Source organism: Streptomyces pilosus (genome assembly GCF_014649835.1).
GTDB lineage: Bacteria > Actinomycetota > Actinomycetes > Streptomycetales > Streptomycetaceae > Streptomyces > Streptomyces pilosus.
In genome coordinates, this window is the sequence record NZ_BMTU01000002.1 from 1 (window position 1) to 230,686 (window position 230,686).

At 71.3% G+C, this 230,686-nt stretch carries 137 protein-coding genes and 5 pseudogenes (1 of these 142 cut by a window edge); 55 read left to right on the top strand and 87 right to left on the bottom strand.

The annotated features are described in order from the left end of the window. Both IE118_RS05265 and IE118_RS05270 read left to right on the top strand, forming a co-directional pair. A pseudogene (locus tag IE118_RS05265) lies at positions 1 to 379 on the top strand (3-hydroxyacyl-CoA dehydrogenase); the annotation flags it as partial. Positions 380 to 449: 70 nt separating this feature from the next. Beyond that, a complete protein-coding gene (locus tag IE118_RS05270; RefSeq protein ID WP_189556096.1) occupies positions 450 to 2,273 on the top strand; it encodes an AMP-dependent synthetase/ligase in 1,824 nt (607 codons plus the stop codon). A 69-nt stretch (positions 2,274 to 2,342) separates the two neighbouring features. Here IE118_RS05270 and IE118_RS05275 read toward each other — a convergent pair whose 3' ends face one another. Next, positions 2,343 to 3,482 carry an acyl-CoA dehydrogenase family protein gene (locus IE118_RS05275; RefSeq protein WP_189556097.1) on the bottom strand — a complete coding sequence of 380 codons (1,140 nt, stop codon included), beginning with the start codon at positions 3,480 to 3,482 and terminating at the stop codon, positions 2,343 to 2,345. An 88-nt stretch (positions 3,483 to 3,570) separates the two neighbouring features. Here IE118_RS05275 and IE118_RS05280 point away from each other — a divergent pair, with 88 nt between their 5' ends. Further along, a complete protein-coding gene (locus tag IE118_RS05280) occupies positions 3,571 to 4,197 on the top strand; it encodes a TetR/AcrR family transcriptional regulator (protein ID WP_189556098.1) in 627 nt (208 codons plus the stop codon). Between the two features lie 68 nt (positions 4,198 to 4,265). Here IE118_RS05280 and IE118_RS05285 read toward each other — a convergent pair whose 3' ends face one another. Continuing rightward, positions 4,266 to 5,762: an aldehyde dehydrogenase family protein gene (locus tag IE118_RS05285; protein WP_189556099.1), complete on the bottom strand. Its 1,497-nt coding sequence runs from the start codon at positions 5,760 to 5,762 to the stop codon at positions 4,266 to 4,268. After that, positions 5,759 to 6,652 (bottom strand): oxygenase MpaB family protein, encoded by an 894-nt coding sequence (locus IE118_RS05290; protein ID WP_189556100.1) that lies wholly within the window; start codon positions 6,650 to 6,652, stop codon positions 5,759 to 5,761. Before IE118_RS05290 ends, IE118_RS05285 begins: the two co-directional genes overlap by 4 nt. A gap of 211 nt (positions 6,653 to 6,863) precedes the next feature. Between IE118_RS05290 and IE118_RS05295 the strand changes: the two genes are divergently transcribed. Beyond that, positions 6,864 to 7,745, top strand: a complete 882-nt coding sequence (locus IE118_RS05295) for an oxygenase MpaB family protein (RefSeq protein WP_189556101.1) — start codon at positions 6,864 to 6,866, stop codon at positions 7,743 to 7,745. 133 nt (positions 7,746 to 7,878) lie between these two features. Here IE118_RS05295 and IE118_RS05300 read toward each other — a convergent pair whose 3' ends face one another. The 4 genes from IE118_RS05300 to IE118_RS05315 all read right to left on the bottom strand — a co-directional run bounded on the left by IE118_RS05300 (position 7,879) and on the right by IE118_RS05315 (position 10,082). Continuing rightward, positions 7,879 to 8,778, bottom strand: a complete 900-nt coding sequence (locus IE118_RS05300) for a pyridoxamine 5'-phosphate oxidase family protein (RefSeq protein ID WP_189556102.1) — start codon at positions 8,776 to 8,778, stop codon at positions 7,879 to 7,881. A gap of 108 nt (positions 8,779 to 8,886) precedes the next feature. Continuing rightward, a complete protein-coding gene (locus IE118_RS05305) occupies positions 8,887 to 9,171 on the bottom strand; it encodes a DUF1876 domain-containing protein (protein ID WP_189556103.1) in 285 nt (94 codons plus the stop codon). Between the two features lie 326 nt (positions 9,172 to 9,497). Further along, positions 9,498 to 9,752: a lipopolysaccharide assembly protein LapA domain-containing protein gene (locus IE118_RS05310; protein WP_229846672.1), complete on the bottom strand. Its 255-nt coding sequence runs from the start codon at positions 9,750 to 9,752 to the stop codon at positions 9,498 to 9,500. A gap of 42 nt (positions 9,753 to 9,794) precedes the next feature. Continuing rightward, positions 9,795 to 10,082, bottom strand: a complete 288-nt coding sequence (locus IE118_RS05315) for a metal-sensitive transcriptional regulator (protein WP_189556104.1) — start codon at positions 10,080 to 10,082, stop codon at positions 9,795 to 9,797. A gap of 88 nt (positions 10,083 to 10,170) precedes the next feature. Here IE118_RS05315 and IE118_RS05320 point away from each other — a divergent pair, with 88 nt between their 5' ends. After that, on the top strand, positions 10,171 to 10,758 hold the full coding sequence (locus IE118_RS05320) for a rhodanese-like domain-containing protein (RefSeq protein ID WP_189556105.1): 588 nt from the start codon (positions 10,171 to 10,173) through the stop codon (positions 10,756 to 10,758). A gap of 425 nt (positions 10,759 to 11,183) precedes the next feature. Here IE118_RS05320 and IE118_RS05325 read toward each other — a convergent pair whose 3' ends face one another. After that, on the bottom strand, positions 11,184 to 13,136 hold the full coding sequence (locus IE118_RS05325) for a PAS domain S-box protein (protein WP_189556106.1): 1,953 nt from the start codon (positions 13,134 to 13,136) through the stop codon (positions 11,184 to 11,186). A 529-nt stretch (positions 13,137 to 13,665) separates the two neighbouring features. Between IE118_RS05325 and IE118_RS05330 the strand changes: the two genes are divergently transcribed. Then, entirely contained in the window at positions 13,666 to 14,865 is a 1,200-nt protein-coding gene (locus tag IE118_RS05330) for an oxygenase MpaB family protein (RefSeq protein ID WP_189556107.1), read from the top strand. Between the two features lie 82 nt (positions 14,866 to 14,947). On the opposite strand, the gene IE118_RS05335 is transcribed toward IE118_RS05330, so the two are convergent. From IE118_RS05335 to IE118_RS05355, 5 genes are all read right to left on the bottom strand, one after another. Further along, a complete protein-coding gene (locus IE118_RS05335) occupies positions 14,948 to 16,144 on the bottom strand; it encodes a TetR/AcrR family transcriptional regulator (RefSeq protein WP_189556108.1) in 1,197 nt (398 codons plus the stop codon). A 71-nt stretch (positions 16,145 to 16,215) separates the two neighbouring features. Next, on the bottom strand, positions 16,216 to 17,310 hold the full coding sequence (locus IE118_RS05340) for an NAD(P)-dependent alcohol dehydrogenase (RefSeq protein ID WP_189556109.1): 1,095 nt from the start codon (positions 17,308 to 17,310) through the stop codon (positions 16,216 to 16,218). Further along, a complete protein-coding gene (locus IE118_RS05345; protein WP_189556110.1) occupies positions 17,307 to 17,810 on the bottom strand; it encodes a DUF4334 domain-containing protein in 504 nt (167 codons plus the stop codon). Before IE118_RS05345 ends, IE118_RS05340 begins: the two co-directional genes overlap by 4 nt. Positions 17,811 to 18,022: 212 nt before the next feature. Then, positions 18,023 to 18,625: a DUF6328 family protein gene (locus IE118_RS05350; RefSeq protein WP_189556111.1), complete on the bottom strand. Its 603-nt coding sequence runs from the start codon at positions 18,623 to 18,625 to the stop codon at positions 18,023 to 18,025. Between the two features lie 58 nt (positions 18,626 to 18,683). After that, positions 18,684 to 18,992 carry a hypothetical protein gene (locus tag IE118_RS05355; protein WP_189556112.1) on the bottom strand — a complete coding sequence of 103 codons (309 nt, stop codon included), beginning with the start codon at positions 18,990 to 18,992 and terminating at the stop codon, positions 18,684 to 18,686. Positions 18,993 to 19,342: 350 nt separating this feature from the next. Between IE118_RS05355 and IE118_RS05360 the strand changes: the two genes are divergently transcribed. Further along, positions 19,343 to 20,758: a DEAD/DEAH box helicase gene (locus IE118_RS05360; RefSeq protein WP_189556113.1), complete on the top strand. Its 1,416-nt coding sequence runs from the start codon at positions 19,343 to 19,345 to the stop codon at positions 20,756 to 20,758. Positions 20,759 to 20,865: 107 nt separating this feature from the next. Further along, positions 20,866 to 21,108, top strand: a complete 243-nt coding sequence (locus IE118_RS05365) for a DUF5302 domain-containing protein (RefSeq protein ID WP_189556114.1) — start codon at positions 20,866 to 20,868, stop codon at positions 21,106 to 21,108. Between the two features lie 52 nt (positions 21,109 to 21,160). Here the strand turns inward: IE118_RS05365 and IE118_RS05370 are convergent, their stop codons facing one another. Next, positions 21,161 to 21,844: a LysE family translocator gene (locus IE118_RS05370; RefSeq protein WP_189556115.1), complete on the bottom strand. Its 684-nt coding sequence runs from the start codon at positions 21,842 to 21,844 to the stop codon at positions 21,161 to 21,163. Positions 21,845 to 22,298: 454 nt separating this feature from the next. On the opposite strand from IE118_RS05370, the gene IE118_RS05375 reads away from it, so the two are divergent. From IE118_RS05375 to IE118_RS05385, 3 genes are all read left to right on the top strand, one after another. Next, positions 22,299 to 23,018 carry a class I SAM-dependent DNA methyltransferase gene (locus IE118_RS05375; RefSeq protein WP_189556116.1) on the top strand — a complete coding sequence of 240 codons (720 nt, stop codon included), beginning with the start codon at positions 22,299 to 22,301 and terminating at the stop codon, positions 23,016 to 23,018. 325 nt (positions 23,019 to 23,343) lie between these two features. Next, positions 23,344 to 26,154: a helix-turn-helix transcriptional regulator gene (locus tag IE118_RS05380; RefSeq protein ID WP_189556117.1), complete on the top strand. Its 2,811-nt coding sequence runs from the start codon at positions 23,344 to 23,346 to the stop codon at positions 26,152 to 26,154. A 171-nt stretch (positions 26,155 to 26,325) separates the two neighbouring features. Continuing rightward, positions 26,326 to 27,243, top strand: a complete 918-nt coding sequence (locus IE118_RS05385; RefSeq protein ID WP_189556118.1) for a proline iminopeptidase-family hydrolase — start codon at positions 26,326 to 26,328, stop codon at positions 27,241 to 27,243. 96 nt (positions 27,244 to 27,339) lie between these two features. Here IE118_RS05385 and IE118_RS05390 read toward each other — a convergent pair whose 3' ends face one another. Continuing rightward, a complete protein-coding gene (locus tag IE118_RS05390; protein WP_189556119.1) occupies positions 27,340 to 27,588 on the bottom strand; it encodes an acyl carrier protein in 249 nt (82 codons plus the stop codon). A 181-nt stretch (positions 27,589 to 27,769) separates the two neighbouring features. Between IE118_RS05390 and IE118_RS05395 the strand changes: the two genes are divergently transcribed. Genes IE118_RS05395 through IE118_RS05415 form a run of 5 tightly spaced genes read left to right on the top strand, consistent with a single transcriptional unit; the run spans position 27,770 to position 35,744 of the window. After that, positions 27,770 to 29,317: an AMP-binding protein gene (locus IE118_RS05395; RefSeq protein WP_189556120.1), complete on the top strand. Its 1,548-nt coding sequence runs from the start codon at positions 27,770 to 27,772 to the stop codon at positions 29,315 to 29,317. Then, complete coding sequence (locus IE118_RS05400) at positions 29,314 to 30,621, top strand: type III PLP-dependent enzyme domain-containing protein (RefSeq protein ID WP_189556121.1); 1,308 nt, start codon at positions 29,314 to 29,316, stop codon at positions 30,619 to 30,621. Before IE118_RS05395 ends, IE118_RS05400 begins: the two co-directional genes overlap by 4 nt. Beyond that, entirely contained in the window at positions 30,618 to 31,127 is a 510-nt protein-coding gene (locus tag IE118_RS05405) for a cobalamin B12-binding domain-containing protein (protein ID WP_189556122.1), read from the top strand. The genes IE118_RS05400 and IE118_RS05405 overlap by 4 nt, the downstream gene beginning before the upstream one ends. Beyond that, entirely contained in the window at positions 31,124 to 32,539 is a 1,416-nt protein-coding gene (locus tag IE118_RS05410; RefSeq protein ID WP_189556123.1) for a methylaspartate mutase, read from the top strand. Before IE118_RS05405 ends, IE118_RS05410 begins: the two co-directional genes overlap by 4 nt. A gap of 4 nt (positions 32,540 to 32,543) precedes the next feature. Further along, positions 32,544 to 35,744, top strand: a complete 3,201-nt coding sequence (locus IE118_RS05415; protein WP_189556124.1) for an AfsR/SARP family transcriptional regulator — start codon at positions 32,544 to 32,546, stop codon at positions 35,742 to 35,744. Between the two features lie 276 nt (positions 35,745 to 36,020). Here IE118_RS05415 and IE118_RS05420 read toward each other — a convergent pair whose 3' ends face one another. From IE118_RS05420 to IE118_RS05430, 3 genes are all read right to left on the bottom strand, one after another. Continuing rightward, on the bottom strand, positions 36,021 to 37,586 hold the full coding sequence (locus tag IE118_RS05420; protein ID WP_189556125.1) for an MFS transporter: 1,566 nt from the start codon (positions 37,584 to 37,586) through the stop codon (positions 36,021 to 36,023). A gap of 106 nt (positions 37,587 to 37,692) precedes the next feature. Then, on the bottom strand, positions 37,693 to 38,565 hold the full coding sequence (gene rfbA, locus IE118_RS05425; RefSeq protein WP_189556126.1) for a glucose-1-phosphate thymidylyltransferase RfbA: 873 nt from the start codon (positions 38,563 to 38,565) through the stop codon (positions 37,693 to 37,695). Then, positions 38,562 to 39,845, bottom strand: a complete 1,284-nt coding sequence (locus tag IE118_RS05430) for an activator-dependent family glycosyltransferase (RefSeq protein WP_189556127.1) — start codon at positions 39,843 to 39,845, stop codon at positions 38,562 to 38,564. Before IE118_RS05430 ends, rfbA begins: the two co-directional genes overlap by 4 nt. A 259-nt stretch (positions 39,846 to 40,104) precedes the next feature. Between IE118_RS05430 and IE118_RS05435 the strand changes: the two genes are divergently transcribed. Both IE118_RS05435 and IE118_RS05440 read left to right on the top strand, forming a co-directional pair. After that, positions 40,105 to 41,067, top strand: a complete 963-nt coding sequence (locus IE118_RS05435) for an ACP S-malonyltransferase (RefSeq protein ID WP_189556128.1) — start codon at positions 40,105 to 40,107, stop codon at positions 41,065 to 41,067. Between the two features lie 21 nt (positions 41,068 to 41,088). Then, a complete protein-coding gene (locus tag IE118_RS05440; RefSeq protein WP_189556129.1) occupies positions 41,089 to 42,636 on the top strand; it encodes an AMP-binding protein in 1,548 nt (515 codons plus the stop codon). A 73-nt stretch (positions 42,637 to 42,709) separates the two neighbouring features. Here the strand turns inward: IE118_RS05440 and rfbB are convergent, their stop codons facing one another. The 3 genes from rfbB to IE118_RS05455 are packed head-to-tail and all read right to left on the bottom strand — an operon-like array spanning position 42,710 to position 46,181. Beyond that, entirely contained in the window at positions 42,710 to 43,690 is a 981-nt protein-coding gene (gene rfbB / locus IE118_RS05445; RefSeq protein WP_189556130.1) for a dTDP-glucose 4,6-dehydratase, read from the bottom strand. Then, a complete protein-coding gene (locus IE118_RS05450; RefSeq protein WP_229846673.1) occupies positions 43,684 to 44,700 on the bottom strand; it encodes an aldo/keto reductase in 1,017 nt (338 codons plus the stop codon). Before IE118_RS05450 ends, rfbB begins: the two co-directional genes overlap by 7 nt. Beyond that, the gene (locus IE118_RS05455; protein WP_229846674.1) at positions 44,697 to 46,181 is read right to left on the bottom strand and encodes an NDP-hexose 2,3-dehydratase family protein; all 1,485 of its coding nucleotides are present in this window, start codon (positions 46,179 to 46,181) and stop codon (positions 44,697 to 44,699) included. Before IE118_RS05455 ends, IE118_RS05450 begins: the two co-directional genes overlap by 4 nt. Before the next feature lie 245 nt (positions 46,182 to 46,426). On the opposite strand from IE118_RS05455, the gene IE118_RS05460 reads away from it, so the two are divergent. The 5 genes from IE118_RS05460 to IE118_RS05480 all read left to right on the top strand — a co-directional run bounded on the left by IE118_RS05460 (position 46,427) and on the right by IE118_RS05480 (position 85,366). After that, positions 46,427 to 47,602 (top strand): DegT/DnrJ/EryC1/StrS family aminotransferase, encoded by a 1,176-nt coding sequence (locus tag IE118_RS05460; RefSeq protein WP_189556131.1) that lies wholly within the window; start codon positions 46,427 to 46,429, stop codon positions 47,600 to 47,602. Between the two features lie 104 nt (positions 47,603 to 47,706). Next, positions 47,707 to 58,491 carry a type I polyketide synthase gene (locus tag IE118_RS05465; protein ID WP_434100253.1) on the top strand — a complete coding sequence of 3,595 codons (10,785 nt, stop codon included), beginning with the start codon at positions 47,707 to 47,709 and terminating at the stop codon, positions 58,489 to 58,491. Positions 58,492 to 58,516: 25 nt separating this feature from the next. Continuing rightward, positions 58,517 to 63,286 (top strand): type I polyketide synthase, encoded by a 4,770-nt coding sequence (locus IE118_RS05470; RefSeq protein WP_444545705.1) that lies wholly within the window; start codon positions 58,517 to 58,519, stop codon positions 63,284 to 63,286. A gap of 146 nt (positions 63,287 to 63,432) precedes the next feature. Next, positions 63,433 to 74,022: a type I polyketide synthase gene (locus tag IE118_RS05475; protein ID WP_189556931.1), complete on the top strand. Its 10,590-nt coding sequence runs from the start codon at positions 63,433 to 63,435 to the stop codon at positions 74,020 to 74,022. Position 74,023: 1 nt separating this feature from the next. Continuing rightward, the gene (locus IE118_RS05480) at positions 74,024 to 85,366 is read left to right on the top strand and encodes a type I polyketide synthase (RefSeq protein WP_189556133.1); all 11,343 of its coding nucleotides are present in this window, start codon (positions 74,024 to 74,026) and stop codon (positions 85,364 to 85,366) included. Positions 85,367 to 85,714: 348 nt separating this feature from the next. On the opposite strand, the gene IE118_RS05485 is transcribed toward IE118_RS05480, so the two are convergent. Both IE118_RS05485 and IE118_RS05490 read right to left on the bottom strand, forming a co-directional pair. Then, on the bottom strand, positions 85,715 to 102,337 hold the full coding sequence (locus IE118_RS05485) for a type I polyketide synthase (protein ID WP_189556134.1): 16,623 nt from the start codon (positions 102,335 to 102,337) through the stop codon (positions 85,715 to 85,717). A gap of 428 nt (positions 102,338 to 102,765) precedes the next feature. Next, a complete protein-coding gene (locus IE118_RS05490) occupies positions 102,766 to 103,527 on the bottom strand; it encodes a thioesterase II family protein (RefSeq protein ID WP_189556135.1) in 762 nt (253 codons plus the stop codon). Between the two features lie 186 nt (positions 103,528 to 103,713). On the opposite strand from IE118_RS05490, the gene IE118_RS05495 reads away from it, so the two are divergent. Next, positions 103,714 to 104,763: a DUF6215 domain-containing protein gene (locus tag IE118_RS05495; RefSeq protein WP_189556136.1), complete on the top strand. Its 1,050-nt coding sequence runs from the start codon at positions 103,714 to 103,716 to the stop codon at positions 104,761 to 104,763. A 152-nt stretch (positions 104,764 to 104,915) separates the two neighbouring features. Beyond that, entirely contained in the window at positions 104,916 to 105,875 is a 960-nt protein-coding gene (locus IE118_RS05500) for a DUF5996 family protein (RefSeq protein WP_189556137.1), read from the top strand. 15 nt (positions 105,876 to 105,890) lie between these two features. Here IE118_RS05500 and IE118_RS05505 read toward each other — a convergent pair whose 3' ends face one another. Continuing rightward, positions 105,891 to 106,280 (bottom strand): ArsR/SmtB family transcription factor, encoded by a 390-nt coding sequence (locus IE118_RS05505; RefSeq protein WP_189556138.1) that lies wholly within the window; start codon positions 106,278 to 106,280, stop codon positions 105,891 to 105,893. A 92-nt stretch (positions 106,281 to 106,372) separates the two neighbouring features. Here IE118_RS05505 and IE118_RS05510 point away from each other — a divergent pair, with 92 nt between their 5' ends. Together IE118_RS05510 and IE118_RS05515 are read left to right on the top strand one after the other, a co-directional pair. Beyond that, entirely contained in the window at positions 106,373 to 108,343 is a 1,971-nt protein-coding gene (locus IE118_RS05510; RefSeq protein WP_189556139.1) for a heavy metal translocating P-type ATPase, read from the top strand. Further along, positions 108,340 to 108,747 carry a (2Fe-2S) ferredoxin domain-containing protein gene (locus IE118_RS05515; protein WP_189556140.1) on the top strand — a complete coding sequence of 136 codons (408 nt, stop codon included), beginning with the start codon at positions 108,340 to 108,342 and terminating at the stop codon, positions 108,745 to 108,747. Before IE118_RS05510 ends, IE118_RS05515 begins: the two co-directional genes overlap by 4 nt. 1 nt (position 108,748) lies before the next feature. Here the strand turns inward: IE118_RS05515 and IE118_RS05520 are convergent, their stop codons facing one another. Further along, positions 108,749 to 109,945: a YncE family protein gene (locus IE118_RS05520; protein WP_189556141.1), complete on the bottom strand. Its 1,197-nt coding sequence runs from the start codon at positions 109,943 to 109,945 to the stop codon at positions 108,749 to 108,751. Positions 109,946 to 110,030: 85 nt separating this feature from the next. Between IE118_RS05520 and IE118_RS05525 the strand changes: the two genes are divergently transcribed. The 11 genes from IE118_RS05525 to IE118_RS05570 all read left to right on the top strand — a co-directional run bounded on the left by IE118_RS05525 (position 110,031) and on the right by IE118_RS05570 (position 122,720). Further along, entirely contained in the window at positions 110,031 to 111,008 is a 978-nt protein-coding gene (locus IE118_RS05525) for an ABC transporter substrate-binding protein (protein ID WP_189556142.1), read from the top strand. A 104-nt stretch (positions 111,009 to 111,112) separates the two neighbouring features. Then, the gene (locus IE118_RS05530; protein WP_189556933.1) at positions 111,113 to 112,246 is read left to right on the top strand and encodes a FecCD family ABC transporter permease; all 1,134 of its coding nucleotides are present in this window, start codon (positions 111,113 to 111,115) and stop codon (positions 112,244 to 112,246) included. Beyond that, positions 112,243 to 113,250, top strand: coding sequence for a FecCD family ABC transporter permease (locus IE118_RS05535; protein ID WP_189556143.1), 1,008 nt, complete (start codon positions 112,243 to 112,245; stop codon positions 113,248 to 113,250). The genes IE118_RS05530 and IE118_RS05535 overlap by 4 nt, the downstream gene beginning before the upstream one ends. A 20-nt stretch (positions 113,251 to 113,270) precedes the next feature. After that, on the top strand, positions 113,271 to 114,092 hold the full coding sequence (locus IE118_RS05540) for an ABC transporter ATP-binding protein (RefSeq protein ID WP_189556144.1): 822 nt from the start codon (positions 113,271 to 113,273) through the stop codon (positions 114,090 to 114,092). Between the two features lie 58 nt (positions 114,093 to 114,150). Next, positions 114,151 to 114,264, top strand: coding sequence for a streptamidine family RiPP (amiA, locus tag IE118_RS34430; RefSeq protein ID WP_241270818.1), 114 nt, complete (start codon positions 114,151 to 114,153; stop codon positions 114,262 to 114,264). A gap of 91 nt (positions 114,265 to 114,355) precedes the next feature. Beyond that, the gene (locus tag IE118_RS05545; protein WP_189556145.1) at positions 114,356 to 115,210 is read left to right on the top strand and encodes a hypothetical protein; all 855 of its coding nucleotides are present in this window, start codon (positions 114,356 to 114,358) and stop codon (positions 115,208 to 115,210) included. Beyond that, positions 115,207 to 116,688, top strand: coding sequence for a CocE/NonD family hydrolase (locus IE118_RS05550; RefSeq protein WP_189556146.1), 1,482 nt, complete (start codon positions 115,207 to 115,209; stop codon positions 116,686 to 116,688). Before IE118_RS05545 ends, IE118_RS05550 begins: the two co-directional genes overlap by 4 nt. After that, complete coding sequence (locus IE118_RS05555; RefSeq protein ID WP_189556147.1) at positions 116,685 to 118,064, top strand: YcaO-like family protein; 1,380 nt, start codon at positions 116,685 to 116,687, stop codon at positions 118,062 to 118,064. The genes IE118_RS05550 and IE118_RS05555 overlap by 4 nt, the downstream gene beginning before the upstream one ends. Before the next feature lie 8 nt (positions 118,065 to 118,072). Then, complete coding sequence (locus tag IE118_RS05560) at positions 118,073 to 119,227, top strand: nitroreductase family protein (protein ID WP_229846676.1); 1,155 nt, start codon at positions 118,073 to 118,075, stop codon at positions 119,225 to 119,227. Then, on the top strand, positions 119,224 to 120,963 hold the full coding sequence (locus IE118_RS05565; RefSeq protein ID WP_189556149.1) for an ABC transporter ATP-binding protein/permease: 1,740 nt from the start codon (positions 119,224 to 119,226) through the stop codon (positions 120,961 to 120,963). Before IE118_RS05560 ends, IE118_RS05565 begins: the two co-directional genes overlap by 4 nt. Next, positions 120,960 to 122,720 carry an ABC transporter ATP-binding protein gene (locus IE118_RS05570; protein ID WP_189556150.1) on the top strand — a complete coding sequence of 587 codons (1,761 nt, stop codon included), beginning with the start codon at positions 120,960 to 120,962 and terminating at the stop codon, positions 122,718 to 122,720. Before IE118_RS05565 ends, IE118_RS05570 begins: the two co-directional genes overlap by 4 nt. Positions 122,721 to 122,853: 133 nt before the next feature. On the opposite strand, the gene rpsR is transcribed toward IE118_RS05570, so the two are convergent. From rpsR to rpmG, 4 genes are read right to left on the bottom strand one after another with little or no spacing between them, the layout of a single operon-like run. Continuing rightward, positions 122,854 to 123,090, bottom strand: a complete 237-nt coding sequence (gene rpsR / locus IE118_RS05575; RefSeq protein ID WP_189556151.1) for a 30S ribosomal protein S18 — start codon at positions 123,088 to 123,090, stop codon at positions 122,854 to 122,856. Positions 123,091 to 123,139: 49 nt separating this feature from the next. Next, positions 123,140 to 124,300 carry a CobW family GTP-binding protein gene (locus tag IE118_RS05580; protein WP_189556152.1) on the bottom strand — a complete coding sequence of 387 codons (1,161 nt, stop codon included), beginning with the start codon at positions 124,298 to 124,300 and terminating at the stop codon, positions 123,140 to 123,142. Beyond that, the gene (locus IE118_RS05585) at positions 124,300 to 124,554 is read right to left on the bottom strand and encodes a type B 50S ribosomal protein L31 (RefSeq protein WP_189556153.1); all 255 of its coding nucleotides are present in this window, start codon (positions 124,552 to 124,554) and stop codon (positions 124,300 to 124,302) included. The genes IE118_RS05580 and IE118_RS05585 overlap by 1 nt, the downstream gene beginning before the upstream one ends. A 52-nt stretch (positions 124,555 to 124,606) precedes the next feature. Beyond that, positions 124,607 to 124,771, bottom strand: coding sequence for a 50S ribosomal protein L33 (gene rpmG / locus IE118_RS05590; RefSeq protein WP_189556154.1), 165 nt, complete (start codon positions 124,769 to 124,771; stop codon positions 124,607 to 124,609). 67 nt (positions 124,772 to 124,838) lie between these two features. On the opposite strand from rpmG, the gene rpmB reads away from it, so the two are divergent. After that, a complete protein-coding gene (rpmB, locus tag IE118_RS05595; protein WP_189556155.1) occupies positions 124,839 to 125,075 on the top strand; it encodes a 50S ribosomal protein L28 in 237 nt (78 codons plus the stop codon). Continuing rightward, on the top strand, positions 125,075 to 125,380 hold the full coding sequence (gene rpsN / locus IE118_RS05600; protein ID WP_189556156.1) for a 30S ribosomal protein S14: 306 nt from the start codon (positions 125,075 to 125,077) through the stop codon (positions 125,378 to 125,380). The genes rpmB and rpsN overlap by 1 nt, the downstream gene beginning before the upstream one ends. A 164-nt stretch (positions 125,381 to 125,544) precedes the next feature. On the opposite strand, the gene IE118_RS05605 is transcribed toward rpsN, so the two are convergent. From IE118_RS05605 to IE118_RS05630, 6 genes are all read right to left on the bottom strand, one after another. Next, positions 125,545 to 127,713, bottom strand: coding sequence for an alpha-galactosidase (locus tag IE118_RS05605; RefSeq protein WP_189556157.1), 2,169 nt, complete (start codon positions 127,711 to 127,713; stop codon positions 125,545 to 125,547). Continuing rightward, positions 127,710 to 128,555, bottom strand: a complete 846-nt coding sequence (locus IE118_RS05610; RefSeq protein ID WP_189556158.1) for a DeoR/GlpR family DNA-binding transcription regulator — start codon at positions 128,553 to 128,555, stop codon at positions 127,710 to 127,712. The genes IE118_RS05605 and IE118_RS05610 overlap by 4 nt, the downstream gene beginning before the upstream one ends. A 4-nt stretch (positions 128,556 to 128,559) precedes the next feature. Beyond that, on the bottom strand, positions 128,560 to 130,599 hold the full coding sequence (locus IE118_RS05615; protein ID WP_189556159.1) for a beta-galactosidase: 2,040 nt from the start codon (positions 130,597 to 130,599) through the stop codon (positions 128,560 to 128,562). Beyond that, entirely contained in the window at positions 130,596 to 131,507 is a 912-nt protein-coding gene (locus tag IE118_RS05620) for a carbohydrate ABC transporter permease (protein WP_189556160.1), read from the bottom strand. The genes IE118_RS05615 and IE118_RS05620 overlap by 4 nt, the downstream gene beginning before the upstream one ends. Then, complete coding sequence (locus IE118_RS05625; protein ID WP_189556161.1) at positions 131,504 to 132,451, bottom strand: carbohydrate ABC transporter permease; 948 nt, start codon at positions 132,449 to 132,451, stop codon at positions 131,504 to 131,506. Before IE118_RS05625 ends, IE118_RS05620 begins: the two co-directional genes overlap by 4 nt. A 79-nt stretch (positions 132,452 to 132,530) precedes the next feature. Then, a complete protein-coding gene (locus IE118_RS05630; protein ID WP_189556162.1) occupies positions 132,531 to 133,895 on the bottom strand; it encodes an ABC transporter substrate-binding protein in 1,365 nt (454 codons plus the stop codon). 875 nt (positions 133,896 to 134,770) lie between these two features. On the opposite strand from IE118_RS05630, the gene IE118_RS05635 reads away from it, so the two are divergent. Next, positions 134,771 to 136,198, top strand: coding sequence for an endo-1,4-beta-xylanase (locus IE118_RS05635; protein WP_189556163.1), 1,428 nt, complete (start codon positions 134,771 to 134,773; stop codon positions 136,196 to 136,198). Between the two features lie 448 nt (positions 136,199 to 136,646). Beyond that, entirely contained in the window at positions 136,647 to 137,759 is a 1,113-nt protein-coding gene (locus IE118_RS05640) for a tyrosine-type recombinase/integrase (protein WP_189556935.1), read from the top strand. Positions 137,760 to 137,956: 197 nt separating this feature from the next. Here IE118_RS05640 and IE118_RS05645 read toward each other — a convergent pair. The 7 genes and pseudogenes from IE118_RS05645 to IE118_RS05675 all read right to left on the bottom strand — a co-directional run bounded on the left by IE118_RS05645 (position 137,957) and on the right by IE118_RS05675 (position 150,510). After that, a pseudogene (locus IE118_RS05645) lies at positions 137,957 to 139,187 on the bottom strand (metallophosphoesterase). A gap of 73 nt (positions 139,188 to 139,260) precedes the next feature. Next, the gene (locus tag IE118_RS05650; protein ID WP_189556164.1) at positions 139,261 to 141,198 is read right to left on the bottom strand and encodes a DUF2357 domain-containing protein; all 1,938 of its coding nucleotides are present in this window, start codon (positions 141,196 to 141,198) and stop codon (positions 139,261 to 139,263) included. After that, the gene (locus IE118_RS05655) at positions 141,195 to 143,447 is read right to left on the bottom strand and encodes a hypothetical protein (protein WP_189556165.1); all 2,253 of its coding nucleotides are present in this window, start codon (positions 143,445 to 143,447) and stop codon (positions 141,195 to 141,197) included. Before IE118_RS05655 ends, IE118_RS05650 begins: the two co-directional genes overlap by 4 nt. Before the next feature lie 115 nt (positions 143,448 to 143,562). Then, positions 143,563 to 145,008: a hypothetical protein gene (locus IE118_RS05660; RefSeq protein WP_189556166.1), complete on the bottom strand. Its 1,446-nt coding sequence runs from the start codon at positions 145,006 to 145,008 to the stop codon at positions 143,563 to 143,565. After that, positions 144,992 to 148,378 (bottom strand): DEAD/DEAH box helicase, encoded by a 3,387-nt coding sequence (locus IE118_RS05665; RefSeq protein WP_189556167.1) that lies wholly within the window; start codon positions 148,376 to 148,378, stop codon positions 144,992 to 144,994. The genes IE118_RS05660 and IE118_RS05665 overlap by 17 nt, the downstream gene beginning before the upstream one ends. 23 nt (positions 148,379 to 148,401) lie before the next feature. Beyond that, on the bottom strand, positions 148,402 to 149,823 hold the full coding sequence (locus tag IE118_RS05670) for a protein kinase domain-containing protein (protein WP_189556168.1): 1,422 nt from the start codon (positions 149,821 to 149,823) through the stop codon (positions 148,402 to 148,404). Between the two features lie 33 nt (positions 149,824 to 149,856). Further along, the gene (locus IE118_RS05675) at positions 149,857 to 150,510 is read right to left on the bottom strand and encodes a vWA domain-containing protein (protein WP_268248929.1); all 654 of its coding nucleotides are present in this window, start codon (positions 150,508 to 150,510) and stop codon (positions 149,857 to 149,859) included. Between the two features lie 789 nt (positions 150,511 to 151,299). Here IE118_RS05675 and IE118_RS05680 point away from each other — a divergent pair. The 5 genes and pseudogenes from IE118_RS05680 to IE118_RS05700 all read left to right on the top strand — a co-directional run bounded on the left by IE118_RS05680 (position 151,300) and on the right by IE118_RS05700 (position 164,105). After that, a complete protein-coding gene (locus IE118_RS05680; protein ID WP_189556170.1) occupies positions 151,300 to 155,856 on the top strand; it encodes a sacsin N-terminal ATP-binding-like domain-containing protein in 4,557 nt (1,518 codons plus the stop codon). Positions 155,857 to 156,123: 267 nt separating this feature from the next. After that, positions 156,124 to 157,352: pseudogene (locus tag IE118_RS05685) on the top strand (IS701 family transposase). 1,602 nt (positions 157,353 to 158,954) lie between these two features. Continuing rightward, positions 158,955 to 159,302: a hypothetical protein gene (locus IE118_RS05690; protein WP_189556171.1), complete on the top strand. Its 348-nt coding sequence runs from the start codon at positions 158,955 to 158,957 to the stop codon at positions 159,300 to 159,302. A gap of 65 nt (positions 159,303 to 159,367) precedes the next feature. Beyond that, a complete protein-coding gene (locus IE118_RS05695; protein ID WP_189556172.1) occupies positions 159,368 to 161,743 on the top strand; it encodes a tetratricopeptide repeat protein in 2,376 nt (791 codons plus the stop codon). A gap of 586 nt (positions 161,744 to 162,329) precedes the next feature. Continuing rightward, a complete protein-coding gene (locus tag IE118_RS05700) occupies positions 162,330 to 164,105 on the top strand; it encodes a hypothetical protein (protein ID WP_229846678.1) in 1,776 nt (591 codons plus the stop codon). 65 nt (positions 164,106 to 164,170) lie between these two features. Here IE118_RS05700 and IE118_RS34605 read toward each other — a convergent pair. Continuing rightward, positions 164,171 to 165,078, bottom strand: a pseudogene (locus tag IE118_RS34605) (transposase); the annotation flags it as partial. A 639-nt stretch (positions 165,079 to 165,717) separates the two neighbouring features. Between IE118_RS34605 and IE118_RS05715 the strand changes: the two are divergent. Next, the gene (locus IE118_RS05715; protein ID WP_189556937.1) at positions 165,718 to 166,830 is read left to right on the top strand and encodes a tyrosine-type recombinase/integrase; all 1,113 of its coding nucleotides are present in this window, start codon (positions 165,718 to 165,720) and stop codon (positions 166,828 to 166,830) included. 207 nt (positions 166,831 to 167,037) lie between these two features. Here IE118_RS05715 and IE118_RS05720 read toward each other — a convergent pair whose 3' ends face one another. From IE118_RS05720 to IE118_RS05745, 6 genes are all read right to left on the bottom strand, one after another. Then, on the bottom strand, positions 167,038 to 168,420 hold the full coding sequence (locus IE118_RS05720; RefSeq protein ID WP_189556174.1) for a HEPN domain-containing protein: 1,383 nt from the start codon (positions 168,418 to 168,420) through the stop codon (positions 167,038 to 167,040). 600 nt (positions 168,421 to 169,020) lie between these two features. Continuing rightward, a complete protein-coding gene (locus IE118_RS05725) occupies positions 169,021 to 170,490 on the bottom strand; it encodes an HNH endonuclease (RefSeq protein ID WP_189556175.1) in 1,470 nt (489 codons plus the stop codon). Positions 170,491 to 170,737: 247 nt separating this feature from the next. Then, the gene (locus tag IE118_RS05730) at positions 170,738 to 171,913 is read right to left on the bottom strand and encodes an HNH endonuclease (RefSeq protein ID WP_189556176.1); all 1,176 of its coding nucleotides are present in this window, start codon (positions 171,911 to 171,913) and stop codon (positions 170,738 to 170,740) included. A 5-nt stretch (positions 171,914 to 171,918) separates the two neighbouring features. Beyond that, a complete protein-coding gene (locus IE118_RS05735; RefSeq protein ID WP_189556177.1) occupies positions 171,919 to 173,562 on the bottom strand; it encodes an AAA family ATPase in 1,644 nt (547 codons plus the stop codon). An 11-nt stretch (positions 173,563 to 173,573) separates the two neighbouring features. Continuing rightward, the gene (locus IE118_RS05740; protein ID WP_189556178.1) at positions 173,574 to 176,480 is read right to left on the bottom strand and encodes an N-6 DNA methylase; all 2,907 of its coding nucleotides are present in this window, start codon (positions 176,478 to 176,480) and stop codon (positions 173,574 to 173,576) included. Continuing rightward, on the bottom strand, positions 176,477 to 179,428 hold the full coding sequence (locus tag IE118_RS05745) for a type I restriction endonuclease subunit R (RefSeq protein WP_189556179.1): 2,952 nt from the start codon (positions 179,426 to 179,428) through the stop codon (positions 176,477 to 176,479). The genes IE118_RS05740 and IE118_RS05745 overlap by 4 nt, the downstream gene beginning before the upstream one ends. A 317-nt stretch (positions 179,429 to 179,745) precedes the next feature. Here IE118_RS05745 and IE118_RS05750 point away from each other — a divergent pair, with 317 nt between their 5' ends. The 4 genes from IE118_RS05750 to IE118_RS05760 all read left to right on the top strand — a co-directional run bounded on the left by IE118_RS05750 (position 179,746) and on the right by IE118_RS05760 (position 187,984). Continuing rightward, positions 179,746 to 180,429, top strand: coding sequence for a DUF6308 family protein (locus tag IE118_RS05750; protein ID WP_189556180.1), 684 nt, complete (start codon positions 179,746 to 179,748; stop codon positions 180,427 to 180,429). A 96-nt stretch (positions 180,430 to 180,525) separates the two neighbouring features. Further along, a complete protein-coding gene (locus tag IE118_RS34435) occupies positions 180,526 to 180,660 on the top strand; it encodes a hypothetical protein (RefSeq protein ID WP_268248925.1) in 135 nt (44 codons plus the stop codon). Positions 180,661 to 180,844: 184 nt separating this feature from the next. Then, positions 180,845 to 187,201 (top strand): ATP-binding protein, encoded by a 6,357-nt coding sequence (locus IE118_RS05755; RefSeq protein WP_189556181.1) that lies wholly within the window; start codon positions 180,845 to 180,847, stop codon positions 187,199 to 187,201. A 426-nt stretch (positions 187,202 to 187,627) separates the two neighbouring features. After that, positions 187,628 to 187,984: a hypothetical protein gene (locus IE118_RS05760; RefSeq protein WP_189556182.1), complete on the top strand. Its 357-nt coding sequence runs from the start codon at positions 187,628 to 187,630 to the stop codon at positions 187,982 to 187,984. Here the strand turns inward: IE118_RS05760 and IE118_RS05765 are convergent. Next, positions 187,974 to 188,794, bottom strand: a protein-coding gene (locus IE118_RS05765; protein ID WP_189556183.1) for an IS5 family transposase whose coding sequence is annotated in 2 segments (ribosomal slippage) — positions 187,974 to 188,444 and positions 188,447 to 188,794 — 819 coding nt in all. Because the reading frame shifts where the segments join, the coding sequence is not laid out codon by codon here. The genes IE118_RS05760 and IE118_RS05765 overlap by 11 nt on opposite strands. Before the next feature lie 253 nt (positions 188,795 to 189,047). On the opposite strand from IE118_RS05765, the gene IE118_RS05770 reads away from it, so the two are divergent. Further along, positions 189,048 to 190,160 (top strand): tyrosine-type recombinase/integrase, encoded by a 1,113-nt coding sequence (locus IE118_RS05770; protein ID WP_189556939.1) that lies wholly within the window; start codon positions 189,048 to 189,050, stop codon positions 190,158 to 190,160. Between the two features lie 437 nt (positions 190,161 to 190,597). Beyond that, positions 190,598 to 195,106 carry a hypothetical protein gene (locus IE118_RS05775; RefSeq protein ID WP_189556184.1) on the top strand — a complete coding sequence of 1,503 codons (4,509 nt, stop codon included), beginning with the start codon at positions 190,598 to 190,600 and terminating at the stop codon, positions 195,104 to 195,106. A 379-nt stretch (positions 195,107 to 195,485) separates the two neighbouring features. Here IE118_RS05775 and IE118_RS05780 read toward each other — a convergent pair whose 3' ends face one another. The 4 genes from IE118_RS05780 to IE118_RS05795 are packed head-to-tail and all read right to left on the bottom strand — an operon-like array spanning position 195,486 to position 203,377. Then, complete coding sequence (locus tag IE118_RS05780; RefSeq protein WP_229846680.1) at positions 195,486 to 196,550, bottom strand: Wadjet anti-phage system protein JetD domain-containing protein; 1,065 nt, start codon at positions 196,548 to 196,550, stop codon at positions 195,486 to 195,488. Then, positions 196,547 to 201,004, bottom strand: coding sequence for a hypothetical protein (locus IE118_RS05785; RefSeq protein ID WP_189556185.1), 4,458 nt, complete (start codon positions 201,002 to 201,004; stop codon positions 196,547 to 196,549). Before IE118_RS05785 ends, IE118_RS05780 begins: the two co-directional genes overlap by 4 nt. A 28-nt stretch (positions 201,005 to 201,032) precedes the next feature. Next, positions 201,033 to 201,848, bottom strand: a complete 816-nt coding sequence (locus IE118_RS05790) for a hypothetical protein (RefSeq protein ID WP_189556186.1) — start codon at positions 201,846 to 201,848, stop codon at positions 201,033 to 201,035. Next, the gene (locus IE118_RS05795; RefSeq protein ID WP_189556187.1) at positions 201,845 to 203,377 is read right to left on the bottom strand and encodes a CBS domain-containing protein; all 1,533 of its coding nucleotides are present in this window, start codon (positions 203,375 to 203,377) and stop codon (positions 201,845 to 201,847) included. Before IE118_RS05795 ends, IE118_RS05790 begins: the two co-directional genes overlap by 4 nt. Positions 203,378 to 204,279: 902 nt before the next feature. Here IE118_RS05795 and IE118_RS05800 point away from each other — a divergent pair. Continuing rightward, entirely contained in the window at positions 204,280 to 205,176 is an 897-nt protein-coding gene (locus IE118_RS05800; RefSeq protein ID WP_189556188.1) for a DUF5655 domain-containing protein, read from the top strand. A gap of 174 nt (positions 205,177 to 205,350) precedes the next feature. Here IE118_RS05800 and IE118_RS05805 read toward each other — a convergent pair whose 3' ends face one another. The 33 genes and pseudogenes from IE118_RS05805 to IE118_RS05960 all read right to left on the bottom strand — a co-directional run. Further along, complete coding sequence (locus tag IE118_RS05805) at positions 205,351 to 206,718, bottom strand: SPDY domain-containing protein (RefSeq protein ID WP_189556189.1); 1,368 nt, start codon at positions 206,716 to 206,718, stop codon at positions 205,351 to 205,353. A 65-nt stretch (positions 206,719 to 206,783) separates the two neighbouring features. Then, entirely contained in the window at positions 206,784 to 207,902 is a 1,119-nt protein-coding gene (locus IE118_RS05810; protein WP_189556190.1) for a DnaB-like helicase N-terminal domain-containing protein, read from the bottom strand. Further along, positions 207,902 to 209,173, bottom strand: coding sequence for a DNA cytosine methyltransferase (locus IE118_RS05815; protein ID WP_189556191.1), 1,272 nt, complete (start codon positions 209,171 to 209,173; stop codon positions 207,902 to 207,904). Before IE118_RS05815 ends, IE118_RS05810 begins: the two co-directional genes overlap by 1 nt. Continuing rightward, positions 209,170 to 210,960 (bottom strand): type IV secretory system conjugative DNA transfer family protein, encoded by a 1,791-nt coding sequence (locus tag IE118_RS05820; RefSeq protein WP_189556192.1) that lies wholly within the window; start codon positions 210,958 to 210,960, stop codon positions 209,170 to 209,172. The genes IE118_RS05815 and IE118_RS05820 overlap by 4 nt, the downstream gene beginning before the upstream one ends. Before the next feature lie 31 nt (positions 210,961 to 210,991). Continuing rightward, a complete protein-coding gene (locus IE118_RS33950; RefSeq protein WP_229846681.1) occupies positions 210,992 to 211,372 on the bottom strand; it encodes an SPDY domain-containing protein in 381 nt (126 codons plus the stop codon). Further along, positions 211,308 to 211,610 carry an SPDY domain-containing protein gene (locus IE118_RS34695; RefSeq protein ID WP_351805007.1) on the bottom strand — a complete coding sequence of 101 codons (303 nt, stop codon included), beginning with the start codon at positions 211,608 to 211,610 and terminating at the stop codon, positions 211,308 to 211,310. The genes IE118_RS33950 and IE118_RS34695 overlap by 65 nt, the downstream gene beginning before the upstream one ends. Positions 211,611 to 211,740: 130 nt before the next feature. Continuing rightward, positions 211,741 to 212,253, bottom strand: a complete 513-nt coding sequence (locus tag IE118_RS05830) for a hypothetical protein (protein WP_189556193.1) — start codon at positions 212,251 to 212,253, stop codon at positions 211,741 to 211,743. A gap of 68 nt (positions 212,254 to 212,321) precedes the next feature. Further along, on the bottom strand, positions 212,322 to 213,146 hold the full coding sequence (locus IE118_RS05835; RefSeq protein ID WP_189556194.1) for an SPDY domain-containing protein: 825 nt from the start codon (positions 213,144 to 213,146) through the stop codon (positions 212,322 to 212,324). Next, a complete protein-coding gene (locus IE118_RS05840) occupies positions 213,137 to 213,493 on the bottom strand; it encodes a hypothetical protein (protein WP_102913825.1) in 357 nt (118 codons plus the stop codon). Before IE118_RS05840 ends, IE118_RS05835 begins: the two co-directional genes overlap by 10 nt. Positions 213,494 to 213,521: 28 nt before the next feature. Next, complete coding sequence (locus IE118_RS05845; RefSeq protein ID WP_189556195.1) at positions 213,522 to 214,325, bottom strand: SPDY domain-containing protein; 804 nt, start codon at positions 214,323 to 214,325, stop codon at positions 213,522 to 213,524. Further along, the gene (locus IE118_RS05850) at positions 214,322 to 214,705 is read right to left on the bottom strand and encodes a hypothetical protein (protein ID WP_189556196.1); all 384 of its coding nucleotides are present in this window, start codon (positions 214,703 to 214,705) and stop codon (positions 214,322 to 214,324) included. The genes IE118_RS05845 and IE118_RS05850 overlap by 4 nt, the downstream gene beginning before the upstream one ends. Before the next feature lie 274 nt (positions 214,706 to 214,979). Continuing rightward, positions 214,980 to 215,387 carry a hypothetical protein gene (locus IE118_RS05855; RefSeq protein WP_189556197.1) on the bottom strand — a complete coding sequence of 136 codons (408 nt, stop codon included), beginning with the start codon at positions 215,385 to 215,387 and terminating at the stop codon, positions 214,980 to 214,982. 15 nt (positions 215,388 to 215,402) lie between these two features. Beyond that, a complete protein-coding gene (locus IE118_RS05860) occupies positions 215,403 to 216,053 on the bottom strand; it encodes a hypothetical protein (protein WP_189556198.1) in 651 nt (216 codons plus the stop codon). Further along, a complete protein-coding gene (locus tag IE118_RS05865; RefSeq protein WP_189556199.1) occupies positions 216,050 to 216,808 on the bottom strand; it encodes a hypothetical protein in 759 nt (252 codons plus the stop codon). Before IE118_RS05865 ends, IE118_RS05860 begins: the two co-directional genes overlap by 4 nt. Positions 216,809 to 216,831: 23 nt before the next feature. After that, the gene (locus IE118_RS05870; protein WP_189556200.1) at positions 216,832 to 217,527 is read right to left on the bottom strand and encodes a hypothetical protein; all 696 of its coding nucleotides are present in this window, start codon (positions 217,525 to 217,527) and stop codon (positions 216,832 to 216,834) included. A gap of 14 nt (positions 217,528 to 217,541) precedes the next feature. Then, positions 217,542 to 218,387 (bottom strand): relaxase/mobilization nuclease, encoded by an 846-nt coding sequence (locus tag IE118_RS05875; protein WP_189556201.1) that lies wholly within the window; start codon positions 218,385 to 218,387, stop codon positions 217,542 to 217,544. Then, on the bottom strand, positions 218,384 to 218,809 hold the full coding sequence (locus IE118_RS05880; RefSeq protein WP_189556202.1) for a hypothetical protein: 426 nt from the start codon (positions 218,807 to 218,809) through the stop codon (positions 218,384 to 218,386). The genes IE118_RS05875 and IE118_RS05880 overlap by 4 nt, the downstream gene beginning before the upstream one ends. A gap of 99 nt (positions 218,810 to 218,908) precedes the next feature. Continuing rightward, complete coding sequence (locus IE118_RS05885) at positions 218,909 to 219,406, bottom strand: hypothetical protein (protein WP_189556203.1); 498 nt, start codon at positions 219,404 to 219,406, stop codon at positions 218,909 to 218,911. 45 nt (positions 219,407 to 219,451) lie between these two features. Beyond that, entirely contained in the window at positions 219,452 to 219,769 is a 318-nt protein-coding gene (locus tag IE118_RS05890) for a hypothetical protein (RefSeq protein ID WP_189556204.1), read from the bottom strand. A gap of 18 nt (positions 219,770 to 219,787) precedes the next feature. Then, positions 219,788 to 220,978: pseudogene (locus IE118_RS05895) on the bottom strand (hypothetical protein). Then, positions 220,975 to 221,433, bottom strand: coding sequence for a hypothetical protein (locus IE118_RS05900; RefSeq protein WP_189556205.1), 459 nt, complete (start codon positions 221,431 to 221,433; stop codon positions 220,975 to 220,977). The pseudogene IE118_RS05895 and the gene IE118_RS05900 overlap by 4 nt, the downstream one beginning before the upstream one ends. Positions 221,434 to 221,738: 305 nt before the next feature. Continuing rightward, a complete protein-coding gene (locus tag IE118_RS05905) occupies positions 221,739 to 222,482 on the bottom strand; it encodes a glycosyltransferase family 2 protein (protein ID WP_189556942.1) in 744 nt (247 codons plus the stop codon). Between the two features lie 48 nt (positions 222,483 to 222,530). Beyond that, positions 222,531 to 222,977 carry a hypothetical protein gene (locus IE118_RS05910; protein ID WP_308431829.1) on the bottom strand — a complete coding sequence of 149 codons (447 nt, stop codon included), beginning with the start codon at positions 222,975 to 222,977 and terminating at the stop codon, positions 222,531 to 222,533. A gap of 211 nt (positions 222,978 to 223,188) precedes the next feature. After that, positions 223,189 to 223,602, bottom strand: a complete 414-nt coding sequence (locus IE118_RS34845) for a DUF8094 domain-containing protein (protein ID WP_491591189.1) — start codon at positions 223,600 to 223,602, stop codon at positions 223,189 to 223,191. Further along, complete coding sequence (locus tag IE118_RS05920; protein ID WP_189556206.1) at positions 223,517 to 224,440, bottom strand: lanthionine synthetase LanC family protein; 924 nt, start codon at positions 224,438 to 224,440, stop codon at positions 223,517 to 223,519. Before IE118_RS05920 ends, IE118_RS34845 begins: the two co-directional genes overlap by 86 nt. After that, a complete protein-coding gene (locus tag IE118_RS05925; protein WP_189556947.1) occupies positions 224,437 to 226,395 on the bottom strand; it encodes a lantibiotic dehydratase family protein in 1,959 nt (652 codons plus the stop codon). The genes IE118_RS05920 and IE118_RS05925 overlap by 4 nt, the downstream gene beginning before the upstream one ends. 169 nt (positions 226,396 to 226,564) lie before the next feature. Beyond that, entirely contained in the window at positions 226,565 to 226,753 is a 189-nt protein-coding gene (locus IE118_RS05930) for an FxLD family lanthipeptide (RefSeq protein WP_189556207.1), read from the bottom strand. Between the two features lie 132 nt (positions 226,754 to 226,885). Continuing rightward, the gene (locus IE118_RS05935; protein ID WP_189556208.1) at positions 226,886 to 227,353 is read right to left on the bottom strand and encodes a DUF6082 family protein; all 468 of its coding nucleotides are present in this window, start codon (positions 227,351 to 227,353) and stop codon (positions 226,886 to 226,888) included. A gap of 73 nt (positions 227,354 to 227,426) precedes the next feature. After that, entirely contained in the window at positions 227,427 to 228,002 is a 576-nt protein-coding gene (locus IE118_RS05940) for a DUF6624 domain-containing protein (RefSeq protein ID WP_189556209.1), read from the bottom strand. After that, positions 227,999 to 228,571 carry a hypothetical protein gene (locus tag IE118_RS05945; RefSeq protein ID WP_189556210.1) on the bottom strand — a complete coding sequence of 191 codons (573 nt, stop codon included), beginning with the start codon at positions 228,569 to 228,571 and terminating at the stop codon, positions 227,999 to 228,001. Before IE118_RS05945 ends, IE118_RS05940 begins: the two co-directional genes overlap by 4 nt. 74 nt (positions 228,572 to 228,645) lie before the next feature. After that, on the bottom strand, positions 228,646 to 229,137 hold the full coding sequence (locus tag IE118_RS05950) for a helix-turn-helix domain-containing protein (protein ID WP_268248926.1): 492 nt from the start codon (positions 229,135 to 229,137) through the stop codon (positions 228,646 to 228,648). 126 nt (positions 229,138 to 229,263) lie between these two features. Beyond that, a complete protein-coding gene (locus IE118_RS05955) occupies positions 229,264 to 230,517 on the bottom strand; it encodes an acyl-CoA dehydrogenase family protein (RefSeq protein WP_189556211.1) in 1,254 nt (417 codons plus the stop codon). An 86-nt stretch (positions 230,518 to 230,603) separates the two neighbouring features. After that, on the bottom strand, positions 230,604 to 230,686 hold the 3' portion of the coding sequence (locus IE118_RS05960) for a GAF domain-containing protein (RefSeq protein WP_189556212.1). It continues 559 nt past the right edge of the window; the window shows 83 of its 642 coding nt (coding positions 560-642); its start codon lies off the right edge, out of view — the gene reads right to left on this strand; the stop codon is at positions 230,604 to 230,606.

A 230,686-nucleotide genomic window follows, 5' to 3' on the forward strand; every position in this document is an offset into this window, starting at 1 on the left:
CTACGAGTACGACGAGGACGGCCGCCGCACCCGGCTCTGGCCGGGACTGCGCGAGCACTTCGCCGATCCGGCCCTGCGCGAGGCCGACCTGACGGAACTCGCGGAGCGGATGCTCTTCGCCGAGGCCCTCGACTCGGTGCGCTGCCTGGAGGAGGGCGTCCTGGTCTCCGTGGCGGACGCCAACATCGGCTCGATCCTCGGCATCGGCTTCCCGGCCTGGACCGGCGGCGTCCTGCAGTACATCAACGGCTACGAGGACGGCCTGCCCGGCTTCGTCGCCCGCGCGCGCGAACTCGCCGCCCGGCACGGAGGCCGCTTCACCCCGCCCCCGCTGCTGCTCCGCAAGGCCGAGCGCGGCGAGACCTTCACCGACGACTGACGCCCACCCGAGACCCCCCGCCACCCCCCGCGCTCCGACCCCGATCCGCCCAGCCCGCCAGGAGGCCGTCATGACACCAGCCCCGCGCACCGACGGGGAACCAGCGACACCGTCCACCCTGCCGCTGCTCGTGGAGCACAACGCCCGCACCCACCCGGACCTGCCCGCCCTGTCCTGGCGCACACCGGACGGCACGGGATGGACCACGCTCGACTGGGCGGGGGTCAGGGACCACACCGCACTCCTCGCCGCCGGGTACGCGGCACTCGGCGTCGGCCGCGGCGACCATGTGCTGCTGATGATGGCCAACCGCTCCGAGCACTGGCTCTCCGACCTCGCCCTGGTCCGCCTCGGCGCCGTGCCCGTCAGCGTCTACGGCACCTCGGCGCCCGAGCAGGTCCGTCACATCGCCCGCAACTGCCGTGCGGCGCTGGCCGTCGTCGAGGGCGCCGCGCAGGCCGGGGTGTGGGCACCGCTGCTGGACGACCCGGACACCCCGCTGGCCCGGCTGGTCGTCGTGGAACCCGGCGAGGAAGGACCCCACCTGCCCTACACCGCCCTGACCGGCGAACCCGTCCCGGAGTCGTTCGAGAAGTCCCTGGACACGGCCGGCCCCGACGACCCGCTGACCGTCGTCTACACCTCGGGCACCACCGGCGAGCCCAAGGGGGTGGTCCTCACCCACCGGCAGGTGCTCGCCAACGCCGTCGCGCTCGACGCGGCGGTGGAACTGCCCCCGCACGTCGAGCACATCTGCTACCTGCCGTTCGCCCACATCGCGGAGCGCATGCTGGGCATCTACCTGCCCTGTCACCGTGCCTCCCACGTCTACCTGTGCGCGGACCCCACGGCAGTCGCCCAGGCGGTGCGCGAGGTGCGGCCCCGGCAGTTCTTCGGCGTGCCGAGGATCTGGGAGAAGCTGGCCGTCGCCGTCCGGGCCGGGCTCGACCTGCTGCCCGAGGAGCAGCGTCAGGGAGTGGAGAGGGCCATGGAGGTGGCCCGCGAGCACGTCGGCCACCGGGAGCGGGGGGAGGCCCCGCCCGCCGAACTGGACGCCGCGTACACGCAGGTGCGGGAGAAGGTGCTCAAGCCGGTGCTGGCCGCCGGCGGACTCGACCGGGTCACCTGGACGGCGAGCGCCTCCGCGCCCATGCCGCTCGACGTGGTGAGGTTCTGGTCCGGTCTCGGTGTCGTGATCATGGACGCGTGGGGTCTGACCGAGACGACCGGCGTGGCCACCACCAACAGCCCGCGGACCGGCTTCCGGCTCGGCTCGGTCGGCCGGCCCGTCTCCTCCGTCGAGGTCCGCGTCGCCGAGGACGGCGAGATCCTGGTGCGGGGCGCCTCCGTCTTCTCCGGGTACCTCCAGCCGGACGGCTCCGTCCGGTCGGTGCTGGACGAGGACGGCTGGCTCGCCACCGGGGACATCGGCCGGATCGACGACGACGGCTTCGTCTGGCTCACCGACCGCAAGAAGGAGATGATCATCACCTCGACCGGGAAGAACGTCTCCCCGGCGCTGGTCGAGAACACCCTCAAGGAGCACCCGCTGATCGGGCAGGCGCTGGTGCACGGCGACAACCGGTCCTATCTGGTGGCCCTGCTGGTGCTCGACCCGGAGGCCGCGCCCTCCTGGGCCGCCGCCCGGGGCATCGACGCCGGGAGCGGGGACCTGGCGGCCCTGGCCGCCCATCCCGCCGTGCGCGAGGAGGTCGACCGCGCGGTGGCCGCGGCCAACACCCGGCTCAACCGGACCGAGCAGGTCAAGCGGTACCGGCTGCTGGCCCGCGAGTGGGGGCCGGCGACGGGGGAGCTGACGCCCTCGCTGAAGATGCGCCGCCGCGTCATCCGCGACCGGCACGCCGCCGAACTGGCGGACCTGTACGCCGAGTAGCGGCACCCCCCCCTGCGCACCGACGGCCGCCCCGCGTCTTCCCGCGGGGCGGCCGTCGTCGTGCGGCTCCTACAGGCCGTAGCTGCGGCCGATGATGTCGCGCTGGATCTCGCTGGTCCCGCCGTAGACGGTGGAGACCACCGCGGACCGCAGATGGCGCTCCATCCCGTACTCGGTGGCGTAGCCGTACCCGCCCATCATCTGCATGCACTCCAGGGCGACACGTTTGGCCGTCTCGGTGGCCTTGAGCTTGGCCATCGACGCCTCCCGGGGGAACAGGCGGTCCGGTTCGGCGTCGCAGTCCGCAGCCACCTCGCGCACCAGCAGCCGGGTGCACTCGATCTCCGTCGCGAGGTCCGCCACCCGGTGCCGCAGCGCCTGGAAGCTCCCCACGGGCCGCCCGAACTGCTCGCGTTCGCCGACGTAGGCGACCGCGTCGTCGAACGCCCTGCGCGCCAGGCCCAGCATGTTGGCGGCCAGGAACAGCCGCTCGTGGTTCAGCCCGGCCATCAACTGCCGCCAGCCCGCGTCCACTTCACCCACCACCGCGTCGGCGGGCAGCCGGACGCCGGTGAAGAACACGTCGTTGACTTCCCTGCCGCCCATGGTCTCGATGCCGCGGATCTCCACCCCGGGGGTGTCCGCCGGCACGTGGAACATGGTCAGCCCCCGGTGCTTGTCGGCGCCTGTGCGGGCCACCAGCAGGATGCTGTCGGCGATGTGGGCATTGGAGATCCACGTCTTCTGGCCGTCGACCAGCCAGCCGCCGTCCGGCCGGCGCTCGGCGCGGCAGCGCAGCGCGCCCACGTCGGAACCGGCGCCGGGCTCCGACATGGCGATGGCCAGCACGCTGCCGCGTGCCACACCGCCGAGCACCTCCCGCCGCTGCCGCTCGGAACCGAACCCCTCATAGGCCTTGGCGGTGATGACGGTGGTGACGAAACCGCCCGCGGGGACCATGCCGTAGGACGTCTCCTCCAGGAACACGCACGCGTCGCCCAGGCCGCCGCCCGCGCCGCCGTACTCCTCCGGCAGGCACACCCCGAGCCAGCCGAGTTCGGCGAGCATGCCGTAGATCTTGGGGTTGTGCGGCTCCCGGCCGTCCTGGGTCAGCGCGGCGCGCTGCTCCCGGGTCCCGCACTCACGCCGGGCGAAATCCCGGACGGCGGCGGCGAAGTCCGACTGTTCCGCGGTGAGACGACTTCCCATGGGGGTCTCCGAACACGAGGGGATACATGTGTATGGATAATGTTTCACTGTTTCTCGGTGGAGGTGGGCCGGTACCGTGAAAGACACCATGAAGACTTCTGCAGACGAATCCCCGCTCGCCCGTGCCCTCGCCCGGCCGGAGACGGAGGAACGGCTGGCGCGGCAGATCCTCGACGCCGCCCTGGAGCAGTTCACGATCTTCGGCCTGCGCCGCTCGTCGGTGGACGACGTCGCCAAGCGGGCCGGGGTGTCGCGGGTGACGGTGTACCGGCGCTTCCGGAACAAGGACGGACTGGTCGAGGCGTGTCTGCTGCGCGAGGTCAGCCGCTTCTTCCGGGAACTCGACGACGCGGTCGCCCCGCTGCCGGCCATGCGGGACAGGGTCGTCGAGGGTTTCGTGGTCGCCCTGCGCCACACCCGGGCCCACCCCCTCTTCGGGGGCCTGCTGCGGCTGGAACCCGAGGTGGTCCTGCCGTACCTGACCGTCGGCGGCGGACCCGCCCTCACCGTCACGACCGACTACCTGACGTCCCATCTGCGGCGGGCCCAGCACAGCGAGGGCCGCCCGGGCACCGACCCGCGGCCGGTGGCGGAACTGATGGTGCGGGTCGCCGTCTCCTTCCTCCTCAACCCGGCCGGCTGCATCGAGCTCGACGACGAGGAGCAGTCCCGGGCCTTCGCCCGCCGCTACCTCGCCCCACTGCTCGACGCCTGACCGGGACCGGGCCCACGCCGAACCGCGCGGGCCCGCCCGGCCGTTCCTCAGCACCGGGTGTGCAGCCATCAGCGCCGGGTGTGCAGCCATCGCATGAGGGCCACCGCGCGGGCCTTCGCCGCGGGCGCCGTGGTGAACGACGTCAGGTCGACCGGCGGAGCGAACCGCCGGACCGTGACCGACTGGGGCGCGGTGAACGCCCGCAGTCCCTCCGCACCGTGGATCCGGCCGAAACCCGAGTCCCCCGACCCGCCGAACGGCAGGGCCGGAACGGCGGCGAAGCCCAGCACCGAGTTCACCGACACCGCTCCCGCGCGCAGCCGCGCCGCGATCGCCGCACCGGCGCGGCGGCTGCCGCAGAACACCGCCGCGCCCAGCGCGTAGCGGGAGGCGTTGGCGCGGCGCACCGCCTCGTCGACGTCCGCCACGGCGTTGATCGCCACGGTTGGCCCGAAGGTCTCCTCGGTCATCGCGGGGGAGTCCTCCGGTACGTCGACCAGGACCACCGGCGCGACGAACGGCCCGTCCGGCGTCTCCACCGCGCCCAGCGGGGCGCCCGCCCCGGCCGCCACGGCGGCATCGACGTGCCGGCGTACCACCTCGTCCTGGCCCGGCATCGTCATCGGGCCGTAAGCCGCGTCGGGGCCGCTCCCCGGCCGCAGGCCACGGGCCCGCTCCACCACCCGGTCGACCAGCTCCGCGTGGACCGCACGGACCGCGTAGACCCGCTCCACACCCGCACACGTCTGGCCCGCGTTGCCCAGCGCGCCCCACACGATCGCGTCGGCGGCGGCGCCCAGATCCGCGTCCGCGGTGACGAGGACGGCGTCCTTGCCGCCGCACTCGGCCAGGAACGGGGTGAGGGAGCGGGCGCACTCCTCCATCACCTTGCGCGCGGTCCCCGGCGAACCGGTGAAGGCGAGCTTGTCGACCCCGGACGCGGCCAGCGCGGCGCCCGTCTCCGCGGCGCCCGTGACCACGCCGAACAGACCGGCGAACCCGGGCACCGCCCGGTCGAAGAGCCGGGCGAGCAGCACCCCGGTGGCCGGGGTGTACTCGGACGGCTTGAACACCACCGCGTTGCCGGCGGCCAGGGCGTACCCGATGGAGCCCATCGGCGTGTAGACCGGATAGTTCCACGGGCCGATCACCCCGACCACGCCGAGCGGCCGGTGCACCACCGAAGCCGCCTGGTTCGCCGCGGCCGGCCCGGTACGCACCCGGCGGCGGCGCAGCACCCGCCCGGCGTTGCGCGCGGCCCACGCCACGTGCTCCAGGGTCAGCAGCAGTTCCAGCCGGGCGTCACCGAGGGGCTTGCCGGTCTCCGCCGCGACGGATCCGGCCACCTCGTCGAGTTCCTCCGCCAGCGTCCGCTTCCAGGCGAGCAGATGGGCACGACGGCGGGCGGCGGGGAGTGCCGCCCAGCGCGCGCCGGCCGCTCTCGCCCGGTCGACCGCCCGTGCGACGTCCTCCGGTCCGTGGACCGGGTGGGCGGCGAGCGTGCGGCCGGTGGCCGGGTCCCGGGTCGTGAACGTCGCCGTCGCCGGGTGGGTGGTGTCGGTCATCGTTTCTCCAGCGGTGAGGTCTCGTCGGCGAGCGGTTCCGTCGGCCTGCCGTGCGCCCAGTGCGGGCCCAGGTCGTCCAGCGTCCAGCCGAACGGATAACTGCGCGGCCGGTGCCGGTAGGCCCACCAGCCGGGCCGGGCCGGCATGAGGCGCACCAGGGCGGCCCGGGCGCGCAGCACGCGGTGGGCGGCGGTGCGCAGCCAGGCGGGCTGCGGCTCGAACCCGAGCGCCGCGAGCAGGGGTTCGTCGAGCAGCGCCAGCGTGAACCGCACGGCGAGCGGGCGCAGCGGCCGCGGGTACCAGGCGGCCATGACCCGCAAGGTGGCCGCCGCCACCCGCCGGTTGGCGGGGTCGGGGGCGAACATCTCCCGCTCGTAGGAGTCCAGGAGCCGTTCGAAACCGGCGTAGTCGGCGGGCATGCCGGTGATGCCCATCATGGTGCCCAGCCGCCGCCCCACCAGGGCGAGGCTCTCGGTCTCCTGCCAGGACAGGGGGCGCCAGCCGTAGCGGTCGATCCACCGCTTCGGCCCGACCACCGTGGTGGCCAGCACGTACAGGTAGTCCTCGTTCGGTATGCGGTAGCGGCCGTGGATGCGGTTCAGATGCCGGGCGGTGGCGCGCCCGCGCGGCGAGTCCAGGCCGTCGCGGACCATCTCGTGGGCGAACAGGAGGGTGTCGTCGTAGCGCCTCTGCCCGGCGCGCTCGAACTCCTGGGTGCGGTCGAGCAGCCGGGAGATGCGGGGGACGCCGTAGTCGCGCAGGAACGCGGTGGAGACGCCCTGCAGGTAGTCCCAGGGGAACTCGTACCGGGTGAGCAGCACGAAGATCTTCTCGTGATCCTGTCGCGGGTCCATGGTCCGGATCCGGCGGAGCCGGGTGTAGCGGCCCATCGGTACAGCCTCCTCATCGGGACGGGGTCAGCCGGCGGAGGTCCTGACGGCGGGCGGCGGGACCGGCGTGGCGTCCCCACCGGAGCCGACGGACGATGGGACGGGAGGGCACGCCGTTCCCCGCGGTCGTCGAGAGCCGAAGATACAAAAACTATTGACTTGTTTCACGAGGGCGTCAATAGTCCGGACACGACGGAGAGACGGAGGCCCCATGACCGGCACGCCGCACCCGCCCGACGTCCCGGCGCCCGTCCCGGACACCGGCCGCGACGCACCCGTCCCGATCGCCCCGGGTACGATCCTCTGGGACATCGCCGGCGACGTCCGGCTGCTGCTCTCCCTGCCCGCAGCCCTCGTCCTGCAGGTCGCCCACCCGGCGGTCGGAGCCGGCGTCGACGAGCACTCCGTGTTCCGCACCGACCCCTGGGGCCGGGCCCGGCGCTCGCTGGACTCACTCCAGCTCTGGGTCTACGGAGGCGAACAGGCGCTGGAGGAGGGCCGCAGACTGCGCAGGCTGCACCGGGCCATCAGCGGCACCGACACCCGGGGCCGCGCCTACCACGCGCTGACCCCCGCCTACTACGCCTGGGTGCACGCCACCGCCTACCCCGTCTTCCTGCGGGCGGCCCAGTACTTCTCCCGCCCCTTCGACGCGTCCGGCGAACGCCGTCTCTACGGCGAACTCCTCGCCCTCGGACGCATCCTCGGCATCGAACGGCGCGACATGCCGGCGACGCCGGAGGAGTTCTGGCCGTACTTCGACACGGTGATCCGGGACGAACTGGAGCGGACGGCCGTCGTCTCGGAGCTGCTCGACCCGCGCAGGCCCGTCCCGCCGCCGGCCGGTGCGGGCCCGCTGCTGCGCCGTCTCTGGCCGGTGCTGCGCCCGCCCCTGGGCCGGCTGCACGTCTTCGTGACGACCGGCCTGCTGCCGCCCGCCGTCCGGGACCGCCTGGGACTGGAATGGACGGCGCGCGACGAACGCGCACTGCGCCGCTTCGGCGCCGTGGTCCGCACGGTGGTCCCGCTGCTGCCCGAGCGTCTGCGCTACCTGCCCAGGGCCCGCGCGGCCCGCCGCGCCGCCCGCACGTGACTCCCGCTCCCCGGCGCGGAGCGGCCGGCCGGTGTCCCGCCGGCTCCCGGCGCCGAGGCGGCCGAGGCCCTCGTTGATGGCACCCCGCGCCGGTCGGGGGGCGCGTCCGCGGTGCACGGGTACGCACCCGCGGTCACTGTCCGGCCGGGGTGATGCGGCGTCCGGTGAGGCGGGTGGGCCGGATCGACACCCACATCCCGCGGTCGCCCCCGGCCCACGGCGTGCTGTGGGTGCTCTCGGAGAGGTGCCGCGCCTCCTCGGGCCCGGTGACGGCCCGTGCGGGGCCGACCGCCAGGACGCTCCAGCCCTGGCTCATGGCCTCGTCGAGCCGGTCGACCTCGAAGGCGACCTCCGCTCCCACGGCGGCCGCCGGCACGGAGCCGGGAGCGGTCCGGTAGACGATCGAGTCGTCCACGACCTCGTAGTTGACCGGGACCACGGCGGGCCCCTCGGCCGTGGTGACCGAGACGCGCCCGACGCCGTGGGTGGACAGGAGGGCCCGGCATTCGTCGGGTCCGAGGTCGCGCAGCTGTGGGTGGAGCAGCGCCATGCCCTGCCCGGGCGGCAGGCCGGCACCCCCGCCCCGCAAGGCCCGGACATTGGTGCGCAGGGCCGCGGCCAGCCTGATGAGCGTCGCCGTGCTGGGGTCACCGGGGTGCTCCTCCAGGTAGGCGAGGTAGTCCGGTGCCATCCTGGCCCGCCGGGCCGTCTCCTCCCGGCTCAGGCCCTGGCGTTCGCGCTCGGCCGCCAGTCGCCGGCCGATGTCACCGGGGTCGGGCGGGCCGGCGGGTGGCGGCGCACCCGCGTCGTCACCGGGGTCGTGCCCGGGATCGTGCCCGCGGTCATGACCGGTGCGCGTCACGTGGGCGTCGGGCCCCGGGAAGACGAGCGTCACCTCGTGCGTGTCCGACCAGCGCACGTCGTAGGGGGGTGTGCCGTCTTCGTGGTGGAGCCCGACGATCTCGCCGTCGCGCCGGGTGGCGCCGGTGGTCGGACTCTCGATGACGAGGTGGTCGCCGAGGTGGGCTCGCATGATCGCCGCCCCTCTCCTTCTCTCAGCCGGTGGTCTCGGTGTCCGGCGGCCCGGGCCGCCGGACACCGAGACCACCGTGGTGCCGCCGGGCCGGGGCGCGGCGGGTGGTCACATCGGCCATCCGACGGCCGGACGGGGGCCGGGCCGCGTCACCCCCATGCCGTCCACGTCGCGCTCGGCGATGTCCACGAGTTGCCGGCCGAGGTCCTGCAGGGCCCGGCCCGCGGCCAGCTCGTCGCCGATCTCCGGCACATCGGGGTCCGCCGGGTTCCGGCGGGCGGCGCCGCGACCGGTCAGCACGGCGGTCCCGGTGTCGATCACCACGCGGGCCTTGGTGGTCCCCGCGTCCTCGAAGAGGTGGAGGCGAGTCTTCCATTCCAGTGTGTGCGACATGGCTGTCCTCCTCGGCTCGGGGCGGACGGGTACGTCTGCGCCCCGGCTCCCGCCTTCCGCCGCCCGGTGAGGCGACGCCTGGCGGCCTCCGCCCGCGCACGAGGTGCGACGGGGTGCGCACTGCCGTGCGCCGGCGCGGCGGACCGGACCGGCGGCGGACTTCTCCCGGGCGCCGACGACCGTTTCCTGACGGGCCGCCCTTCGTACTCACCATTCTGCGCGCGGAACACGGGCACGGCGCGTCGGCCGGGCGCCGACGTCCTGGAGGCGGCGCGCGGTGCCCGGCCGGGAGGGCGGGGACCGCCGTCGCGTCATGCGGATAACCGCTACCGGCGGGCGCGGCGGTGGGCGACGAGCAGGCCGAGGGCGACGCCCACGAGGAGGGTGACCGTGAGGACGCTCCACAGCGGCAGGGTGACGGTCGGAATCCACAGCCTGATGGTCACCGACTTCGTGTTGGCGGCGATGAACCAGATGGCCGCACCGGCGAGCAGCACGAAGCCGATGGTGCGCAGCCTGACGTCCCGCCCCTTGACCGTCACGGTCGGCGGACCGTACTCACGCGCGGTTTTCCGTGCCATAAGGGTGATTATCTGACGTTATCGCCCCGTATGCGACTTACGTCAGGCCAGGGACAGGAACAGCCTCTCCAGCCGGGCGCGCATCTGCTCGCCGTCCTCGCCGTTCGCGCGACCGGACTCGATGTCCGCCACGCACTTCTGCAACCCGGTCGCGATGATCGCGAAGCCCGCCCGGTCGAGGGCGCGCGAAGCGGCCGCGAGCTGGGTCACCACGTCCTCGCAGTCGCGCCCCTCCTCGATCATCCGGATCACCCCGGAGATCTGCCCCTGCGCCCGCCGCAACCGGTTCAGTACGGACTTCAGGTCCGCCCCCTCGAGCTCCAGCTCCACACCCACTCCTCATGCCCTAAAATACCCCTAGGGGTACTGTACGTCGCGATTCGGTAGCCCGTCGAACATGAAGGATCACACAGCCGCCATGACCAGCCCGCCCGCCCCCGTCGTCCTCGCAACCGGCCAGGCCGGAGCCAGGCTCCACGAGTTCACCGTCATCGACGTGCGCACGCCCGGCGAGTACGCCTCCGGGCACCTGCCCGGCGCCGTGAACATCCCGCTGGACCACCTCCGCCGGGCCCTGCCGGAGATCCGGCACGCCGCCGGACGCGGTGACCTCCTCGTCGTGTGCGCCTCCGGCGCCCGCTCCGCGAAGGCCTGCTCGCTCCTCGCCGACGAGGGCGTCACCGCCGCCACGCTCGCCGGGGGCACCGGCGCGTGGGCGTCCGAGGGGCGGGACCTGCGGCGTCCCGCGGCCTGCGACACCCGGGCCGGCTGGAGCATGGAACGCCAGGTCCGCTTCACCGCCGGGACCCTGGTGCTCCTCGGTCTGGTGCTCGGGCTGCTGGTGCACCCGGCCTTCCAGCTGCTCGCCGCGGGCATCGCGGCCGGCCTGGTCTTCTCCGCCCTCACCGACACCTGCGGCATGGCCGTCGTCCTGGGCAGGCTGCCCCACAACCGCCCCCGCGCGGCCGACCTCGACGCCGCGCTCGCCGCCCTGCGCGGCCGGTGAGACGGACGAGGGCCGGAGGGCGGGCGGTGGTCAGGGTGACGCCTGCGGCCCCTGTCCGCCCCGGCTGCCCTCTCCGCCCCGGCCGTCCTCGGGTTCCCGCCCGCCCCGGTCGAGCCGGAAGGGCGGGTACACGTCCGTGAACAGGGCCGCGTAGGCGGCCACCCGCAGTGCTCGCCGACGTGCCCGACTCCCCGACGCGCCGGGGCGCGTCGGTTCATGGTGGCCGAGCCGATGCCCCGCCCCCGGTATCGGTGAACCCACCCACGCGGGCACGGGCGGAACGGGTCACGGCAAGGGGCCGTTCGTCCCTGTGACGGTCACCCCTCGCCCCGCTACAGTGGTCCCGCGCCGGCCTCCGGCACCGTCCTCCCCCCGTGGGACGGTGCCCGGAGGCCGGTCTCGTTCCCGCCGCTCCGCACCGACGGTCACAGCCGCAGCGTGAACCAGGTCGTCTTTCCCTCGTCGGTGGGGCGGACGCCCCAGCTGTCGGCGATCATGCGGACGAGGTTGAGTCCGCGGCCCGACTCCTCGTCCTCGTCGGCACGTCGGGGTTCCGGGAGGTGCGGGCTGCCGTCGCCCACCTCGACGGTGAGTTCGTCGGCCGTGCGGCACGCGTGCAGGGTGACCGGGCCCTGCCCGTGCCGCACGGCGTTGGTGAGGAGTTCGGAGACGAGGAGTCGCGCGTCGTGGGCCTTGTCGCGGCAGTTCCAGGCGGCCAGGGCCTTGCTGAGGAACGCACGGCCCTCCGGCACCGATGCGGCACGGGCGGGCAGTGTGGTCGTGGCGGACGCCAGGGGCGCGGCGGGCAGTTGGGCCAGCAGGAGCGTGACGTCGTCGTCGTGTCCCTCGGCGTCCGGTCGCAGGGTGGACAGGATGAGGTCGGCCACGACGTCCGGGGCGGGCGGTTCCGCGGTGAACAGGGCGCCGCAGGTGGCCGTGAGGGCGGCGAGGCTGTCCTCGATGTCGCAGCCGGGGGTCTCGATCAGACCGTCGGTGTAGAGCACCAGGGTCGCGCCCGGCGGCACCGCCGCCGAGGCCTGCTCGTAGAGGATGTCGCCCACCCCGAGCGGCGCGTTCACGGGCGCGGTCAGCGGCCGCGCCCCGGCACCGGGCACGGCCACCAGGACCGGGAGGTGACCGGCGGAGCACAGGGTCACCTTCGCCTCGTCGGCGGCGACGACCAGGTAGCAGCAGGTGACCAGCTGGTCGGGCACGTCCAGGTCCGCCACGCACGCGTCCAGGGCCTGCATCAGGCGCCGCGGCTGCATACCCGTCTTGGCCAACGCGTGCGCCGCCGAGCGCAGTTGTCCCATGACGGCGGCCGCCTCCAGGCCGCGGCCCATCACGTCGCCGATCAGCACGCCGACCCGGCCCGCGCCGAGCGGTATCAGGTCGAACCAGTCGCCCCCCACGCCGGCCCCCTGGGTGGCGGGGCGGTAACGGCTGGCGGTGACCAGACCCGGTACGGCCGGCGGCGTGCCCATCAGGCTGCGCTGCAGGGTGAGGGCGACGTGGCGCTGCTGCTCGTACAGGGCCGTCAGTTCCGCCTCGGCCCGCTTGCGGTCGCTGATGTCGCGGACGATGGCGCACGCCCCTATGACCGTGCCGTCGGACGCCCGCCTCGGCCACATGGTGACGTCGACGTCCAGCAGCGCTCCGGCCCTGGTGACGCGCAGCGTCTCGAAGTGCTCCACCTTCTCGCCGAGCCGCAGCCGGCCCATGAGCGCCGCGATCTCCTCCTGGTGATCGCTCGGGGCGAGCAGGGAGATGTGACGGCCCATCACCTCGGCGGCGGTGTAGCCGTACAGCCGCTGCGCGGCGGTGTTCCAGTAGGTGATGTGCCCGTCGAGTGTCTTGGCGAGGATCGCGTCCTGGGAGGACTCCACCAGGGCGGCCAGTTCGCTGATGCGTTCCTCGGCGGCCCTGCGGTCGCTCACGTCGCGGACGGCCGCGGAGATCAGCAGCCCGTCCGCGGTCTCCAGCGGGCTGAGACTGATCTCGACGGGGAACTCGCTGCCGTCGCGGCGCAACCCGTGCAGGTCGAGACCGGCGCCCATCGGACGCACCTGCCGGTTGGCGGCGTACGCGTTGCGGTGCAGCGTGTGATGGCCGCGCAGGCGGTGGGGGACGAGCAGTTCGACGGGCTGGCCGAGGAGCTCCTCGCGGCGGTAGCCGAACAGGGCTTCCGTCTGGGCGTTGACGAGCCGGATGGCTCCGGTGCCGTCGACGATGACCATGGCGTCCGGCGCCGCTTCCAGCAGTCCGCGGAACCGCTCCTCGGCGGTGCCCGGTTCACCGGCCCGCGGGGGAACCCCGTGCGCGCCCGGTCCGGGCCCCGCGCCCGGATGCGTTGCCGTACCGCCGGTCCTGTCGTTCATGTCCGCCCCAGCCGCCCCGCTGCCAGTGGTTCCGGGCCATCACAGCGCACCGTGCCGCGACACGTACCCGCATGTCACGAACTGTCGTAATCGGGTCGCGCGCGGTCCCGGGCCGCACCGCTTGTGACCGCGGGTGCGTCCGGGTGTCCGATGGACGGCCACCGCGAGCCGCGTACGTGGGCGAGCGACGTCTCGACCACCGGGCCGTCCGCCCGTACCCCGTACGGCGGGGGTGACGTCCCCCGCGCACGCCATGCGGACCGGTCCGGCAGCGGCACCAGGCTGCCGGGACGCGCGCGTCCCGGCCCGGGGCCGTCCGGCCCCAGGGCCGGGCCGGTGGTCCCCCTTCACCGGACGGTGCTCGCCCCTGCCGACCCTCCGTCACCACCATTGCCCACCGCGATGCACCCCGCTATGTTAATCGAAAATCACATCTGTGCGACGGGATTCAGCACGCGTCGGTCGCGCACATGTCGTGTCTGCGAGAGCACCTGAAACCATCCGGCCCCTCAGGGAAGCAGGTAAGTCAATGGAAAACCTCAGCAGGCGGAAGGCGCTGACGCTCGGTGTCGCACTCGGCCTCGTGGGGGTGGCGAACCCCGGCGCGGCGTGGGCCTCGACGGGTTCGGGCACCAAAACCGCCGCGGGGACCGGCCCGGAGTGGATCTGGGACGACGCGGCGGACCCGCTGATGGCGTCGATGCTCGACGGGGGACACGTACCGGCCATCAACACCGCGTGGGCGTCCTGGGTGAACAACGACGACCCGCTGCCCGGCGGCCTGCCGGCCGAGTTCGCCGCGTACCTGCGGCAGGTCAACCGGCTGCCCTCCTGGGCCGATCAGGCCAAGCTGACCCGCGCCGCCGACTTCAACCGGCGCCGGGACACCTACCTCTTCATGCTGTACGGGCTCGGCAGCGGCATCATGAGCACCGTGATCCCGCGCGAGGCCAAGAGCGTCTACTGGTCCGCGGGCGGCGCCGACATGCAGGACCGCGCGGCCAAGACCTTCACGTTCGGCTACGACCTGTCCGAACTGGGCGCGTTCAAGCCGACGGGACAGTTCGTCGTCACCGCCAACAAGACGCGGGTGGTGCACGCCGCGGTGCGTCACCTGCTGCCGCAGTCGCCGCACTGGCGGGCGGTCGCCGACGAGACCGTGCCGATCAGCGCCGCCGACATCCTGGTCACCTTCCACAGCCTGGGCACCTACGTGCACCGGAAGCTGCTCGACTGGAGGATCCCCTACCCGGCCGCGGACCAGGAGGCGTTCCTGCACTCGTGGCAGGTCGCCGTCCACCTGCTCGGGGTGCCCCGCGAGCACATCCCCCGGACCTGGGCGGAGGCCGAGAGGCAGTCGGCGCAGGTGCTCACCCCGATCCTGTCCCCGTCCACCGAGGGCATCAGGCTGGCCGAGGAACTGCTCGGCCTGACCGCGCAGATCGACCTCGGCGTCACCCGCGGCTTCCTCAACGAGTTCGTGCGGTACGTCCTCAGCGACGAGGTCGGCGACTGGCTGGGACTGAAGCGCGACTACGCGTCGGCGGCCCTGGTGCGCACGGCATGGCCGGCGTACGTCCTCTTCCGTGAGGGACTGTCGCCCGTCATGCCCGGCACCTTCTACATGTTCGACCAGTTCGTGCGCGCCCTGGCCATGCTGTTCCTCAACAAGGGTTCCTCGGGGACCACCACCCCCATCACGATTCCCACCGGCAACAGGGCGGCCTGAGCCGTCGATCCGCTCACGATGCGCACCCGCCCCGCGGCAGCCGGGCCGAGGGGCGGGCGTCGGGGCTCCTGGCGGCGGCCGTTCACAGACCCAGCGCGCCCACCACCAGAGCGGTCACGGCCTCCCGGTGGGCGGGACCGTCCTCCCACCGCACCCTGCGCCCCGCCTCGACCACCACCCCGAACCCGGCGTGCACCAGCACCCGGGCCTGGCGCGGGTCCAGGTCCGGCCGGGCCAGCCGCACCTGCTCCTCCCAGACGGCGATGTACTCCCGCTGCGCGAGGACCACGGGCCGCTGCGAAGCGGCCGGCAGACCGGCGAACTCGGCCTCGGCGACACTGTTGAGCTCGGTGTACTCGAAGCAGTAGGCCACGTGGGTCGCCGCCAGGGCGACGACGGCGTCGTGCGGGTCCGACACCTCCCGCAGGTTCCGCTCCACCCCCTGGGTGAGCAGTGCCGCCGCCTGGAGGCACGCCGCCGCCAGGATGTCGGTCTTGCCGGGGTAGTGGCGGTACAGCGCGGACGGGGTCAGCCCCACCGCCTCCGCGATCTGTCCGTTGGTGACGTGGGCGAAACCGTCCCGGGCGAACAGCGGGACGGAGGCGGCGAGGATCTCCGCGCGTCGCGTGCGCGGCACCGGCGGGACGGGCAGTTCGACGGGGTGCGCCCCGGGCCGCCCCGCCGCCGGATCGGTCGCGGCGACGTCCAGCGCGGACTCCAGCAGCAGCTTCTCGGCCCGGCGCGCGGCGATGGAGGTGCGGTGCATGGTGATGGACCCGATCGCACCGAGGGCCGCCGTGGCCCGCAGGCGTGCGTCGGGCAGCGGGTGCTCGCGCCGCACCGCCTCCTCGACCCGGTCGACGAGCCGCCCGAACTTCACCTTCAGTCGCCGGCGGTCCTCGCGGTCGAGGTACCGGGCCTCCCACCGGTACACGCCCCCCGACGCGCGGTGGGCGACGGTGACCCGGGTGACGGCGGTGAGCACCTCCGCCAGGGGCGCCTCGGCCGGCACCTCGTCGAGCGCCGCGACCAGGCCGTCCACCATGACGTGGGCGCACGCGGCGAACAGGGCGTACTTGTTCGGGAAGTGGCGGTACAGGGCGGTCGCGGTGATGCCCACACCGGCGGCGACCTCCTCCATGGACGCCTTGTGGTAGCCGCGCTCGCTGAAGGCCCGCCCGGCCGCGTCGAGGATCAGTTGCTTGCGGTTGCGGGGCCTGGTGGCCGCGGCCCGGCCGGCGGTCGTGGTCGAACGGGCGGACGGGGAGGCGGGGGCCATGCGGTCAGTCAATCACAGCCCGTCAGGTGGCCGGGGGCCCTGCGCGGGCCCCGGGGGAGGTGACGGCGGGATCACCGGGCAAAGGTGAGGACCGGCTTGACCACGCTGCCGTCCTCCATGGCGGCCACGGCGGCGCCGATCTCCTCGAACGGAAACGTGGTGACCAGCCGCTCCAGGGGGAACAGGCCACGCCGGTACAGCCCGATCAGCTCGGGGACGAAGCGGCCGGGATCGGAGTCCCCCTCGAGCACCCCGTGGACGCGGACACCCTTGGCGAGCAGGCCCATCACGTCGAACGTCACCTCGCCGCCCAGGCCGAGCAGGGCGACGTCACCGCGCGGACGCAGGGCGCCGACGGCCCTGCGGGCCATCTCCGGACGGCCGGTGGTCTCGACGACGTGGTGCGCGCCACCGCCGGTCAGGTCCCGCAGCGCCGCCACCAGACCGTCCCCGGGAGCCAGCGCGGCCGTGGCGCCGAGCCCGGTGGCGAGGGCGCGGCGTGAGGCGACCGGATCGACGGCCACCACCGGGTCGCAGCCCGCGGCCACCGCCGCCATCAGGGCGCTCAGCCCGACCCCGCCCGCGCCCATGACGACCAGCGAGGAGCCCGGCGCGGGACGCAGCCGGTTGAGCACGGTGCCCGCGCCCGTCTGACCGCTGCAGCCCAGTGGCGCGGCGACCGCGGCCGGCAGGCCGGAGGGCACGGCGATCACGCCGCGCTGGTGGACGACGGCGTGCGTGGCGAAGCTGGACTGGCCGAAGAAGCCGGCGTGCAGGGGTTCACCGCCCAGGGAGAGGGCCGTGGTGCCGTCGGGCCGTCCCCCGGAGAAGTTCAGGGCGTGCGCGGCGTGGCAGTAGGCCGGGTGGTCCGCCGCGCACTGCTCGCAGACCCCGCAACTGGCGAAGGTGAGACAGACGTGGTCCCCCGGTGCGACGGCGGTCACCTCGGCGCCCACCGCCTCCACCCTCCCGGCGCCCTCGTGACCGAAGACCATCGGGGTGAGCCGGCGGGGCCAGGTGTCCCGCATCCCCAGGTCGGTGTGACAGATGCCGGCCGCGGTCATCCGCACCAGGACCTCGCACGCCCGGGGTTCCTCCAGATCCACGTCCCGGACGGTGAACGGGGCGCCCGGTGCCCCTGCGACAGCGGCCCGGACACGCCTCACGAATCCTCTCCGGAGCGGGCCTGCGGCGCCCCGGTGACGCGCTCGAGGAAGAAGTAGTAGAACGGGCCCTCCGGCGGAACGCCCTTGGCGTTCATGATGCCCATCAGCGTGGTCCCGTCGACCCGCTTGAAGTGGTCGAGGACGGGCTGGCCGTCGTAGACCATCGTGGCCGTCGTCTCGCCGCGGAACTCGACGGTCCACAGACTGGCCTCGCCCTTGCCGAGTTCGCGGTTCGAGTACAGCTCGCCCTTCGCGTCCCGGCACATCAGCGGCTGGACGTCGTCCACGGCGGCGAACGTCTTGCCGTACCAGTCGACCTTCGCCAGCGCGCCGTTGAGGGGGTGCCCGGTGGCGAACTCGCCGCCCTTCCACTCACCGAGGATCTCCTCGGGCCGGACGGTGGTCAACGCCGCCCAGACGTCGTCCAGTTCGGAAGGATCGACCGGGCCGTCCTGCTCCCGGAGCCGGCTGAACCGCTCGCGGGCCTCGAGCACGTCCATGCGGAGAATCCTCTCGTCGGTGCGGGACACGGGACGCCGTCGTCCTTAGCGGACGTTCAGGAGGATCCCGTCGCAGGCCCCTCCCGCGGGCCACTCTCCCGGTGCGCAGCCCAGAAGACAAGGGTGGGGTGGGGAGTTCACCGTCCGAATCCTCCTGTCGGGCTCCCTAGTGAACGCTCAGTAAGCGATCCACGCGGGGGAGCTCCCGGCGTTCAGGACCGCTGTCCCGCGTCGGCGTCGGTGTCGGTGTCGGCGTCCGCGGTACCGCGACGGGCGGCGCGGCGCCGCAGCACGAGCGGCAGGGCGTACCAGCACAGTCCGAACCACAGCATGACCGCGCCCGCGAGTATCTCGGCGAGGACCCCGGGGATCACGACGCGCAGGATCAGCAGGAGCGTGCAGCCGATGGTCAGCGCGAGGAGGACCATGCCGCACATCATCAGGCGTCCGGCGGCCTCCACCAGGTCGTCCTTCATCCGCTGGCCGGACAGGAAGCGGTGGATGGAGACCGGGGCTATGAGGGAGCCCGTGGCCGACGCGCCGAGCACCACGGTGATGACGTAGACGACCCGGTCGAACGTCCCCAGCTCCCGGAACAACGGGGTGAAGGCCACGCTGAGCAGGAAGCCGAAGAGGATCTGCACGCCCGTCTGCGTGACCCTCGTCTCCTGCAGGATCTCGTTCCAGCGCCGGTTGACCCGCTCGCGCGGCGTCTCGGGGTCCTCGTCACGGTGTTCCGGTCTGTGCTTGTCGTCATGTGCGCAGCAGGCGGTGTCATTTCCCGCCGTGCCGGCCGGCTGCTCCGTCATGGTCATGGCGTCCTCCCGAATCCCAGGCAGACCGCTTGCCCCGTGCGGGGCACTTGCATGCAGGTCACGGCCGGGGGTTCGTACGGCGCCACCGGGGACGGGCGTCGCCGCCGCGGCGTCCCGCGACCGAGGCGCAGCGAGGGCACAGCCGCTGGACACGGTCCGCGGCTCCGCCGGATTCGGGAAGGACGTCCTGCCAGACCACATGAGGGAAGCGGATCAGTTGCGAACGGCTCAGCGACAGTCCGCACACGGTCTGGTTCAGGCCGGGTTCCCAGGCGTGCGCCTCGCCCGCCGGCAGCCGGCGGCGCCCCTCCTCGTGGTCCGTCCACTGACCGCCGGCGGCCACGGCGTACTTCTTCACACGTGCCATGGGGTTCCACCTCCTGGTCGTCCGTGGTACCCGCACCGCCGGGCGCCACTCGGGCCCGGGCGGCCTGCGACCTCGGCCTCCAGCGGTTCCAGCCGGCCGTGCTCCCGCTCGGAGTGGGCGGGACAGCGGACGGACCGGCGCTGCGCCTCCGCGTCGCGCGCCGTGAGCGTCTCCGTGACGGCGCACGTACCGGATGTCGAGATGTCGACACTTGGTCCTGAGCCGCGTGCTAGTCTCATGCGTTTGCGTGGTCGTCGCGGTGGGGTCTCTTCCTGTCCGGTTCCGCCTGGAGGCGGGCCGGCCGACCCTGCCGGGCCTTCCTCGGTACGTTCTCTCGCGGAAGGCTCTCCATGACGCACCCCGATGACTCCACCACCACCCACGGCACCCCCGCCGGACCCGAGGCCACGAACCCGGCGCTGCCTCCGGCCGCTTCCTTCGCGGACCTGGCCCTGCCGGCGGCGGTGCTGCGGACGCTGAGCGGCCTCGGGGTGCGCGAACCCTTCCCGATCCAGGCCGCCACCCTGCCCGACGCCCTCGAGGGGCGCGACGTCCTGGGGCGCGGGCGTACCGGATCGGGGAAGACCCTCGCCTTCGGCCTGCCGCTGCTGGCCCGTACGGCCGGGCGGCGTGCCGAACCGAAGCAGCCGCTCGCCCTGGTCCTCGTGCCCACACGGGAACTGGCCCAGCAGGTCAGCGCGGCACTGACGCCGTACGCCGAAACACTGCGGCTGCGGACGGTCACGGTCGTCGGCGGCATGTCGATCGGCCGTCAGGCCGCCGCGCTGCGCCAGGGCGCCGAGGTGGTCGTCGCCACCCCCGGACGCCTGCACGACCTGGTCGAACGCAACGCCTGCCGCCTGGGACGGGTCAGGATCACCGTGCTCGACGAGGCCGACCAGATGTGCGACCTGGGTTTCCTGCCGCAGGTCGTCGAGGTGCTCGACCAGGTCGCCCCCGACGGTCAGCGGATGCTGTTCTCGGCCACCCTGGACCGCGACGTCGACGGGTTGGTCCGCCGGTACCTCCACGACCCCGTCGTGCACGCGGCCGAGGAGCCCCGGGGCACGGTCTCCACGATGGAGCACCACGTCCTGGTCGTCCACGGCCCCGACCGCTACGCCGTCACCACGGAGATCGCCGCCCGTGACGGGCGCGTCCTGATGTTCCTCGACACCAAGCACGCCGTGGACCGGCTCACCGGTCATCTGCGGGCCAGTGGTGTGCACGCCGCGGCCCTGCACAGCGGCAAGTCCCAGCCGCAACGCACGCGGACCCTGGCGCAGTTCAGGAACGGCCAGGTGACCGTGCTGGTGGCGACCAACGTCGCCGCCCGCGGGCTGCACGTCGACGACCTCGACCTCGTGGTCAACGTCGACCCGCCCACCGACCCCAAGGACTACGTGCACCGGGCGGGCCGCACGGCTCGCGCCGGTGCGTCCGGCCGCGTGGTCACGCTGGTGCCGGCGGACCTGCGCCGCGAGACGAGCCGGATGCTGGCCGATGCCGGCATCGAGGCGACCGTCACCAAGGTGCGGTCGGGCGAGGCCGAGCTGAGCCGGATCACCGGTGCCAGGACTCCCTCCGGCACGCCCCTCGACGGCGGGCCCGCCGCACCCCGGCCCAAGAACACCCACGCGCCCTTCCGCGGTCTCGGGACCACCAGGGGCACCCCCCGCGCCGCCGGGGGCACCTCCCGCAAGGCCGGCGAAGCGCGCAGGCTCGCCGAGGCCCGCCAGGCGGCCCGTGTACGTCGCGGCGGCTGAGGACCGTCCCCCGGGACACCCCGGAGGCGAAAGTCGGTGCCCCGCACCCCGCCCGGCATGACAAGCTGTGCCCGCCCACTCCCGAACCCCGAACCCAGGAGGTCACCATGACCGCAGAGCCCACCCCCGCCGAAGGTTCGGAGCCCGCTTCCTCCGAGACGTCCCCGCTCACGCCGGACACCGACGGCAACTACGACCTCAAGCGCAAGTTCCGTGAGGCACTGGCGCGCAAGCGCGGTGCGCAGGCGGAGGCGGCCGACGCGGCCGCCAACCCGAACGCGTCGAAGGTCCGTGCGGCGCACGGACCGGCCGGGCAGCAGAGGTCGTTCCGGCGCAAGAGCGGCGGCTGAGCCGTCCGGTCGCGCGGTCCGGGGTGCGGCCCGGCCCGCGGGCCCTCGCCCGTCACGCGACCGTGGCCACGCCGATGCCCATGGCGATGAACAGCCAGCCGGTGGTCAGTTCCCAGCGGTGGCGGATCGCCGGCCGGGCCAGCAGGGCGCGCAGGCGGGCGGCCACGGTCACCAGGGCGAACCAGTAGACGACGCCGACGGCGACGTCGAGGATGCCGAGGAAGAAGATCTGCGCGGCCATGGAGCCGCCGCCGTCCACGAACTGCGGCAGGACGCTGAGGAAGAACAGCGCGGCCTTGGGATTGAGCACGTTGGTGAGGAAGCCCTCGGTGAAGCCGGTCCGCCACCGGGTCCGGGCGGGCGCCCGGAGCGCCGGAGGGCCGGCCGGCCCGGCTGCCTCCGCCTCCGCCTCCGCCTCCGCCTCGGGGGAGGCCGTCCCCGTCCCGCTCCGCCGGGCGCGGGCGGCGAGGACCGCCCGGACGCCCAGGTAGACCAGATAGGCCGCTCCCGACAGTCTGATCGCGTCGTACACCATGGGGGAGCGGGTGGCGACCACCGACAGGCCCGCGGCGGCGGCGAGCATGTGCACGCACAACCCCGCCTGGGCGCCCAGCGCGGCGGCGCGGCCCTTCGAGGGGTGCTCGGCCGCCGACCTGACCACCACGAGGAAGTCGGGTCCGGGGACCAGGTAGGCCACCAGCACCACGCCGAGGAAACCGATCAGGTCGGCCGACATCCGCTCTCCGCTTCCCCTCCCCGGGCCCCGGCAGGGCGCGTTCACGTGGCAACGGCCGCCCCACGGCCCCGGGGTGGAACTCTCCGACCTCGAACACCGTTGGTTCGAGCAGTAGTCGGGTCGGCGGCCGGATTCCCTGGATCGAGGCGGCCAACCACGGCGCGAGGGACGTGACGGGGGGAGGAGGGCGGAGGGGTACCGCGGGGCGTCCACCCGGGGCGGCTCGCGGAGGGCTCGTTCACCATGATCTCTTCGCTGAGGCGAATTCGCTCCGAGCACTCAAGATCCATCCGAAAATAAGTCTGACAATGTGACAACTTGAGCCTCGCGTGATACCCTGCACACCGGTGAAAAACCGACTGGCAGCTTGGCGGTTGTGCTTCGGGGGAAGCTGGCGAAAACGGCCGGTGCGCGCGGGCTTCTCCATGTTCTCAGTGAGACAAGGTGAGCAAGCTTGTATGACGACCAGTTCGCCGATGTATACGATCGGATCTACTGCGCCCTCTACGACTATGCCGACCATGCCGAGCTGATCGGGGGTCTGGCGCGGCAGCATGTCGAGAGTCCCGTGAGTCTGCTGGACGTGGGGTGCGGCACGGGCGAACATTTGCGGTACCTCGCCAAACAATTCTCGGTGACCGGCGTGGATCTCTCGGAATCCATGGTCCGGTTGGCCCGCCGAAAGCTCGGGGACATCGCCGTTCATCAGGCCGACATGCGGGATTTCGATCTCGGCCGGACCTTCGACGTCGTGTGTTCGATGTACAGCTCGGTCGGATACCTGGGCGGCCCCGGGGAACTGCGCGCGGCGGTGGCGCGCATGGCCGCCCACATGGCCCCCGGCGGGGTGCTCGTCGTCGAACCCTGGATCCTCCGCGAGAAGTGGAACGGCGGTGTCCTGGCGCACGCCACGGTCGAGCACGAGGGCGTGACCATCTCCCGGATGGGGCACTGGCGCACCGAGGGCGACCGCTCCCAGGTGGACATGCACTACCTGGTCTCCGAGCCGGACGGCGTGCGCCACTTCGTCGACCACCAGGACCTCGCCCTGTACTCCCTGGAGGAGTACCAGGACGCCTTCGCCCGGGCGGGCCTGGAGGCGCGGCTGCTGCCGGCGGGGCGTGCGGACCGGGGAGTCTTCGTGGCCGTCCGGGCCGGGGCGCAGAGCGGCTGACCCTCTCTTTCTCCCAGCATGCCGTGGGCGGATCCGGACCGCCGGGTCCGCCCGTGGGGGAGGCGTGCCCGTCGGCGGAGGAAGTCGGTGAACGCTGATTTCCCGGTGCCACGAAATCCCTTTTGCAAAACCTTGACGGAACGCTTGCGATTGGTAGAGCATCACGGTGTGTCACCGCAGTGCGGGGGTGCAATTACCGGCCGACGGGGTGTGCCGGCTTGCGCGCAAATCGAGAAGTGCGGGTGACCGGGTAGTTTGACCGCCGGGGCGAGTTGTGTCATGCACAGGGGAAACTCGCGGTCAACAGGGGGACCACGGGAGAGAGATGTTGGTCGAACGTGTACGCATAATTTCCGAACTGAGTGAACTCATACGGTGCGTCCACAGTGGCCGGGGCGGCGTTGCCGTCATTACCGGACCTGCCGCCGTAGGAAAAACCGAACTGACCCATGCGCTGGCGGAGACAGCCGAAGAAGGCGATCTCACCGTTTTGCGGGCGCGCATGTATATGCCCGGCGGTCAGGGGCGCCGGGATTTATTCGAGCAGCTCACCGACATGCTGCACCGGGAACCGCGGCGGAGTGCCGGTGCGTTCCCGGGTGAAAAGCACGGAACCGCCGCCGACGACGCGTATACGGTCGCCGGCCGCTCCACCGCGGGGAGCCCGGTGCTGGCCGCCGAGGAGATCGCCCGGTACTCCCACCGGAATCCGCTGCTCATCGTGATCGACGACCTGCACCACGCCGATCCCGACTCCCTCGACGGCATCCTCCACCTGGTCCGGATCTGCCGCACCGCCCGCATCATGATGGTACTCGTGGCATCCGACTGCTCCTACGAGCAAATGCCCTTCTTCCACGCGGAGTTGCTCCGCGCGCCGCACTACCGGCGAGTACGTCTGCGCCCGTTGTCCCGCGTCGGGGTCGGAGAGGTCGTGGCGGAAAGTCTGGGCCCCGAGGTCGCCGAGCGGACCGCCGCCGACTACTACCGCTACAGCGGCGGCAATCCGCTGGCGCTGCGAGCCCTCATCCAGGAATGGTCCTCCAGCCGGTTCACCGACGAGACCGGCTCCGAGACCGGCAGAGGCGGCGTCCTCGCACCCGGCCAGGTCTCGGCGCTGGCCGTCTTCACCTCCCTGCACCGCAGTGGCCCGCAGGCCATGGCCGTGGCCCGCGGCATCGCCCTCCTGGGCCCCGCCGCCGGTCTCGACCTGCTGTGCCAGCTGCTGCGGAGCACATCCGAGGACGTCACCCGGCACCTCCAGGACCTGGAGGCGGCCGGCGTACTCAGCGGATTCCGCTTCCGTCACCCGGGAGTCGCCCAAGTCGTCCTCACGGACCCGGAGTTCCACGAACTCCGGGAGCTGCACCACGCGGCGGCCGCCCTGCTGGAGGCGGACGGACACAGCTCCCTGCGGGTGGCCCGGCACCTGATCGCGGCCGACATCGTTGCCGAGTCCTGGACCATCGCCGTGCTGCGCGAGTCGGCCCGCGAGGCAGCCGGCCGCAACGACTGGGACTTCGCCCTCAAGTGCCTCCGGCTGGCGCTGCGCGGCGCCCTCACCGACGAGGAGAGAGGCCTCGTCGTCAGCGAGTTCCTCCGCGTCGGATGGCGGCAGAACCCCGCCCGGGTCACCAAGTACTTCCAGGAGTGCTTCGAGCTCCAGCAGAAGGGCCACGTCCCGGACAGCGAGACGCTCACCCTGCTCACGATCTTCCTGTGGCACGGCCACGTCGAGGACGCGGTGACCATGCTGCTGGACGTGGCCGAACGGTGCGTCGACGGCCCGCTGCGCACCGACATCCAGAACTTCCTCGACTGGGCCCGGCTCAGCCACCCGGGCTTGCTGCACCGGATCCGCCGGGCCGACGGGCACCTGCTGGACCGCCTCCTGGAGACCTCCTCCGCCGCGCTGCGCCCGCTCACCTCCCTGTCCCTGGCCCTGTGCGAGACGGGCCACGCCAACGTCGGCGCCACCGCCCAGGAGGTGCTGGACGACCGGCGGCTGACCGGGGACACCGCGGGCCCCGTTCTCCAGTCCCTGCTCTACGCGGGCGAGCTGGGTCCGGCCGAACGCTGGGCCGCCCGGGTCGTCCAGGACACCGAGTGGCTCACCACCCCGCTGTCCCGTGGCCTGCACCAGGCCGTCTGCGCCGAGATCGCCCGTCGGCGCGGTGATCTGCCGGCGGCCCAGCAACTCGCCGAACGGGCCCTCGCGCACATGGCCCCGCGCGCCTGGGGAGTCGCTCTCGGACTGCCCCTGAGCGTCCTGGTCGCCGTGCACACCGCACGGGGCAACACCGAGCGCGCCGCGGAGCACCTGTCGTGGAGCGTGCACCCGGAGATGTACCAGACGCTGTACGGCCTCCAGTACCTCCACGCCCGGGGCCGCCACCACCTGGCCGTCGGCCAGTACACGGCCGCCCAGCGGGACTTCCGCTCCTGCGAGGAACGCGTGCGCTCCTGGGGCCTCGCTCCACCCGTCCTCGCCCCCTGGCGGCTGGGCCAGGCCGAGGCGGCCCTGGCCCTCGGCGACCGGGGCGAGGCCCGCCGGCTCACCGAGAGCGAGCTGAACCAGGCCCGCGGCCGCCACGCGCAGCAGCGCGGCGCGCACCTGCGCGTGTACGCGCGGCTGGTGGACCGCAGCCGCCGCCGCGACGTGCTCACCGACGCGGCCGAGCTGGTCGCCGGCGGGCGCGACCGGTACCAGCACTTCCTGGTACTGACCGACCTCAGCCGGGCGCACCAGGAGGCCGACGACACCGCGAGGGCGCGCGTCACCGGCCAGCAGGCCTGGCACAGCGCGGTGCGCTGCGGTGCCGAGCGCCTGGCCCGGACACTCCTGCCGGAGAGCGCCGTCACCACCGGCGAGGAGGCGGCGGTCGTCCCCGACCAGCGGCTGAACACCGCCATGCTCAGCGAGGCCGAGCTGCGCGTGGCGGAACTGGCCGCGGCCGGTGAGACCAACCGGGAGATCTCCGCGAAACTGTTCATCACCGTCAGCACCGTGGAGCAGCACCTCACCCGCGTCTACCGCAAGCTCCGCCTGTCCGGCCGCGCGGAACTGCGTGCCTGCCTGGCCACCGGATCCGGAGTCGGCGCGGGAGTGCCCGAGCACTGCACGCCGAGCGGCTGACCGCACACGCCGGGGCCCGGCCCGCCGGGGTAGGGGGCCGGAGCGCCGGTTAGGGGTTGGCCGCCGTCCGGCACCGTGCGTAGCGTCCCCCATGCCCGGTGAGGGCCGCCGCCGTCGGCCGCGCGGTCCGACGCCCGCCCGGCCAAGCCACCACTGCAGAGGTGATCGACCATGGCAACCGCTCCCGGCCTCGCCGCACCCAGCGCCAAGGGGCAGCTGTCCTTCGGCGAGTGGCACACCTGGTACCGGGTCACCGGCGACCCGGGCAGCGGCCGCCCGGCCCTGGTGGTCGTCCACGGCGGTCCCGGATCCACCCACGACTACCTGCTGCGGATCGCCGAACTGGCCGAGGACGGCTGGCCGGTCGTCCACTACGACCAGCTCGGCAACGGCGGCTCCACCCACCTGCCGGAGAAGGGCGCCGACTTCTGGACCGTACGGCTCTTCCAGGACGAGCTCGACAACCTCCTGAAGGGCCTGGGCATCGCCGACGACTACGTGCTCTTCGGCCACTCCTGGGGCGGGCTGCTGGCCGCCCGCCACGCCGCGGAACGCCCCGCGGGGCTGCGCGGCCTGGTCATCGCCAACTCCCCGGCCTCCTACCCGTTGTGGCTGCAGGAGATGAAGGTGCTGCGGGCCCAGCTCCCGCCGGGCACCGACGACACCCTGCGGCGCCACGAGGAGGCCGGCACCACCGACAGCGAGGAGTACCGGGAGGCCGTCAAGGTCTTCTACGCCCGCCATGTGTGCCGGCTGCGGCCGTGGCCGCGTGAGTTCATGGCCTCGTTCTACGAGATCGCCAACGATCCCACCGTCTACCACACCATGAACGGCCCCAACGAGTTCCATGTGATCGGGACCCTCAAGGACTGGTCGGTGGTGGAATACTGCTCCGCCATCGAAGTCCCCACCCTGCTCATCTCGGGTCGCCACGACGAGGCCACACCGGTGACGGTCAGGCCCTACGCCGAGCACATTCCTGATGTCCGATGGGAATTGTTCGAGGAATCCAGCCACCAACCGCACCTGGAGGAACCGGAACGTTTCCGGACGGTGCTCGGGGATTTCCTGAAGAGCGTCTCGGAATAACCGGCCCGGCGCACCGCCGGCGAACGGCCGGGACACGGACGGGGACCGGGCCGCACCCCCGCGGGGGTGCGGCCCGGTCCCCGTCCGTGTCCCGCCTCAGGCGGCCGACGCGTCGAGCTCGTGGAGGGTCAGCCACAGCCGCTCGGGCGTGGCGAACGTCGCCAGGGTCAGCGCCTCGTCGACGAACCGCAGGCCGTAGGCGCCTTCCAGGTCACTCAGCAACTCCACCGTGGCCAGCGAGTCCAGGCCCAGCTCCCGCAGCGCGGTGTTCGCGGTCAGCTCCTCGTCATCGCCCAGGAACGGCAGATGACGGCGCACGATCGCTTCGAACTTCTCGTCCCACATGGTGTCTCCGCATCCGAGAAATGGCTTGCTCTCATAGCAGTCCCGAACGCCCGCGGTGACAACCCTTATCACCGCCCTCTGGGGTCGGCTAGGGGTGTTTCGGCCGCCCTGGCCTCCTTACTGTTCCGACGAAGCGGAAACAGTGCGGTGCGAATACGCGCGGATGCGAAGCGGAGAGACCATGACGGAACTCGCGGTTTCAGAGACCGCCCCGGATTCCCCCGCGGCGGGGCCGTCTCTGGTGCATGAGTTGCTGGACGAGGCCGCGCGTGCCGTCCCCGACGGCACCGCCGTCCGCGACGCGGCGGGCGGCTGGACCTACCGCGAACTGGAGCGGACGAGCCGCGCGTTCGGCGCCTGGCTCGACGCGCGGGGGCTGCGGCACGGCGACCGCCTGGTCGTGCAGGCCCCCAGCCGCCGCGACCTGGTCGCCATGTTCTACGGCGCGGTCTCCCGCGGAGTCGTCTTCGTGCCGCTCAACCCCGGCATGAAGCCCTTCCACCTCCAGTCCGTGCTGGGCAACGCCGAGCCGGCCCTGGTGATCGGGTCGGGCCCGACCACACCGCGGCTGCGGGAGGTTTCCCCCGCCCCGGTCCACGACCTCGCCGAGATCTGGCCCGCCGTGACCGACCTCGCCGAACGGGAGGTGACCGCCCCGCCGGTCACCGTCCGCCCCGACGACATCGCCGTGCTGATCTACACCTCCGGGTCGACCGCCGCGCCCAAGGCCGTGATCTGCCCGCACGCCCAAGTCACCTTCGCCTCCCGGGCCATCGTGGACGCGCTCGGCTACCGCGCCGACGACGTGGTCTTCTGCCGCTTCCCCCTGTCCTGGGACTACGGCCTGTACAAGGTGCTGCTGACCTGCCTGGGCCGCGGCGAACTCGTGCTCGCCGACGAGGAGTCGGACCTGACGCTGCTCAACCGCATGCGGCAGACCGGCGCCACGGTGGTCCCGATCGTCCCGTCCCTGGCCCAGATGATCGTGGCCCTGGCCCGGCGCGCCCCGGACGCGCTGCCGCCGGTGCGGATGTTCACCAACACCGGAGCCGCCCTGCCGGCCCCCACCATCCGGGCCCTGCGGGACCTCTTCCCCGGCGTCCGGGTGGTCCGCCAGTTCGGCCAGACCGAGTGCAAGCGGGTCTCCGTCATGCCCCCCTCGCTGGACGAGAGCAGGCCGGAGTCGGTCGGGCTGCCGCTGCCCGGCACCAGGGTCCTGATCCTCGACGAGGACGGCCGCGAACTGCCTCCCGGCGGCGTCGGCGAGATCGTGGTCACCGGACCGCACGTGATGCCGGGCTACTGGCGCGACCCCGAGCAGACCGCCCGCTCCTTCCGCCGGGACCCGGCAACCGGCGAACCGCGGCTGCACACCGGCGACTACGGCAGCCGGGACGAGGACGGCTACCTCTACTTCGAGGGCCGGCGCGACGACATGTTCAAACGCAAGGGCATCCGCATGAGCACCGTCGAGATCGAGGCCGCCGCCATGGACGTCCCCGGCGTGCGGGCCGCGGCCGTCGTACCGCCCGCCGGCGGCGCCGACCTGGCCCTCGTGGTGGAGGCCGACGACCTGGAGGGGCCCGCCGTCCTGCGCGCCCTGGCCGGCCGGCTGGAGCCCGCCAAGGTCCCCGCCGTCTGCAGGGTGGTCGCCGCCATGCCGCTCACCGGCCACGGCAAGAACGCCCGGCACGAACTGGCCGCGCTCGTCCGGGAGGGGAACCGGTGACCGGCACCGTACCGAGCCCGCACGGCGCGCTCGTGGAGCGCTTCGGCACGCCGCTCTACGTGTACGACCTCGACGAGGTCACCGCGGCCCGCACCGAACTGCTGGCGGCCCTGCCCGACGCCGCCGTCCTGTACTACGCGCTCAAGGCCAACCCGCACCCCGACGTGGCCCGCACCCTGCGCGGCGACGACGGCAGGTGCCGCGCCGAGATCAGCTCCACCGGCGAACTCCACGCCGCCCTGGAAGCCGGCTTCGACCCCGCCCACTGCCTCTACACGGGACCCGGCAAGACCACCACCGAGATCGGCCACGCCCTCGACCTCGGAGTGCGCACCTTCTCCACCGACTCGGTCAGCGACGTACGCCGGGTCGGCCGCGCCGCCGCCGAACGCGGCGTCACCGCCGGATGCGTCCTGCGGGTCAACGCCGTCAACACCGACACCGGCGGCGCCACCACCGGCATCCGCATGACCGGGCGGCCCAGCCAGTTCGGCTTCGACGCCGAGGACCTGCCCGCCGCCCTGCCCGAGCTGCGCCGCGTCGAGGGCGTCCGGCTGACCGGACTGCACTTCTTCCCGCTCAGCAACGCCAAGGACGAGGCGAACCTGGTCGGCGAGTTCCGGCACACCGTGACCGCGGCCGTCCGCCTCGCGGACGACCTCGGACTGCCGCTGGAACTGCTCGACCTCGGCGGCGGGTTCGCCGCGCCCTACGGCACGCCCGGCACCCGTGACAGCTACCCCGGCCTGCGCGCGGAGCTGGAGGCCATGCTCGACGCCGCCCTGCCGCGCTGGCGCACGGGCAGCCCGGTGATCGCCTTCGAGTCCGGCCGCTACCTCACCTCCTGCGCCGGCACCCTGCTGCTGGGTGTCACCAACGTCAAGACGGGGCGCGGCCGCACCCACGTGATCCTCGACGGCGGCATCAACGTGTTCGGCGGCATGTCCGGCCTGGGCCGGCTGCTGCCCACCCACGTCGAGCCCGCCGCCACCACGGCACCCGCCGACGGCCCCGCGGTGACCGCCCGCCTGGTCGGCCCGCTGTGCACACCCGGCGACGTCCTCAGCCGCGACCTGCCCGGACCCGCACTGCGGGCCGACGACGTGGTCACGGTCCCCAACACCGGCGCCTACGGGCCCACGGCCAGTCTGCTGGCGTTCCTCGGCCGGCCCGCGCCCGCCGAGGTCGCCCTGCGCGGCGGGGGCATCGTCTCCGCCACCCGCATCGACTACCGGCGCGTGCCCGTGGACGACGCCGGCGGCCCGGTCCCCGCCGGCCCGACCGCCCAGGAGCCCGCCCCGTGAACCAGCTCTCCGGCACCCGGCCCGGCACCGGGGACCCGCGCCCCCTCGACACCGCGAGCACGGTCGTCGTCACCGGCGTGGAGTCCGACTCCCACACCTGGAACCTCGTCTTCCTCCAGCTGCTCCTGGAGGAGAGGGGCCACCGGGTGATCAACCTCGGCCCCTGCGTGCCCGTCGCGCAGCTGGTCTCCGCGTGCCTGCGCCACGACCCGGCACTGGTCGTGGTGAGCAGCGTCAACGGCCACGGCCACGTCGACGGGCTGCACCTGGCCCGCACCCTGCGCGCCCACCCCGGACTCGCCGCCCTGCCGATGGTCATCGGCGGGAAACTCGGCGTGTCCGCCTCCGCCGCCGAGCGCGGCCGGCAGGCGGCGGACCTGCTGGAGGCCGGCTTCGACGCCGTCTTCGACGACGGCCGTGAGGAAGACCTGCGCCACTACCTGGACTCGGCCCGGCCCGCGCCCGCCCTCACCGGGGCCCGGTCCGGAGCCCCGGGCACGCCTTGACCGCCGACCGCCGGCCCGCGCCCCGTCCGGGCCCGCCCGCGCGCCCGGACGGCGGTGCCGCGGACGCCGGGGACTTCGGGGCCTTCGTACGGCGGGAGGGCGGAGCCGGGCGTCTCGTCGTCCAGCCCCGCATGGGCTTCGACGACCCCGGCCGGATGCGCGCCGGACTCGCCGCCACCAAGGCCGCCCGCGCGGTCACCGTGGGCACCGTGACGCTGGACAGCTACACGCGGCTCGGGAAGAGCGAGGCCCTCGCCGACGCCCTCGCCGAGGGCCGCGAACTCAACGGCTACCCGATCACCGCCCACCCCCCGGCCGTCACCGCCCGGATGCTGGCGGGCATCCGCGACCGCACCTTCCCGGTACAGGTCCGCCACGGCTCCGCCGTCCCGCAGCACATCTTCGCCACCCTCATCGACCAGCGCCTCGACGCCAGCGAGGGCGGCCCGGTCTCCTACTGCCTGCCCTACGGCCGCACCCCGCTCGCGGACTCGGTGCGCAACTGGGCCGAGGGCGTACGCCGCTTCGCCGCCCTGCGCGAGCTGGGCAGGGAGCCCCACCTGGAGTCCTTCGGCGGCTGCCTGCTCGGCCAGCTGTGCCCGCCCAGCCTGCTCGTCGCCGTGTCGGTGCTGGAGGCGCTGTTCTTCCACCGGCACGGCGTGCGCGACGTCTCCGTCAGCTACGCCCAGCAGACCGACCCGGCACAGGACCGGGAGGCGGTGGCCGCGCTGCGCCGCCTGTGCACCGAACTGCTGCCCACCCCCACCTGGCACGTGGTGGTCTACGCCTACATGGGGCTGTACCCGGTCACCGAGCACGGCGCCTACGGACTGCTGTCCGACGCCGCCGAGCTGGCCGTGCACAGCGGCGCCGAACGGCTGATCGTCAAGACGGTCGCGGAGTCCCGCCGCATCCCCACCATCGAGGAGAACGTCGCCGCCCTGGAGGCCGCGGCCCGCTCGGCGCACAGCGCCGCGGAGGGAGCCGCACCCCCCACCCGGCAGGAGGCGGCCGCCGCGGACAGCGAGACCTACGAGGAGGCCGCCGCCCTGGTCGAGGCGGTGCTCGACCTGCACCCCGACCCCGGGGTCGCGCTGGCGAAGGCGTTCGAGCGCGGCTACCTCGACGTCCCCTGGTGCCTGCACCCCGACAACCGGGGTCGCACCCGCAGCTACATCGACGGCGACGGCCGGCTCCGCTGGGCCCACACCGGAGCGCTGCCGCTCGGCCGCTCCGCCTCCCGGCCGGCCCCCCTGCGCCGCATCGGCTCCGCCGACCTCCTCGCCGACCTGCACCACGTGCAGCGCCGCTACGACGCCGCCGGCGGCCGGCTCCCCGCCGCGGCAGGCGGGGCACCGCGGCCGAGGGAGATCACCGGGGATGGAAACAGCCCCCGGGTAAGCCATAATTGACGCCATGTGGTTCGGGGTCCTGGGCGAGTTCGTGGTGCGGCGCGACGACGGAAGCTCGGTGGCCGTCCGCGGCCCGCGCGCCCGGTCCCTGCTGGTCCTCCTCGCCCTGGAGGCCGGCCGGCCCGTCACCGTCGACTCCCTCATCGAGGGCCTCTACGGCGACAACCCGCCCCGTGACGCCCTCAACGCCCTCCAGTCGCAGGTCTCCCGGCTGCGCCGCGACCTGCGGGGCGCGGCGTCGCACGAACTGGTCGAGTCCCACCCCCTCGGCTACCGGCTGGCCGTCGACCCCGACAGCGTGGACGCCCACCGCTTCGAGCGACTGGCCGCCGAGGGCCGCCGACAGCTCGCCGCCGGTGACCACGCCGCCGCGGCGGCCACCCTCCGCCAGGCCCTCGACCTCTGGCAGGGCCCGGTCCCCGTGGAACTCGGGGAGGCCGTCACCGCCCGCGCCCGCGCTCACCGCCTGGAGGAGCTCCGGCTGGCGGTCGCCGAGGACCGCGCCGAAGCCGAACTCGCTCTCGGCGGCCACCGGGAACTCGTCGCCGAACTCCAGCAGCTCGTCGCCGCCCACCCGCTGCGCGAACGGCCCCGCGGCCAGCTGATGCGGGCGCTGTACGGCTGCGGACGCCGCGCCGACGCCCTCGCCGCCTACGAGGACGCCCGCCGCACCCTCGCCGAGGAACTGGGCAACGACCCCTCCGACGAGCTCGCCGCCGTCCACCTGGCCGTACTCCGCGGCGACCTGTCCCTGACCACCACGGCCGCCGCGTCCGCGCCGTCGGAGCCCGCCACCGTCGAGCGGACCGGCCCGCCCGCCCAGCTCACCTCCTTCGTCGGCCGACGCGACGAACTGGAACGGGTCTCCCGGCTCCTCGGCCCGCTGGACCGCGGTGGCGGCGCCCGCCTGGTCACGGTCGTCGGCTCCGGCGGTTCCGGGAAGACGCGCCTCGCCATCGAGGCCGCCGGCCGTGACCCCGGCGGTGTCGCCTTCGTGGACCTCGGCGGCCTGCGGGACGGGGGAGACCTTCCCCGTCAGGTACTCGACGCGTTCGGGGTCCGCGAGGGCGTACTCAACGCCGGTGCCCGCCAGAGCCAGCCCCCGGACACCGTGGAACGGCTGGTCGCCGCCCTGTCCGACACCGAGATCCTGCTGGTCCTGGACAACTGCGAGCACATGGTGGAGGAGGTCGCCCGCCTCGTGTTCCGCCTGCTCACCTCCTGCCCCCGGATCAGGGTCCTGGCCACCAGCCGTGAGGCGCTGGGCATCACCGGGGAGGTCCTGTGCCCCGTGCCGCCGCTGGCCGCCCCGCCGGAGGGGGTCAGCGCGGCCCAGGCGCTGGAGTACCCGGCGGTGCGGCTCTTCGCCGACCGCGCCACGGCCGTGAGGCCCGACTTCACCGTCGACCCCGCCACCGTGGCCGCCGTGGTGCGGGTCTGCCGCGCGCTGGACGGCCTGCCCCTGGCCATCGAACTCGCTGCCGCGCGGCTGCGTTCCCTGCCCGTGGACGAGGTCGCCGCCCGGCTCGACGACCGGTTCCGGCTGCTCAGCCAGGGCAGCAGGACCGCCTCGCCGCGCCACCAGACGCTGCGCGCGGTGGTCGGCTGGAGCTGGGACCTGCTGGAGGAGGAGGAACAGCGGCTCGCCCGCCGGCTCACCGTCTTCGCCGGCGGCTTCACGCTCGGCGCGGTCGGCCGGGTCTGCGAACTCTCCGACGCCGAGGCGGTGGAGCGGCTGACCGGGCTAGCCGACAAGTCCCTGATCGAGGGCGACGGCGGCCGCTACCGGATGCTGGGCACCGTCCGCGCGTTCTGCGCCGAACGACTGGCCGAGGCCGGTGAGGAGGAAGAGGTCCAGGGCCGGTACACGGAGTACTTCTTGGACCTGGCCCGCACGGCGGAGCCGTACCTGCGCAGCGCCGGCCAGCTGGACTGGCTGGCACGGCTGGCCGCCGAGCACGCCAACCTCCAGGCCGCCCTGCACCGGGCGGTCCGCGCCGACCAGGAGACCGCGTTCCGCCTCATCGCGGCCCTGACCGGCTACTGGTGGCTGCGCGGCCTGCGGGGCCACGGCGCCGTGGCGGCGGCCGAGTTGCTGCGCAAGGTCGGCACCGCGCCGCCGGAGGGCCTGGAGGAGGAGTACGTGCTGTGCGTCCTCAACGCGGCGGCCGGCGGCGACGACGCCGTCGGCGACGGCTTCACCCTCCGGCCGTACTGGCAGCCGGCCGAGGAGATCATGGCGGACCTGGCCTGGCCGCCCCGGTACCCCTTCCTGACGGTCCTGTGGGGCATGGGCACCGGCACCCCGCGCCCCTCCGCCGTCGACGGCGGCACCCGGCGGCCCGACCCGTGGTCCGACGCGCTGACCCGGCTCGGCCGGGGACACATGGCGCTGTTCGGCGGCGAAGTGGACGAGGCGGCACGCCAGTTCGAGGACTCCCTGGCCGGGTTCCGGTCCACCGGGGACCGCTGGGGCACGGCGCTGTGCCTCGCCGAGCTCGCCATGCTGGCCGGATGGCGCGGAGAGGGCCGGCGTTCCATGGCCCTGTACGACGAGGCGCTGGAGTCGGCCGGACAGCTCGGCGCGGTCGAGGACCTGGCCGACCTGCTCTGCCGCAAGGCCGACGGCCTGGTCCGGGCCGGGGACTTCGCCGCCGCCCGCACCGCCTACGAACGGGCGGCGCGCACCGCCCGTGAGGCCGGCGCGCCGACCCTGCCGGCCGCCGTGGAGTGGGGGCTGGGGGAGATCGCCCGGCTCAGCGGTGACCTCACCGAGGCCCGCCGGCTGGTGGAGGCGGCCCTCGCGGGCTGTGCCACCGGCTGGTTCGCCGTGGAGGAGCTGCGGGCCCGCGTGTTCGTGGCGCTCGGCCGGATCGCCGAGGCCGAGGACGACACCGCCCGCGCCCGGGAGTGGCACCAGCGGGCACTGAACGTGATGATCGGCAGCCGCAACCTCGCGGGCGCGGCCGGAGCGGTGGAGGCACTGGCGGGCGTGGTGCTGCTGGAGGGCGACGCGGAGGGGGCCGTCCTGCTGCTGGGGCTGGGCGCGGGCCTGCGCGGCATCCCGCTGGACCAGGACCCGGACGTGGCACGGACCGTGGCCCGGGCGCGGGAACTGCTGCCCCCGGACGCCTACGAGGCGGCGTACCGGCGGGGCCGGGCCATGACCGGCGAGGAGGCCCTCGCCTTCCTCGGCCGCGCCTGACGGTTCCCCGACGCCCGACGCCCGACGCCCGACGCCCGACGCCCGGTACCCGGGGCGGGGCGTCCGGTGCCCGCGGCACCGCCGGCCCGGTCCGGGAAACGCGACGTCCGGGCCACGGGGAGTGGCCCGGACGAGAGGATCGGGTGCCGCCGCCGACGGAACGGGGGATGGCCGCGACGGCGGCACCCGGTGCGGGCCGGCTTCCCATGTGACAGGGATGATGGGAAGGCACGGGCACCGCGTCCGACGCCCCGGGGGAGCGCCGGAGCCGGAGGTTCAGCGGGTCGTGGGAAGCGGCTCGGCGGGCTCGTCGCCCGGCTCCTCCTCCTCGATGACCTTCGGGACGTTGCGCAGGGACACCAGCGAGGCCACGGCGACCAGCGCCATCACGCCCGCCGCGACCAGCGCGGACAGGTGGAAGGCGTCCACGAACGCGTGCCGTGAGGCCTCGACGACCTGAGCGGCGAGGTCCGCCGGGAGGGAGGCCGCCACCTGCATCGCGGCGGCGATGGAGTCCTCGATCGCCGGCACGGCCGAGGCGGGCACCCCTTCGGGCACGTCGAGGCCCGAGGTGTAGGCGGAGTTCAGCGCGCTGCCGAGCACCGCGATGCCCAGCGCACCACCCACCTCCATCGCCGTCTCAGAGATCGCCGCGCCGGAACCGGCCCGTTCCTTGGGCACGGTGGCCAGCACCGTGTCACCGGTGACCGCGAACGCCATGCCGAAGCCCACGCCGACCGGCACCATCGCCACGACCAGCATCATGTAGTTGGACTCCATGCCCGCCGTCGTGTAGAGCGCCAGGCCGACCGCGCCCAGGCCGAGTCCCAGCCCCACGGTCCTGCCCCGGCCGATCGCCGTGATCAGCGGTGCCGCCAGCGCACCACCACCCACCGCCGAGGCCGCCGCACCGGGCAGACCCGCGAGGCCCGCCTTCAGCGGCGACCAGCCGAGGACGAGCTGGAAGTACTGGGAGAAGATCAGCGACTGCGCCACCATCGCGAACATCGCGAAGAGGTTGGCGCAGACCGCGCCGCTGAACGCGGCCCTGCGGAACAGCCGGACGTCGATCAGCGGATGCGTCAGCTTCGTCTGCCGCATCACGAACACCGCCAGTGCCGCACCGCCGACCAGGGCGGTCGCCCACACCTTCGGCTGGTCCACGCCGCCGTGCGCGGCCTCCTTCACCGCGTACACCAGGCCGATGACGCCGCCGGTCGACAGCACCACACTCGGCCAGTCCAGCCGGCCCGGACGCGGGTTGCGGGACTCCGGCAGCACCAGCAGAGCGGCGATGAACAGCACCAGCAGGATCGGGATGTTGATCAGGAAGACGGAGCCCCACCAGAAGTTGTTCAGCAGCGCCCCGCCGATGATCGGCCCGAGGACGAAACCCGAGGCCGACATACCGCTCCACAGGCCGATGGCCGCGGTGCGTTCCTTGGGATCGGTGAACACGTTGCGCAGGATGGACAGCGTGGACGGCATGATCGTCGCGCCTGCCGCTCCCAGCAGTACCCGCGCCACGATGAGGATCTCGGCGTTGGGCGCGTACGCGGTCAGCAACGAGGCCCCGGCGAATCCGACCGTACCGATCAGCAGCAGCTTCTTGCGGCCGATACGGTCACCGACCGAACCCATCGTGATGAGCAGACCCGCCAGGACGAACCCGTAGATGTCCGCGATCCACAGGATCTGGGTGGCCGAGGGGTCGAGATCACTGATCAGCTTCGGAATGGCGAGGTGCAGGACGGTCAGGTCCACCGTCAGCAGGACCACGGCCGCGCAGGCGATGGCCAGGACGAGTCCCTTGTGCAGGCGTCCGTTGACTGGAGTTTGCATGCTTCCAGCCTGTCGGGCCCCGCTTACCGCCCGCGCACCGCGCGCTTACCGCGCGCGCACCGCCCGTGCGCCGGGCGGTGCGCGCTGCCCCGACCGGGGCGTACGGCTACGCCAGCTCGGCCGCGATGGACCGGACGTACGCGCCGTAGGAGGAGGCCGGCAGGCGCGCGCCGAGCCTCTCGCACGCCTCCGCGTCGATGAAACCCATGCGCAGCGCCACCTCCTCCACGCAGGCGATGCGCACACCCTGGCGCTGCTCCAGCACCGACACGTACTGGCCGGCGGCCAGCAGGGACGACGGAGTGCCGGCGTCCAGCCAGGCGAAGCCCCGGCCCAGGTCGATCAGCCTGGCCTTCCCGCGCCGCAGGTAGTGCTGGTTCACATCGGTGATCTCGAGTTCGCCGCGCGGCGAGGGCCGCAGGTTCTTGGCGATGTCGATCACGTCGTTGTCGTAGAAGTACAGCCCCACGATGGCCCGGTTGGAGCTCGGCCGGGCCGGCTTCTCCTCGATGGAGACCAGCCGCCCCTCCGCGTCCGTGACCCCGACCCCGTACCGCTCCGGGTCCTCGACCGGATACCCGAACAGCACGCATCCGTCGACGTCGTGCGCGGCACTCTGGAGGATCTCGTAGAAGTTGTGGCCGTGGAAGACGTTGTCCCCGAGCACCAGCGCCACCGGATCGTCGCCGATGTTGTCGGCGGCCAGGATGAACGCCTCGGCCAGGCCACCGGGCACCGGCTGCTCCACGTAGTCGAGCCGGAGCCCCAGCGACGCCCCGTCGCCCAGCAGCCGCCGGATCTGCGGCAGGTCGTGGGGCGTGGAGATGATCGTGATCTCCCGGATGCCGGCCAGCATCAGCACCGACAGCGGGTAGTAGATCATCGGCTTGTCGTTCACCGGCAGCAGCTGCTTGGACACCGCGAGCGTCAGGGGGTGCAGCCGGGAGCCGTGTCCGCCCGCCAGCAGGATGCCCTTCATGCCCGCTCGGCCGCCAGCCGTTCCAGCTCGGGCACGATGTCCCGCGGCGCCGGCGCCGACAGCAGTTCCTTGGCCAGCCGCTCGGCGCTGTCGGTGAAGGACGGCTCGCTGAGCACCCGTTCCACCGCGGCCTGCAGGGTCTCGGCCCGGAACTCCCGGGGCTCGATCATCAGCCCCGCCCCCTGCGCCTGCACCGCCAGCGCGGTGGCCCGCTCGTCCCACAGCCAGCCCGGCACGATCACCTGCGGCACACCGTGCCGCAGGCTGTTCTGCAGGGTGCCCATGCCGCCGTGGTGGATGATGGCCGAGCAGGTCGGCAGCAGCTCGTTCAGCGGCACGAAGTCCACCAGCCGCACGTTGTCCGGCAGAGCGGTCCCCGACAGCGACTCGACCACCTTGGGGCCGACCGTGGCGATCAGCTCCACGTCCATCTCCGCGGCCGCCGCCAGCAGGTCGCTGATCGGGAAGCCGTCGTTGTACGCCTCGGGCAGGGTCAGCCCCAGCGTGAGCACCACCCGCGGCCGCTCGGGCCGCTCGTGCGTCACCCAGTCCGGCACCACCGACGGCCCGTTGTACGGGACCGGACGCACCGGGACGCGGTTCACCGCGGCGTCCACGCGCAGGAACGACGGCAGCGGGTCGATGGTGCGCTGACCGACCACCAGCTCCTCGTCGAACTTCCCCTCGCCCTCCGGCGGGCAGCCGAGTCCGGCCAGCCGGCCGGTGATCCAGTCCCGCAGCACGTCCACCCGTGCCTCCTCGGGCTGCTCCGCGGCCAGACGCAGGAACAGCTCCCGCATCCGGGCCCAGTGGTCGGTACCGAACAGCAGCCGCGCGTGCGCGGCGCCGCAGGCCCGGGCGGCGGCCGGGCCGACGTAGCTCATCGCGTCCCACAGCACCAGGTCCGGCTGCCAGGCGCGGGCGAACCGGGTCAGGTCGGCGAGCATGTCGGTGTTGGTGGACAGCTCCGCGATGTGCGCGTAGGCGGCCAGCGTGTCCCGGACGTACTCCCAGGTCAGCTTGGCGGGGTCGGTCTCGGCGATGTTGTAGCCGCTGCCGTAGCCGGCCTCCGCCGACTCCGGTGCCTGCTGGGACTGTTCCATCAGGTTCAGTTCCTTGCCCACCGGAACGGCCGTCAGGCCGGCCCGGGTGATGGCGGGCACGAGGTCGGGCTGGCTGGCCACCCGGACCTCGTGTCCGGCGCTGCGCAGCGCCCAGGCGATCGGCACCGTGTTGTAGAAGTGCGAATCGAGCGCAAGTGTCGTGACGAGAACACGCATGTGACATCTCCCTGGTGAACGGAATGCCGCGTGCGACGAGCCCCGGTTCGGTGCCGGGCTCTTTGCCATCTCCGATCAGCGGGGAACGCACCACACGGCTTCCCTCATGTGCGCAGTTACCGTATTCCGGCCTCCCGGACCGCCCAACCCCTAGCGTCCGGGGCCCGCCCCTAGGGTTCACCAAGGGCCCGTAGGGGTTTTTCCGGCCATCGGTGTTGCCTACTTTTGACCCCTGCGGCATGAACGAAAGGCGGTCCCCATGCACATGGATTCGAGCACGGAATCGTCGTCCCGCTCCGCGATCGTCTTCCCCGGCATGGGGGCGATGTCCTTCGCGGACGTGGGCCGGTTCATGGTGGCCAACCCGCAGGCGCGGCGGTTGATCGCCATCGCGGAAGAGGTTCTCGGCTATTCACTGGTCGACGCCTACCGGAAGTCCGAGCACGACTACAGCGAAGCCGCCCAGGTCGCCTTCCTGGTCAACTCCCTGGCACTGGCGGAATGGGCCGAGACGGAACTCGGCATCACCCCCGAGCTGTGCGCCGGACCCAGTTTCGGCGGAAAGGCCGCAGCCGCCTACACCGGCTGTCTGCCCTTCTCGGACGCGGTGCTGATGACCACCCGGCTGGCCGCCTGCCAGGACGCCTACTTCGCCGAGCACCACACGGACGTGGTCACCCACTCCTTCGTCCGCACGCCCGAGCCGAAGCTCCGCGAGGTGCTCGCCGAACTCGACGCGCGCGAGGAGTGGTACGAGATCTCCTGCTACGTGGATCACGACCTGTTCATGGTCTCGCTGCGCGAGGACAGCCTCGAGTGGTTCAAGAAGCAGGTCCGCTCCCTCGGCGGGCTGTCCCTCTACACCATGCGCCCGCCGCTGCACTCGGCGCTCTTCGCCGGCCTGCGCCGCCGCGCCGAGGACGAGGTGCTGGGCAAGCTGCCCTTCGCCGACCCCCGGATGCCCGTCGTGTCCGACCACGACGGCTCCCTGCTGACCGAGGGCGACCAGATCCGCACCCTGCTGCTGGACGGCATCGTCCGGCCCATGCGCTGGCCGGACGTGGTGGCGGCCCTGCGCCTGAAGGACGTGGCGACGGTGCACGTCGCCGGACCCGACAACCTGTTCGGCCGGGTCGCCTGCACCACCGACAACTTCGACGTGGTGCGCGTCAATCCGCGCCTGGCCCTCCAGCCGCGCAGCCGGCCCCACGCCGATGCGTGACCAACCGCCCAAGGAGCATCCATGTCCGAGGAGTACGGCGGCGCCCTGCACGCGCGGTTCCTGAGCGGACTCGCCCTGGCCCCCGAACGGGTCGCGGCCCGCGGACCGGGCTGGGAACTGACCTACCGGCAGCTGCACGAGCGCGCCCTCACCTGGGCCGGTGCCCTGCTGCGCGCGGCCGACGGCGACGGCCGGGGCGGGCCCGGCGCGGTCGCCGTCCTGGCCGACAAGGGACCGGACGCGTACACCGGCGTGCTCGCGGGACTCTGCGCCGGCATGACCGTGGTGCCGATGAGCACCGGATTCCCCGCCTCCCGCATCCGGCAGATGCTGGACGCGGCCGAGGTGTCCGCAGTCGTGGCCGACGCGGCCGGCCGGGCCCTGCTCGCCGAGGCCGTCGAACCGGGCGGCCGCACCCCGCCGGTCCTGACCGCCGGGGACGGTACCCTCCGGGCCGGTGCCGCGCACGCGCTCACCGCGCCCCGCCCGGTCCGGCCCGAGGACACCGCCTACATCCTGTTCACCTCCGGGTCCACCGGCCGGCCCAAGGGCGTACGCGTCACGCACGGCGCCACCGACCACTACTTCCAGGTGCTGGGCACCCGCTATCCCTTCACCCCCGACGACGTCTTCTCCCAGACGTTCGACCTCAACTTCGACTGCTCCCTGTTCGACCTGTTCTGCGCGTGGGGCGCGGGAGCCGCGATCCAGCAGATCCCCGCGGCCGCCTACCGCGACCTGCCCGCCTTCGCCGCCTCGGCCGGACTCACCGTGTGGTTCTCCACACCCAGCGCCGTCGCCCTGGCGCGCCGCACCGGAGGTCTGGGGGAGGGGGCCCTGTCCGGCCTGCGCTGGAGTTTCTTCGCCGGCGAGGCACTGACCTGCCGGGACGCCGGCGACTGGCACCGGGCGGCCCCCCACTCCCACGTGGAGAACCTCTACGGGCCCACGGAACTGACCGTCACCGTCACCGGCCACCGCTGGTCCCCGCAGGACCGCGACGCCGGCGGCCTGGTGCCCATCGGCACCGTGCACAAGGGGCACGACTGGCTGCTGCTCGGCGAGGACGGCGAGCCCACGCCCGACGAGGGGGAACTCGTCGTGACCGGACCGCAGATGACTCCCGGCTACCTGGACCCGGCGGACGAGGAGGGCCGCTTCCTGGAGCACGACGGCCGCCGCTGGTACCGCACGGGCGACAGGGTGCGCCGGATCCGCGGCGAGGTGCTGGCCTACGTGGACCGCCTCGACGCACAGGTCCAGGTGCAGGGCTGGCGGGTCGAGCCCGCCGAGATCGACCAGCGGCTGAGGGAAGTGACCGGCGTGCAGGACGCGGTCACCGTCGCGGTGCCCGCACCGGACGGGCAGAACGTGCTGGTCGCCTTCTACACCGGTGAACGGCTCTCCCCGTCCCTGCTCGTCCGCGGACTGCGCGACCACCTCCCGGAACGCATGATCCCGCGCCGCTTCCAGCACGTACCCGAGTTTCCCCTCAACCCCAACCGCAAGACCGACCGGAAGGCCCTGCGGGCCACCGCGGCCGGGCTGCTGGGCACCACCACGGCCTGAGCAACGCGACCACGCGGCACCGCCCGTGCGGGCCGCGCACCGACCGGTGCGCGGCCCGCACGGGCGGCTCGGCTCACGCCGTCGGCGGCTCCGCGCACAGCGGTTTCCACCACGCCGGATGGTCGACGTACCAGCGGACCGTGGCGGCCAGACCCTCGTCGAAGGGGACACGCGACCGGAAGCCCAGGGCCCGCAGCTTGCCGTCGTCCAGGGAGTACCGCCGGTCGTGCCCCTTGCGGTCCGGTACCCGCCGCACCATCTCCGGGCCGGCGTCCAGAGCCCGGAGCAGCCGCTCGGTCAGCTCCAGGTTGGTCAGTTCCGTCCCCCCGGCGATGTGGTGCACCTCGCCCGGCACGCCCCGCTCGGCCACCAGCTGGATGCCCCGGCAGTGGTCGTCCACGTGGATCCAGTCCCGGACGTTCAGCCCGTCCCCGTACAGCGGTACCGGGCGGCGCTCCAGCAGACGGGTCACGAACAGCGGGATGACCTTCTCCGGGTACTGGTAGGGCCCGTAGTTGTTGCCGCACCGGGTCACCCGCACGTCCAGCCCGTGGGTGCGCGCGTACGACAGCGCCAGCAGATCCCCGCCCGCCTTCGCCGCCGCGTACGGGGAGTTCGGCGCCAACGGCGCCTCCTCCGTCCACGAACCCGTGTCGATCGAGCCGTACACCTCGTCCGTTGACACGTGCACCAGCCGCGTTCCCGCCGCCAGACACGCCGCGGCCAGCCGGTGCGCCCCCACCGCGTTCGTCAGGGCGAAGACGTCCGCCCCCGTGATCGACCGGTCCACATGGGTCTCGGCCGCGAAGTTGACCACCACGTCGTGACCCGGGACCACCGAGGCCAGCAACTCGCTGTCGCAGATGTCCCCCCGCACGAAGGCGTACCCGCCCGCCACCGGTTCGAGGTTCGCCAGGTTGCCGGCGTACGCCAGCTTGTCCAGGACGGTCACCTCGACGTCCGCCCAGGCGGGGTACCCGCCGGTGAGCAGGGTGCGCACATAGTGCGAGCCGATGAACCCGGCTCCTCCCGTCACCAGAACCCGCTTCACCATGCCCACGCCTCCGGTCCCGGTCCGCCGTTGCCGAGCGGGGGGAACAGCTCCTCCAGCGCGGCCAGCAGGTCCTCGTCCAGCCGCAGGCCCAGTGCCCGCCGCGCCCCGTCCAACTGCGCCATGGTGCGCGGTCCGACCACCACCGAGGTCACCCCCGGACGGTTCAGCACCCAGGCCAGGCCGACCTCCGCCGGATCGAGTCCCGCGTCCGCGCACAGCTTCTCGTAGCGGGTCACCGCGGTGCGGTGCTGTTCCAGCGCCACCGAGGCCCGGCCCTGCGCGGTCTTCACCGCGGTGCCGTCGGCCAGCTTGCGCAGCGCCCCGCCGAGCAGACCGCCGTGCAGCGGTGACCAGACCAGGATCCCGATGCCGTACGCCTGCGCGGCCGGCACCAGCTCCAACTCCACGTACCGGGTCACCAGGTTGTACACGCACTGCTCGGAGACGATGCCCAGGAAGTGCCGCCGGTCGGCCGCCTCCTGCGCCGCCGCCAGGTGCCAGCCCGCGAAGTTGGACGACCCCACGTACCGGATCTTGCCCTGCTGGACCAGCACCTCCATGGCCTGCCACACCTCCTCCCAGGAGGCCGCGCGGTCCACGTGGTGCATCTGGTACAGGTCGATCCAGTCCGTGCCCAGCCGCCGCAGCGAGTTCTCGCAGCCCGCGATGATGTGCCGGGCCGACAGCCCCTGGTCGTTGGGCAGGTCGCTCATCGGGTTGAACACCTTGGTGCCCAGCACCACCCGCTCACGCCGGCCGCCGCCCTGGGCGAACCACGCGCCGATCAGTTCCTCCGTGAACCCCTTGTGCTGCTGCCAGCCGTACTGGTCGGCCGTGTCGAAGAAGTTGATGCCGCGCTCCAGCGCCTCGTCCATCAGGGCGAACGCCTCTTCGCGCGTGGTACGGACCCCCAGGTTCAGCGTGCCCAGGCACAGCCTGCTCACCTGCAGCGCCGTGCGCCCCAGCCGTGTGTACGCCATGGCGTCCGCGCCGTCGTGTGTTGCGGTCATCGTGCCGGGGCCTCCTCGCCCGTGCCGGTCGCCCGCCTGCCGCCGGCCAGACTGTGCAGGCAGGCGACGAGACTGCGGGCCTCGATGTTCAGGTAGTGACCGTGCCGGAGCAGCCCGGCGAGCTGGTGCAGGGCGACCCAGCGGAAGGTGTCGTCCTCGATCCGGTGGTCGCCGTGCCAGTCGACGATCAGATAGCGGTTGACCGCGTGGTGGAACCGGCCCCCCTCCTCCGACAGCCGGCTGTCGAAGAGGACCCGCTCCGCCGGCGCGCCCAGCACCTCGTCCAGGAAGCGCAGCTGCGGCGCACCAGGCGCCTGCGCGTAGTTCGACGGCACGCACTGTACCGTCGGCGCCAGCTCCACCTTGTCGATCAGGCCCGCCTGGGTACGGGCGTTGACCAGGGCGTGCACCACCCCGCCGATCTCGGCGACGAGGAACGCCACCACGCCCTGCGCGACGGGTTCGATCAGGGGCTGCGTCCACTGCCGCACCTCACGCCCCGAGGCCCGCACGTCCACTCCGATCACCCGGAAGAACCGCCCGTCCTCGTGGGCCACGGACTCCTCGGTGCGCTTCCAGCCGCGCACCCCGTCCAGCGGCACGCGCCGCACCGACAGGTCGCTGCCGGCCCGCAGGCCCGCCAGCCAGCTGAGGACCTCCCCGGTGGAGTGCACGGCGCCCGTCCCGTCCGCGCAGGACCGCAGCACGGCCGTGGGCGCCGTCACCGACGCGTCGGCGCCGCCGAAGGGCAGGCACGCCAGGACCGACCGGGCATCCATGTTGATCACGTCGTCCTCGGCCAGCAGCCGGTGGATCTGCCCCAGGGTGAGCCACCGGAAGCTCTCCCCGGCCTCGAACTCCTCCGCCACCTCCACCACGATGTTCCGGTTCCGCTTCCCGGCGAACCACGACCCCTGCTCCGACTGGAGCGAGTCGGCCAGCACACGGTGCCGCTCCGGCCGCTGGAAGAACTCCAGGTACGGCACCGAAGCGCCCCGGTGCACCCGGCTGTAGTTGCTGCGCGTCGCCTGCACGGTGGGGGACAACTGCACCCCGTTGTGGTTGCCCGGCTCGTTCTTGGCCTGCATCAGGAAGTGCAGCACCCCGCCGAACTCCCTGGCGACCAGCCCCAGGATGCCGATCTCCGGCTGCCGGATCACCGGCTGCTCCCAGCCCCGCGCACCACCGTCGACGTACTCGGCCGCCAGCCCTTCCACCGAGAAGAAGCGCCCCGAGTCGTGCACCAGGTTGCCGGTGCCCGGCTCGGAGTGCCAGCCGGACAGCTCGGCCAGCGCGATCCTGCGGACCTCGGCGACGTCCTCACGCACCCGCCCGGCGTACCAGTCCCCGAACTCCCGGTTGCCGGTGGCCACCCCCTCCACCGCGAGCGCCGACTCGGCCATCCGCGCGGCCGTGCGCATCGCGCCCTGCCGGTCGGGCGGCCTCAACGGCGACGCCACCGCGGGAAATACATCGGCCATGGGAGATCCCCTTCGGTCGTACCTTTCCCATTCACCGGCGAGCCTAATAAGGGGAGGGCACCACGGGAATGATCCAGGACCCCGCTATTATCGTCCCCCGTCACGGTCAGCGTGTTCCCCCGGAGAATAGGGGTGGCCTCCCGCAGCCCACTTCGCCCACCGCGGCCTGCGGCGGCACGAGGTAGGGGGTGGCCCCGGACACCTAGGGGTTAACACGGTCCGTTCCCGCTCTTTATGCTCCCCCCGTGTTCCGACTTCCCGTATTCCGCGAGCCACTGCACGTAGGCCGCCCCAATATCGGCGACCGTGAAAAACTCCGGGAAAAAATCGACGATGCGCTGAACCGCAGGTGGCTGAGCAGCGGCCCGCTCGTGCGTGAACTCGAGGAGCGGGTCGCCGCGCTGGCCGGCACCGCCCACGCCGTCGCGACGTGCAACGCGACCATCGCCCTGCAGCTCGCGGCCCGCGCCGCCGGCGTGCGGCCCGGCGCCGAGGTGATCGTCCCGTCCTTCACGTGGGTGGCCACCCCGCACGCGCTGGACTGGATCGGTCTCACGCCCGTCTTCTGCGACGTCGACGAGGAGACCGCCGGCATCGACCCGGCGCACGCCGAGAAGCTCATCGGCCCCGGCACCGGCGCCATCCTCGGCGTGCACGCCTTCGGCCGCCCCTGCCCGGTCGACGAGCTCACCGAACTCGCCGACCGCCACGGACTGCCCCTGCTGTTCGACGCCGCCCACGCCCTCGGCTCCACCCACCACGGCCGCCCGATCGGTGGCTTCGGCGACGCCGAGGTCTTCTCCTTCCACGCCACGAAGTTCATCAACAGCTTCGAGGGCGGAGCCCTGGTCACCGACGACCCCGACATCGCCGAACGCGCCCGCGCCATGCGCAACTTCGGCATCGGCGAGGACCGGGACGTGATCTCCTCCGGCACCAACGCCAAGATGAGCGAGGCCAGCGCCGCCATGGGACTGGTCTCCCTGGACCGCGTCGACACCCTGATCGAGCAGAACACCCGCAACCACCGCCTCTACGAGGAGGGACTGGCGGGACTGCCCGGCATCTCGGTCCGCGGACAGGCGCCGGGGGAGCGGGCCAACCACCAGTACCTGGTCGTCGAGATCGACCAGGCACGGGCCGGCGTGCACGCCGACCAGGTGCGCGCCGTACTGGAACGCCACAACGTGCTCTCACGCCGCTACTTCCACCCCTGCTGCCACCAGCTCGCCCCCTACCGCGACCGGCCGGACACCCATGCCCCCCTGCCGCTGCCGCGCTCCGAGGCACTGGCCGAGCGGGTGCTGGCACTGCCGACCGGCGAAGTCATCGGCGCGGAGGAGATCGACGGCGTCTGCCGCATCATCCGCTGGGCCGTCGAGACCGGCGGTGCGGACGGCGACCCGGGCACGACGGACTGACACGACGGACAGACACGACGGGAACGCCGGCCGCTCCGCGCGGCCGCGCCACGACGGGCCGGGTCCGCGACACCCGGCCCCACCCATGTACTGAAGAGGCTGGTGTGCGGATGTCGAACGAAGAGAAGCTGCTCGATTACCTCAAGCGGACCACGGCCGATCTCCGCGAAGCCCGTCGGCGTCTGAGCGAAGCCGAACAGTCCGAGCGTGAACCGATCGCCATCGTCGGCATGAGCTGCCGGCTGCCCGGCGGGGTCACCAGCCCCGAGGAACTGTGGCAGCTCGTCGTCGACGGCCGCGACGGCATCACCCCGTTCCCGCGCGAACGCGGCTGGGACGTCGACGGCCTGTACGACCCCGACCCGGACAAGTCCGGCAAGAGCTACGTGCGGGACGGCGGTTTCCTCGACGGCGCCGCCGAGTTCGACGCCGGCTTCTTCGGCATCAGTCCCCGCGAGGCCCTGGCCATGGACCCGCAGCAGCGGCTGCTGCTGGAAGCGTCCTGGGAGGCACTCGAACGCGCCGGGATCGACCCGACATCCCTCCGGGGCAGCCGCACCGGCGTCTTCGGCGGCGTCATGTACTGCGACTACGGCTCCGGCCGCACGGCCGTCCCCGAGGACCTGGAGGCGTACCTCGCGGCGGGCAGCGTCGCCAGCATCGTCTCGGGCCGTGTCTCCTACACCCTGGGCCTGGAGGGCCCGGCCGTGTCGGTGGACACCGCCTGCTCCTCCTCGCTGGTCAGCCTGCACCTGGCGGCCCAGGCCCTGCGACGCGGTGAGTGCGCGATGGCCCTCGTCGGCGGCGTGACCGTGATGACCCAGCCCAACATGTTCGTCGAGTACAGCCGCCAGCGCGCGCTCTCCCCGGACGGCCGCTGCAAGGCGTTCTCGGCCGGGGCGGACGGCACGGGCTGGTCCGAGGGCGTGGGTGTGCTGGTCGTGGAGCGTCTGTCGGACGCGCGGCGCAACGGCCACCGGGTGCTCGCGGTGGTACGGGGTTCGGCGGTCAACCAGGACGGCGCCTCCAGCGGCTTCACCGCGCCGAACGGTCCGTCGCAGCAGCGGGTGATCCGGCAGGCCCTGACGGCCGCGGGGCTGCGGGCAGCGGACGTGGATGCCGTCGAGGCACACGGGACGGGGACAACGCTCGGGGATCCGATCGAGGCGCAGGCGGTCATCGCGACCTACGGTCAGGACCGGCCGGAGGACGACCCGCTGTGGCTGGGGTCGTTGAAGTCGAACATCGGTCATGCGCAGGCGGCTGCGGGTGTGGCCGGTGTGATCAAGATGGTGATGGCGATGCGGCACGGGGTGCTGCCGAAGACCCTCCATGTGGAGGAGCCTTCGCCGCACGTGGACTGGTCGGCGGGAGCGGTGGAGCTCCTGACCGAGGCCCGGCCGTGGGAGAACGGCGGGCGTCCGCGCCGGGCGGGTGTGTCGTCGTTCGGGATCAGCGGGACCAACGCGCACGTGATCCTGGAAGAGGCGCCGGTCGAAGGTGAGACCGAGGACGGTGACTCCGCCGTGCCGCTCCCGGTGGTGCCGTGGGTGGTGTCCGCGCGTGGTGAGGCGGCGTTGCGGGCGCAGGCGGAGCGGCTGGCCGCGTTCGTGTCCGGTCAGAGTGCTGTCAAGCCGCTGGACGTGGCGTACTCGCTGGCGACGACGCGCGGTGTGCTGGAGCACCGGGCCGTGGTGGTGGGGTCCGGCCGTGAGGAGTTGCTGCGCGGGCTGGCCGAGGTGGCCTCCGGTGAGCGGGTCGGTGGGACGCCGGTGCAGGGTAAGACGGCGTTCGTGTTCTCCGGTCAGGGGAGCCAGCGCGCCGGTATGGGCCGGGAGTTGTATGAGGCGTTCCCTGTCTTCGCGCGGGCGCTGGACGAGGTGGTCGACGCTCTGGGGCTGCCGCTGCGTGAGGTGATGTGGGACGGCGGCGATCTCGATCGCACCGGCGTTACGCAGCCGGCTCTCTTCGCCTACGAGGTCGCCCTGTTCCGGCTGTTGGAGTCGTGGGGTGTGCGCCCTGGGTTGGTGGCGGGTCATTCGATCGGTGAGCTGGCGGCCGCGCATGTCGCGGGTGTGCTCTCGCTGGAGGACGCGGCGACGCTGGTGGCCGCCCGGGCGCGGCTGATGGACGCGCTGCCCGAAGGCGGCGCAATGATCGCCGTGCAGGCGACGGAGGATGAGGTGCGCGAGTGCCTCGTCGACGGTGTGGCCATCGCCGCCGTGAACGGCCCGCGCTCCGTAGTGGTCTCCGGTGACGAGAAGGCTGTCACCGAGGTGGCCGCCCACTTCGAGCGCACGACACGGCTGAAGGTGTCCCATGCCTTCCACTCGCCGCTGATGGAGCCGATGCTCGACGAGTTCCGCCGGGTGGCGTCCGGGTTGACGTATCACGCAGCGGCTCTGCCCGTGGTGTCGAACGTGACCGGTCGCCTCGCCGAAGCGGGTGAGCTTCAGCATCCCGAGTACTGGGTGCGGCACGTCCGTGAGACGGTCCGCTACCACGACGGCATCCAGGCCCTGGAGGCCGAGGGCGTTCGTACGTTCGTGGAGGTCGGTCCGCAGGCCGTCCTCGCGGGTCTCGGCTGCGGCGAGGACGCGGTGTTCGTCGCCACCCAGCGCCGCGACCGCCCCGAGCTCCAGCAAGTCCTGACCGCGCTGGGCGAGTTGCACACCCGGGGCGCCACGGTCGACTGGGCGGCGTTCTTCGCCGGGCGCGGCGCCCGCACCGTGGACCTGCCCACCTACGCCTTCCAACGTGAACGATTCTGGCTGGACGTCGCGCTTCCTCTCGGTGATCCCTCCGGCCTCGGTCAGCGGTCCGCGGAACACCCGTTGCTCGGCGCCGTGGTGCCGCTGCCCGGAAGTGACGGCGTGGTGCTGACCGGGCGCCTGTCCCTGGCCACTCACCCCTGGCTGGCCGACCACGCGGTTCTCGGCACCACACTGCTGCCCGGGACCGCCTTCGTGGAACTCGCGCTGCACGCCGGTGACCAGGTCGACTGCCCCGTCCTGGACGAACTGACCATCCAGGCACCCCTGGTCCTCACCGAGCACGAAGGCGTGGCCGTGCAGGTGGTGGTGGAGGGGCCCGACGCCTCCGGCACCCGGCACCTGCTCATCCACTCGCGGCCGGAGTCGGCGCCGGCGGACGAGCCGTGGGCACGCAACGCCACCGGCGTGCTGGCACCCGCCGACTCGGGCGACACCACGCCGCCGGCCGATCTGCGGGCCTGGCCGCCGCAGGGGGCCGTCCCGCTGCCCGCGGACGGCTTCTACGAGCGGCTCACCGAGCGCGGATTCGGATACGGGCCGGTCTTCCAGGGCCTGCGCGCGGCCTGGCGGCGGGACGGTGAACTGTTCGCCGAGGTGGCGCTCCCCGACAGTGCCCTGGCCGACGCGGCCGCCTTCGGGCTGCACCCGGCGCTGCTCGACGCCGCCCTGCACGTCAGCATCCTGGAGGAGCAGGAGGGCGAGGAGAGCCCTTCGATCCCCTTCTCGTGGAGCGGTGTCCGGCTCCATGCCGCCGGAGCCGCCGTCCTGCGCGTGCGGGTCTCCGCGGACGGCGGCACCGTCACCGTCGCCGACGCCCACGGGACGCCCGTGGCGGACGTACGGAACATCACCGCCCGCCCCGTGTCGGCGGACCGGCTCGGCGGCGGTTCCGGCGAGGAACGCGAGGCCCTGTACCAGGTGAAGTGGCTGCCGGTGCCCGGACCGGCCACCCCGGCCACCTCGTGGGCGCTGCTGGGGGCCACGCCTCTCGCCGCCGGCCACGACGTCCCCGTCTTCCCGGACGTGGCCGCTCTCGTGACCGCCGTTGCCGAGGGCGCTCCGCTTCCTGAGGCGGTCGTCCTCGACGCCCACCACCTCGGTGACACGGCCGAGTCCATGCCGTATCTGCCGGACCGGATGCGCTCCTTCACCAGCAGGGTCCTGCCGGTCCTCCAGGAGTGGCTGGAGCACGACCTCCTCGCCGCGACGCGTCTGGTCGTCGTGACACGGGGGGCGGCCGGGGCGGAACCGGGCGCTATCGACGTGGCGCAGGCGCCCGTCTGGGGTCTGGTGCGGGCCGCCGCCGAAGAGATGCCCGGCCGCTTCGGTCTCCTCGACCTCGATCCCGGCACGGAAGGGCAGACGCCCGCCCCGGCGGCCCTGGCCGAGGCGCTCGGCAGCCGGCAAGGTGAAGTCGCCCTGCGCGGCGACCGACTGCTGATGCCCCGTCTCTCCGCGATCGAGCCCGACCCGGGCGCCGCGGCGGACGGGCCGTGGGACCCCGCCGGCACGGTGCTCATCACCGGCGGCACCGGAGGTCTGGGGTCGCTCGTCGCCCGCCATCTGGTCGCCGAGCACGGCGTCCGGCACCTGCTGCTGGTCAGCCGGAGCGGCCTGGCCGCGGACGGCGCGGCGGACCTGGTGGCGGAGCTGTCCGAGGCGGGCGCCGAGGTCAGGGTGGAGCGGTGCGACGTCACGGACCACGACGCGCTGGCCGAGCTGCTCGCCGCCGTTCCCGCCGACCGCCCCCTCAGAGGTGTCGTGCACACGGCCGGCATCGCCGAGGGCGGACTCGTCACCACCCTCACTCCGGCCTCCATGGAACGGGTCATGCGTCCCAAGGCCGACGCGGCCTGGAACCTGCACGTCCTCACCCAGGATGCGGACCTGACCGCGTTCGTCATGTTCTCCTCGTCCGGCGGTCTCATCCTGGCGGCGGGACAGGGCGACTACGCCGCCGCCAACGTCTTCCTCGACGCCCTCGCCCAGTACCGCAGGGCCACCGGGCTGCCCGCCACGTCACTCGCGTACGCCACGTGGGATCCGCCCGTCGGCCTCACCGCGCAGCTCACCGACGTGGACCTCAACCGCATCCGCTCCCTGGGCGTCCCCGCGATCAAGGCCCACCAGGCGTTCGCCCTGTTCGACCAGGCGCTGACCACCGAGCACCACCTGCTGGCACCCCTGGTCCTCAACACGGACATCCTGCACACCCGCCGACGCGGTGCCTGGATCGGCGGCGGCACCGAACTCCCGCCCCTGCTGCGCCCCGCCACGCGGTCCGCGCACCGCACGGCCCGCCCGGTGGCGGGAGGCCCCACGGCCGCGGGCGAGGGCACGTCCGGCGCCGGAGGACTCGCCGGGCAGCTGGCAGGGCTCCCCGAGTCCAAGGCTCGCGAGACCCTGCTCGACCTGGTCCGCAGTCATGCCGCCTGGGTGCTGGGGCACGCCTCGGCCGACCCCATCGACCCCGACCGGGCCTTCCTCGAACTCGGCTACGACTCGCTGACCGCACTGGAGCTGCGGAACCGGCTCAAGATCGTCAGCGGTGTGCCGCTGCCGACCACCGTCGTCTTCGACTACCCGAGTGCCCGAGGCCTCGCCGACCTGCTGATGGAGGAACTGCTCGGCGACCGGGAGGACACCGCGGGGCACGGTTCGGCCACGGCGGCGACGCAGCCCGACGGGACGACGAGTGTCAGCGACGAGCCGATCGCCATCGTCGGCATCGGCTGCCGTTACCCGGGGGGAGTCACCGGCCCCGACGACCTGTGGCGCCTGGTCGCCGAGGGCGTCGACGGCATCACCGAGTTCCCCGCCGACCGGGGCTGGGAGGTCGAGCGGCTCTACGACCCGGAGATGTCCACACCACACAGCAGCTACGTCAAGCACGGCGGCTTCCTGCACGACGCCGCCGAGTTCGACCCGGCCTTCTTCGGCATCAGCCCCCGCGAAGCCCTGACGATGGACCCGCAGCAGCGGCTACTCCTGGAGACCGCCTGGGAAGCTCTGGAACATGCCGGAATCCGGCCGTCCGCGCTGAAGGGCAGCCCGACCGGAGTCTTCGCCGGCGTCATGTACCACGACTACCTGACCGGCCGCAGCTCCGGCAGTGTCGTAGCCGGACGCGTCTCCTACGCGCTGGGCCTCGAGGGCCCCGCGATGTCGGTGGACACCGCCTGCTCCTCGTCGCTGGTCAGCCTGCACCTGGCGGCCCAGGCCCTGCGGAACGGGGAATGCTCCCTCGCCCTGGCGGGTGGCGTGGCGGTCATGGCCACGCCCGACAGCTTCGTGGAGTTCAGTCGCCAGCGTGGTCTGTCGGCGGACGGGCGGTGCAGGGCGTTCTCGGCGGGGGCGGACGGTACGGGCTGGTCCGAGGGCGTGGGTGTGCTGGTGGTGGAGCGTCTGTCGGACGCGCGGCGTAACGGTCATCGGGTGCTGGCGGTGGTGCGGGGTTCGGCGGTGAATCAGGACGGTGCGTCGAACGGCCTGACGGCGCCGAACGGTCCGTCGCAGCAGCGGGTGATCCGGCAGGCCCTGACGGCTGCGGGGCTGCGGGCCGCGGACGTGGACGTGGTCGAGGCGCACGGGACGGGGACGACGCTCGGGGATCCGATCGAGGCGCAGGCGGTCATCGCGACCTACGGTCAGGACCGGCCGGAGGACGACCCGTTGTGGCTGGGGTCGTTGAAGTCGAACATCGGGCATGCGCAGGCGGCTGCGGGTGTGGCCGGTGTGATCAAGATGGTGATGGCGATGCGGCACGGGGTGCTGCCGAAGACCTTGCACGTGGAGGAGCCGTCGCCGCACGTGGACTGGTCGGCGGGAGCGGTGGAGCTCCTGACCGAGGCACGGCCGTGGGAGAGCGACGGCCGTCCGCGCCGGGCGGGTGTGTCGTCCTTCGGTTTCAGCGGGACCAACGCACACGTCATCCTGGAGGAGGCGCCGCTTCACGATGAGGCGGACGACAGCGACGCTTCCGTGCCGCTGCCGGTGGTGCCGTGGGTGGTGTCCGCGCGTGGTGAGACGGCGTTGCGGGCGCAGGCGGAGCGGCTGACAGAGCATCTGACTGCTCGGGGTGATGTCACGCCGCTGGACGTGGCGTTCTCGCTGGCCACGACCAGGTCGGTGTTCGAGCACCGGGCCGTGGTGGTGGGCCGCGACTCCGACGAACTGCTGCGCGGGCTGGCCGAGGTGGCCTCCGGTGAGCGGGTCGGTCACACGCCGGTCAGCGGTCGCACGGCCTTCGTGTTCTCCGGGCAGGGCAGCCAGCGAGAAGGCATGGGCAGCGAGTTGTATGACGCGTTCCCCGTCTTCGCACGGGCGTTGGACGAGGTGATCGACGCCCTGGGGCTGCCGCTGCGGCAGGTGATGTGGGAGGGGGGTGAGCTGGACCGCACCGGCTTCACCCAGCCGGCTCTCTTCGCCTACGAGGTCGCCTTGTTCCGGCTGTTGGAGTCGTGGGGTGTGCGTCCGGACCTGGTGGCGGGGCATTCGATCGGTGAGCTGGCGGCCGCGCATGTCGCGGGTGTGCTCTCGCTGGAGGACGCGGCGACGCTGGTGGCTGCCCGGGCGCGGCTGATGGACGCGCTGCCGGAGGGCGGCGCGATGATCGCCGTGCAGGCCACGGAGGACGACGTACGCGCACGCCTCGTCGACGGTGTGGCCATCGCCGCCGTCAACGGTGCCCGGTCCGTGGTGATTTCCGGTGACGAGGTGGCTGTCACGGAGGTGGCCGCCCACTTCGAGCGCACGACCCGGCTGAAGGTGTCGCATGCCTTCCACTCGCCGCTGATGGAGCCGATGCTGGCGGAGTTCGGCAAGATCGCCGCCACGCTCACCTACCGCGAGGCGACGTTGCCCGTGGTGTCGAACGTGACCGGACGTCTCGCCGAGCCGGGAGAGCTTCAGGACCCCGAGTACTGGGTGCGTCACGTCCGTGAGACCGTCCGCTACCACGACGGCATTCAGACCTTGGAGGCCGAGGGCGTCCGCACCTTCGTGGAGGTCGGCCCCCAGGCCGTCCTCGCCGGCCTGGGCTGCGGCGACGACGGGATCTTCCTGGCGACCCAACGCCGCGACCGCGCGGAAACCGAGCACCTGCTGACCACACTCGGCGAGCTGTACACCCGAGGTGTGGCGGTCGACTGGGAGGCGTTCTTCGCCGGGCGCGGCGCCCGCACCGTCGACCTGCCCACCTACGCCTTCCAGCACCAGCGCTACTGGATCAACTCCCTCGACACCGGTACGGACATCTCCGCCGCAGGTCTCGCGTCGGCACAACACCCGCTTCTGGGCGCCGTGTTGACGATGCCCCAGGGTGACGGTGTCACGCTCACCGGGCGCATCTCCCGGGAGGCTCAGCCCTGGCTCGCCGATCACACGGTGGCGGGCAGTGTGCTGTTGCCCGGGACCGCCTTCGTCGAGATGGCCGTCCGGGCGGGCGACGAGGTGGGGTGTCCGGTGGTGGAGGAGCTGACCGTGGAGGCTCCGCTCGTCCTGCCGGAGCATCGCGCCCTCATGGTCCAGGTGACGGTGGCTGAGCCCGACGATTCAGGCCGGCGACCGGTGGCGGTGCACTCCCGGCCCGAGGACGACGCCTCGGAGACGGCGTGGACCCGGCACGCGAGCGGTGTCCTCGCGGAAGCCGCCGATTCCGTACCGCCCCTCGGGGGGCAGGACATGGAATCCTGGCCGCCGCGGGGAGCCGGCGAGCTGCCACTGGACGGCTTCTACGACGCGCTGGCCGATCACGGGCTGCGCTACGGGCCCGCCTTCCAGGGGCTGCGGGCCGCCTGGCGGCGCGGTGACGTCCTGTTCGCCGAAGTGCTTCTGCCGGACCACGTCATCGACGGAGGTGCGTACGGTCTGCACCCGGCTCTGCTCGACGCCGCCCTGCACGCCCACCTGGTGGACGTCGTGGACGGACGGAGCGAGGCGGACGGCGGGGACGGGCCGGCGGTTCCCTTCGCGTGGAACGGGGTCCGTCTCCATGCCGCGGGCGCGACGGTGCTCAGGGTCCGGCTCACCGGAGAGGGACTGGAGGCGTTCGACGCCACCGGTGTCCCGGTCGTCTCGGTGGAGTCCCTGGCGACCCGGCCCCTGCCCGCCGGTCAAGACGGGGCCGGCGCGTCGGCGGAGCCCGGCGACAGGGGTGCGCTCCACCGGGTCGGCTGGATCCCGGTGCCGGAGACGACCGGACAGGGCTCCGCCCCCACCTGGGCGGCTGTGGACGGTACCAGTGCCGGCGACCACCGCTATCCGGACTGGGCCGCGCTGACCGAAGCGGTCGCCGACGGCACGGTGCCGGCGCCGGACGTCGTGCTGCTCCCCGTCGCCGTGCCCGAAGCGGTCGAGCCGAGCGGATCCGACGCCGCGGCCGGGGACGTTCCCGCCCGCGTCCGCGCGGCCGTGCACCACACCCTCACCGGGCTCCGGGCCGCGCTCGGCGCGGAAGGGCTGGCCGGTTCCGTGATCGCCGTAGTGACCCACCGCGCGGTCGATACCGGTGAAGGAACCCCGGCGGGCGACCTGACCGGGCTGGTCCAGGCGGCGGTGTGGGGGCTCGTACGCTCCGCGCAGGAGGAGGAGCCCGGGCGCGTCGTCCTGCTCGACCAGGACACACCGGACACCCCGTACGCCGTGCTGGCCGCACACGCGGTCCGCGGCGAACCGCAACTGGCCCTGCGGGACGGCGGCCCGCGCGCACCACGACTCCGCCGTGTGGAAGAGGCACCGGACCACGGCACCACCGGCGTGGGCGGAACCGACGGCTGGAAGCCCGACGGCACCGTGCTCATCACCGGCGGCACCGGTGACCTCGGACGACTCGTCGCCCGGCACCTGGTCACCGACCACGGCAGGCGGGACCTGTTGCTGGTCAGCCGCCGCGGCACCGCGGCCGTCGGCGCCGACGCCCTGGTCGCGGACCTGACCGGACTCGGCGCCCGCGTCCGGATCGAGGCCTGCGACACGGGCGACCGCGAGGCACTCGCCCGCCTGCTGGCCACCATCCCCGCCGACCGGCCCCTCACCGCGGTGGTGCACGCCGCCGGCGTCATGGACAACGCGCTCATCGCGAGCCTCAGCGGAGAACAGACCGACACCGTCCTGCGGGCCAAGGCCGACACGGCGTGGCACCTGCACGAACTGACCCGTGACCAGGAGCTGGCCGGCTTCGTCCTGTTCTCCTCCGCCGCCGGCGTACTGGGGGCCGCGGGGCAGGGCAACTACGCGGCCGCCAACGCCTTCCTCGACGCCCTGGCCCGGCACCGGCACGACTCGGGGCTGCCGGGTCAGTCCCTCGCCTGGGGCCTCTGGCAGGGCGGGGTGGGCATGACACGCGACATGGGTGACGCGGACCGCCGGCGGATGCGCCGTGGGGGAGTCGACTCCCTCACCGTCGAGGACGGACTGCGGCTCCTCTCGGCGGCCCTCGGCACCGACGAGCCCGTCCTGCTCCCGATGCGGCTGGACCCGGCCGCGCTGCGGGCCGCCGGACCGGACGTCCAGCCCGTACTCCTCGAACTGGTGCCTGCCGACACCTCCCGCCGCACACGGACCCGCACCCGTGCCGGCGCGGGCGGCGGCCGGGCCCTGACCGAACACCTCGCGGGCCTGCCCGCGGCGGAACGGGCGCACGCGGTGACCGACCTGGTCCGGGCCCATGTCGGGGCCGTCCTCGGCCACTCCGGACCGGACGCGATCGACCCCGAGACCACGTTCCAGCAGCTCGGCTTCGACTCCCTGGCGGGCATCGAACTGCGCAACCAGCTCAAGGCGGCCACCGGACTGCACCTGTCCGCCGCCGTGGTCTTCGACCAGCCCACCCCGGCCGCCCTCGCGCGCCACCTGGCGCAGGAACTCGCCGCGGACGACGCGGACGCCTCCCGTTCGGTGCTCGCCGACGTCGACCGCCTGGAGGCGGCCCTGGCCGCGCTGCCGCTCGCCGACGGCGACTCCACCCGCATCACCGGCCGGCTGGAAGCCCTCGTCCGCACCTGGCAGGGCCGCCTCGGCGACCGCCCGCAGCCGGACGGCCGACACGACGACGACCTCGCGACGGTCACGGACGAGGAACTGTTCCAGGCCCTCGACAGCGAGCTCGGGCTCTGACGCACCTGTGGTACCTGACGAAACGGTGGGACCGATGTCCAACGAGATGTCGAACGACGAGAAGCTGCGCGCCTATCTGCGACGCGCCACGACGGACCTGCGCGAGACCCGACGCCGCCTGCGCGAGGCCGAGGAACTCCAGCACGAACCGATCGCCGTCGTCGGCATGGGCTGCCGGATGCCGGGAGGCGTCCGCACCCCCGACGATCTGTGGGAGCTGATCGCCGGCGGCCGCGACGCCATGTCCCCGTTCCCCACCGACCGCGGGTGGAACCTGGACGGGCTGCACGGTCCCGACCCGGACACCCCCGGCGCGAGCCTGGCCCACGCCGGGGGCTTCCTGGACGACATCGCCCAATTCGACGCCACCCTGTTCGGCATCAACCCGCGCGAGGCCCTGGCGATGGACCCGCAGCAGCGGCTGCTGCTGGAACTCACCTGGGAGTCCCTGGAACGTGCGGGCATCGATCCGCTCTCCCTGCGCGACACCCGTACCGGCGTCTTCGCCGGCGCCATGTACCACGACTACAGCACCCGTCCTATCCAGGTGCCGGAGGACGTCGAGGGCTACCTGATGATCGGCAACTCGGCCGCCGTGCTGTCGGGCCGTGTCGCGTACGCGTTCGGCTTCCAGGGGCCCGCCGTCACCATCGACACCACCTGTTCCTCCTCCCTGGTCACCCTCCACCTTGCGAGCGCGGCCCTCCGGCGCGGCGAGTGCACCCTCGCCGTCGCCGGCGGCGCCACGGTCATGTGCACCCCGGACGTCTTCGTGGAGTTCAGCCGGCAGGGCGCACTGTCCGCCGACGGCCGCTGCAAGGCGTTCTCGGCGGCTGCCGACGGCACCGGCTGGTCCGAGGGCGTCGGCCTGGTCCTGCTCGAACGGCTCTCCGACGCCCGCCGCAACGGTCACGAGGTGCTGGCCGTCATCCGGGGCTCGGCGGTCAACCAGGACGGAGCCTCCAACGGTCTGACGGCCCCGAACGGCCCCTCCCAGCGCCGCGTCATCGAGGACGCGCTGCTCGACGCCCGGGTGAGCCCCGACGACGTCGACGCCGTCGAGGCCCACGGCACCGGCACCGTCCTCGGCGACCCGATCGAGGCCGACGCCCTGCTCGCCACCTACGGCCGGGACCGGCCGCACGACCGCCCGCCCCTGTGGCTGGGCTCGGTCAAGTCGAACATCGGGCACACCCAGGCCGCCGCGGGTGTGGCCGGTGTCATCAAGATGGTGATGGCGATGCGGCACGGGGTGCTGCCGAAGACCTTGCACGTGCAGGAGCCGTCGCCGCACGTGGACTGGTCGGCGGGAGCGGTGGAGCTCCTGACCGAGGCACGGCCGTGGGACCGTGCCGGCCACCCGCGCCGCGCCGGTGTCTCCTCCTTCGGCATCAGCGGGACCAACGCCCACGTCATCCTGGAAGAGGCCCCGCCTGCCGCCGCGGACGAGGAAGGCCGGATATCCGGGCCCGGCGAGGTGTCAGGACGGTGCCGTGCCGTGCCGTGGGTGCTGTCCGGCCGCACCGACACCGCGATGCGGGCCCAAGCCGCCGAACTCGCCGAACACCTCGCCACCCACTCCCACTTGGGTCCGAAGGACGTCGGCTACACCCTCACCACCCGCGCCGCGCTGGACCGCAGGGCCGTGGTGGTGGGGTCCGGCCGTGAGGAGCTGCTGCGCGGTCTGGCCGAGGTGGCCTCCGGAGAGGAGCCGGGCGTCACGCCGGTCACCGGCCGTACGGCCTTCGTTTTCTCCGGTCAGGGGAGCCAGCGTGCGGGGATGGGGCGCGAGCTGTACGCGGCGTTTCCGGTCTTCGCCCGGGCGCTCGATGAGGTCGTTGACGCTCTGGGGTTGCCGTTGCGTGAGGTGATGTGGGAGGGGGGTGAGCTGGACCGGACCGGGTTCACTCAGCCGGCTCTCTTCGCCTACGAGGTCGCCTTGTTCCGGCTGTTGGAGTCGTGGGGTGTGCGTCCGGACCTGGTGGCGGGTCATTCGATCGGTGAGCTGGCGGCGGCGCATGTCGCGGGTGTGCTGTCGCTGGAGGACGCGGCGACGCTGGTGGCCGCCCGGGCGCGGCTGATGGACGCGCTGCCGGAGGGCGGCGCGATGATCGCCGTGCAGGCCACGGAGGACGACGTACGCGAGCGTCTGGTCGACGGTGTGGCCATCGCCGCCGTGAACGGCGCGCGGTCCGTGGTGATTTCCGGTGACGAGGCGGCTGTCACGGAGGTGGCCGCCCACTTCGAGCGCACGACGCGGCTGAAGGTGTCGCATGCCTTCCATTCGCCGCTGATGGAGCCGATGCTGGCGGAGTTCGGCAAGATCGCCGCCACGCTCACCTACCGCGAGGCGACGCTGCCGGTGGTGTCGAACGTGACCGGTCGCCTCGCCGAAGCGGGAGAGCTTCAGGACCCCGAGTACTGGGTCCGCCACGTCCGCGAGACCGTCCGCTACCACGACGGACTGGGCAGCCTCGCCGCCCGGGGCGTGCGCCGCTTCCTGGAGGTCGGGCCGGCGCCCGTACTGACCGCGCTCGCTGCCGATCACCCCGAGGCGGACGGCACCGTGCACGTCTCCACCGCCCGCAGGCAGGGCGACGCGACGGAGTCGCTGCTACGGGCCGTCGGACGACTCCACACGAGCGGGCTGTCCCCCGACTGGGACGCCGTGTTCGAGGCGCTCGGCCCCGCCCACCGGGTGGCCCTGCCCACCTACGCCTTCCAGCGCAAGCGCTACTGGCTCGACGCCCCGCCGGATGCCGGAGAGCCGGATGCCGGCCCGGAACGCCTCCGCTACCGCATCGCCTGGCATCCCGTCGTGCCGTCGACGGGGGAGCCCCGGCTCCGGGGGACATGGGCCCTGGTGGTCCCCGCGACCCATCGGGAGCACCCTCTCGTCGCGGCCCTCACGGACGCCGTCACGGGGGGCGGCGGACATCCGTCCGTACTCGTCGTGGACACGGGCACCGACACCGACACGGACCTCGACGTGCGGACCGGGCGACTCGGCTCTCCCGCCGGAGTCCTCTCCCTGCTCGCACTGGACGACGCTCCGCACGCCCGTCATGCGGGCCTCTCCCGGGGACTAGCGGCCACCCACGCGCTCCTCGGGGCGGTCCGCGGACTGGCCGAACCCGCCGTGCTCTGGTGCGTCACCGGGGGAGCCGTCGCCGTCCACGCCGGTGAGGACGTCCGGTGCGACCAGGCCCAGGCATGGGGGGTCGGTACCGTCCTGGCCCTGGACCACCCGGACACCTGGGGCGGCCTCATCGACGTGCCCGCGACCGAGTCCGTCCCGCCCACAGAACTGGCGCTCCGCATCGCCGGACTGCTGGCCGAGCCGGGCGGCGAGGACCAGGTGGCCGTACGGTCCGACGGCGTGTTCGGCCGGCGTCTGGTCCGCGCGCCTCGTCACCGTTCCGGCGCACCGGCGTGGCGGCCCCGCGGGACCGTGCTCGTCACCGGGGGGACCGGCGTGCTCGGCGCCCACACGGCTCGATGGCTCGTCCACCACGGCGCCCGTCACCTCCTCCTCACGAGCCGACGCGGCCCGCAGGCCCCCGGCGCTGCCGAACTGGTCGCCGAGCTGACCGCCCAGGGCGCCCAGGTCACGGTCGTGTCCTGCGACGTCACCGACCGGGAGGCGGTCGCCGGTCTCCTGGACCACGTCCCCGACGAGTATCCGCTGACCGCCGTCGTGCACGCCGCCGGCGTCATGCCCGAGCCCACCGACCTGACGGCCATGACGGCGGAGACCTTCGCCGACATCAGCCGCGCCAAGACCGAGGGCGCCCGTCTCCTCGACGAGGTCCTCGGTGACCGGCCGCTGGACGCCTTCGTCCTCTACTCCTCGGGTGCCGCCGTCTGGGGCAGCGCCGGGCAGGCCGCCTACGCCGCCGGCAACGCCCACCTGGACGCGCTCGCCCTCCGGCGCCGCGCCCGGGGACAGGCCGCCACCGCCCTCGCCTGGGGCCCCTGGAACGGCGGCATGGTCGACGCCGAGGCGGAGGCCGCCCTGCGCCGCGCCGGAGTCCCCCCGATGGACCCGGCACCCGCGCTGGAGGTGCTCCACCAAGCCCTGGACGACGACGAGACCCATCTCGTCGTCGGCGACTTCGACTGGCCCCGCTTTTCCGATGTCTACGCCTTCGACCGCGCCCGGCCGTTGCTGCGGGCGCTCCCCGACGCCCACGGCACCGGCACGGACCGTACCGCGCGGCCGGGCCCGCGGGCGGGGGACGACGCCCCCCGGGAGCAGCTGACCGCCGACCGTCTGGCCGCACTGTCCGAAGCCGATCAGGAACGAACCCTCGTCGACCTCGTCACCCGGCATGCCGCCCGGGTCCTCGGCTACGACCGCGACGAGGTCGAGCCGGGCCGGGCGTTCAAGGACATCGGGTTCGACTCCATGACCGCCGTCGACTACCGGCAACGCCTCTCCGCCGCGCTCGGACTCGACCTGCCGGCCACCCTGATCTTCGACCACGCCACCCCTACCGCCCTCGCCCGCCACCTGCGGTCCGAACTCCTCGGCACCGACGCGGATCCGCTCACCGCCGTCCTCGCCGACCTGGAACGCCTGGAAGCCGCGGCACCCGACCTCCCCCGGGAGGACGTCGACCGCAACCGGCTCGCCGCACGCCTGCAAGCCCTGGCCTCCCGCCTCACCGGCGGTACGGACACGACCGCCCCGACCGGAGCCGACGGGGACGCCACCGACATCGCCAGCCGTCTCGAGGACGCCGGCGCCGACGACGTCCTCGCCTTCATCGACAAGGAACTCGGCGTCGGCTGACCGAACCCCGCGCGAGCCCCGCCCGCGCGGGGCTTCTAGGGGCGGCTAGGGGTATGCGGCCCCGTCGGCGCACTGAATTCTTAGTCATTGATCATTCATAAGCATTGATCACGGATCGTCATTATTTGCGCAGTGGGGTGACCTTGGTGCAGGACGAGAAGAAGGTTCTCGACTACCTCAAGAAGGTGAGCGCAGAGCTGCATCAGACGCGTCAGCGACTGCGGCAGAGCGAGGACCGACACCAGGAGCCCATCGCCATCATCGCGATGAGCTGCCGCTATCCCGGCGGGGTGCGCTCACCGGAGGACCTGTGGCGGCTCGTCGCCGAGGGCCGCGACGCCATCGGCCCGTTCCCCGACGACCGCGGCTGGAACCTGGACGCCCTGCTCCACCCGGAGCAGGACCGACCCGGCACCTCGTACGTCCGTGAAGGCGGCTTCGTCGACGACATCGCGGGCTTCGACCCGGGCTTCTTCGGCATCAGCCCCCGTGAGGCGCTGGCCATGGACCCGCAGCAGCGGCTGGTCCTCGAGGTGGCCTGGGAGGCGTTCGAACGCGCCGGGATCGACCCCCACGCACTGCGCGGCGCCCCCGTCGGCGTCTTCACCGGATCGGGCGGCCACGACTACGGCGAACTCGTCGCCACCCGGCCCGAAGTGGCCGAGGCCTACATGATGACCGGCAGTTCCGGCTCCGTCATCACCGGGCGGGTCGCCTACACCCTCGGCCTGGAAGGGCCGGCGGTGACCGTGGACACGGCCTGCTCCTCGTCCCTCGTGGCCATGCACCTCGCCTGCCACGCCCTGCGCCGGCAGGAGTGCTCACTCGCTCTGGCGGGCGGTGTCGCGCTGCTCGTCAAGCCCGAACCGTTCGTCGCGTTCAGCAGGCAGGGCGGCCTGGCCGCCGACGGGCGCTGCAAGCCGTTCTCCGACAGCGCCGACGGCACCGGCTGGTCCGAGGGTGTCGGCATGCTGATGCTGGAACGGCTCTCCGACGCGCAGCGCAACGGACACCGGGTGCTCGCCGTCATCCGCGGCTCGGCCGTCAACCAGGACGGTGCCTCCAACGGCCTCACCGCCCCCAACGGCCCCGCCCAGCGTGACGTCATCCGGCAGGCCCTGGTCGACGCCCGTCTCACGACCGGCGACATCGACGTGGTCGAAGGCCACGGCACCGGGACGACACTCGGGGATCCGATCGAGGCCCAGGCCGTCATCGCCACCTACGGACAGGGGCGCCCGGCGGACCGGCCGTTGTGGCTGGGGTCCCTGAAGTCCAACCTGGGCCACACCCAGGCCGCGGCCGGCGTCGCGGGCGTGATCAAGATGGTCATGGCGATGCGGCACGAGGTGCTGCCCCGGACCCTGCACGTCACCGAGCCGAGCACGCACGTGGACTGGTCGGCGGGCGCGGTCGAGCTGCTGACCGAGGCCCGCCCCTGGAAGACCGACGGCCGGTCGCGTCGCGCCGGCGTCTCCTCCTTCGGCGCCAGCGGCACCAACGCACACCTGATCATCGAAGAGGCACCGGCACCGCAGACCGAACCGGAGGCGACGGCAGAGGGGACCGGGGCGGACCTCCTGCCGCCGTTCCTAATCTCCGGCAAGGGCCCGGCAGCCCTGCGCGACCAGGCCCGTGCCCTGTCCTCCCTCCTGGCCGAGCAGCCGGACCTCCACATCACCGACCTCTCCTACGCCCTCGCCACCACGCGCGCCTCCTTCGAGCACCGCGCGGCCCTCGTCGCCGCCGACCGCGAGGGGCTGGCCCGGTCGCTCGACGCCCTCGCCGCAGGCGAAACCGCCCCCGGCCTCCTCACGGACACCCTGCGGACCGGCAAGTCGGCCGTGCTGTTCTCCGGGCAGGGCAGCCAGCGCGCCGGTATGGGCCGGGAGTTGTACGAGGCGTTCCCGGTCTTCGCGCGGGCGTTGGACGAGGTGGTCGATGCGCTGGGGTTGCCGTTGCGTGAGGTGATGTGGGAGGGGAGTGAGCTGGACCGCACCGGCTTCACCCAGCCGGCTCTCTTCGCCTACGAGGTCGCCTTGTTCCGGCTGTTGGAGTCGTGGGGTGTGCGCCCGGACCTGGTGGCGGGTCACTCCATCGGTGAGCTGGCCGCCGCGCATGTCGCGGGTGTGCTGTCGCTGGAGGACGCGGCGACGCTGGTGGCCGCCCGGGCGCGGCTGATGGACGCGCTGCCGGAGGGTGGCGCGATGATCGCCGTGCAGGCCACGGAAGACGACGTACGCGCACGTCTGGTCGACGGTGTGGCCATCGCCGCCGTCAACGGTCCGCGCTCCGTGGTGATTTCCGGTGACGAGAAGGCTGTCACGGAGGTGGCCGCTCACTTCGAGCGGACGACGCGGTTGAAGGTGTCGCATGCCTTCCATTCGCCGCTGATGGAGCCGATGCTGGCGGAGTTCGGCAAGATCGCCGGTCAACTCAGCTACCACCCGCAGACGTTGCCCGTGGTGTCGAACGTGACCGGACGCCTCGCCGAGCCGGGAGAGCTTCAGGACCCCGCGTACTGGGTCCGCCACGTCCGTGAGACGGTCCGCTACCACGACGGCATCCAGACCCTGGAGGCCGAGGGCGTCCGCACCTTCGTGGAGGTGGGCCCCCAGGCCGTCCTCGCCGGCCTCGGCTGCGGCGAGGACGCGCTGTTCGTCGCCGCTCAACGGCGTGACCACCCCGAAACCCGGCAACTCCTCACCGCTCTCGGCATACTGCACATCCGAGGTGTGGCGGTCGACTGGGAGGCGTTCTTCGCCGGGCGCGGCGCCCGCATCGTCGACCTGCCCACCTACGCCTTCCAGCGCAAGCGCTACTGGGTGAACCCACCCGTCCGCACCGGCGACCCGGCGTCCATCGGCCAGCGGACCATCGAGCACCCCTTGCTCAGTGCCGTCGTTCCCCTCGCCGACTCGGACGGCATCGTTCTCACGGGGCGTCTCTCCCTCCGCACGCACCCCTGGCTGGCCGACCACGCCGTCATGGGTACGGTGCTGCTGCCCGGCACCGGATTCGTCGAACTGGCCGTACGTGCCGGGGACGAGGTGGGTTGCCCGGTCATCGAGGAACTGACCATCGAGGCCCCGCTCGTCTTCGCGCAGCGGACCGGCATCATGCTCCAGGTCCTGGTGGGCCCGCCGGACGGCTCGGGAGCCCGTTCCGTGGCCGTCTACTCCCGTGACGAGGAGGCTGAGGCCGGCGGCCCGTGGCTGCGTCACGCCGCGGGCGTCCTGACCGCCGCGGAGACCTCCTCCGGCCGTGACGAAGACCTGGCGAACTGGCCCCCGCAGAACGCCTCGCCCCTCGCCGTCGAAGGACTGTACGAGCGGTTGGTGGAACAGGGCTTCGCCTACGGGCCCGTCTTCCAGGGGCTGCGGGCCGCCTGGCGGCGGGGCCAGGACCTCTTCGCCGAGATCGTCCTGCCCACCGACTCGGTCTCCGACGCCGCGAGCTTCGGTGTGCACCCCGCGCTCCTCGACGCGGCCCTGCAGACGCGCTTCCTCGACGACGGCGGACCGGACGGCAAGGGAATGGGGGAGACCTCCATCCCGTTCGCCTGGAGCCGGGTGACCCTGCACACCGCCGGGGCCACCGCCGTCCGCGTCCGGGTCTCCCCGCACGGCGCGGGCCTGCGGATGACGGTCGCCGACCCGTCCGGCGTCCCCGTGGTCACCGTGGAGTCGCTGATCGCGCGGCCCGTTTCCGCGGAGCAGCTCCAGGCCTTCCGAGGCAGCGGGGAATCCCTCTATCGCGTCGGCTGGGTCCCCGCACCGCAGGGCGCGGACGCGACCGACGCGACCGACGACTTCACCGTGCTGCACCTGCCCCTCCCCGAGCCGGACGCACAGCCACCCGCCCACGTCCGTGCGGCGACCCATCACGTCCTGGCCGCCCTCCAGCAAGGGCAGGGGCCCGGCCGCCTCGTGGTGGTCACCCGGGGCGCGGTCGACGTGCCCGGCGCACCGCAGGACGACACCGAGCACACTGCGGCGGCGAAGCTGGCGGGGGCGGCCGTCCGAGGGCTGGTGCGTTCCGCGCAGGCCGAGACCCCCGGCCGCTTCGTTCTGGTCGACCTCGACGAGCACCCGGCCTCGGAGGCCGCTCTGGCCGCCGCGGTGGCCACCGGCGAACCCGAGGTGGCGATCCGGGCGGGATCCATGAGCGTGCCCAGGCTCGAAACGCTGCCCGCCCCGACCGAACAGGACGGTGCCCGAACCGCCTCCCCCTGGGGCCCCGCCGGTACGGTGCTCATCACCGGAGGCACCGGAGGGCTGGGGTCGCTGGTGGCCCGCCATCTGGTCACCGAACACGGCGTCCGGCACCTGCTGTTGACCAGCCGGAGCGGAATGGCCGCGGACGGCGCAGCGGACCTGGTGGCGGAACTGTCCCGATCGGGCGCCCAGGTGCGGGTCGAGGCGTGCGACGTCGCCGACCGGGACGCGCTCGCCGAACTGCTGGCCGGCATCGACCCGGACCACCCCCTCACCGCCGTCGTGCACACCGCGGGCGTCGCCGACAACGGCGTCATCGGAGCACTGACACCCGGCCAACTCGACTACGTGCTCGGCCCGAAGGCCGACGCGGCCTGGCACCTGCACGAACTGACCCGCGACCTGCCGCTGTCCGCGTTCGTCCTGTTCTCCTCGTCCTCGTGCATCGTGGACGGCCCCGGCCAGGGCAACTACGCCGCGGCCAACCTCTTCCTCAACGCCCTCGCCGAACACCGCGCCGCCGAGGGACTGCCCGCGCACTCCATCGCCTGGGGCCTGTGGGGCGGCGACCAGGGCATGATCCAGCGGCTCAAGCGTGCCGACGTCCTCCGCGTCAACCGCTGGGGGGTGATCGAGCTCGCCGTCGACGAGGGACTCCGTCTGTTCGACGCCGCCCTCGCCACCGACACACCGACTCCGATCGCGTTCCACCTCGACACCAAGGCCGTCCAGCACCGTGCCGACGGCATCCCGGCCATGTTCCGCGGCCTGGTCAGTGCCACTCCCGCGCGGCGCTCGGTTTCCTCCCGCCCCTCCGCCTCGGCCGACGCCACCTCCGGCGACACCGCGCTCGCCCAGCGACTGGCCGGCCTGCCCGAGACGGAACGTGAGCGCGCCGTACTGCACCTCGTGCGGGCGGAGGTCGCCGCAGTCCTCGGCCACGAGTCCGCCGAGACGATCGAGCCGGAGCGCGCCTTCCAGGAGCTGGGCTTCGACTCCCTCACCGCCGTGGAGCTGCGCAACCGCCTCCAGACCACGACCGGCCTGCGCATCCCGGCCACCGTGGTCTTCGACTATCCCAGTTCCCGGGTCCTGGCGGACTTCCTGTTCGCGGAGGTGTCGGGCACCGACATCGACGCGGCCCACACGTCGTCGACCGTGACCGTGGGTGCCGCCGCCGACGAACCCGTCGCCATCGTCGGCATGTCCTGCCGCTACCCCGGCGGCGTCACCGACGTGGAAGGGCTCTGGCAGCTGGTCGTCGACGGGGTCGACGGCGTCACCGCCGACCCGCCGACCGACCGAGGCTGGGACCTCGGGCGGCTCTACGACCCCGAGCTGAGCCGTCCCGAGACGACCTACGTGCTGGACGGCGGATTCCTCTACGACGCCGCCGACTTCGACCCCGACTTCTTCGGCATCAGCCCCCGCGAGGCCCACCGGCTCGACCCGCAGCTGCGCGTCCTCCTGGAAGCGTCCTGGGAAGCGTTCGAACGGGCCGGCATCGCACCGAGCACCCTCAAGGGCAGCCCCACCGGCGTGTACGCCGGCCTCATGCACCACGACTACGTCACCAGCGCCATCCAGGGCAGCACCATCTCGGGCCGGGTCTCCTACACCCTCGGCCTGGAAGGCCCCTCGGTCACCGTCGACACGGCCTGCTCCTCCTCCCTGGTGGCCCTGCACTTCGCCGCCCAGGCACTGCGCCAGGGCGAATGCTCGCTGGCCCTGGCCGGAGGAGTCTCCGTGATGGCCACACCGGACATGTTCACCGAGTTCAGCCGCCAGGGCGCGCTGTCCCGGGACGGCCGCTGCAAGGCGTTCTCGGCCGCCGCCGACGGCACCAGCTGGGGTGAGGGCGTCGGTGTCCTCGTCCTGGAACGGCTCTCCGACGCACGACGCAACGGGCACCGGGTGCTCGCCGTCATCCGTGGCTCCGCGGTGAACCAGGACGGTGCCTCCAACGGCTTCACCGCGCCCAACGGACCCTCGCAGCAGCGCGTCATCCGCAAGGCCCTCGGCACCGCCGGTCTCGGCTCGGCGGACATCGACGTGGTGGAGGCCCACGGCACCGGCACCTCCCTCGGAGACCCGATCGAGGCACAGGCACTGCTGGCCACCTACGGCCAGGGACGCCCCGAGGGACGACCCCTCTGGCTGGGCTCGCTCAAGTCCAACCTCGGCCACACCCAGGCCGCGTCCGGTGTCGCCAGCGTCATCAAGATGGTGATGGCGATGCGGCACGGGGTGCTGCCGAAGACCTTGCACGTGGAGGAGCCGTCTCCGCACGTGGACTGGTCGGCGGGAGCGGTGGAGCTCCTGACCGAGGCCCGGCCGTGGGAGAGCGACGGCCGTCCGCGCCGGGCGGGCGTGTCGTCCTTCGGCCTGAGCGGGACCAACGCGCACGTGATCCTGGAGGAAGCGCCGCTTCACGACGAGCCGGAGAAGGACGAACAGCCTCTCGTAGCGCTTCCGGCGGTGCCGTGGGCGGTGTCCGGGCGCGGTGAGGCGGCGTTGCGGGCGCAGGCGGAGCGGCTGGCCGCGTTCGTGTCCGGTCGGGGTGATCTGGCACCGGCGGATGTGGCGTTCTCGCTGGCCACGACCAGGTCGGTGTTCGAGCACCGGGCTGTGGTGGTGGGCCGCGACTCCGACGAACTGCTGCGCGGGCTGGCCGAGGTGGCCTCCGGTGAGCGGGTCGGTGGAACGCCGGTGCAGGGCAAGACGGCGTTCGTGTTCTCCGGTCAGGGCAGCCAGCGTGCCGGTATGGGCCAGGAGCTGTACGAGGCGTTCCCTGTCTTCGCGGGAGCGTTGGACGAGGTGGTCGATGCGCTGGGGTTGCCGTTGCGTGAGGTGATGTGGGAGGGGGGTGAGTTGGACCGCACCGGGTTCACTCAGCCGGCTCTCTTCGCCTACGAGGTCGCCTTGTTCCGGCTGTTGGAGTCGTGGGGTGTGCGCCCTGGGTTGGTGGCGGGTCACTCCATCGGTGAGCTGGCGGCCGCGCATGTCGCGGGTGTGCTTTCGCTGGAGGACGCGGCGACGCTGGTGGCTGCCCGGGCGCGGCTGATGGACGCGCTGCCGGAGGGCGGCGCGATGATCGCCGTGCAGGCCACGGAAGACGACGTACGCGCACGCCTCGTCGACGGTGTGGCCATCGCGGCCGTGAACGGCGCGCGGTCCGTGGTGATTTCCGGTGACGAGGCGGCTGTCATGGAGGTGGCCGCTCACTTCGAGCGCACGACCCGGTTGAAGGTGTCGCATGCCTTCCACTCGCCGCTGATGGAGCCGATGCTGGCGGAGTTCGGCAAGATCGCCGCCACGCTCACCTACCACGAAGCGAGCCTGCCCGTGGTGTCGAACGTGACCGGACGCCTCGCCGAGCCGGGAGAGCTTCAGGACCCCGCGTACTGGGTCCGCCACGTCCGTGAGACGGTCCGCTACCACGACGGCATCCAGACCCTGGAGGCCGAGGGCGTCCGCACGTTCGTGGAGGTCGGCCCCCAGGCCGTCCTCGCCGGCCTCGGCTGCGGCGAGGACGCGCTGTTCGTCGCCGCTCAACGGCGTGACCACCCCGAAACCCGGCAACTCCTCACCGCACTCGGCATACTGCACACCCGTGGCGCCACGGTCGACTGGGAGGCGTTCTTCGCCGGGCGCGGCGCCCGCACCGTGGACCTGCCCACCTACGCCTTCCAGCGTCAGCGGTACTGGCTTGGTTCCGGTGCTGCTGGTGGTGGTGCGGATGTGGAGATGGCCGGCCTGGAGGTGGCCGGGCATCCGTTGCTCGGTGCGGTGGTGGATCTGCCGGTCTCTGGCGGGGTGGTGCTCACGGGACGACTGTCGCGCGAGGCGCAGCCGTGGCTGGCCGACCACGCGGTCCTGGGGGCGGTGTTGCTGCCGGGTACGGCCTTCGTGGAGTTGGCGGTGCGGGCCGGTGACGAGGTGGGTTGCGGCCTGGTGGAGGACTTGACGCTGCACGCTCCGCTTGTGGTGCCGGAGCGCGGCGGGGTCGCTCTCCAGGTGACCGTCGAGGGCGTGGACGGCGGCGGCGGTCGCCCGGTGCGGATCCACTCCCGGGTCGAGGGAGCGGATCAGGACGGTGAGTGGACGCTGCACGCCGAAGGCACGCTCGCCGTCGACACCCACCGGCCCGAACCGACCGGCATGGAGGTCTGGCCGCCAGAAGGCGCCACGCCCCTCCCACTCGACGGCTTCTACGAACAACTCGCCGAACACGGTTTCGCCTACGGTCCGGTCTTCCAGGCGGTCCGCGCGGTGTGGCGGCGCGGCGACGACCTCTTCGGCGAGGTGGCCCTCCCGGAGCAGGGTGCCGGCGACGCGGGAGAGTTCGGGGTGCATCCGGCCCTGCTGGACGCCACCCTGCACACCAAGTTCTTCCTCACGGGCGACGGCGCCGACCCGGGCTCCGTCGGGACGTCGATCCCCTTCGCCTGGAGCGGCGTCCGGTTGCACGCCGCCGGTGCCTCCCTCCTGCGGGTCAAGGTCACTCCCGGGCCGCCCGACGCCGGCGCCGTACGGATCGTCGCCGCCGACGGTGCGGGGGCCCCCGTCCTGACCGTGGACACGTTGGTCACGCGCACGGTGACGCCCGACAAGCTCGCTTCCGGAGAAGGCCGCGTGCCGGCCGCTGTTCACCCCTCCCTCTTCCGAGTCGCCTGGACGTCGGTGGCGGACGGTGGGGCGGGAGACGAGCCGACCGGGCCCGTGGACCTCCATGAGGTGGTCACCGACACCGCCGCCCCGGTACCGGACCGGGTGCGCTCGGCTACGCACGCCGTCCTCGCCGCCCTCCAGGCGCGTGCGACGGACGACGAGGAAGAGGGAGAGACGACGCCTCTGGTGGTGATCACCACGGGTGCCGTCTCGGTCGGCGGGGATGACCCAGTCACCGACCTCGCCGGTGCCGCGGTCTGGGGCATGGTGCGCTCGGCCCAGGCGGAGAATCCCGGCCGATTCGTACTGGCCGACCTGGACGGCGACCCGGCCTCCAGGGCCGCACTGGCCGCCGCCGTCGCCGGCGGTGAGCCCCAACTGGCCATCCGTGCCGGGCGTGTCCACGTTCCGAGGCTGGTCCGGGTGACGACCGAGGAGGCCCGACCGGCACGTCCCGGAGCGGGCGAACCGTGGTCGGTCGGGTCGGGGACCGTGCTCGTCACCGGTGGCACCGGGGGACTGGGCTCGGTCACCGCACGGCACCTCGTCGCCGAGCACGGTGTCCGGCACCTGCTGCTGGTCAGCCGGAGCGGCATGGCCGCGGAAGGCGCCGCCGACGTGGTGGCGGAACTGACCGGGGCCGGCGCCGAAGTCCGGGTCGCGGCCTGCGACGTCGGCGACCGGGTGGCACTCGCGGAACTGATCGCCGGTATCGATCCCGACCACCCGCTCACCGCCGTCGTGCACACCGCGGGCGTCGCCGCCAACGGCGTCATCGGTGCGCTCACCCCGGAACAGGTCGACTATGTCCTCGGGCCCAAGGTGGACGCTGCCTGGCACCTGCACGAGCTGACCCGCGACCTGCCGCTGACCGCGTTCGTCCTCTACTCCTCGTCGTCCAGCGTCGTGGACGGCCCGGGCCAGGGGAATTACGCGGCCGCCAACCAGTTCCTCAGCGCACTCGCCGAGCACCGCGCCGGCTCCGGCCTGCCCGCCCACGCCCTGGCATGGGGACTGTGGGACGAACGACGCGGCATGATCCAGGGGCTGACCGCCACGGACGTCGAGCGCACCCGGAGGTGGGGCATGACCGAACTGACCCCCGCCGACGGGCTCGAACTCCTCGACCTCGCCACCGCCACCGGACTGCCCGCCCTGGTGCCGGTGCACCTGGACCCCGTGGTGATCCGCGACCGGGTCGGCGGCGTGCCGCCCATGCTGCGGGAGGTCGCCGCGACGGCACCGGGCCGCCGGACCCCCGTCCGTACGCGGGCCGGCGATGCCGCGCCGCGCGGCGCCGGCCCGGACCTGGCCGAACGCCTGGCCGGTCTCACCGACCTCGAACGCCGCCGTACCGTTCTCGACCTCGTGCGCACCCACACGGCCGCGGTCCTCGGCCACAGCTCCGCCGAAGCGGTCGACCCGGACCGCGCGTTCCAGGAGATGGGCTTCGACTCCCTCGGCGGCGTGGAACTCCGCAACCGCCTCAAGGCCGCCACCGGCCTCCAGGTCCGGGCCACCGCCGTGTTCGACCACCCCACCTCCCGCGCCCTCGCGGACTCCCTGCTCGCCGAACTCGCTCCCGCCGACGACGGAACCGACGCCGCCACCGAGGAACACGTCCGCCAGGCACTGCGGAACATCCCGCTCAAGCGGCTGCGCGACACCGGCCTGCTCGACACGTTGCTGGAACTCGCGGGAGTCGGCCTGCCCGACTCCGCCGCCGGACTCGAGGGAGAAGAGGACGACTCCCTCGACGACATCGACGCCCTCGACACCGAGAGCCTGATCAGCATGGCGCTGGACGGTTCGGCGGCCGGATCCGGCGACGACAGCCAGGAGGCATGACGTGACGACGAACGGCAACGAACAGAAGATCGTCGCGGCGCTCCGCTCGTCGGTCAAGGAGACGGAGCGCCTGCGGGAGCAGGTCCGCAAGCTCACCACGGCCGCCCGGGAACCGATCGCCGTCGTCGGTATCGGCTGCCGCTACCCGGGCGGCGTCACCGGCCCCGACGAGCTCTGGCAGCTCGTCGCCGAAGGCCGCGACGGAGTCTCCGGCTTCCCCGGGGACCGCGGCTGGGACACCGCACGGCTCTACGACCCGGCACTGAGCCGTCCGGGCACCAGCTACGTCCGTGAGGGCGGCTTCCTCCACGACGCCGCCGCCTTCGACCCGGAGTTCTTCGGCATCAGCCCGCGCGAGGCCCAGGCCATGGACCCGCAGCAGCGGCTTCTGCTGGAGACGTCCTGGGAGGCACTCGAACGGGCCGGCATCCCGCCCGCCGGCCTCAAGGGCACCCCGACCGGGGTCTTCGCCGGCGTGATGTACCACGACTACGCCATGAGCGGCATCTCCGGCAGCATCGTCTCCGGCCGTGTCTCCTACACCCTGGGCCTGGAAGGCCCCTCGGTGACGGTGGACACCGCCTGCTCCTCCTCCCTGGTCACGCTCCACCTGGCGGCCCAGGCACTGCGGCAGAAGGAATGCACCCTGGCCCTGGCCGGGGGCGTCGCCGTGATGTCCACCCCCGACATGTTCGTCGAGTTCAGCCGCCAGGGCGCCCTCTCCCGCTCCGGCCGCTGCCGCTCCTTCGCCGCCACCGCGGACGGCACCGGCTGGTCCGAGGGCGTCGGCGTGCTCGTCCTCGAACGCCTCTCCGACGCCCGCCGCAACGGCCACGAGATCCTGGCCGTGCTGCGCGGGTCGGCCGTCAACCAGGACGGAGCCAGCAACGGCCTCTCCGCGCCCAACGGCCCGGCTCAGGAACGCGTCATCCGGCAGGCCCTCGCCAACGCCAGGGTGTCCGCCGACCAGATCGACACCGTGGAGGCGCACGGCACCGGAACCGTGCTCGGGGACCCGATCGAGGCCCAGGCACTGCTGGCGACCTACGGTCAGGACCGGTCGGCCGACCAGCCGTTGTGGCTGGGGTCGTTGAAGTCGAACATCGGTCATGCGCAGGCGGCGGCGGGTGTGGCCGGTGTGATCAAGATGGTGATGGCGATGCGGCACGGGGTGCTGCCGAAGACCTTGCACGTGCAGGAGCCGTCGCCGCACGTGGACTGGTCGGCGGGAGCGGTCGAACTGCTCACCGAGGCCCGGCCGTGGGACCGTGCCGGCCACCCACGTCGCGCCGGTGTCTCCTCCTTCGGCATGAGCGGGACCAACGCGCACGTCATCATCGAGGAGGCACCCACCGACACGTCCGTCGCTCCTCCCACGGAGACCGAGAACCCCGCCCCCGCCCTCCCGGCCGTGCCGTGGGTGGTGTCCGGGCGCGGTGAGGCGGCGTTGCGGGCGCAGGCGGAGCGACTGGTCGAGCATGTGACCGGTCGGAGTGACCTGACGCCGCTGGACGTGGCGTTCTCGCTGGCCACGACGCGCAGTGTGCTGGAACACCGGGCCGTGGTGGTGGGGTCCGACTCCGACGAACTGCTGCGCGGGCTCGTCGAAGTAGCCTCCGGCGAGCGGGTCGGTCACACGCCGATCAGCGGCCGCACGGCTTTCGTGTTCTCCGGGCAGGGTAGCCAGCGCGCCGGTATGGGCCGGGAGCTGTACGAGGCGTTCCCGGTCTTCACGCGGGCGTTGGACGAGGTGGTCGACGCCCTGGGGCTGCCACTGCGTGAGGTGATGTGGGACGGCGGCGATCTCGATCGCACCGGCGTTACGCAGCCGGCTCTCTTCGCCTACGAGGTCGCGCTCTACCGGCTGTTGGAGTCGTGGGGTGTGCGGTCGGACCTGGTGGCGGGGCATTCGATCGGTGAGCTGGCGGCGGCGCATGTCGCGGGTGTGCTCTCGTTGGAGGATGCGGCGACGCTGGTGGCTGCCCGGGCGCGGCTGATGGACGCGCTGCCGGAGGGCGGCGCGATGATCGCCGTGCAGGCCACGGAAGACGACGTACGCGAGCATCTGGTCGACGGTGTGGCCATCGCGGCCGTCAACGGCCTCCGGTCCGTGGTGATTTCCGGTGACGAGAAGGCTGTCACGGAGGTGGCCGCTCACTTCGAGCGGACGACGCGGTTGAAGGTGTCGCATGCCTTCCATTCGCCGCTGATGGAGCCGATGCTGGCGGAGTTCGGCAAGATCGCCGCCACGCTCACTTACCGCGAGGCGACCCTGCCCGTGGTGTCGAACGTCACCGGTCGCCTCGCCGAAGCGGGTGAGCTTCAGGACCCCGAGTACTGGGTCCGCCACGTCCGCGAGACCGTCCGCTACCACGACGGCATCCAGACCCTGGAGACCGAGGGCGTCCGCACCTTTGTCGAGGTCGGCCCCCAGGCCGTCCTCGCCGGCCTCGGCTGCGGCGAGGACGCGGTGTTCGTCGCCGCCCAGCGCCGCGACCGCCCCGAGCTCCAGCAACTTCTCACCGCGCTGGGCGAGTTGCACACCCGGGGTGCCACGGTCGACTGGGAGGCGTTCTTCGCCGGGCGCGGCGCCCGCACTGTCGACCTGCCCACCTACGCCTTCCAGCACCAGCACTACTGGCTCGACGCGCCCGACGCCGTCGCCGAGGTCTCCGCAGCCGGGCTGGAACCGGCAGGGCACCCCCTGGTACGCGCCGCTGTGCGCTCGGCCGACTCGGAGCAGGTGATCCTCACCGGACGTCTCTCGCTCCGTGCCCACCCCTGGCTGGCGGATCACGCGGTCGAGGGGACCGTCCTCTTCCCCGGTACCGGATTCGTCGAGCTGGCGATCCGCGCGGGCGACGAGACGGGCTTCCCCGTCCTCGACGACCTCACCCTCGAGGAACCGCTCCTGCTGTCCGAGGAAGCCGGTGTGATCCTCCAGGTCATCGCCCGTGCCGAGGATCAGCCGGTGGCTCGCGGCGAGGCCCTCACCGTGACGCGGACCGTGGAGATCTACTCCCGCTCCGACGATCCCACCGCCGAGGTGATCTGGACCCGGCACGCCTCCGGAGTGCTGCGCCCGGCTGCCGTCGGCGCGCCCGGGGACGGCAGCGTGCTCGCACAGTGGCCGCCCGCGCAGGCGGACCCCCTGCCCATGGGCGACGCCTACTATCACCTCGCCGCCCACGGCCTGCAGTACGGAGCCGCGTTCCAGGGCCTGCGTACCGCCTGGCGACGGGGCGACGAACTGTTCGCCGAGGTGGTCCTGCCGGATCATGTGGCCGAGCAGGCCGAGGAGTTCGGGCTGCATCCCGCACTCCTCGACGCAGCCCTCCACCCGCTGGCCCTGGCCGCCGGTGACCGTGGTGAGAAGGATGCCGACGGTGGTCCGCAGCTGCCCTTCGCGTGGGGCGGCGTGACCCTGCACGCGACCGGCGCCGCGGCCGTACGGGTTCGTCTCCGGCTCACCGGGCCCTCCACCGTCTCCCTGGAGATCGCCGACGCGGAAGGCGCGCCGGTGGCCACCGTGGAGTCCCTCGCCGTTCGCCCGGTGGCTTCCGGCATGCAGCCGGCCCAGAGGCCGCGGCGCGAAGACCTCTTCCGGCTGGACTGGACCCCCGTCCCGCTCACGACCGTTGCCGGTGGCGGAACAGCTGCCGTCCCGGAAGTCGTCGTGGTCCGCTCCCGAGCCGATCTCGACGCGGTGGGAGAAGTGGCGGGCGTGGTCGTACTGGACTGCGCCCCCGAGGAGGACGACGGACGTCCGGACGCGGCGGCCGTCCGCCGCATCACCCACCAGGTCCTCGAAATCCTGCAGGCATGGCCGGCCGACGACCGTTTCCGCAACGCGACGCTGGTCGTGGCCACACGAGGCGCCATGGCCGGTCCGGAAGAGGACCGTGTCACCGACCCGGCCGGCGCCGCCGTCTGGGGACTGGTGCGTTCCGCGCAGATCGAGACCGGCGACCGGGTCGTCCTCGCCGATCTGGACGGCCACCCCGACTCCACCTCGTTGCTCTCCGGCCTCGCGGACCCGGCCGAGTCCGAACTGCTGATCCGGGCGGGTGTGCCCCTGGGCGCCCGGCTCACCCGGTTCCGGCCGGACGGCCGGGAACGCGGCACCGGCGCCGGGACCGGGACTGTCGAATCCCCGGCCTTCGACCCCGACGGCACGGTACTCATCACCGGCGCCACCGGTGCTCTCGGCGCCCTGGTCGCCGAGCACCTCGTCACCGCACACGGTGTCCGTCACCTGCTGCTGGTCAGCCGCCGAGGCACGGCCGCTCCCGGCGCCGACGACCTCCGGAGCCGGCTCACCGGGCTAGGCGCGCACGTGAACGTCGCCGCCTGCGACGTGGCCGACCCCGACGCGCTCGCCGACCTGCTGGCCACCGTCCCGGACGCACACCCACTGCGAGGTGTCGTTCACACCGCCGGCGTCCTGAACGACGGGGTGATCGCCTCCCTGGACGGCACCCGCCTCGACCGCGTGCTGCGCCCCAAGGCCGACGCCGCATGGCATCTGCACCGGCTCACCAGTGACCTGCCGCTCACCGCGTTCGTGCTGTTCTCCTCCGTCGCCGGTACCTTCGGCGCCCCCGGACAGGCCAACTACGCGGCCGCCAACGCCTATCTGGACGCCCTCGCCCATCACCGCCGTTCCGTCCTCGGACTGCCCGCCCAGTCACTCGCCTGGGGGCCGTGGGACGTGGACCGCGGGGCAGAGGCGGGCATGGCGGGAGGCCTCGCCGACCGCGACCGTTCCCGGCTCACCCGCTCCGGTCTGCTGCCGCTCACCGCACACGACGGTCTCGCCCTCTTCGACACCGCCACCGACGCGCCTGCCGCGGCACTGCTGGCGGCCCGCCTCGACCTCAACGCTCTGCGCGCCGGTATCGGCCCGGACGGCGACCTCCCGGCCCTCTTCCAGAACCTCGTGGACGGCACCGCCACCCGTCGCCGCTCCGCGGCAGGGCGGTCACCCGGCCCGGCGGACCTGGCCGCACGCCTGGCTCGCCTGCCTGTGGAAGAACGCCTCCCCGCCGTCGGCGAGGTCGTCCAGGCCCAGGCCGCCGGCGTACTCGGCTACGCCTCCGGTACGGAGGTGGACACCGGCAGGCCCTTCCAGGACCTCGGCTTCGACTCACTCACCGCGGTGGAGTTCCGCAACGGACTCGCCTCGGCCACCGGTCTGAGGCTCCCCGCGACGCTCGTCTTCGACTACCCCGACATCACCACGCTGGCGCGGCACCTGCTCGACCAGCTCACCGACCTCGGCGAGCGACAGACCCCCGCGTCCCAGGAGCCCCGCCGTCCGGACCCCGGGTCGGACGACGAACCCCTCGCCATCGTCGGTATCGGCTGCCGCTATCCGGGCGGCGTGACCGGTCCGGAAGACCTCTGGCAGCTGGTCGCCGAAGGCCGGGACGGCATCACCGACTTCCCCACCGACCGACGGTGGGACACCTCGCGCCTCTACGACCCGGACCGCACGCGGCCGCACACCACGTACGTCAAGGAGGGCGGCTTCCTGCACGGAGCCGCCGAGTTCGACCCCGACTTCTTCGGCATCAGCCCGCGCGAGGCCGAGGAAATGGACCCGCAGCAGCGCCTGCTCCTCGAAACCGCGTGGGAGGCGCTGGAGAACGCGGGGATTCGCCCGGCCGGCCTGAAGGGCAGCGACACCGGCGTGTTCGCGGGTGTCATGTATCACGACTACCCGACCGGTGCGAGCGCGGGCAGCATCATCTCGGGCCGTGTCTCCTACACCCTGGGCCTGGAGGGCCCGGCCGTGTCCGTGGACACCGCCTGCTCGTCGTCGCTGGTCGGCCTGCACCTGGCGGGCCAGGCGCTGCGACGGGGTGAGTGCTCCCTCGCCCTCGTCGGCGGCGTGACCGTCATGGCCACACCTGACACGTTCGTGGAGTTCAGCAGGCAGCGGGGCCTCTCTCCGGACGGCCGCTGCAAGGCGTTCTCGGCGGGGGCGGACGGGACGGGCTGGTCCGAGGGCGTGGGTGTGTTGGTGGTGGAGCGTCTGTCGGACGCGCGGCGTAACGGTCATCGGGTGCTGGCGGTGGTGCGGGGTTCGGCGGTGAATCAGGACGGTGCGTCGAACGGCCTGACGGCGCCGAACGGTCCGTCGCAGCAGCGGGTGATCCGGCAGGCCCTGACGGCCGCGGGGCTGCGGGCCGCGGACGTGGACGTGGTCGAGGCACACGGGACGGGCACCACCCTCGGGGACCCGATCGAGGCGCAGGCGCTGTTGGCGACCTACGGTCAGGAACGGTCGGCCGAACAGCCCTTGTGGCTGGGGTCGTTGAAGTCGAACATCGGGCATGCGCAGGCGGCTGCGGGTGTGGCCGGTGTGATCAAGATGGTGATGGCGATGCGGCACGGGGTGCTGCCCCGAACCCTCCATGTGGAGGTGCCGTCGCCGCATGTGGACTGGTCGGCGGGAGCGGTGGAACTGCTCACCGAGGCCCGGCCGTGGGACCGTGCCGGCCACCCACGTCGCGCCGGCGTCTCCTCCTTCGGGATCAGCGGGACCAATGCGCACGTGATCCTGGAGGAGGCGCCGGTCGAGGGTGAGACGGAGGACGGTGACTCCGCCGTGCCGCTGCCGGTGGTGCCGTGGGTGGTGTCCGGACGCGGTGAGGCGGCGTTGCGGGCCCAGGCGGAGCGGCTGGCCGCGTTCGCGTCCGGTCGGGGTGATCTGACACCGTCGGATGTGGCGTTCTCACTGGCCACGACCAGGTCGGCCTTCGAGCACCGGGCCGTGGTCGTAGGGGCCGACCGTGAGGAGTTGCTGCGCGGGCTGGCCGAGGTGGCCTCCGGTGAGCGGGTCGGTGGGAGGCCGGTGCAGGGTAGGACGGCGTTCGTTTTCTCCGGGCAGGGCAGCCAGCGCGCCGGTATGGGCCGGGAGTTGTACGAGGCGTTCCCTGTCTTCGCGCGGGCGTTGGACGAGGTGGTCGACGCTCTGGGGCTGCCGCTGCGTGAGGTGATGTGGGACGGCGGCGATCTCGATCGCACCGGCTTCACTCAGCCGGCCCTCTTCGCCTACGAGGTGGCCCTCTACCGGCTGCTGGAGTCGTGGGGTGTGCGTCCGGACCTGGTGGCGGGTCACTCCATCGGTGAGCTGGCCGCCGCGCATGTCGCCGGAGTGCTGTCCCTGGGCGATGCTGCGACGCTGGTGGCTGCCCGTGCTCGCCTGATGGACGCGCTGCCCGAAGGCGGCGCCATGATCGCCGTCCAGGCGACGGAGGATGAGGTGCGCGAGTGCCTCGTCGACGGTGTGGCCATCGCGGCCGTGAACGGCCCGCGTTCCGTGGTGATTTCCGGTGACGAGAAGGCTGTCACGGAGGTGGCCGCCCACTTCGGGCGCACGACCCGGCTGAAGGTGTCCCATGCCTTCCACTCGCCGCTGATGGAGCCGATGCTGGCGGAGTTCCGCAAGATCGCCGCCACGCTCACCTACCACGAAGCGAGCCTGCCCGTGGTGTCGAACGTGACCGGACGCCTCGCCGAGCCGGGAGAGCTTCAGGATCCCGAGTACTGGGTGCGTCACGTCCGTGAGACGGTCCGCTACCACGACGGCATCCAGACCCTGGAGGCCGAGGGCGTCCGCACCTTCCTGGAGGTCGGCCCCCAGGCCGTCCTCGCCGGTCTGGGCTGCGGCGACGACGCGATCTTCCTGGCGACCCAACGCCGCGACCGCGCCGAAACCGAGCACCTGCTGACCACACTCGGAGAGCTGTACACCCGTGGCGCCACGGTCGACTGGGAGGCGTTCTTCGCCGGGCGCGGCGCCCGCACCGTGGACCTGCCCACCTACGCCTTCCAGCACCAGCGGTACTGGCTTGGTTCCGGTGCTGCTGGTGGTGGTGCGGATGTGGAGATGGCCGGCCTGGAGGTGGCCGGGCATCCGTTGCTCGGTGCGGTGGTGGATCTGCCGGTCTCTGGCGGGGTGGTGCTCACGGGACGACTGTCGCGCGACGTGCAGCCGTGGCTGGCCGACCATGGAGTGCTCGGAGCGGTGTTGCTGCCGGGTACGGCCTTCGTGGAGTTGGCGGTGCGGGCCGGTGACGAGGTGGGTTGCGGCCTGGTGGAGGACTTGACGCTGCACGCTCCGCTTGTGGTGCCGGAGCGCGGCGGGGTCGCTCTCCAGGTGACCGTCGAGGGCGTGGACGGCGGCGGCGGTCGCCCGGTGCGCATCCACTCCCGGGTCGAGGGAGCGGATCAGGACGGTGAGTGGACGCTGCACGCCGAAGGCACGCTCGCCGTCGACACCCACCGGCCCGAACCGACCGGCATGGAGGTCTGGCCGCCAGAAGGCGCCACGCCCCTCCCACTCGACGGCTTCTACGAACAACTCGCCGAGCAGGGACTGGAGTACGGTTCCGTCTTCCGGCTGCTCCGCGCGGCCTGGCGGGACGCCGACGCCCTGTACGGGGAGGTCGTCCTGCGCGACGACGCGTCGGACGACGCCTCCGCTTACGGCCTGCACCCGGCTCTGCTGGATGCCGCCCTGCACACCAGCTTCCTCGAGGGGGACGCGGACGGCGCGCCGTCGGTCCCGTTCGCCTGGAACGGTGTGCGGCTGCACGCGACGGGCGCCTTGGTGCTCCGTGTCCGCGTGACCGGCGTCGGTTCCGGGCTGCGTCTGGACGCCGTCGACACCACGGGCGCCCCGGTGGTCACCGTGGAGTCGCTGGCCGCCCGGACCATCGCGCCCGAGCAGCTCAGCGTCCCGCCCACCGGCGTCCACCGCTCCCTCTTCGAGGTGAGCTGGCTGCCGGGCCCCACCGCACCCGCCGGCGCGGACTCGTCCGGCGCGGCCAGGTGGGCGACGTTCGGAGCGGACGTCCTCGGGGTCGGGCATCCGGAGGTGTCGACTGCGTACGACGGGGCCGAGGAGCCGCCGGCCGTCGCCGTGCTGGGCTGCGTCACCGACCCGGACGCCCCCATGCCGGACCGGGTGCGCTCCGCGACGGGTTCCGTGCTCGCGGCACTGCAGGCGTGGGCCGACGACGAACGGTTCGAAGCCTCCCGTCTGCTGGTGGTCACCCGGGGTGCTGTCGCGACGCGGCCGGGCGAGGACACCGGTGCCGGCCTGCCCGGGACCGCCGTATGGGGTCTGGTCCGGTCGGCCCAGGCCGAGAACCCGGGGCGCCACCTGCTCGTCGACCTCGACGACGACCCCCGCTCGCTCGCCGCCCTTCCGGCCGCCGTGGCCACCGGGGAACCGCAACTCGCCATCCGTGGCGGGGAGCTCCTGGTCCCACGGCTGACCCGCGCCCACCGGAACGGGACCGCCGACGACGGGCCCACTCCTTGGGACGCCGACGGGACGGTGCTCGTCACGGGAGGCACCGGCGGTCTGGGCAGCCTCGTCGCCCGCCACCTCGTCACCGAGCACGGTGTCCGTCATCTGCTCCTCACCAGCCGCCGGGGGGCGGCAGCCGAAGGTGCCGCGGAGTTGGCGGCGGAACTCGCCGAAGCGGGTGCGGACGTCCGTGTCGAAGCCTGCGACGTCGGCGACCGCGACGCGCTGGCGGACCTGCTCGCCGGCATCGATCCGCGGCATCCGCTCACCGGCGTCGTGCACACGGCGGGTGTCGCCGCGAACGCCGTCGTCGGTGCGCTGACCCCCGAGTACCTCGACCATGTCCTCCGCCCGAAGGCCGACGCGGCCTGGTACCTGCACGAGCTGACCCGCGACCTGCCGCTGACCGCGTTCGTCCTGTTCTCCTCGTCCTCCTGTGTGGTCGACGGTCCGGGCCAGGGCAACTACGCCGCCGCCAACCTCTTCCTCGGTGGACTGGCCGAACACCGCGCCGCGTCGGGACTGCCGGCGCACACCCTGGCCTGGGGCCTGTGGGGGGAGGGGCACGGCATGGTCCGCAACCTCAAGCCCGTGGACGTCGAACGCATCCGTCGCTGGGGCATGACCGGACTGACCGCGGCCGAGGGCCTGGAACTGTTCGACAGCGCCGTAGGGCGCCGGGTGCCGGCGCAGCTGCCGGCCCGTCTGGACCCGGTGGCGATCCGGGAGCGCGCCGACGGAGTGCCGCCCCTGCTGCAGGGTCTGGCCCGCACGGCTGGTCCCGCCGCCCGCCGCGGTGCGGCGCGTGCCGCGGCAGCCGGTGCCGCCCAGGGACCGTCGCTCGCCCAGCGTCTCGCCGGACTGCCGGACGAGGACCGTGAGCAGGCGGTGGTCGACCTGGTCCGCACTCATGTGGCCGCGGTGCTCGGCCACCACGGTGCCGAGGCCGTCGCACCGGACCGTTCGTTCCTGGAAATGGGATTCGACTCCCTGGGAGCCGTGGAACTACGCAACCGGCTCAAGAGCGCCGCGGGCGTCCCGATGCCCGCGACCATCGTCTTCGACCACCCCAGTGCCCGGGCTCTGGCCGGCTGGATCCTCACGGAGACGGACGCGGGAACGGCGACGGACGGCGGAGCGTCGCCGGGCAGCGGCGAGCGGGACCGGGCCGGGACGACCCGCGATGCGGCCGGGGAATCACTCAGCGCGCTGTTCCGCCAGGCCATCGACCGTGACCGCCTCGACCAGGGGGTCGCCATCCTCGACCTGGCCGCCGGCCTGCGGCCGACCTACGCTGCCGCGAGCGACCTGCCCGACCTGCCTCCCGTCGTACGGCTGGCGAGCGGGCCGCAGGAACCGGGGCTGTTCTGCTTCCCGTCACCGGCGGCCATGGGCGGCGCCCACCAGTTCCTCCGGATCGCGACGGCCATGCGCGGGACACGGGACGTCTCCGCCGTACCGATGCCCGGGTTCGCGGACAGCGAGAGCCTGCCGGCCACCTTCACCACCGTGGTGGAGGGCTGTGCTCGCCAGATCCGTGAGGCGGCCGGGGACAAGCCCTACGTGCTGCTCGGCTACTCGGCCGGCGGGATCTTCGCGCACGCCACCGCCCGTCTCCTGGAACAGACCGGTACCGGCCCCCGAGCCGTCGTCCTGCTGGACACCTACCATCCGAAGACCGAGGGCCTCGTCGGGCTGATCGCCCAGATGTTCGCCGGACTCTTCGAGAAGGAAGCCCTGTTCGGCCCGTTCACCAACGCCCGTCTGACGGCCATGGCCTGGTACGGGCAGTTGATGGAGGACTGCGACCTCGACGGCATCTCCGCACCGATCCTCTTCGCCCGGCCCCGGGACTGGGCGGGGGACGCGGAGACGCCGACCGTCACCGACGCGTGGCGCACCTCCTGGGACACGGCGCACACCGTCGTCGACGTCGAGGGCGACCACCTGACGATGGTCGAGTCGCAGGCGCACCGCACGGCCGAGGTCATCAACGACTGGCTGACGTCACTGGACTGACCTCGGTCGGCGCCGACGACAAGGCGGCGACGACAAGACGGCGACGACAAGACGGCGACGACAGGGACGGGCCGGGCTCATGGAGCCCGGCCCGTCCCTGTCGTCGCCCTGTCGTGCCACGTCTGAGCCTTCGACCGCCGGCGGAGGCGGTGAGACCGTGCAGCCGCGAGGGCGTCCCGCGGGCCGCACGCCGATGCCATGGCCTGTAGCCCGGCAGGGCGGGGCCGACGGACAGCACCTCCGACACGACCTGGCCGGCCGGCGCCCGCACGCCGGTCGGCCCGCCACCGCTTCTCACACGCGGTGACGGGCCGACCGGTTCGGGTGTCGCTCAGGTTCGGGTGTCGCTCAGGCCTCCAGTTCGCCGTCGAGCATCTTGAACAACTCGTCCGCGGTGGCCGTGGCCAAGCCCTCGTCGTCGGTCACCGGCACCGTGGCGGCGCCCTGCGCCTCCGCCCACAGGGCGGCCAGGGAACGCAGCCGCCGCTCGATCCGGGCCGCCTCCGTCCCGTCCGCCGCCACCGCGCTCAGCATCTGCTCGATCCGCGACAGGTCGGCGTCCAACGAGGCCAGATCAACACCGTTCACCCCGGCCCCGGCGGCCACCCCGGTCGTCCCGGCTGCCGCGGCAGCCGGGTCCGGCTGTTCGCCCACCATCTCGGTGCGCAGGAACTCCGCCACGGCCACCACGGTCGGGCAGTCGTAGATCAGCGTGGCGGGCAGCCGCTCCCCGGTGGCGCCGGAGAGCCGGTTGCGCAGTTCCAGCGCGGCCAGCGAGTCCAGCCCCATGTCCAGGAAGCCACGCTCGGGGGTGACGGCCTGCGGGCCGTCGTGTCCGAGCACGGCCGCCACATGCGTCGCGACGACATCCTGGAGCAGGCGCCCCGCTTCCTCCCAGGAGAGCTCCGCGAGCTGCTCGGCGAGCGACAGCTCGGCCTGAGGAGCGGAGGAGGCCCCGGCCACCGCGGACCGGCCGTCCGCCGTCACCGACCGGCCCCGCTCCGGAACCGACCCCACACGAGGACGGGCCTGCGTCACTTCGGGGAGCAAGCCGCGCAGCAGCGCGGGCAGTTCGTCCGGCCGCGCGCGCAGCGCCTCCATGTCGAACCGTACGGGGACCGGCGCCGCCTCGCTCGAAGCGACCGCCGCGTCGAACAGCGACAACCCTTCCGAGGCGGACAGTTCACGCACCCCGAGGTGGCGGATACGACCCGCGTCCACGGCCCGGGCGTCACCGTCGCCCGCCGTGCCCTCCCACAGTCCCCAGGCGAGGGAGTGGGCGGGGAGGCCGAGGTGGTGGCGGTGGTGGGCGAGGGCGTCGAGGAAGACGTTGGCGGCGGCGTAGTTGGCCTGTCCGGCGGCGAGGATCAGGCCGCCGGCCGAGGAGTAGAGGACGAACGCGGTGAGGGGGAGGTGGCGGGTGAGTTCGTGCAGGTGCCAGGCCCCGTCGACCTTCGGCCGCAGCACCCCTGCCACCCGGTCCGGTGTCATCGCGTCCACCACGCCGTTGTCCATGACGCCGGCGGCGTGGACGACGGCGGTCAGGGGACGCTCGTCGGGGATCCGTGCGAGGAGTGCGGCGAGTGCGGTCCGGTCGCCGGTGTCGCAGGCGGTGATGGTGACGGTGTGGGCGCCGAGGTCGGTGAGTTCGGCGCGCAGGGCCTCGGCGCCGGGGGCGTCGGGGCCACGGCGGCTGGTGAGCAGCAGATGGCGCACACCGTGCTCCGTCACCAGATGCCGGGCCAGCACGGCGCCCAGCAGCCCGGTTCCCCCGGTGATCAGCACCGTGCCTGCCGCGGACCACCGTACGGCCGGCTCCGTGGCCGCGGCCGGAGCCGCCGCACGGGCCAGCCGCGGCACCCGGACGTCGCCTTCGCGCAGGGCGAGCTCGGGCTCGCCCAGGGCCACGGCAGTGGGCAGGGCACGGGCGGACGCCGGTGAACCGTCCACGTCGATGATCGTGAACCTGCCGGGATTCTCCGCCTGCGCTGCCCGCACCGCTCCCCAGACGGGCGCAGCGCCCAGATCGACCGCCCCGTCCGCCGCGTCCGCGGACACGGCACCGCGCGTCACGACCACCAGCCGGGACGACACACACCGCTCGTCGGCCAGCCAGGCACGCATCGCGGCCAGCACCTCGTGGACCGACTCCCGCACCCGGTCCGGCACGGCCGCGTCCCCCGACGTCACGGAGAGGGCGACCACGTCCGGCACCGCTGCACCGTCCGGAATCTCATTCCACTCGGGCCACACGACCGGCTCCGCCGGACCCGCGACCCGTGCCGCCGGGTGGCCGGAGCCGGACAGCGGCTGCCACTCGACGCGGTACAGGGGAGACGCCGGTCCGCCCAACTGCCGTGCCGTCACCGGGCGCAGCGCCAAGGAGCCCACGGTCGCCACCGGACCGCCGTCGCTGTCGGAGATGTCCAGGGACACCCCGCCGTTGCCCACGGCCCGCAGCCGCACCCGGAGGGCTGCGGCGCCCGCCGCCCGCAGGGACGTACCGGCCCAGGCGAAGGGGATCCTGGTCTCCTGACTGCCGTCGGCCGGACCGTCGCCGGTCAGGAAGTCCGTCAGGTGCAGCGCGGCGTCCAGCAGCGCCGGATGGATCCCGTACTCCGCCGCGTCGACGGCCTCCTCGGGCAGGGCGATCTCTCCCAGGACCTCCCCGTCGTGCCTCCAGGCCCGCCGTACGCACCGGAACATCGGACCGTAGTCGTAACCCTGGTCCGCCAGTTCCGCGTACAGCGTCTCCACCGGGACGGGTGTGGCGCCCGCGGGAGGCCACACCGCGGCGTCCGCGGGGAGCGGCGCCGCGTCGTGAAGATCCTCGGGGGCGAGCACGCCGACCGCGTTCCGGGTCCAGGGAGCTGTGGGGTCGTCGGCATCGCGGGAGTGGATCTCCACGGTGCGGTGACCGGTGTCGTCCCCGGGTGCGCCGACGGTCACCTGGAGGGCGAGCGCGGTCCGGTGGGGGAGCGTGAGCGGGGCTTGGAGGGTGAGCTCGTCGAGGACGGGCATGCCGGCGTGACGACCCGCGTGGAGGGCGAGTTCGACCAGTGCCGTACCGGGCAGGAGGGTGGTCGCGTGGACGGCGTGGTGCGTGAGCCACGGGTGGGTGTCGGCGCTGACTCGTCCGGTGAGGGCGAGTGCGCCGGTCGCGGGCAGGGCGAGGACGGAGCCGAGGAGAGGGTGCGCGGCGGGTGCCTGTCCCAGGGCCGTCGGGTCACTGTGCGCGGACGGCGTGGCGTCGAGCCAGTAGCGCTTGCGCTGGAAGGCGTAGGTGGGCAGGTCGACGATGCGGGCACCGCGCCCGGCGAAGAACGCCTCCCAGTCGACCGTGGCGCCCCGGGTGTGCAACTCGCCGAGCCCCGTTACCAGTTGACCGACCTCGGGACGGTCGCGGCGCTGGGTCGCGACGAAGATCGCGTCGTCGCCGCAGCCGAGGCCGGCGAGGACGGCCTGGGGGCCCACCTCGACGAAGGTGCGGACGCCCTCGGCCTCCAGGGTCTGGATGCCGTCGTGGTAGCGGACCGTCTCACGGACATGGCGCACCCAGTACTCGGGATCCTGAAGCTCACCCGGCTCGGCCAGACGTCCGGTGACGTTCGACACCACGGACAGGCTCGCTTCGTGGTAGGTGAGCGTGGCGGCGATCTTGCGGAACTCCGCCAGCATCGGCTCCATCAGCGGCGAGTGGAAGGCATGGGACACCTTCAGCCGGGTCGTGCGCTCGAAGTGGGCGGCGACCTCCGTGACAGCCTTCTCGTCACCGGAAATCACCACGGAGCGCGGACCGTTGACGGCGGCGATGGCCACACCGTCGACCAGACGTGCGCGTACGTCGTCTTCCGTGGCCTGCACGGCGATCATCGCGCCACCTTCGGGCAGCGTGTCCATCAGCCGCGCCCGGGCCGCTACCAGCGTCGCCGCGTCCTCCAGCGAGAGCACGCCCGCGACATGCGCGGCGGCCAGCTCACCGATGGAGTGACCCGCCACCAGGTCCGGGCGCACACCCCACGACTCCAGCAGCCGGTAGAGGGCTACTTCGTAGGCGAAGAGAGCCGGCTGAGTGAACCCGGTTCGGTCCAGCTCACCCCCCTCCCACATCACCTCACGCAACGGCAACCCCAGCGCATCGATTACTTCATCGAGCACCCGCGTGAAGACAGGGAACGTCTCGTACAGCTCGCGCCCCATCCCCGCACGCTGGCTCCCCTGACCGGAGAACACGAAGGCTGTGCGACCGCTGGTCGGCGTGTGACCGGCTCGCTCGCCGGACGCCACCTCAGTCAGTCCACGCAGCAGTTCGTCGGAGTCGCGGCCCACCACCACGGCCCGGTGTTCCAGCACACTGCGCGTCGTGGCCAGCGAGAACGCCACATCCTGCGGCGTCAGGTCCGCGCGCCCCGTCAGATGTGCGGCGAGCTGCTGGGCCTGTGCCCGCAAGGCCGCCTCACCGCGTCCGGACACCACCCACGGCACCACCGGAAGCGGCACGGCGGAGTCACCGTCCTCGGTCTCACCCTCGACCGGCGCCTCCTCCAGGATCACGTGCGCGTTGGTCCCGCTCAGGCCGAAGGAGGACACACCCGCCCGGCGCGGACGGCCGTCGCTCTCCCACGGCCGGGCCTCGGTGAGCAGTTCCACCGCTCCCGCCGACCAGTCCACGTGCGGCGACGGCTCCTCCACGTGCAGGGTCCGGGGCAGCACCCCGTGTCGCATCGCCATGATCATCTTGATCACACCGGCGACGCCTGCCGCCGCCTGCGCATGCCCGATGTTGGACTTCAGCGACCCCAGCCACAGCGGGTCGTCCTCCGGCCGGTCCTGACCGTAGGTCGCGATGACCGCCTGCGCCTCGATCGGATCCCCGAGCGTCGTCCCGGTCCCGTGCGCCTCGACCACGTCCACGTCCGCTGCCCGCAGCCCCGCGGCCGTCAGGGCCTGCCGGATCACCCGCTGCTGCGACGGACCGTTCGGCGCCGTCAGGCCGTTCGACGCACCGTCCTGATTCACCGCCGAACCACGGACGACAGCCAGCACCCGGTGACCGTTGCGCCGCGCTTCCGACAGACGTTCCAGCACCAGCACACCCACGCCCTCGGACCAGCCCACGCCGTCGGCGGTGGCCGAGAACGCCTTGCAGCGGCCGTCCGGAGAGAGGCCCCGCTGCCTGCTGAAGTCCACGAAGGCGTCGAGGGTGGAGAGGAAGGTGACGCCACCCGCCAGGGCCATGGTGCACTCCCCGCTGCGCAGGGCCTGGGCCGCCAGGTGCAGGCTGACCAGCGACGAGGAGCAGGCGGTGTCCACCGACACGGTGGGGCCCTCCAGGCCGAAGAGGTAGGCGAGCCGTCCGGAGAGCACGCTGGCGGCGCTGCCGTTGGCGAGGTAGCCGACCACGTCCGCTGGGACGTCGTGCCCCAGGCGGGTCCCGTAGTCGTCGTACATGACGCCCGCGAACACTCCGGTCCGACTGCCACGGAGGGAGACCGGGTCGATCCCCGCCCGCTCGAATGCCTCCCAGGCGGTCTCCAGCAGCAGCCGCTGCTGCGGGTCCATGGCCAGGGCCTCACGCGGACTGATCCCGAAGAAGTCCGGATCGAACTCGGCGCCGTCGCGCAGGAAGCCGCCGTCCCGTACGTACGTCTTGCCGTCCTCCGGCTCCGGGGCGTACAGGCGTTCCACGTCCCATCCGCGGTCGGTGGGGAATCCGGAGACGGCGTCGACCCCGTCGGCGACGAGGCGCCACAGCTCCTCGGGACTGCGCACGTCACCCGGGTAGCGGCAGCTCATCCCGACGATGGCGATGGGATCGTCCGCCTGGCCCGCTCCGGACAGGCCCGCCCCGGCGGCCGTACCGGCGTCCGTCTTCGGATCGGGTGCGTCCAGTGCGTCGAAGAGTTCGCGTTTCAGCAACTCGGCGACGGCCAGCGACGTCGGATGGTCGAAGACGAGCGTGGCGGGCAACGCCAGGCCGGTACTGCCGCGCAGGGCGTTGCGCAACTCGACCGCGGCCAGCGAGTCGAAGCCCAGCTCACGGAACGCCCGTCCCGGCTCGACCGCTTCCGGGCCGTCATGCCCCAGGACCTTGGCGACCTGACCGCGCACCAGGTCCAGCAGCACCCGGTCGCGCTCGGCATCGGGCAGGCCGGTCAGCCGGCCGACGAGGGAGCCGCCGCCCGCAGCGCCGCCCACAGGATGTCCGGGCGCCGCGGCCAAGGCCCGGGGAACGGGCACCCGCGACAGGCCGCGCAGCAACGGTGGCAGATCGTCTCCACGGACCCGGAGCGCCGCCGGGTCGACTCGCACCGGGACCACCACCGGCTCGGCGGGGGACAGGGACAGCGCGCGGTCGAACAGGGCCAGGCCCTGCTCCCGGTTCAGCGCGGGCAGTCCGAGCCGGGCCATGCGCCGCAGGTCGGCCTCGTCGGGTTCGCCCATTCCGCTGCTCTCCTCCCACAGTCCCCAGGCGAGGGAGTGGGCGGGGAGGCCGAGGTGGTGGCGGTGATGGGCGAGGGCGTCGAGGAAGACGTTGGCGGCGGCGTAGTTGGCCTGTCCGGCGGCGAGGATCAGGCCGCCGGCCGAGGAGTAGAGGACGAACGCGGTGAGGGGGAGGTGGCGGGTGAGTTCGTGCAGGTGCCAGGCCCCGTCGACCTTCGGCCGCAGTACCCGTTCGGTCTGCTCCCCGGACAGGGAGGCGACCAGGCCCCCGTCCGCCACTCCGGCGGCGTGGACGACGGCGGTCAGGGGACGCTCGTCGGGGATCCGTGCGAGGAGTGCGGCGAGTGCGGTCCGGTCGCCGGTGTCGCAGGCGGTGACGGTGACGGTGTGGGCGCCGAGGTCGGTGAGTTCGGCGCGCAGGGCCTCGGCGCCGGGGGCGTCGGGGCCGCGGCGGCTGGTGAGCAGCAGATGGCGCACACCGTGCTCCGTCACCAGATGCCGGGCCAGCACGGCGCCCAGACCGCCGGTGCCACCGGTGATCAGGGTCGTGCCGTCCGACCGCCACCCGGATTCGGCCGGGTCCGGCCCGGAGGGCAGCACGCCGTTGATCCGGGCCAGGCGAGGTGCGCGAGCCTGCCCCGTACGCAGCGCCAACTCCGGCTCACCCGCCGCGAGTGCGAGGGCGGCAGGCATCGCGTTCACCGAGGCGTCGGTGCCGTCGATGTCCAGGACGGCGAACCGCCCGGGGTTCTCCTCGGCGGCCGCGCGTACGAGCCCCCACACGGGTGCCTGTGCCAGATCGACCGGGCCCCCGTCGGTGCCGACGGCGACCGCGCCCCGGGTGAGCACGACCAGGCGCGTACCGTCGAGGCGGTCCTCGGCGAGCCACTCCTGGAGCAGGCCCAGCAACTGCTGGGTGAGTGCGTGGGCGCGGCCCGGCAGGTCCGCGCCGTCTCCGTCGGACTCGGGTACCGGGAACACCACGGTCTGCGGAGCGGGCCCTGCGGAAGGGTCGGCCACGGCGGCCGCCAGGGCCGCCACATCGGAGTACTGGGCTACCCCGCCCAGGCCCGCGGCGGCGGACGTCGGCTCGGAAGCCGCAGTGCCGGAGCACAGTACGGCCCACCGCAGGTCGCCGTCGGCGGGCAGTGGCGCCGTCACGGCCTGCCACTCCACCCGGTGCAGCGGAACGTCGGCAGCGCGCTCCCCGGCCTCGCCCAGCCGTGCCTGATCCACCGGTCGGGACACCAGCTTCGACACGGTGGCCACCGGCAGACCGTCGGCGTCGGCCATCCGCATCACGGACGCCTCGGCACCGTCCAGCCTGGTGATCCACATCCGCAGCCCGGCCGCGCCCGCCGCGTGCGCGGTGACACCGCTCCAGGCGAACGGCAGCAGCACCGGACCGTCGCTCTCGTCCAGCAGGTCGACGTGCATGGCGGCGTCGAGCAGGGCGGGGTGGAGGATGTAGTCGGCTGCCTCGGCGGCGGTGCCGGGCTCCAGTGCCACCTCGGCGTAGATCTCGTCGCCGTCGCGCCACGCGGCCCGCAGGCCCTGGAACGCCGGACCGTAGGCGTACCCCCGGTCGTCCAGCAACGTGTAGGCGTCGGTCACGTCCAGCGGAACCGCGCCCGCCGGGGGCCACTGGGTCAGGTCGAACTCGGGATCCGGCTGGAGCGGGCTGAGGAAGCCGATGGCGTGGGTCGTCCAGGAGCCGGCGAAGTCGGAGTCGACCGCCCGGCCCTCCGGACGCGAGTGGATCTCCACGGACCGGCGGCCCGACGTGTCCGGCGCCCCCACGACGACCTGCAGGGCCACCGCGGTGCCCGTGGCCGGCGCGAGGGGTGCGTGAAGGGTCAGTTCCTCCACGACGGGGCAACCGGCGTGGCGGCCGGCCTGGAGCGCCAGTTCCGCGAACCCGGTGCCGGGGAACAGCACCGTGCCCATGACGACGTGGTCATCGAGCCAGGGCTGGGCGTCACCGGCGAGACGACCGGTGAGGACGAGTCCTCCGGTACCGGGCAGGGGCACGGCGGCGCTCAGGAGAGGGTGCTGCACCGGAAGTTGGCCGAGGCCGACGGGGTCGCCGTGGGTGGACGCGGTGGCGTCGAGCCAGTAGCGCCGGTGCTGGAAGGCGTAGGTGGGCAGGTCGACGGTGCGGGCGCCGCGCCCGGCGAAGAACGCCGCCCAGTCGACTGTGGCGCCCCGGGTGTGCAACTCGCCCAGCGCGGTCAGGACTTGCTGGAGCTCGGGGCGGTCGCGGCGCTGGGCGGCGACGAACACCGCGTCCTCGCCGCAGCCGAGACCCGCGAGGACGGCCTGCGGACCCACCTCCACGAAGGTGCGGACGCCCTCGGCCTCCAGGGCCTGGATGCCGTCGTGGTAGCGGACCGTCTCACGGACGTGCCGCACCCAGTACTCGGGATCCTGAAGTTCTCCCGGCTCGGCGAGGCGACCGGTCACGTTCGACACCACGGGCAGAGCCGCTGCGTGATACGTCAACCCGGACGCCACCCGGCGGAACTCGTCGAGCATCGGCTCCATCAGCGGTGAGTGGAAGGCATGCGACACCTTCAGCCGGGCCGTGCGCTCGAAGTGGGCGGCCACCTCCGTGACAGCCACCTCGTCACCGGAGATCACCACGAACCGGGCACCGTTCACGGCGGCGATGGCCACACCGTCGACGAGGCACTCGCGCACCTCATCCTCCGTCGCCTGGACGGCGATCATCGCGCCGCCCTTCGGCAGCGCGTCCATCAGCCGCGCCCGGGCAGCCACCAGCGTCGCCGCGTCCTCCAGCGAGAGCACACCCGCGACATGCGCGGCCGCCAGCTCACCGATGGAGTGGCCCGCTACCAGGTCCGGGCGTACACCCCACGACTCCAACAGCCGGTAGAGCGCTACCTCGTAGGCGAAGAGGGCCGGCTGAGTGAACCCGGTCCGGTCCAGCTCACCCCCCTCCCACATCACCTCACGCAGCGGCAGACCCAGAGCGTCGACCACCTCGTCCAGCGCCCGCGCGAAGACAGGGAACGCCTCGTACAACTCCCGTCCCATACCGGCGCGCTGGCTGCCCTGACCGGAGAACACGAACGCCGTCTTACCCTGCACCGGCGGTCCACCGACCCGCTCACCGGACGCCACCTCGGCCAGCCCGCGCAGCAACTCCTCACGGCTGGCCCCTACGACCACGGCTCGGTGCTCGAAGGCCGACCTGGTCGTGGCCAGTGAGAACGCCACATCCGACGGTGTCAGATCACCCCGACCGGACACGAACGCGGCCAGCCGCTCCGCCTGCGCCCGCAGCGCCGCCTCACCGCGCCCGGACACCACCCACGGCACCACCGGCAGCGGCACGGCGGAGTCACCGTCCTCCGTCTCACCCTCGACCGGCGCCTCCTCCAGGATCACGTGCGCATTGGTCCCGCTGATCCCGAACGACGACACACCCGCCCTGCGTGGACTGTCGTCCCGCGCCCACGGCCGGGCCTCGGTGAGCAGTTCCACCGCTCCCGCCGACCAGTCCACATGCGACGACGGCTCCTCCACGTGCAAGGTCTTCGGCAGCACCCCGTGCCGCATCGCCATCACCATCTTGATCACACCGGCCACACCCGCAGCCGCCTGCGCATGCCCGATGTTCGACTTCAACGACCCCAGCCACAACGGCTGATCGGCCGACCGCTCCTGACCGTAGGTCGCCAACAGCGCCTGCGCCTCGATCGGGTCCCCGAGGGTGGTGCCCGTCCCGTGCGCCTCGACCACATCCACGTCCGCTGCCCGCAGCCCCGCGGCCGCCAGGGCCTGCCGGATCACCCGCTGCTGCGACGGACCGTTCGGCGCCGTCAGGCCGTTCGACGCACCGTCCTGATTCACCGCCGAACCACGCACCACCGCCAGCACCCGATGACCGTTGCGCCGCGCGTCCGACAGACGCTCCACCACCAGCACACCCACGCCCTCGGACCAGCCCACGCCGTCGGCGGTGGCCGAGAACGCCTTGCAGCGGCCGTCCGCCGACAGACCACGCTGACGGCTGAAGTCCACGAAGGTGTCCGGCGTGGACATCACCGTCACACCGCCCGCCAGGGCGAGGGTGCACTCTCCGCGCCGCAGTGCCTGGATCGCCCAGTGCAGAGCGACCAGCGACGACGAGCAGGCGGTGTCCACGGTCACCGCGGGACCTTCCAGGCCCAGCGCGTAAGCGACCCGTCCGGACACGACGCTGGCCAGGCTGCCGTTGCCCAGGTAGCCGGCGATGTCCTCGGGGACCTGCTGCAGCCGGGTGCCCCAGTCGTGGTACATGACGCCGGCGAAGACACCGGTCGGGCTGCCGTGCAGGGACACCGGGTCGATCCCGGCCCGTTCCAATGCCTCCCAGGACGCTTCCAGGAGCAGCCGCTGCTGCGGGTCCATGGCCTGGGCCTCGCGCGGGCTGATCCCGAAGAACGCCGGGTCGAACGCGGCCGCGTCCTCGAGGAAGCCGCCCTCGCGGGTGTAGGTGCGTCCCGGGGTGCCGGGCTCGGGGTCGTAGAGGTTCGCGACGTCCCAGCCGCGGTCGCCGGGGAAGGGTGACACGCCGTCCCCGCCCTCGGCGACCAGCTCCCACAGCTGTTCCGGTGAGGCCGCGCCGCCCGGGTAGCGGCAGCTCATGCCGACGATGACGATCGGATCGTCGTCGGCAGGGACCGTGGTGGCCGCCGTGGTGGCCGCCGTCGACATCGTCGCCGTGGTCGGGCCGGCCACGGTGTCCAGCGACACCTGGAGGATGTGCGCGGCGAGGGCGCGGGGCGTGGGATGGTCGAAAACCAGGGTGGAGGGCAGGCGCAGGCCGGTGGCGGCGTTGAGCAGGTTGCGCAGTTCGACCGCGGCCAGCGAGTCGAAACCGATCTCGTTGAAGGCGCGGGCGGGCTCGACGGCCGTCGCGTCGTCGTGACCGAGCACGGCGGCCACCCGGTCGCGCACCAGCTCCAGTACGCGCTCTTGCCGCTCGGGTTCGGGGTGGGCGAGCAGGGCCTGTGCGAACGGCAGTTCCTGCCCCGGGCCGGGCAGCCCTCCGGCGGCGGGGCGGGGGTGCGCCGTGTGCGGTGCCGGCCGTACGGGGCGTACGACGGTCCTGAGCAGGGGTGGGATACCGTCCGGGCGGGCCCGGACGGCGGCCGCGTCGACGCGCACGGTCAGGGCGACCGCGGTGTCCGGTGCGGCACAGGCCCGGTCGAACAGGGCGAGGCTCTCCGCGGGGGAGAGCGGGGCGAGTCCCTGGCGTTCGATGCGTCTCAGATCGGCGGTGCCGAGGGTGGTGCCCATGCCCCCACCGCCCGCCCACAGGCTCCACACGTGGGACTGGGCGGGCAGACCCTGGGCCCGGCGGTGGTGGGCGAGGGCGTTCAGGAAGGCGTTGGCGGCCGCGTAGTTCCCCTGCCCGGGAGCGTCCAGCAGGCCGGAGGTCGAGGAGACGAGGACGAACGCGGTCAGCGGCGACTCGCGAGTCAGTTCGTGGAGGTGCCAGGCCGCGTCGGCCTTCGGCCGCAGCACGCCGTCGATGCGCTCGGTGGTGAGGCCGCCCAGCAGGGCGTCGTCGAGTGTCCCGGCCGCGTGCACCACGCCCGTGAGCGGGTGTTCGGCGTCGATGCCGGCCAGCAGGCCGGCCAGGGCGTCCCGGTCGCCCACGTCGCAGGCGGCCACGCGTACCCGGGCACCCAGTGCCGTCAGCTCGGCCGCCAGTTCGGCGGCTCCGTCCGCGGCCTCGCCCCGGCGTCCGGCGAGCAGCAGATGGCGTACTCCGTGACGCTGCGCCAGATGGCGGGCGATCTCCCGGCCGACGCCGCCCGTCCCGCCGGTGATCAGGACCGTGCCCGCCGGGTCCCAGGGCCCCGCGGTGGATTCGAGGCCGCCGTCCGTCCCGCCGGGGACGCGCACGGCACGGGGAACCCAGACGGCGTCCTGCCGCAGCGCGGACTCGGGTTCCGGGGTGGCCGACGCCGCGGCGGCGAGGAGCCCCGCCGGGGAGTGCCGCGCGGCGTCGTCGTCGACGAGCACCACCCGGTCCGGATACTCGGCCTGGGCCGAACGCACCAGGCCGCGCACGGCGGCCCCCGCCAGGTCGGTGAGCTCCTCGTCGGCGCCCACCGCCGCCGCACCCCGCGTGACGAACACCAGCCGCGTACCGGGGGGCAGCCCGTCGGCGCCGTCCTCGTCCCCGTCGACCAGCCAGGTCCGCAGGAGTGCGAGCGCCCAGGCGGTGGCGGCGCGTACCCGGTCCGGCACGGTACCGCCCGCTGCCGGTTCCGGCACCGGGAGTTCGGCGAGGACGACCTCGGGCAGGCGGGCGGGCGCGTCGAGCAGGGCGGCCAGCTCCGCCGCCCCGTCGACCCGGGCCCAGGTGCCCGGCGCCGACGACATGGGTACGGCGGGGCCGCGCTCCCACGTCAGGCCGTACACGGGGCGCGGGCCCGCTCCTGAGGCGGTCAGCCGTCCGGTGGGGACCGGGCGGGACACCAGTGAGCCGACCGACGCCACCGGGGCGCCGGTCGTGTCCGTGATCTCCAGCGCCAGGCTTCCGGACGCGTCGCCGTCCGGGGCGGTGATGCGTACCCGCACGCGTGCGGCACCCCGTGCGTACACCCGCACGCCGGACCAGGCGAACGGGATGGCGGCCGGCGCGTCCCGCGGGACGGTGCCGGAGGTGAGGAAGTCGGCGCTGTGCAGGGCGGCGTCCAGCAGGGCCGGGTGCAGACCGTAGGCGTCCGCGCCGGCGGCGGTCGCGTCGTCCAGCGCGACCTCCGCGTACACGCCGTCCGCGTGCCGCCAGACCGCCCGCACACCCTGGAACGGCGGTCCGTAGCCGTAGCCCAGGGCGGCCAGGTCGCGGTACAGCGAGGAGGTGTCCACGGGGACGGCGCCCCGCGGCGGCCACACGCCCGCCTCCGCGCCCGCCGGCGGCGCGGCGGCCGGTGCGGTGGCCGGTGCAATGGGGGACAGCGTCCCGGAGACGTGCCGGGTCCACGCCGTCTGCTCCCCGCCCTCCCCGCCCTGCCCGTCGTCGCCGGTGTCGGCGGTGTCCTCCGGACGGGAGTGGACGGTGAGGACGCGGCGCCCGGACGGGTCGGGCCCGCCCACCGTCACCTGGAGCGCCACGCCACCGCGCTCGGGCAGGACGAGCGGCGCCTCGATGGTCAGTTCGTCGATCCACGGGCAGCCGGTCAGCTCGCCCGCGTGGGCGGCGAGCTCCACGAAGGCGGTGCCGGGCAGCAGGGGCGTGTCCAGGATGAGATGGTCGGCCAGCCACGGCTGCGTGCGCTGGGAGAGCCGGCCGGTGAGCACCAGGCCGTCCGAGCCGGGCAGCGCGACCAAGGCACCCAGCAGCGGGTGGGCCGCGGGAGCCTGGCCGAAGCCGGTGGCGTCACCGGTAGCGGCGGGGGCGTGCAGCCAGTAGTGGCGGTGCTGGAAGGGGTACGTCGGCAGGTCCACGTGCCGGGGTGCCCGGCCGTCCGTGTGCCGTTCGAGGACCGCGCTCCACCGGACGGTCCGGCCGCGTACGTGGAGCTGGGCGAGGCAGGCCAGCAGGCCCTGCTCCTGCGGTCGTTCGCGGCGCAGCGGGGCGACCGTCAGCACGTCCTCGCCGGCAAGTGACTCCTGGACCAGGGCGGTCAGGGTCCGGTCGGGGCCGACCTCCACGAAGACGGTGGCACCGGCGTCCGCCAGGGCCGTCGTACCGTCGTGGAAGCGCACCGCCTCACGTGCGTGGCGTACCCAGTACTCCGGGTCGCACAGGTCGTCGGGCGCCGCCTCGGCGCCCAGCACCGTGGACACCAGCGGAATCGTGGGCGGACGGTAGTCCAGCACCTGCGCCACCCGCCGGAACTCGGCGAGCATCGGCTCCATGAGGGGGGAGTGGAAGGCGTGCGACACCCGTAGGGCGACGGTCCGCCCGAACCGCCCGGCGATCTCGGCCACGGGACCGGCCGCGCCGGAGACGACCACCGACGCCGGGCCGTTCACGGCGGCGACACCGACATCCGTACGGTCACCGAGCGCCGCGCGGACCTCCGCCTCGGAGGCGCGCACGGCCACCATCGCCCCGCCCTCCGGCAGCGCCTGCATCAGCCTGCCCCGGGCGGCCACCAGAGTCGCCGCGTCCTCCAGGGACAGCACGCCCGCCACATGGGCGGCGGCGATCTCACCGACCGAGTGGCCCGCCACCAGGTCCGGCACCACGCCCCAGTGCTCCAGCAGCCGGTACAGGGCCACCTCGAACGCGAACAGCGCGGGCTGCGTGTACTCCGTCCGGTCCAGCAGGTGCCCACCGTCCGCCGCCGGGGTGGTGTCCCACATCACCTCCCGCAGCGGGCGGTCCGACTGGACGTCCAGATGGCCCACGACCTCGTCCAGGGCGGCGGCGAACACCGGGTACCGGTCGTAGAGTTCCCGCCCCATGCCGGCCCACTGGCTGCCCTGGCCGGAGAACAGGAACGCGGTGCGCCCCTCGACGGGCTCCCCGGTGACCAGGGCGGAGTGCTCCGTGCCGGCCGACAGGGCGGCGAGGCCGCGCAGTGCCTCCTCCCTGCCGTACGGCAGCAGCACGGCCCGGTGCTCCAGCGCGGCCCGGCCGACGGCCAGGGCGTGGGCCACATCGCCCAGCTCGTCCTCTGCGGCCGTCTCCCCGTCGCCTCCGGCGAGGCGGGTGCGCAGCTGCCCGGCCTGGGCGCGCAGCGCCGCCCGGCTCCGGGCCGACACGACCAGCGGCACCGGTGCCGGCAGGGGTGCGCCGTCGGCGCCGGCCGGGTCCTCGGCCCGCTCCCGCGCTGCCGGGCCGGCCTGCTGCCCCGGTGCCTCCTCCAGGATGACGTGCGCGTTGGTGCCGCTGATGCCGAACGACGACACCCCGGCGCGGCGCGGGCGTCCGTCCGCCGGCCACGGGAGGGACTCGGTCAGCAGCTCCACGGCACCCGCCGACCAGTCGACGTGCGGGGTGGGCCGGTCGACGTGGAGCGTTCGCGGCAGCACGCCGTGCCGCATCGCCATGACCATCTTGATCACCCCCGCGACGCCGGCCGCCGCCTGGGTGTGCCCGATGTTGGACTTGAGCGAGCCGAGCCGCAGCGGACTGTCCTCAGGCCGCCCCTGGCCGTAGGTGGCGAGCAGCGCCTGGGCCTCGATCGGGTCACCCAGCGTCGTACCGGTACCGTGCGCCTCCACCGCGTCCACGTCGGCGGGGTCCAGGCCCGCCGCCGCCAACGCCTGCTCGATGACGCGCTGCTGGGAGGGGCCGTTGGGCGCGGTCAGGCCGTTGGAGGCACCGTCCTGGTTCACGGCGGAGCCGCGGACCACCGCCAGGACGCGCCGGCCCTCGCGCCGGGCGTCCGACAGCCGCATCAGGACCAGCACACCGGCCCCCTCGCCCCAGCCGGTACCGTCGGCCGCCGCCGCGAACGGCTTGCAGACGCCGTCCGGGGCCAGACCCCGCTGCCGGCTGAAGGAGGTGAAGACACCCGGGCTGCCGATGACGGCCACACCACCGGCGAGGGCGAGCGAGCACTCACGCTGCCGCAGCGACTGGCAGGCGAGGTGCAGCGCCACCAGGGAGCCCGAGCAGGCCGTGTCCACGGTGAGGGTGGGGCCCTCCAGGCCGAGCGTGTAGGCGGCGCGGCCGGAGACGACACTGGGCGCGATACCGGTGAGCAGGTATCCGTCCAGGCCGTCGGGTGCCTCGTGCAGACGGAACCCGTACTCCTGCGGCTCCGCGCCGATGAAGGCCCCCGAGCGGCTGCCGCGCAGGGAGTGCGGATCGACGCCCGCGTGCTCCAGGGCCTCCCAGCACAGCTCCAGGACCAGCCGCTGCTGCGGGTCCATGGCGGAGGCCTCGCGGGGCCCGATGCCGAAGAACTCGGCGTCGAAACCGCCCGCGTCCTCCAGGAAGGCGGCGTCGCGCACATAGCTCTTGCCGGGCTTGGCGGGGTCGGGGTCGTAGAGGTCGTCCACGTCCCAGCCGCGGTCGGTGGGCAGGGGGGAGAGGGCGTGACGCTCCTCGGCCACCAGACGCCACAGGGCGTCCGGTGAGGTGGCGCCGCCGGGGTAGCGGCAGCCGATGCCGACGATGGCGATCGGCTCGTGCGGGTCGGCGTCCGCCGGGACGGCCGGCCGGTCCGCGGCCGTCCTCCGGGTGGGGGCCTCGCCGAGCAGCCGCCCGGACAGGAAACGGGCCAGCGCGAGGGGCGTCGGATGGTCGAAGACCATCGTGACGGGCAGGTCCGCTCCGGTGGCGGCCACCAGCCGTGCGTGCAGTTCGACGGCTGCCAGCGAGTCGAACCCCTGCTCCTGGAACGGCAGTCCGGCCTCCACCGGGCCCGTGGCACCGGGGGCCAGCGCGGCCACGACGGCCGCCGCGCGGGTGCGCACCAGATCCAGCACCAGGGCCTCACGGGCCGAGGCCGGCAGACTCCGCAACCGCCGGATCAACGCCTCTCCGTCGCCCGGCCCCCCGTCGCCCGCCACCTCGTCAGGAATGAGATCCCTGGACTCGCTCATCCGCGCACTCCACTGTTCCGGTACGTGAGGAATTACCGCACTGCACCGCACGACACGTCGCTGCGCGGCACCGCGGTGCACACTTCTGAGGAAGGGGTCGTCAAGACGCGCCACCTCGGCGTCAGGCTAGATTTGGTGAAGGAGGCCAAACACCCCTATTCACCCCTAGGGCCCGGCCCCGGAACAGCCCGCACCCGGGGTGACGCCGCTGGTCAACGCGTATGCGCGAGGTGTGGTGCCGCCCGCGGACGCGGGACGGGGCAGGCGCCGGTGCGGGATTTCCGCCGCGGCGGGAAAAAGGGAGCGACGGGGTTCCGGCGGGGTTCCGACGGGTTTCTCGCATTCCCGGTGCGAAAGACCCGCGAACGGCGCGCCATGCGTCCGATCGGCAAAGACCGTCGGAGTGCCGCGGGCGCGCCGGGCGGCGGTCAGGCGTGCGCACGCACCGTCGCGGCGAGCCGCTCGATCGTCTCGGCGGCGCGGGTGGTCAGGTAGAAGTGGCCGCCCCGGAACGTGTGTACGGCGAACGCCCCGCTGGTGTGCCGGCGCCAGGCATCGGCCTCCTCCGCGGTGACCTGCTCGTCAGTGTCGCCCACGAAGACCTCGACCGGGCAGTCCACGACCGCGTCGGACGCACCGACGTAGCGCTCGATGGCGCGGTAGTCGGCCCGCACGGCGGGGAGGATGGCGTGCAGCATCTCCTCGTCGTCCAGCAGCCGCGAGTCGGTGCCGCTGAGCTTGCGGATCTCGGCCACCAGACCGGCGTCGTCACGCAGGTGGACGTCCTCCGACCGGCGCTCGGAGGGAGCCCGGCGCCCGGACGCGACCAGCACCGTGGGAGCCAGCCCCTCCCGCCGCATGCGCACCGCCACCTCGAAGGCGACCGTGGCGCCCATGCTGTGCCCGAAGAAGGCGGGCCGGGGCTCACGGACGAGGTGGGGGCGCAGCGCGTCGAGCACCCGGTCGGCGAGGGTCCCGATGTCGGTGAGCGGGGCCTCCGCGCGCCTGTCCTGACGCCCCGGGTACTGGATCGCCAGCACCTCGATGTCGGGCCGCAGGGCGCTGGACACCGGGTGGAAGAACGACGCCGACCCGCCGGCGTGCGGAAAGCACACCACGCGCGCCTTGGGCGCCGACGAAGGGTGATAGACCCGGACCCAGCTCGCGCTGTCGGTGGTGACTCCCGCCATGGCTGGCTCCTCTCTGCCCACACGATCACCCGTCATGCTGCTCACCCGCGTCCCTCAGGCCAACCCCTAGGCCCCCTACGGTCCCGGGCGACCGCCGCGGGCCGAGCTTTGATCACGGTTGAGCACAGGGCCGGAACTGTGGCCTCCACCACAGCCGGCGTGATCTTGGGCTGGTGTGATCGCCGGATGCTCGGTCTCCTCCTCCGCGTCCTGCCCTTCTGGGTGCGCGAGCCGCTGCTCATCGTGGTCGGCTCCGTCCTCGGCGTGCGCATCCTGTACCTCGCCTTCGCCGACGGCGCGTGGGTGGCCGCCGTCATCGGCGCGGCGTTCCTGGTGTTCACCGCGGTCCGCGTCCACACGGTGGTCCGGGTCCTGCGCGCACGCCGGAACCGGACCCCGGCGGCCCCCGCCGACGGAGCGGGGACCGATTCCGCTGCCCAGCCGCAGCCGCAGCCGCAGCCGCAGCCGCAGCCGCAGCCGCAGGCGGCGCCGACGCCGGCGTCGGCGGCGCGGCGTCCCGCACCGGCCGCTCAGGAGAAGGAACCCAACGCCTGGGGCCAGGCCCTCGCCGCCGTCGCCGTGTTCGCGGCACTCGCGGCCGCCGTGTGGCTGGGCCCGCAGCTGCTGCCCACCGAGGACGCCGGCAGGCCCCGGGCCGCGTCCTGCGCGAGCGGGGAGGACGAGGAACTGCCGAGCGCCTACACGAAGAAGCCCCGGGCCGTGACCGGCGAGGAACTGTGCGCGGCGCTCAACAGGCCCGGCCTGGCCCGGCTCCTCGGGACGCCCGCGGAGACCGCGACCACGGCGTCCGGCACCAGCGGCACCGCTCCGCTGACCGCCGGGAAGGTCGCCCAGCCGGAGGCTCAGGTGCAGTTCGACACCTACACCGTGAACGTCTCGGCCACGTACAACGAGCTGACGATGGCCCAGTCCGTGAAACTGATGGAGTTCGGGGACGAGACGGACGTCAGGACGCTGTCGGTGCTCGGCCGGCCCGCGGTCCTCTTCTCGGACCACACCATGAGGATCGAGTTCGATCTCGGGAGCGGCGGATCCGGCGGACCCGTCGAACAGGGGCCCCTGGCCAGAACGCTCTCCGTGGCCCTCGACGGGAAGGACCGGGGCGGCTCCTACGACATCACCGTGTGGAGCACCTCCGGAACCCTCCCCGAGGACAGCGCCCTGCTCGGCATCGCCGAGGCGGTCCTTCCGGAGCTCCCCGAACGGACCGTGTGACGGGGCGCCCGGGGAGCACACCCGGGCACGCCGGCGCCCCCGTCGGCCTTCCGGGGCGCGACGAGGTGCCGTATCGCGCAGGCGGTGGTCTGATGGCAGGCGAGGGTTCGCCCGGCCCTCCGGGAGCGCCGGGCGGGAGGGCGAGGACGACCATGGAACTGTTCCCAGCGATCCCGCTGGCCGAGTGGCGCGACACGAAGGAGACCCTCCACCGGTTCGCGCAGATCGTCGGGAAGATCCGCCTCGCCGCCAGCGTGCAGCGCAACCACTGGTGGAACGTGCCGCTGCACCTCACCGGGCGCGGCACCACCACCCGCCCCATGGGGCAGGTCGACGGCAACCCGCTCTTCTCGATCGACTTCGACTTCGTCGCGCACCAGCTGGTGATCTCCGTCCTGGACGGACGGCAGGTCTCCTTCCCGCTCGTCGGCCAGTCCGTCGCCTCCTTCTACCGCGCGGTCATGGACTCGCTGGACGTCCTGGGCGTCCGGGTGCGCCTCGCCGTACCCCGGCCCTTCGACCTGCCCGACTCCGGCCGGCCGTACGCCGAGGACACCCAGCACGCGGCCTACGACCCCGGGCAGGCCAACCGCTACTGGCGGGTCCTCAGCCAGGTGGCGTCCGTCCTGGAGGAGTTCGCGGCGGAGTACTCGGGGAAGGTCAGTCCGGTGCACCACTTCTGGCACACCTTCGACATCGCCCACACCCGGTTCTCCGCGCGCCGCGTCGAGCAGCCCCGGGACGTCGACCCCGTCACCAGGGAGGCGTACTCCCGCGAGGTGATCAGCTTCGGCTTCTGGTTCGGCGACGACAGCTTCCCCGCTCCCGCGTTCTACTCGTACACCGCCCCGGAACCGGACCACCTCGCCGGGGAACCGCTCCGGCCCGAGGCGGCCCACTGGGTCGAGCGGGGCGGCAGTCACCTGGCCGTGCTCCCGTACGACGAGGTGCGCGCCGGGTCCGATCCGCGTTCGGCCGTGCTCGCCTTCTACGAGAGCGCCTACCGGGCCGGAGCGCGGCGCGCCGGCTGGGAGATCGAACGGATGGCGTGTCCCGGCGGAGTGACGGACCCGCGCCAGTGGGCACACCTGCCCGGCGGCACCTCCGGCTGAGGCGCCCACCGCCGCTCAACGCCCGTCGGCGGAACCCGTCGGGCCGGCCGGGCCGTCGTGCAAGCCGAGGCGCAGGTGCTCGACGTGGTGGAGAGCCTGGTCGAGGAGCTCAGCGACGTGGTCGTCGTAGAGCGAGTACACGATGGAGCGGCCCTGCCGCTCCCCTGTCACCAGGCCGAGGTTGCGCAGCAGCCGGAGCTGGTGGGAGCAGGCGGAGGCCTCCATGCCGACCGCTTCGGCGAGTTCTCCGACCGCGCAGGGGCCCTCCTGGAGGCGGGCCAGGATGTAAAGCCGGGAGGGCGTGGCGAGGGCCTGGAGAGTGGCCGCGACGTCCGCGGTGCCGACCGCGTCGAGGCGCGAACGCGTGCTGGCGCTGCTGGCGGTGGTGTCGCGTCCGTGGCCCATTTCCCCATCATACCGACCACATATGAAGACCTCTTCAGATATTCATGTACGGTGGTGGCAGCCCCGTCCCGCCCGTGAAGGGTCGTCCCGTCATGTCCTCCGTCCTGGACCGGCGCTCCGCGCCACCCGCCGGCACCGCGCGTCCGGTACCGCCCCGCCGCCGTACCCGCCTGCTCGCGCTCCCCGAAGCCCGCTGGGCGCTCGCGGCGACGGCGCTGTTCCTCCTCGCCCTGCCGGTCCACCTGCTGGACGGCCCGGCGTGGCTGTGGGGCACCCTGTTCGCCGCGACCTACGTCACCGGCGGCTGGGAACCGGGCTGGGAGGGTGTGAAGGCCCTGAAGGACCGGACGCTGGACGTGGACCTGCTGATGGTGGTCGCCGCCCTCGGGGCCGCCGCGATCGGCCAGGTCCTCGACGGCGCGCTGCTGATCGTCATCTTCGCCGCCTCAGGCGCCCTGGAAGCGGTCGCCACCGCCCGTACGGCCGACTCCGTGCGCGGTCTGCTGGACCTCGCCCCCACCACCGCCACCCGGCTCCTGCCGGACGGCACCGAGGAGACGGTGGACACCGAGAGGCTGGCGGTCGGCGACACCGTCCTGGTCCGGCCCGGCGAGCGGATCGGCGCGGACGGGCGGGTCCTCGACGGGGCCAGTGAGGTGGACCAGGCCACCATCACCGGCGAGCCGCTCCCGGTGCCCAGGCGGAGCGGGGACGAGGTGTTCGCCGGCACCGTCAACGGCACGGGCGCCCTGCGGGTACGGGTCGGGCGCGACCCCTCGGACTCGGTGATCGCCCGGATCGTCAGGATGGTCGAGGAAGCCTCCGGCACCAAGGCCCCCACCCAGTTGTTCGTCGAGAGGATCGAGCAGCGCTACTCGGTCGCCATGGTCGTCGCGACCCTCGCCGTCTTCACCGTCCCGCTCGCCTTCGGCGACAGCCTCTCCTCGGCGCTGCTGCGGGCCATGACGTTCATGATCGTGGCCTCGCCGTGCGCGGTGGTGCTCTCCACCATGCCGCCACTGCTGTCCGCCATCGCCAACGCCGGCCGCCACGGCGTGCTCGCCAAGTCCGCCGTCGTCATGGAACGCCTCGGCGAGGTCGACACCGTCGCCCTCGACAAGACCGGCACCCTCACCGAGGGCACCCCCCAGGTCACCGACGTGTGTCCCCTTCCCGGCAGTGGCCTGGGGGAGGACGCGCTCCTCGCGCTGGCGGCCGCCGCCGAACACCCCAGCGAGCACCCCCTCGCACGGGCCGTGGTCACCGCCGCCCGCGAACGCGGCCTGCCGCTCGCCGCCGTCGACGGCTTCACCTCCACCCCGGGGCAGGGCGTCTCCGCCACCGTCGACGGCCACCGGATCGTGGTCGGCGCCCCCCTCCGGCCGGCGGACGGCGACACCGCCCACCGGGAGGCGGTGGCGGCGCTCGAGGAAGCCGGCCGGACCGCGGTCGTCGTCCTGCGCGACGGCGCCCCCGTGGGTGTGCTGGGGATCGCGGACCGGCTGCGCCCGGACGCGGCGGCCACCGTCGCCGCCCTCACCCGCCTGACCGGCCGCACCCCGGTTCTTCTGACCGGGGACAACGCGCGCGCCGCCGAACGTGTGGCCGCCGAGGTCGGCATCACCGACGTCCGCCCCGGACTGCTGCCCCAGGACAAGGTGGCCGCCGTCGCGGAGTGGCAGGCCCGGGGGCGCAAGGTGCTGGTCGTGGGCGACGGCGTCAACGACGCCCCCGCGCTGGCCGCCGCGCACTGCGGGATCGCGATGGGCAAGGCCGGCTCCGACCTCGCCCTGGAAACCGCCGACGCGGTCGTCGTCCGCGACGAACTCGCGGCCGTCCCCTCGGTCGTGTGCCTGTCCCGCACCGCGCGCCGTCTCGTCCTGCAGAACCTGGTTGTCGCCGGGGCGTTCATCGTCGTCCTGGTCGCCTGGGACCTGATCGGTACCCTTCCCCTGCCCCTCGGCGTCGCAGGACACGAGGGCTCCACCGTCATCGTCGGCCTCAACGGCCTGCGCCTGTTGCGCGGCGCCGCCTGGCCCCGACCCACCGAGGACACCGTATGAGCCGCCGCACCCGCCGCGCGGTACCGGCCCGGGGCGCCGCACGGCCCACCGTCACCGTCTGCCGCGGCTGCTGCTGCGGCACCGCCGAGGTGCCCGGCCAGGACCACGCCGCCCAGCTCCGCACACTGCGCCGGGCCCTCGACGGCACGGCGACCGTACGGGTCACCGACTGCCTCGACGCCTGCGAACGCGCCAACGTCGTCGTCGTGCAGCCCTCCGGCGAAGGCCGCGGGAACGGCGGCCGCCCGGTCTGGCTCGGCCTGGTCAACGACCCCGACACCACGGCCGACATCGTCACCTGGGTCGAGGAGGGCGGCCCCGGTCTCACGGATCCGCCCGGCATCCTCGACCTCTGCGTCTTCCGCCCCTCCCGCCGCGTCCGGGCCGAACTCCACGACGAGTGAGTCACCGCCCCACGGGGTCGCCGTCGGCACCGTCGTCCGGGACGCGCAGTGCCAGGTGACCGCCGTGGTGCAGCGGTGTGCCCAGGCGCGGACGGGCCGCCTCCTGGCCGCTCTCCGCGTCGACGAGGTGCACCTCGCCGTGGCCGCCCCGGGTGACGGCGACCCAGTCGGAGCCCGGTGAGGCGGCCACCGCACGGCGCTGGACACCCTCCCACGGGGTGCCGCCACGACGCGGGGCACCGTCCATGGCCGGCAGGGGCGAGCGGCGGACGACGCCGTCGGCGCCGAGGAGGACCAGCTCGTCGCCGTCGGGGTGGATGCGGGAGAAAGCGGTGTGGCGCCGGGCGAGGGCCAGCCGGAAGACGAGTCCGGGGCCGAGGTCCGTGAGCCGTGTGCGGCCCGTCCGCAGATCGTGGTGCCACGCCTGGTTGCTCCACTCCGGCCAGCGCAGCGGGTCCGGGTCACCGCCGCGCAGCGTGCTCCACAACGCCTGCCGGCGGGTGTCGAGCCGCAGGTACCAGCCCCGGGCGGGTGATCCCCAGGGAACGACCGCCTCGGCGGCGAGCGCGTCGCCCCGCCTCCGGGCCCGGTGCACCCCCTCGCCCGTGGCCGCGAACACCTCCTGGGAGCCGGGCACCTGGGCGTCCCCGTGTCCGTCGTCCGGCAGCGGAAGGATCGCGTGAGGGGTGACCGGGGGACAGCCGGGCGGCGCCGCGAGGAGGTCCGCGAACCGGTGGACGGCCAGCGCTCCGGGCTCCCGGTGGCGCAGGACCACCAGCGGTTCGTCCTCGCCCAGCACCGTCACCCCCGGTTCGCCGACACGCGTGCGCACCCGTGCGGCCTCTCCGGTGGCCAGGTCGACGACCGTCAGCAGGTCCGACCACGGTGCGCCGTTCCTGCCGAGGCCGGTGGTGACGGCCAGCCGGCGACCGGACGGGTCGCAGGCGAGGTGCTCGGCGGGCACGGCGACCGGGACCGCGCGTTCCACGAGTTCCCCGGCGTAGGGGTTCAGCACCAGCAGTTCCCCGCGACGGTCGTCGACACAGGCCGTCCGCCCTCCGGGAAGCGCCAGGAACCCGGCGTGCTCGGAGAGATGACGGCCGGTGAGACGTCCGACGACGGCGCCGTCCGGCACGGTCAGCACCTGGACCGATCCGGCCACGTGGTCGGAGACGAACAGGACGGGTGTGGCGGGCATGGGACCTCCGGAACTGAGTTGGTGAAAACGATTATCATGTATCTTCAGTGGCGTTCCCGGTACCTGAGAAGAAGCGAGGGCGTCGATGCTGCGCTCACCGTCGAGATTCGTCCGCACTTGGATCGCCGCAGCGGCGGTGGGTTCCGTCCTGGCCGGCTGCGGCTCGGCCTCCGAAGAGCCCACGAGTGACAAGGCCCGGCCCACCGAGAAGACGGAGGTGACCGTCGAACCCATCAAGGCCTCGACGGAGTTGACCGACACGAACGGCGTCAGGATCTCCCTGAAGAAGCAACCCGAGCGGATCGTCTGCCTGTTCGCCCTGTGCGACGACATCCTGACGGAACTGGGCATCGTGCCGGCGGCCACCAACAGCGCGTTGCTCGCCCACCCCGGCTTCCTGGGGGAGGCGAAGGCCAAGGAGGTCGACGTCGTCCCCGGCGGGTTCATCGCCCCGGAGGTGGAGGCGATCCTCTCCCACAAGCCCGACCTCGTGATCGGCCTGGGGGACACCCACGGCAAGCTCGCTCCGGCGCTCGAGGGCGCCACCACCTTCTGGGCCATGCAGCCCGAGACGTGGGAGGACGGCGTGGGGTACCTGCGCGACGTCGCCGCGCTCACCGGCCGCACCGCCGAGGGGGAGAAGGCGGAGCGGACCTTCCGGACGAAGCTCGCCGAGGCCGAGAAGACGCCGAGCGAGAAGACCGCGCTCATCATCTACGGCAGCGATGAGAACTTCGGCGTCGCGACGCCGGAAGGCGACGTGACCGCCAGCCTGTTCCCCAAGCTCGCCGACTACCCGTGGAAGTCCCGTGGGGTGGAGGGCAGTTACAGCCTCGAGGAGATCCTCGCCCAGGACGTGGACGTGCTGTTCGTCGAGACGATGAGCTTCGGCGACGCGGACGGCAAGCTGTCCGAGAAACTGGCCGAGAACCCCCTCTGGGGCAAGATCCCGGCCGTGCGGAACGGTGACGTCCACGAGGTGGACGCGGAGGTGTGGGCCAAGGGGCGCGGCACCCGTTCGCTGGGCATCGTCCTCGACGAGGCCACGGCCGCGCTGCGGTGAGGACGTCCCCCTCGGTGCCCGCCGCGGCCGGTCGGGCCGCGGCGGGCGGACAGCGTCCGTCACGCGGTGCGCGGCGGTGGCAACCGCTCCTGGTCGTCGCGCTGCTGGCCGCCTCCGCGATCTGCGCGCTCAGCCTCGGCACCCCCTACGTCCCTCCGCACCGGCTGGCCGCCGCGGTGGCTGAGGGGGACACCACCCTCGCCGGGATCGTCGTGACCGAACTCCGCGTGCCCCGCGTGCTGCTGGCGTTCGTCGCCGGAGCCTGTCTGGGGGCGGCCGGACTGGTGCTGCAGGAGGCCCTGCGCAATCCCCTGGCGGTGCCGGAGATGCTGGGCGTGTCGTCCGGGGCCGCGCTCGGGGTGGCCGCGCCCCTGGTGCTGACGCTCTCGCTGCCCGCCGCCGTCCAGCCCCTGCTCGCCATCGGCGGCGCCGCGCTCGGCGGCGGGCTGACGCTGCTCGTCGCGGGGCTCGGCCGCAGCCCGTCCGCCGTGCTGCTGACCGGCGCCGCCGTGGCGGCCGGACTGCAGGCCGCGCTCCTCGTCCTGATGGTCATGGCCGACCAGCTCGACCTCCAGCTGATCTACCGCTACCTGCTCGGTTCCCTCTCGGCCCGCACCTGGGACGACGTCACGGGGCTGTGGCCGTGGCTGCTCCTCGCGGTGCCCGCTCTCGTCCTGTGCGCGCCGGTGCTGGCGGTCATGCGGCTGGGCGACGAGGACGCGGAGGCGCTGGGGGTGCGGGCCCGACGCGCCCGGCTGGCCGCGCTGGCCATCGCCGTGGTGCTGATCGCCCCGGTGACGGCGGTGTGCGGGCCCGTCGCGTGGGTGGGGTTCCTCGCCCCGCACCTGAGCCGCTGGTTCGCTCCGGGAGCCGGGGCGGTGCGCTGGCTCCCGTGGTCCGCGGCCTGGGGCGCGGTCGTCGTGATGGCCGCCGATGTCCCGGCGAGGCTGGCGCTGGCGCCCGTGGAGACCCCGGCCGGTGCCTGGACGGCCCTGCTGGGAGTGCCGGCCGGTGTCGCGCTGATGCGCTCGGGCGGCCGCCGCCGAAGGACCCGGCGCGCGCCCGCCGCGGCGGGCGCGCCACTGCCCGGACCGCGGCCGACGGCGTCCGGCGCGGCGGCCGACGGCCCGCGGGCCGGGTCGTCGCACCACGCGCGCGGGGCCGGCCCCGCGCGCGGCGGGCCCGGGGGCACCCCCTCGCGCGCCGTTCGGACGACCGGGACGGAGGACCCGCGATGAGGCGGCGTTTCACGGTGCTCGCGGCGCTGGCCGTGGTCGGCGCCGGCGTGGAGCTGGTGGCCGGGCGCGGCATGTCGCCGGGCGTGGCCTGGGACGTGCTCGGCGGTGGCGGCGACGCGACGGAACGGCACATCCTGTCCCAACTGCGCCTGCCCCGCCTGCTGGTGGCCCTCTGCGCCGGCGCCTGCCTGGCCGTGGCCGGTCTGGTCCTGCAGTCCGCCCTGCGCAATCCCCTGGCCGGGCCGGAGGTGACGGGCGTGACCCCGGGGGCGGTGCTCGGCGCCGTCACCGCGACCGCCCTGGGCCTCGCCGGGTGGGACTCGCCCCTGGCCGTGGTCCTCGCCGCGTGCGCGGGCGGGTGTGCCGGGGCGGCGCTGCTGTGGCTGCTCGCCGGCCGCGGGCGCGGTGACCCCGCGCAGACCGCCGTGCACGGGGTGCTGGTGTCGGCGGTGCTCGGCGGGCTCACCGCCATGGTGCTGCTCGTGGAGCCGGGCGAACTCGGCAGCGTGGTGCAGTGGCTGGTGGGCACCACGGAGGGCCGGGTGTGGGAGCACTGGCACCTGCTGTGGCCGTGGGCGCTCCTGTGGGGGGCCGCCGCCTGGCTGCTGGCGGGGCCGCTGACCCTGCTGCGCTGCGGGGACGACATCGCCCTCGCCGCCGGCCTCGCCGCCCGCCGGGCCCGGACCCTGGCCCTGCTGTGTGCGGTGGCGCTGACGGCGGGAGCGGTGGCCGCCGTCGGGGCGCTGGGTTTCGTCGGGCTGCTCGTGCCGCACCTGGCCGTGGCCGTCTTCGGCGCCGACCTGCGCAGGAGCCTTCCCGGTGCCGCCCTCACGGGCGCGGTGGTGGTGTGCGGGGCGGACGCGGCGGCGCAGTCGTCCTCGCGGCTGCTGGCGGCGGCGCTCGGCTCGGACCGGCTCACGCTGCCGGTCGGGGCGCTCACCGCCGGCCTCGGCGCCGCGTTGCTGCTGGTCGTCGTGCGCCGCGCGCCGAACCGTTCGTTCTGACGTCGAATCGAGGACAGAGCATGACCGAGTCCGTGGGGATCCACGTCGAGGGGGTCCACTTCGGCTACCCCGGGCGGCCCGTACTGCGGGGCGTCGACCTGACCGTCCGGCCGGGCGAACTGACCGCGCTCATCGGCCTGAACGGCTGCGGCAAGTCCACCCTGCTGCGGCTGGCCGCCGGGCTGCTGCGGCCCGGCGAGGGGCGGGTCCTGCTCGGCGGGGACGACCTCGCCCGGCTCTCCAGGCGCGCCACGGCCCGCAGGGTGGCGCTGCTGCACCAGGCGGCCCCCGCCGTACCCGGAATGACGGTGCGCCACCTCGTCCGTCAGGGGCGGTACGCGGCGCGCGGACCGCTGGGCATGCTGCGCGAGGGCGACGACCCGGTCGTCCGCCGGGCGTTGCGCGACGTCGGGGTGGAGGGATGGGCCGACCGTGACGTGGACGCGCTGTCCGGCGGTGAGCGGCAGCGTGTCCGGCTCGCCATGGCGCTCGCCCAGGACACCCGCGTGCTCCTGCTCGACGAGCCGACCACCTATCTGGACCTGCACCACCAGTTGGACGTGCTGCAGACCGTGGTGCGGCTGCGGGAGGAACGCGGGCTCACGGTGGTGATGGTCCTGCACGACCTGGCTCACGCCGCCCGCTTCGCCGAACGCGTCGTCGCCCTGCGCGACGGCCGGGTGGTGGCCGACGGGACGCCGGAGGAGGTGGTGACGCCGCGGTTGCTGGCGGACGTGCTGAACGTGGCGGGCCGGGTCGGCCGGGACCCCGAGGGCGGCTGGCCGGTGTGTTACCCAGATCACCCCCTCCCGGCTATGGAATATGAAAATCAGATTCATTAGAGTGTGGATCACGGCGCTCGACCGAACGCCGTATCTCCCTTCCAGTGATGGAGAGTTCATGGACAACGAGCAGGTCTTCGCACCGATCGCCGACCCGGGTCAGCTGGCCCACGACTCGGCTTCCCACTCCAACGCGCTCGTCGAGAACCCCTTCGAGGACACCGAGGAGTAAGCAGGGCCTCACCGCCCTCGACCGTGGGCCCGCCCGATGCCTTCCGGGCGGGCCCACACCCGTCCCACGTCCCGTCGTCAGGAGGAACACCGTGTCCCGCAGCCGTCTCGCACCCGGGGTCGAAGTCGTCACCGTGCCCGGCCGAGGACTCGCCGTCCGCACCCCGGAAGGGGAGTTCCTCGGCGTCAGGCCGGGAGACGCGGACCAGGAGGCCCTGCTCTCCCTGCTCGCGGGCGATGACACCGCCCCGGTGGACGAGGAAGTAGAGCGCGTGGTGCGGGCCTTCGCGGAAGCCGGCTACCTGACGGACGGACCGCACCGGTCGCCGTGGCCGGCCGACCGCCGCGACGTCCGCCTCCTCGGGGACCCGGTGCTGACCGAACCGCTCGCCGCACACCTGACCGCCCTCGGCGCGCGACCGCGCACGGCTCCGGCCGCGCCCCCGCCCGGCGGGGCATCGCCGCGGACCGAGGACCTGCTCGACGGAGACCCCCGCGCCGTGGTGTGGTGCCTGGACGGACCCGTCCCGGACGGACTGTGGGACGCCGCCGACCGGTTGCCCGAGCACGGCGTCGCATGGCTGCGCTGCCACCGCGAGGGCCGGCAGGCGTACGTCGAACCGGTCGCCGCCGCACCCGGAGACGTCACGTCGGCGCACGTCCGCTCCCGCCGGCTCGCCGCCACGCCCGCCCACCGCGAACTCGCCGCCTACTGGAGCGGACCCCGTACCTCGGGCGCACCGGCCGGGCTCTCCCTGCCCGCCGCCGCCCTGCTCGCGGCGCTGCTCGCGGACGATCTCAGCCGGTGGGCCACCGACGCCCCCGATCCGGCCGGCCTCCCGGCGCGGCGCCGCCTGCGACGGGTGGACCTGCGCACGCTGACCGTCACCGAACACCCCGTCCTGCCGGTACCCCCCGTCGCACCGACGCCGGGGAAGGACGGATGACGGCGTTCGGCACGGCGGTGGGGGGACTCGCCACCGACGTCCGACTCCCGGCAGGTGACGGCCCCTTCCCGGCCGTCCTGGTGCGCACCCCCTACGACCGGACCCGGCACGGCGCCGAGGCGCGCGGCTGGGCCCGCCACGGATTCGCCGCCGTCGTCCAGGACGTACGGGGCCGCCACGCGTCGCCGGGGGGGTGGCACCCGTACGCGCACGAGGCCGCCGACGGGGCGGCGACCGCCCGCTGGATCCGGCGACAGCCGTGGAGCGACGGCCGGCTGGTGGCCGCCGGCGCCTCCTACGCGGCCCACTGCGCCCTCGTCCTCGCCCTGGACGCGCCCGAGGACGCCCGGCCCGACGCCGTCGTCGCGGCCGTACCCGCCCTCGGCCCCGCGGAGACGGCACGCGAGGCGTCCGGCGTGGAGCGGCTGCTGTCCCGGGCCGGGTGGTGGGCAGCCCACGGCGACCGGCGGGACTCCGACGAGGGCGCGCTGGCCAGGGCCCTCGCCGCCGACCCCGGACTGCTCACCCACCTGCCGCTCACCGGCCTCCCCGAACGGCTCGGCCGCAGCCTGCCCTCCTGGGCGGGCCTGTGGCGGCACCGCGACCGCGGCCGCCTCGTGGCGCGGGCCGCACGGGCCGGCGTGCCCCTGCTCGTGGCCGGCGGCCACCACGACCACTTCACCGAGGACACGGTCGCCCTGTGGCGCGCCTGGGGCGGACCCTCCGTCCGGCTGCTGCTGGGCCCCTGGGGGCACTCCCTGATCGCCGCGCCCGGCCCCGACGCCGGCCCCGCCCACCGGCTGAACCTCGGCGAGCTGTACGCGCGCTGGGCCCGCCGCGCCCTGGCCGGCGCGCTCGCCCCCGGCCGGCACGGCGCCCAGGCCCTCGGCGGAGCCGACCTGTGGCTGCCCGCCGGCACCGAGGGGGCACCCCACACACCCAGGACACGAGCGGTGCACGGTCGCGTCTTCACCGCCGACCCCCGCCGGCCCGTCCGCTCCGACGACCTGACCGTCCCCACCGACGGTGCGCCCGACCGCTGCCTGCTGCTCACCCCGCCGCTGCCGCGCCCGCTCGACGTGGTCGGCCCCGTGCGCGTGCGCCTGCGGGGCACCGCCCACACCCCGTCCGCGGACTGGGCCGCCCGGCTCGTCGCGCTCACCCCGGAGGGGACCGCCGAGCGGCTCGCCGCCGGCATCGCCCGTCACGCCGAACCGGCCGGACGCCGGACCGCGTTCACCCTCGGCCTCGGCCGGATCGCCCGCCGGCTGCCGGCCGGCACCCGGCTGCGCCTGGAGATCGCCGGACACCACTTCCCGGCCCACGCCCGCAACCCCCACACCGGCGACGACCCGATCACGGCCGACCGGCTGCTCGCCTCCCGGCGGGAGGTCGACCCGGACGGCGTGGCGCTGACCCTGCCCGTCCTCCCCTCCCGCCCCACCCCCGTCGACCCCGCCGAGGAGATCCTGCGATGACGACACTGCCCCTGGAAGCCCTCGTCGACCCGGTCTGCGGCATCGTCCGCAAGGTCAAGCCCGTCGAACACCCGGCGGGGACACCACCCCGCTACACCGCGCTCACCGCCGAGGTGGCGGATGCCCGCAGGCACGGTCTGTGGCCCGCCGACCGGGTCTCCCTCGGCACCACCTTCGGCGACCCCGGGCAGGCCCGCGTCGCCGCGATAGCCGAGGGGATCGAGCGGTACTGCGGCAACCGCGTCCCGCCCCCCGGCCGTCCGGACGCCCCCGTCCGCGCCACCGCCGGCGAACTGGCGCGCAGGGGCCTGCGCCTGTACGGACCGGGAGACCTGCCCGCCTACGCCGACTGGCAGTACGCCCGCGAGAAGTACCCGTACCGCCCCCTCGGCCCCGACACCCCGGCCCTGTGGACGCGGGGCACCGAGCTGCTGCCCGGCGGGACCACCGCCGAGGTCTGGGCGCCGGTGTCGCTCACCCACCTCAACTGGCGCCAGGGCGACCTGCGGGAGCTGCCCCGCACCCACCACCTCAACTACGCCGGGATCGCCACCGGACAGGGCCTCGACGACGCCGTCGAGCGCGGCCTGCTGGAGATCGTCGAACGTGACGCGCTGGAACTGTGGTGGCACCTGGACGGCCCGGCCCGGGGCATCGACCCCGCGAGCGTGCCCGGCCTCGCCGACGACCTGGCCGGCTCCGCGCTCGACCTCCACATCGTCGAGATGCACTCGGAGTTCGCCCCCTGCATGGCCGCACTCGTCCACGACCCGGTCCTCGGTCTGTACGCCGCCGGCTTCGCCTGCAAGTACGACCCGGCCGAAGCCGCCCGCAAGGCGGTCCTCGAAGCCGTCCACACCTGGGTCTTCACCCAGGGCCTCACCGGCGCCGACGGCTGGGTCTTCCAGGCCGTGGAGGCCGGCCTGCTGGCGCGCGGACTGTATCTGGAGCACCGGGCCGACCGGCGCTACCTCGACGTCTGCGGCGAGCAGTTCGAGCACGTGCGCGACCTCGGGGCGCATGTGCAGGTGTGGCTGGACGAACGGATGAGGGCCGAGGCCCGGCGCTTCACCGAGCCCCCCCTCGGGACCGTGCCCGTCGACGCGGTCGAGCCCGGCAGCCGGGAGCGGCTGGAGAGCGCCCTGCGCGCGGGCGGGCACCGGGTCATGACCTTCGACCTCACCACCGAGGACGTGGCCGAGACCCCGCTGCGCGTCGTCCGGGTCCTCGTCTCCGGACTCCTGCCCAACGCCCCCGCCGCCTTCGGCTACTTCGGCTGCCCGCGCCTCGCCGAGGCCGCCGTCGCACGCGGCTGGCGCACCACCCCGCCGAGCGCGCCGGAGGACTTCACGCTGGCGCCTCCGCCCCACATGTGAGGACCCCGGTGGACCACCTCCGTGAGGACCGCCCGGCGGACCTCGCCGCCGCCCTCGCCCGGGCCCGCTCACCGCAGCGGCCCGGCCCCGGCACGCCCGCCGGAAGCGCCGTCCGGCCCTGGCCGGGTCCGTCCCTCCCGATCCCGGAGGCCGGCCCCGCCTCCCTCGACCTGCGTGCCCTGCTCCGCCTGTCCCTGGCGGCCTCCGACGCCTCCGGACGCCTCAGGCCCGCGCCCTCCGCGGGCGCCCTGCATCCGGTGGACACCGAACTCCTGGTGGGCACCGGCTGCTCCCTGCCGCCCGGCCGCTACGGCTACGACCCGCTGCGCCACCGCGTCCACCACCTCGGCCCGCCGCCCGACGACACACCGCCGGGCCTGACGGCCGAACTCGACGTCACCGCACGGCGCACGGCCTCCCACTACGGCCACCGGGCCTGGCCCCTCCTGCTGCTGGACACCGGGCACACCGCGGCGGCGCTGGTCCTGGCGGCCCGCGCCCTGGGCACGGGCGAGCCCCGGGCACGGCTGGACGGACGCGCCGAGCACCCCCTGGCCGCCGTGCGGATACCACCGCCCCACGGGCGGAACCGCGTCCGCCCGGAAGACACCCCCCGCACACCGGGACCGTCCGGGGACACGCCCACCCCGGCCGAACTGCTCGCCCGCCGCAGCACCCCACCGCCGCTCCGGGGCGCCCCCTCCCACGACAGCCTGCGCGCGGTCCTGGCCACCGCCGAACAAGCCGGACGGGACGACCTGTTGCGCTGGAGCGCCGCGGTCGGACCGCCACGGCCCGGCCTCCTGGAAGCGGCACCCGACGGCACGGCCCCGCGCCGGTACGCGGCGGGCGAGGCCCGCCCGACGCTCGCGGCCTGGGCCGCGGGCCAGGCGTGGATCGCGGACGCGGGCGCCGTCCTGATCGCCCACGGCTGCCCCACGGACGCCGACGCCACGCATCTGCGCCGCGCCCACCTGCGGGCCGGCTACGCCGTCCACCTGGCCCACGTCACCGCCCTGCGCCACGGGCTGGCGGCCCGGCCCGTCGGTTCCTGGCAGCAGGCGGACCTGGGCGCCGCCCTCGGAGCCGCGCCGGACCGCGACTGGATCGTCCACGCCCTGGCCCTCGGCACCCGTCACGCCGACGAGGAGAACCCCACATGATCGTCCACCCCGAGCTGCGCCGCGCCGCGGGGCGCGCGCGACGCCCTCTGCTGGCGGCCACCCTGCTGCAGGGCGCCGTCACCCTCACCCACCTGGCGCAGGCCGTCCTGCTGGCCCTCGGGCTCGCCGGCCTGGCCCGCGGCGACACCGGACCACTCCCGTGGCTGCTGACCGCGGTGTTCGCCGTCGTCGCCGTGCGCGCCGGGCTCGCCGTGTGGCAGCGGCGCACCGCCACCCGCGCGGGGGCCCTGGTCAGGGTTGCCCTGCGGGACGAACTCCTGGTCCGCCTCGGCCGTGCGGGACCCGCCTACCTCACCGCCGCACGGGCCGGAGCCGTCCGTACCACGCTCGTCGAGGGCGTGGAGGGCGTCGACGCCTACGTCTCCCGCTACCTGCCCCAACTCCTGATCACCCTCACCGTGCCGCCCCTCGTCCTGACCGCCCTGGCCGCGGTCGCGCCGTGGAGCCTCCTCGGCCTGGTCCCCGCCCTGCTCCTCGCCCTGGCCGGGCCGCGCGCCTGGGACCGGCTGCTCACCACCCGCGGCAAGGAGCACTGGGACACCTACGAAGGGCTGGGCGCCGACTACCTGGAGGCCCTCCAGGGCATGCCCGCCCTGCGCGCCGCCGGCGCCGTCGGACGCACCCGCGCACGACTGGAGGAGCGCTCCGCCGCGCTGCACCGGGCGACCGTCGCCAAACTGCGGGTCTCCCTGGTCGACACCGGCATCACCGACCTGGCCGTCCAGGGCGGCACCGCCGCCGCCGCCCTCCTCGCCTGCTGGTCGGCCACCACCGGTTCCACCACGGCGACCGGCACCTACCTCATGCTGCTGCTGGCCTCCGAGTGCTTCCGGCCGGTCCGCGACCTGGCCCGCGAGTGGCACGCCGGATACCTGGGGGCGTCGGCCGCCGACGGGCTCACGGCCCTGCGCACCGCCGAGCCGGCGGTCCCCGACTCCGGGACGGTCCCGGCGCACTGGCAGGCTCCGCCCGAACTGCGCTTCCACGACGTCCGGTTCACCTACGACGGCGCACCGGCCCCCGCCCTCGACGGAGTCTCCTTCACCGCCCCGCCGGGACGGACGACCGCGATCGTCGGCCCGTCCGGCGCGGGCAAGTCCACGCTGCTGGCCCTGCTCCTGCGCCACCACGACCCGCAGGAGGGCCGGATCACCCTCGACGGCCGCCCCACGACCGCCTACGCGCTCGACTCGCTGCGGCAGGGCATCGCCGTCGTCTCCCAGGAGACGTACCTCTTCCACGCCACCATCGCCGACAACCTGCGCCTGGCCCGGCCGGACGCCACCGACGAGGAGCTCACCCGGGCGGCGCGCGTCGCCGGTGTCCACGACGAGATCACCGCCCTCCCCGACGGCTACGCCACCCTCCTCGGCGAACGCGGCGCCACCCTCTCCGGCGGTCAGCGCCAGCGGCTCGCGCTCGCCCGCGCCCTGCTGGCCGATGCCCCGGTCCTCGTCCTCGACGAGGCCACCAGCTCGGTCGACGAACGCCGGGAGGCGGACATCGTCCGGGAGCTGACGCACGCCGCGCGCGGCCGGACCGTCCTGGTGGTCGCCCACCGGCTCGCCGCCGTCCGGCACGCCGACCGCATCGTCGTCCTCGACCACGGACGGGTGGACGCCGTCGGCGGCCACCCCGACCTGGCCGGGGCCGGCGGGGTCTACACGCGGCTCGTCGAGGCCGGCCGCACCCACCCAGGAGAACGCGCCGCATGACCACCACCGCCACCACCCCCGTCACCGCCGACGCCGACGCGCCCGCGCGAGGTGCCCTGCGCGCCCTCCTGCCCGCCCTCGCCGCACACCGCGCCATGACCGCCCGCACCTGCGCCGCCGCGCTCCTCGAACAGGGCTCCCTGGTCGCCCTGCTGACGCTGGCCGCACACACCGTGGGCACCGCCGTCATCGAGGGACGCGCGCCGTCGGCCGGCACCGTCACCACGCTCGTCGCCCTCGTCCTGGTACGCGCCCTGATGACCTGGCGGGAGATGGACCTCTCGCACGACCTGGCCTACCGGGTGCTGGCCGCACTGCGGGTGCGCGTCTTCGATGGACTCGCCCGCAGCGCGCCCGCCCGGGTCGCCGGCCGCCGCAGCGGCGACCTCGCCGCCACCGCCATGGCCGACGTGGAGGCCCTGGAGTTCTTCTACGCCCACACCACCGCCCAACTGCTCGCGGCGGGAACCGTCCTGACCGGCGGATCCGTGGTGCTCGCCACGGTCGAGCCGTGGCTGCTGGTGGCCGTGCTGCCGGTCGCGGCCCTGCTCGCCGCGGCGCCCTTCGCGGACGCGCGCGCCCGCACCGCACGCGGCGGCCGCACCCGCGGGGCCGTGGCCGGGCTGTCGGCCGACACGGTGGAGACCGTCGACGGGCTGCGCGAACTGCTCGCCTTCGGCGCCCTGTCCGGACGCCGCCGGGAGCTGGCGGAGCGGGGGCGCCAGGTGGGTGCGGCCCAGCGCGCCGAGGCGACCTGGGAGGCCGTCGCCGCGGCGGTCCGCGACCTGCTCATCGTGGCCGCGGTCCTCGGCGTGGTCGCCGCGGCCGCGCACTCCGTGACCTCCGGACGCCTGCACGGCGCGTGGGCGCCGGCGGCGATGGCCCTGTCCCTGTCCGTGCTCGGCCCGGTCGCGGAATCGGCCCGCGCCCTCAGCCAGGCCGTGGCACTGCGCGCCGCCGCCTCCCGCGTCGACGCGGCCGTCAGGGCCCCGGCCCTCGCCCCGCCCCCCACCGCGCCGTCCCCGCTGCCTCCCGGGCCGCTGGGCGTCCTGCTGCACCGGGTGAGGTTCGACTACGGCGGCGGAACCGTGCTGGACGGCGTCGACCTCACCGTCCCCCCGGGCACGACACTCGCCCTCGTCGGCGCCTCCGGTGCCGGCAAGTCCACCTGCGCCCACCTGCTGGCCCGCTTCTGGGACCCGTCCGCGGGAGCGGTGCGGCTGCTGCCCGCCGACGGCGACCCCGTGGACCTGCGGGACGTTGAGGACACGGAACTGCGGCGCGCGGTGGTCCTGGTGGGGCAGGACACGCCCCTCTTCCACGGCACCCTCGCCGACAATCTGCGGCTCGCCGCACCCGGGGCCGACGACCGGGCGCTGGCCGAGGCGGCACGGCTGTGCGGCGTCGACCGGATCGCCCCGCTGGACACCCTCGTCGGTGAGCGGGGCGCCACGCTCTCGGGGGGCCAGCGGGCCCGCGTCGCCCTGGCCCGCGCCCTGCTGGTCCGGCCGCGGGTCCTCGTCCTGGACGAGTCGACCGCCCACCTGGACAACACCGGCGACGCCGAACTCGCCGTGGCACTGCGGCAGGAGGCCCGCACGACGATCGTCATCGCCCACCGCCCGGCCGCGATGCGCCGTGCCGACCGCATCGCCGTCCTGGAGGGGGGCCGCATCACGGAGGAGGGAACCTGGGAGGAACTCACGAGCCGCCCGGGCAGTGCCCTCAACCGCATCCTCGCCGCCACCCCCTGCTGAGCATGCCGGGTCCCGGGCCGGTGCCGCCGGGAGTCCCGCCGGCACCGGCGGCGGCACAGAAGGAGACGCACCCCTCCCGGGAGGGGTGCGTCTCCTTCTGCGCACGGCGGGCGGCGGCGCGGCCGCGCCGGCCCTACCGGCCGGAGTAGGGCAGCAGCGCCATCTCGCGGGCGTTCTTGACGGCTCTGGCGAGCTGCCGCTGCTGCTGGGCGGTGACGCGGGTGACCCGACGGCTGCGGATCTTGCCGCGGTCGGACACGAACGTCCGCAGCAGATCGACGTCCTTGTAGTCGACGTAGGTGACGCCGGCCGCGTCCAGCGGGTTGGGGCGGGCCTTCAGCGGCTTGCGGGGGCCTTGGCGCGGAGCCATGAATGTTCCTTCTCTGGTGAGTGTGCGGGGGACCGGTCCGGTGTGCGGTTCAGGTCCGGGCGACGGGGTCGAGGAGGGAGTCGAAGGCGGCCGGCAGCCGCTTCCACGCCTCGGGTCCGGCGGCGTACTCGGCGTCGGTGAGCAGGCAGGAGTCGAGCAGCCGTGCGAGCCCGTCGCGGTCGAGTCCGGGCGAGGTGAAGACGAGGTGCTGGCAGCGGTCACCGTGCTCCGGATGCCAGTCCAGCGCGGCCGCGGCCCGGCGTACGGGCGGGACCAGGTCCCAGGCGGCGTCGGGCAGCGACGCCAGCCAGGGGCCGGCACCCTCCACGCACAGGGCTCCGCCGGCGGCGTCCCAGGCGAGCAGGGTGTCGGGACGGTCGGCGAGCCAGAACCGTCCGCGACTGCGGGCGGCCGCGCAGCAGAGGTCCTCCAGCGCCCGGTACAGGCGTTCCGGGTGGAACGGACGGTGGCGGCGCCAGACGAACGTGGTCACCCCGGCCTCGTCCGCGTCCTGGGGGAGCAGGGCACAGGCCGGGTGCTGGGCGGCGGCAGCCGCGTCCACGTCGAAGCCGGCGAAGGCCAGCCGGGCGAGTTCCGCGGAGCCGCCGTCCACCTGGCGTGCGGTGGGGTGGAGCTGGCGGAGGAGCGCGCGATCCTCGTCGTCGGCGTCCTCGCTCTCCACGACGGCGACGACGGGGGCGTACTCCAGTTGCCGGGCCCAGGTGTCGCCGACGGTGCGCTGGTCGGTCGCGGCAGCCGCGAGACCGGCCTCCGCGAGGTCGTCGCCGTTGCCGAGGCAGGGCAGGACGAGGGCCGGGTCGACCGCCGTGACCACGTTGGTGAGGCGGACCCTGCCGCCGCCGTGGGCGGCCACGACCTCGGCCATGGCCCTGGGCTCGACGGAGTCCCACAGTTCGACGACGGCGAGCCGGGTCAGGCCGCCTTCGGCCAGCCGCTCGAGCTCGGGCATCAGGTCCTCGCGCAGCGCGCAGCAGGCGCAGTCGTTGACCAACGGGGCGTCACCGCGGGACAACTCGCCGGAGGCGTCACGCACTTGACGCAGGACGGTGCCTTCCGCCGCCGTGGACAGGTCGTGGTGGAGGACGACACTGCCGGGAACCGTCCGCAGCAGGCCGTCCACGACCGTCCGGCGGGCCTCGGAGTGCAGCCCGCCGACGATCAGCACCGGCAGAGGGGTCGCATCCCGCATCAGTTCGCTCCGGGCCGGCCGTAGCGGCGCTCGAACCGTTCGACCCGCCCGGCGGTGTCCAGCACCCGGGCGGTCCCCGTGTAGAAGGGGTGGCTCACGTGCGAGATCTCGACGTCGACCACCGGGTAGGTCTCCCCGTCCTCCCAGTCGATCGTCCTGTCGCTGGTCAGGGTGGAGCGGGTGAGGAAGGCGTAGTTCGCGGCCCGGTCGCGGAAGACGACGGGACCGTAGGCGGGGTGGATGCCTGGCTTCATGACGGTGTTCCTTCGGGTCGGGACGGGTGCCGGCGGCAGGGGGGTGCGGGGATCAGCGTTCCTCGCGGAAGTCGACATGGCGCCGGGCGAGGGGGTCGTACTTGCGCAGCACCATCCGGTCGGGATCGTTCCGGCGGTTCTTGCGGGTGACGTACGTGTAGCCGGTCCCCGCGGTGGAGCGGAGCTTGATGATCGGGCGTACCTCGTTGCGAGCCATGCCGCTACTATATGGGAATGATTTCCATTACCAACAACTCACCGACTGACGAAGGGCAGGCAGGACCTTGTCCGCTCACTGCCAACTGACCGGCGCGCAGCCGGGATTCGGCAACACCATCTCCCACTCGCACCGGCGCACCCCGCGCCGCTTCGACCCCAACATCCAGCGCAAGCGCTACTGGCTGCCGAGCGAGGGCCGGTACGTACGGCTGACGCTCAGTGCGAGGGCGATCAAGACCGTCGACAGCATCGGCATCGAGGCCGCCGTGGCCCGCGTCCGCGCCCGGGGAGGGAAGGTCTGATGGCCAAGAAGAGCAAGATCGCGCAGAACGAGAAGCGCAGGGCGACCGTCGAGCGGTACGCGGCCCGGCGGGCGGAGCTGAAGGAGATCGTCCGCCGGCCGTCCTCCACCGACGCCGAACGCCGGGACGCGGCGGCGGAACTGCGGCGCCAGCCCCGGGACGCCAGTGCGACCCGGGTGCGCAACCGCGACAGCGTGGACGGGCGGCCGCGGGGCCACCTGCGGAAGTTCGGTCTCTCCCGGGTCCGCCTGCGCGAGCAGGCCCACGCCGGCTTCCTCCCGGGAGTCACCAAGTCGTCCTGGTAGCCCCGGCGGTGCCGCGGCGGACGGAGCCTTTGGCCGTGACACGCGGGTGTCGCGGACGGAGGCTCCGGCGCGGCCGGCCGGTGTCCTGACCACCGGCCGGGACGACCGCGAGGAGACGGGACATGACGGGGCGGTTCGGCCCTCGTCACTCCCGCACGCGGGTCTCAGGCGTGCGGTGCGATCCGCCGGACCTCGATCAGCGCGAGGTTCTCCGGATGCAGCGTCGGAGCCTGGACGCCGAGCACGGACAGGACGCGGCCCGGCAGTTCGACACCCTCCGGTGTCCACCAGGGGAGCGGGCTGGTGACCGGACCCCGGGTCGCGTCGCCGGGCGGCAGCGGGGTCACGGCGTAACGCGCGTCCTCCGCCAGTCCGGGCAGGCGCACGCGCCCCGTCGGCATCTGCACGCTCGTCGCCTGCTGCACCACCGCGTACACGGCGTGGGACCGGTCCGGGGCCACGACGCCGTGCACCGACACCGCGGGGTCGTGGGAGTCGCCGTGGACCACCGTCCCCCCGTGCAGCAGCGGACGGAGCCGCTTGTGGACCGCGATCCACTCGGCGAGCCGACGGCGTTCGCCGGGCGTCGCCAAGGTGAGGTCCCACTCGATGCCCAGGTGACCGAAGAACGCCGTACCGGCACGGAAGTCCAGACCGTGCGTGCGGCCCGTGGTGTGCGCACGGGGGGCGCCGACGTGCGCACCCATCAGTTCCGGGGGCAGCAGCAGACCCGTCCACAGCTGGATCCGCTGCCGTTCCAGGGCGTCGATGCAGTCGCTCGTCCACACCCGGTCACTGCGTTCGAGGACGCCCAGGTCCACCCGGGCGCCGCCCGACGAGCAGGACTCGATCTCCAGTCCGGGACGACGCCGGCGCAGCTCGTCCATCAGCGCGTACACCGCGGTGGTCTGCGCGTGCACCCCGCCCACGCCGCAGGGGCCGCTGCCCGCGTCGATGAGGTCGCGGTTGTGGTCCCACTTGAGGTAGTCGACGGCGTACTCGCCGACCAGGGCGTCCAGACGCCCGAGCACGTACGCGTACGCCTCCGGCCGGCCCAGGTCGAGGACCTGCTGGTGCCGGGCCTCCGGCGGCATGCGCCCGGCTGCGGACAGGATCCACTCCGGGTGGGACCGGGCCAGGTCCGAGTCGGGATTGATCATCTCCGGCTCGACCCAGAGACCGAACTGCAGGCCGCGCGACCGGACGTGCTCGACCAGCGGGTGCAGTCCCTGCGGCCAGATCTCCGGGTCCACGTACCAGTCGCCCAGTCCGGCCCGGTCGTCGCGGCGCCCGCGGAACCACCCGTCGTCCAGGACGAACCGCTCGGCCCCGACCTCCGCGGCGGCGTCCGCCAGGGCGGTGAGGGTGGCGAGGTCCTGCCGGAAGTAGACCGCCTCCCAGGTGTTGAGCGTGACGGGGCGCGGAGCGGCCGGGTGATGGGGACGCTGCCGCAGGTACGTGTGGAAGCGCGCTGCCATGTCGTCCAGGCCCCGGCCGTACGAGGCCAGCAGCCACGGGGTCGTGTACTCCGCGCCGGGCCCGAGGCGCACCTCGCCCGGCAGCAGCAGCTCGCCGCCGCCGAGGAGCGAGACCCCGGAGTTCGTCCGCTCGGCGAAGGTGCGGTGGTTGCCGCTCCACGCGACGTGCAGGCTCCACACCTCACCCCCGCGGAAGCCGAAGCCCCGCTCACCCACCGCGTGCAGCAGCGTGGCGTCGACACCGGTACGGCCGCGCCGGTTCTCCCGCAGATGCGTGCCGAGGGTGAACTCGTGGCGCTGCGGTGACCGTTCCCGCAGGTGGCGGCCGGTCAGGTCGAGGACTTCGGCGGCGTGCGCGGGCACCGGCAGGGCGAGGTGCAGCCCCTCCAGCGTGTAGGTGCCCTCCGCCCGGTTGGTGAGGCGCGCGCGCTGGCGGACGAGGCCGGCGGGGGTGAGCTCCAGCTCCCACCGCAGACCGAGCCCGGCCTGGTCGTCCGCGGCGTCGACCGTCAGCGAGCGGGGGCCCGGGAACCGCAGCTCCCGCACCGTGAAGGCGCAGGAGAAGTCGGCGCCCTCGCGGTGGCCGGACAGTCCCGGGGTGCCCAGCCAGCCGGCCGACTGCTCGGGCAGCACGCTCACGGGCACCGGGACGTCGGGCACGCTGGTGCCCAGCTCGGCGACGCTCGCCCTGGCGAGGGCGACCAGGTCGCCCCCGCCCGGTGTGTCGTCCTCCAGGTCCCCGAGGTCGGCACCCCAGTGCAGCACCCGCGGGAGGCGGGGCCCCGAGCAGTCGAGGACCAGGCTCGTGCCGCCCGAACGGAAGTGGAGCAGCCGGCGGGAACGGTCGGTGGTCACGTAGGTGCTCCTTCGGTAGGTCGGGGGAGGGCGGGAGGACGGAGGGACACCGCCCGCGGCGCGGAGCGGGACGGCTCGACCACGATCAGTTCGCCCACGCCGCGTTCCAGCGCGGCACGGCCGCCTCCGTCGATGCCCGAGTCGGTGACGAGCGTGTCGGCCGCGCCCAGCGGGGCGATGCCCGCCAGGCCGGTCGCGTTCCACTTGGTGTGGTCGGCCAGTACCACGGTCCGCCGCGCCGAGCGGCACATCGCCCGGTTGGTCTCCGCCTCGTCCGGATTCGGGGTGCTGAAGCCGGTCCGTGCGTCCATGCCGTGCACCCCCATGAACAGCACGTCGACGTGGAGCGTGCGCAGCGCGGCGACCGCGACCGGCCCCACCAGCGCGTCGGAAGGGGTGCGCACCCCGCCGGTGAGCACCACCGTCCGCGTCCGCCGCCGGCCGGTGTGCAGGATCTGAGCCACCTGCACACTGTTGGTGACGACCGTGAGGTCCGGGACGTCCAGGAGGCGCCGGGCGAGCGTCCACGTGGTCGTCCCGGCGGTCATGCCGATCGCCGAGCCCGGAGTGACGAGCCGGGCGGCCGCGACCGCGATGGCCTCCTTGGCCGGGACCTGACGGGACCGCTTCTCCGCGAACGCCGGTTCCCCGTCGCCGCCGGGCGGCGCTGCCACCGCGCCGCCGTGGACCTTGTCGAGCCGGCCCCGTCGTGCGAGCGCCTCCAGATCGCGCCGGATCGTCATGTGGGACACGTCGAACCGCTCCGTCAGCGCGCTCACCCGGATGGAGCCGTGCTGCCGGACGAGCCGGGCGATGTCCTCCTGCCGTTGCCTGGCGAGCACCCCGTCACCCGTCCGCGGGCGGGGTGCCGTGCTCCCGGACCACCGCGACGTCGCCCGCGCGGACCATGATCCCGCGGTCCGCGGTGGCACCGCTCAGCAGGTCGGTGCCCTCGGCCGGGACGGACACGTCGTGCGGGGAGTGGTTGATCACGAACAGGTACGCGGCGTCCGGGCCGCGCCTGCGGACCACCTCCACGCCGGCCGGCACCTCGGCCGCGGCGGCGACCCCGGCCTCCCGGCAGATCCGGGCCAGCAGCGTGCGCAGCGCCTCCGCGTCCGGACGCGTCGCCACGTACCAGGAGACGCCGTCGCCGTGGCCGTGACGGGTGACCGCCGGGTGCCCCGCGACCGGGCCGCCGTCCGCCGGGTCCGCCGCGAACGACAGGACCGTCTCGGCCCCCCGCGGTTCGACGAGTTCGGTCCAGACCGTCGCCCGCGAACCGTCGGAGAGGCGGACCGCCTCCGCCTCCCGGAGCGGGAAGAACTCGTCCACCCGGACCCCGAGCATGTCCCGGTACGCTCCCGGGTGGCCGCCGAGGCGGACGTGGTCGTGCTCGTCCACCACACCGCTGAAGAAGCCGACGGCCGCGTGTCCGCCGCCCGCGACGAACCCGTTCAGCGCCTTGGCGTCCGTGTCGCTCGTCAGGCAGAGGCTGGGGACGAGGACCAGCCGGTACCCGGTCAGGTCGCTGCCCGGATGCACCAGGTCGCAGGTGACGCCCAGCGACCACAGCGCCTCGTACCAGGAGCGGACCAGGTCGAGGTAGCGCAGGTCCTGCGAGGGGGTGGCGTCCATCTCCAGGGCCCACCAGGCGTTCCAGTCGAAGAGGAGCGCCACGTCCGACTCCACGCGGGTGCCGCGCACCTCCGACAGTGCCCGCAGGTCCCGGCCGAGGGCCGTGACCTCACGCCAGACCTTGGTGTCCGTGCCCCCGTGCGGGAGCATCGCGGAGTGCCACTTCTCGGCGCCGGCCTTCGACTGGCGCCACTGGAAGTACAGGACCCCGTCGGCGCCGCGCGCCACGTGCGCGAGGCTGTTGCGCCGCATCTGCCCCGGCGTCTTCGCGACGTTGCGGGGCTGCCAGTTCACCGCGGAGGTGGAGTGCTCCATCAGCAGCCACGGGGCGCCGCCGCCCAGGCCGCGCGCGAGGTCGGCGTCGAGGGACAGACCGATGTGCGCCCCGGGGTCCGCGGCCGTGAGGTACTGATCCACGGACACGAAGTCGCACGCCGCGGCGAGGGAGAAGCCGTCGACCTTCTTCTCCAGGGTGACCAGGAGGTTGGTGGTGAGCGGCACACCGGGGGAGAGACGACGCACGATCTCCGCCTCGCGCCGGTGCAGGGCCAGCAGCGCGTCCGAGGAGAAGCGCCAGTGGTCCAGCCGCTGGGTCGGGTTGGCCACGGCGGCGGTGGCGCGCGGCGGCATGACCTCCGCCCAGTCGCCGTACCGCTGGCTCCAGAACGCCGTCCCCCACGCCTCGTTCAGACCGTCGAGATCGCCGTACCGCTGCCGCAGCCAGTCCCGGAAGGCGTCCGCGCTGATGTCGCAGAAGCAGTGCGCGTTGTGGTTGCCCCACTCGTTGTGCAGGTGCCACAGCACGAGCGCGGGGTGGTCGCGGTACCGCTCCACGATCCGCTCGGTGAGACGGCCGGCCGCCTCGGCGTACGCGGGGCTGCTCGGGCAGAACGTCTGCCGCGAACCGTGCGTCAGCCGGACGCCGTCGGCGGTCACCGGCAGCGCCTCGGGGTGGCGCAGCGAGAACCACGGTGGCGGGGACGCCGTGGCCGTCGCCAGGTCGACGGCGATGCCCCCTGCGTGCAGCAGGTCCAAAACCTCGTCGAGCAGGCCGAACTCGTACACGCCGGGGCGCGGTTCCAGCAACGCCCAGGAGAAGACGCCGACGGTGACGAGGTTGACGCCGGCCTCACGCATGAGGCGGACGTCCTCGTCCCACACCTCGCGCGGCCACTGCTCCGGGTTGTAGTCGCCGCCGTAGGCGATGCCGCCGAGCCGGTCCGACAGCTGCTTGAGCGCGTTGTTCACGACTTCACCGCTCCCGCCGCGAGTCCGGCCTTCCAGTAGCGCTGGAGCACCAGGAAGGTGATGACGATCGGGACGACCGAGACGAGCGACCCGGTGAGGCTGAGGATCTGCAGCGAGGGGTCGCGGCTGACCTGGGACTGCCAGGTGAACAGGCCGAGGGTGACCGGGTAGAGGCGGTCGTCCTGGAGCATCACCAGCGGCAGCAGGAAGTTGTTCCAGATGACCACGAACTGGAACAGGAAGATCGTCACCATGGCGGGCGACATCAGCCGCACGGCCATGGTGAAGAAGGTCCGCAGCTCCCCGGAGCCGTCGATGCGCGCGGCCTCCAGGAGTTCGTCGGGCACGGAGGCGGCCGCGAAGATCCGCGAGAGGTAGACGCCGAAGGGGCTGACGATGCTCGGCAGGAAGACCGCCCAGAAGGTGTTGGTGGCGCCCACCTTGGCGAAGAGCAGGAACAGCGGCAGCGCGAGCGCGGTGGCCGGGACCAGTACTCCGCCGAGCACCACGGAGAACAGGAATTCCCTTCCGCGGAAACGGTACTTGGCCAGGGCGTAACCGGCCATGGCGGACAGCAGCGTGCCGACGGCCGCGCCGGCCCCCGCGTAGAGGAGGCTGTTGAACAGCCAGGGCAGGAAGACTCCGTCCTGCTTGGTGAAGAGGGCCCGCAGGTTGTCGATCAGGTGGAAGTCGGAGAACCACAGGCCGAAGGTGTCGACCAGGTCGCCCTGGGTCTTGGTGGCCGAGACGACCAGCCAGAACACCGGGAGCAGCATGTAGACGGCGATCACGGCCAGGAAACCGGTGGCGACGACCACCGAGAGACGGCTCTCCCGCGGGCCGCGCGACGTCTTCTCCGAGGCCGGCGCGGGCGCGTGGGCACCCGCGGTGTCGGTGAGGAGGCTCATGATTCGGCCTTTCGACCCGTGAACTTGAGGAACCCGAACGACAGGACGAACGTGGCCAGGGCCAGCGTCACCGACATGGCGGCGGCCTCGCTGTAGTTGTCCGACGAGGCGAGCGAGTAGGCCGCCAGGTTCGGGGTGTAGGTGCTGGTGACGCTGGTGGAGATCGAGCGGAGCACCTGCGGTTCGGTGAACAGCTGCAGCGTTCCGATGATCGAGAAGACGCCGGTCAGCATGAGCGCCGGACGCAGGATGGGGATCTTGATGCGCCAGGCGATCTTGGCCTCGCTCGCCCCGTCCATGCGCGCCGCCTCGTAGATGTCGGACGGGACTGCCTGCAGCGCGGCGTAGATGATCAGCATGTTGTACCCGGTGTAGGTCCAGGTCACGATGTTGCCGATGGACCAGAGCATCATCGACGAGCCCAGGAAGTCCGGCGCGGACCCCATCGTGTCCAGCAGCTCCACGACGGGCGACAGACGCGGGTCGTACAGGAAGGCCCACATGAGGGCGGCGATCACGCCGGGGATGCCGTAGGGCACGAAGTAGGCGATGCGGAAGAAGCGCTTGAGGCGGGCCACGGTGGAGTCCAGCAGCAGCGCGAGCACCAGGGCCAGCAGCAGCATCACCGGGATCTGCACCAGGCCGAAGAGCAGCACCCGGCCGACGCTGCCGAGGAACTCACTGTCGCCCAGTACTTCCCTGTACTGCTCGAAGCCGGCGAACACGGTCGTCTTGCGGCCGAAGGTGCCGCCGGTGCGTTCCGTCTTGAGCAGGCTCTGGTAGAAGGCGTATCCGACCGGAACCAGGGTGAAGAGGACGAAGGGTATGAAGAACGGCAGGAGGAAGAAGGCGGGCGCCCAGTTCCGTCTGCGGCGCGGCGGAGTGGGGGCGGTGGTGGTCTTCGCTGGTGGCGCCGCTGTCGCGGCCGTCCGGTCGGCGGTCATGGCGTGGTCTCTTCCCAGGCTTCCTTGACGAGGAGGAGAGGACCGGCGGGCGTGACGACGCGCCGCCGGTCCCCGTCGGTTACTTGGCGACCTCGAGGGACTGCTTCTCCAGGGAGTCCACCGTCTTGGTGTCCGTCTGCGCGAGCGCGTCCTTCAGTGTTCCCTTGCCGCCCAGGGCTCCCGCGATGCCGTCGCCCATGAAGCGGTAGGTGTCCGTCATGGTCGGGCCGAAGGTCCAGTCCGTGGTGACGTTCTTGGAGGCGTCCGCGAAGACGTCGAAGATCTTCTGGCCGCCGTAGAAGTCCACCGGCTGCTGCAGCGCCGGCAGGTCGAGCCCCTTGACGGCCGCCGGGTAGAGGCCGCCCTCACGGTTGAGGATCTCCAGTGCCTTCGGGTCGGTGTTCAGCCACAGGGCGAACTTCGCTGCCTCGTGGGGGTGCTCGCTCTTGCCGAGGACCGCCGTCGTCGAACCGCCCCAGTTGCCGGCCTTGTCGTCGCCCGCGGACCACTGCGGCATGGGCGCGACACCCCACTTGCCGGAGGTCGCCTTCGCGTTGTCCCGGATGGTGCTGTAACCCCAGGCGGCGCTGACCCAGGTCGCCACCTCACCGTCGTTCCACGCCTTGTAGAGCGCCGGGGAGAAGCCCTGCAGGTCGGTCGCGACCAGCTTCTCGTCGATCATCTTCTGCCAGTAGTCCGCCACCTCGCCGGCGGCCGGGCTGTCGACGTCGACCTTCCACGCGTCGCCCTCCTGGCCGAACATGTTCGCGCCCTTCTGCCAGAGCAGGCCGCTGAACCAGTTCGGGTCGGTCTGCGAGAAGTGCGTCATGTACGCCTTGGGGTCGGCCTCCTTCAGCTTCTTGGCCGCCTGGTAGTACTCCTCCCAGGTCGTCGGGACGGATATGCCGTGCTTCTCGAAGAGGTCCTTGCGGTAGAAGAGGGCCATCGGTCCCGTGTCCTGGGGCACCGCCCAGACGCCGTCCTCGCCGCCGGAGCCGAAGGTCACCTGGGACCAGGTCCACTTGACGAAGTCGCCCTCGGCCTCCTTGACGCCCGCGCAGGCGGCGATGTCGGTGAGGCCCTCCTGGAGGCGGAAGCTCGCCAGCGAGTCGTACTCGATCTGGCCGAGGTCGGGGGCGTTGCCCGCCTTCAGGGCGTTCGACATGTTCTGGTAGGTGCCGGCGTTACCGTTCGGGGTCGACTTGACGGACACCTGGATGTCCGGGTTCTGGCGGTTCCACTCGGCGACCGCCTTCTCGACGCCGGGGATCCAGGACCAGTACGTGAGCTCGACCTTGCCCTCGCTCTTCTCGCACGATCCCTGACCGCCCGAGGCGCTGTCCCCTGAGTCGGAGCCGCCGCAGGCCGCCGTGGCGAGCAGGGGGAGGGCGGCAAGGGCCACCAGGGCCCGGCGGAACACGGGGCGTTGAGTCCGCAGTGACATGGCGTCTCCTCAGGTGCGTGCCGCTCTGTTACGTGTCTCGGAGCGGTCGGGTGCGCACACATTGACTGTTAACGACTCGTAAAGTCAACACAGTCCATCGGGAGATCACGGAACCAAACATAAAACGTTATCGACGCGACAGGGGGTGGAGGGCAGTGGTCTCTACCAGCGAGGATTGGCTTTGCCGATCACCGGACGGGATTGTCGAACGTTGTCAGAGAACGTTTCAGTGAATGTGCAGGCGTGAATCGGTCCGGTCAACAAGTCTCCGGCCGGGCGGGCCGTCCGGGCGGCAAAGCGGTGTCCCCGACCTCCCGGGACGCGGCTCGGGCGCTGTCGCCCCGTGCCCGGTGCGGGCGATGCGCTCGCGCACAGCAGCGGCTTAGCCGCCCCGGCCGCGAGAGCAGGGGGCGGAGGGCCGGGAAGCTCGCCCGTCTTTAGGGGTGTCCCAACCGGGAACGGGCAGTGACGGCGAACGCGACCGCACGGAGCGACGGCGCGACGCAATGGACTCGAAAGTTTCGACCCGATCGCGGCGCAGAGGCGCCGTAACTTAGGAGGGCCGGGCCTGTCCGTCAAGGTCTGTCGCCGATCTGTCCGGAACGAGTTCCTCCTCCGGGGGTGACGGTTTCTCACACCGGTAGAAGCCTTGTGGGCGCCTCGGTCGGCGGCTCGTCGACCCGGCACGCCGCCCTCCTGGGAGGGCGTACGAAAGTTTCGGACTCGGATCGGAAACTTATCCTGCCGCAAGGGTTGACGAGTCACCGTCAACCTTCAATCATCCTGTCTGGCAACCCGACCGCCGGCCGAGATCTCGACCCACTGTCACGCGCGGTGTCCGGTGCTCCCGTCATCCCTACCTTGGAGGCACAGCCATGGGCCCCTACGCCCTTCCCCCACCTCTCGTCCGCCGGAAGGTCCGCGTCCTCTTACTGGCGCTGGTCGCCGGCGTCCTCGGTGTGGTCGCCGCACTTCTCACGCCGCCGCCCGCGCAGGCCGCCGAGAGCACACTCGGTGCCGCGGCGGCACAGAGCGGCCGCTACTTCGGCGTCGCCATCGCCGCGAACAGGCTCAGCGACTCCACCTACGCGACGATCGCGAACCGCGAGTTCAACTCGGTGACGGCCGAGAACGAGATGAAGATCGACGCCACCCAGCCGCAGCGGGGCCAGTTCAACTTCGCCGCCGCCGACCGCGTCTACAACTGGGCGGTGCAGAACGGCAAGGAGGTGCGCGGCCACACCCTCGCCTGGCACTCCCAGCAGCCCGGCTGGATGCAGAGCCTCAGCGGCAGTGCGCTGCGCCAAGCGATGATCGACCACATCAACGGCGTGATGGCCCACTACAAGGGCAAGATCGCGCAGTGGGACGTCGTGAACGAGGCGTTCGCCGACGGCAGTTCCGGAGCCCGGCGCGACTCCAACCTGCAGCGCACCGGCAACGACTGGATCGAGGTCGCCTTCCGCGCCGCACGCGCCGCCGACCCGTCCGCCAAGCTCTGCTACAACGACTACAACGTGGAGAACTGGACCTGGGCCAAGACCCAGGCCATGTACAACATGGTGCGGGACTTCAAGCAGCGCGGCGTGCCGATCGACTGCGTCGGCTTCCAGTCGCACTTCAACAGCGGCAGCCCCTACAACGCCAACTTCCGCACCACCCTGCAGAACTTCGCCGCCCTCGGCGTCGACGTGGCCGTCACCGAACTCGACATCCAGGGCGCCTCGTCCACGACCTACGCCAACGTCGTCAACGACTGCCTGGCCGTCTCCCGCTGCCTCGGCATCACCGTCTGGGGTGTCCGCGACAGCGACTCCTGGCGGGCGGGGGACACGCCGCTGCTGTTCAACAACGACGGCAGCAAGAAGCCCGCCTACACCGCCGTCCTCAACGCCCTCAACGGCGGCTCCACCACTCCGCCGCCCCCGGACGGTGCGACGATCAAGGGCGTCGCCTCAGGCCGCTGCCTGGACGTGCCGAGCAGCAGCACCACCGACGGCACCCAGCTCCAGCTCTGGGACTGCCACAACGGCACCAACCAGCAGTGGACGCACACCGACGCCGGTGAACTCCGGGTCTACGGCAACAAGTGCCTGGACGCCGCCGGCACCGGCAACGGCGCCACCGTGCAGATCTACAGCTGCTGGGGCGGCGACAACCAGAAGTGGCGCTTGAACTCCGACGGATCCATCGTCGGCGTCCAGTCCGGCCTCTGCCTCGACGCCGCCGGAAGCGGCAACGGCACCAGGATCCAGCTCTACTCCTGCTCGAACGGCACCAACCAGCGCTGGACCCGCGCCTGACCGGGCCCGCGGGAGGACGACGCCGATGACCGCGAGGGCCGCCGCCGCCAGGACGGCGGCGGCCCTCGCGACCGCCGCGACCCGGCGGTCCGTTCCCGTGGCGGCGCGGGCAGACGCCCCTCTCCCCGGAGCGCACGACGTTCCTCACAACCCCCGGATCCGACGCGCGCCGCGCGGTACAATGAGGACCGCCCTTGACCTGCACGAAGCAGGCAGGGAGCCGTCATCCGGGAGTCAGACATGCTGCGCACCATGTTCAAGTCCAAGATCTAGCGTTTGGGTGTTTCCGCAGGTCAGAGCCCTGATTGTCGCCTCCAGGTCAGCAAACGGTCAGCATCGGGCCGGACGGTTTCCGGCTTGCTGACCTGCACCGGCGGCAGGTATCGGCTGCCCCGCCCGACGCCCTGCTCGGGAGGCTTGATACGTGGTTCGACAGCTCGCTCGTGGGATGGGGTCGTTCTTCAAGGAGTGCGGTTGTTCCAGGCCGACCCGTTGCGCGCACCCGTACACGATTCGGTTCAGGGACGCTCTCGGCAGGCAGCGTGAAGAGGCCGGCTACGGCACGCAGGATGACGCGATCGATCGCCTTACGCAGATTTACGCGGAGAAAAAGAAGACGGCGCCGTCCGTTGCCGAGGCCCGCCGGGAACTCGGTCAGCAGACGGTCGCGGATTACGCGAAGCAGTGGCGGCCGCGGCAGCGGAGGATGACGGAGTACTCCACGGGCTGGCACGTGGACAGCTCCATCAACGTGCACATCGTCCCCCGTCTCGGATCAAGGAAGCTGAACTCCGTCACGCCGATCGTGGTCGAGCGATTCCTGGACGAGTTGGAGGCCGATGGGGTGGGCCGCGGAAACCAGGTGAACATCTTCCGCACTCTGAAGGCGATCTTGCGGGACGCCTATGGCAAGGGGGCCATGGCGGACGATCCTTTGAAGGGGGTCCAGGAGCCGGAGTACGTCCGCCAGAAGGTGGTCATCCCGCCCCTCGCCTACGTGAAGAAGGCGCTGACTGCCGCTGGCGAGTATCTCGCGCTTGAGATCGTCATGATGGTGGGCTGCGGCTTGCGAAACGGGGAAGCCCGGGCCGTGAACATCAACAACGTCGTGGCGGACGACATCTACCGAGTGCATGAGCAGATCCACTCCAACACGCACAAGCCGGCGAAGCTGAAGCACCGCAAGGCGGGGGAGTTCCGGGAGGTCCCCCTGCCGCGCTCGGTGCGGGAAGCGATGGAGCGGTTTGAGGAGAAGCACGGCACCACGCAGGATGGCTATCTCCTGCGCGGCCCAAGCGGCTACTACACGGAACCGATGGAACGCCGCCGTGTGCAGAAGCTCTTCAAGGAGCTCCCTGCAGCGGACGGCGTGGGGATGTACAGCTTCCGGCACTACTTCGCCTCTAACGCGCTCGGGAACGGAATACCGATCACCGACGTGGCCGAATGGATGGGGCACAAGTCCATTGAGGAAACGTATCGGACCTACCGGCACCTGATGCCTGGGAGCATCGCGAAGGCGGCTCGCATTTTGGATGCAGGCTTGTGGGAAGCGGCCTGATTCGACGCTGAAGTCAGCAGGTTCTTTGTCTGCCGGTGGTACAGGCGTCAAGCGTCGCTGACCTGTGTAAAACGTGGCCACGCGTGGCCATTTTGCAGCCGCTGGCCGGGAATGGTCCGCATCTTGTCCTCAGTGAGATGAGCCGGCACCCCGCAGCTTGAGGACACCTCCTGGCGGATGTGTTGGCCCGCCCGGTGCTACGGCGCGGTGGGCTGGTGCGGGGAGCGGACCACGAGCAGGGTGATCTCGCTGGGGGGCGAAGACGCGGAACGGCGGGCCCCAGAAACCGGTGCCGCGGCTGGTGTAGAGGAGGGTGCGCCTGCCGTGGCGGCTGAGGCCGGCGACGGCGGGCTGGTCGATGCGGACCAGGTGGTGGAAGGGCCAGATCTGACCGCCGTGGGTGTGACCGGAGAGTTGGAGGTCGACGCCGCCGGCTGCCGCCCGGTCGACGAACTTGGGCTGGTGGGCCAGGAGCAGGACGGGCAGGTCGGGGTCGGCGCCGTCCAGGGCTCCGGCGAGGTGGGCGCCGTGGCCAGCGAGGCCGGAGGACTCGGCGGTGACGTCGTCCACGCCGGCGACCACGAGGGTGTCGCCTCCGCGTTCGAGCAGCAGATGGCGGTTGCGCAGCGGCTCCCAGCCCAGCTCGCCCATCAGGTCGACCCAGCCCTGGGCCTCGCTGTAGTACTCGTGGTTTCCGGTGACGTAGACCCGGGCCCGGGTGGCTCGCACGGTGCCGAGCGGAGCGGCCTGGGCGCGGCGGCGTTCGGCCGTGCCGTCCGCGATGTCGCCGGTGTGGCAGACCAGGTCGGCCTCCAGGGTGTTCACCGTCTCGCACACCCGCGCCGACCAGCGCGTGCGGTCGAGCGGGCCGTAGTGGGTGTCGGTGATGAGGACGACGCGGGTGCCGTCCAATCCGGCACCCAGCCGTGGGAGTTGTACGTCGAGGCGGCGCACGCGTGGCACGCGGCGGGCTTCGGCGTATCCCCAGGCGAGTAGTACGGCGGTTTTGCCGAGGACGGCCCAGGTGACGATGCGGGCCCGGTTCTGACTCTCGTCGACGTCGGCCACGGTCAGGGCGAGCCGCAATGGGACGCCGACCAGAACGGACCAGGTGAACAGGATGCAAGTGGTGCCGAGCAGGGTGTAGCCGATGATCGCGGCCCGGTCCTGCTGGGGCCGACCGTGGCCGCGCACCATCGCGAGCGGCATACGAGCGCGGGCCCCACTGAAGCCGGCCAAAGCACTCCTGCAACAGCGCGTTGACCTACCCGAGTGCCTTGCCGGCAACCGTCCCGAGGGCGCTTCTGCGCGGAACCGTGAGACGACGAAGTCCCACCGGAACGCTCCGGTGGGACTTCGTCGTCTCACGGCTGACCCAGTTTTGCCGAACTGACATGTCACCACATGCCCAGCGGACGCCGCGACGATCCTGTTCTGCCTGTGCTGCGCCGAGGCATCCCGGGCCACGGCCCGTTCGCGGGATAGACGCACCGTTCCCGGTTTAGAGCGGTGGCTGGGCCGAACAGCCGCGCGGGCAAGAAGCGACTCGTCCCGCCTCACCGCAGGTGCCGCAGGTGGGGCAGACGGACTGGCCGGTGCGGTCTGCGGCCCAGCACGGAACCGCCAGGAGAACGCCACCGACACGACGATCGAGGTCAGGTTCGGGAGCACCGGTAGCGGCAAGGCCGTCCGGATCGAGCAACGGGAAGGTGTCGCCACAGGCCAGGCAGCGACGGAGTTCCCACCGGGTACGGCACGAGGTGCAGGACGCTGCGAACAGGCCGTCCTCACGCGGCTCGAAGACCGTCTGGCGCTGAGGGCCGGCCTTGGCGCACACCGGACACACTTCGAGTAGTTCGGTCTTGGCGGCCGCGTCTTCCAACGCCGCACACAGGGTGCGCAATCGCCGGGTCTCGTGCTCGGTTGCCCGGCCACTGCCGTGCCGCCTGCGGGTCTGTTTCAGCAGTGCGGGGAGGCGCTCCAACTCGGCCGGGCTCGGGGCGCGCACGACCGCGACACCGTCAGGCCGGGGTTCGAGCCAGCCGCAGCCCGCCAGAGCGGAGCGATCGCCTGCGGGTACGGGCACGGTGTGGGGGTAGTCGCGCGCGTCAGCACCCAGTGTCGCCCATTGGACTGCCCGCAGCAGGCGGCTGACGCTGAAAATGTCCAGGGGGGACAAAGGAGCGACGTCGACCTGCGGCTCGGGCGCGTCGCTGTAGCGATAACCGATCCGATAGGCGGCCCGGACGACGTCAGGCTCCGCGTCCTGACGTGCTTGAAGCAGTCCTGGATAGACGATCAGGTCGTTGTCGCACACGGCACTCGGCCGGTCGCGGCGGGATTCTGTGATCGCCGCAGCGACCGAGGAGGCGTCGGGAGCCGTGCACAGGTCGGTCGTGATCGGTACGACGCGGAGCACCTGCCGCTTGCGCCAGTGAAGGACGAAGTCGCCCGTCCGGGACCAGGTGACCGTCAACGGCTCGCCTCGCATGTGGAAGCGGGTGGTGCAGCCGGGGGAAGGAACCGGCTGGCCGGCGTCCGGGACTGCCTTTAGCAGCTTGCAGGCGAGCAGCAGAAGGAGGCCGGTGAAACACTCGAAGGCGAGGAGGATCTCCTGTCGCTGACGGGCTGTTTCGGCTTCTCCGAGACGCGGGGTCTCGATCGCGGTACAGGCTTGCCAGAGCAGAGCCACCCTGCGGTAGTGCGGATCACTGCTCAGCAGGTTCGTCGGATGCAGTTCGCGCGGTGGTGCGGAGCGGTGGTCGACCGCGCGTGCCAGCGGCGAGCCCAGCATCACCTCCACTGCCGTGAGGGAGGATTCGAGTGCCCGCCGGCGCACCTCCGCGGCCGCCTGGTGCCGCCCGGATTCCTCGATGTTTCTGAGCAGTCCGGCCAGGTCTCGTCGGGCCCGCCAAGAGGTTTCCTGCGAGGGCATGAGCAGGCCATGTACATCGTCCACCATCCTGCTCAGGTCCCTGAGCTTGGCGATGCGCTGCTGCAGATGCGATCGCATCACGTTGAGGACGGCGACCGCTACCCGGTTCTCGTAGATGTCGGAGTTTTCCTCACTGCGCCGGGCGAGCAGACGGCTGGGCCGGACACCGGCGAGCGTATGCGAGGCCCAGTCCTCGGGGCGGGCGGCCAGACGTGCCGTCGCGCCGGCGGCGATGGAGCGCACCCGGGACGTCGGCAGGATTTCCTCCACCGTACGCAAGCGCGTGTACGGGCGGTGGCAAACCGTGCGCAGCGCCCCGGACTCCCGCTCGAAGGCGTCCTCCACCGGCAAGATTTCCGTCTCATCGGTGACGTCGAGGATGATCGGCGGCATGGCCAGCCAGTCGTCGAGCGTAGTGGCCTCCTCGGCGAGACGGGCCGACACCGCTAGGAGATGGCGGACGAGGAGAGAGCCGAGCTCCGGCTCGGCCGCCTCCCGGCTCATCGCCGACCACGCGAGCGGATCTCGTCGTCCAGCAGTCGTTGTGTCGCCGCCGGCTCGTGAGCGCTGTCGAACCGTGTCAGGCTTTCGACAAGGTCGGTGCGCAGTGTGTGGAGGGTGTCAGCATGGATGTCGTACCGCCCCCGGACGGAGCGCAGGATGCGTGTGGCCAGCAGGTGGTCCAGTGCCTCCCCCGGCCTGCCTCCAGCGGCGACCACGACGGGTGCGAACTCCTTGATCTGCAGCTCGAGTCGGTTGCCCCAGCCGATGCGCAGCTCCTCCGCGAAGCGACTGCGCCAGTGGGTGTCGAGAAACTCGATGATGCCGTCGGCCTGCGTGCCGTAGGTGGCCTGCGCCTCGCTGAAGGCATGGCCGATACGTCGAAGCCCGAGCGGTTCCGGCGGTACGGTCGCCGTCACAGGCAGGTCCGGGTGCTGCCAAGGCAATTCCAGAACGAAGGCTCGGTCATAGGTCTTGTCGGCAAACCCCACGGTCGTCTCGTCATGGTTGGCCGTCCCGATGAACCAGACGTTCTCCGGAATGGCGATGTGCGTTCCGTCGATGATCAGGTCGGCAGGGTTTCTGACCGGTGCCGTGGTCAGCGCCAGCTTGGGTCGGTCTTTGATGGCGAGGGCAGACAGCACTCCGCTGAAGTACTGTTCGGGATGGGAGAGGTTCATCTCGTCGAGGATGATGAAGAACGGCTGGTCCTTGAAGGCGGGACACTGGGCGCGGTACAGGGCCTTGGTGAACTCGGATTCATAGAAGATCCGGTCGAAGCTGTTGTAGTAACCCATGAGGTCCTGCGGGTCGCGCCAGCCAGCCTGGACGGGAACCACGGCGACACTGGTGTCACTGCCGAAGGCGGTGGCGAGCGCGCGGGCCAAGCCGGTCTTGCCGATGCCGCTGATGCCCTGGAAGAGATGGAGACGGCTCATCGCCATGCCCGCCAGGACCAGGCGCAGGTCCGACAGACGATAAGAAAGGCCAGCGTTCTGTCGGATGACGGCCTGCATCTGGCGCACCAGATCGGGCATGTCCGGCATGGGCGCGTCGGAAGGCCGAGGAGCGTTGAACTCCTGGTCCATGCGTGAGCAGGCCGGGAACACGTGGCCTTCCTTGCCGGCCTGGGCCGTGGCGTTGAGTTTGGCTGCTTCCTCGTTGAGGAGCTGCTGCAGTTGGCCGTTGGCGGCGCGCAACCAGTTGTTGGCTTCCAGATAGTTCTGGCGCTCGTTGACCGCGATGCGGTCGCGTTGCAGCGCGGACTCCAGTTCTCCGCGCTCCCGAACCAGTTCCTCATTGTCGGCGGCGAGTTGCGCGACTTGCTGCTGTAGTTGCTCGAGCATGCGCGCGTCCGCCCTTGGTGCCGTGGCGTTCTCCTCCAGCAGGCGGGCGTTCTCGGTGCGGAGTTCGGCTATGCGCTCGACGACCTGCTCCAAGGTCATGCCGCCCAGGGACGCCAGAGCGCTGTCGTACTCGTTGAGCCGAGCGCTCAGACGCCCGTTGCCCTCAGCGAGGGCAGCCGCCCTCTGCCGATACTCCTCCAGCTGCTGGAGCAGCTGGCCGGTGCGGCTCGTCAGCTCGCTCTCGAACCGTTCCGCACGGCTAGCCTGCTGCTCCTTGAGCGCGGCTTTGAGGTGGGCGATATCCTCGTGATCGTCCTCCAGCCGGAGCTGTGCGGATCGCAGGTCCCTCTCGCGCTGGGACAGTTCGCTCTCCCGCTGGTCCAGAGCCGTCTGGGCCTCAGCCAGGCGACGCTGCTCCTCGCTCCATCGGGCATGCCGGGCCTGGCGTTCGCTGTCGAGGGCGGCCACGGCCGTCCGCCGCTGCTCCGCCAGCCAGCTCTCCAGTTCACGGCCTGCAGCCAGACGGCGTTCGGCGAACTGTACTTCCGCCGAACGCTCACGATCGGACAGATCGCGCTCCTTGCGGTCGAGGAGCTTCGTGCGGGTGTCCAGCGCAGCGCGTTCCTCCTGCACGGAGGACGCGTCCTCCGCCTGGCGGGCGGCTGCGGCAGTGAGCTCCTCCCACTCGGTATGAAGCTGCTCCGCCTGTACCGTCAGTGCGTTCGCCGCCTCTTCCTGGCGCTTGGCGAGAGCGCGGTAGAGCTGCCACGCGTGTTCCAGGCCGGAGTTCGGGTCAACCGATTCGTCACCTGCCGCGAGGACCACCTGAGCCTCGCTCGCCACCTGCTGTATCTCCGTCAGCAGCGCGGCGTTGTCGTTGCTCCCTGAAGTGGTACTGGACGCCACAGCAGCCGACTGACGCGCACGAGTGGTCTCGGTACGCTGGGAAACAGCCGGCTGCCCCGGCCAGACCGCTCCCTTACCCTTCTGACGCGATCGCGTCTGCCTCTTCCCCATGGCGTCAGTTCACCTTCTTGCTGTTTGTGGAACCACCGCTCAGACCGAGCAAGTGGCGGGCTGCTTCGTAGGCGAGAGTCCGGATGTGCTCCAGCTCATCGGAGGCCGGGGAGCCGGTCGGTCCGTGCGTCGCGTTGTTGCGCAGGATCCGCGACCGGTCGAGATCGTCCAGGAGTGTCGGGCGCCGCCGGATGAACGTGACGAACGGATGCTGCGGATTCTCCCCGGCCGCCCAAACGGCCCTGATGATGTCTCCGGCCAGCCCGGTTTTCGGATTTCTGCAGTATTTGCGCATCTCTGGCGGCACGGAGGTGGCGCCCAGGCGCTGGGCGGTCAGTACGAACGCGCGCTCCCGAACCCCTGGCTCCCTGGATGGCGGCAGCCGGGCGGGGAAGCGTTCGTTGAGCCCGGGAAGTATGCACTCGAACACACGGATCGCAGTGCGTGCGGCGTTCTCGCGTTCTCGCGCAGTGTCTTTCAGGAGAGCCAACTCGATGTCCGCGAGGTGGGCCAGCACCTCCGGGTGATCCCGGATCTCCTCGCCGAGGATACGTATGACGTCGGTGCGGGCCTCCTCGGCGAGTTCTTGGTCGATCTTGCGCGCGGTCGCGGTCCGGTCGCGGCGGTTCCCGCCGAGCAAGTCATCGATCAGTCGGCCCAACGGCTCGTCGCTCTCGGCGCGGGCGGCCAGGAGGTCCGCTAAGAAGCGCCCGTCACCCACTGCGAACGGGTCCTCGACGGTCCACATGCGCCCGGACCCGTCGTTGTCCTCTACGACGTAACACACCACATAGGCGGGGTTCGCCGTGCCCTGGAAGCCGATCCGCCGAGCCGTTACCACGGTGTCGGACGGGCCGCGGGAAGCACCACGGAGCCCCCGAGCAGCCAGGTCGTGGCTCCTGCAGGCTTCCAGCACATCTCGTTCCGACGGACGCATCGAGGAACCGCCGGCCCGAAGCGTCAGCGCACTGACCTCTCGGGAGGCTCCGGCGGTGCCGAACTGGATGGTGACCCAACGGCCGCGATGCTCCCGCAGATCGGCACGTACCGGATCGGCGACCAGGATGCGAGGCAGGAGCCCCCCTGTGGCCGGGTCTTGGAATACCCGGACGAGCTGGAAATCCGTCTCCGCCACTTCACCCTCGGCCACGGTACGCCGCCCTGCCTCGGTCAGCTTCAGCCCGGGTTCCATCAGCCGTCCTTCTACAAGTCGGGCGATCGCCGTGCGGCACAGGGCGGTGTCCAGGCCGATCAGTCGGGACAGGTCACCGACGTCCCGCACTCCGGCGGCGCACAGACGCAGCACCACGGTTTGGAAGACGTCCAGTGTGCGGGAGTAGCCGGTCGGCGCCGTCACCTGGTGAACCCACACGGGCAGCAGAACGGGCCGGTACCGCTTCCGGGGCGGAAAGGCCAGCTGGAAGACGGGTGTCTCACGGTCGAACGACACGGCCGTCCGCCCCCTTCCGACACAGTTCCAGGAACGCGGCGAGGGGCCCGATCACCTTCGGACTGTCAGGCCCGAACATGTCGTCGTCACCCACGACGGCCAGCAGCCGCTGCTGGCGGCTCATCGCCACGCACAGTCGGTTGGCGACGGTCAGGTGTCCGTAAGCGCGCTTGACGTCGGTCCGCGCGGCCGGTGCGCAGCTGCGCACGGTGGACAGATAGGTGACGGAGAACTCCATGCCTTGAAAGGCATCGACGGTGCCGACTCGTAACCGGTCGAGCGGTGCGCCGTCCTCGTCACGGCACAGCCGGGGCACGGGGCGCCATCCACCTGCATCGGTGAACTCGGCGAGCCCGGCCTTCTTCAGTTCCTTCCACACCTCGGTGACCTGCGCGGCGTAGAACGAGATGACGCCGAAGGTCATACTCGGGTGCCGCTCGATCAGCGTGGCTATCTCCGCTGCGATGACAGTGGCTTCAGCGTGCCGGGTGCGGCTCGTCCCCCGTTGCGTTTCACCGCCTGCAGACAACGGCACGGGAAGCCACACCGCGGGGACCTCACCGTAGCGGTCGATTCCGTGAATGAAGTCGGCCGCTTCGCGGCCGTTGCGCAGTGTCCCCTGGTAGAAGTTGTCGCTGACGAAGCTCCCGAGCACCGGGTGCATGCGGAACTGGGTGTCAAGACGGACGAATCGGGTATGTCCATCGGACGAACCGTGCTCCCACTGCCGTGCCAGTCGCTGGAACAGGCTTTCCTGCAGCCGGTCGCGGATGTCGTCGCCGAGCGAGCTCAGCTCGCGCTCCACGTCGGGTTCCAGCATATGGGGGAGCTGGGCGTGATCGCCGACCAGCACAATCCGGCGGCGGGCCTGGGCGAGGGGGATGAGGAGATCCAGCGGGTTGGCTCGGGCCGCCTCGTCGACGACGACCGACTCGAAAGCTCCGTCCTGACGGCCGACGTCGACCATGGCTTTGGAAACGGCCTGTTGGCAGGTCGAGGCCAGCGAGACGGTGTAGGCGCGGAGGGTGTCGTCGACACCTTCCGGATCGCTGCGCAGATCGTCTCGGTAATCGAGCAGTGCCGCGGCTATGGCGTCGGGTGACCGGGTCACCGCTTCCGCAAGTTGTGCTGCGAACCGGTCGAGGAGGTCGGCGATCGTGGGATCGGCCACGGTTACCTCTGGCAGCCGAATGCGCGCGGTGAGACGGTCGAGCAGGGCGTCGCGCAGCGCGGCCAGTGAGTGGAGGAGTTCAGGCTGGGGTGAAGCGGTACTGGCCGCTGTACGCAGCGACTCCTGGTACGAGATGCCGTCGAAGAGCGAGGAGTCGGCGAGGTCGAGCCGTGTCAGCAATGCTCGAGCCGTGCGGGGCCCGTCGTCCTCGAAACCGGTCACCGTGCAGCGCAGCGACCGGATGTAGGGCAGGAGGTCCGCGCGCAGGTCGGGGTCGGTCATGGCGGAGGCCCGAATGCGATGCCTCTCAGCTCTGTCTCTGAGGCTGCGGAGTTCGCCGACCAGTGTGGGGTCGGATATGTCTCCGAGCTGGGCGAGTACTTGGTCGAGGAATTGGGGCAGGAACTCGGGCGGGACGGGTGCCGCCCGGTAAGTGGCGGCCAATTCGGCGGCGGCTCGCCTAGCAGCGAGATGCTGTCCCACCGGGCGTTCACGTAGCCGCAGGTCGGCGGCGCGGGCGGCGTCGATGCGCCAGGTGTCCAGCGCGACCTTGCTGCCCCGGCCGCGGGAGTCCACCTTGAGCGGCGGCAGCCCGAAGACCCAGCCGCGCGTGACCAGATGGTCCACCGCCGCGTGCTGGAAGCTCGTCAACAGGGTGCTGCCCGCTACCTCTCCGCCCTGAGCGAGATCACCCAGTTGATTGACCAGAGCAGCGATCACCTGCGTTTTGCCAGTGCCCGGCGGCCCCTGGATGATCGCGACATCGGGGGTGTTGAGCGCGGTGAGCACCGCCTCCCGCTGGGCGGGCGTCGGGCCGTGGGGAGCGAAGCAGTTGAGCGCGGAAGGAGAGAGTTTCGTGATCCGACGTGTTGTCGGCTGGGGCCAGGAACGCCCCTCTAGCAGAGTCGGTAGCGCGGGAATGTGTGTCCCGTCGGTGCGTAGCTTTTGCATGGCTTTCTCGCGCCGGTCGAGCCGGCGCTGATCTCCGCGGTGTGCCAGGTAGAGCCAGCCCTGGGGCGGTGGGTCCTTCTGGTCGTTGAGGGTTGCGGCGAGCCGCAGGGTCGCGGTGACGCTGTCGTACCCGAGCGGTTCACCAATCCAGGCCCGTACCTTCTGCGCACGGGAAGCGACCAGCCACTCCCGGTCGGTCATCGCGGTGTCTGTCACCGAGGCCGGAACCTCAGCTGCGGCCTCGATCTCGAGGCGTTCGGCCGCTGTTGTGTTCTCCAGGGCGGCTCGCGTGCGGGGCAGTGCCCGGTCGAGGTCCACCGTGAATACGCAGCGGCCATCGGACTCGACCTTGACCTTGGTGTAGCGGATTGTCCCGAAATTGCGAATCCGGCCCCTGATGTGGCGGGCCTCCAGTTCTTGGTATCTGTCCCACATGGCCAGGTAGCCGTTCTGGTTGGCCACCAGGTCGAGGCCCTGCTGTATTCTCTCCCGGTCTCGCTGTCTGGCGGTCATGTCGCGGAAGTCGATTGACCCGACGGCCAGTGCCTTGTGGCTGGCACCGCGCTGATCGTGGACCGAGCTGAGTAGCCGGACGATGCGGTAGCCGGTGCTGTTTTTCTCGACGTCGGCCATGAGCCCTGGTCCGTGCACCCGGAAGCCGACTGCAAAGCCACCGGCTGGTCCGGCCGAGACCACCATGCGCCTGGCATTAGCTTGAGCCCCGGGGCGGGGTTCCAGGAAGAACTCTCGCCTCATGAACTCCATGACGGAAGCGACGTTGACGGTGTCCGCGCGGTCCGCGTACTTGGTGGCGTCCTCCAGGACGGCGTCATCGACGTCGAGCAGCAGGCCGGTGCTGAGCGGCACAGCGAGTCCTACGGCGGGGGCATAGATGTGCACCCGCAAGGTGATGGGTTCGTCGGCCGGCGCCGCAGGCGGATGCGGATTACCGGTACGGCGCCGGGGCGGTGCAGCGGGCGTGGGCGGCGTCGGCCGGGCCGGATGCGCAGTGACCGTCACGCAGCTGGTTCCGGCTGCCTCGACTTCGTCGAGCCTCCGTTCGTCCTCGGGACTCGCCGGCTTGATCCCGAACGTGGCGGAGTCGGTGACCAGGTCGAGTTGGCCTGTGGGTCGACGGTAGAGGCGGACCTCGCTGCCATCGGGAATGATCTGGCCGACGAACCCCTGCGGCACTCGGTGCCAGAGGAAGGACACGAAGACCGGCTCTCCCGGCATACGGGCGGGCATGACTGGCCCCCTGGGGCGAACGCTCACCTGCTCGCCTCCACAGCCATCAGACGTACCCAGCGGTGGATCGCACCCTGCCTCCCGAAGTGAAGCGTCCAGGCGCGGCCGTCGACAGGCACGGTTGCTTGGCTTCCCTGGCCGATCTCCCGCCATGGCCGACCGTCTTGATGGTCCAGCCAGAGGCTGTCGCGCGAAAGGTTCAGCACGGTGGCGTCCTGGCTGTGAAGCCGCAGCTGCGCGACTACTACCTCAGGCCGATCCGGGGCGGGTGAGGTATGTCGGGCGGTCAGAGTCGTCCCGCTGCCGGGACGCAGTGCGGTGAAGTCGGGCAGAGGAACTTCCGAGAGCTGGACCCCAGGGGTGTCGTCAGTGCTCCCCGATCGGTCTTGCGGCTCGATACCCACCGGACCAGTCAGTCCGTGGCGCAGCACCCAGACACGGTCGCGGGGCCTCCGGCAGGCGAGGCAGGAGGGGGCGAACGCACGGTAGGTCCACCCACACTCCGGGCACCTGACGGTCTGTCCCGCAGCGGAGTGCAGGGCCGCGGCCCATCGGGCAGCCGACGGCCGGAGGAGGGGATTGGCCACGGCGTCCACGAAGCACTGTGAGGCCAGGTCCCACAGTTGACCAGACAGGAGTTCCTGCCGTGGTGTGATACCCAGAGTGCACTCATTGGTGCGGTCGGTGGGGTGGTCGATCCATGGAAGGCGGAAACGGTCTGAGTATTCCTCTTGGTAGGCGGGGTCGGAGTCCAGGACCTCGTCGCCCCGGAACGGGTGACTGGCCGTGAGGGTCTCGAAGATCAGAACGCCGAGTGCGTGTGCGTCGGCCAGAGTGGTGGCTCCGCTGTGACCCGACACGATTTCCGGTGCCCCGTATCCGGGGGTGTGTACCGGCGCGGATCCGACGGTCGAGGCCAGACCGAGGTTGTCCACGTCGATGAGACGGATTTCCTCTTGCTCGGTAGCGGCGGAAATCAGCACGTTGGAGGGCGACAGGTCCTGGTACACGATGGCACGCGTGTGGAGCCGGGCAACCGCGTCTGCAAGCTTGGCCAGCAGCCGCAGTCGGCGTTCCAGACCCCCGGTGCGCAGATACCAGGCTGCCAGGTCCTCCTCGTCGGGGACGCACAAGGTGGCCAACGGGACCATCTCATCTGCTAGTTCCATTACATAACCGAGCTTCGGCGGGGCGAGCAGGGCGAGTACGCCGGCCAGCGGGACACCTTCCAACGGAAGGCGCTGGATGCGGCGCAACCGAACGTGAACAGCCTCTGCTGCTTCCTGAGTCGGAGCAGTGATTATCTTTACGGCGGTTCGTCCGCCTCGGGCCAGCCATACCTCGCCTTGGCCGCCGGCTCCGATCGAGTGGGACAGTGACCACAGCTGGTGGTACTCGTCCTCGACGGGCCGCAGCAGGCCGCCGAGATCCCAGCGCGATGCCACGGGGTGCCTTTCCTCTCGCCGTGTCCCGCCGATTCAGGCGCCGAAGTCGGACAAATCGTCGGGGCTCAGTACCGGCGCCCGGTCCGGACGAGTACTTCGAGCCTGCTGGGTGACCGTGACCGTGACCCATCGGAAGTACTGCTGGATGCGTCCGACGTCTTGTGCCTCGAACACGCCGTTGGCCTCGTCGCTGACGAAACGGCGCAGCACGGCTTTTGCCTGGTCAGTCATGTCGGGACCGATGGCGACCGCCAGCCGGTTGGCTCTAGAACCCTTCGGGGAGTCGAGCAACCGGTCGAGGGCCTCTTCCCACTCGTCGGTGGGCATTCCATCGGACACGAGAACAAGTGTGGGAGAGAAGGACCTGGTTGGGACAGCTACTTCGTCACGCAGCACCGCATCAGTGAGTTCGAGGGCGGCACCGAGCGGGGTGCCGCCTCGGGCCTCCATGTCGGTCCAGGATGCATCGGCTGCGGGCACCATGTCCTGATGCAGTTCAGCCCGATCACGGCTGAAGGCGATCACTCCGACGTGGATGGTGCCTCGCCCGATGTCGGCCGTAGCGAAATCGTCGAGCATGCGACGGATGCACTCATTGAGCACATCGATCTTCTCCCGAGGTTCTCCCATGCTCCCACTCACGTCCGCCAGTACGAGTACTGGTAACGGACGTGCCTTCGCGGCCATAAAACGCGGCGCGGCACCCACGATGTCCCCCCATCGCTCTCACCGCACTAGTGGCTGCAAACCGACACACCTAGTTGCGGCAAGGTCATTTCTGACGCTGAGGCAGACAAAGGTACTACGTGTCGCATCTTGCGTGCAGTCCGTGGCAGTTGGGGATGTTGGTCGTTGTGGCGGAGAAGCGTTGAAAGTTCACGGCCAAGCGGTAGCGACCGGCCCCGTAGGCGGCGCTGGTAGGACTGGAGCGCGCCGGGATCGGTGGAGGCTCCGATGTGCCCCTGCTGTGGCGTTGCGCCGCCGCCTCCAGTACGACGAGCCTGCGGAAGCTCCAGACGAACGGCCCCGGTTCCGTACCCTCGTCGGCTGCGATCAGCTTGAGCACCTGGTCCACGCTGTTGATCTCGGTGACAGCGGGTAGTTCGGGCCGAGCGCGTCGATGTGTCTCCTCCCGCGCCTTGAGTACATAAACCGGTCCGGCCACGTCCAGCCATTCACGACCAGGTACCGCGTAGCGGCGTCGGTCACGACGGGAGACTCGATCAAGCAACGGCCCGCCCGAGCCGGTACGCCGGGTCAAAATGATAGGGACCCATTCGCGCTCCAGTGCTGCTGCCCTGTGGGGCACCTCGTGCAAATCGTCGTACCCGTGCGAGCGGGCTGGTGTGGCAGGTGCAACGAAGCGGCCGGACGCGGGAATCGGCGGGTTCACGCCGACCGCCGTTTTCGCCCCTTCCTCTTCCTCGACGATCTACGATCGGTAACCGGGGGATCACACAGCAAGGGGGGCGGGGGATGACCGCTGAGCGGGGCGGGTCGACGGGGGCCGAGGTGGAGCGGGCGATCCGGGCGGCCGAGGAACTCATGGACCGCGAAGGGCTGGCGGGCGGGGCGGAGGTGGCGGAACCGGTCGGGCCCGAAGCGACGTGTGCGGCCGTCGAGCGGCTCGGGCGCTTGTTCGTGGAGCTGCCTGGACAGATGCGGTACGGGCTGCACCGGCAGCGGGACAACGGCGGGGACCTGTCGACCGACCCGCTGCAGGGGCTGTCCGAGATCGTGCAGAACGCCGACGACCTCGGGGCGAACCAGGTCAGGATTTTCGTACGTGATGCGGAATTGCTGGTAGCGCATGACGGGCGTCCGGTACGGCTGACCGATGTGATGGCGTTGGCCATGCCGTCGCTGACAAGTAAGGACGACGACCCTGACGCCACCGGCCGGTTCGGCATCGGGCTCATGACCCTCCGGCGTCTGTCCCCGGTCCTGGAGATCTTCTGCGGCTTCTACCGTGTCCGGATCGGGGACCCCGACGTGTCCCTCGCCGACCCCTTCCCGGTCCCCTCCTGGTTCGCCGACGACGGTTGGACGGTCCTGCGCATCCCGCTCCCCACCCCCGCCGATGTGCAGGGGCAGGATGTCGACCACTGGCTTGCCGCATGGGGTGACGAGGCGCTGCTCTTCCTCGACCACGTGCGCACGGTCGAGCATCAACGGGAGGGCGGTGACGTACACTCCCGGCTCGCCTTGGAGTGGGGCGAACCCGACGCCTACGAGGCCGTCATCGGCGGTCGGGACACCGTGATCGACGTGCGCACGGCCCGGTCACCTGGCGGCATGACCTGGCACGTCAGCCGTGCCACCGTGCCGAGCCCGCCGGACGTGCCGAGGATTCGGAAGGCTGCAGGTGAATCGACTGGCCTTGCCGTCGCGATCCCGCTGCACGAGGGCGTGGGCGACGAGGTTGCTGGACAGGTGCATGTCGGACTGCCCGTGACCGAGTTGGGACTTCCGTTCCGGGTCAGCGCTCAGTTCGATCCGAACCCGAGCCGTCAGCACCTCAACGACACCCCGTGGAACCAGGCGCTGCTTCCCCTGCTGGCCGACCTCTGGGCCGCCGTCATGGTGCGACAGCTTCGGCTGAACCCGACCGTGGCCTGGCGGTGCCTGCCCTTGCCGCACAACGTCCGATCGCCCAAGGGACCTGCTCGGGACCTGGAGGAGCGGTTCCTGACCCTTGCGCGCGCGAGGGTCTCGTACGTACTGCGCCTGCGGACGCTGCTCCACGGTGACCTCGGACTCGCCGACCTCGCCGTTGGTGACGAGGCGGTTCTGCGAGCGCTCTCGGAGGCGGAGATCGCGCAGGTGGCCGGGCGTACGGCCGTATTGCCTCCGGCGGCGCGGGATGCGGAGGGGCGATGGCAGGAGGTGCTCGAGGACTGGGCCGAACACGACGGTGCCGCGCCCGGGACCGTCACCGTCCCGATGGCTGTGGACGCGCTCCTCGGAGATGCGTCCCGGAGCCCGGAGGCGACGGTCGCACTTGCTTCCGTTGCCATCGCCGAGGGCGAGACCCAGAGGCTTCGATGGCACAAGTGGCTGGTGGATATCTCCGGAGCAAGGCACCGGGTGCCCTGGTTCGGAGCCGCGGAGTTCTTCACCGACAAGGCGCAGGGGCTTTCGAAGGTGCTCGGGCTCAGCCACGTGCTGCACCCGGCCTTCGTCGCCGAGACCGGGGAAGCGGCCCGAGTGCATGCGTGGCTGAGCGAACAACAGGTCTTCGTCACGGGCGCGGATCCGGTGCCCGTCATCCGTCAGCTCGCTGCCCGCGGCGCCCGAAAGGACATCGCGCCTCTGATCCTGGATGACGACCAACTGGTGGCGCTGCGCGAGGGGTTTCTGCGCGTTCCCGCGAAGGAGCGCCAGCGGCTGGGCAAGGACGTGGGCCGCGCCGTCCTGCTGCACGGCCGCCGGTTCGGGCCCGGCGGCCATAGGGAGGACGTGCAGGTCGGACCAGCGGATGCCTACCTGCCGGCCGGGTTGGACAGTGTGGACCGGGAGGACAGCTTCGAGACGGCCGCAGGTACCGCCACCGGCCTGACGTGGTTGCGGCCCCGCTATGCCCAGGTCCTGCCCGGAGCGGGTACGGGCCTGGGCGCCCGGGCCTTCTTCCACCTGCTCGGTGCCGAAAAGGGACCGCGGCTGCGGCCGCACCCTGGAGTCGAGCTCCGGTTCACTGCATCGTCCCCCAGCGAGGGTCTGCCGGCCCGGGTCCCAGGCGGCCCTGTGGAGAGGTCGCAGGACCTCCAGAACAAATCGGCCACCTACACCCTGGAGGACTGCGACAGCCCTGACCTGATGGCCGTCGTTCAGGACATCGCCGCCGAGAGAGACGGGCCGGTACGACGCCGACGGGCCGCCGCGCTACTGCGGGTGCTCGGACGCAACTGGAGTGTCTTGTCCGAGCATCACAAGGTCCGCGCCGTCTGGGACTACCACACATGGAACCCGCGCGGGGAGACAGACGGCTTCTGGCTGTGGCACTTGAAGACCACGGCGTGGCTGGACAACCAGGACGGCACACCGACCGCTCCCCGCGACCTGCGCGAGCGCACGACCAGTACCGTCGCCGTCTACGGCGCGGACAGTGCCGGATTCCTGCACCCCGACCTCCAGCAGGCGGTCGGCAGACGAGGAGAGGTACTTGTCGCTCTCGGCGTCACCGGCGAGCCGGGTGTCGCCGACCTCCTGGAGGCGCTGCGCCGACTACGCGCCCGGGAAACCGACGCCCCTGACCATCCGGCGGCGCAGCTCCTCTACCGGGCGCTCGCCGAGCGACTGACCGCCCACCGAGGCAAGGACGCCGCACAGGTGACCGCCACCGTCGTGCGTGCCTTCGGGCAGGGCCGCGGACTGATTCTCACGTCACTGGGCTGGCGCCGGCCGGGCGACTGCTTCCGCGGCCTCCCGGTCTTCGGCCGGTGGGCCGCCTTCGCGCCGTCGTTCAAGGGCAGTGACGCCCTCTGGGAGACCCTCGCGGTTCCGGAGGCCGGCGTGGAGGACGCAGTACGGGTCGTCAGGGAGGTGGTCCGCGAGGCGAGGGAGGAGCGAGGCGTGCGGTCGCCGGTCGACGCCGAAGCCGAGACCGTGATGCTTCAGACCCTGCAGATGCTTGCCCGAACGGCCCGCGAACACCCCGAGAGAGTGACCGCCTCTCTCGTGGGGAGACTGCCGTTGCGCACGAGCCGGGGATGGACCAGTAAGCGCCCGGTCTACGCGGCCGACGCGACGTTGGCCGAGGCGCTGGGCTCGCGGATCCCGGTGTGGCTGCCGGGCGGGGAACTCGAACAGTTTACGGCGCTCCTCAGACGCCTGCGGGTGACCGAGCTGGGAGCGGCGGACATTACTTTCCGCCCCGCGGAGGACGCGCCCGTCGACGAGGAAGCAACCGACCTCGTGCGTCACGCGCTGGATCTGCTCCGCGAGGACCTGCAGCGCAACGCCGTCGCCGTCGCGGGATCCCTCGACTGCCCGTGGGAGGACTTGGCCGAGGTTGAGGTGCGGATCACCTCGTCGCTGGAGTGTCTGGTCACGCTCCCCGGTGGGGAACCGGTGCGGGGGCCGGTGCGTACCGCCCTCGACCGGGACTCCCGCACGCTATGGACGGTGGACCGCGAGTTGTTGAGGCGACCGTCGGAGGCGGGCCGGGCCATCGCGACTCGCTTCACCGAGGACCGGCGGCAGGTCGCCCACTCCTGGGCGGCCGCCTACGACGAGGCGGAGCGCGGAAGAGAGGCGGTGCGGCTCGAGCTGGCCGAGGAGCGGGTCGCGCAGGACCAGGCGGCGACTGATGCCAAGCGTGCCCAACGCCTTGCTGCGCTGGAGACAGAAGTCAAGACGGCTCAGAACAAGGCAGATGGCCGGCCGCCTGCGTCGACACCCCTGCCCTCGGTCACTGTCCGCCCGGCCTCGGCCGTCCCGGTCTCGGCATCGCGAGCATTCGTCGATCCGGCAGCTCTCCGCATCACCGGCATCCGCCGGACCGCCCAGGCGTCGCCATCCGCTGGTGGTGTGCCCGGGGCTGGCGGAGGTGCATCCGTCAGGACCCGCCTCACCCCTCCCGCCTACGCAGCGGCCGTGCCCGCACCACGTCTGGTCCCCCCTGCCCCCAACATCGACCGTCAGGAGAGGGTGGCTCTGGACCTCCTGCGCAAGGTTCTGGGTACGGAGCGGGAACCGGAGTGGCTGCGCGATCTACGGCACCAGCACGGCGTGGGCGCCGATGCCGTGGACGCGCTCGATCGGTTCTACGAGCTGAAGACGACCTATGGACCCGAGCAGGACACGGTGACCCTCACCGCCAAGGAATGCGAACGGGCGGCCTCGGAAGCCGAGTTCTTTCTCGTCGTGGTATCGGGACTCGCGGCAGACGCCAATCCTGTCCTGCGTCTCGTCCCCGACCCGCTGCACCAACTGCGCATCCGCCCGAACGGAAACGTCATGCTCACCGGGATCAAACAGTCCGGAAGTCTCATCGTCGAATTCGGCGCAGAGGAGGAGCCAGATCCTTCTTGACTTTCCTCCCGGGGGTACAGCCCTCGCCCGTTACGGACTCGAGGCAGCTGAGCGGGAGGACCTGGCGCAGTCGGGACCAGGCCGAGGGCGTCGGTGCTCAGTTACCCCTTAGTACTCCAGCCGGACTTCTGTATTTCTACTGGTCAACGGCTTGGCGGTGGGGAGTGTAGCGGGGGTGTGGCATATGGGGGACGGTCTTGGGCTGGCCGTCCCACCAACGTGTGGCCGCGCCGCATGAAGTGACAGCGTGACGAGCAGTCCGTAGTCGTGATCCATGATGTACCGACGAACGCCTGGGACCTGGAACTCGAAGAACTCTTCCTGCAGACCGGAGCTCGCTTCCCCCGGGTCGAGGCCCGGCGGCGGATGCGGGACTACGTCCGCGGACTGCTCGGCCCGGTCGGCCGAAAGAACAGCTGGCAGCTCGCCGAGTACGCCGGTCATGCCACCCCCCACGGCCTGCAGCACCTGCTCTCCCACAGTCGGTGGGACGCCGACGGTCTGCGCGACGACTGCAGGCGTACGCGGCCGGACAACTCGGCCATTCCAATGGTGTGTCGATTCTCGACGACACGGGCTTCGTGAAGAAAGGCACCACCTCCGCAGGGGTGCAGCGCCAATACTCCGGCACTGCCGGACGGACAGAAAATTGCCAGATCGGTGTCTTCGCTGCCTATGCCACCACCCGCGGCCATGCTCTGGTCGATCGCGAGCTTTACCTGCCCAAGTCCTGGACAGGCGACCGGGAATGCTGTCAAGCGGCCCGCATCCCCGACGAGCGCACCTTCGCCACCAAAGGCGACCTGGCCCGCGACATGATCCTGCGCGCCCTGGCCTCCCCGCTCCCCATCGCCTGGGTCACCGCGGATTCCGCCCACGGACAGGACTCGCACTTCCGGCGCTTCCTGGAAGACGCGCAGCTCTCCTACGTCGTTGCCGTCCCCAAGTCGCAGCAGGTGAACGGCCCGCGCGTCGACCATCTCATCGCGCAGGCCCCGCCCGAGGCGTGGCAGCGTCTGTCGGCGGGGCCTGGAGCCAAAGGCGAACGGCTCTACGACTGGGCCGCCGCCCGTCTGCCCGCAGTGGACGAGTCCGACGGCAGTGAGCCGACCCGACAGCGGTGGATGCTGGCACGTCGCAGCATCAGCAAGCCCGACGAGATCGCCTACTACCTCGCCTGCGCTCCGCTGGACGCCAGCGCCGCTGACCTGGTCCGAGTCGCCGGATGCCGCTGGAAGATCGAGGAGTGCTTCCAGAGCGCGAAGAACGAATGCGGCCTGGATCAGTACGAGGTCCGCCGCTACGTGGGCTGGTACCGGCACATCACGCTCGCCATGCTCGCCCACGCGTTCCTTGCGGTGATGGCCGTGCAGGAACGCGAAAAGGGGGTGTCGAGGCCGACACACCCGACCTCGTGGACCTCACACCCTCCGAAATCCGTCGTCTGCTGGCAGTTGAACCCCGCCGCCATCCTGCACGCCGCGACCACGCGGTGAACTGGTCCCGATGGCGGCGTCGCCACCAAGCACGTGCCCGAAGCTGTCACTACATGCGGCGCGGCCACACGTTGGTGGGACGGCCAGCCCAAGACCGTCCCCCATATGCCACACCCCCGCTACACTCCCCACCGCCAAGCCGTTGACCAGGAGAAATACAGAAGTCCGGCTGGAGTATTAGCACGGTGCTGTGCTCGCCCGCCGTCACCTCTAGGCCGCGGAGGTGACGCAGAAAAAGCAGGGAAGCGTCGCTCCAGTCGTCGAACCATTCCAGGAGCTGGGCCGCGGTCAGTATGCCGGGAGCCAGCGGGATGCGGAAAATAGCCCAATCGGGTCCGGAGATCTCGGCGGGACCGGCGGCGCCGCAGGCTCGAGGTTGGTACCAGAGAAGCGCACGTGGAAGGGATGGCAGTGTACCTCCCACACCGTGGTGAGACCCCTGAGAGTGGACAGTCCGATGCCGAACCGACCAGTGGCTTCGGCGTCAGCCGTCTTGCCGCTGAGCCAGGCATGCCGAGCGGGAGGACATCAGCCAGGCGCAGGCCGGCTCCGTCATGGGCGACCAGAATGTCGTCGGACCGCAGCAGGACGCGCAGCTGTCCGGCTCCCGCGTCGTCGGAATTCTGGACGAACTCGGAGAGGACCTGCAGGCGGTCCGTCGCGAGTGTTTTGGCGCCGTGCAGCGCGCCCTCGGCCATCCTACGGTGGACCCCACGGCCGCTACGCAGTCCCTGATCGAAGAGCCGGACGCTGCGCGCCGCTTCCTCCGGGGTCGACACCCCCACTTCCACGGACGCGTCTGGGTCCTCCAGAAGCGTGTGTACCGCCGCTGTGAGAGCGTCCACGTCCGTACCCCTCCCCCTTGGTGCCTTGTGACATCGACAAGGCTGGGGCTCGGGGATGGTTTCCCGATGACCACGTGGGCTCAATCCAGCTATGTGCGTGCGGAGTTACGGCGAGCGCTGTGGTTTGGCTGACCGCTGTCGGCACTGCGGATGCAGGAAGCGGGGCGGATGACAAGTCGCTCCGACAGAATTGGGAACGCGGCGGAAACTGATCCCGTTCGCCCCTCGATTGTCAGACCTGCCTGGTAGAGCGCCTCGGTCGACGAAAACGCCCGCCCTGGTCGTAGTTTTCGCCGCTCCGTCCCGGTCGTCGGCGAGGGAGATTCAGTCGGTATCACGGCGGATCAACCCATCGCTTGCACGGCGGTGCGGGCTCGCCAGCACGCTGTCGATGCAGGGAAGACACCGTCCGCCACCGTTCCTCAAATGGGGTCCACCGGTGGAGAACCAGGTCGATCCGGTGCTTCGGAAACTGACCGTCCGACAGGAGAAGGTGGTCCAGTCGCCGAGTGTCTGGGGCGCTCACGCAGGGCGCTCACCCCCAAGATCTACCTCCTAGCTGACGGACCATGCCGATCACTCGCCCCCGTCCTGACACATGGACACTACGGAGACGGCCCCCGGCTTGTGCCTGGAAGGTCGGGCACCGCCTTCCAACTGCCCGAGCCGTTCCAGCGGGGAGTTTCATCGCCCAGTCGATTCCAAGTACGGTCAACGTTTGGGCCCGACCGTCCCGTTATTGAGGCAGTATTCCGGTATGAACAACGGGATGCGGTACGCGGTGATCGCCACTTCGGTGCTTGTCATCGCTGCGATGGTGATGGTGTGGCTCACCGTGGATCTGAATGCGGCGGGGCAAGTGGCCTCCATCGTGGCCGCGTGCGCGGCGGTGATCGCTCTGGCGCGGGAACTTCTGCGGCGGGGCGGGCAGTCGGCTGTCGCCGTCGCACTGCGGACGGGCAGGGCGTCAGCCCGATCAGGGGCTGATGCCAACAGCGGCATCACAGGCCCGGCGAACAGCCTGCATGGCGAGTTCCGGGCGGAGCGCACCGGAGACGCCGACGGCGACGGCGGTAACGCCAACACGGGCATCCGCCTGAGCTGACCCACACCGACCAGCTGTCTACAGCAGTAGCACCTGAACGGATGTCCATGCGCAGAGACAGGAAAATGCTCAAGGTCTCGGATACTGGCAGCGCTCATGCCGAGCCCAATGGTTGGGCAAACAGCGGATATGTCGAAAACGTCACGGTCGTAGTCAAGGAAGCCTTCCGACCGCAGTGGCCACTGCTCGTGGGCTCTGTCCCGGTGCCCGCCTCCCAGTTCGAGCCTCGTGAAGCCTCCTCCGGTCTGCGCGAGTGGATTGACTCCGCCGACGCGACACCTTCGACAATGGTCCTGTGCGGCATGGGGGGCGTGGGCAAGACGCAGGTGGCGGCCGACTTCGCCGCGGACATGCTCGCGAAGGCTCGCTCTCAGAAGGTCGATTCAGCCTCCGTCAACACCGACACACAGCCGTCCGACCCTGTTGCTTCGCCACTGACGCGGATGGATCTGGTCGTCTGGGTGACTGCCGATCGCACTGAGCACATCGTGGGCACCTACGCCCGCGCCTGGCGTGCCGTCACCGGTCTGAGTCCTTCGGGCGACGCGGACGACGAGGCTGCCCGCTTCCTCTCGTGGCTTGCCACGACTCCCCGACAGTGGCTAGTGGTTCTGGACGATGTGCCGGATGTGGGGGCATTACGGGACTGGTTGCCGCCGCGCACGGCCGGCGGACGGTGTGTGGTGACCACCCGCAGCAAGGACGCCGCCTGGCACACCGAGCACCGTGCCCGCGTGGACGTCGGCCTGTACTCCCCTGCCATGTCCAGGCGTTACCTGCAAAACGTCCTTAGGCTGCAGGGACGTGAGCAGGACGTCGCCCATCTTGAGCGCCTCGCTGACGATCTCGGCCATCTGCCGCTTGCGCTTGCGCAGGCAGCCGCCTACCTCTGCGAGGATCGCTCTTTGACCGTCGCGCAGTACCGGGCTCTGCTCGCGGACCGCACCCTGCAGCTGGCCGACGTGCTGCCTGACGACAGTAGTCTTCCGGACACGCAGCAGCACACCGTGGCCGCTGCGTGGCACCTATCGGTACAACGAGCGAACGAGCTCGCTCCCGTGGGCCTCGCGCGTCCGCTGCTGACGGTGCTGTGCCTGCTGGACACCCACGCGGTTCCCATGGCGACGATCACTACGCCTGCCATGGTCCACTACCTCAATACGCAGCGGCTGAGCGGCCGACAACTGCCAGGTTCAGCCCATCACGCTCGACGGGCGTTGCAGGTACTACGCCGACTCAGTCTCGTGAACCTGGCGCCTCGAGGAACGGACGAGCGGGACGATTTCATCAGCATGCACCAGCTCATCCAGCGCGCTGTACGAGAAAGGGTCCAGCCCTCGGACCTGAACACTGCGGTCCGAGCGGCAGCTGACGCTCTTGAGGAGGTGTGGCCGCCGGGCGTGGACTACGCGGACACCGCCACCGGCCGCTCCCTAATGTCCAGCGCGGAGCACCTTGTCGCGCATGACACAGCGGATGCGCTGTGGGATGCACAGGGGCCTCACCGCGTACTTACGCGGCTCGGCCTACAGTTGCAGGCCACCGGCCGCCGGGATCAGGGACTGCTGCACTACAGATCGATGCTGCGCACCGCGCGACGGCTACTGGGCGAAAATGCTCCGGAGACCCTGTTCCTACGCAGCGACATCGCAGGGTTGCAGGCCGAGGACGGCGACGTGCCAGCGGCGGTGAAGGAGCTCCAAGCGGTGCTGGCTGCGCAACGCCGCCTTCTGGGCGACGAGCACGCGCATGTGCTGACCACGCTGAACAATCTGGCGCACTGGCGCGGCGTTACAGGGGACTATGCGGGGGCAGTCGCTGAGTACGACCGTCTCCTCGACACTCTGCAGCGACTGCCTACTCCGTCAGACGAGGTTGTTCTCGTCACTCGTCGCAACCGCGCTCACTGCATGACCCAATGCGGACGGGAAGCCGAAGCTCTGCCGGAACTGCGCACTGTCGTCGAGGGCACCACGCGAATCAGCGGCCCGCGTCATCCTCGCACCATGGTCGCCCGCAACGCTCTGGCCAGCTGCTTGGGCCGACTGGGGCACAACGAAGAAGCGATCGAAATACTTACGCCTTTGCTGGCCGACCAGCAGACGGTGCACGGAGAGCTCCACAGCGAGGCCCTGATCACCCGCGCAAACCTCGCCCAACAACGCGGCAAGGCGGGCCACCTCGACGAGGCGGTCACAGAACTCACGGAGCTCGTAGCACTGTTCATCACCGTGTTCGGCGCCGACCAGGTACGCACCCTCACCTGCCGCACCGTACTCGCCGAGTGGACCTGGCGAGCAGGCAAGAAGGAGAGTGCCCGCGCCCAGATGGAGGACGTGGCCGACCACGCGACACGGGCTTTGGGCCCGCACCACCATGTCACCACAGACATACGCCAGATCCTGGCCTACTGGGCCGCAGACGCCGGAACTGCAGGCTGACAGGCCGCCCGGCTGTCGTCCGGGGAGAGGGAGTTCGGACAGCTGGAATACACCCGGAGGCATCCCTCCTCAGAAGGCCCGCCCCTGCCCCAAACCACTTGCCGATCAGAGTGTGGATGGGCCTTGACCCCGGATCCTGGACACGGGTTATGCGGCTGGTGTCAGCGTAGTTGATGTTGCTTCGGGAGCTGTCTCGCCGGCCGGTGCTGGTCCAGACGGGCTCGGCCGCTTCCGCGCGCATGGCGCCGGTGAGGCCGTCGAGGTGCTGGACTGCCTCACCGAGCGAAGTGGACCGGTCCGACGATGGATGGTTACCCCTGTGCGGCACGTGAAGAAAACGTGTGAGGGGGAGGGCGGTCATAGCCGTATCCTCTAGAGGGACATGACGAAACAACCCTTCCGGTCGGCTGCTAGAACCGCACGAGAGGCGGGCGACCCAAGGTGATGATTGATTACAACGTCAGCGACCACTGGTCCGCTGATGATCCGGCCTGGTTGAAGTCCCTCGTGTCGTCACTCGACCGGCACCACGGCGTGAGCACCATTCTGCCGCTCCGCCGTACTCGCAGAAGAGGTCCTGCAGTGGGTGGAGCTTGCCAGCGGCGTCGATGCCTGGAAGAACACCGCCAACCGGAAGTCGCTGCGGCTCGACCTCGACGAATCCATCAACATGCTTGGCGCGTCACTTCGCGCGCACATCGGCGCATCACTCGCACAGTTCCAAGCCGCCTTCTCGCAGCTCACCGGGAGCCCCACGAGGGTCTTGGCGCAGCCGCCGGGCACCCGCACCGACGCTGTCTGGACCAGCGTCACCAAAGCCGCGAAGGACCTCCTCGGGACGCTTGACGCAGACGAAGCTGTCCGCGCCAGCTGGGATGACCTCGTGGCCACGGCTCAAAACCGTGCCCTGGGGGGCCGGGAGTACCGCCCGATTGCCGAACTGCTCTTCGACCAACTACGCAGGCGCGGACTCAGCGCGAAGTGGATCTTCCGCGACCTGATCTCGGTGATCGCATTCGGCCGTGATCCCTACGCCATTCCCATCGGCCAGAGCAGCGTGCCGCTGCAGGAGCGGATCGCGAACGCCCGAACTCACGTCGGCACTCCGGCACAAGTCGAGCCGGTCGTGGTGTGGCTCGGCTACCAGGGTGAGGTTTTCATGCACCTCTCCGCTGGGCGGGTGACCTTCATCAATGCCCACTGGGCGGTACCCAACGCAAGGCCCGAAGGCCAAGACTTCGAGCACAAGGAAGAGCTCTGGGAGCTGGTGCGGAGTGATGATCTCTTCAAGGTCGCGAAGATGGTCGGCGAGGAGTCCGACGTGGACTTCCTGGTGCGCGTCGACCTCGGCACGACCACGGCGGCGGGCGCATTGGACCGCGCCGTTCGCATTGTGAACACGATCCTCAACGTCTCGATACACAACTCTGGCGGGATCCGCCCGCACCTCGCCCAGCACGCGGTGCTGCGCTCCGGTAAGGCCGGCTCTCTCAACTCTTTCGTTTCCCCGCGCGAGACGGGCTTCCCCCGTGATCACTACGGCGCGGGTATCACCGCGGACGCGATCGCGAAGCACGGGCCGCGCATCGCCTCGGCGCTGGCCCGCGAAGAGCTTCCCCGGTTCCTCGCGGCCGCACTCGAAGCGCAGACAATCGCCGACCGCCCCTTCGGCCGCGACATGGCTCTGCGCAAGCCTTCCGAAGCCGACATCAGCAGCGTAATTCCGCTCGCGGACCGTGTGGTGCAACACGTCGCGGCGCACGCTGCGCTCGGCCCCAACGACCTATTCGATCTCCTCGGCAAGCATTGGCCCCATGCTCGGTGGCTTACCGACGTGCAGCGAGCCGTTGGCATGTGCCTGCTCGGCGTTGGGAACCGAAGTGAACTGCTCAGCGAGCTGACCGGGGAGTGGCTCGCGAAGAACCCGCCACGCCCGTGGCTTCTGTTCGTCGCTGACCGCTCTGGCGATCTCCTCTCGCTCTGCCGCATCGAGTCCGAGCGCGCCTGGATCAGGCGGATGTTCGCCAGCGTGAGCGACCACAGCGAGTACCGCGCCCTGATCGCGTACTACACCGCCGAAGGCGCCGTGCTGGAGGCCCGACGCCGTCGTGTCCGAAATGCCCTGGTGCATGGGAACCCCACCAGCTTCGCGATTGTCGAGTCAGTGCGCGAGTACGCCGAGTTCCTGAGCCGCAGCGCACTCAACCGCGGCTTCGAGTCCTATGTTCAGGGCACGGCCCCCGCTGCCGCACTCGCGCAGCAGGCTGATCAGGTCACGGCGATGCAGGGCGGCCAAGACGCCGCCAGCTACTGGCGGGCTCGGCTCGTCACCAGAGCTTCACCGGGCGCAGAGTCATCGTAGGCTGTCTTACAAGTTGGTGCGTGATAGCGGGTGAGGCGTGTTTGGCCTGCTCGTGGCCTATTTTTAGTCGTGGCGGTGCGGTCGGATACGAGGTTGGCGATGGCGCGGTAGGTGTCGGGCAGACGGTCGCGCCGGTGGGTCCAGCGCGTCAGTTGCTTCCAGCGTTTGTGGTCGGCGAGGGCGCGTTCGACGGTGATGCGGTCGGAGGAGTGCCAGTGGCGCTCACGTTCCCACTGTTCGACTCTGCCGGGCAGTGCTCCTGGCCGCGGTTTCTCGGCGGTGTGATGGCTTGTCCGCAGTGGTCGCGGCTCAGGCCGAGGTAGCCGTCGTCCAGCAGGACCTCGACGTCGGGGAAGTGATGGAAGCAGATGGCGATGCCTTCGTTGCGGGCGGCCGTCGCGTCGTGCATACGATCAGGTCGCAGGGCATCGGCCCATAACGTGCGGCCCCGCCAGTCGGCGATGACGGTGGCTTTCATAGTGTTCTGTTTCTTCTTGCCCGAGACGAATGCGCGTCGTCCGCCGCGGTCGGCGGACCTGGACTTCGGTGGCGTCCAAACGCAGTTCGGTGCCTTCGGCATGGGCGTAGGCGAACACGTCCGTCAGCGTCCGAAGGCGCAGGCCGGGACGGTCGGGGACCGCACATCCCCGCTTGGCCAGGAGCGGTCGTATCTCTGTGATCTCGCGGGTGATGGTGGAGCGGTCGACGCCGAACAGCAGTCCCAGCACCGCGTGCGACAGGTCGTGTCGCAGATGGATCAGCGTGGCCACCAACCGGTCGACGAACACCAGTTGGTGCCGGGCGCCGGCGCCCTCGGCTCGTTTCCTGGCCCCGCCCCGCGCAGCATGACGGCGACCTTCAATGTCGGCCTGCCACGGCACCGCCAACTCCTCGATCAGAAAGCGAGATGACACCGAGAGATCCCCGTGAACAACTGATGCGCCAGCACCGCTCGATTGACCGTGATCGCCACACTTGGATCATGCCACCGGCCAGGTACAGTGCCTCACCCGCTATCACGCACCAACTCGTTAAAGGGGATTCTCAGACGCCTTCTAATGCCTTGGGGCCGGATGAAGCCCCCTGTCGGGTGCGTTGACCGTCTTCCAGGTCGACGCGGAGGGTGGCTCCGTGCTCGACGAAGTGCGCACCTGGCGCATCGTCAGGTCAGTCAGCATCTGGTCAGCATGAGTCCTCGTCCGTTCCGAGACAGGGGTTTGAGCGGGTGCTTGGTCGGCGATGGCGCAGCGGCCTGGATTACATGGAAGCGCAGGCGAGGAGCCTTCTTGCCCGAGTGAAGTCGATGTTCTTTGGCGTCTTCGAGTCCGACGAGTGCCGGTGTACAGTGAACAGTGCCCCTGACCTGCAGAAAGCTGGCGGGGAGCCGTCTTCTAGGAGTCCAAAGTGCTGCGAACTTTGATCAAGTCCAAGATCTAGCGTTTGGGTGTTTTCGCAGGTCAGGGCCCTGATTGCCGCCTCCAGGTCAGCAAAAGGTCAGCATCAGGCCGGACGGTGTCCGGCTTGCTGACCTGCACCTGTGGCAGGGGCCTGCTGTGCCGCCCGGCGCCCTGCTCGGAAGGCTTGATGCGTGGCTCGACAGCTCGCTCGTGGGATGGGGTCGTTCTTCAAGGAGTGCGGTTGTTCCAGGCCGACCCGTTGCTCGCACCCGTACACGATTCGGTTCAGGGACGCTCTCGGCAGGCAGCGTGAAGAGGCTGGCTTCGGCACGCAGGACGACGCGATCGAGCGCCTTACGCAGATCTATGCGGAGAAAAAGAAGACGGCGCCGTCCGTTGCCGAGGCCCGCCGGGAACTCGGTCAGCAGACGGTCGCGGAATACGCGAAGCAGTGGCGGCCGCGGCAGCGGAGGATGACGGAATACTCCACGGGCTGGCACGTCGACAGCTCCATCAACGTGCACATCATCCCTCGTCTCGGATCAAGGAAGCTGAACTCTGTCACGCCGATCGTGGTCGAGCGTTTCCTGGACGAGTTGGAGGCCGATGGGGTGGGCCGCGGGAACCAGGTGAACATCTTCCGCACTCTGAAGGCGATATTGCGGGACGCCTATGGCAAGGGGGCCATGGCGGACGATCCTGTGAAGGGAGTCCAGGAGCCGGAGTACGTCCGCCAGAAGGTGGTCATCCCGCCCCTCGACCAAGTGAAGAAGGCGCTGACTGCCGCTGACGAGTATCTCGCGCTTGAGATCGTCATGATGGTGGGCTGTGGTTTGCGAAACGGGGAAGCCCGGGCAGTGAACGTCAACAACGTTGTGGCGGATGACGTCTACCGAGTGCATGAGCAGATCCACTCCAACACGCACAGGCCGGCGAAGCTGAAGCACCGCAAGGCGGGGGAGTTCCGGGAGGTCCCTCTGCCGCGCTCAGTGCGGGAAGCTATCGAGCGGTACGAGGATAAGCACAGCACCACGCAGGATGGCTATCTCCTGCGCGGCCCAAGCGGCTACTACACGGAACCGATGGAACGCCGCCGTGTGCAGAAGCTCTTCAGGAACCTCCCCGCGGCGGACGGTGTCGGCATGTACAGCTTCCGGCACTACTTCGCCTCGAACGCGCTCGGGAACGGAATACCGATCACCGACGTGGCCGAATGGATGGGGCACAAGTCCATTGAGGAGACGTATCGGACCTACCGGCACCTGATGCCTGGGAGCATTGCGAAGGCGGCTCGCATTTTGGATGCCGGCCTTTGGGAGGCGGCTTGATCCCAGATTTGCGAAGATCCGCAACACCGGCTCGACCGGCTCGTGAGGGCTGGGTGATCTCCGAGGACGTGTGAAGGTGCTGGTCACAGCCACTCGTTGAGGACTGCGACCAGCGAGCTGTTCCGCCGTCAGGATTCTGTCCACAGCCAGGAACCGGGCCTGCTCCTCGAGGTAGGCGCCGAGTTCGTCGACGTCGCCCGCCTGCCGTCAGGAGCGATGGGCTTCACAACATGCCCCGGGTGTCGTGGCTGGCGGGGTCGCTGTGAAGAAGGCGTCCAGCACTTTCGTGATGCGGCAGCGCTCTTGGTGCGAGAGCAGCGATGCGTCGAGGTGCTGCAGTACTTCCTCGCCCAAAGCGGAGGTAAGGACGAGCCAGCGCAGGAACACGCCGAAGGCCGTGCACCGGACGGTGAACAGCTCCTCGTCAGTGATGGGCGTCTGATCTTCTCCATGGGCGTACCGGGAGCGACGCGTGTAGGCGCGCTTGATCGTCTTGTACACGGCTAGGCGGTCTTCGTCCCGGGTCCACAGCGCAGCCGACCGCTGGCTGGTCCGGCGTCGGCTGTCGCCGCTGCCGTCGGCGGCCGCGACGGCCTCCATTGCGATCACGTAGTCGAGCAGCACGTCATCTGCTTCTGACTCATCGACGTAGGTGCCTCCCATGGTGCGCTGCGCGGCCCGCACCAAGCGGTTGGCCGCGCTGGCCAGTGCTCTCGCAGTCGGGGCAGACCGTCCGTCCTTGACGGTGCGGGACCGCACCGTGCTGATCATGCCGTGGACTTCGTGCAGAAATGCGGTAAGACCCGGCACCGCAGATGGTGGAACGTGGTAGCCGAACGCGCGGTGCACCTCGCCTACTTCCTCGCCGGTGTGGTCGAAGTACGGCTCGATGTGTGGCGAGCCAGCACGGAGCTCGCTGTGGCGTCCGGGCTCGACGCGGAAGTACGCCTCGGGGTGCACACTCTCCTCGGGGTTCCACAGCTGCAGGGCCAGCAGCGGCTCAAGGTGCCGACGCTCGGGGCGCTGATCAAGGTCCGGCAGCCAGGAGCGACCACGCGCGAGGGCCTGGCCGGGCAGGCTCTGCTGCAGGAAGGTCGATCCGCCGAGCGTGTCGGGATCGAGGTCCGGGTTGCGGATGAAGCGGTGCATGGATGGCAGGGGCATCAGCTGAGCGAGACTCGTGGCGCTAACGGTCTGCAGCCGATATTCCCCCAGCGCCAAGTCTGTCCCTCGTGGAAGGTCGATGTCCAGCAGGATCCAGGTCTGTGCCTCGGGCGCCGCGGCCATGCAGAGGGCTGTGAAATCCGCTGTCAGGTCGTCCAGGCTCATCAGGGTCCCGGTGGCAGCGGCCTCGGCCACCTGCTCCAGGCCGGTCATGGCGAGCAGGACCTCATCGTCGAGCGCTGACCCGTCCTTGCCGTACAGGTCCGGGCGCCGGGAGACCGGCGCGAGGCCAGCCACCACCGTACGGACCTGGTCCCAAGCTGCACGTCTGCTCAGCTCTGTGACGGACCACTCTCGGGGCGGCTGCTGACGGAGATCGTCCAGCCACGCCTGCAGAACACCCCGTACCGTTTCGTGCTCATTCATGGACCCACGCTAGAGACATGAACGCCTTAGCGGCGAGGCAAATTGAGCGCCAGTGACTACCGGGAGGGCTACCCGCTGCAGCACTGAGACCTGTTGGCCGACATGAGTGAATTGACTCCAGTCGTGTGCCTCATGCCAGCGTCCACCCACCGTACGCCCAGCGGCACCGTGCGCTGGCCAGTCGCTGGATGTGGGGTCGAGCAGAGTCGGCGGAAGTCAGTCCCGTGCCGAGCGTCGCCGGGCAGCACCGGCGACTCCACCGTGGCCGCTTTGTGGCCTCCAGGGCACATCGCCGCCATCAGTACCGGGTGCGCTGAGCATTTGGGTCCCGAAACAGCGCCGGGATCAGCAGCACCTCGCGACGGACCGGGAAGTCACGCCACTCCGCGGTAGCCGCGTGGTGCCACCGATCGCTGTCAGCGTGCCCGCCGGAATCGGCAAGGCCCCATTGATCAACACAGATGTAGGACGGGGCGGATCAGAGTGTGTTCGGGGACCCGGGCGAGGGGAGCGCTGCCGCGCTGTGAGCAGTTCGTGGAAGGGAGACGGGCAATCGTTGGCCCGGATATGGTCCAGATCTTGGGGGACCCGACCGCGGGCTCAGTTGCTCTGCCGTTCCGAGGGCAGAGCCGTGAGGGGTGCGGGATTGCGGCTGATCCAGTGGTGGCGGTGGTGGCGAACGTGGTCGGGATTGATGTAATGCCACTGATGGCGCTTGAGCTTGGCTCCGAGGCGGTCCTTGACTGTGTCGACGACCGTGAGGTCGTCGGTCAGGACGAGTGCTCCGCCGTCAAAGCGGACGTGGCAGTTCGGGCAGAGGCACAGCAAGTTCTCGGTGAGGTCGGGTCCGCCGTCCTCTTTGGCCCGGATGTGAGCCGCTTCGCTGTAGCGGTGGCGGGGTGAGGGCAGGACCAGGGTGGTGGCGCATATCTGGCAGGAGTCCTGGTACCAGTGCTTGAGCTTGCGGACGGCATTGATGCCGCTTGGCGAACGAGTTCCGTGGGCGTATTCGCCGTAAGTTTGCCCTTCGGGGGTGTTCGAGAGGACGGGAGAGGCTTGGCCTTCTGACGTCGATACGTGGCGCATGGCGTCATCCACGTACTCGACGATCTGATGCACCATGTCGCGGTCCATGGAGACAAGACGGCAGGTGTCCTTCACGGCGCGGCGGGCGAGTGACCATGCGGCCTTCATGTGGGTTCCGTGGATGGCGGTGCGTTCGGCCGCAGCGAGTGCGCCGGCCATGCGGGAGACGTGATCGCCGACCCGGAGGAAGAAACCGCCGTGCTTTTCGGGTACAGCCGTGTCCCACCTGTCCTCCGCCTCACAGACTGCGTCCAGCAGTTCTCCTGCGCGAGGGGTGTAGGTCAGGCACGGCCGGGTGTGGAAGGCCCACCGGTATGCCCCTGCCAGGTCGTGCTGCCAACGGTCCGACGACGCGCTCGCCAGCGGGGCAGGTGCGCTGCGCTGGGCAAGGTGCAGGACACGCGACCAGGTGGCTGCATCCGTGGACAGAAAGCCGCGCCACGCCTTGAGGGAGGGAGTCCACAGGGCGCCGACGTGTGGTGGAGCAGTTCTCTCGGCGGATCGGTGGCGTCTGAAGCCCCGCGTGGGAATGATGTGCCGACCGTCCCACGCCATGCGCGTATGGCTCTCCAGGAGAGGACTTCTCCACGAACTGCCGGGGCCAGCCGTGAACGGAGAACCGGTCAGGAGAAGCGCTGAGGTGCCCGTACCGGCGTGCTCGGCCCGGCGGGTGGAATGCACTGCTGCGCCATACATCCGTCCGTTCGTCACATCATGGTGGGTCGACAGCGGAGCAGAGTTTCCGAGGAGACGGCGAAGGGCATCGACGAGCCGGGATCCGTCGGACGCATCGTCATGTACGTGTGACATCCAGACCGTCAGTGGGGCGCTGGGCCAGGAGACGATCGAGACCGCGGGGGAGACGGCTGCGGACCACCAGCTGATCGCGCCCGCATAGAGGTCTGTCGGGTCCAACCGTGCCGGGGCGGCTTCGGCTGTGGCCATCTCCCCGAGCGGTCCTCGCAGGATGACATCGTCGTCCAAGGCGCTTCCTTGTCGTCGTGCGGCGTTGTCTAGTGGGCTGATCTTGTCCCATACCTCTGACAACGACTGAGGGACGAGGCGGTGCGATCGACGCTGACGCTGCCAGACAGCGGCTTGGGGGCCGTTGAGTCAGTTTGAGGGGAGTGGGACGCCATGATGGTCGATCTGTTTTCGATGAGTGACATTCGTTCTGACGGTGTCGGGCTGGTCAAGCCGTGTGGAAGAGCGTGGTGGCGGGCGGTGCCCGTCAGCCGTCCCGGGCGATCAGGAAGTCGCGAAGTTCGGAGAGCGTCCGGGTCGTGCCGTCCACCGTCAACGACCAGAAGGTCCACCCATCCACCTTCTCGTCGCCGGTAGCCATCCGCGCTGCGGACGTGGGCGTGGCCAAAGGCTGCTGGAAGCACTCGATGATGCCGTCCGCCAACAGGGTCGCCCTGGCCGGGCCCCGTTTCCCCCGGCCTGTCAGCGCGATCCCACCTGCGGAGAACGCCTCGGGGGGCAGGGCGGCCACCAGGGTTCGCAGGTCGACGCGATGGGCCGCCGCCGTGGCCGCCGGGGGCTCGGTTCCGTCACTCGCGCGTTCGGCGACATCGTCCCCCGCCCCTCCCTCAGGGGACACCTCGTCTTCCGAGCGGCCGTAGGCGAGGAGCGCCAAGCGTTCCGCTGCCGCTGCCGCTGCGCTCCACTCCGCGGTCGCCCGGGTCAGGTCGTCGATCTCCTTTCGGGCGTACCGCGCCACAACGGCGTCGTTTCTGCGGACGAGGTATAGCTCGACGAGTCCCACCACCTTGTCGATCAAGGTGGACCTTCTCTCAGTGAGCCGGTCGGCATTGAGTGCGAGTATGCGTATGGTCTCCCCCACCCGGCAGAGATCCCGGGCCACCTCTTCGTCGGAGTAGGGCCGTTCGGGCCTGCGCCGGGCGTAGCCCCGGCTGTCGAATCCGACGAGATCGGCGTCCTCGGCCACCACGGGATCAAGGAGCACCGGCAGTTCGCCCTCCAGGCGTTCGCCCACCGACGCGCGTTGCCCGAGTAGAGGGAAGCGGGCTCCCTTGCCCGGCCCGGCGCTTTGATTGCCGTAGCGGGCACCGCCGCTGTTGCAATGGTGACAGGCAAGGCGGTAGTTGGCGGGGTCATAGGCGAGCCACCAGTACCCGCGGTGCTTGGCCTCGCCGGCGACGGCGGACTTCGGCCGGTAGTGGTCGACGTGGTAAGGCGAGCGATCGACCAGGGTCTCGCAGTACCAGCACTTGTCCATGAGGGCGATCAGCCGGTCGCGAATCGCATCCTCCCGCCACATCTCGCGGAAAGAGAGCTCCTTGTCTGCATCCTTCGCGTCCTCGTGGAGCTTCTCGAGTTCCTTGGCGGCTCTGTCCGCCCACTGCTGTGGCGCGGTGAGTCCGGTGTTGTCTACGTGGCGCACCGGGATCAGACCCCCCGGGAGAAGCGCTCGTCGAAGAGGACGCGTGCGGTCGCTTCGAGCTCCTCACCCGTCACAGTTCCGTTTCGGGCTCGTTCGATGAGTTCCGCGCGTCGCCGGTGCAGTTCCGCTAGGAAGGAGGAGAGCACCTTATCGCGGCGCCCAGTGGCGAACCCTAGTCCGTCGAGCCGGTCGGTCACCTCCTGGAGTTCTCGGCGTGCTCTGGGGTTGTCCTCGGCTACAGGAATGAGGCGGTACTGGGTGTCGATCAGGTCCTGGGTGTGTTCGTCGAGTTGGCTCCGGAGGCGGAACAGGTCCGAGGTGAGCAGCCCGCCGGCTCCTTGGCCTCGTGGGCTGGTGTCCGGGACGAGCGCCTTAGTCCGTCCATCGGCGTCCGTGTCGAGTACCCGGATCTGCTGCCGCAGCATGTTCGAGACGAGGAGGGGCTCGTGGGTGGCGGCGATGAACTGTGAGCGCTGTCCATCGCCGAGCATGCTCTGGACTGACGAATACCAGCGTCGGCTCCACTCGGGATGGAAGTGCGCGTCGGGTTCGTCGAGGAGGAAGAGTGACTCCTGGCCTCGCTGGAGTCGCAGAAGACCGAGGACGGTAAGGATCTGTTGTTCGCCGGAGCTCAGTTGGTCCGCTCGGACGACGGCGCCATCCGCCTTGCGGACGCGCACATCGACCGTCAGGTAGCTGGCCATCTGAAGAGTGGAAAGGAGCCCGAACATCGACAGGTCACTGTCGAAGAGGTTACGGAAGGCGAGCACGTCCTCGGGGCTGCTCATGGTGAGGGCGAACCCGTCGTCGGGGGTGCCTGCGCTGTACAGCGGGTCCGATTCCGGCACCGGTCCGAAGCGGCCGGATGCTGCCGCCTCGGCGAACAGGGCGCGCGGCGGCCCGCCCAGCCCCCAGTACGGCAGGGCCGACAGATCCTCCCCTACCGACGCGGGGGCGCGCAGGTGCAGCGTGGCGGACACCACCCCGTCCACCCTGGCCTGCTCCCTGAGGTAGTCGCCGAAGACGTCCGCCCACTGGCCGGCCAGGGAGAGCAGGACTAGGGGGAGCCAGTCGGGCGTGCACAGGAATCCCGGGGCGTACAGCGGGCACGTGATCGGCAGCTCCAGCTGTTCCGACCACACCCCCTCTTCGTTCTCTGGCCGGTCCTGCCAGGCAAACCAGGACTCCGTCCACTGCTCGCGCCACGTCGCCAGCTCCGCCTCGGCGAAGTGCACGTGGCGCTCGAACTCGGAGCCCCAAGGGACCCGGCCGTGCACCTGATACCCGAAGACGTGGTCGGGAAGGTGGCGGAGCCAAGCGTGACGCGGTGTCTCGTCGCGCGACCCGGTGGCCTCCGTAACCCACATGACCGGATCCGCCTCGGCGGACGGCTGCACGATCTCGACGGTCGTGTCGCGGAGTCGGTAGCGCACCTCGTATCCGAAGTCCGTACGGCCCGAATGGCCGAGGGCGCAGCGGTAGAGAGCCCCGAAGAGTTCCGCGAGCGCGTGAAGGATCCGGGACTTTCCGCCTCCGTTGGGGCCGATCAGTACGGCGATGGCCTGCCCCTGGTCGACGGCGCTCTCCAGGTCGAGGGTGAAGTCCCGCAGGCCGCGGTAGTCGGGCAGCCTCAGCTGCAGCAGCTGCATCGGATCCTCCCTCAGCCGGCCCGGAACGTGCGGGCATCGCGCGGCGGCGTGAGTTCCTTCGCAAGCCTGGCGAACCGTCGCCAGGCGTCCTCCAGCCGCTCGGAGATCTGCTGGGCGATCAGGTGCGGCTCTGAAACCTCTCCCGGTTCCTCCTCGCGCAGGTCGGCGTAGAGGTCGAGGTTTGCTCCGGGTGTAGCGAGGAGCGCGTCGACGGAGTAGGGCTTGAACACCGGTGACGCGGCGCGGGTCTCGGGCGGGTGCCCGGGCCGGTAGGCGGCGACGAACGCGTCGAGAGCGGAGCCCGGGGAATCGGCGACGGCCGTGTGTCCGGTCCGCGCGTCGTAGACCCAGAGGTGGCGGGTGGCCGGCGATCCGTCGGGGCGGGCCGCGGCCTTCTCGAAGAACAGGACGTTGAGCTTTACCCCTGAGAAGCCTGCGGAGAACCCGATGGGGAGGCGGAGCAGGGTGTGCACGTCGCACTGTTTCAGCAACTGTCTCCGTACCCGTTCCCCGGCGCCCTTCATGAAAAGGACGCCGTCCGGTACGACGACGGCGGCCCGGCCGCCGATCTCCAGCAGGGTGTAGACGTGCTGGATGAAGTTGAGCTGCTGATGGCTGGTGGCCTCCCAGAAGTCCGGCCGGGCGAGGGCTAGCTCCTCGGCGCCATTGAGGTCGGACGCGCCGGTGGACGAGGTCACTGAGCGTCGCTGCCCCATGGGCGGATCAGTGAGGACGAGTGTGGCCCGGCGGCGGGGGCTTGCCGCGAGGGAGTCCCGCACCTCGATGGCCGCCCGGTTGCCGTCGAGGCGCTCGACGCCGTGCAAGAACAGGTTCATGGTGGCGAGGCGCGCCGTCGCGTCCACCAGTTCCGTCCCGCGGATCGCGCCGTGGGCCAGCTTCTCTCGCTGGGCGGGCGGGACGCCCGGCGGGAGGTGCCGGGCGATGTGCTCGAAGGACCGCACCAGAAATCCCCCGGTGCCTGCGGCCGGGTCCACGATCATGTCCTCGACGGTCGGACGGCAGCACGCGACGATGGCGTCGATCAGCTCCCGGTGGGTGAAGTACTGGCCTGCGGCGGTTCGGTGGTCTTGAGCGCACCGGGCGAGGAACGCGTCGAAGACCGGGGCGCGCCACTCTGGCCGCTCGTCCCACCACGGGAGCCTCTCACCGACCTGTTGAATCAGATTCTGGAGGTGCACTGGGCGGCGGAGGCGATTCTGGGCCTTGTGGAAGATGCGGCCGACTACGCCGCCGCGCTCGCCAAGCTCCGCCAGCAGGGCGCCATAGTGCTGGATCAGTTCCGTGCCCTCGTGCAGCGAGAGCTCGTCCCAGGCGTCGCGCCTCAGGACGTCGACGCGGTTGAGGGGTCGGCGCCGCAACTCCTGCGCCGTCTTGAGGAAGAGCAGGTATGTCACCTGCTCGCCGTACTCCAAGGCTGTTAGGCCGTCGTTGCTCAGTGGCGGGAAGGAGGACCAAAGGTGCTCGGCCTGGAGCTCCACCTCGGAAGGTCGGTTGACGGGCCGTCGGGCGGGCGTCGTCGGCGGCACGGTCACTGCTCCCTTGAGTCGTACGTCGTTCTCGCTACTCGGCGCTGCGCCGTGGGGCAGCCTGCCCGCGAGGGCCTGCTCCCGGCAGCCGTCGCGCAGCCGGTCCGCCATTGCCAAGGCTTCCTCGGCCGAAGCCGTGACGGAGGTGAGTCCGCTGTTCCACGCCTCCAAGGAGGCGAGGAGTGTGCCTTGTTCGGCGAGTGGAGGCACGGGTACGGGGGTCTGCCGCAGCTGGTCGAGGCCCAGGGAGGCTAGGCCGACTGTGTTCCGTGCGGCGTGCCGTAGCCAGCTTCGGCCGGGCCCGTTCGCGTACAGGGCGAGCAGCCGGGGGTGCAGGGTGTCCCCGGCCATTCGGACCCGTGCCACGTGGTGGTTCGGTACGTACGTGCGATGTGAGGAGTCCTGTTCCCACACCCGGGCGAAGCCGAGGCTGTCGGGCTGTCCGCTCAGCACAAAAAGGACGTCCCCGGGGCTCAACCGGGTCGCCTCCGCTCTACGGGCGTCCAGCCGCACCGTCGACATCCGCTCGTGTGCCCAGCGCTCGCCCCGGAGCTCGGCCGGGCGCACGGACCTCACCTTGACCTCGTGCGGGTCGTCGGCACGCCGGCTGTTCGCCACGGGCCCGCGTACGACTTCGGCCAGCTCGCCGAGGGTTACCCATCGCCATCCCTCGGGGAGGGCGGGTAGGGGAGCGCGGTGGGCGCCTCCGGAGGACTCCGAGTCCGCGTGCGGCCCATTCGTGGTGCGGCCGAAGGCGTCCCGGTCGATCACGAGGGCGCGGAGGTCTTCCACCTGCCGCAGGATGTCGCGGACGGCGGCTTCCTCCTCGTCAACCCGGGCGAACCAGAAGGCGAGAGAGGTCTTGATCCGCTCCTGCTCTGACCGTGGGGGCAGTGGCAGCCGAACCCGTTCCAGATCTCGTGCCGCGATGTGCCCCATGCCGGCGCCCTGACGCACGGATGACTCGATCTGGCGCCGTACGGCACCGGACGCCCACGCAAACACCAGGTACTCAGGGTCGATCAACCGCTCGTGGACCCTGACCCGCACCATGGTGCCGGGGTACGTCGTGGGCCCGGTGGTCTCGCGGACCAAGGCGGCCCGCCCGATAGGCGCCCCCGGCCCGCCATTGCGGCTCATTAGGATGTCGCCCGGCCGGATCAGACGGTCGGCCGCTTCCGCTTCCGCTGCCGAGGCCCACGGACCTTCCCGGGACTCGGCGAGGTCGGCCGTCGCCGACCGCAGCGCGGACAGGCGGAGGACGGGCACCCCTCCCGGGACGGCCTGACCGGACCGGCCCGCCGCCAGCGGCTCGCGCAGCAGTTCGCCCAGCGGAACCTCGGTCCAGCCGGACGGCAGTCCCGCCCTCACGCCAGCACACTCCGCAGCTCGTCCAGCAGGCGGACCGCACCCTGCTCGCCGAAGGCGCGCAGGAAGCCCGACGTGCCGCCCCTGAGAGTGAAGGGAACGGCGTCGAGAGATGCGGCGGCGAAGTGTCCGCCGGCCGCCGTGCTGTCCGCGATGTGCTCCATCCACCAGACCTGGTCGGAGTCGAAGGACCGTCCCCGGCGCTCCTGGTGGTCGATCCACGCGTCGAGCCGTGCGAAGACCTGGTCGCGGTAGGGGCGCGGGCGCGGCTCCAGGTCCGCTTCGTACCGCACGAGGGCAAGGAGGTCCACGGGCCCCTTCGGTGTCCGCGGTCGCCGGGGATCCGACACGGTGACACCAGCGCGTTCGTACGCGCTCCAAATCCGCTCCGCTGTCAGGCTATGCGGCGGTCGCGCCAGAGACTCGGCCCATGAGCGAAGCATCTGAACGTCCCCCTCAGTCAGGGCTCTTGTCCCGGTGATCAGCTCCCGCGCCGGGCCGTTGTCCGCCCGAAGGAAGGACCGCCAACGCTCCAAGACCTCGGCGTCGTCGACCGTCGCGGCTGCGGCCAGCGCCTCGTACGCGTCCTTGTCTCGCCCTCGCTTCCTCATTGTGGAAGATTGACCAGCATGGTGCCGTGTGACGTCGACCGGATCCACGACCACGCAGTGGGTTTTGGCCGACGCGCCGGGGGTGACCGCCCGCAGTTCCGCCGACGCGATAGGGCGCGTCCCCACCGCAAGCATCTGGAAGTACCGATTTGAGGACTTGACGTCCTGCAGGAACAAGAGGCATTCGACGGCGGGGATGTCGGCACCGGTGAGCAGGCCCACCACGACGATGACCCGCAGTTCGACTGTGTTACGGAACTGCGAGAGCCACAGGTGCGGTGACCCGCCCTTGAGTTTCACCTTCTGGCAAAAGTCAGGCCCCTGCCCAAACACCGCGCGCAGCGCGTCGACCACCTCGTCCGCATGTCGGTCGTCGGCCGCGTAGACCACTGTCTTGGGCAGCGCCACATCCTCGGAACCGAGCCACTCCCGCTCGGGGAACATCGACGGCAACCCCTCTTTGAACGCCGTCAGCGCGGTGTAGAGCGCTTGGCTGCTCACCACGGAGCGACGGTGACCGAGGGTCTCCTTCGCGTCGAGGTCCAACTCCTCCAGGGTGTTGGCCGCCCACTCCGGTCGCGTGGCGAGGTCGCCAATGCGGTAGATGGTGATGTCCACGGCTCCGCCATCGGCGACGGCGTCCGCGAAGGTGTAGGAGCTGACCAGATTGCCCTGGAAGACCTTCAGCGCCTGGTCCGTCGGGGTAGCCGTCAGGCCGAGCACCGGCGCGTCGAAGTAATCGAACAGCGCGCGCCATCGGGAGGACACGGACCGGTGACAGTCGTCGGCGATAATGAGGTCGAAGAACTCGGGGGGTAGATCGGCGCGGTAGCGGACTCCGGACGCCGGTTTGCCCCCGGTCAGGACCTTGTGGAGCCGCTGCACGGTGCTCACAACGACCTCCTTGGATGGCACGGAGTCCGAGTTCAGCCGCTCTAACCGATATGACTCGGTGAACTTCCGACCGTCTTCGTCAGGACCCGAGTACGCCGCGAAGGTCGCCAGTGCCTGCCTTTCGAGGTCCACCCGGTCAACTAGAAATAGAATTCGGCGGGCCCGGGCGTACCGCAGCAGGCGGTAGGCCGCGGTGACGGCCGTGACCACCCGGCCACCCCCCAAGGCGATCTGCACCATGGCCCGGCGCTCGCCCCGGCGCAGCGAGTTCTCGAACTCCCGCACCGCGTCGTACTGCCACGACCGGAGAAACCTCTGGGCATAGCCGTCCTCATCGAGGTCGGGAAGACGGCGGCGCACGCGGCCCTGAAAGGTCGGCGCCTGGGGATCGGCCACGGCCTCCCGCAGCCAGCGGGCCACGGTATCCGGCTGGTGGAAGCTGAAGATCTCCCGGAAGCGCGGCTCGGGGTCATCCCCGTTCCGAAACAGCACCCGGACGCCGTCGGTGACGTAGGTGTAGTGCATCCGCCGCTCCGCGGACGCCGTCGACGGGGTGCCAGCCTCACCGGGCCGGGCCAGCGCAGCCCGTAGATCCTTGCCGCGCGGCTGCACCTCAACGGTGCCCACCGGCCGGCCGTCGACGCGGAGCACGTAGTCTGCTCCCGCTGCCCGGTCCGGTTGCGCCGCGCCCCGCACCGCAACCCCCCGCACCAGTAGCTCGTGCGGCCCGTCAGAATCATCCCGTACGGCCCATCCCGCCTCGGTCAGCAGGTCCGCGACGCACCACTCCGCCTCCAGGAGGGCCGAACGTGCCTCCAGGGACGCGCGGGTGGCCGTCTCGGTGGGCGTACGCCGGTCGAAGGTCCGCCGCAGCCCGGGGACGTACTCGTCGAGCAGGGCGACCCGGGTGGCCAGGTCGGTCACCGGTTCCCATATGGCCACGTGGCGGCGCGGTGAGCTCGTCGGGGTGTCGTCCCATTCGGCCGGCGGGACGAAGGAGAGCGCGTCACGCACTCCGGTCCGCAGCCGGAAGTACCAGACGCCCAAGTCGAAGCAGTGGCGTACGAGACGTTGGGCACGGGACCGGTCGTCCGGTCCGGCCTCCCCGTCTGGTGTGGGGGCGCCGGAGCGGCGCAGTTCGGCCAGCGCACGGAGCACCGGGCCATCGGTGGAATCCGGACCGAGCAGCCGGACGGACTCCGCGGTTAGGACCTCCGCAAACTGCCGGGCCTGGGCGAGGGACCGTTTCGGGCGGGCATGCGCGTCGGCCTCAGCACCCGCGCCGTACACCAGTAGGAGGGGCTCCAGCGGCAGCAGAAAGCCGAAGTTCGCGGAAGCGGCGGCCAGCCCCTCCAGGGCTTCCTCGACAGCCACTTGGTGCACTCGGCCCACGTTCCCTTCACTCTTCGTCAGCGTCACCGGCGACCGTGGCACGGCGTCGAACAAGGAGCCCAAATCTATCGTCTTAGGTCGGGCCTCGGGGCCCGACCTGAAGGGACTGAGGTGCTCCCGAGACGCGGAGGATGGTGACAGAGGGTCAGAGGTCCTCATGACCGGAACATGGGCGAACGGCATTTCCTGCCAGCTCTCAGACGCCAACAGGACCAGAGCCCACGCCTGGACCAGGTGCCAGAAGCCAACCCGAAATGCGGTGGAGCACAGGCGCGAGTGTTGGCCGGGTTTCCGCTCGAGCCACCGCAGGGTCTCAGCTGGTGTACCGTCCACCGACACATCACTGGTGGCGTGGGAGTTGGGGGCTTCGGGTGATCGAGTTGAAGATTCCGGATATCTACTGGGACGACGAGAAGGCTGTGAGCCTGCTGGGTGAGTACTTCACCCGACGACGCTCATGCGGCGACCTGTTTTATTCCGGCGCGTGCTTCGAGCGCCTGGGCGGGGGCGGGGACGCCGAGCACGTCGCGGACCGTTTCGACGGCAACGACCTGGTGGCCATCACCACGCTCAGTGTGTCCCTGGAGCCACATGGGGCGATCAACTTGCTGACCGACCCCGACGGGCACTGGGCGCGCCTGCTGTCGCTCATCCCTCGTGACGCACGTCTGGAGGATCCTCGAAGCGATGCGCTCATAGCGGAGGGCGGACCGGCGTGGGAATTGTGGGAACGCCTGGCCGGCACCAAGCAGTACCCCGGCAAGCCCGACGGCAGTGGACCGGTTGTCGCAGGCAAAGTGCTGGCCCGCAAGCGTCCCCACCTCATCCCCATCTACGACATCCGCATCAAGCAGCTCTTTGAGCGACCGAAGACAGACCACTCCTTCTGGGCAGCGCTGGCTGCGGCCCTGCAGGCGGACAACGGTGCCTTCTACGATCAGTTGGCCTGTCTCCGCGACAAGGCGGGGATCGGTGAGGACATCGGCGTCCTGCGTGTGTTCGACGTCATCGCCTGGATGCATCAAGGACGGCAGGGGCAGGTCTCGACCAGCTGAGCTCTCGGGTGGAGTGCGGCGGGGAGGCGTAGGAGGTCACCGAGCTGGCAGTCTGATCGACTGCCCCCAAATTCGATCTGCTTCCGATGACGCATCATGTGGAATGCGTCGAGCCCACGACCAAGGGCGTTCGAACGCCACTTCCACCGGCCCGACGGTGATGCGCTGATCTTCACCACCATCACCAAGGGCCGGGCCGGCCGCCGCCTCAACGACGGCAACTGGCGCTGACAGGCTGGCTGGTGGCTGGCCCTCGACGGCGCCTGCTACTTCGGCAGCGACGGCGAGCCGCAGCCCGCCCCACACCACCTGCCGCACTCCATGCGCCATACCTGCGCCTCGTCGCTTGTTCAGAGGGGAGTATCGCTCTCGTTTTCCCTCCTATAGGCGCCCAACCCGAGACAATGCACAGGACATGGGTGATCTGACTGCCGCGCATCGCGGGTATGAGTACCAGGACCTGCTAGAAGCGTGTCGTGTGGTGGATCTGCCGCTGGGCGGGATCGTCGCCGTGCACGTTGACGAGAAACTAGTGCCGGACGACCGTTTCGACGATCTCACGGTCATCGGGGCGGACGGATGCCGCGAGCGGACCCAGTTCAAGCACTCGGACAACGACGATCACCCCCTCGCTTACGAGACGTTCACTTCGGACGGCCGTGGGCTGAGGCTGGATCGCCTCGTGGCAGCCGCCGTCGCCGACCGCGACGGCCCGGGGGCATCCGCTCGTATGATCCGGTTGCGCATCGTGATGCGGGACGCACCACCGGACGATGCCGTACTACGCGCGGTCATGGTGCCAGCACGCGCGTCTGACGTGCCGTTCCTGGCGGGCATGAACACCACTCTCCTACGGTTCGACGCCGAGGCCATCTGGCAGGGGGTCGAGCTGCCAGCGCGGGGCAGGCGCAAGGCAGGGAACGTCTTCGGGTTCCTGGCTGAAGGTGACATGGCCGTCTCCAAGGAGGATCTGGAATGGCTATGCGAGCACCTTGTTGTGGAGCTCGCTGCGCCGCCTATGACGATGGATCTCCAGCGGCCGGGGCCAGCTGAGCAACTCCTCCTCCAGCGTGTGCGCGGTGAACTCGGTGCGGGGATCCACCCCAACGAAGGGCGCTCGGCAGTTGACGTGGCCGAGGCGCTGATCCGCACGGTCCGGGCGGCCCGTCAGCGGGGCATCAAGGTCACTTCGCAGGAGCTGCTGCGCCGGGCACAGCTGCGCCAGGACTTCGGCGCTGTCCTACGTGCGCATCCCGTTGACCGGACCATGGAAGTGGCTCGGCCGGGCGCGGTCGGTGCCCTGGTGGAAGCCGCCGGGACCGCCGCATCCGACGGGAACGTGTTGCTGGTTACTGGCCCGCCGGGGCAAGGGAAGTCCTGGGCGTGCCAGCAACTGGTCGAACAGCTCACGCGTGACGGATGGCTGGTCGCCGAACACTATTGCTACCTGGGTGACGCAGACGGTGATCAGCTGACCCGGGTGATGACCGAGTCGGTCTTCGGTAGCCTGCTCGGCCGGCTGGCCGAGGCGGAGCCGAGTCTCGTCCACGACCAGCGCCCGCGCTTCGCCGCCGATGAGGAGGCCCTGGCGAACGCGGTGGCGACGGCCCTGCGCAAGAATCCCGTCCGGAGAGTGGCGCTCGTCGTGGACGGACTAGATCACGTCACCCGCGTACACGGCGGGAGGACCAGGAGAGCGGACCCGTCCCTGACCCTTGCCGAGGTACTCAGCTCGCTGCCGCTCCCGGCTGGCAGCGTACTCATCGTACTCAGCCAGCCCGGGACTCACCTCGACCCCCTCAGACAGGCAGGGGCTGCCACCGTCGCCGTACCGCCGCTCGCGCAGGAAGAACTACGTGGCATAGCCGAGCGGCTCGGGCTCGTCCTGTCGAAAGGAGGCGGCCAGGCCGAGGCGCTGCTGACCGACGGCCGGGAAGTCACGGACTTCCTCGACGCGCTACAGGAACGCTCAGGTGGAAACGCCCTGTACACGACGTACCTCTGCCGTGAGGTTGCCCTGCGCCCAGAGACGATTGCGGACGCTGCGGCAACCGTGAGGGCGCTTCCCTCGTACCGCGATTCACTGGAGGACTACTACGCCCACCTCTACGAGACCCTCGGTGCCGAAGCCGATGTCGTCGCGGACATCATCGCCCTGCTCGGCATGCCGGTCACTCGCGAGGAACTCGGGCAGATCGTCCCGGACCGGGGACACCGGATCGATCGTGCGCTGAAGGTCCTGGCCCCGGTGCTCTCCGAGCGGACCGGACAGGGTGAGGTACGGGTGTACCACGAGTCGTTCGCCCGCTACCTACGCCTCGGATACGAGGACCATCCTGATGCCCTGCAGTCGACGCTGGCGCTGATCGCTACATGGCTGTCCGGCAGGGGACTGTTCGAGGACCCGAGGGCCTTCCGACGGCTTCTGCGGATCCTCGCCGAGGCCGGGCGCGACACCGAGGTGCTCAGCCACATCGGGCGGGACTTCGTCGCCCGCGCCGTCTCTGCCGCATTCCCGGCCTCGGCGATCAGGGACAACCTGGCCACCGGGCTGCGCTGCGCCGCCCGATCGGGAAACTGGCCGCTCGTCGTGCGCTGCGTCGAGCTGGCCCGGGCTGCGCAGACTTACGAGGGTGAGCGCTTCGACTCGGTGCTGCTGGACTTCGCCGACGTGCCCATCGCGTTGCTCGGGGCTCAGACCATGGCGGACCGGCTCCTGTACGACGGACGGACCGTAATGCCCGCCCGGGTGGGCCTGCAAATGTGCGTGGCTCTTGATGCCGCAGGTGCCGTGGCGCCCTGGCGCGAATACATGACGGCATTTCAGCACGAGGACGAATCCGACAACACCTCCTACGGAGAAGACTCCGACCGGGCCGTCAGTCTGGCCTGGCTGCGCGGCCGGCTGCGACTGTCCGCGGCATACCGGGGGACAGAGGAGGAGGTGCCCGGGCAGGACAAACTCAGCGCACCGGTGTCGCTGGACACCATCGCCCAGTGGCTCGATGAGAACGGTGACCAGCCAGCGGCCGACGCCGTTGTGAAGGCACTGCTCGACACCGTGGAAACCGATGCCGTCACCGGCCTACTACCGCGACTCACAGCAGGCGGCCCGGTGTGTCTCTCCCTCGCCGAGCACATTGCTGCCGGTGCGGTCCCCGGACAGCCCGGCAGCGCAGCGCACTGGGCCCGGAAGGCCGCCGCCTCGGGACAACTGCCGGGAACGGTGCACCGGCTGCTGGCGCTGGGGGTCGCTGCGGACGACCTGTGCGGAGACCTGGCGGGGGACAGTCCCCAGGCCCGGCGCGACGTGCTGCTCTCCCTCACCCGCGAGGTACAGCAGGAAAGCGTCCGCTGGGATCCGGAGGCCGTCGCCCGGTGGCTCGACGCGCTGGCGGTCGCGGCAGTAGCCGACCCCTTGGTGCTGGACGCGGCGGAGGCGCACGTCCAGGGGCCGGGCTGGTATCCCTGCTGGCTGCGGTTCGCGATCGCCCTCGTACGCGCAGAATCCGCCAGTGTGGACCTCCGGTCCGGCCTGGCGGTGGAAGCCATCGGACTCCTGACCGGAGATCTCAGGCCCTTCGCCGGAAAACCGCGTGCGTGCGACCTCTACGCGATACACCCGCTCATCGAGGGGACGGTGGGCCGGGCGGTCGTGCACGTGTCCGACGATGATTGGCCGCAGGCATGGGAGAAGCTCACCCACGTCAGCCGGGGGATCAGCACCACTCTGCGCGGTGAACTGGGCGGTCCGCTGCCCGCCGACCTACTGCTCTCGATCGCCGTCGAGCAGGCGACGCCTGCACGGCGGGCCAGTGTGGACGAAGCCATCCACAGCGAGTTCGAGCAGCAGGTCGGCGGACGCTACTACAGCGACCTGGCCAGGTACCTTCTCACCCGCGCGCGGCTCGCCCTCGCCGCAGGTGAACTTGCCGGTGCGGAGGCACGCTGGCTGGAAGCCTGCCGCTTCCTAGTGGCCTACGGCTGGCACAAGGACATCACGGTCTACGAGGTCCTGGACCCGCTGCTCGCTCTCGTCGCCGCCGATCCGGCGCGGGGCAGGGCGCGGGTGGCGCAGCTCCAGCCACTGTGCGAACGCCTGCCCCTGCACACCGACGGCAAAGAGACCTTCGCCGCACGGCGGGAGTGGTGGAGGACACTGGCCGGGGCAGATCCTGCGGCCCTCGCCCGACTGACTGCCACCGGGCTTCTCGGCGACTGCAACGCTCCCAATGATCTCCTCCAAGGCGCGCGGGAGAATCTCTGGGACAGCTGGAAGGAAGAGGCGGATCCGGTCGCGGCAACGGCACTCCGCCTCACCCTGGATAGTCCGCTCCTGGAAGGGGACGCGGCGGTGCTGGACCGGCTGGTCCAGACGTTCCGTCCTTCGATCCCGGACGGCGTATCGCAGCTGCTCCGCTGTGCACTGAGCCGGGCGGACGAGCGGCCTGCGCGCTACGACTCGTCCGACGGTGGCGAGACGAAGGCGTCAGATGAGCGACGGGTCGCTGCGCTCAACGCTGTGACCGAAAGTGCCGGTGCGCCGAGCATCGAGCCCCTTCCCGGCCTACAGGTCGCAGAGGAATCCCGAAGTCGGAGCGGCTCACCGCAACCGGCGCGGCCACCCACGGCCGGGGACTTGCTGGCCGGTATGGTGCTGCTACCCCTGCCCCCTGGCCCTGTCGGTCTGATCCGAGCACTGAGGGAATGGCGCCAGCGACCTTACGAGGCAGGTACACCGCAGCAGGCCCTCGACCGCATGACAAACCTCGTTGGTTATCGGCTGCTCAGCCTCGCCGACGAAGGACGTGCCGACGAAGCTCTACAAGTCCTGAGGGCCGTCGCTGGACCGTTCGACTTCCGTGACGGGCCCCTCCTCCTGCGCCAGCTCGCGCAGGGACTCGAACGGAACGGCCAGGACGGCCTGGCCGCCGAAGCGTACGCGCTGACCTGGGTGCGGACGCGCGGGTGGGGCGGGTGGCTGAACTTCGGCGGGGAGACGTCCCTCGACGCCCTGAGCAGAGCCGCGCAGATCGATCCGGCCCTCACCTTCCGCGTCGTCGCCGAAGAGGCAGAAGCCATCGTGAGCACCGGCCGATACGGCACACACGGTGTCACACAGGCGCTGATCTATGCCTTCGCCCGCCAGGCCGTCGGCCTGCCCGGGCACAGCTCCCTTGATCTAGGGTTCGCGCTTTGGGACGAAGCGGCGGCGGTCATTGAGAGCCGGGCGCCTCGGGTCCACGTCAGCGACGAGCCCGATTACCCCTACAACGCCCCCGACCGGGACACCGGCGCGGCCGTACACGGAGATCTGGACGGCGCCTTCGCGACCGCGGCACTGGCGGGACTGGCCCATGCGGGACGCGAGGCCAAGCGGCGATCGATGATCGCCGCTCGGGCTCTCGTCTCACTGCGCCCGCACACAGCAGCACCCGCCGTGGCGCTGGCACTTGAGCATGCGTCTGATCCCGCGACGCTGACCTGGCTGCTGTGTCTCCTCGAGGAGCAAGGGCCAGCCAGCCGGGCCGTCTTGGAGCACTGCCAGGACGCGCTCGGAGCGCTGGCCCAAGGACCTCTGCTCACTGTCCGGGCCCTTGCCCGTCGGCTGCTCATCAAGGCGGCGAACGTCCCCATGGCGCCTTCCGATCCGGACGCGTTGCAGCCCCCAGTCCGCCTGTGGACGTCCTCCGGGCAGGAAGGCGACCGAAACGATCAGGCGCTGGAAGGGCTGGTACAAGAAGTGGCCAGCGCACGGCTGTACGAAGCTGAGCAGCTGCAGCCGGGGCTGATCCGAGCGGTCCTGGCCGATGCCCGCCGCAGGCTGGGCAGTGAGCATACGAAAGACAGGTACAGGACTCAGCTCCGCGCCTACCGAAGCGCCGACGAACAACTACCGCCGGATGCCTACCTCGCCACTGAGGAGGCGGTCGAAGAAGCGGTTCAGAGAACGGCAGCAGGTAGCCGCGCTCACCGGCTCTCGAACGGTCTGGGCGTGTCCGATCCGCGAACCTGGGAAGACCAACTGGCCACCGCACTGGCGGACAGCCCGATTGTTCCCCTGGCCTTCGAGGCGGCGCGCTGGCCGCGCCCCGGCCTCCCGACTCCGCCAGGTCCGGACGATCCCGGCAATTCAATGGCTGGCATAACCGCGGAGACCATCTCCATACGGCCTTTGGCGGAAGCGGACGTCCTGAGCGGCCAGCCACTCCATGGCTGGTACATCCTCGCTTCCGTGGAGAAGCGCAGGTTCCTGTCATTGCACAGACGGACGACCGACGCGGTCAGCTTCAGGCTCTCGGGCCCGGAGGTAACTGCGCGCGGGGGCCATGAGACCCCGGACGCCCCGCCGTTCTCGGACGGTGACCTCATTGAATGGACCGAAGGGCCGGCGCAGCTACCTCTGGGACTTCCACAGGTCACCTTCCCGCTGCTCGGTGTCGACCGCGACATGGTTGCGGCCGGGGATGCCGCTCATGGTCTGGGACTACCCGACCTCACGCTCACACCAGGCTGGTGGCTCCCTGCCGCGCTGCACCTGCGGCCCGGGGCCCCCTTGACCCTAGAGGACGACCACGGGTTGGCCCTCGGGCTTATCTGTTGGCGCACCGAGTACGAGACGAGTTCCTACCACCTCGCCTGGCCGCGAATGACCGGCTGTTCCGTCGTGATCCGCCCCGATCTGCTGGAAGTCCTGGCCGAACGGGCGCCTGCAACCGTCGTCATCCGAGACTTTGTCATGCACCTTGGGCATGGCGAAGAGGCGAAATGATACGGAAGCGCTCGGTCGTGCAGTGGAGGAGCGTGCTGGTCGGCCCGGGTTCACTACCTCACCGCCGCTGACCCCAATTCGCCACTTGACCTAAACCTCTCGACTTACATGACAAATCATCAGGTAAGTCAGCATCCAGTCAGCATTAGGCCGGGACAGTCTGGCGTACATGCTCCTGGTCGACGGCTTCGCGGCAGCTTCTTTCGCGCAGATTGTGCAGGTGAGAAGCCCGCTCATCACGGCGCACGATGTTGTTGAGGGTCTTCGAGTTGAAGGCATGCCCATGCACAGTGAACGACGCCCCTGACCTGCAGAAAGCTGGCGGGGAGCCGTCTTCTAGGAGTCTAAGACGTCGTTTCCTTTGGCATAGGCTCGTGCCGTCGACCGGCCAGGTGGGTGTCGGTGCGATGTGGGAGTCTCCGGGACATGAGTTACGACCTTGCTGTCTGGGAAGGCGAGAGGCCGGCGGATGACAAGACCGCTGGCCAGGTCTTCAGCGACCTGTACGACCGCTACATCGACGGCGAGGTGGAGGAGCCTCCCTCCGAACGCATCGCAGCCTACGTGGCTGCGCTGCTTGAGCGGTGGTGCGACCTCACCGAGGACGAGGAGGACACCTCGCCTTGGTCGACCGGCCCGCTGATCGGCGAGGCCAGTGGTCCTCTGATCTATTTCCCCATGCGGTGGAGCATGGCCGAGGAGGCGTCGGCCTACGCGGCAGCGGTGGCGGAGTCCATGGGGCTGGTCTGCTTCGATGTGCAGCAGGACCGGCTCAGGCCGTGAGTAGGGGCGTTAACCGGCGGTGGCCGATGAGGGCTGCGGCTATGCCGACGAAGGCGAGGAAGTGTTCGGCCTTGCGCTCGTACCGCCGGTGGAGACGACGGCAGCCGGCCAGCCAGGACACCGTTCTTTCGACCACCCAGCGATGTCGGCCCAGCCGCTGCGAGGACTCGATGCCCTTGCGAGCGATGCGATGGCGGATGCCCCGCCGACCGAGCCATCGACGCAGGTGGTCGTAGTCGTAGCCCTTGTCCGCGTGCAGCTTCGCCGGCCGCCGACGCCGGGGCCCACGGCGGGACCGGATGGGCGGGATGCCGCGCACGAGCGGCTCCAGGCCCTGGCTGTCGTGCATGTTCGCGCCGGAGATGCCCAGAGACAGCGGCAGTCCATTCCGGTCACAGATCAGGTGGATCTTCGATCCAAGCTTGCCGCGGTCGGTCGGATTCGGTCCCGTCAACGGCCCCCTTTTGCAGCCCGCAGACTGACGGAGTCGATCGCGCACCGCGACCAGTCCAGCTCGCCCCGCGCCCCGAGTTCGTCGAGGATCACGCGGTAGAGCCGGGCCCAGACACGGTCCCGGCTCCACTGGGCGAACCGGCGGTAGACCGTGGGCCAGGCGGGGCCGAACACCGGCGGCAGCTGCCGCCACGTGCAGCCCGACGTCGCCACGAAGATGATCGCGGCCAGGGCTTCACGGTCACCTGCCCGACGTCGACCACCGCCCTGCGGGCGTATCACCACCGTTGGCGGCACCACTCGCCTGAACAACACCCACAACTCATCCGGTACCAGCCGCTCAACGAGATCCGTCATGCCACGGTTCAACGAACGATCACGCCATAAGAAACGACGTCTAAAGTGCTGCGAACTTTGATCAAGTCCGAGATCTAGCATTTGGACGTTCGCGCAGGTCAAGGGCATGATGGAAGCCCCTCAGGGCAGCAAAGGTCAGCATGCGGCGCAGCTCTGTCTCCGCTTGCTGACCTTCCGCCCTCTGCGCAGCGCCTGTGCATGGTTCTCGCTCCCATTCGGAAGGTTCGACGTGGCCCGACAGCTCGCCCGCGGCATGGGGTCCTTCTTCAAGGACTGCGACTGCGCCAAGCCAACCCGTTGCCCGCACCCGTACACGATTCGGTTCAGGGACGCGCTGGGCAAGCAGCGCGAGGAGTCCGGATACGGCACGCAGGACGACGCTATCGAGCGCCTCACGCAGCTCTACGCCGAGAAGAAGAATACAGCGCCATCAGTCGCCGAGGCGCGGCGGGAGCTAGGGCAGCTGACGGTCGAGGAATACGCGAAGCAGTGGCGACCCCGACAGCGCAAAATGACGGAGTACTCGACAGGCGAGCATGTCGACAGCTCGATCAATGTGCACATCGTTCCTCGGCTCGGATCGCGCAAGGTGAACTCCGTTACGCCGATCGTGGTCGATCGCTTTTTGGACGAGCTGGAATCCGACGGCGTCGGCCGCGGAAATCAGGTCAACATATTCCGCACCCTCAAGGCCATTCTCCGTGACGCTTACGGAAAGGGCGCCATGGCGGATGATCCTGTCAGGGGGGTTCAGGAGCCGGAGTACATACGTGAGTTGGTTGTCATCCCCTCTCTCGACTACGTGAAGAAGGCGCTGACGGTCGCCGATGAGGATCTTGCGCTCGAGATCATCATCATGGCGGGCTGCGGCCTGCGTAATGGCGAGGCTCGGGCGGTGAACGTAAACAACGTCGTTGCGGACGACGTATACCGCGTGCACGAGCAGATCCACTCGAACACGCACAAGCCAGCAAAGCTGAAGCATCGCAAGGCAGGCGAGTTCAGGGAAGTTCCGCTGCCGCGCTCGGTGCGGGAGGCGATGGAGCGCTACGCGGAGCAGCACGGAACCACGAAGGATGGCTACTTGCTGCGTGGCCCCAGCGGGTACTACACGGAGCCAATGGAACGCCGACGTGTGCAGCGGCTCTTCGAGGAACTTCCTGCGGCGGACGGTGTCGGCATGTACAGCTTCCGGCACTACTTTGCATCGAACGCTCTTGGAAACGGCATACCCATCACCGACGTAGCGGAATGGATGGGGCACAAATCCATTGAGGAGACGTACCGCACCTACCGGCATCTGATGCCGGGGAGCATTACCAAGGCTGCTCGAATCCTGGACGCCGGTCTCTGGGAAGCGGCCTAAAAGCAGATGCGCCGTCGGTTGTCTGCCTTGCTGGGCGCCCGACGGAGGCACCGTCCGTGTGCGGGATGTGGGCTGGGCCACTCGCCCAAATGACGCAGTACATGCATGCGCGCCTCCCTAGATGGTCGACCCGTGTCCGGGGTCTTCCTCCGTGGCGGAGACGTTCGGCATGGTCTGGCCGCGCTCGCGGCTGCGCCTAGGTCACCGCCGCTGGCCGATCATTGCTGGGGTGTTGTTTCCGTCGGCTGCCGACGGGCGGCTGGAGGGACTCCGCCTGTGGAGAGGTTGATCGCAAGGCGCTGTTCGCCGTGCACAGCCCGACGATGATTTTGTGCACTGCCTCCGTCGTCGCGGCTCAGCGCTTGGTCGCGCGTTCGCGCTTGGTGAGCGAAGGGGCGACGGGGGCGCCTGTCAGTGTGCGCTGAGAGAATGAGGGAGTGGCAGGTTATGTGTTCGGCTTTCATGTCCCTCGGGTGTGCAGGGTGCGGGGTGAGCGTGTCGCTGCTGAAGATCTGATCGTGCAGGCCGCCGAAGCGTTCCGAGCGGACGATGATGACGTGGTCATGGATGCAGGGCGACTTCGTCAGGGAGCCTTGGCGCTTCCCGCTGTCGTCGCAGCGGCAGGGGCCATGGTCGTGTTGGGAGAGCCGGGCGCTGGGAAGACTTCCGTGCTGAAGCAGCTCACCAATGGGTTGCCCCGTGTCTTCGACACCTGGAGCGGAGACTCCGATGCGTGCCTTTGGGTGATAGGTGGGGATCTCACCGAGCACTCCTATCAGGAGGAGCTTGGATGCCATCTTGTCTCCTTGCCTTCGGAAGGAGACGCTGCCGGGGGTGCTGGAGTGCTGACGGTAGTCCTGGACCAGGCTGACGAGAGCCCACTTCTGCCGCGTCTGTCGAGGTGGTTGAGAAGGTCGCTGAGCGGCCGGGATACCAGCCGGATTCGGTTCCTCATGGCCTGCCGCACGGCCGACTATCCGGCGGTGCTGACGTCTGTGCTGGCCGAGGCTTTCGGTGCGTGCCGATGCGTCGATCTGGCCCCGTTGAGTCGCACGGAGGCTGTGACGTTGGCTGACAGCGCCGGCGTGCCGGGAAAAGAGCTGGTGGAGGCAGCTGAGGCGGCCGGCGCCGCTGTGCTGGCCGGCGTACCGCTGACATTGGAATTGCTGGTCCTGACCTATCGGGCTGACGGCCAGCTGCACGGGCGGCCAGAAGAGTTGTTTGCACGCGGAGTGGCACGGCTCGCTGAAGACCCCGACCCTCACCGACTCAAGAAAGCGCTGATCACCACGGTCCTTCAGCGCCTGACGGTGGCGGGACGCATCGCCGCGTGGATGCTGCTGTCAGGCCATCGGACCGTGTGGCGTGGGGCCACGTTCGAGGCTGGAACCTACGATCTGCCGGGCGACGTACTGGCGGGGGGAAGGGAGCGGACCGCCGCTGGACCGTTCGAGGTTACGCCCCAAGTGGTCGAAGAATGCTTGGCAACCGCGCTGTTCACAGCGCCGGACAACGGCAGGGCGGCATTCCGCCACTCTTCCGTAGCGGCCTACCTCGCAGCCCGGTACCTGACGGATCGGAAGACCACGCAGCGACAGCTGGAGAATCTGTTCCTGATAGGCGCACCGGACGGAGAGACGGCGACCATTCCAGCACCGCTGCGGGAGACCGCGGCCTGGCTGGTGGCCATGAACCACTCTGCCAGCGGCTGGCTGGCTACCGCCGATCCCGAAAGCCTGGCGGTGCACAGCGCACTTGTGCGTTCCGACGAGGTCCGCCGGCTCACCGTAAGCAGGCTGCTGGAACGTGCGGCGCAGGTCGAACTGGGAGACACGCGATGGCAGCTGTCCCGTTGGGACCTGCGCCATCCTTCGCTCGCTGACCAGCTCGCCGACGTCCTGGAGACCAACCCTGCCGAAGGTGCGGCCAACTGGCAGTCCACGGCGCGAACCCGCCTGGCGATCCAGCTGGCGCAGGAGGCCGGCACCGCTCACCCCAGGTTGGCCGATGCGCTGCTGGCGTTGGTGAGGAACGACACGTGGCATCAAACGGAGCGTCGTTTGGCGGCGCGCGCCGCGTTCGCCTGCGACCTGGGCCGTGCCGTGCCAGTTTTCGTCGAGGTGCTCGACTCCCTATCCGATCTGTCCTATGTCGAGCGGGTGGATCCCGACCATGAGCTTCGGGGCACGCTACTGAGCCTGCTATGGCCGCACCATTTGGACGCGGCGACGATGCTGGGCGCCCTTCGCCCGCCGTCCCCGGACCTGTACGGCAACTACGCCCACTTCTTGAGGAACATGCCAGCGGAGTGCAGGGACGAGGATCTGCCCGATCTTCTCGCTTGGGTGTCCGAAATAGTCTGCCGACCGGATAGTGGCTATGTCTTCTCGCACGATCGCTTCGAGATCTCACTGATCAACGGGGTGATCGGCCGAGCGCTCGAGACTCCGGACGCGGCTCAGCACGCGGACACCTTGGCGAAGATCATTTTCAGCCTCTTCCACGACCACCACAAGGTCCAGATGCCTGACTGCTTGCAACCTGATGAGCACGGGCACGAGACGCCCGAGACCCGGTCACTACGGAGGCTTCTGACCCAAGCTTTTGTCACAGAGGCTGTCCGGACAGGGCTCGATGCGCGCATGGCGGCCTGCCAGATCGCGTACGACTGGGAACGACGCCCGTCGGTGCGGCTCGACGCATCCTCGGCGCCGGAGCCAGCGATCCGTCATCAGCTTGTCGATAGGGACGACTTCCCGTGGCTTTTGGAGCAGACTGTCGAGGCGGCGGCGTCCGGTGATGGGGCGGCCCTCCAGGTGTACGGCGAGCTGGCCTCCTGCACGTTCCCCTCGGACGACCTCCATGCGTTCGAACTGGCTTACGACAATACGCACCCGGCCTGGCCGTATCTGCGCTCCTTCTACGCGGCCATCCCTATCGACAGTCACCTTGCTCGGGCGTTGCGCCGCAACTACAGCGCTGAGAACTCGCATTGGCCGGAAGCAGCGGAGTTCTTGGCCGAGACGGCGCGGCGCCTCGCTGAAGCCAGGGCCGGCGACAACGACAGTCTGTGGCAATTCCTGTGGGGTCTGCGCGTGGACCCGCAGACGGGGAGGTTCGTGCAGGATGCGGCGGGCGCCATCTCAACCTGGCCAACTGCCGTAGCTCTCGGCGACGATCTGTCGGACTTGCCTGAGCTCGCTCTCCGCTATCTCACCACCGAGCATGACCGTGCGGATTCCTGGCTCCCGCACGCCCGTCGCAACAAGTGCTCCTGGGCCGGATATGCCCTTCTCACAGAGCTGCACCGAACAGGCCGCCTGCTCGAACTTCCCGCGCGGGTGTGGAGCTTTTGGGCAGCCGCGATACTCACCGAGTATCTGGGCATGTCGACGAGCTACACGGAACCCGTTCGGGTGGACCTGCTGCGCTTGGCAGCCCGTCATGCACCTGAGTCCGTGGCCCATCGCGTTACCCAGGCAGCCCGAGCAGCGCTGACGGCAGGCCAACAGCCCATCGAGCTCAATGCGGTTGATCCGCGCTGGGCTGCGGAACTGCGTACGTGCTTGGAGCACCTCGCCACTGAACTGTCCACCTGTCTCGGGCTCGTGCCCGAGGCGGCGGATAAGGCCCTGGCAGGCTCAGCAGCGAGCGAAGACCACCCCGCACGCTTGCCCGACAGTGATGAGGCACGTGAGGCCGCGCTGCGGACCTGGCACAGAATCCTGGCCACTCTTCTCACCACCGACAGCCAAATGGTGCACGGCATCATTGACGCCAGTATCGACGGGCCCCGGGAAACTCCGCTTGCCGCACGAGCTGCTGTCCTCGCCGCCCAGGCCCTACTGACCGCGGACGCCGAGGCGCACTGGCCACGAGCCAAGAGGTTCGCGGCAACCGACCCTGAGCTCGGCCGCAGACTGGCCGAAGCATGCGCCAGGACCGAGACGGAGCGTATCCAAAGCTCCCTGAGCGAGGCTCTCGTTGCCGACTTGTACCTGTGGCTCAGTGGCTTGTACGACCCTGAGGAGGACCAGCCTCTTCGCGGCGCTCGCTGGATCACTGATGATGAACAAGCCCGAGAATGGAGAGATCGCCTACTCCCTGAGCTAAGCCGGCGAGCCACCGCAGAGGCAGTTCATCAACTGCGCCAACTTGCGACCCTGTACCCCAGTCGACTGGCTATTGCCGCAGCACTCGTCGCGGCGACCAAGCAACATGCCGCTGCGAGTTGGAGTCAGGTGCGCACAGAGGACGTGATACGGCTCCTGCAGGACCCAAAGCGGCGCGTCATCCGCACCAGCACAGACCTCTTGGACGTGGTGCAGGAGGCCCTTGAGGAGGTGAGCCGGGCGCTTCCCTCGCACTGCGAACTGCTCTGGGACCGTACACCGGGCAAGAGCCCTCGAAAGCCGTCCGCAGAAAACCCAGTCATCCCTGATGTCTGGCGCCCCAAACCCGAAGCAGCCTTGTGCGCGTACCTCACACACGAGCTGACTCTGCGGCTGGCCGGCCACCGTGTCGCGGTCAACCGGGAGGTGCTGATCCATCCCACCGATCCATACGGGGCGGGCGACCGCACTGACCTTCTCGTCGAAGCGATGCCCTCACCGGGTGACGACCCCAACATCGCTTCAAGCGGGTCCGTAAAGCTGGTCATTGAGGTCAAGGGCTCCTGGAACGACGAAGTTCCGACGGCTCAAGCGGAACAGTTGGCGGGCCGGTATCTGCCGGAAGCAGGAACGGATGCGGGCATCTACATCGTCGGCTGGTATCCGATCGAGCTCTGGAATGCCACGGGTGACAGCCGTAAGACCCAGGCGAAAAAACTCCAGCTTGACACGCTCCGCGTCGATCTGCAGGACCAAGCGGCGAGCCTCTCACAGGCGGGCGCAATTCACGTTCGCCCCATGGTGATCAACCTTCCGCGGCCATACAGGCAGTAAGTGTGATCGGCAGAGCTTGGTGCGGCGCTCGCGTATCTGCATCTTGCGAGCGGTCTTAGCTTTCTGAGGCGCAACGTCCAGGCGGTGTGACTTCCATGCCTTCCCGATGACGCATCACGTTGAGTGCGTTGCCATCCTCGAACCGGTGACGAAGGGCAATACTGGCAGTGTTGCGCGTAGCTGGTGGTCAGTCGCAGAATTCAACGTCTACAACTGATCTCGGGCTTTCAGGGCCGGAGTTGCACACCTCGCCGAGGGCGCCGCTCCGGCCCGAGGCTGACGTTCGTGACGTGGGACGCTGGCACTCAGTCCACGTAGCAACTCGTGATGCGGCGGTCATGCCGTGGGGCCTGGAGGTGCTCACGGTCTCCCGACGAACTCAAGGGCACCAGGTAGCGTCGCCGGCCAGCTGGTTACGGTTGGTGGCTTCCTGTGCAATACGCCGGCCTGACAGCAGGACCTCATGAGTCCTCCGCCGCAGTCTGGGCGGCAGCCAGGCCGTAAGCGTGTGGGCGCGCTCATCGGAAACCATCTGACCCGGGGTGGAGGCGTGGCTCAGGAGGAGGCTGTACAACACGGAGGCGGGTTCGACCGAGGGCAGCCCGCACTGGGTGGCTGTTACTGAGGCGCGGGCGGGAATCGACAGACCTTCAGGGTCGAGGTCGCCGTAGTAGACGATCCGTTGGATTCCATGGATCTCTTTGACAGTTTCGATGGAGGCTTCGAAGGCTCGTCCGGAGCCGAAGGCCACGCCTCTGGTGCGCCCGGGATTCGGGGTGAGCAGGTCTCGGAGTGTGGCGTAGGTGTCGCTGTTCTCGGCGACCAGGAGGGTGTCTCCGTCGCCGAGCAGTCGGTAGGCGAGGGGCGGTGGTTCGCGAAAGGTGCCGAGCTGTTCAAGGGTAAGGCGGCCGGGGGCGAAGAGCGCACCAGAGAGGAGACCATCGAGGCGCTTTTCGTCCTGGAAGATCTCGTAGGAGCGTTCGCGCAGGGGGATCGGTACGCGAAATTCGTGACGATTGCTGGTGTCGCGGAACCATCGGTTGATGAGGGCCAGGTCTTCGTGATGGGCGGAGGTGAGGTACGCGGTGTGGGCCCAGTCGAGTTCAGGTCGGTAGGAGCGCCGTGTAGTGACAGGCGCAGGCTTGCGCGGGGTGGCTGCGGGCAACCGGATCTGTTCGGGCAGGGCTGGGCGGCCTGCGTCCCATTTGTTTCTCTGGCCGTGGGGGAGTCGCAGGGTGCCGGCGTCGGAGAGTTCTTCGAGCAGGGTGGCCAGTGCGGTGCGGGAGTCCTCACCGCGGGCGGTGCCGGGAAGGGCTGCGGTGAAGGCTTCCATCACGGTGGCGCGCGGCACGGTGGCCTTCTCGGCGCGAGCGTGCAGTGCGGCGCTGAGGCGGACGGCGCCTGGTGAGAGGCGAGGAAGCTGCTCGGGGGTGGGCGCCGTCATCGGTTCGTTTCCCCCTTGGTGTAAAGGCGTGCGGAGCTGAGGTAGCCGTTTGCTTCAGGCTCGTGGGTGTCCGGGGCGGTCCGAGGGGTGGGGATGAGGGCGTTGCGGACGTGGTCGTCGAGGCGAATGCGGGAGAGGCCGGTGCGGGCTTCGGCGTCGTTGCGCAGCTGGATGGTGGCGGGGAATCGGGCCGTTACGGCTTCGTCGCTCAGGCCGGTGGTGTAGATGAGCTGAATGCCGAGGGCTGCCGCCATCTGCGTCTGGATGTCTACGAGGTAGGGGGCGTTGGCGCGGCCGATGGGGTTGTCCAGGAGGAGCAGTCCGCCGTGGCGGGTGCGGCTGCGGGGGCCGGGGGAGGTGCGCAGGGCGGCGAGGGCGCAGTAGAGCAGGATGGCGCCGGTCAGTTCCTGGCCACCGGAGAAGATCTTGCCCATCTTCTCCACGGGCACGCGTTCGATCCGTTGGGTGGCGTTGGGTTTCATGACCTCGGCGGTGAAGCGGGGAACGGCTGCGTGCAGGCAGCGCATGACCACCTCGGTGCCTTTGAGTTTGCGGGTGCGCGGGTTGGCAGCGAGGTTGTCGATGGTTTCGCGCATATGGGCGGTGAGCACGGAGGGTTCAGGCTTCCTGTAGCGGATGGTGAGGAAGCGCTTCCCTGCCCAGGGCGTGGGGCCGTCGGGGAAGACGGAGAACCGGCTTGCTTGGTCGACTTGTTGGAGAAGTTCGGTGACGAAGCCGCTGAGCTGGGACACAAGGGCCTCACGCGCCTTGCTCATGCCCTCGAGCTGGGTCGTCAGGGCTGCGGCAGCGCGGTGCAGCGCCGTAGTCCATTCACGGGAGGCGGCTGGGATGTGCCGCCGGTCAAGAGCCGAGATCTGGTTGCGCAAGGGGACGTCGAGTTGTTCGAAGCGGACGTCGGCGGCCTGGTCCTTGAGCAAGGAAACGCTGTCTTCGACGCGGCGCTCGGTGCTGGTGAGCTTGCGCCGGGCGTCCTCGTAGCGGGCTGTGGCTTGCCGTACGGCGGGTTCGGCCGCATCGGCGGTGCCTTCGTAGGGGGCCGCCGCGGGTTGAATGCCGAGCTGTTCGATCGTGGTCTCCAAGCGCGCCAGGACATGACCGAAGGCGTCGAGTTCGCGAGTGTGCTGGCTCTGCTGCCTACGTGCCGCGTTGTACTGCTCGCCGGCACTGCGTTCAGCCTGCTGCGCCTCCGCCTGGGCGTGTTCGGCACGGGCGGTCAGGTCGTAAGCCTCTTCGAGGGAGTGTGGGGTCCACTGCGCGACGTCTTGAGTGCTGGTGTCTTCTGCTGCAGTGGCGAGCGTGCGGTGTCGTTCCTTGAGACGGCTCTCCTTGTCCCGAAGGCGCCGTAGCTGGTCGTGGAGACTGTCGATCTGCTGGCCTAGATCGCGTTGCACGGCGTCGCGCTGGACGTCATCTGCCGCTGCGGGAGAACGGCTGTACTCCTGGGCGAAGGGCTTGACCTGGTCAGGGACCTGCGCCCACTCGTCCTGGCAGGCGCGCAAGGCGTCTTCTGCTTCCTTGGCACGCTGGCGCTGGTCTTCTTCGATGTCCACACTGCGCAGGTCCTCGACTGCCTGCTCGTAGCGGTGCTGGAGGACGGTGAGCGCTTCGCAGGGCGCTCCCTTGGCGTGCTGAGCCTGTTCGGCCTCGGGCGTGGCGGTGACCTTCTTTCGCGCCTGGGCATGGCTCTGGGCCTGTTGGACGGCGGCTTCCACCGCCTGGGTCATGCGTGCGATGTCGCCGTGGGCTGTCTCCTCTTTCTCGCCCAGTTCTTCGAGTTCGCGCTGACGCTGCTGAGCTTCTTCCACGAGCGCGGTGATCCGGTCGCGTGCCCGGCTGGCTTTCGCCTCGGCTTCCGCGAGGCGACGCATCGCCTGCGCGACCTCGGTGGCCTCGCGGTGAGCGTTTTCCTGTTGTGTGTAGACCTCCTCGGCGGCGGTGACGGCGTCGTCGTGCTGTTCGGCACTGGTGCGCGCGACCTTAAGGCTGGCCTGGGATGCCTGCGCTGCAGTCCGGAGTTCCTGGAGCTGTTCGAGCCGGACCCCTACGCTCACGGAGCCGATCTCGTCCAGCCAGTACTTGATCTTGTTGCCCAGGTCGCGGGTGAGACTGATGCGTTCCTCGAGCTCGTCCATTGCCTGCGCGGAGGCTGCCAGGCGTGCTTCGACCTCGGCTCGTTCGAGTGCCGCGGCCTGTTCGTCATGCAAGGCCGGGGTCGGCTCGGGCACCATCCGGCCGTTTGTGTCGGGTACTGGCGTCAGCATCCGTTCCCCGGTTCCTACCGCGACGGCCGCCGTGGGCAGGGGACGGGTGCGCTCCAGATGACGTTGGGCCTGATCCAGCGCTGCGGGGCCGCCGCTTACGATGATGCCGCCGACCAGGTCCGGGTGGTCGTGGATGAGGCGCTGGTGATCGTCCGCGGGCACGTTGTCGCGCATCCACTGCCAGCCGGGGACTGCGTCGATGCCCTGGGCACAGAGGTCGGCACACAGGGAGCGGACTTCCTTGGTGGCGGGCAGGAGGCCGTCGCTGGTGTCCAGGGCGGCGAGGAGTTCTTCATCCGCGCTGTGCTGGAGCTGTGTCCGCCTGAGGGCACCGTCCAGAGCGGTGATCTTCCGCTCGATCAAGTTCTGCAGGGCAGCGTAGTGGTCGGCGAGCCAGGTCAGGGCGTCGCCGTCTTGCAGGTCTTCGAGGCCGAGCTCAAGCAGTTCCGCAGTCACAGGGTGGCGGCGCACGGACTCGGCGCGGGCGCGGAAGCGGTCGGTCTCCGCTTCGGCCGCTTCTGCTGCGCAGCGATCATCGAGAGCCCGCTCGTGCAGTGCAGGCAGCTGTTGATATGCCTGTGCCCGGCGGCTGCGGGCCTCATCCTGTGCCTTCTTGGCCTCTACACAGCGCTGGCCGTGGTGATCAGCTTCACCGTCCATCCTGGAGGCGGCGTCTGCCGCGCTTTCGCCGGGCTGCACCTTTCCCTCTTCCCGTGCGGTGCGCAGCTGCTCCTCGAAGCCCTGCACCTGACGGCGCAATTGGTGCTGTTCTCCCTCAGCCGTACCGGCACCCTTATGGAGCGAGTTGCTTTGCTCGCGCCACTGCTGGATCTTGCTGCGAGACTCGGAGATCTCCCTCTCCAGATTGCCGGCCTCGGCGCGTGCCTGCGTTTCAGCCGCCGCGTAGCCCGCCCGGAGCGCCGCCGCGGCGATATCGCACGCTTGCACATAAGGGGCGGCTGTTTCCTCGGCTTCGGAGAGGGCCCGCTGCATACGGCCGTGGCGCTCCTGGGCAGCCGCGTGTCGCACGGCGACCGGGACACTGCGCCAGCCCGCAAGGCGGTCTTCCAGCCGTTGCGTCGTCGCGGCGACTCGCTTCTGTTCCTCGGCTGATTTGCCCAACTCGATACCGCAGGCAGCCCAACGAACGTACGCCACACGTGCATTGGCGACGTCCAGTCCCTGCTTGGATGCTTCATGTGCCCGGTAGGCGGTATTGACCGTGTCTGTGGTGGCCTGTGCCGCGGCGGTGAGGATCTGATGCCGACGCATCAGCCCTGCGGCAAGGGCGACAAGGCCGTCCTTGGCCTGGCCAGCCTCGCGCTGCTGGTCGGTGTGCTCCTGGTACCGATCGGCCACACGGGCGCAGATGTCCTCCATGGCCAGCGCGAACTCCCGCTCCTTGACCAGCTTCTCGCGCTGGTCGTGGGCGCCGGCATAGGTCTCGAAGGCACCGCCGAGGCTGGTGTACTTGTCGTCGTCGTTGGCCTTCTCCAGCAGCCACTGGACGAACGCTGCCGCACTGGAGGTGGTGAACGCCTCGGCAGCCCCGCTCTCGGTGGCGTTCATCTTGCGCTGGACATCGAAGAGGCCAGGTTCGAGACCCAGACCGGCCTGATGTTTCTCCCACTTCTCCTGCCCGTCCACGATCTGTAGTTCCAACGCCTCGACCGTGGCCTGCAGTTCGCACAGCTCGTTGTAGTAGTGGTCGAACGGCAGCCAGTGACCGTCGCGGTGGAAAGGTAGATCGTCCGCGGACAGGGCGGCACCCGGATGGAAGCTGTAGAAGCGGCGCTTGAGCTTGCCATCGCCCTCGGGCGCGAGGAGCTGCGCGGTGACCAAGAGCCTGCCAGTCCGGGCATCAGCCCACTCCAGGACGATATGGGAGGGCTGAGCCGGAGAAACGACGAAGCTCAGCAGCTCCTCCGGGTCATGGTGACGCAGCGGGATCGTGGTGCAGGTGATGCCGGTCAGCAGCACACCCTTGCCGCCGCCGTTCTGGAGCATGACCAGACTGGCCGGCGAGGGCCGCTGCGTGACGTGTCCGGGGGTCGGCATCAGAGATGCTGTCTCAACCAGTGGGCCCACGCCAGAGAAGTCCAGGTTCACGTCTTCGTAGCGGGCATCGAGCGGCCCGAAGTTGCGCATCAGGATGCGGTTCAACTCGTACATGGAGAGGGGTCCTTACATCGCGATGGCGTCAGGTGGCTGGGGCGGAGTCCGGGAGCATGCCGTGGCCCGTAGCCTCAGGCTGCTCCGGAGCCTCGGATGGGAGTGGCGCATCGTGGTGCGGCAAGGCCGCCACGCCCAGGGCGGCCAGTTCCTGGAGCATTTCCCGGGCTGCCTGGGCACGGATGTGCAGCCTGTACAGGACGTTGGTGGCGTACGTGCCGCCCTCTTCGTCACTGGTCGCGCGGACGAATCCGCGCTGCTCGAGATGCGTGAACGCCCTCTTCACCAGCGCGTAGGTCGCCGACCGCGGAGTCCTGTCCTTGTCCGTACGACCGGTGGGGTTGCGGCGCAGGTAGGCCCGCCACAATCCCTCCAGTCCGGGGCTGCCGGCCGGCGGGTCGGTGTCCTCGTCGGCGGCTGCGGCACGGCGCTCAAGGACGGTCGCATAGGCCCTAACGTCTTCGTCGACCTTCTGCACCGAGATCCGGGCGACGTGCTCGTCGTCGTCCAAGTCCTCCGGACGAGGGAAGGCCCGCGACGCAATGGCCAGGTGGGCGAGCAGGTACAGCGGCCGGTTCTCTGCATTCGGCACGAGGTCGGTGACCGAGACGGCGAAGTCCGTCTCGGTCGTGGTTGCCAGGACCAGCCCCGCCTGCGGGTGCACCTCCTGGACCGTGAGGTCAAAACCCTGCGCGACCTTCCGCACCAGCTGGGCGAAGTCCGGTTCTGTATCGAACCGCCGCACGAGGCGGGCATTCTCTCCATAACGCGCTGGGGACTTGCCGCGTGTCATAGCCAGAGCCACCATCCGGGCTGCTGCGGCAACATCGTCGTACTGCGTCATGCGCTCGGCTCCAGATCGTCATTCGTGGCGCGGGGAACAAACTCTGGTGAAAGGGGCGGTTGCGTTTCGGAGGTCGGTTCGCCCATGGCCGGCAACAGCAGGAAGTCGCTGCCACCGAAAACCGGGTCGTCCAACTCAGTCCCGTCGTCCACGACAACGACGGCTTCCTCACCTCGCGCCAGCTCGGCGACCGGGACATGCCGAAACCGATGCGCGGTCTCCATAGCCAGCAGATGGTCGGTGTCGTCACCAGGCCCTCTGCCCTCGCCCCACTCGCGGGCACGCTCGAGCAACCGAGACAGTCGCATGCCCTCCCCGGGGACAGCCGAAAGCAGCCTGTCCACCCATGCATGCTGCGCGTCGTCGAACCTCGGTGGATCGGACGTGACTTCCCAGTCGTCCGGTGCGCCCACCGCGACCCGCTCAACCTCGGCCTGATCCGGCATCCGTGTGAGGACCTCGAAGTAGTCCGGCAGGTACATCACCCGCGGACGGACCGGACCCAGCACCCCGCGCACGAACGCCTCCAGGGGCCGCTCGCTGTCCTCGATACTCAGCTCGAGCGCCGGCTCCAGGAGCTGGCTGCGCAGGTGTACCCGTACATGGACCACGGGAGGTACGAAGATCTGCCGGTCCTGCTGGTGCCGGAACTCAGGAACCACTCTGAGCAGCATGTCGACGAGCATCAAGTGCCGCTTCAGACAATCCTGGATCAGCGCATCCAGAGCCTCCAGCTGCTGCCGCTTGTGTTCCTCTTCCGTGACCTCGAGCAGCTGTGCCACCTGCGCCTTCAGCTGAGTCTCCGCCCGAGACCTCTCCTCAACGTGCTCCTGCGCCTCCTTCAACGGGCCGTCGAGGTCCGCCTCCCAGTCGATGGCCCGTACGTTGCGTTTCATCTCCTCCATGCGGTCCAGTAGTTCCTTCGCGTACCGGATGCTCTGCACATGGGCGGTGCGGGCGGCCTGCCACGCCTCACCGATCCGCGCGCGCTTTAGCAACGCGGCCAACTTGGCCTCCGCCGCGATCTGCTCGGACGCGATGTCCACATCGACCGCATGGACGAGCACGGTGATGGCCGCATCAGTAACTGTCAGCGCAGCCTGCCCGGCTTCGTCCGGCACGTCTTTGAGGATTTGGAACGGAAACTCCCTGACGACGAAGCCGTCGCCTGTCACGCTGCCGATCTCGTGTCGAAAGCACCGGTCGTGTCTCTCGGTGTTGATCATCCGCTCCACCAGCCAGCGCGCGACTTCCTGATACTCGGTACCCGCCCGCCCCGGAACCTGGAGCGCCGCAGACTCAGCTACCTGTTCCACGACGGCTTCCTGTCGAACTGCCGTCCGCGCCCCTATCCGTAACGTCACGAAGTCGATGGTTGCCAGGGCGAGTTCGGCCAGCCGGTACCCCTCCCAGCCCCGCTCCCGCTTCGCCGGACTGTCGTCGAGCGCCAATAGTGGCCGCACCACGGCCAGCGCCTTCATCCGCGACGTGATGCTCTCGTACGCCGCAGCTGACTCGCCAAAGAACACTGAGAGCCTCCCAACACCATTTGCTCGACCGGAAATTCACGCTAGGACACGGCACTGACAATCCTTCGGAGGCGAACGTATGGACGATTAATTTCGGCTGTTGTCTCCGTTGGCGGCATGATCAGGAGACCCGAAACCGATACACCGCCCCGTAAGGCTGGCGGCCTTGAGCCCCTCGCTTGCTTGAACCGGTCAACGAGGAGCGGATCGGTACCTGCTGAGTGTCGAGCGAGGTCCCTCGCAGGTCAGAGGAGGGGCTGGCTCAGTGCATCTCGCAGACGATGCGACTTGCGCCCAGGCACATGGCGCGACCGTGGCGTTCGGCCCCGCAGTGCGGACTTGCTTGAACATGAGAACCACTCGGCCTAAAGGAGGTCAGAACCCGAGCGTCGAGATGGTTCGGAAGCTTCGCGATGAAATCGCTGCCTGCTTCGTCCTGGCCGGGGCGGGCGTTTAATCGCCGCGCTCTGACCGCAGCGCCTAGAGCTTTGTCTCGCTTTGATTTGATCAAGGGGGATTGTCTGCCGAATTCACGTTCCGGTCGATCTGCTACAAAGTCGCGATTCTCCTCGCGCTCAGCTATTGAACGCATGGGTCGCCCTTGCAAAATTCGACAACAGTGACCAGTTGCGGCACTGTGTGAGATCCGGAAAGTCCTTGGAAGGTGCGTGCTCTATCCGCTGAGCTGTGGGGGCTGACCTGCGTAAACCCGGCTTCCGGGCGCTGTCTCCCGGGTCGCGGGGGTTGCATGGGGGAAACGCTTCCCGGTGACCGGGGGACGCGAGGGTTCCCCGATCGGACCGTACGTAGGGTCTCACGCTATCTTCACGCCCCCGAAGCCTCTCGCGGAAACAAACGCGCGCCTCATCGGCGTTGGTGCTCTCCGAGCCGAGGAGGGGAAGGTGTCGGGCCTGAAGCTGTTCCGCACGGACACGACGAATAGCGGCATGACCGAGGTCATGCCGCGTCTTGCTGAGATCGAGGCCGATGTGCAGGGTCTCGTCGAGGCGCACATGGAGACGCTGCTGGGCGTCCGGTTCCTGGCGAGCGAGTACGGCACCGGGCCGGTGCACGGGGGCCGGATCGACTCGCTCGGGCTGGACGAGAACGGATCGCCGGTCATCGTGGAGTACAAGCGCGGTGTCGACGCCGGCGTCATCAACCAGGGGTTGTTCTACCTCTCGTTGCTGATGGACCACCGGGCGGAGTTCGAGCACCTGGTCCGCGACCGGCTCGGGGTGACGGCCGCGTCCCAGGTCCTGTGGAGCGGCCCGCGCCTGATCTGCATCGCCGGCGACTTCACCCGCTACGACGCGCATGCCGTGCGTGAGCACCGGAGGTCGATCGACCTGGTCCGCTACCGACTCTTCGGCAGGGACCTGCTCGGGCTTGAGACCGTGGCCTCCGTGAGCGGCAGCGGGGAGGTGGCCCGCCGGGCACAGCGCGGGGCGGTTGCTCGGGCGGCGGCCGATGTCCAGGGCGCGGCGATGGTGGAGTTGGCGGGCGCGGTCGACGAGGTCCTGCTCGGGCTCGGGGACGGCGTGAACCGGGTTGAGCGCAAGACCTACCGGGCGTATCAGCGGCTGCGGAACTTCGCCTGCCTGTGCCCGCCGCAGCGCAGCAAGCTGCTGGTCTACCTGAAGGTCGACCCGAAGGAGGTCGACCTTGTTCCGGGCTTCACCCGGGACGTGTCCGGTCTCGGTCACCACGGGACGGGTGATCTGGAGGTGCAGCTCCGTACGCCGAGGGACGTGGAGCGGGCGCAGGATCTGTTCCGGGCAAGCTACGCGGCGGCATGATCGGAGGCCACCGCCTGCTTCCTGGCGGGCTGCGCTTCGTGTCGTGTCCCGTGGGCGAGGGCCTTTCGACGTCCGGGCAGGGAGTGGCGGTGGACTACCTATGGTGCGCGGGATCGCCGGTTTGGCCAACCGGCGATCCCGCGCAATGTTGCCCCGCCTCGTGTGGGCCGATGATCAGCGTGAACGGCTGGCGGGTCGGCCGGCCGTGACCGCCGGAGCCGCCGGCGCACTGGCGGCGAGGCGGGTCCTGTGCTCGCGGCCCAGCTGGGCCTGGCGCGTGCCGGTCGCATGGGCGAGGGACTCAGAGAGACCCGCCAGCAGTGAACTCGGGGTGTACGGGGACGCGGTGATGGCCCAGGTGGGCCGGTCCAGACCAGGGCCGGCCCAGATGGTCCAGGTGGCCAGGTTCTGACTCGCGTGTTGTGCGGCGAAGGCGTCGAACTGGACGCCCGCGTCCCCGTCGGGGGACGTCCAGCGGATCCATCGCCCGTCCACGGTGTGCTTCCATCCGGCGTCGGAAAGCGGCTGGGTGGCCGAGGTGACCATCTTCTCGTCCACCGGGGCGCCGATGACCGTGTCCCAGCCGTCGCCGTCGGCGAGGTGGATCAGCAGATCCTGCAGCACCGGGGCGGGGGTGGCGCCGGTCGAGGTGAGGACCCACATGCGGTCGGAGACGGGTGTCTCGTAGGCGGCTACGGTCCATGCGGTCTCATGGGCGGGGGTTTCGTGGACGCGCTCGATACGCAGGGTCTGCGACTCGTGGATGGCGTGCGTCGTGTCATCCGACCAGGTCCGCCACTTTTCGAACTCGCCGTGTGTGTCGAGGAAGGTGTCGAGGAGGGCGTCGTGGTTGCCGGCATCGGCCAGGTAGACGGGGACGGTCTCCGGCTCCGGACGGGAGGGTTCGGGCTTGGTTGTGGTGACGTCGAAGACGGAGCGGGCTTCGATGGCGGCGCGTTCGGTGTCGGTCAGGGGTGCCGGGCCGGGGCGCATCTCGGCTGCGTGGGCCTTCTCGAAGGCCAGGAGGGCCTGGGCGGGTGAGTCGAAGGTGTCGGCGACCTGGCGCAGGTGGTCCTCGCCGTGCAGGTAGACGGACTTGCCGCCTGGGTGGAGGTATGTGCCGACCGCGACGGTGGTGTGGCCGTCGTGGGCGTGGGCGTGGATGAGGAGCTGGCCGTGGCGGATGTCGTCGTGGATCTTCTGCGCCTGGTTGGAGACCTCGCGGATTTCGCTGCGGGTGCACCAGGGCATCGGGTAGTTCGCCCAGGTCCATTCCTCGTCGATGGCCTCCTGGAGCCGAGGGGTGATCTCGACGGTGATGCCTTCGGCGATCAGGTGCTTGGCGGCGGCGTCGGCCCAGTAGGGCTCCTCGTGATCGATGCGGGCCAGGACCAGGACGTTGGTGGCGGCGGCGCTCCAGTCGGCAGCCTCCAGAGCCATGAGGGCGACGTGGGCCTGGCTGCCGGTGAGGTGGGCCTGCACGGCGCTCGGGTGGGTGGGGTGGGTGTCGAGGCGGACGTGGGCGTCGATGGCGGGAGTCACGTGGGGGTCTCGTCTCTTGTGCCGGTGGCCGGTCCTTGGGTTCCGGCCACCGGTGTACGCGGGGGCTATCGGGGTGCTCGTGTGGACCGGGCGACGTGCGCGACCGTGGTGGTCGGCGGGCCGGCGCGGGTGGTGGGCGCCGGTCGCCGCCTCTGTGTCGGGGTGGCTCCGGTGGCGTGCTGCCAGCGGGTGCGGGCGGCGGCGATGTCGGCGAGGGCGCGGCGGGCGCCGACGACGAGTTGGAAGGGGGTGTTCGCCGGGTCGCCGGCGTATGCCTCGATGCGTCGGCCGACGTGCTCGGCCGTGGCCAGGAGGGAGCGCTGCAGGGCGCGCTCGCCCCAGTGCTCGACGGATCCGGCAGGTTCGGCCAGCATGCGGAGGACCTCGCCTGGTTCACTGCCGTCGTCCAGCAGGCCGCGCTGCTGGGCTTCCCACAGGACGGTGACGGGGTCGACGGGCTCGTGGCGGCGGGCAAGGCTGGTCAGACACTGCCACAGGCCGGCGTGCAGCGGCAGGGTGAGGTCGTCGGGGAGCAGCCACCGGACGGCTTCGATGCCGGAGGGGTAGGCCGTTGCGGTGGCGAGCAGCATCTGCTCCTCCTCGACGGCCTCTGCGGGGTCGGGCGCGGCGGGCGGCGGCGGTGGCGTGGTGCGGGGCAGCACGCCTGCGCGGGGCGGGAAGCGGTTGGCGATGTCGTCCACGACCGCGGCGAGCGCATCGGCCTCGGCGAGCACCGTCTGGACGGGGTGCGGGAGGGAGACGTCGTGGACGGTGTGGACGAGGCGTGCGGCGGCCGTCAGCAGGCGGCGGCGGGCGTGCTCCGCCTCGACCATCCGGGCGTAGGCGGGGGCGTGGCTGGGCCAAGGGCAGACCTGGACGAGGGTGTGCAGGTAGGAGGCGGTGAGTCCGCGCGCCTGCTCCCGGCCTGTGGCGAGCACGCGGTCGAGCCACTTGGTGTTCTTCGCGTGCTCGGCGGGGTCGGGCGGCGGCAGGGTGGTGATCGCGGCGTACAAGGCGGCGTGCGCGGCGGTGGCGAACGAGTCGGCGGCGATGCCGGTCACGTTGCTGAGACGGTGCGGATCGAGGAGGAGGGCGCCGAGGAGGGCCTGCTCCACGTGGAACACCGGCTGAGGCGGTGCGATGGCGTCGAGGTCGTCTTCGTCGGGTTCGGGGGCGTGGGGCATCAGGCGGCGAGGGTGAAGTCGTCGGGATTGAGGGCGACGTCGAGGTGAGGGGCGAGGAGATGGCCGGCAAGTAGCGGGGGCACGGCGTTGCCGATCTGGGAGAACTGCTGGCCTTTGTTGCCCTGCCACGGGTAGTCGGCGGGGAAGGTCTGCAGAAGGCCGGCCTCGCGGGCGGTGATTCGGATCGGCTCGGGAACCGATGGCGCGTCGGTGTCCGTGGGCGGCGGTGATGCGGGTTCGGCGACCCAGGTGCACTCGTTCGCGCGGTGCCCGAAGAACAACGTGCCGGCCGGCTCGGACACCGGACGGACGGTGGCGTTGGCCTGGTTGTTGCTGCGCAGGGACCAGGACCAGCGGTGGGCCTCGGCGGTGAACGTCGGCGCCGGAGCGTCGGCGCACCGGTTCTCGTGTGTGCCGTGCCGGGCCGCCCATCCGGCACCTTCCCGGCGGGACTTGAGGGCCACCCCCTCCGGCCGGGGCATCCAGGTGCCGCGCTCACGGGCGTCGGACAGCGTCTTGCGGGAGCCCGACGGGAACGGTTCGGGTCCGCCGCCGGGTCCACCGCCCGCGCAGACGGTGGGGACGGGCCGGTCGGTCGCGCCCCATCCCAGGGCCTCGGCCATGCTGACCCAGCGGGCGCGGCCCGGACCGAACAGCGACTCCGGTTCGGCGAATTGGGAGTGCGTGGGGGTAGGAGGCTGCGCCGTACGGACGCGGGAGGCCAGGAGTATCGCCCGCTTCCTGGTCTGCGGGACGCCGAAGTCGGCCGCGTTGAGGATCCCGTACCAGACGGAGAACCCCCACCCGCGCAGGACGGCCGCGTACTGCTTCCACAAGGGCAGGACGTGCGGCACTTCCTCCATGGCGACCCAGTCGGGCTCGCCGACCGTGTTCAGGGCGTACAGATAGCGCATCGGCTCGGCTGCGAGCAGGGAGCGCTCGTCACGGCATGCGGCGAGGAGGCGTTCGCGGGAGTCGCGTCCGGCGGCCAGGTCCTCGACCGCCGCGTGCACCAGCGGCTGGTCGAGCAGGCCGAGGCGTTTGCCGGCCATGCTCCACGCCTGGCACGGAGGGGAAGCGATCATGCCGCGAGTGCGGCCGATGAAGGGCCACGTCGGATACATTGCCACGTCGGTGCGGATCGTCAACTGCCCAGCCGCAGCCCGGGTCTTGCACGCCCACTCGTCCCATTCCAGCCCGATGTCGCGCCCGCCGAGGACGTGCAGTGCCCTGCTCCAGCCGCCCGGCCCCGCGAAGAGGTCGAGTATCACGTGGCTAGCCCCAAGTCGGACTGTGTCGGCGCGTGCTTCGCCACGGCGCGGGCGGTGATCGCCTGCGACGCACGGGCGGACGCCGCGGACAGCTCCTCCGCGCCGGGCTCCCGGTACCACGGCCGAAGGTCGAGCATGGCGGCGCGCATGCCGGTGGCGAAGCAGAGCGCGGTTCCCTTGGGCAGGGCCCGGATCGCGTCGGCGGGCAGGATCCGCTCCTGCCGCATCGACACCGACGTGCTCTTTCCGGACTCTGAGTGCGAGGTGGACGTGGTCTCCACGTCGTGGTCACCGATCAGGCGGCTGAGCTTGTCCGCGAAGTCCGGGTCGTCAATACCGCTGCCGATCACCTTGACAGTCGAGGCGGACCACATGGCGTCCATGCCCGCGTCTCCCCAGACCTTCTGGCCCTGGCGGTAGGACTGCAGGATCGTGATCGGGATGATCCCGCGGCTGCCGAGGTGGGAGTACAGGTCCGGCAAGTCGCTGATCTTGCACACGTTGGCGGCCTCGTCGAGGATCGCCAGCATGGGCGGATCCAGGCGCCCGCCGGCACGTTCGGCCTGCGCGGTAGCGGCCCGCATCACCGAGTCCGCGCACGCGGCGATCAGCGCCGAGGCTCCGCCGCCGCCGTCCTTGCTGAGCAGGAACAGCGTGTCGGTGGACGTGACGAACTGCTCCGGCCGGAATTCCGGGACGTCCTTCTGCGGCGTCACCCACGCGGCGATTTCCGCGTTCAGGAGCGCGGAGGCGTACTGCCGGGCGGTCTCGTAGATGCCGTCTCGAGTCTCGGGCGGTCCCTCGACGGTGCCCTTGAGCTGAGCGGCGACGGCGGCGAAGTCGTGGTCGCGCAGGATGTCCAGCGGAGTGCGGTCGGCGGGGAAGGCGAGCCACTGCATGATGTCGGTGATGGGCCGCTCGTCGAGCGCTGCGGCCAAGAGCAGCTGGGACAAGATGTTGCTGCCGGCCTTCGACCAGAAGTCGCCCTGCTGGGAGGCGTCCACCGAGGCCGCGAGGAAGTGTCCGGCCAGACGGTTCGCCCCGTCCAAGGTGGTCGCGCTGGCAAGAGGGTTCCACCACATCTCGCGGGCGGCATGCGCGATCTGCTGTGGATCCATGGTCCACACCACCCCCGCCTGGGCCCTCGCCTCGTAGGCGGTGGTGAAGGCGTCGCCGGCGGCCTTGTTCGACGTCAGCAGGACCGGACCGGGTGCGCCGAGCATGGACGGGATGGCGAGCGAGGTGGTCTTGCCGGACCGGGGCGCCATGATCGCGACGGCGACGTCCTCGAACCCCATCCGTACCTCGTGGCGGCTGCCCTGCAGGTTGCCGAGAAGGATGCCGGTGTCCTTCGCGTCGATGTGCTTGCTGTCCTTCAGGCTGGGGCGCAGGGAGCGGGCTTTGTCGGTGATCGCCTTGGCCATCAGCGGCTCGATGTCCCGGGCCTTGGCCATGTCGGTGATCTTCTTCCGGCCGCCGCTTCGGTTGTTGTGCCGGGCCCACAGGACGCCAGCCCCTACCCCGAGAGCGAGGAGCAGGAGAACGGGGACGATGCGGGCACCGATCAGCAGGGACGTTTCTCCTGCGTCGGACCAGACCTGCTCGGGGTGGAGCAGGGCGTTGGTCGGCTGGTAGGGGGCCCAGCTGGTGCCGGTGAGGTAGGCGGTGATGTTGCCGGACAGCCAGGCCAGGTGGGACAGGGGGACGACGACGGCGAGCACCCCGAGGAGGAGGCGCAGGACGAGGTCGTATCCGTCGGTGTTGCTGCTGGAGGAGGAAGGGGGCAAGGGCTATGTGCTTCCGGGCGGGGAGGGAGGGTTATCGGCTGCGGCCGTGCCTGGGCGGCGCTGGCCGTGAGGGGATCGAGGCCGTCGGCGTGGTGGTGTGCCGGGCAGCGAGGGAGTGAACGCGGTCTTCCAGCGCGCCGGCGACGTACACGACGAGCACGTCGGTCGTCCGGCGGATGACGACATTTGGGTCGAGGGTCGGCAGACTGCGCCCGCTGTCGGTGCGGCGCACGGGCTTCGGTTCGCCGAGCGCGGCGACAAGGTGTGGCGGAGTGTGCGCAAGGAAGCGGGCCTGCCACACCTTCTGGTGCATGCCGAGGGTGACCGTGGCGAACCAGGCTTCCGGATCAGCCGGTGTTCCCAGCCGCTCGACGTACGCAGTCTTGTCGGGAAAGCAAGGCCGGCTGGTCACCGTACGGTGACCAGCCGGCCTGCCGGAGCGCTCCGTACGGGTCGCACGGCGCGTCAGCGGCTGGGGCCGGGTCGGTGAAGGCGGCGATCAGCTCGATGGGCGTGCGGGCGCCGAAGCTGGCGTACCAGGCGGCCGGTCCGGCTCGGCGACGTGGTGCAGGGTCTCCACGGGTCGTCGGGGTCGGGCTCCAGGCGCAGGAGGGCCTTCTGGTCGGGGCGGGAGGCAGGACGCGTGGCATCAGGGGGTCGTTGCCGTGGCTCCATCCGCAGGCACGAGGGAAAGGGTGATCCAGGCGAGGTCACCGCCGCCGGCGAGGTGGGGCGGGGTGATGAAGTCAACCTCGACGGTCTCGGGAGTCGGGGCCCTAGTCACTTCCGTGCCGCGGTTCGTCGCAGGGGTGCGAGGGCAGGAGTGGGAACCAGGGATGAAGGGGCCTTGCGGGCTGCGGTGTTGATCTCCCGGAGCGCTTTGCCGTGGGTGGCCCAGTCGTCGAGGTAACTCCAGGATTCGGCGTGATGTTCGGCGAGGGCATCGTCGAATTCGGCGGTGCCGGGCTTGGCGTTGGCGGGCAGGGCGTCGCGGGTGAGCAGCCATTGCTCGTGCAGTTCGTCGAGACGGTCGAGGGCCGTGTGCAGGACGCCCAGCTGGTATACCCAGCGGCTCTGCACCGTGTTCTCCGGCAGCTGGGCCAGCTGTGTCTCGGCGGTCGACAGCAGGTGCCGGGCGCCGTAGCGGAGCGGCTCGAACGCCTCGGCGGTGTCGGCATCGCGCTGGCTCTTGCGCATGCCGTAGGCGTGGTCGTCGTAGGGCCAGCCGTCGAGGCCGGTGTGCTCGTCGGAGTAGGCGTCCCAGGCGTCGAGGATCTTCTGGCTGTCCCGCACGTAGTGGTCGAGGTGGCGCAGGAAGTCGCGGTGTGCGTGGTTGTCTCGGGAGATGAGGAGGGATCCTGTCAGGTCAGCGGCGAGCGGGCCGGCTGCGCGGTACTTGCGTGCGCCGGGATCGTCGCGGGTTTCGTCTGCTGGCGGCGGGCTGAGCGTGCCTGGGCGCGCAGATGCTTGATGCGCGTGGCGTGGGCGTCGACCACCTGCTGCGGGCGCAGCGGGCTGGGCTTCTGTACGGCGCTGTAGTGGCCGGTGCGTTCGAACATGCCGCGCTGGAGCGGGCTGCGGTCGGTCAGCGCGGTGAGGAACGCGCTGACCAGGTGAGCGGGGGTGTGCTCGTCGAGGTAGGCGTGCCAGATGCGCGGGCCGGAAAACTCCCCGTGGCCGGGCTCGCGGGTCTCGATGTGCCAGGACGACCGGTCGTGGAATTCGCTCAACGGCCGCAGTTCGATGTGGCACATGGAGTCCGGCGAGCGCGCGCCCTCTGGCTCGTGGTGCCATCCTGCCGAGGTCACCCGCTGCCACGGGTCCGGCTGCTGTGGCGGCGGGGCGGTGAGGGCGTCGGTGAAGGCGGCGAGGACCTCGGCGGGCACGAGTTCGCCGAACTCGGCGTACCAGCCCGGCTCGGTGCCGACAGGCTCCGCCCGTAGCCGCCACCACGCCGAGGTGCGGGACTGCGGGTCGAACTGGAGCCGGTGGCGAAGGTCAGGGCTTGCCAGGATGATCTCGGCGCTCAGGGGGTCGGAGACGGCGTTCCATCCGGCGGCGGCCAGGCCGTGGGTGACGTGGCGGGCGTCTCCGGGGCCGGCGAGGTGGCGGGGGCTGGTGTCGTACGGGATCTGCACGGCGTGCTTGTCGGCGAAGGCGGCGAGCTGCCGTTCGCTCAGCGGCACCAGCAGCACCCCTGCTCGCTCGTCGGCGAACTGCCGTACAGGTCACGGAGATCGTCCAGCACGTAGTGGAGGGTGTGCTGGTCGGCCAGTTCCCACGCGGCCGTGCGCAGCTCGGTGATCAGCAGGTCGCCCTGCGCCGTGCGCGGCGCGTCAGGGCTCTCCTGAACGGCGCGGGCGAGGGCGCGCAGCGTGTCGGCGAACTGGACGGGCAGGCCCGTGTACTCGTCGAGGAGGGGCTCCACGAGGGCGAGGGCTTCTGCGGGGTCGGGGTTCTCGCGCAAGTAGTCGGTGAGGTCCGCGAGCGTTTCGGTCAGGGTGCGGATGGTGTCCGGGGTGAGTGCGGGCATCGGGCTCCTCGGGGCGGGGCTATTGCGGTCAGCGGCGGGTGCGTGCGCCGCCGGCCGGGGTGTAGGGACGGGCGCTGGTGCGCGGCCTGGTGCTACGGGCGCTGTTGCGGGCCCAGTTGGCGGCGCGGGCGGCCGTGATGCGGGCCTGCTGCCACGCACTGAGCTGGGAGGGCTTCACGGACACCGACCAGGTACGGATCTGCGCGCTGTGCGGCACGCGTCCGCGCGGGCGCATCACGGGGTCCGGGCTGGCGAGTTCGGTGGAGAAGGCTTGCACCAGGTGCATCGGGGTGTTCGGCGTGAAGTTGGCCGTCCAGCCGTTGCCCTGCTTGTCCTGCGCTCCGGTCCACCACATCGCCGCCCCGTCGGGACTCTGCCGGTACTGCATCCACGCGGTGCCGTCGGGGCTCGTCGCCATGTAGTCCTGGCCCTCGAAGCGCGTGTGCCAGTTCTGCTCCTGCAGAGGGGCCCAGACGTTGGGGGCGTGGGCGGAGCAGGGGCGGGTGAGGGCGTCGGTCAGGCCGGCGACGATCTCCGCCGGCGTCTGTCGGCCCAGGTGCGCAGACCACTCGCCGTTCGCTCCGTCTGCGTGGCCGTGGATGGTCCATCCGCCGGGGAGGACGTAGGGGTCGTAGGCGATGCGGACGGTGCGGTCCGGGCTCTCCATGCGCAGGGGGCCGCCCGTCTTGGACTTGTCCCTCCAGCCGGAGGCGCGCAGGAACTCCGAGACGTGCCGGACGTCGCCGCCGCCGGCCAGGGCGCGGGGTTGGACGAGGTAGTGCTGCTCGGCCTGCTCGTCAGGTCCCCAGCCCTGCCACTGCTTCTTCTTCACCGGCGGCGCCGGACGACGAGCGGTGCGGGTGCCGGGGGCTTCGCCGCCGTAGTGGCGGGCTGGGCGCCGACGCGCTGAAGAGCGTCTTTGTGTTCGTCCAGGTCGAGGGTGATGTCGCCGAGTTCGTTCGAGGCACGGCCCAGGGCGAGCCACACCTCCGCGGGGAGCGCGCCTCGCTCTGCCTGGTCCTTGGCGAACACGCTGCCGGTGGCGACGAGGTGGGTGACGCCGCCGAGGACTCCGGTGTCCGGGTCGAGCACGCGGGCGATGACCTGAGCGGCCTGGGGCGGGGGCAGGTGAGAGAGGTAGTCGGCGAGCTGTCCGAGCTGGCGGGTAATCTCGTCGGCCAGTCTCACCGGGTAGGGGGTGGGGTGGGACATGCTCCTCCGGGCGGTGGACGGTCAGTGGTGGTGGCGATGCCCGACGCGCTGCGTCTCGGCGAGGGCGGCCTCCGGGCGGGCGCCGGCCAGCGGGGAGGCGTGGTTGGGGCCGGTCGGAATACAGGCGCGCAGATAGCGGCGGAAGAAGGCCGTGGCGAGTCGGGGCTTGAGCCGGTTGCTGATCGGTGGGGGTGTGCGGATTGCTACGTGTATCTCCGGGTCTCGGGTGGTGAGGCGGGCGGTCCCGGCGCGGTGCCGGGACCGCCCAGGCGCCTTACGGGGTGCGGCCGGCCGGAGCTGCAGGCGAGGCGGAGCCGATCGGTGCCTGTTGCCGCACGGCAGGGCGGCCCGCTCGGGTGCGCAGGTCCTGCACGGCCTGCCGGTAGGCGGATTCGTCAAAGACTTCGGGCGTGCAGTTGACCTCGTACCCGGCCAGGAGCAGGACGGGGATGGCGCGGGTTGCCAGCCGCTTCTGCTCGCCGGCGTCGATGTGTTCGGGCACGGTGTGCCAGATGTAGATGGGCGTGTCGGCGGGATACTCGTGGCGTTCCAGGCCGAGGTGTTCCAGCAGGTCGTGGAGCTGGGCGGGGGCGCCGGTCGGCGTGTCGGCGTGGATGGTGGTCGTCAGGGCCTTGATGTAGATCTCGACGTCCGTGCCGTATTCGTCGGCCAGGTTGGCCATGTGGTTCTCTCCGGGTCAGCGGCGGCGGGATTTCGCGGGCTGGGCGTGGCTCGGCGGTGGTGAGGTAGTGGCCGGCCGCTGCGCAGGGCGCGCGACGTGGTTGCGGGCGTGGAGGATGGCGCGCGCGGCCTCACTCATGGAGGTGGCGGTGCTTCCGAGCCCTGCGATGGGATCGGGTTCCCCGGTGGGCGCGGCCCCTTGGAAGTCGCTGGCGGCGATCCAGGCGCGGACGACGACCTCTCTGGCGAGGGGCAGCAACCCGTGGACGGGGGCAGCGACCTCGGTCAGGACCTCGGCCACCTCGCTGCTGGTTGTGGCGGCTGCGGCTCGCTCAGCGAGCCCCGCCAGGTAGCGCAGGGCGGCCTCACGTTCACCGTCCGGTGCGACCAGCATATTCAGAGTGGGGTCGAGGTGGACGCTGTGCCCGGCGGCCAGCAGGGCGTGCGAGGCTGCGGTCGCCTTCAGGCGCTGCTGCTCGATGGGCAGGCCGTGCGGAAGCCGGTGATAGTCCCCGCGCGGTCCGGGAGCGGAGAGGAAGCCGCCGGTTCGCTGAAGGATGCCCGCGGCCTTGTCGGTGCCGCCGATGGCCACGACCAGGTCGGTTCGGGGGTCCTTGGTGATGGTGACGTACTCCAGTACCCAGAAGTCGGGCTCCGTCTGCTTCACCGAGACCGGGTGGCCGGCGTACGGGGACCGGCAGGGACGGGCGGCACGGAAGCGGCGGTGGTGGGCGCGGTCCGGCCTGCGGGATGCTGCAGAGCGGTGCCGATGCCGAGCGCGTCGAGGCGCGGGCCGATCTCGCGCAGGGCGCGGGCCTGGGCCTGAGTGTCGTCACCACTCAGGCGGTAGATGCCACTCTGCGGGTCCTGGACGAAGCCGTGGGCCATGAGGACAGCGGTGGCGCGGTCGTCGGCGGTGGCGGTGGCGATGCTGCCGTCCGGCTGCCAGGTCAGGACGACCCGGTCCGGCTGGGAGGGCTGGATGCCGCCGCCCAGGGCGTTGTGGCGGACCTGGGCGAGGGCGGCGTCGTATCGGGCGAGCAGGTCGCCGGTGACCTGCTCGGCGCTCAGGAACGGGTCATCGGCCAGGGCGATGCCGTTGGGCTCGGGAACGCCGCGGAACGCCTCATCGGGCAGGGCGTGCGGGGCGACGGCGGCGATGAGGAAGCCGTCGCGCTCGTCGTGCCGGTCCAGAAGGACGAGCTGCGCACCGTCCTGTCGGCTCAGGACGGCGGCCTGCTGCAGGGGGTGCTCGGCGAGAGAGGCGGCGACCAGGTCCAGGTCCCAGATGCGGTCGGCGAGTTCGGCGAGGTCGTCCTTGGCGTCGGCTGGCAGGTGGGAGCTGGTCCAACTGTCGGGGAGTTCGCCGGCGAGAACGTCGGCGTACGAGGCGAGGCGCTTGGAGGTGTCGTGGTCGTGCATGGTGTCCTTGGGCGAGGTGGGAGTCAGCGGCGCAGTCCGGCGGCCATCGGGGGCGGCGGGGCCGGGAGGGTGCGCGGCGGTGGCGGGCAGGCGCACACGGCAGAGCGCTCTTGCTCGGTTGACGGGACTTCCCCGGTGCAGGTGCTGCGGCCGGGGTGCGGGGCATGCCGGTCGGCGAGCTGGTTGCGGGTCTCGGAGAGGACGGTACGGATGACGCGAAGGTGCTCGTCGGCGAGGTAGCGCAGCCGCCGCGCGATGTAGGGGTCGGCCGCCTGGCCGAGCCCGTCGTGGAAGTCGGCGGTGGCGGTGAGGACTTCCTCCAGCGCGGTGAGGACGCCGTCGTGGGCGGCGGTCAGCTCAGTCAGCGCATCGGCCGCCTCGTCCGTAGTGGCGGCCTCGCGAAGGCGCTCGGCGACGTGGACGACGGAGGAGCCCAGCGGCAGGTAGCTGGCCGGACGCGAGTCGGTGTCGAAGTCCGCGTCGCAGTCGACGTGGTATCCGGCCGCCCGCAGGCGGGCCACGGCGTCAGTGGCCAGACGGGACTCGTCGTCCTCCGCTAGGCCGGTCGGGGTGCGGTGGTACGTCTCATGGACGCGGACGACGGCGACGAAGCCCGCGCGCTGGAGGATGCTGTGCGCCTCGGAGTCGCCGCCGCGGGCGAGGAGTTCGTCGGAGTGCGGGTCGCGGCGGATGTCCAGGAAGCGGTCGGTGCGGGGCAAGGAGACGTTTTCTCCTACGGCGATCGGTGGGCGTTGTGCCGGACGGCGTCCGGGGCCGGGACGGCGCGGGGCTGGACCAGGCGGTTTGCGGTGGTGTCCAGGTCCTGCTGGATGGCGTAGAGGCGGCGGGCAATCAGCTCCAGGCGGTGTGCCGTATCGGCGCTGGCTGCTCCCGGCTGGCGGGCGATCCGGTGCGAGGTGTGCTCGACGAGTCCGCGTACCGCGGCCAGAGGGCCGGCCTGTTCGTCGGCGAGCTGCGTGAGGATGGTCGCGAGCTGGGCCGACGCCGTGAGCGCCGCGCGGACGGCAGGCCGCGAAGGGGGGTCGGATCGGACAGGGATCAGGTGGAGGTCCTGTTCGATGCGACGCGCCTCCTGTGCCAGGCGCCGCAGATTGTCCGCGGGAAGAGCGTGCCACGCGCCGTCGAGGTGGATCAGGTTGGCGATCAGGTCGAGGCGGCCGGGCTGGGCCTGGACGGCGATCCACCGGCAGCCATGTTCCTTGCCGGGGATCTCGATGCCGGCGGCTCGTGCGAGCCGTTGAGCGACCTCGGCCCACTCCGGTCCTGTCAGTTCCCGGTCGTCCGGGTGAAGGCGGATGTCGAGGTGGAGGATCGCCCGCCGGTCGTCGTCGGGGCTGGCGGCGAACGGATGCTCCAGGTAGGGGTCTTCGAGGTGCTCGGCCCACTGGACGGACGTCCAGATCCTCTGCTCGTGGTCCAGAGTGAAGTAATCCAGGCCGGGCCAGTGGGCGATGATCGTGTGCTCCGTCAGGCCCTCGTTCGGTGAGACCGGCCGCCCCAGCGCCTCTTCGAGCGGGTCGTGGGGCCGGTGGGTCCGCTCGTGCAGGCGGGGGATCACCGGCCGCTCCGGATGTCGGCGATGTGCACGAGCTGGCCCAGGGCGGTGGTGGTGTACCAGCCGCAGTCGATCAGTTCGTCGCGGTCGGCGAACCGTGCGAGGAGGGTGTCCTCCATGGCCCGTAGATAGATCAGGCAGTCAGGGCAGCGGCGTGAGAGGTGCACGAGGTAGCGGGGGTGGGCGGTGACGTAGGACTGGGCGCCGCCTGTCGCATCACGCAGCCGCCACCCGTCCTCGTCGGTCGGGGTGTGCCAGGAAGGGGCCACGACGCGCATCGCGTCGCCCCACAGTTCTCCGCCGGCCACCCCCTTCAGGACGACGACGGCGTCACCGGCCTGGAAGTGGGCGTGGGTGATGTCCCGGTCGGGGGTGAGCGGGTCGGTCGTCGGTGCGAACGCCGAGGTGGGAGGGGGCTGGGACATGAGTTCCTTCCACGCGATTGCTGGCGGGGTGGGAGCATCAATAGTCCGGAGGAACGCCGGTTTGGCTAACCGGCGTTTCCCGGCTATGTTGCCCCGCCGTCAGCGGAACGGGTTCTCCGTCCCGCGGTCCGCCTCGCTGGCCGCGTCGAGGAGTTCGAGCAGGTCAGTGCCTTCGGCGTCGCGCTGGTCGATCCACCATCCGGCACGGGTGATGGAGCGGGCCTTCTCCTCCAGCTCAGCCCAGTCCGCCTCGTCCCAAGTGCCCTCGCCGACGAGCGCGGTGTGCGCGGCCGTCATCAGCTGGTGGCGGGAGCGCTCGCCCCAGCCCAGGGCCTTCTCCGGGCCCTCCAACTGCGGCATGTCGAACTGCTTCGCCCACGCGACGGCTGCCTCCTGCTCCTCGGCCCGCTTGGTCGCGAGCCACTCCTCCTTGGACTCGGAGTCGGCGTCGCGCGCCGCCTTCCAGCAGTCGGTGCAGTCCTTCGACGCGAGCCAACGGGCAAAGCCCGCCCGCTTGTCGGCAGGACGATTGGACAGGTCATGATCCACGCTGTGGGAGCAGGCGTGCTCCACGGTCCAGTGCGTACGCACGGCCATACTTCGATCTCCTCAAAGGGGTTGGAAGGTGGGGGTGCGCCCTGATCAGGACGTCTTGTGCCGGCCTCGGAGTGGGCGGCGGTGTCGGCCGGGCGACCGGTGCCCGGCGGGGCGGAGCTGTCGGCGCGCGGCGAGAAGGACGGCGAGGGCGAAGGCCGCGCCGACGGCGGGGAGCGCCGCGCTGGCCAGCGTCTGCTCGGCGAGGCGTCCGGCCAGGGCGGTACCGGCGGACTGCCCGACGCCGATCGAGAGGATCAGCCACGCATACGCCTCGCTGGTCCGGCCCGCGGGGGCGAGGGGGCTGTTTAGCACCGCGCCGTAGGTGATGCGCGGTGCCGGGGCTGGGGGTGCGGTCGGGGACAACGGGTGCTTTCTCGGGGTCTAGCGGTGGCGGGCGGTTGTGCTGGCGCGGGGTGGTGGCGTGGGCGGGGTGGTGTCCACGGCCGGGCGCGGGCGGGCGCGTAGCACGGGAGTGCGGTGCGGGGGCAGGACGGCGACGGTCGCGCCGAGGTATTCGGCTGTCTCTTCGACTTCACGGGTGAGGAACTCGATCTGCCGTCCCAACGCTGAGAGGCGGGCGGCGATCTGGCGGCCCTGCACGGTCTTCAGGGCGCTGGCGAACTGGCTGCTCTTCTCCAGGAGTTCCTGAAGGCGGACCATCGGGCCGGCGGCGTAGCCGCGCTGGACGCTTCCGAGGAGAGCATTCGAGGCGTCACCGGCGGTGTGGCCTTCGACGACGTCGCGGATGAGTTCCTGCAGGGACACCTCCGGGGCCGGTGCCGGGCGGTTGAATCGGGAGACGTCCGCGCGCAGGATGCCGGGCGGGACCGGAGCGGGGAGGGCCTTGCCCGCCTCATGCTCGTGGGCGTAGTGCCCGATCACCTGCCAGCCCGGTACCCCCGGGTCGCCGCGCAGCGCGACCACCGTCGAGTCGTTGTCCTCGACCAGGCAAGCGAGGGTGATCGGCTGTCCGTCGGCGGCATACCACGACTCGGTCAGCTCCAGCTCGCCGCGCCGTTGCGCGGCCTGGGCCCTCTCGGTCCACATCTGCTGCTCTGCGTCGGTCAGCGGAGCATTGTGGTGCTAGCCGTCGCGCTGGTCGGCGAGGTTGCTGGCGATAGAGCTGTGGTCCGCCCAAGCGGTGAGGTGCGGCCACAAGGCCGCGTGCTGAGTGCGTTCCGCCTGGGAGCCAGGGGCGGCCGGCCGGTCGAGGGCCCGGCGGATCTCGGCGGCGGAGGCAGCCAGGCCGTCCAGGACGGCCCGCCACCCGATCAGGTGCCGGGCGGGTGGCAGCTCGTCGAGCACGAGGCGGGCGGCATCGAGGAGAGCCTCGGCGTGCGGGGCGAGGTGGGTGGCGTACGCCTCCACCGCTGCCTTGTCACGGTGAGCTCGTGCGGCTGCGGCGGCGCCCGCGTGGACGGTACGGCCGTAGCGGTCGCGTGTCATGTCGAGCGCGGCCTCGGTCTCGCTGTCGATGACCGCCATCCGCAAGCGGAAGTCGCGTGCCCCGTTGGCCAGTGCGGGAGCTGTCGGCAAGGGGCCGTCGGGGGCCGGGCTGCTCGCGGGTGTCATCGGGACCGCCCGCCGGTCGCGGCCGTCAAATGGACGGTCGGAGCGTACGTGGGCTTCGGCGGGATCGGCCGGGCCGCTGGCGGGGAGGTGGTGGGCGGTGCGGAGCGCTGCGTCGTCCGGCCGGCGGCGGCCTGGGCGAGACGGCTGCGGCGCTCCTGGAGTCCGTTGGGCCGGACGGGGCGCGGCGGGCCGGCCGAGAGGGACGGCTCGAGGCGGATGTCGGCCTGCACGGTGTAGCCGTGGTGGCGCAGGTCGTGGACGGCGTGGCGGGTGCGGCGGACTCCGTCGCGCTCGGGCTCGCTGAGCCGGTACAGGCCGGGTTCTCCGGGAACGGGCTCGAACTGCTCGCGCTCCAGGTACCAGTGGGCGAGGTGCGCGGGCAGGGCGGCGGTGAAGGAGGCCACGAAGCCGTGTTCCTCGTGGTCGCCGAAGGCGAAGTGGGTGCCGGGTCGCAAGGGGGCGGGGCTCTCCTCGGGGCGTGGGGCGGAAGGGTCAGGGGCCGCGGTGCGCGGGCCGGGCCGCGGTGAGGGGGGCGGGCTGGCGCGGTGACGGGCGGGGCCGGGTGACGATGGGGCGCGCTGATGCGGGCCTGACGAAAGGACGTTTCACCGTCGGCGAGCCACGTCTCGATGGCTGGCCACGCGTGTGCTCGGCGCTCCTGCTTCGGCACGGAAGGGCGGTGTGCGCCCACCGGTACTGCTCGCCCGAGGCGATCGCGACGATCCCGGACTCCCGGCTGTGCGACAGGACGATCTGCGCCTCAGCCACGGACCAGGTTTTCGCCACCGCGCAGGACGGCGCGCAGGCTGCGGCCGTATGCCCAGGCGTGCTCCCGGGCAGCTGCCTCCAGCCGGTCGTATCCGACCTGGGCCGTCATCTGCCCGTCCCACTTGCGGTACCTGTACACGGGTACTGGCAGCAGGATGCCGGGGGCGAGAGCGGTGACGCCGAGGGCCGCGCAGTAGTCCTCGCCCTGGACGAGGCCGCCCATCGGAGCGGCGCGCACGAGGTCGGTGCGGGCGAGGATCGTGGTCGGCCCGATGGGGATGGTGTCCGCAGGCGACTTCCAGTACGTCCACACGTCACCGGCCTCATGCCGGCCTGGCGGCGTGGGGCAGCGCCACAGGGTGGTCGAGCCGTCGGGGTGCTGGTCCTCGCTCCAGCCGGCGCACCAGCCGACTCTCGTCGACTCCAGGGTGTTCAGCCGTACGGCCATCGCATCGTCGGGGAACAGATCATCGTCGTCGGCCCAGTTGGTGTACGGGGTGCGTACGTGAGCGAGGGCCAGGTTCCTGGCGCAGGCGGCGCCGACCGGACGGGGCAGCGCCAGCGTGCGAACGCGCGGATCCTGCGCGAGCGGGGCCGGCAGACGGTCGGGCGATGCACCGTCGAGCGCGATCACGGCCTCCCACGGCACGGACTGCCGGGTGAGGCTGGCGTGCATGGCGGTCAGGTAGTCCAGCCGCTCTTCGCGCAGGCGGCTTGCAATGACGACGGTGATCAGGGGCGTGGTGTACGGGGGCAGAGAAGGCTCCGGGAAGGCGAGGGGGAACTAGCGTCGGGCGGCGGGGCGCGGGGCGCCGGCCTTCGCCGGGGCTGCGGCAGGACCGCTCTGGGGCTGCCTGCCGCGCGATGCCCGCATGGCGGGCGGGGAGTCGAGGACGGACCAGGCCGCCGGGTGGTCGTTGAAGGCGGTGCGCGGGTCGGTGGACCAGCTCACGATCGGGCCGATGTCCTCGTGCAGGAGGCTGATCACCTCGACGCCCTCCTTGTGCAGGACGTACCCCCACTGCACGTCCTGCTCATCGGCGGTCGTGTCGGTGACCGACATGCGTACCGGGGGTGAGCCGTCCGGGGTGATCAGGTGGTCGAGGGTTCGGCTGGGCCAGTGCTCGCCGCCCGTCAGCGCGGTCACGAGTGCGGGCGGGGCGTCGTCGAGGAGATCGGTGCCGAGTTCGTCCCAGCCGACGGCGACGTCGTCGATGAGGTGCCGGGACATGGCCTCGATGTTGCGTCCGAACTTGTACTGGTAGGCGGCCAGGAGCAAGGGGAGGTGGTGGCTGGGTACGCCGTCGAGCTGGACGTGGATGCCCGTGTATCCCGTACCGCGGGTGGGGCGGGCGATGAAGGAGCGTGTGGACAGGGGATTCTCCGGAGCGAGCGGGGTGCGGGGGATGTTCGGCGGCCGTCGCGGTGGCGCGCGGGTGGGGCTACGCGCGGTCGGACCAGGATGTGACCGGGGGGCCGGAGGCGTCGGTGCGGGCGCAGGTGTAGCCGATCAGGCGGGAGGGCTCGGCCTTCGAGGGGACGGTGGCGGCGTCGTTGCACACGAATGTGTAGCGGATGGAGGTGCGGGGCACGTCGTGGAGCCAGGCCCGGTCGTCCTTGCCGGGGTTGATCTGCAGGCCGGAGTGCGCGACGGAGTCGGTCTGGGTGTGCGTGTGGGAGAAAAGGATCAGCGCGCCGCCGTCTGCCGTCTTGAGGGCGTAGGCGTCGTTGTAGCGGTTGTCGGCTCCGTCGAAGACGGTGGTGCCCTGGTTACCGAAGCGGGTGCCGGTCTCGTCGTGGACCTTGATCTGCTGCTTGCTGGCCTTGGTCGCCAGCAGCTTCTCGGCGGCGGTCAGGAGTGATGCGGGCGAGCCGCAGCGGGTCGGTCAGGATGGTCTCGACGGTGTCCTCGGCCGCTTGACGCCGGGCGGTGTCGCCGAGGGCGAGAGCGGCGAGCTGCTGGGCGCGGGCGATGCCGGGTTGGCCGTAGCACCAGGACTGGCGGGCCGGTTCCGCTGCGGGCGGCTGGTCGGTCTTCAGGTGTGCTGCGGTGGACCAGTAGTGGGCGCCGTGCCGGTCGAGCCAGGTGGCGAATGTGCCGACGGCCTCCTCCTGCCCGGGGACGCTGACTCCGGCGCGTAGGGCGAGGCAAAGCACAGCCAGAGGCCCCGCGATGCCGTGGGCCATGCCGTTGTTGCCGTGGCCGCCGGCCATCGTCTTCCCGTCGGGGCCGACCAGCGACCACCACCCAGGCAGAATCCGGCCTTCACCACGGGCGGGGTGGGCGAGCGCGACGAGACAGGCGAGCACGTCGGGCAGCCGGGGCGCGATCGGGCGGCGGGACAGCAGCAGTGCGGCGAGTCCGGTCAGGCCGCGGATGAGGTCCCATTCGGCGAGGTGGGGCAGCGCGCCGGCCGCCTGACGGCGGTGGGTGGCGGCGAGCCGGGCGTCCACGACGCGGTCGACGGCCGCGCGGACGTCGTCGCCGGCCCCGTGGGCACGGGCCAGGACGAACTCCAGGGCGGGTGCGCCGTGGAAGAGGCTGGCGTTACTGCCCGTACTCACCCCTCGGACAGTGGCCCGGGCGAGGTGGCGGCGGGCGGTGGACAGGTCCCGGCGCTCGATGTCGAGCAGGGCCATCCCCAGGGCGCCCTCGGACAGGTCCTGCGTACGGGGCACGGTCGTCGTGGTCATGAGCGCCTGGCCAGGGGGACGACGATGCTGTGGGCCCGGCCGCCGATCCACCCGTCGGCGTCCAGCGGGGGCGCGTCGTGCAGGGTGGCGATGCCGAAGGGGCTGGCGTCCAGGTGCGCGCGCAGGAGGTCCAGGTCGACGTCGCGGGTGAGGTCGAGGGGCAGCTGCTGGTCGTCCTCAGCGAGCAGGACCCGCTCCGGCACCCGGAACCGGGCACGCCAGGCGTGGAGTTGGGCTGCCCACTGCTGGAGTGGTGCGGTGCGGGCGGGCAGCGTGCGTCTGCGGATCTTCCACCGGGCGGCGGTGAGGATGGTGCGCCGGTAGGTGAGGGCCGGGGTGAAGGGCAGGGTCCAGGCGGCACCCCAGTCGAACCAGGTCACCTGCGGGGACGCGGCCCGGCTGATCTCGCCGAGGAAGCGGGCCAACGGCGGGGTGTAGTTGTTCCACAGGAAGTTGATGGCGGTGGGGGCCAGCAGCTCCAGCCGCTTGCCCGTCGCGGACTCCAGCAGCTGGGGGCGGCCGTCGGCGACGGTGACCGACAGGTCGCCGGGGAAGAGGACGTGCGGGGCGGGGCGGCGGAATTCGCCGACGCTGACGACGCGGGGCAGGGCCTGGGGCGCGCGGGTGAGCAGGTCGGCCGGCACCCGCCCGGCGTGGAAGGACAGCTGTGCCAGCTCCGCCTCCGCATCGATGGTGGGCAGGTGCGCGTACGCCTCCTCGGTGCCGGGGAAGAGGTGCCAGAACCGTCCGGTCATCGAACCGGCCGAGCGGGAGACGGTCAGGATCCGCAGCCGGAAGTCCCCCCGGTCGAGGGCCTGGACGGAGGAGGCGTGCACCTGAGCGGCCAGTTCGAGATGGGGCGCCGGATGGTGTGGCTTCTCGCCGGCTGCGGCTTCCAGCTCCTCGATCATCGCGCCCGTCAGGGCCACCGTGCGCTTGCCCTCGGCGGCGGCGGTGCCGGCCAGCTCCAGCAGCAGTCGGTCGCGCCGGGACATCGCCCGGGGCGGTTCGCTCACGGTGACGAACCCTTCCGGAAAGCCCACGCCCCGGTCGAAGTCCGTGGCCACCTCCACCGGAACGGGGACGTTCTCGCCGTAGCGCTCGGTGAATTGCTCGATCCACCGACGCCAGGTCGGTGTCCCGTTCGGATGAGTGGCCAGGCGGGCCAGCACGGTCGCTGTCGTCCCTGCCTCGGTCAGCACTTGTTCGGGCAGCCGCACGTCGGCATCCAGCCGCAGCTCGCATGCTGGCCGCAGCCGGTCTGCCTGGGCGCGGACCGCGTCCGGTAGGGCGTCTGAGGGGTCGACGGCGGTGGCTGGCGCGCGCAGTGAGGAGCGCAGCAGCCGTACCCGCAGCAGTTCGCCCAGGAGCCGGTGACGCGCTGCGTCGCTCACAGCGGGGTACTCCGCGGCGAGTTTGTCGGCCAGCTGGCGATACTCGATCGGGGAGCGGGCCAGGTTGAGCACGAGGCGCAGCGCAGAGTTCAGGGTGAGGCGAAACTCTGCGTCGCCGTCGGACGGCACGTGGATGTGCTCGTTACGCTGCCGGGCCAGCGTATTGACGCAGACCTCCGTGTCGGCCATGCGAGTGCTGTCGCTCTCCCAAGCGCTGACCATCTCGTCGAGACCGACCGGATCGGGGCGGACGACGGCCTGGTGGTCTTCTCCGAAGCGCACGGATGTCGACTGGTCGAAGCCGAGCAGGGCGACGCCGGCGAACAGGCCGTAGGGGGTGGAGCGGTGTGCGTACCGGATCGCGTAGCGGGCCGTGGCCAGAGCAGCACGGCGAACCCGGCGCGGCTTCGGCGTGCGGCCGTCGATGATGGCCTGCACCTGTCCGGCAAGGTCGGGGCTGGCGTCGGTCACTGTCTGCCGAAAGGCATCGTCGGACCAGACGCTGTTCAGCCACGCACGCCACGGTTCCACCGGTGCCGTGGATGCCGGCCAGGGTGGCATGGCGGGCGCAGTGAGGTGCACTGCGGAGCGCAGCATCGCCTGCCCCGCGCCCTGATACAGGCTGGGACGTACCCGTGTCATCACCGCTCTCCCTTCTTCCTTTGTGACGGGGCGGGATGCGGGCCGGACGGGAAGCCCCGCCCGGCCCGCGCTGCCGGATCGGACCGGTTTACGAGGTGGTGCAGGCGCTGGGGCAGGAGCTGCCGCAGGTGTCGCCCGTGCTGCACATCAGGGCCGTCTCGGTCGCCGGCGTGCCCTCGATGAAGGTGATGTCGAGTCCGAACGGGTCGGTCTCGTCGGTGGTTGCGAGGTCCGGCTGCGCGGGGGCGGTCGGCCTCTCCGTCTGCACGGCGGTCATGCTTGCCTCCTAGTGGCGATGGGTGGTGCGGGATGCCGGGCCCCGGTCGGGACCCGGAACTTGGTGCCAGACGGTGGCGGGCGACGGTGTCGCCTGCTCCAGGGCGTCTGGGAGTCGGTGTGAGCCGTGTCGTCAGGCTGCTGCTGGCTGCGCCCGCGAGTGGGTCTTCGCAGCCCTGTCCAGGACCTCGGTGAAGTGCTCGGCGCGCTCGTCGCCCTCGGCCTCCTGGGCGCGGAGGTCTCCGAAACGGGCCCAGTACCGCCTGCAGACGTCGCTGCTCATGAGCATCGAGGCGTAGAAGGGCAGTTGTCCGTGGTGAACGAAGCCCAGCCGGTCACGCAGGCTGAGGGTGCAGATCTGCTGGTTGGCATGGAGCAGCTGCATGTACTCCTCGACTTCGATGTCCTCGGGCGTCCAGAGCTTGGCGAGGTCGGGGTTGGTGGACAACTGCGTCAGCCAGTCGAGCTGGTTCCGCGCGACGGCCACCTCGTTTCGCTCGGCCTGATGCCGCGCGTCCTGCCTGAGCCGGGCGGCTCCGACCACGGCGGTGGTGAGGGAGACGGCGGCGCCGGCAGCGAGGACGGCGGTAGTGAGCTTCATACTTCAGCGGTCCTTTCAGGTAAGGGGTCTGCGGACGAGTGTTGGGTCTGTGGAGCCTGTGGGGCCCGCTGCGTCATGCGGCCCCCGCGAGCACGACGGTCGGGGAGTCGCCGGCATGGCGATCCGGGGCGTACCGGCGCCGCACCGTCTCCAGGGCGACGGCGATCGGCGGCAGCCCGACGGCGGCCCTTCGCTGGTCCAGGGACTCCGGTGCGCGCAGCGGGCACAGCTCAACCCCTGCTGCGTTGACGACCAGTTGGGTCCCGAACTCTTGTGGTCGCCCGCTGTTGACCAGGGCACGGTCGTGAAGGTGGGCCCAGTGCTGGATGCGCGCGTCGTCGTCCTGGACTGCGCGCTTCAGAAGGGTGGTGGCCGCCCGTTGAAAGTCGGGCTCGCCGTCGGCGTGAAGAGCGATGCTCCAGGCGGCACGTGCCGCGTCGGGGCCGACGAGGCGGTGGCCGGGCCAGTCATGTTCGGCCAGGATGCGGCGCAGCACTTTGGCGTCGGCGTGGTCGGCGTGACGGTCCTGGCCGAGTTGGACGGCGTCGAGGTGGTTGCGCACGCGCTTGGCCCGGCGCGCTGCCGACTGTGCGGCTCGGACGAGGAGTTCGCGGGCGAGGTCCGGCCGTAGCGGTTCGGCGGTCATCACGCGATGCCCCGCTGGTCTGCGGCGGAACGCGGCTCGTGGACCCGGCAGCCGATGAGCGCGCTCAGCCCAGGCCGACGCTCTGCGGTGAGTTCGAGGCGAGCGACTCGCTCATCGTGCTGCCCGGTGCCGGATCCTCGCAGATCCCATCCCATGTCGGTGAGCCGATGAAGGAATGTGGCGATCGGATCAACGTCGAGGGGATGGCGGGCCAGGACCTCGGCCCGCACGAGCGGAACGCCGAGCCGGGCAGCAAAGTCGGAGACCCACAGAGTGATCAGCCGGACGGTGTCGTCAGAGCGGTCGGGCAGGGTGTAGACGCAGCCCAGGAAGAGGCACGGGCCCTCGCCCCATCGGAGGTGGGGCCCGCGCTGCGGGATCATGCAGGCCAGCAGCAGCCCGTCCTCGAACAGTCCGGCCGGCTTTGCCTGCGGGTCGCGGAACAGAGCCGGGATGTCGGCTCGGGCCGGTACAGGCAGGCCGCGCGTGGTGAGCCAGCGTTGACGGTCCTGGACGAGTGCGGCGGCCTCGTCTCGTTCGGCGTCGGTGCACAGTGTCCGCATCTCGTACACGGCCGGTAACGCTGTCGCCCGCCGGTGCAGGAAGGCGTGTAAGGGCTTGGTGGCGACAGAAACGGGTGACGCGTTCATTGGCTCGCTCCGCTCTCCGTCGTGGCGGCTGGCCTGGTGCCCAGCAGGCCCCACGCGTGGGCAAGGACGACGAGCTGGGTGGTGTTGGCCGCCCCGGTCTTGTCGAGCAGTTCGTCGTGTGCCGCTCGGACATCGGCGGGGGCGATCTTGGCGGCGACGGCGATGTCGTGGGGATTGCTGTGCTCAGCGACGGCCTGCAGCAGCAGTTGCTGCTCCGGGCTGAGCTTGGGCGTTGGCCTGTCCGTTGTGGGTGGGGCGACTTGTTGGGCAGCGAACAGGCGGTGCACGATCACCGGTGGTTTGCAGCGGGGCGGGCAGTGGAGGCTCGCCCGGATGTCGCGGACGTACTGGCGGACGGTTACGGCCGAGAGTTCGGTCTCGGTGGCGATCTCATGGGGGGTGAGGCCGTCTGCGAGGTGCTGGGCGACGCGCTGCAATGTCGGCGTCAGGGGTGTGATGGGTGCGCTGGTCGTCACGGGCGGGGTCACGGTGTCTCCTTCTCGGCTGGGTGGCTGGTCACTGGGAGGGGTGCCGCCGGTCCCCGCGGGGGACGGGGGCCGGCGGCACGGGCCCGTGCGCGGCGGTCTGGATTCACGGGTGCCGCGCACGGGGGCTCATGCGGCGGTGGGGTCGGGTCGTGCCCAGGACGCTTCGGCGGCGAGGCGTTCGGACCACTGGATGTGGTCCTCGTTGAAGGCGGCGTCGGCGAGGCGTATGCGCTGGACTTCGCCGGTTCCGGCCGGTGGATAGGTGTGCTGGATGTCGCGCCACAGGCGCTGGAGGACGTAGCCGCGGTCGAGGGCATGGGCGCCGTGCAGTTCCATGGCGTCCTGGGTGGACTGCATGGCCCACTGGTGGCCGAGATACTTGGCGTTGATCAGGTCGGCGTCGCAGGGCAGGCCCTGGTCGAGGAGGTGCACGGACTGGTAGGCCAGGATTCGTCCGGCGCGCAGGCGGGCCTCCATGTCACCGATGCGGTCCCGCAGGACCGGCAGATCGGACAGGGCGCCCCGGTAGCGGGCGCGCGCCTTGAGGCGGGAAGTCGTGGTGGCCACGACCGCCTCGTGGATCCCGAGGCTGAGCGCAGCCAGGTTGGGACGGCCGTACAGGATGCTGCTGCTCTGGGCCACGCTCAGCCCCTGGCCGATCTCTCCGACCACGTTGTCCTCGGGGACGCGGACGTGGTCGAGGTCGAGGCGGCCGGCGGAGAAGCCGTGCAGGCCGAGGCCGGGACGATGGTCGGAGACCGAGAGCCCGGGTCGGTCGGATTCCACCATGAACGCGGTCAGCGCCTGGGAAGTACTTACGCCGGCCTCGGCGGTTCGGGCGACGACGAGGTGGGCTCCGGCGAGATGGCTGTTGCCGATGTGGACCTTGCTGCCGGTGATCACCCATTGATTGCGGGCGCGTTCGGCGGTGGTTTCGATGCCGCCGATGTGCCCGCCGGCCCGCGGTTCGGTCACGGCGATCGACAAAAGAAGTGAACCGTCCGCCACCCGCGGCAGCCAGCGGCCCTTCTGCTCATAAGTGGCGAAGTGCAACAACCCGCCGACGGGGATGAGGGTGGCCTGCAGGATGGCCGCGGCAGCCGCCGAGACCCGCGCGATGCGGTGGACCAGGACCGTCTTGGCCACATGGCCGGCGCCAAGACCGCCGAAGGCGGCCGGGACGGTGACGGCGAACCAGCCCCGTGCGGCCATCAGGTCGGCGACCTTGCGCTCCACCCTGCCCGGAGCGGCCTCCATACGTGCGGCGCGCGGCGCGATGTGCTCTTCCGCGAAGACGTCCGCCTCGTCCCACAGCAGTTCGTGGCGGGCGGTGAGGTAGGGACGCAGCGCCGGTGGAGGAGTGGTGGGTGTGGCGGGCATGGTCGTCTCCCTCTCCCTGGGTGAAGGTCGCACAGTGGAGTGGCCGGGGATCGCCTGCGGCTCCCGGGTGGGGGTGGTGGAACGGCCTAGCGGACGGGCGCGTGGGCGATGTGGTCCATCACCTGGGCGCCGGCGTCGATGACGATGTCTCTCAGCCGTCGGGCCTCGC

Coding starts and splice junctions, on each gene's coding strand:
- IE118_RS05675 (WP_268248929.1), bottom strand. CDS start 150,510: ATGGCCGCGAAGGCACGTCCGTTACCAGTACTCGTACTGGCGGACGTG.
- IE118_RS34435 (WP_268248925.1), top strand. CDS start 180,526: ATGTGGAATGCGTCGAGCCCACGACCAAGGGCGTTCGAACGCCACTTC.
- IE118_RS05385 (WP_189556118.1), top strand. CDS start 26,326: ATGGCAACCGCTCCCGGCCTCGCCGCACCCAGCGCCAAGGGGCAGCTG.
- IE118_RS05510 (WP_189556139.1), top strand. CDS start 106,373: ATGTCCTCCGTCCTGGACCGGCGCTCCGCGCCACCCGCCGGCACCGCG.
- IE118_RS05360 (WP_189556113.1), top strand. CDS start 19,343: ATGACGCACCCCGATGACTCCACCACCACCCACGGCACCCCCGCCGGA.
- IE118_RS05680 (WP_189556170.1), top strand. CDS start 151,300: ATGACCGCTGAGCGGGGCGGGTCGACGGGGGCCGAGGTGGAGCGGGCG.
- IE118_RS05625 (WP_189556161.1), bottom strand. CDS start 132,451: ATGACCGCCGACCGGACGGCCGCGACAGCGGCGCCACCAGCGAAGACC.
- IE118_RS05270 (WP_189556096.1), top strand. CDS start 450: ATGACACCAGCCCCGCGCACCGACGGGGAACCAGCGACACCGTCCACC.
- IE118_RS05850 (WP_189556196.1), bottom strand. CDS start 214,705: ATGTCCCACCCCACCCCCTACCCGGTGAGACTGGCCGACGAGATTACC.
- IE118_RS05525 (WP_189556142.1), top strand. CDS start 110,031: ATGCTGCGCTCACCGTCGAGATTCGTCCGCACTTGGATCGCCGCAGCG.
- IE118_RS05935 (WP_189556208.1), bottom strand. CDS start 227,353: ATGAAGCTCACTACCGCCGTCCTCGCTGCCGGCGCCGCCGTCTCCCTC.
- IE118_RS05380 (WP_189556117.1), top strand. CDS start 23,344: ATGTTGGTCGAACGTGTACGCATAATTTCCGAACTGAGTGAACTCATA.
- IE118_RS05285 (WP_189556099.1), bottom strand. CDS start 5,762: ATGACCGACACCACCCACCCGGCGACGGCGACGTTCACGACCCGGGAC.
- IE118_RS05300 (WP_189556102.1), bottom strand. CDS start 8,778: ATGCGAGCCCACCTCGGCGACCACCTCGTCATCGAGAGTCCGACCACC.
- IE118_RS05665 (WP_189556167.1), bottom strand. CDS start 148,378: ATGCCCGCCCGTATGCCGGGAGAGCCGGTCTTCGTGTCCTTCCTCTGG.
- IE118_RS05585 (WP_189556153.1), bottom strand. CDS start 124,554: ATGAAGCCAGGCATCCACCCCGCCTACGGTCCCGTCGTCTTCCGCGAC.
- IE118_RS05500 (WP_189556137.1), top strand. CDS start 104,916: ATGGAACTGTTCCCAGCGATCCCGCTGGCCGAGTGGCGCGACACGAAG.
- IE118_RS05325 (WP_189556106.1), bottom strand. CDS start 13,136: ATGAACGACAGGACCGGCGGTACGGCAACGCATCCGGGCGCGGGGCCC.
- IE118_RS05570 (WP_189556150.1), top strand. CDS start 120,960: ATGACCACCACCGCCACCACCCCCGTCACCGCCGACGCCGACGCGCCC.
- IE118_RS05735 (WP_189556177.1), bottom strand. CDS start 173,562: ATGCAGCTGCTGCAGCTGAGGCTGCCCGACTACCGCGGCCTGCGGGAC.
- IE118_RS05430 (WP_189556127.1), bottom strand. CDS start 39,845: ATGCGTGTTCTCGTCACGACACTTGCGCTCGATTCGCACTTCTACAAC.
- IE118_RS05555 (WP_189556147.1), top strand. CDS start 116,685: ATGACGACACTGCCCCTGGAAGCCCTCGTCGACCCGGTCTGCGGCATC.
- IE118_RS05550 (WP_189556146.1), top strand. CDS start 115,207: ATGACGGCGTTCGGCACGGCGGTGGGGGGACTCGCCACCGACGTCCGA.
- IE118_RS05760 (WP_189556182.1), top strand. CDS start 187,628: ATGAGTTACGACCTTGCTGTCTGGGAAGGCGAGAGGCCGGCGGATGAC.
- rpsR (WP_189556151.1), bottom strand. CDS start 123,090: ATGGCTCCGCGCCAAGGCCCCCGCAAGCCGCTGAAGGCCCGCCCCAAC.
- rpsN (WP_189556156.1), top strand. CDS start 125,075: ATGGCCAAGAAGAGCAAGATCGCGCAGAACGAGAAGCGCAGGGCGACC.
- IE118_RS05790 (WP_189556186.1), bottom strand. CDS start 201,848: ATGACGCAGTACGACGATGTTGCCGCAGCAGCCCGGATGGTGGCTCTG.
- IE118_RS05390 (WP_189556119.1), bottom strand. CDS start 27,588: ATGTGGGACGAGAAGTTCGAAGCGATCGTGCGCCGTCATCTGCCGTTC.
- IE118_RS05810 (WP_189556190.1), bottom strand. CDS start 207,902: ATGCCCCACGCCCCCGAACCCGACGAAGACGACCTCGACGCCATCGCA.
- IE118_RS05485 (WP_189556134.1), bottom strand. CDS start 102,337: ATGAGCGAGTCCAGGGATCTCATTCCTGACGAGGTGGCGGGCGACGGG.
- IE118_RS05370 (WP_189556115.1), bottom strand. CDS start 21,844: ATGTCGGCCGACCTGATCGGTTTCCTCGGCGTGGTGCTGGTGGCCTAC.
- IE118_RS05310 (WP_229846672.1), bottom strand. CDS start 9,752: ATGGCACGGAAAACCGCGCGTGAGTACGGTCCGCCGACCGTGACGGTC.
- IE118_RS05565 (WP_189556149.1), top strand. CDS start 119,224: ATGATCGTCCACCCCGAGCTGCGCCGCGCCGCGGGGCGCGCGCGACGC.
- IE118_RS05355 (WP_189556112.1), bottom strand. CDS start 18,992: ATGGCACGTGTGAAGAAGTACGCCGTGGCCGCCGGCGGTCAGTGGACG.
- IE118_RS05840 (WP_102913825.1), bottom strand. CDS start 213,493: ATGCCCGCACTCACCCCGGACACCATCCGCACCCTGACCGAAACGCTC.
- IE118_RS05540 (WP_189556144.1), top strand. CDS start 113,271: ATGACCGAGTCCGTGGGGATCCACGTCGAGGGGGTCCACTTCGGCTAC.
- IE118_RS05855 (WP_189556197.1), bottom strand. CDS start 215,387: ATGGCCAACCTGGCCGACGAATACGGCACGGACGTCGAGATCTACATC.
- IE118_RS05580 (WP_189556152.1), bottom strand. CDS start 124,300: ATGCGGGATGCGACCCCTCTGCCGGTGCTGATCGTCGGCGGGCTGCAC.
- IE118_RS05335 (WP_189556108.1), bottom strand. CDS start 16,144: ATGGCCCCCGCCTCCCCGTCCGCCCGTTCGACCACGACCGCCGGCCGG.
- IE118_RS05885 (WP_189556203.1), bottom strand. CDS start 219,406: ATGGCCGTGCGTACGCACTGGACCGTGGAGCACGCCTGCTCCCACAGC.
- rfbB (WP_189556130.1), bottom strand. CDS start 43,690: ATGGTGAAGCGGGTTCTGGTGACGGGAGGAGCCGGGTTCATCGGCTCG.
- IE118_RS05925 (WP_189556947.1), bottom strand. CDS start 226,395: ATGCCACCCTGGCCGGCATCCACGGCACCGGTGGAACCGTGGCGTGCG.
- IE118_RS05365 (WP_189556114.1), top strand. CDS start 20,866: ATGACCGCAGAGCCCACCCCCGCCGAAGGTTCGGAGCCCGCTTCCTCC.
- IE118_RS05640 (WP_189556935.1), top strand. CDS start 136,647: ATGGGGTCGTTCTTCAAGGAGTGCGGTTGTTCCAGGCCGACCCGTTGC.
- IE118_RS05515 (WP_189556140.1), top strand. CDS start 108,340: ATGAGCCGCCGCACCCGCCGCGCGGTACCGGCCCGGGGCGCCGCACGG.
- IE118_RS05715 (WP_189556937.1), top strand. CDS start 165,718: ATGGGGTCGTTCTTCAAGGAGTGCGGTTGTTCCAGGCCGACCCGTTGC.
- IE118_RS05720 (WP_189556174.1), bottom strand. CDS start 168,420: ATGAATGAGCACGAAACGGTACGGGGTGTTCTGCAGGCGTGGCTGGAC.
- IE118_RS05280 (WP_189556098.1), top strand. CDS start 3,571: ATGAAGACTTCTGCAGACGAATCCCCGCTCGCCCGTGCCCTCGCCCGG.
- IE118_RS05785 (WP_189556185.1), bottom strand. CDS start 201,004: ATGTACGAGTTGAACCGCATCCTGATGCGCAACTTCGGGCCGCTCGAT.
- IE118_RS05320 (WP_189556105.1), top strand. CDS start 10,171: ATGACCAGCCCGCCCGCCCCCGTCGTCCTCGCAACCGGCCAGGCCGGA.
- IE118_RS05295 (WP_189556101.1), top strand. CDS start 6,864: ATGACCGGCACGCCGCACCCGCCCGACGTCCCGGCGCCCGTCCCGGAC.
- amiA (WP_241270818.1), top strand. CDS start 114,151: ATGGACAACGAGCAGGTCTTCGCACCGATCGCCGACCCGGGTCAGCTG.
- IE118_RS05930 (WP_189556207.1), bottom strand. CDS start 226,753: ATGACCGCCGTGCAGACGGAGAGGCCGACCGCCCCCGCGCAGCCGGAC.
- IE118_RS34695 (WP_351805007.1), bottom strand. CDS start 211,610: ATGCCACGCGTCCTGCCTCCCGCCCCGACCAGAAGGCCCTCCTGCGCC.
- rpmG (WP_189556154.1), bottom strand. CDS start 124,771: ATGGCTCGCAACGAGGTACGCCCGATCATCAAGCTCCGCTCCACCGCG.
- IE118_RS05345 (WP_189556110.1), bottom strand. CDS start 17,810: ATGGACGTGCTCGAGGCCCGCGAGCGGTTCAGCCGGCTCCGGGAGCAG.
- IE118_RS05755 (WP_189556181.1), top strand. CDS start 180,845: ATGGGTGATCTGACTGCCGCGCATCGCGGGTATGAGTACCAGGACCTG.
- IE118_RS05630 (WP_189556162.1), bottom strand. CDS start 133,895: ATGTCACTGCGGACTCAACGCCCCGTGTTCCGCCGGGCCCTGGTGGCC.
- IE118_RS05275 (WP_189556097.1), bottom strand. CDS start 3,482: ATGGGAAGTCGTCTCACCGCGGAACAGTCGGACTTCGCCGCCGCCGTC.
- IE118_RS05305 (WP_189556103.1), bottom strand. CDS start 9,171: ATGTCGCACACACTGGAATGGAAGACTCGCCTCCACCTCTTCGAGGAC.
- IE118_RS05415 (WP_189556124.1), top strand. CDS start 32,544: ATGTGGTTCGGGGTCCTGGGCGAGTTCGTGGTGCGGCGCGACGACGGA.
- IE118_RS05505 (WP_189556138.1), bottom strand. CDS start 106,280: ATGGGCCACGGACGCGACACCACCGCCAGCAGCGCCAGCACGCGTTCG.
- IE118_RS05350 (WP_189556111.1), bottom strand. CDS start 18,625: ATGACCATGACGGAGCAGCCGGCCGGCACGGCGGGAAATGACACCGCC.
- IE118_RS05880 (WP_189556202.1), bottom strand. CDS start 218,809: ATGTCCCAGCCCCCTCCCACCTCGGCGTTCGCACCGACGACCGACCCG.
- IE118_RS05920 (WP_189556206.1), bottom strand. CDS start 224,440: ATGACCACGACGACCGTGCCCCGTACGCAGGACCTGTCCGAGGGCGCC.
- IE118_RS05395 (WP_189556120.1), top strand. CDS start 27,770: ATGACGGAACTCGCGGTTTCAGAGACCGCCCCGGATTCCCCCGCGGCG.
- IE118_RS05435 (WP_189556128.1), top strand. CDS start 40,105: ATGCACATGGATTCGAGCACGGAATCGTCGTCCCGCTCCGCGATCGTC.
- IE118_RS05490 (WP_189556135.1), bottom strand. CDS start 103,527: ATGGCGGGAGTCACCACCGACAGCGCGAGCTGGGTCCGGGTCTATCAC.
- IE118_RS05455 (WP_229846674.1), bottom strand. CDS start 46,181: ATGGCCGATGTATTTCCCGCGGTGGCGTCGCCGTTGAGGCCGCCCGAC.
- IE118_RS05635 (WP_189556163.1), top strand. CDS start 134,771: ATGGGCCCCTACGCCCTTCCCCCACCTCTCGTCCGCCGGAAGGTCCGC.
- IE118_RS05535 (WP_189556143.1), top strand. CDS start 112,243: ATGAGGCGGCGTTTCACGGTGCTCGCGGCGCTGGCCGTGGTCGGCGCC.
- IE118_RS05520 (WP_189556141.1), bottom strand. CDS start 109,945: ATGCCCGCCACACCCGTCCTGTTCGTCTCCGACCACGTGGCCGGATCG.
- IE118_RS05420 (WP_189556125.1), bottom strand. CDS start 37,586: ATGCAAACTCCAGTCAACGGACGCCTGCACAAGGGACTCGTCCTGGCC.
- IE118_RS05290 (WP_189556100.1), bottom strand. CDS start 6,652: ATGGGCCGCTACACCCGGCTCCGCCGGATCCGGACCATGGACCCGCGA.
- IE118_RS05650 (WP_189556164.1), bottom strand. CDS start 141,198: ATGAGCCGGGAGGCGGCCGAGCCGGAGCTCGGCTCTCTCCTCGTCCGC.
- IE118_RS05330 (WP_189556107.1), top strand. CDS start 13,666: ATGGAAAACCTCAGCAGGCGGAAGGCGCTGACGCTCGGTGTCGCACTC.
- IE118_RS05780 (WP_229846680.1), bottom strand. CDS start 196,550: ATGACGGCGCCCACCCCCGAGCAGCTTCCTCGCCTCTCACCAGGCGCC.
- IE118_RS05770 (WP_189556939.1), top strand. CDS start 189,048: ATGGGGTCCTTCTTCAAGGACTGCGACTGCGCCAAGCCAACCCGTTGC.
- IE118_RS05690 (WP_189556171.1), top strand. CDS start 158,955: ATGAACAACGGGATGCGGTACGCGGTGATCGCCACTTCGGTGCTTGTC.
- IE118_RS05955 (WP_189556211.1), bottom strand. CDS start 230,517: ATGCCCGCCACACCCACCACTCCTCCACCGGCGCTGCGTCCCTACCTC.
- rfbA (WP_189556126.1), bottom strand. CDS start 38,565: ATGAAGGGCATCCTGCTGGCGGGCGGACACGGCTCCCGGCTGCACCCC.
- IE118_RS05910 (WP_308431829.1), bottom strand. CDS start 222,977: ATGTCCCGGCACCTCATCGACGACGTCGCCGTCGGCTGGGACGAACTC.
- IE118_RS05865 (WP_189556199.1), bottom strand. CDS start 216,808: ATGCACGACCACGACACCTCCAAGCGCCTCGCCTCGTACGCCGACGTT.
- IE118_RS05450 (WP_229846673.1), bottom strand. CDS start 44,700: ATGACCGCAACACACGACGGCGCGGACGCCATGGCGTACACACGGCTG.
- IE118_RS05695 (WP_189556172.1), top strand. CDS start 159,368: ATGCTCAAGGTCTCGGATACTGGCAGCGCTCATGCCGAGCCCAATGGT.
- IE118_RS05495 (WP_189556136.1), top strand. CDS start 103,714: ATGCTCGGTCTCCTCCTCCGCGTCCTGCCCTTCTGGGTGCGCGAGCCG.
- IE118_RS05440 (WP_189556129.1), top strand. CDS start 41,089: ATGTCCGAGGAGTACGGCGGCGCCCTGCACGCGCGGTTCCTGAGCGGA.
- IE118_RS05620 (WP_189556160.1), bottom strand. CDS start 131,507: ATGAGCCTCCTCACCGACACCGCGGGTGCCCACGCGCCCGCGCCGGCC.